General features: G+C 60.2%; 199 protein-coding genes, 1 tRNA gene and 7 pseudogenes (2 of these 207 running past the window's edge). 118 read left to right on the top strand and 89 right to left on the bottom strand.

The window, feature by feature from the left end; all coding sequences use genetic code 11:
- A protein-coding gene (locus PSAKL28_RS06295) for an MBL fold metallo-hydrolase (protein WP_038608005.1) crosses the window boundary here: on the bottom strand, positions 1 to 783 show its 5' portion. 282 nt of this gene lie to the left of the window's left edge; only the first 783 of its 1,065 coding nucleotides appear in the window; the start codon lies at positions 781 to 783; its stop codon lies beyond the left edge, outside the window.
- Positions 784 to 856: 73 nt separating this feature from the next.
- On the opposite strand from PSAKL28_RS06295, the gene PSAKL28_RS06290 reads away from it, so the two are divergent.
- The 4 genes from PSAKL28_RS06290 (at position 857) to PSAKL28_RS06275 (ending at position 5,925) form a co-directional block, all read left to right on the top strand.
- Positions 857 to 1,150 carry a transposase gene (locus PSAKL28_RS06290; RefSeq protein ID WP_038608001.1) on the top strand — a complete coding sequence of 98 codons (294 nt, stop codon included), beginning with the start codon at positions 857 to 859 and terminating at the stop codon, positions 1,148 to 1,150.
- Positions 1,147 to 2,007: an IS3 family transposase gene (locus PSAKL28_RS06285; RefSeq protein WP_051939191.1), complete on the top strand. Its 861-nt coding sequence runs from the start codon at positions 1,147 to 1,149 to the stop codon at positions 2,005 to 2,007. The genes PSAKL28_RS06290 and PSAKL28_RS06285 overlap by 4 nt, the downstream gene beginning before the upstream one ends.
- 199 nt (positions 2,008 to 2,206) lie before the next feature.
- Positions 2,207 to 3,280, top strand: a complete 1,074-nt coding sequence (locus PSAKL28_RS06280; RefSeq protein WP_038616280.1) for a diguanylate cyclase — start codon at positions 2,207 to 2,209, stop codon at positions 3,278 to 3,280.
- Positions 3,281 to 3,336: 56 nt separating this feature from the next.
- The gene (locus tag PSAKL28_RS06275) at positions 3,337 to 5,925 is read left to right on the top strand and encodes a bifunctional diguanylate cyclase/phosphodiesterase (RefSeq protein ID WP_038607995.1); all 2,589 of its coding nucleotides are present in this window, start codon (positions 3,337 to 3,339) and stop codon (positions 5,923 to 5,925) included.
- Positions 5,926 to 5,967: 42 nt separating this feature from the next.
- Here the strand turns inward: PSAKL28_RS06275 and PSAKL28_RS06270 are convergent, their stop codons facing one another.
- Positions 5,968 to 6,291: a DUF2025 family protein gene (locus PSAKL28_RS06270; protein ID WP_038607993.1), complete on the bottom strand. Its 324-nt coding sequence runs from the start codon at positions 6,289 to 6,291 to the stop codon at positions 5,968 to 5,970.
- A 210-nt stretch (positions 6,292 to 6,501) separates the two neighbouring features.
- Here PSAKL28_RS06270 and PSAKL28_RS06265 point away from each other — a divergent pair, with 210 nt between their 5' ends.
- Entirely contained in the window at positions 6,502 to 7,716 is a 1,215-nt protein-coding gene (locus tag PSAKL28_RS06265; RefSeq protein ID WP_038607991.1) for a GAF domain-containing sensor histidine kinase, read from the top strand.
- On the opposite strand, the gene PSAKL28_RS06260 is transcribed toward PSAKL28_RS06265, so the two are convergent.
- On the bottom strand, positions 7,655 to 8,572 hold the full coding sequence (locus tag PSAKL28_RS06260) for a LysR family transcriptional regulator (protein WP_038607989.1): 918 nt from the start codon (positions 8,570 to 8,572) through the stop codon (positions 7,655 to 7,657). The genes PSAKL28_RS06265 and PSAKL28_RS06260 overlap by 62 nt on opposite strands.
- Positions 8,573 to 8,693: 121 nt before the next feature.
- Here PSAKL28_RS06260 and PSAKL28_RS06255 point away from each other — a divergent pair, with 121 nt between their 5' ends.
- The gene (locus PSAKL28_RS06255) at positions 8,694 to 9,452 is read left to right on the top strand and encodes an SDR family NAD(P)-dependent oxidoreductase (protein ID WP_038607986.1); all 759 of its coding nucleotides are present in this window, start codon (positions 8,694 to 8,696) and stop codon (positions 9,450 to 9,452) included.
- On the opposite strand, the gene PSAKL28_RS06250 is transcribed toward PSAKL28_RS06255, so the two are convergent.
- Positions 9,449 to 10,237: a LysR family transcriptional regulator gene (locus PSAKL28_RS06250; RefSeq protein ID WP_038607982.1), complete on the bottom strand. Its 789-nt coding sequence runs from the start codon at positions 10,235 to 10,237 to the stop codon at positions 9,449 to 9,451. The genes PSAKL28_RS06255 and PSAKL28_RS06250 overlap by 4 nt on opposite strands.
- Positions 10,238 to 10,337: 100 nt before the next feature.
- On the opposite strand from PSAKL28_RS06250, the gene PSAKL28_RS06245 reads away from it, so the two are divergent.
- Positions 10,338 to 11,063, top strand: coding sequence for an SDR family oxidoreductase (locus PSAKL28_RS06245; protein ID WP_038607977.1), 726 nt, complete (start codon positions 10,338 to 10,340; stop codon positions 11,061 to 11,063).
- Here PSAKL28_RS06245 and PSAKL28_RS06240 read toward each other — a convergent pair whose 3' ends face one another.
- The 6 genes from PSAKL28_RS06240 to PSAKL28_RS06215 all read right to left on the bottom strand — a co-directional run bounded on the left by PSAKL28_RS06240 (position 11,064) and on the right by PSAKL28_RS06215 (position 15,126).
- Positions 11,064 to 11,933, bottom strand: a complete 870-nt coding sequence (locus PSAKL28_RS06240) for an efflux RND transporter periplasmic adaptor subunit (protein WP_038607975.1) — start codon at positions 11,931 to 11,933, stop codon at positions 11,064 to 11,066.
- 11 nt (positions 11,934 to 11,944) lie between these two features.
- A complete protein-coding gene (locus tag PSAKL28_RS06235; RefSeq protein ID WP_038607973.1) occupies positions 11,945 to 12,151 on the bottom strand; it encodes a DUF1656 domain-containing protein in 207 nt (68 codons plus the stop codon).
- Positions 12,138 to 14,126, bottom strand: a complete 1,989-nt coding sequence (locus PSAKL28_RS06230; RefSeq protein WP_038607971.1) for an FUSC family protein — start codon at positions 14,124 to 14,126, stop codon at positions 12,138 to 12,140. The genes PSAKL28_RS06235 and PSAKL28_RS06230 overlap by 14 nt, the downstream gene beginning before the upstream one ends.
- A gap of 178 nt (positions 14,127 to 14,304) precedes the next feature.
- Entirely contained in the window at positions 14,305 to 14,421 is a 117-nt protein-coding gene (gene ccoM / locus PSAKL28_RS28380) for a cytochrome c oxidase subunit CcoM (protein WP_038616278.1), read from the bottom strand.
- A gap of 134 nt (positions 14,422 to 14,555) precedes the next feature.
- A complete protein-coding gene (locus PSAKL28_RS27825) occupies positions 14,556 to 14,717 on the bottom strand; it encodes a hypothetical protein (RefSeq protein ID WP_010221101.1) in 162 nt (53 codons plus the stop codon).
- Between the two features lie 79 nt (positions 14,718 to 14,796).
- The gene (locus PSAKL28_RS06215) at positions 14,797 to 15,126 is read right to left on the bottom strand and encodes a hypothetical protein (protein WP_038607967.1); all 330 of its coding nucleotides are present in this window, start codon (positions 15,124 to 15,126) and stop codon (positions 14,797 to 14,799) included.
- Positions 15,127 to 15,327: 201 nt separating this feature from the next.
- On the opposite strand from PSAKL28_RS06215, the gene rapA reads away from it, so the two are divergent.
- On the top strand, positions 15,328 to 18,174 hold the full coding sequence (gene rapA, locus PSAKL28_RS06210) for an RNA polymerase-associated protein RapA (protein WP_038607965.1): 2,847 nt from the start codon (positions 15,328 to 15,330) through the stop codon (positions 18,172 to 18,174).
- Between the two features lie 236 nt (positions 18,175 to 18,410).
- Positions 18,411 to 20,687, top strand: a complete 2,277-nt coding sequence (locus PSAKL28_RS06205; RefSeq protein WP_038607963.1) for a putative bifunctional diguanylate cyclase/phosphodiesterase — start codon at positions 18,411 to 18,413, stop codon at positions 20,685 to 20,687.
- Here PSAKL28_RS06205 and PSAKL28_RS06200 read toward each other — a convergent pair.
- Complete coding sequence (locus PSAKL28_RS06200; RefSeq protein ID WP_038607960.1) at positions 20,587 to 21,474, bottom strand: NAD(P)-dependent oxidoreductase; 888 nt, start codon at positions 21,472 to 21,474, stop codon at positions 20,587 to 20,589. The genes PSAKL28_RS06205 and PSAKL28_RS06200 overlap by 101 nt on opposite strands.
- 199 nt (positions 21,475 to 21,673) lie before the next feature.
- Between PSAKL28_RS06200 and PSAKL28_RS06195 the strand changes: the two genes are divergently transcribed.
- Positions 21,674 to 23,857, top strand: coding sequence for a hypothetical protein (locus tag PSAKL28_RS06195; RefSeq protein WP_038607957.1), 2,184 nt, complete (start codon positions 21,674 to 21,676; stop codon positions 23,855 to 23,857).
- Between the two features lie 181 nt (positions 23,858 to 24,038).
- Here PSAKL28_RS06195 and PSAKL28_RS06190 read toward each other — a convergent pair whose 3' ends face one another.
- Positions 24,039 to 24,344 carry a DUF2288 domain-containing protein gene (locus PSAKL28_RS06190; protein ID WP_038607954.1) on the bottom strand — a complete coding sequence of 102 codons (306 nt, stop codon included), beginning with the start codon at positions 24,342 to 24,344 and terminating at the stop codon, positions 24,039 to 24,041.
- Positions 24,345 to 24,665: 321 nt separating this feature from the next.
- On the opposite strand from PSAKL28_RS06190, the gene PSAKL28_RS06185 reads away from it, so the two are divergent.
- From PSAKL28_RS06185 to PSAKL28_RS06160, 6 genes are all read left to right on the top strand, one after another.
- Positions 24,666 to 25,793, top strand: coding sequence for a branched-chain amino acid ABC transporter substrate-binding protein (locus tag PSAKL28_RS06185; protein WP_038607951.1), 1,128 nt, complete (start codon positions 24,666 to 24,668; stop codon positions 25,791 to 25,793).
- Positions 25,794 to 26,021: 228 nt separating this feature from the next.
- Complete coding sequence (gene livH, locus PSAKL28_RS06180; RefSeq protein ID WP_028943524.1) at positions 26,022 to 26,945, top strand: high-affinity branched-chain amino acid ABC transporter permease LivH; 924 nt, start codon at positions 26,022 to 26,024, stop codon at positions 26,943 to 26,945.
- Entirely contained in the window at positions 26,942 to 28,198 is a 1,257-nt protein-coding gene (locus PSAKL28_RS06175) for a high-affinity branched-chain amino acid ABC transporter permease LivM (protein WP_038607949.1), read from the top strand. The genes livH and PSAKL28_RS06175 overlap by 4 nt, the downstream gene beginning before the upstream one ends.
- Positions 28,195 to 28,962, top strand: coding sequence for a high-affinity branched-chain amino acid ABC transporter ATP-binding protein LivG (livG, locus tag PSAKL28_RS06170; protein WP_038607946.1), 768 nt, complete (start codon positions 28,195 to 28,197; stop codon positions 28,960 to 28,962). Before PSAKL28_RS06175 ends, livG begins: the two co-directional genes overlap by 4 nt.
- Positions 28,963 to 29,664 carry an ABC transporter ATP-binding protein gene (locus PSAKL28_RS06165; RefSeq protein ID WP_038607943.1) on the top strand — a complete coding sequence of 234 codons (702 nt, stop codon included), beginning with the start codon at positions 28,963 to 28,965 and terminating at the stop codon, positions 29,662 to 29,664.
- A 138-nt stretch (positions 29,665 to 29,802) separates the two neighbouring features.
- Positions 29,803 to 30,048 (top strand): hypothetical protein, encoded by a 246-nt coding sequence (locus PSAKL28_RS06160; protein ID WP_038607940.1) that lies wholly within the window; start codon positions 29,803 to 29,805, stop codon positions 30,046 to 30,048.
- A 3-nt stretch (positions 30,049 to 30,051) separates the two neighbouring features.
- Here the strand turns inward: PSAKL28_RS06160 and PSAKL28_RS06155 are convergent, their stop codons facing one another.
- Positions 30,052 to 30,960, bottom strand: a complete 909-nt coding sequence (locus tag PSAKL28_RS06155) for a LysR family transcriptional regulator (RefSeq protein ID WP_038607938.1) — start codon at positions 30,958 to 30,960, stop codon at positions 30,052 to 30,054.
- A 108-nt stretch (positions 30,961 to 31,068) separates the two neighbouring features.
- Here PSAKL28_RS06155 and PSAKL28_RS06150 point away from each other — a divergent pair, with 108 nt between their 5' ends.
- The 3 genes from PSAKL28_RS06150 to PSAKL28_RS06140 all read left to right on the top strand — a co-directional run bounded on the left by PSAKL28_RS06150 (position 31,069) and on the right by PSAKL28_RS06140 (position 34,133).
- Positions 31,069 to 31,668, top strand: coding sequence for a short chain dehydrogenase (locus PSAKL28_RS06150; protein WP_038607936.1), 600 nt, complete (start codon positions 31,069 to 31,071; stop codon positions 31,666 to 31,668).
- A gap of 70 nt (positions 31,669 to 31,738) precedes the next feature.
- The gene (locus PSAKL28_RS06145; protein ID WP_038607933.1) at positions 31,739 to 32,413 is read left to right on the top strand and encodes a COG3650 family protein; all 675 of its coding nucleotides are present in this window, start codon (positions 31,739 to 31,741) and stop codon (positions 32,411 to 32,413) included.
- A 106-nt stretch (positions 32,414 to 32,519) separates the two neighbouring features.
- Positions 32,520 to 34,133 carry an NAD(P)/FAD-dependent oxidoreductase gene (locus tag PSAKL28_RS06140; protein WP_038607930.1) on the top strand — a complete coding sequence of 538 codons (1,614 nt, stop codon included), beginning with the start codon at positions 32,520 to 32,522 and terminating at the stop codon, positions 34,131 to 34,133.
- Between the two features lie 77 nt (positions 34,134 to 34,210).
- Here PSAKL28_RS06140 and PSAKL28_RS06135 read toward each other — a convergent pair whose 3' ends face one another.
- Positions 34,211 to 35,305: a PLP-dependent cysteine synthase family protein gene (locus PSAKL28_RS06135; protein WP_038607927.1), complete on the bottom strand. Its 1,095-nt coding sequence runs from the start codon at positions 35,303 to 35,305 to the stop codon at positions 34,211 to 34,213.
- 220 nt (positions 35,306 to 35,525) lie between these two features.
- Here PSAKL28_RS06135 and nhaA point away from each other — a divergent pair, with 220 nt between their 5' ends.
- Positions 35,526 to 36,704 carry a Na+/H+ antiporter NhaA gene (gene nhaA, locus PSAKL28_RS06130; protein ID WP_038607924.1) on the top strand — a complete coding sequence of 393 codons (1,179 nt, stop codon included), beginning with the start codon at positions 35,526 to 35,528 and terminating at the stop codon, positions 36,702 to 36,704.
- Positions 36,705 to 36,773: 69 nt separating this feature from the next.
- On the opposite strand, the gene PSAKL28_RS06125 is transcribed toward nhaA, so the two are convergent.
- Positions 36,774 to 37,238 (bottom strand): outer membrane lipoprotein, encoded by a 465-nt coding sequence (locus PSAKL28_RS06125; RefSeq protein WP_038607921.1) that lies wholly within the window; start codon positions 37,236 to 37,238, stop codon positions 36,774 to 36,776.
- 145 nt (positions 37,239 to 37,383) lie between these two features.
- On the opposite strand from PSAKL28_RS06125, the gene PSAKL28_RS06120 reads away from it, so the two are divergent.
- A complete protein-coding gene (locus PSAKL28_RS06120; protein ID WP_038607918.1) occupies positions 37,384 to 37,620 on the top strand; it encodes a hypothetical protein in 237 nt (78 codons plus the stop codon).
- On the opposite strand, the gene pdxH is transcribed toward PSAKL28_RS06120, so the two are convergent.
- The 5 genes from pdxH to dinG form a co-directional block, all read right to left on the bottom strand.
- Positions 37,617 to 38,264, bottom strand: coding sequence for a pyridoxamine 5'-phosphate oxidase (gene pdxH, locus PSAKL28_RS06115; RefSeq protein ID WP_038607915.1), 648 nt, complete (start codon positions 38,262 to 38,264; stop codon positions 37,617 to 37,619). The two genes, PSAKL28_RS06120 and pdxH, sit on opposite strands and share 4 nt — an antisense overlap.
- Positions 38,265 to 38,282: 18 nt before the next feature.
- A complete protein-coding gene (locus tag PSAKL28_RS06110; protein WP_038607913.1) occupies positions 38,283 to 39,254 on the bottom strand; it encodes an OmpA family protein in 972 nt (323 codons plus the stop codon).
- A gap of 99 nt (positions 39,255 to 39,353) precedes the next feature.
- Positions 39,354 to 40,499, bottom strand: coding sequence for an EstA family serine hydrolase (locus PSAKL28_RS06105; protein ID WP_038607910.1), 1,146 nt, complete (start codon positions 40,497 to 40,499; stop codon positions 39,354 to 39,356).
- Between the two features lie 139 nt (positions 40,500 to 40,638).
- Positions 40,639 to 42,894, bottom strand: a complete 2,256-nt coding sequence (locus PSAKL28_RS06100) for a beta-agarase (RefSeq protein ID WP_038607907.1) — start codon at positions 42,892 to 42,894, stop codon at positions 40,639 to 40,641.
- A gap of 81 nt (positions 42,895 to 42,975) precedes the next feature.
- Complete coding sequence (gene dinG, locus PSAKL28_RS06095) at positions 42,976 to 45,120, bottom strand: ATP-dependent DNA helicase DinG (RefSeq protein ID WP_038607904.1); 2,145 nt, start codon at positions 45,118 to 45,120, stop codon at positions 42,976 to 42,978.
- A gap of 97 nt (positions 45,121 to 45,217) precedes the next feature.
- On the opposite strand from dinG, the gene PSAKL28_RS06090 reads away from it, so the two are divergent.
- Positions 45,218 to 45,682, top strand: coding sequence for a CopD family protein (locus tag PSAKL28_RS06090; RefSeq protein WP_038607902.1), 465 nt, complete (start codon positions 45,218 to 45,220; stop codon positions 45,680 to 45,682).
- 91 nt (positions 45,683 to 45,773) lie between these two features.
- Here PSAKL28_RS06090 and PSAKL28_RS06085 read toward each other — a convergent pair whose 3' ends face one another.
- The 4 genes from PSAKL28_RS06085 to PSAKL28_RS06070 all read right to left on the bottom strand — a co-directional run bounded on the left by PSAKL28_RS06085 (position 45,774) and on the right by PSAKL28_RS06070 (position 48,383).
- A complete protein-coding gene (locus PSAKL28_RS06085) occupies positions 45,774 to 46,532 on the bottom strand; it encodes a hypothetical protein (RefSeq protein ID WP_038607899.1) in 759 nt (252 codons plus the stop codon).
- On the bottom strand, positions 46,525 to 46,800 hold the full coding sequence (locus PSAKL28_RS06080) for a DUF1145 domain-containing protein (RefSeq protein ID WP_038607896.1): 276 nt from the start codon (positions 46,798 to 46,800) through the stop codon (positions 46,525 to 46,527). Before PSAKL28_RS06080 ends, PSAKL28_RS06085 begins: the two co-directional genes overlap by 8 nt.
- 95 nt (positions 46,801 to 46,895) lie before the next feature.
- A complete protein-coding gene (locus PSAKL28_RS06075) occupies positions 46,896 to 47,606 on the bottom strand; it encodes a PA1041 family peptidoglycan-binding anchor lipoprotein (RefSeq protein ID WP_038607893.1) in 711 nt (236 codons plus the stop codon).
- A 90-nt stretch (positions 47,607 to 47,696) separates the two neighbouring features.
- Positions 47,697 to 48,383: a PA1041 family peptidoglycan-binding anchor lipoprotein gene (locus tag PSAKL28_RS06070; protein WP_038607890.1), complete on the bottom strand. Its 687-nt coding sequence runs from the start codon at positions 48,381 to 48,383 to the stop codon at positions 47,697 to 47,699.
- Between the two features lie 160 nt (positions 48,384 to 48,543).
- Between PSAKL28_RS06070 and PSAKL28_RS06065 the strand changes: the two genes are divergently transcribed.
- The 4 genes from PSAKL28_RS06065 (at position 48,544) to PSAKL28_RS06045 (ending at position 52,986) form a co-directional block, all read left to right on the top strand.
- Positions 48,544 to 49,038 (top strand): DUF6231 family protein, encoded by a 495-nt coding sequence (locus PSAKL28_RS06065; RefSeq protein ID WP_038607887.1) that lies wholly within the window; start codon positions 48,544 to 48,546, stop codon positions 49,036 to 49,038.
- Between the two features lie 227 nt (positions 49,039 to 49,265).
- Positions 49,266 to 50,540 (top strand): site-specific integrase, encoded by a 1,275-nt coding sequence (locus PSAKL28_RS06060; RefSeq protein ID WP_038607884.1) that lies wholly within the window; start codon positions 49,266 to 49,268, stop codon positions 50,538 to 50,540.
- Between the two features lie 524 nt (positions 50,541 to 51,064).
- On the top strand, positions 51,065 to 51,205 hold the full coding sequence (locus PSAKL28_RS27600; protein WP_157687005.1) for a hypothetical protein: 141 nt from the start codon (positions 51,065 to 51,067) through the stop codon (positions 51,203 to 51,205).
- A gap of 1,031 nt (positions 51,206 to 52,236) precedes the next feature.
- Positions 52,237 to 52,986, top strand: coding sequence for a hypothetical protein (locus PSAKL28_RS06045; protein ID WP_051939188.1), 750 nt, complete (start codon positions 52,237 to 52,239; stop codon positions 52,984 to 52,986).
- Between the two features lie 372 nt (positions 52,987 to 53,358).
- Here the strand turns inward: PSAKL28_RS06045 and PSAKL28_RS06040 are convergent, their stop codons facing one another.
- Entirely contained in the window at positions 53,359 to 54,396 is a 1,038-nt protein-coding gene (locus tag PSAKL28_RS06040) for a DUF262 domain-containing protein (RefSeq protein WP_051939186.1), read from the bottom strand.
- The gene (locus tag PSAKL28_RS06035) at positions 54,396 to 54,971 is read right to left on the bottom strand and encodes a hypothetical protein (RefSeq protein WP_038607876.1); all 576 of its coding nucleotides are present in this window, start codon (positions 54,969 to 54,971) and stop codon (positions 54,396 to 54,398) included. Before PSAKL28_RS06035 ends, PSAKL28_RS06040 begins: the two co-directional genes overlap by 1 nt.
- A gap of 321 nt (positions 54,972 to 55,292) precedes the next feature.
- Here PSAKL28_RS06035 and PSAKL28_RS06030 point away from each other — a divergent pair, with 321 nt between their 5' ends.
- From PSAKL28_RS06030 to PSAKL28_RS06010, 4 genes are all read left to right on the top strand, one after another.
- Positions 55,293 to 55,766 (top strand): YchJ family protein, encoded by a 474-nt coding sequence (locus PSAKL28_RS06030; RefSeq protein WP_038607873.1) that lies wholly within the window; start codon positions 55,293 to 55,295, stop codon positions 55,764 to 55,766.
- Between the two features lie 19 nt (positions 55,767 to 55,785).
- The gene (locus PSAKL28_RS06025; RefSeq protein WP_038607870.1) at positions 55,786 to 57,483 is read left to right on the top strand and encodes a recombinase family protein; all 1,698 of its coding nucleotides are present in this window, start codon (positions 55,786 to 55,788) and stop codon (positions 57,481 to 57,483) included.
- A 44-nt stretch (positions 57,484 to 57,527) separates the two neighbouring features.
- Positions 57,528 to 58,331 carry a hypothetical protein gene (locus PSAKL28_RS06020; protein ID WP_038607867.1) on the top strand — a complete coding sequence of 268 codons (804 nt, stop codon included), beginning with the start codon at positions 57,528 to 57,530 and terminating at the stop codon, positions 58,329 to 58,331.
- A 1,074-nt stretch (positions 58,332 to 59,405) separates the two neighbouring features.
- Positions 59,406 to 60,104, top strand: coding sequence for a hypothetical protein (locus tag PSAKL28_RS06010; RefSeq protein ID WP_038607864.1), 699 nt, complete (start codon positions 59,406 to 59,408; stop codon positions 60,102 to 60,104).
- A gap of 163 nt (positions 60,105 to 60,267) precedes the next feature.
- Here PSAKL28_RS06010 and istB read toward each other — a convergent pair whose 3' ends face one another.
- The 3 genes from istB to PSAKL28_RS05995 all read right to left on the bottom strand — a co-directional run bounded on the left by istB (position 60,268) and on the right by PSAKL28_RS05995 (position 63,051).
- Positions 60,268 to 61,023 carry an IS21-like element ISPpu7 family helper ATPase IstB gene (istB, locus tag PSAKL28_RS06005; RefSeq protein WP_003290589.1) on the bottom strand — a complete coding sequence of 252 codons (756 nt, stop codon included), beginning with the start codon at positions 61,021 to 61,023 and terminating at the stop codon, positions 60,268 to 60,270.
- Positions 61,024 to 61,040: 17 nt separating this feature from the next.
- Positions 61,041 to 62,555, bottom strand: coding sequence for an IS21-like element IS1491 family transposase (istA, locus tag PSAKL28_RS06000; protein ID WP_019364253.1), 1,515 nt, complete (start codon positions 62,553 to 62,555; stop codon positions 61,041 to 61,043).
- Between the two features lie 310 nt (positions 62,556 to 62,865).
- Complete coding sequence (locus tag PSAKL28_RS05995; protein ID WP_038607861.1) at positions 62,866 to 63,051, bottom strand: hypothetical protein; 186 nt, start codon at positions 63,049 to 63,051, stop codon at positions 62,866 to 62,868.
- A gap of 112 nt (positions 63,052 to 63,163) precedes the next feature.
- Here PSAKL28_RS05995 and PSAKL28_RS05990 point away from each other — a divergent pair, with 112 nt between their 5' ends.
- The 3 genes from PSAKL28_RS05990 to PSAKL28_RS05980 all read left to right on the top strand — a co-directional run bounded on the left by PSAKL28_RS05990 (position 63,164) and on the right by PSAKL28_RS05980 (position 64,901).
- Positions 63,164 to 63,412 carry a helix-turn-helix domain-containing protein gene (locus PSAKL28_RS05990; protein WP_038607858.1) on the top strand — a complete coding sequence of 83 codons (249 nt, stop codon included), beginning with the start codon at positions 63,164 to 63,166 and terminating at the stop codon, positions 63,410 to 63,412.
- A 53-nt stretch (positions 63,413 to 63,465) separates the two neighbouring features.
- Positions 63,466 to 63,675 (top strand): hypothetical protein, encoded by a 210-nt coding sequence (locus PSAKL28_RS05985; protein ID WP_038607855.1) that lies wholly within the window; start codon positions 63,466 to 63,468, stop codon positions 63,673 to 63,675.
- 515 nt (positions 63,676 to 64,190) lie between these two features.
- Positions 64,191 to 64,901, top strand: a complete 711-nt coding sequence (locus PSAKL28_RS05980; RefSeq protein ID WP_038607853.1) for a recombinase family protein — start codon at positions 64,191 to 64,193, stop codon at positions 64,899 to 64,901.
- Positions 64,902 to 65,276: 375 nt separating this feature from the next.
- On the opposite strand, the gene PSAKL28_RS05975 is transcribed toward PSAKL28_RS05980, so the two are convergent.
- Entirely contained in the window at positions 65,277 to 65,693 is a 417-nt protein-coding gene (locus tag PSAKL28_RS05975) for a hypothetical protein (protein ID WP_038607850.1), read from the bottom strand.
- 87 nt (positions 65,694 to 65,780) lie between these two features.
- Complete coding sequence (locus PSAKL28_RS27960) at positions 65,781 to 66,320, bottom strand: hypothetical protein (RefSeq protein WP_038607847.1); 540 nt, start codon at positions 66,318 to 66,320, stop codon at positions 65,781 to 65,783.
- A gap of 484 nt (positions 66,321 to 66,804) precedes the next feature.
- Between PSAKL28_RS27960 and PSAKL28_RS05960 the strand changes: the two genes are divergently transcribed.
- The 9 genes from PSAKL28_RS05960 to PSAKL28_RS05920 all read left to right on the top strand — a co-directional run bounded on the left by PSAKL28_RS05960 (position 66,805) and on the right by PSAKL28_RS05920 (position 76,695).
- A complete protein-coding gene (locus PSAKL28_RS05960; RefSeq protein WP_038607840.1) occupies positions 66,805 to 67,275 on the top strand; it encodes an LEA/WHy family protein in 471 nt (156 codons plus the stop codon).
- Positions 67,276 to 67,281: 6 nt separating this feature from the next.
- Entirely contained in the window at positions 67,282 to 67,482 is a 201-nt protein-coding gene (locus PSAKL28_RS26715) for an SEC-C metal-binding domain-containing protein (protein WP_038607838.1), read from the top strand.
- A gap of 110 nt (positions 67,483 to 67,592) precedes the next feature.
- Positions 67,593 to 70,040, top strand: coding sequence for a penicillin acylase family protein (locus PSAKL28_RS05950; RefSeq protein ID WP_038607835.1), 2,448 nt, complete (start codon positions 67,593 to 67,595; stop codon positions 70,038 to 70,040).
- A gap of 186 nt (positions 70,041 to 70,226) precedes the next feature.
- Complete coding sequence (locus tag PSAKL28_RS05945; RefSeq protein WP_038607832.1) at positions 70,227 to 72,275, top strand: c-type cytochrome; 2,049 nt, start codon at positions 70,227 to 70,229, stop codon at positions 72,273 to 72,275.
- 198 nt (positions 72,276 to 72,473) lie between these two features.
- Complete coding sequence (locus PSAKL28_RS05940) at positions 72,474 to 73,256, top strand: transporter substrate-binding domain-containing protein (RefSeq protein ID WP_038607829.1); 783 nt, start codon at positions 72,474 to 72,476, stop codon at positions 73,254 to 73,256.
- A gap of 88 nt (positions 73,257 to 73,344) precedes the next feature.
- Positions 73,345 to 74,073: an ABC transporter permease gene (locus PSAKL28_RS05935; protein ID WP_038607826.1), complete on the top strand. Its 729-nt coding sequence runs from the start codon at positions 73,345 to 73,347 to the stop codon at positions 74,071 to 74,073.
- Positions 74,070 to 74,780: an ABC transporter permease gene (locus tag PSAKL28_RS05930; RefSeq protein WP_038607823.1), complete on the top strand. Its 711-nt coding sequence runs from the start codon at positions 74,070 to 74,072 to the stop codon at positions 74,778 to 74,780. The genes PSAKL28_RS05935 and PSAKL28_RS05930 overlap by 4 nt, the downstream gene beginning before the upstream one ends.
- Before the next feature lie 7 nt (positions 74,781 to 74,787).
- Positions 74,788 to 75,903 (top strand): succinylglutamate desuccinylase/aspartoacylase family protein, encoded by a 1,116-nt coding sequence (locus tag PSAKL28_RS05925; protein ID WP_038607821.1) that lies wholly within the window; start codon positions 74,788 to 74,790, stop codon positions 75,901 to 75,903.
- Between the two features lie 27 nt (positions 75,904 to 75,930).
- Positions 75,931 to 76,695: an ABC transporter ATP-binding protein gene (locus PSAKL28_RS05920; protein WP_038607818.1), complete on the top strand. Its 765-nt coding sequence runs from the start codon at positions 75,931 to 75,933 to the stop codon at positions 76,693 to 76,695.
- 3 nt (positions 76,696 to 76,698) lie between these two features.
- On the opposite strand, the gene PSAKL28_RS05915 is transcribed toward PSAKL28_RS05920, so the two are convergent.
- Both PSAKL28_RS05915 and dcd read right to left on the bottom strand, forming a co-directional pair.
- Positions 76,699 to 76,932, bottom strand: a complete 234-nt coding sequence (locus PSAKL28_RS05915) for a hypothetical protein (RefSeq protein ID WP_038607815.1) — start codon at positions 76,930 to 76,932, stop codon at positions 76,699 to 76,701.
- Positions 76,933 to 77,031: 99 nt separating this feature from the next.
- Complete coding sequence (gene dcd / locus PSAKL28_RS05910) at positions 77,032 to 77,598, bottom strand: dCTP deaminase (protein WP_028943496.1); 567 nt, start codon at positions 77,596 to 77,598, stop codon at positions 77,032 to 77,034.
- A gap of 350 nt (positions 77,599 to 77,948) precedes the next feature.
- Between dcd and PSAKL28_RS05905 the strand changes: the two genes are divergently transcribed.
- The gene (locus tag PSAKL28_RS05905; RefSeq protein WP_010221054.1) at positions 77,949 to 78,158 is read left to right on the top strand and encodes a cold-shock protein; all 210 of its coding nucleotides are present in this window, start codon (positions 77,949 to 77,951) and stop codon (positions 78,156 to 78,158) included.
- A 137-nt stretch (positions 78,159 to 78,295) separates the two neighbouring features.
- On the opposite strand, the gene apbC is transcribed toward PSAKL28_RS05905, so the two are convergent.
- Entirely contained in the window at positions 78,296 to 79,390 is a 1,095-nt protein-coding gene (gene apbC / locus PSAKL28_RS05900) for an iron-sulfur cluster carrier protein ApbC (protein WP_038607812.1), read from the bottom strand.
- 154 nt (positions 79,391 to 79,544) lie between these two features.
- On the opposite strand from apbC, the gene metG reads away from it, so the two are divergent.
- The 8 genes and pseudogenes from metG to PSAKL28_RS27595 all read left to right on the top strand — a co-directional run bounded on the left by metG (position 79,545) and on the right by PSAKL28_RS27595 (position 86,137).
- Positions 79,545 to 81,584 carry a methionine--tRNA ligase gene (gene metG, locus PSAKL28_RS05895; RefSeq protein ID WP_038607809.1) on the top strand — a complete coding sequence of 680 codons (2,040 nt, stop codon included), beginning with the start codon at positions 79,545 to 79,547 and terminating at the stop codon, positions 81,582 to 81,584.
- A 91-nt stretch (positions 81,585 to 81,675) separates the two neighbouring features.
- Positions 81,676 to 82,257, top strand: a complete 582-nt coding sequence (locus PSAKL28_RS05890) for an Rnf-Nqr domain containing protein (protein WP_038607806.1) — start codon at positions 81,676 to 81,678, stop codon at positions 82,255 to 82,257.
- A pseudogene (gene rsxB / locus PSAKL28_RS05885) lies at positions 82,254 to 83,093 on the top strand (electron transport complex subunit RsxB); the annotation flags it as partial. The gene PSAKL28_RS05890 and the pseudogene rsxB, both read left to right, overlap by 4 nt.
- A 1-nt stretch (position 83,094) precedes the next feature.
- The gene (locus PSAKL28_RS05880) at positions 83,095 to 84,081 is read left to right on the top strand and encodes an RnfABCDGE type electron transport complex subunit D (protein WP_038607800.1); all 987 of its coding nucleotides are present in this window, start codon (positions 83,095 to 83,097) and stop codon (positions 84,079 to 84,081) included.
- The gene (locus tag PSAKL28_RS05875; RefSeq protein WP_038607798.1) at positions 84,078 to 84,695 is read left to right on the top strand and encodes an RnfABCDGE type electron transport complex subunit G; all 618 of its coding nucleotides are present in this window, start codon (positions 84,078 to 84,080) and stop codon (positions 84,693 to 84,695) included. The genes PSAKL28_RS05880 and PSAKL28_RS05875 overlap by 4 nt, the downstream gene beginning before the upstream one ends.
- Positions 84,688 to 85,212: an Rnf-Nqr domain containing protein gene (locus PSAKL28_RS05870; RefSeq protein WP_038616273.1), complete on the top strand. Its 525-nt coding sequence runs from the start codon at positions 84,688 to 84,690 to the stop codon at positions 85,210 to 85,212. The genes PSAKL28_RS05875 and PSAKL28_RS05870 overlap by 8 nt, the downstream gene beginning before the upstream one ends.
- A 4-nt stretch (positions 85,213 to 85,216) precedes the next feature.
- Positions 85,217 to 85,855: an endonuclease III gene (gene nth, locus PSAKL28_RS05865; RefSeq protein WP_038607795.1), complete on the top strand. Its 639-nt coding sequence runs from the start codon at positions 85,217 to 85,219 to the stop codon at positions 85,853 to 85,855.
- A gap of 105 nt (positions 85,856 to 85,960) precedes the next feature.
- The gene (locus tag PSAKL28_RS27595; RefSeq protein WP_038607792.1) at positions 85,961 to 86,137 is read left to right on the top strand and encodes a PA3496 family putative envelope integrity protein; all 177 of its coding nucleotides are present in this window, start codon (positions 85,961 to 85,963) and stop codon (positions 86,135 to 86,137) included.
- A 95-nt stretch (positions 86,138 to 86,232) separates the two neighbouring features.
- On the opposite strand, the gene PSAKL28_RS05855 is transcribed toward PSAKL28_RS27595, so the two are convergent.
- Entirely contained in the window at positions 86,233 to 86,859 is a 627-nt protein-coding gene (locus PSAKL28_RS05855) for a response regulator transcription factor (RefSeq protein WP_038607789.1), read from the bottom strand.
- Between the two features lie 429 nt (positions 86,860 to 87,288).
- Between PSAKL28_RS05855 and PSAKL28_RS28075 the strand changes: the two genes are divergently transcribed.
- The gene (locus tag PSAKL28_RS28075; protein ID WP_257011858.1) at positions 87,289 to 87,843 is read left to right on the top strand and encodes a hypothetical protein; all 555 of its coding nucleotides are present in this window, start codon (positions 87,289 to 87,291) and stop codon (positions 87,841 to 87,843) included.
- A 44-nt stretch (positions 87,844 to 87,887) separates the two neighbouring features.
- Here the strand turns inward: PSAKL28_RS28075 and PSAKL28_RS05845 are convergent, their stop codons facing one another.
- Both PSAKL28_RS05845 and PSAKL28_RS05840 read right to left on the bottom strand, forming a co-directional pair.
- Positions 87,888 to 89,105: an argininosuccinate synthase gene (locus PSAKL28_RS05845; protein ID WP_038607786.1), complete on the bottom strand. Its 1,218-nt coding sequence runs from the start codon at positions 89,103 to 89,105 to the stop codon at positions 87,888 to 87,890.
- Between the two features lie 129 nt (positions 89,106 to 89,234).
- Positions 89,235 to 90,176 carry a flagellar protein MotY gene (locus PSAKL28_RS05840; protein ID WP_038607783.1) on the bottom strand — a complete coding sequence of 314 codons (942 nt, stop codon included), beginning with the start codon at positions 90,174 to 90,176 and terminating at the stop codon, positions 89,235 to 89,237.
- Between the two features lie 130 nt (positions 90,177 to 90,306).
- Here PSAKL28_RS05840 and pyrC point away from each other — a divergent pair, with 130 nt between their 5' ends.
- Both pyrC and rnt read left to right on the top strand, forming a co-directional pair.
- The gene (gene pyrC, locus PSAKL28_RS05835; protein WP_038607781.1) at positions 90,307 to 91,353 is read left to right on the top strand and encodes a dihydroorotase; all 1,047 of its coding nucleotides are present in this window, start codon (positions 90,307 to 90,309) and stop codon (positions 91,351 to 91,353) included.
- A complete protein-coding gene (gene rnt / locus PSAKL28_RS05830) occupies positions 91,350 to 92,018 on the top strand; it encodes a ribonuclease T (RefSeq protein ID WP_038607778.1) in 669 nt (222 codons plus the stop codon). The genes pyrC and rnt overlap by 4 nt, the downstream gene beginning before the upstream one ends.
- 60 nt (positions 92,019 to 92,078) lie before the next feature.
- On the opposite strand, the gene PSAKL28_RS05825 is transcribed toward rnt, so the two are convergent.
- Positions 92,079 to 92,681 carry a peroxiredoxin gene (locus tag PSAKL28_RS05825; RefSeq protein WP_038607775.1) on the bottom strand — a complete coding sequence of 201 codons (603 nt, stop codon included), beginning with the start codon at positions 92,679 to 92,681 and terminating at the stop codon, positions 92,079 to 92,081.
- Between the two features lie 232 nt (positions 92,682 to 92,913).
- On the opposite strand from PSAKL28_RS05825, the gene PSAKL28_RS05820 reads away from it, so the two are divergent.
- Positions 92,914 to 93,132 (top strand): bacterioferritin-associated ferredoxin, encoded by a 219-nt coding sequence (locus tag PSAKL28_RS05820; protein WP_038607772.1) that lies wholly within the window; start codon positions 92,914 to 92,916, stop codon positions 93,130 to 93,132.
- 199 nt (positions 93,133 to 93,331) lie between these two features.
- Positions 93,332 to 93,802, top strand: coding sequence for a bacterioferritin (gene bfr, locus PSAKL28_RS05815; RefSeq protein ID WP_038607769.1), 471 nt, complete (start codon positions 93,332 to 93,334; stop codon positions 93,800 to 93,802).
- A gap of 123 nt (positions 93,803 to 93,925) precedes the next feature.
- Here the strand turns inward: bfr and grxD are convergent, their stop codons facing one another.
- Positions 93,926 to 94,261 carry a Grx4 family monothiol glutaredoxin gene (gene grxD / locus PSAKL28_RS05810; RefSeq protein ID WP_028943477.1) on the bottom strand — a complete coding sequence of 112 codons (336 nt, stop codon included), beginning with the start codon at positions 94,259 to 94,261 and terminating at the stop codon, positions 93,926 to 93,928.
- A 92-nt stretch (positions 94,262 to 94,353) separates the two neighbouring features.
- The gene (locus PSAKL28_RS05805) at positions 94,354 to 96,462 is read right to left on the bottom strand and encodes a molybdopterin oxidoreductase family protein (protein WP_038607766.1); all 2,109 of its coding nucleotides are present in this window, start codon (positions 96,460 to 96,462) and stop codon (positions 94,354 to 94,356) included.
- Positions 96,463 to 96,828: 366 nt separating this feature from the next.
- On the opposite strand from PSAKL28_RS05805, the gene argF reads away from it, so the two are divergent.
- Together argF and PSAKL28_RS05795 are read left to right on the top strand one after the other, a co-directional pair.
- Positions 96,829 to 97,749: an ornithine carbamoyltransferase gene (gene argF / locus PSAKL28_RS05800; protein ID WP_038607764.1), complete on the top strand. Its 921-nt coding sequence runs from the start codon at positions 96,829 to 96,831 to the stop codon at positions 97,747 to 97,749.
- Positions 97,746 to 98,855, top strand: coding sequence for an ABC transporter ATP-binding protein (locus PSAKL28_RS05795; RefSeq protein ID WP_038607761.1), 1,110 nt, complete (start codon positions 97,746 to 97,748; stop codon positions 98,853 to 98,855). The genes argF and PSAKL28_RS05795 overlap by 4 nt, the downstream gene beginning before the upstream one ends.
- 74 nt (positions 98,856 to 98,929) lie before the next feature.
- Here the strand turns inward: PSAKL28_RS05795 and PSAKL28_RS05790 are convergent, their stop codons facing one another.
- A complete protein-coding gene (locus tag PSAKL28_RS05790; RefSeq protein ID WP_038607758.1) occupies positions 98,930 to 99,709 on the bottom strand; it encodes a PhzF family phenazine biosynthesis protein in 780 nt (259 codons plus the stop codon).
- 93 nt (positions 99,710 to 99,802) lie between these two features.
- Positions 99,803 to 100,273 carry a Cys-tRNA(Pro) deacylase gene (ybaK, locus tag PSAKL28_RS05785; RefSeq protein ID WP_038607755.1) on the bottom strand — a complete coding sequence of 157 codons (471 nt, stop codon included), beginning with the start codon at positions 100,271 to 100,273 and terminating at the stop codon, positions 99,803 to 99,805.
- Between the two features lie 327 nt (positions 100,274 to 100,600).
- Between ybaK and PSAKL28_RS05780 the strand changes: the two genes are divergently transcribed.
- The 4 genes from PSAKL28_RS05780 to glpD all read left to right on the top strand — a co-directional run bounded on the left by PSAKL28_RS05780 (position 100,601) and on the right by glpD (position 105,644).
- A complete protein-coding gene (locus tag PSAKL28_RS05780; RefSeq protein WP_038607752.1) occupies positions 100,601 to 101,452 on the top strand; it encodes an MIP/aquaporin family protein in 852 nt (283 codons plus the stop codon).
- Between the two features lie 66 nt (positions 101,453 to 101,518).
- Entirely contained in the window at positions 101,519 to 103,018 is a 1,500-nt protein-coding gene (gene glpK, locus PSAKL28_RS05775; RefSeq protein ID WP_038607749.1) for a glycerol kinase GlpK, read from the top strand.
- A gap of 148 nt (positions 103,019 to 103,166) precedes the next feature.
- A complete protein-coding gene (locus PSAKL28_RS05770) occupies positions 103,167 to 103,922 on the top strand; it encodes a DeoR/GlpR family transcriptional regulator (protein WP_010221027.1) in 756 nt (251 codons plus the stop codon).
- 141 nt (positions 103,923 to 104,063) lie between these two features.
- Positions 104,064 to 105,644, top strand: coding sequence for a glycerol-3-phosphate dehydrogenase (glpD, locus tag PSAKL28_RS05765; protein ID WP_371261981.1), 1,581 nt, complete (start codon positions 104,064 to 104,066; stop codon positions 105,642 to 105,644).
- Between the two features lie 45 nt (positions 105,645 to 105,689).
- Here glpD and PSAKL28_RS05760 read toward each other — a convergent pair whose 3' ends face one another.
- Positions 105,690 to 110,087 (bottom strand): NEL-type E3 ubiquitin ligase domain-containing protein, encoded by a 4,398-nt coding sequence (locus tag PSAKL28_RS05760; RefSeq protein WP_038607743.1) that lies wholly within the window; start codon positions 110,085 to 110,087, stop codon positions 105,690 to 105,692.
- A 333-nt stretch (positions 110,088 to 110,420) separates the two neighbouring features.
- Between PSAKL28_RS05760 and PSAKL28_RS05755 the strand changes: the two genes are divergently transcribed.
- From PSAKL28_RS05755 to PSAKL28_RS05725, 7 genes are all read left to right on the top strand, one after another.
- Complete coding sequence (locus tag PSAKL28_RS05755; protein ID WP_038607740.1) at positions 110,421 to 111,353, top strand: glutamate/aspartate ABC transporter substrate-binding protein; 933 nt, start codon at positions 110,421 to 110,423, stop codon at positions 111,351 to 111,353.
- A gap of 99 nt (positions 111,354 to 111,452) precedes the next feature.
- The gene (locus PSAKL28_RS05750; protein ID WP_038607737.1) at positions 111,453 to 112,199 is read left to right on the top strand and encodes an amino acid ABC transporter permease; all 747 of its coding nucleotides are present in this window, start codon (positions 111,453 to 111,455) and stop codon (positions 112,197 to 112,199) included.
- Positions 112,196 to 112,864 (top strand): amino acid ABC transporter permease, encoded by a 669-nt coding sequence (locus PSAKL28_RS05745; RefSeq protein WP_167335139.1) that lies wholly within the window; start codon positions 112,196 to 112,198, stop codon positions 112,862 to 112,864. Before PSAKL28_RS05750 ends, PSAKL28_RS05745 begins: the two co-directional genes overlap by 4 nt.
- On the top strand, positions 112,861 to 113,595 hold the full coding sequence (locus tag PSAKL28_RS05740; protein ID WP_038607733.1) for an amino acid ABC transporter ATP-binding protein: 735 nt from the start codon (positions 112,861 to 112,863) through the stop codon (positions 113,593 to 113,595). The genes PSAKL28_RS05745 and PSAKL28_RS05740 overlap by 4 nt, the downstream gene beginning before the upstream one ends.
- A gap of 69 nt (positions 113,596 to 113,664) precedes the next feature.
- The gene (gene aauS, locus PSAKL28_RS05735; RefSeq protein ID WP_038607731.1) at positions 113,665 to 115,569 is read left to right on the top strand and encodes a two-component sensor histidine kinase AauS; all 1,905 of its coding nucleotides are present in this window, start codon (positions 113,665 to 113,667) and stop codon (positions 115,567 to 115,569) included.
- Positions 115,566 to 116,891 carry a two-component response regulator AauR gene (gene aauR, locus PSAKL28_RS05730; RefSeq protein ID WP_038607729.1) on the top strand — a complete coding sequence of 442 codons (1,326 nt, stop codon included), beginning with the start codon at positions 115,566 to 115,568 and terminating at the stop codon, positions 116,889 to 116,891. Before aauS ends, aauR begins: the two co-directional genes overlap by 4 nt.
- A gap of 33 nt (positions 116,892 to 116,924) precedes the next feature.
- Entirely contained in the window at positions 116,925 to 117,251 is a 327-nt protein-coding gene (locus PSAKL28_RS05725) for a GlpM family protein (RefSeq protein WP_167335138.1), read from the top strand.
- A gap of 54 nt (positions 117,252 to 117,305) precedes the next feature.
- On the opposite strand, the gene PSAKL28_RS05720 is transcribed toward PSAKL28_RS05725, so the two are convergent.
- Positions 117,306 to 118,298 (bottom strand): alpha/beta fold hydrolase, encoded by a 993-nt coding sequence (locus PSAKL28_RS05720; RefSeq protein ID WP_038607725.1) that lies wholly within the window; start codon positions 118,296 to 118,298, stop codon positions 117,306 to 117,308.
- 185 nt (positions 118,299 to 118,483) lie between these two features.
- Positions 118,484 to 120,796 (bottom strand): 5-methyltetrahydropteroyltriglutamate--homocysteine S-methyltransferase, encoded by a 2,313-nt coding sequence (gene metE, locus PSAKL28_RS05715; RefSeq protein ID WP_038607723.1) that lies wholly within the window; start codon positions 120,794 to 120,796, stop codon positions 118,484 to 118,486.
- A 108-nt stretch (positions 120,797 to 120,904) separates the two neighbouring features.
- Between metE and metR the strand changes: the two genes are divergently transcribed.
- Entirely contained in the window at positions 120,905 to 121,822 is a 918-nt protein-coding gene (gene metR / locus PSAKL28_RS05710) for a transcriptional regulator MetR (RefSeq protein WP_038607721.1), read from the top strand.
- 3 nt (positions 121,823 to 121,825) lie between these two features.
- On the opposite strand, the gene PSAKL28_RS05705 is transcribed toward metR, so the two are convergent.
- Together PSAKL28_RS05705 and PSAKL28_RS05700 are read right to left on the bottom strand one after the other, a co-directional pair.
- Positions 121,826 to 122,464, bottom strand: coding sequence for a LysE family translocator (locus PSAKL28_RS05705; RefSeq protein WP_038607719.1), 639 nt, complete (start codon positions 122,462 to 122,464; stop codon positions 121,826 to 121,828).
- 24 nt (positions 122,465 to 122,488) lie between these two features.
- Entirely contained in the window at positions 122,489 to 122,902 is a 414-nt protein-coding gene (locus PSAKL28_RS05700; RefSeq protein ID WP_038607717.1) for an NUDIX hydrolase, read from the bottom strand.
- Between the two features lie 183 nt (positions 122,903 to 123,085).
- Here PSAKL28_RS05700 and PSAKL28_RS05695 point away from each other — a divergent pair, with 183 nt between their 5' ends.
- The 3 genes from PSAKL28_RS05695 to PSAKL28_RS05685 all read left to right on the top strand — a co-directional run bounded on the left by PSAKL28_RS05695 (position 123,086) and on the right by PSAKL28_RS05685 (position 130,418).
- Positions 123,086 to 127,381 carry a DEAD/DEAH box helicase gene (locus PSAKL28_RS05695; protein WP_038607714.1) on the top strand — a complete coding sequence of 1,432 codons (4,296 nt, stop codon included), beginning with the start codon at positions 123,086 to 123,088 and terminating at the stop codon, positions 127,379 to 127,381.
- A 142-nt stretch (positions 127,382 to 127,523) separates the two neighbouring features.
- Positions 127,524 to 129,143 (top strand): FMN-binding glutamate synthase family protein, encoded by a 1,620-nt coding sequence (locus PSAKL28_RS05690; RefSeq protein WP_038607712.1) that lies wholly within the window; start codon positions 127,524 to 127,526, stop codon positions 129,141 to 129,143.
- Positions 129,144 to 129,293: 150 nt separating this feature from the next.
- Complete coding sequence (locus PSAKL28_RS05685; protein WP_038607710.1) at positions 129,294 to 130,418, top strand: OpgC family protein; 1,125 nt, start codon at positions 129,294 to 129,296, stop codon at positions 130,416 to 130,418.
- Between the two features lie 68 nt (positions 130,419 to 130,486).
- Here the strand turns inward: PSAKL28_RS05685 and PSAKL28_RS05680 are convergent, their stop codons facing one another.
- Positions 130,487 to 131,908, bottom strand: coding sequence for an amino acid permease (locus PSAKL28_RS05680; RefSeq protein ID WP_038607708.1), 1,422 nt, complete (start codon positions 131,906 to 131,908; stop codon positions 130,487 to 130,489).
- Positions 131,909 to 132,344: 436 nt separating this feature from the next.
- Here PSAKL28_RS05680 and PSAKL28_RS05675 point away from each other — a divergent pair, with 436 nt between their 5' ends.
- The 3 genes from PSAKL28_RS05675 to PSAKL28_RS05665 all read left to right on the top strand — a co-directional run bounded on the left by PSAKL28_RS05675 (position 132,345) and on the right by PSAKL28_RS05665 (position 136,987).
- Positions 132,345 to 135,482, top strand: coding sequence for a transglycosylase domain-containing protein (locus PSAKL28_RS05675; RefSeq protein ID WP_038607705.1), 3,138 nt, complete (start codon positions 132,345 to 132,347; stop codon positions 135,480 to 135,482).
- Between the two features lie 168 nt (positions 135,483 to 135,650).
- Positions 135,651 to 136,220, top strand: coding sequence for a PadR family transcriptional regulator (locus PSAKL28_RS05670; RefSeq protein WP_038607702.1), 570 nt, complete (start codon positions 135,651 to 135,653; stop codon positions 136,218 to 136,220).
- A complete protein-coding gene (locus PSAKL28_RS05665) occupies positions 136,217 to 136,987 on the top strand; it encodes a siderophore-interacting protein (protein ID WP_038607700.1) in 771 nt (256 codons plus the stop codon). Before PSAKL28_RS05670 ends, PSAKL28_RS05665 begins: the two co-directional genes overlap by 4 nt.
- 9 nt (positions 136,988 to 136,996) lie before the next feature.
- Here the strand turns inward: PSAKL28_RS05665 and PSAKL28_RS05660 are convergent, their stop codons facing one another.
- Together PSAKL28_RS05660 and PSAKL28_RS05655 are read right to left on the bottom strand one after the other, a co-directional pair.
- Entirely contained in the window at positions 136,997 to 137,650 is a 654-nt protein-coding gene (locus PSAKL28_RS05660; RefSeq protein WP_038607697.1) for a Pr6Pr family membrane protein, read from the bottom strand.
- Positions 137,651 to 137,654: 4 nt separating this feature from the next.
- Entirely contained in the window at positions 137,655 to 137,876 is a 222-nt protein-coding gene (locus tag PSAKL28_RS05655) for a VF530 family protein (RefSeq protein ID WP_038607694.1), read from the bottom strand.
- A gap of 235 nt (positions 137,877 to 138,111) precedes the next feature.
- On the opposite strand from PSAKL28_RS05655, the gene PSAKL28_RS05650 reads away from it, so the two are divergent.
- The 4 genes from PSAKL28_RS05650 to lon all read left to right on the top strand — a co-directional run bounded on the left by PSAKL28_RS05650 (position 138,112) and on the right by lon (position 146,818).
- Positions 138,112 to 140,172 (top strand): TonB-dependent receptor, encoded by a 2,061-nt coding sequence (locus PSAKL28_RS05650; protein ID WP_038607691.1) that lies wholly within the window; start codon positions 138,112 to 138,114, stop codon positions 140,170 to 140,172.
- 293 nt (positions 140,173 to 140,465) lie between these two features.
- Positions 140,466 to 141,824 (top strand): carbohydrate porin, encoded by a 1,359-nt coding sequence (locus tag PSAKL28_RS05645; protein ID WP_051939181.1) that lies wholly within the window; start codon positions 140,466 to 140,468, stop codon positions 141,822 to 141,824.
- Positions 141,825 to 141,854: 30 nt separating this feature from the next.
- A complete protein-coding gene (locus PSAKL28_RS05640; RefSeq protein ID WP_038607688.1) occupies positions 141,855 to 144,263 on the top strand; it encodes a glucose/quinate/shikimate family membrane-bound PQQ-dependent dehydrogenase in 2,409 nt (802 codons plus the stop codon).
- 131 nt (positions 144,264 to 144,394) lie between these two features.
- Positions 144,395 to 146,818, top strand: a complete 2,424-nt coding sequence (lon, locus tag PSAKL28_RS05635; protein WP_038607685.1) for an endopeptidase La — start codon at positions 144,395 to 144,397, stop codon at positions 146,816 to 146,818.
- 77 nt (positions 146,819 to 146,895) lie between these two features.
- On the opposite strand, the gene PSAKL28_RS05630 is transcribed toward lon, so the two are convergent.
- Genes PSAKL28_RS05630 through PSAKL28_RS05620 form a run of 3 tightly spaced genes read right to left on the bottom strand, consistent with a single transcriptional unit; the run spans position 146,896 to position 150,086 of the window.
- Positions 146,896 to 147,852, bottom strand: coding sequence for a hypothetical protein (locus tag PSAKL28_RS05630; protein ID WP_157687004.1), 957 nt, complete (start codon positions 147,850 to 147,852; stop codon positions 146,896 to 146,898).
- Between the two features lie 47 nt (positions 147,853 to 147,899).
- A complete protein-coding gene (locus PSAKL28_RS05625; RefSeq protein WP_157687003.1) occupies positions 147,900 to 148,910 on the bottom strand; it encodes an alpha-xenorhabdolysin family binary toxin subunit B in 1,011 nt (336 codons plus the stop codon).
- A gap of 12 nt (positions 148,911 to 148,922) precedes the next feature.
- Positions 148,923 to 150,086 carry an alpha-xenorhabdolysin family binary toxin subunit A gene (locus PSAKL28_RS05620; RefSeq protein WP_038607675.1) on the bottom strand — a complete coding sequence of 388 codons (1,164 nt, stop codon included), beginning with the start codon at positions 150,084 to 150,086 and terminating at the stop codon, positions 148,923 to 148,925.
- 122 nt (positions 150,087 to 150,208) lie between these two features.
- Between PSAKL28_RS05620 and PSAKL28_RS05615 the strand changes: the two genes are divergently transcribed.
- A complete protein-coding gene (locus PSAKL28_RS05615; protein ID WP_038607672.1) occupies positions 150,209 to 150,607 on the top strand; it encodes a protease inhibitor I42 family protein in 399 nt (132 codons plus the stop codon).
- A 5-nt stretch (positions 150,608 to 150,612) separates the two neighbouring features.
- Here the strand turns inward: PSAKL28_RS05615 and PSAKL28_RS05610 are convergent, their stop codons facing one another.
- The gene (locus PSAKL28_RS05610; RefSeq protein ID WP_038607669.1) at positions 150,613 to 151,557 is read right to left on the bottom strand and encodes an alpha-xenorhabdolysin family binary toxin subunit B; all 945 of its coding nucleotides are present in this window, start codon (positions 151,555 to 151,557) and stop codon (positions 150,613 to 150,615) included.
- The gene (locus PSAKL28_RS05605; RefSeq protein ID WP_051939179.1) at positions 151,550 to 152,740 is read right to left on the bottom strand and encodes an alpha-xenorhabdolysin family binary toxin subunit A; all 1,191 of its coding nucleotides are present in this window, start codon (positions 152,738 to 152,740) and stop codon (positions 151,550 to 151,552) included. Before PSAKL28_RS05605 ends, PSAKL28_RS05610 begins: the two co-directional genes overlap by 8 nt.
- Before the next feature lie 199 nt (positions 152,741 to 152,939).
- Here PSAKL28_RS05605 and cmoA point away from each other — a divergent pair, with 199 nt between their 5' ends.
- Positions 152,940 to 153,683 (top strand): carboxy-S-adenosyl-L-methionine synthase CmoA, encoded by a 744-nt coding sequence (cmoA, locus tag PSAKL28_RS05600; RefSeq protein WP_038607667.1) that lies wholly within the window; start codon positions 152,940 to 152,942, stop codon positions 153,681 to 153,683.
- Positions 153,680 to 154,636 (top strand): tRNA 5-methoxyuridine(34)/uridine 5-oxyacetic acid(34) synthase CmoB, encoded by a 957-nt coding sequence (gene cmoB / locus PSAKL28_RS05595; protein ID WP_038607665.1) that lies wholly within the window; start codon positions 153,680 to 153,682, stop codon positions 154,634 to 154,636. The genes cmoA and cmoB overlap by 4 nt, the downstream gene beginning before the upstream one ends.
- Before the next feature lie 70 nt (positions 154,637 to 154,706).
- Here cmoB and PSAKL28_RS05590 read toward each other — a convergent pair whose 3' ends face one another.
- The 5 genes from PSAKL28_RS05590 to PSAKL28_RS05570 form a co-directional block, all read right to left on the bottom strand.
- The gene (locus tag PSAKL28_RS05590) at positions 154,707 to 154,913 is read right to left on the bottom strand and encodes a hypothetical protein (RefSeq protein ID WP_038607664.1); all 207 of its coding nucleotides are present in this window, start codon (positions 154,911 to 154,913) and stop codon (positions 154,707 to 154,709) included.
- Between the two features lie 98 nt (positions 154,914 to 155,011).
- Positions 155,012 to 156,334, bottom strand: coding sequence for an OprD family porin (locus PSAKL28_RS05585; RefSeq protein WP_038607662.1), 1,323 nt, complete (start codon positions 156,332 to 156,334; stop codon positions 155,012 to 155,014).
- Positions 156,335 to 156,435: 101 nt separating this feature from the next.
- Positions 156,436 to 159,597, bottom strand: coding sequence for a CusA/CzcA family heavy metal efflux RND transporter (locus PSAKL28_RS05580; RefSeq protein ID WP_038607660.1), 3,162 nt, complete (start codon positions 159,595 to 159,597; stop codon positions 156,436 to 156,438).
- 18 nt (positions 159,598 to 159,615) lie between these two features.
- Positions 159,616 to 160,845 (bottom strand): efflux RND transporter periplasmic adaptor subunit, encoded by a 1,230-nt coding sequence (locus PSAKL28_RS05575; protein ID WP_038607659.1) that lies wholly within the window; start codon positions 160,843 to 160,845, stop codon positions 159,616 to 159,618.
- A 64-nt stretch (positions 160,846 to 160,909) separates the two neighbouring features.
- Complete coding sequence (locus PSAKL28_RS05570) at positions 160,910 to 162,163, bottom strand: TolC family protein (protein WP_038607657.1); 1,254 nt, start codon at positions 162,161 to 162,163, stop codon at positions 160,910 to 160,912.
- Positions 162,164 to 162,366: 203 nt separating this feature from the next.
- Between PSAKL28_RS05570 and PSAKL28_RS05565 the strand changes: the two genes are divergently transcribed.
- A complete protein-coding gene (locus PSAKL28_RS05565) occupies positions 162,367 to 163,041 on the top strand; it encodes a heavy metal response regulator transcription factor (RefSeq protein ID WP_038607655.1) in 675 nt (224 codons plus the stop codon).
- Entirely contained in the window at positions 163,038 to 164,423 is a 1,386-nt protein-coding gene (locus PSAKL28_RS05560) for a heavy metal sensor histidine kinase (RefSeq protein WP_038607653.1), read from the top strand. The genes PSAKL28_RS05565 and PSAKL28_RS05560 overlap by 4 nt, the downstream gene beginning before the upstream one ends.
- Positions 164,424 to 164,482: 59 nt before the next feature.
- Here the strand turns inward: PSAKL28_RS05560 and pdxJ are convergent, their stop codons facing one another.
- The 10 genes from pdxJ to rpoE all read right to left on the bottom strand — a co-directional run bounded on the left by pdxJ (position 164,483) and on the right by rpoE (position 174,436).
- Positions 164,483 to 165,208, bottom strand: coding sequence for a pyridoxine 5'-phosphate synthase (gene pdxJ, locus PSAKL28_RS05555; protein WP_371261991.1), 726 nt, complete (start codon positions 165,206 to 165,208; stop codon positions 164,483 to 164,485).
- Positions 165,209 to 165,270: 62 nt separating this feature from the next.
- Positions 165,271 to 165,954: a DNA repair protein RecO gene (gene recO, locus PSAKL28_RS05550; protein WP_038607648.1), complete on the bottom strand. Its 684-nt coding sequence runs from the start codon at positions 165,952 to 165,954 to the stop codon at positions 165,271 to 165,273.
- A gap of 57 nt (positions 165,955 to 166,011) precedes the next feature.
- Positions 166,012 to 166,914 (bottom strand): GTPase Era, encoded by a 903-nt coding sequence (era, locus tag PSAKL28_RS05545; protein ID WP_038607646.1) that lies wholly within the window; start codon positions 166,912 to 166,914, stop codon positions 166,012 to 166,014.
- Positions 166,907 to 167,596, bottom strand: a complete 690-nt coding sequence (gene rnc, locus PSAKL28_RS05540) for a ribonuclease III (protein WP_028943430.1) — start codon at positions 167,594 to 167,596, stop codon at positions 166,907 to 166,909. The genes era and rnc overlap by 8 nt, the downstream gene beginning before the upstream one ends.
- A 179-nt stretch (positions 167,597 to 167,775) precedes the next feature.
- Positions 167,776 to 168,630, bottom strand: coding sequence for a signal peptidase I (gene lepB, locus PSAKL28_RS05535; RefSeq protein WP_038607643.1), 855 nt, complete (start codon positions 168,628 to 168,630; stop codon positions 167,776 to 167,778).
- A 9-nt stretch (positions 168,631 to 168,639) separates the two neighbouring features.
- Positions 168,640 to 170,436, bottom strand: coding sequence for a translation elongation factor 4 (lepA, locus tag PSAKL28_RS05530; RefSeq protein ID WP_038607640.1), 1,797 nt, complete (start codon positions 170,434 to 170,436; stop codon positions 168,640 to 168,642).
- Between the two features lie 214 nt (positions 170,437 to 170,650).
- On the bottom strand, positions 170,651 to 172,033 hold the full coding sequence (locus PSAKL28_RS05525) for a DegQ family serine endoprotease (protein ID WP_371261990.1): 1,383 nt from the start codon (positions 172,031 to 172,033) through the stop codon (positions 170,651 to 170,653).
- 221 nt (positions 172,034 to 172,254) lie between these two features.
- Positions 172,255 to 173,220 carry a MucB/RseB C-terminal domain-containing protein gene (locus PSAKL28_RS05520; protein ID WP_038607634.1) on the bottom strand — a complete coding sequence of 322 codons (966 nt, stop codon included), beginning with the start codon at positions 173,218 to 173,220 and terminating at the stop codon, positions 172,255 to 172,257.
- Between the two features lie 12 nt (positions 173,221 to 173,232).
- Positions 173,233 to 173,823, bottom strand: a complete 591-nt coding sequence (locus PSAKL28_RS05515) for a sigma-E factor negative regulatory protein (RefSeq protein ID WP_038607631.1) — start codon at positions 173,821 to 173,823, stop codon at positions 173,233 to 173,235.
- Between the two features lie 31 nt (positions 173,824 to 173,854).
- Complete coding sequence (gene rpoE, locus PSAKL28_RS05510; RefSeq protein ID WP_010220971.1) at positions 173,855 to 174,436, bottom strand: RNA polymerase sigma factor RpoE/AlgU; 582 nt, start codon at positions 174,434 to 174,436, stop codon at positions 173,855 to 173,857.
- A gap of 433 nt (positions 174,437 to 174,869) precedes the next feature.
- On the opposite strand from rpoE, the gene nadB reads away from it, so the two are divergent.
- The 4 genes from nadB (at position 174,870) to PSAKL28_RS05490 (ending at position 179,865) form a co-directional block, all read left to right on the top strand.
- Positions 174,870 to 176,477, top strand: a complete 1,608-nt coding sequence (gene nadB, locus PSAKL28_RS05505) for an L-aspartate oxidase (protein WP_038607626.1) — start codon at positions 174,870 to 174,872, stop codon at positions 176,475 to 176,477.
- A gap of 1,254 nt (positions 176,478 to 177,731) precedes the next feature.
- Positions 177,732 to 177,926: a hypothetical protein gene (locus tag PSAKL28_RS27590; protein ID WP_157687002.1), complete on the top strand. Its 195-nt coding sequence runs from the start codon at positions 177,732 to 177,734 to the stop codon at positions 177,924 to 177,926.
- A 61-nt stretch (positions 177,927 to 177,987) separates the two neighbouring features.
- Entirely contained in the window at positions 177,988 to 179,253 is a 1,266-nt protein-coding gene (locus PSAKL28_RS05495) for a reverse transcriptase/maturase family protein (RefSeq protein WP_038607621.1), read from the top strand.
- Positions 179,254 to 179,340: 87 nt separating this feature from the next.
- The gene (locus tag PSAKL28_RS05490) at positions 179,341 to 179,865 is read left to right on the top strand and encodes a DUF6680 family protein (RefSeq protein WP_157687001.1); all 525 of its coding nucleotides are present in this window, start codon (positions 179,341 to 179,343) and stop codon (positions 179,863 to 179,865) included.
- 538 nt (positions 179,866 to 180,403) lie between these two features.
- Here the strand turns inward: PSAKL28_RS05490 and PSAKL28_RS05485 are convergent.
- Complete coding sequence (locus tag PSAKL28_RS05485; RefSeq protein ID WP_038607618.1) at positions 180,404 to 180,910, bottom strand: HNH endonuclease; 507 nt, start codon at positions 180,908 to 180,910, stop codon at positions 180,404 to 180,406.
- A 399-nt stretch (positions 180,911 to 181,309) separates the two neighbouring features.
- On the opposite strand from PSAKL28_RS05485, the gene PSAKL28_RS28070 reads away from it, so the two are divergent.
- A complete protein-coding gene (locus tag PSAKL28_RS28070; protein WP_257011856.1) occupies positions 181,310 to 181,441 on the top strand; it encodes a hypothetical protein in 132 nt (43 codons plus the stop codon).
- Between the two features lie 62 nt (positions 181,442 to 181,503).
- Here PSAKL28_RS28070 and PSAKL28_RS05475 read toward each other — a convergent pair whose 3' ends face one another.
- Positions 181,504 to 182,943: a tyrosine-type recombinase/integrase gene (locus PSAKL28_RS05475; protein ID WP_038607612.1), complete on the bottom strand. Its 1,440-nt coding sequence runs from the start codon at positions 182,941 to 182,943 to the stop codon at positions 181,504 to 181,506.
- A 43-nt stretch (positions 182,944 to 182,986) separates the two neighbouring features.
- Here PSAKL28_RS05475 and PSAKL28_RS26705 point away from each other — a divergent pair.
- Positions 182,987 to 183,178: pseudogene (locus PSAKL28_RS26705) on the top strand (L-aspartate oxidase); the annotation flags it as partial.
- Here the strand turns inward: PSAKL28_RS26705 and PSAKL28_RS05470 are convergent.
- Both PSAKL28_RS05470 and PSAKL28_RS05465 read right to left on the bottom strand, forming a co-directional pair.
- Entirely contained in the window at positions 183,147 to 183,599 is a 453-nt protein-coding gene (locus tag PSAKL28_RS05470) for a protein YgfX (protein WP_038607609.1), read from the bottom strand. The pseudogene PSAKL28_RS26705 and the gene PSAKL28_RS05470 overlap by 32 nt on opposite strands.
- Complete coding sequence (locus PSAKL28_RS05465) at positions 183,583 to 183,837, bottom strand: FAD assembly factor SdhE (RefSeq protein WP_038607607.1); 255 nt, start codon at positions 183,835 to 183,837, stop codon at positions 183,583 to 183,585. Before PSAKL28_RS05465 ends, PSAKL28_RS05470 begins: the two co-directional genes overlap by 17 nt.
- 165 nt (positions 183,838 to 184,002) lie before the next feature.
- Here PSAKL28_RS05465 and ygfZ point away from each other — a divergent pair, with 165 nt between their 5' ends.
- On the top strand, positions 184,003 to 184,944 hold the full coding sequence (gene ygfZ / locus PSAKL28_RS05460) for a CAF17-like 4Fe-4S cluster assembly/insertion protein YgfZ (protein WP_038607605.1): 942 nt from the start codon (positions 184,003 to 184,005) through the stop codon (positions 184,942 to 184,944).
- Positions 184,945 to 185,005: 61 nt separating this feature from the next.
- Complete coding sequence (locus PSAKL28_RS05455; protein WP_038607602.1) at positions 185,006 to 185,815, top strand: HDOD domain-containing protein; 810 nt, start codon at positions 185,006 to 185,008, stop codon at positions 185,813 to 185,815.
- Here the strand turns inward: PSAKL28_RS05455 and tctE are convergent.
- Entirely contained in the window at positions 185,812 to 187,191 is a 1,380-nt protein-coding gene (tctE, locus tag PSAKL28_RS05450; protein WP_038607600.1) for a two-component system sensor histidine kinase TctE, read from the bottom strand. The genes PSAKL28_RS05455 and tctE overlap by 4 nt on opposite strands.
- Positions 187,184 to 187,855: a two-component system response regulator TctD gene (gene tctD, locus PSAKL28_RS05445; RefSeq protein ID WP_038607596.1), complete on the bottom strand. Its 672-nt coding sequence runs from the start codon at positions 187,853 to 187,855 to the stop codon at positions 187,184 to 187,186. Before tctD ends, tctE begins: the two co-directional genes overlap by 8 nt.
- A gap of 203 nt (positions 187,856 to 188,058) precedes the next feature.
- Here tctD and PSAKL28_RS05440 point away from each other — a divergent pair, with 203 nt between their 5' ends.
- From PSAKL28_RS05440 to PSAKL28_RS05420, 5 genes are all read left to right on the top strand, one after another.
- Positions 188,059 to 189,348 carry an OprD family porin gene (locus tag PSAKL28_RS05440; protein WP_038607593.1) on the top strand — a complete coding sequence of 430 codons (1,290 nt, stop codon included), beginning with the start codon at positions 188,059 to 188,061 and terminating at the stop codon, positions 189,346 to 189,348.
- Between the two features lie 34 nt (positions 189,349 to 189,382).
- Positions 189,383 to 190,363, top strand: a complete 981-nt coding sequence (locus tag PSAKL28_RS05435) for a Bug family tripartite tricarboxylate transporter substrate binding protein (RefSeq protein ID WP_038607590.1) — start codon at positions 189,383 to 189,385, stop codon at positions 190,361 to 190,363.
- 95 nt (positions 190,364 to 190,458) lie between these two features.
- Complete coding sequence (locus PSAKL28_RS05430; RefSeq protein ID WP_038607588.1) at positions 190,459 to 190,917, top strand: tripartite tricarboxylate transporter TctB family protein; 459 nt, start codon at positions 190,459 to 190,461, stop codon at positions 190,915 to 190,917.
- Position 190,918: 1 nt separating this feature from the next.
- On the top strand, positions 190,919 to 192,433 hold the full coding sequence (locus PSAKL28_RS05425; RefSeq protein ID WP_038607585.1) for a tripartite tricarboxylate transporter permease: 1,515 nt from the start codon (positions 190,919 to 190,921) through the stop codon (positions 192,431 to 192,433).
- Positions 192,426 to 193,469, top strand: a complete 1,044-nt coding sequence (locus tag PSAKL28_RS05420; RefSeq protein ID WP_038607581.1) for an AbrB family transcriptional regulator — start codon at positions 192,426 to 192,428, stop codon at positions 193,467 to 193,469. The genes PSAKL28_RS05425 and PSAKL28_RS05420 overlap by 8 nt, the downstream gene beginning before the upstream one ends.
- Before the next feature lie 73 nt (positions 193,470 to 193,542).
- On the opposite strand, the gene ung is transcribed toward PSAKL28_RS05420, so the two are convergent.
- Positions 193,543 to 194,235 (bottom strand): uracil-DNA glycosylase, encoded by a 693-nt coding sequence (gene ung, locus PSAKL28_RS05415; protein ID WP_038607578.1) that lies wholly within the window; start codon positions 194,233 to 194,235, stop codon positions 193,543 to 193,545.
- Positions 194,236 to 194,362: 127 nt separating this feature from the next.
- Here ung and dspII point away from each other — a divergent pair, with 127 nt between their 5' ends.
- Positions 194,363 to 195,472 carry an enoyl-CoA hydratase/isomerase DspII gene (gene dspII / locus PSAKL28_RS05410; RefSeq protein WP_038607575.1) on the top strand — a complete coding sequence of 370 codons (1,110 nt, stop codon included), beginning with the start codon at positions 194,363 to 194,365 and terminating at the stop codon, positions 195,470 to 195,472.
- A 5-nt stretch (positions 195,473 to 195,477) separates the two neighbouring features.
- Here dspII and PSAKL28_RS05405 read toward each other — a convergent pair whose 3' ends face one another.
- Positions 195,478 to 195,873, bottom strand: a complete 396-nt coding sequence (locus PSAKL28_RS05405; protein WP_038607572.1) for a hypothetical protein — start codon at positions 195,871 to 195,873, stop codon at positions 195,478 to 195,480.
- 216 nt (positions 195,874 to 196,089) lie between these two features.
- Here PSAKL28_RS05405 and PSAKL28_RS05400 point away from each other — a divergent pair, with 216 nt between their 5' ends.
- The 8 genes and pseudogenes from PSAKL28_RS05400 (at position 196,090) to PSAKL28_RS28370 (ending at position 200,831) form a co-directional block, all read left to right on the top strand.
- On the top strand, positions 196,090 to 197,580 hold the full coding sequence (locus tag PSAKL28_RS05400) for a sensor domain-containing diguanylate cyclase (protein WP_038607569.1): 1,491 nt from the start codon (positions 196,090 to 196,092) through the stop codon (positions 197,578 to 197,580).
- Positions 197,573 to 197,794 carry a cysteine-rich CWC family protein gene (locus tag PSAKL28_RS05395; RefSeq protein WP_038607567.1) on the top strand — a complete coding sequence of 74 codons (222 nt, stop codon included), beginning with the start codon at positions 197,573 to 197,575 and terminating at the stop codon, positions 197,792 to 197,794. The genes PSAKL28_RS05400 and PSAKL28_RS05395 overlap by 8 nt, the downstream gene beginning before the upstream one ends.
- Before the next feature lie 27 nt (positions 197,795 to 197,821).
- Complete coding sequence (locus tag PSAKL28_RS05390; RefSeq protein WP_038607564.1) at positions 197,822 to 198,514, top strand: pseudouridine synthase; 693 nt, start codon at positions 197,822 to 197,824, stop codon at positions 198,512 to 198,514.
- Between the two features lie 319 nt (positions 198,515 to 198,833).
- Positions 198,834 to 199,718, top strand: coding sequence for an alpha/beta fold hydrolase (locus PSAKL28_RS05385; protein ID WP_038607562.1), 885 nt, complete (start codon positions 198,834 to 198,836; stop codon positions 199,716 to 199,718).
- A gap of 155 nt (positions 199,719 to 199,873) precedes the next feature.
- Positions 199,874 to 199,947 (top strand) — tRNA-Gly (locus tag PSAKL28_RS05380).
- Positions 199,948 to 200,169: 222 nt separating this feature from the next.
- A complete protein-coding gene (locus PSAKL28_RS28065) occupies positions 200,170 to 200,514 on the top strand; it encodes an LbetaH domain-containing protein (RefSeq protein WP_257011855.1) in 345 nt (114 codons plus the stop codon).
- Positions 200,511 to 200,564 (top strand): annotated as a pseudogene (locus PSAKL28_RS28375) (hypothetical protein); the annotation flags it as partial. The gene PSAKL28_RS28065 and the pseudogene PSAKL28_RS28375, both read left to right, overlap by 4 nt.
- A gap of 21 nt (positions 200,565 to 200,585) precedes the next feature.
- On the top strand, positions 200,586 to 200,831 hold the full coding sequence (locus tag PSAKL28_RS28370; RefSeq protein WP_306452934.1) for an LbetaH domain-containing protein: 246 nt from the start codon (positions 200,586 to 200,588) through the stop codon (positions 200,829 to 200,831).
- Here the strand turns inward: PSAKL28_RS28370 and PSAKL28_RS05370 are convergent.
- Positions 200,818 to 201,906: a polyamine ABC transporter substrate-binding protein gene (locus PSAKL28_RS05370; protein ID WP_038607560.1), complete on the bottom strand. Its 1,089-nt coding sequence runs from the start codon at positions 201,904 to 201,906 to the stop codon at positions 200,818 to 200,820. The genes PSAKL28_RS28370 and PSAKL28_RS05370 overlap by 14 nt on opposite strands.
- Before the next feature lie 44 nt (positions 201,907 to 201,950).
- Positions 201,951 to 203,215: pseudogene (locus PSAKL28_RS05365) on the bottom strand (NAD(P)/FAD-dependent oxidoreductase).
- A gap of 136 nt (positions 203,216 to 203,351) precedes the next feature.
- Between PSAKL28_RS05365 and PSAKL28_RS05360 the strand changes: the two are divergent.
- Positions 203,352 to 204,257: a LysR substrate-binding domain-containing protein gene (locus PSAKL28_RS05360; protein WP_038607557.1), complete on the top strand. Its 906-nt coding sequence runs from the start codon at positions 203,352 to 203,354 to the stop codon at positions 204,255 to 204,257.
- Between the two features lie 93 nt (positions 204,258 to 204,350).
- The gene (locus PSAKL28_RS05355; RefSeq protein WP_038607554.1) at positions 204,351 to 206,051 is read left to right on the top strand and encodes a SulP family inorganic anion transporter; all 1,701 of its coding nucleotides are present in this window, start codon (positions 204,351 to 204,353) and stop codon (positions 206,049 to 206,051) included.
- A gap of 73 nt (positions 206,052 to 206,124) precedes the next feature.
- Here the strand turns inward: PSAKL28_RS05355 and PSAKL28_RS05350 are convergent, their stop codons facing one another.
- The gene (locus PSAKL28_RS05350) at positions 206,125 to 206,760 is read right to left on the bottom strand and encodes a LysE family translocator (RefSeq protein ID WP_038607552.1); all 636 of its coding nucleotides are present in this window, start codon (positions 206,758 to 206,760) and stop codon (positions 206,125 to 206,127) included.
- A gap of 70 nt (positions 206,761 to 206,830) precedes the next feature.
- Entirely contained in the window at positions 206,831 to 207,904 is a 1,074-nt protein-coding gene (locus tag PSAKL28_RS05345; RefSeq protein ID WP_038607550.1) for a glycerophosphodiester phosphodiesterase, read from the bottom strand.
- 111 nt (positions 207,905 to 208,015) lie between these two features.
- On the opposite strand from PSAKL28_RS05345, the gene PSAKL28_RS05340 reads away from it, so the two are divergent.
- Together PSAKL28_RS05340 and PSAKL28_RS05335 are read left to right on the top strand one after the other, a co-directional pair.
- Positions 208,016 to 209,038 carry a DUF4917 family protein gene (locus tag PSAKL28_RS05340; RefSeq protein ID WP_038607547.1) on the top strand — a complete coding sequence of 341 codons (1,023 nt, stop codon included), beginning with the start codon at positions 208,016 to 208,018 and terminating at the stop codon, positions 209,036 to 209,038.
- A gap of 102 nt (positions 209,039 to 209,140) precedes the next feature.
- A complete protein-coding gene (locus PSAKL28_RS05335; protein WP_038607544.1) occupies positions 209,141 to 210,040 on the top strand; it encodes a DMT family transporter in 900 nt (299 codons plus the stop codon).
- A 91-nt stretch (positions 210,041 to 210,131) separates the two neighbouring features.
- On the opposite strand, the gene PSAKL28_RS05330 is transcribed toward PSAKL28_RS05335, so the two are convergent.
- The 4 genes from PSAKL28_RS05330 to PSAKL28_RS05315 all read right to left on the bottom strand — a co-directional run bounded on the left by PSAKL28_RS05330 (position 210,132) and on the right by PSAKL28_RS05315 (position 213,517).
- Positions 210,132 to 211,349 carry a class I SAM-dependent methyltransferase gene (locus tag PSAKL28_RS05330; protein ID WP_038607541.1) on the bottom strand — a complete coding sequence of 406 codons (1,218 nt, stop codon included), beginning with the start codon at positions 211,347 to 211,349 and terminating at the stop codon, positions 210,132 to 210,134.
- A gap of 177 nt (positions 211,350 to 211,526) precedes the next feature.
- Positions 211,527 to 212,144, bottom strand: a complete 618-nt coding sequence (locus PSAKL28_RS05325; RefSeq protein ID WP_038607539.1) for a TPM domain-containing protein — start codon at positions 212,142 to 212,144, stop codon at positions 211,527 to 211,529.
- A gap of 27 nt (positions 212,145 to 212,171) precedes the next feature.
- Positions 212,172 to 212,915, bottom strand: coding sequence for a TPM domain-containing protein (locus PSAKL28_RS05320; protein ID WP_038607536.1), 744 nt, complete (start codon positions 212,913 to 212,915; stop codon positions 212,172 to 212,174).
- A complete protein-coding gene (locus PSAKL28_RS05315) occupies positions 212,915 to 213,517 on the bottom strand; it encodes a LemA family protein (RefSeq protein WP_038607533.1) in 603 nt (200 codons plus the stop codon). Before PSAKL28_RS05315 ends, PSAKL28_RS05320 begins: the two co-directional genes overlap by 1 nt.
- A 183-nt stretch (positions 213,518 to 213,700) precedes the next feature.
- Here PSAKL28_RS05315 and bglX point away from each other — a divergent pair, with 183 nt between their 5' ends.
- From bglX to PSAKL28_RS05285, 6 genes and pseudogenes are all read left to right on the top strand, one after another.
- A complete protein-coding gene (gene bglX / locus PSAKL28_RS05310) occupies positions 213,701 to 215,992 on the top strand; it encodes a beta-glucosidase BglX (RefSeq protein WP_038607531.1) in 2,292 nt (763 codons plus the stop codon).
- 59 nt (positions 215,993 to 216,051) lie between these two features.
- The gene (locus PSAKL28_RS05305; RefSeq protein ID WP_038607529.1) at positions 216,052 to 217,803 is read left to right on the top strand and encodes a sensor histidine kinase; all 1,752 of its coding nucleotides are present in this window, start codon (positions 216,052 to 216,054) and stop codon (positions 217,801 to 217,803) included.
- Positions 217,803 to 219,146 (top strand): two-component system response regulator MifR, encoded by a 1,344-nt coding sequence (gene mifR / locus PSAKL28_RS05300; RefSeq protein WP_038607526.1) that lies wholly within the window; start codon positions 217,803 to 217,805, stop codon positions 219,144 to 219,146. The genes PSAKL28_RS05305 and mifR overlap by 1 nt, the downstream gene beginning before the upstream one ends.
- Positions 219,147 to 219,310: 164 nt before the next feature.
- On the top strand, positions 219,311 to 220,630 hold the full coding sequence (locus tag PSAKL28_RS05295; RefSeq protein ID WP_038607523.1) for an MFS transporter: 1,320 nt from the start codon (positions 219,311 to 219,313) through the stop codon (positions 220,628 to 220,630).
- Between the two features lie 301 nt (positions 220,631 to 220,931).
- Positions 220,932 to 221,177: pseudogene (locus tag PSAKL28_RS05290) on the top strand (hypothetical protein); the annotation flags it as partial.
- Positions 221,178 to 221,293: 116 nt separating this feature from the next.
- On the top strand, positions 221,294 to 221,905 hold the full coding sequence (locus PSAKL28_RS05285; RefSeq protein WP_038607517.1) for a flavin reductase family protein: 612 nt from the start codon (positions 221,294 to 221,296) through the stop codon (positions 221,903 to 221,905).
- A gap of 1 nt (position 221,906) precedes the next feature.
- Here PSAKL28_RS05285 and PSAKL28_RS05280 read toward each other — a convergent pair whose 3' ends face one another.
- A complete protein-coding gene (locus PSAKL28_RS05280) occupies positions 221,907 to 222,137 on the bottom strand; it encodes a hypothetical protein (protein WP_038607515.1) in 231 nt (76 codons plus the stop codon).
- A 38-nt stretch (positions 222,138 to 222,175) separates the two neighbouring features.
- A complete protein-coding gene (locus PSAKL28_RS05275) occupies positions 222,176 to 222,484 on the bottom strand; it encodes an antibiotic biosynthesis monooxygenase family protein (protein WP_038607512.1) in 309 nt (102 codons plus the stop codon).
- 202 nt (positions 222,485 to 222,686) lie between these two features.
- Between PSAKL28_RS05275 and PSAKL28_RS26700 the strand changes: the two are divergent.
- Positions 222,687 to 222,950 (top strand): annotated as a pseudogene (locus PSAKL28_RS26700) (AraC family transcriptional regulator N-terminal domain-containing protein); the annotation flags it as partial.
- Here PSAKL28_RS26700 and PSAKL28_RS28055 read toward each other — a convergent pair.
- Positions 222,938 to 223,105: pseudogene (locus tag PSAKL28_RS28055) on the bottom strand (hypothetical protein); its annotated part runs 297 nt beyond the window's last position; the annotation flags it as partial. The pseudogenes PSAKL28_RS26700 and PSAKL28_RS28055 sit on opposite strands and share 13 nt — an antisense overlap.

Genomic DNA, 223,105 nt, shown 5'->3' with positions numbered 1-223,105 from the left:
GTACACGCTAGGCCACTCAAGGTTGTAGGCACCGGTTTCGATCAGGGTTACATCGAACGGGCCGTATTGCTCGCCAATCTGTTTGAAGCCGTCGAAGTAGCCGGTATCGCCGCTGAAGAACAGCCGCAGGTTTTCCTCCAGGATCACCCACGACGCCCACAGGGTGCTGTTGCTGTCGAACAGCCCACGTCCGGAAAAATGCTGCGCCGGGGTGGCAACGAAGCGGATGCCCTCGACCTGGGTTTCCTGCCACCAGTTCAACTGGCGAACCTTGGACGCCGGAACCCCCCACTCGATCAACAGGTCGCCAACGCCCATCGGCGCCAGAAAATGCTCGGCCCGGTCAGCCAGCTGGCGTATCGCCTGTTCATCGAGGTGATCATAGTGATCGTGAGAAAGGATCACTGCGGTCAGCGGCGGAAGCTCTTCAAGTTTGAGTGGTGGCTGGTGAAAGCGCTGGGGGCCGGCCCATTGCACCGGCGAGGCGCGCTCGGCAAATACCGGGTCGGTGATGAAGAAGCGCTCGTGCAGTTTCAGCAGTACCGTGGAGTGCCCCAGGCGCCACAGGCTGCGATCCGGCGCTTCGAGCAATTGCTGACGGCTCAGGGGCTGCACGGCAATCTCCACATCCGGCCGGGTTCCCGGCGGCTTGCCAAGGATCAGGAACTTGAAGCCGATGCGCAGTTTTTCAAACACGCTGTCTTGCGGCAATGCCCGCTGGTTGTGGTATCGCCCATCCTGGCGCTGCGCCGGTTCACCGGCCTCGGGGGGCAAAGGGGCCATGAGTAGAAGTGGAACTGTCCCATGACAACGGACGCCAAGAAGCGATACTTACATCGCTAACTTGGAGGTTCCCATGTACCCACCAAATCGCCGTAGCTACACCGACGAATTCAAGGCCCAAGCTGTTGCACTGGCTGAAACGGTCGGCAGAACCGAAGCCGCTCGTCAGCTAGAGATGTCTGTTAAGACGCTGGATAACTGGGTCGATGCGTCACGCAAAGGTCTTCCGTTGAGTTCACCGGAGCGTCAACCTGTTACCAAGGAGAGCAGCGAGCTGGCGCGATTACGGGCCGAGAATGCTGAACTCAAAATGGAGCGTGAAATCCTAAAAAAGGCGGCGGTATTCTTTGCCAAAGAGTCCAGGTGAGATACGCCTTCGTCGCTAAAGAGCGGGCTCAGTTCCCGGTGCGTTTGTTGTGCCGGGTGTTGGGCGTGTCAGCTTCAGGATTTTACGATTACCTAAACCGCCCGGTTCGCCCAGATCCAGACAAACAGATTCGAATTGATCTGCGCAGGATCCATGCCGCCAGTCGAAGCACCTATGGGCGGCCACGGTTGGTCGAGGCATTGCGTCAGATACCTCATCGAGTCGGCCACAAACGGGTTACGCGGCTGATGCACGAGGAAGGTATCCATGGCAAACCCAAGGCTCGCTTCCGGCCCCAGACCACGGACAGTCGCCACTTCCAGCCTGTCGCACGCAATGTGCTTGACCGTCAGTTTTCGGTACAGAGCGCCAATCCAGCCTGGGTGAGCGACATCACCTACATTTCAACCCGAGAAGGCTGGCTGTACCTGGCGGTGGTCTTAAGCATCCAGACCCGCCAGGTGCTGGGCTACAGCTTGGCGGACAGGATGCCGGATGATTTGGTTGAGCGCGCATTTATCAACGCTTGGAACGCCAGTTTGGGGCCTTCTGGGGTTGTGTTCCATTCCGACCAGGGACGCCAATATACGAGCAGCAAATTTCGCCAAGCATTGGCCGAAAAAGGCTTTACGCAGAGCATGAGCCGCAAAGGAAACTGCTGGGACAATGCCGTCGCTGAAAGCTTTTTCGCTACGCTTAAGAAGGAAGAAGCAAGCGGGGTCTATCAGAGCAAGAGGCTAGCTTATGGGGCAATCGCGAGCTACATCCATGGTTTCTACAACAGCAGTCGGCTGCATTCGGCGTTGGGTTATCGTTCACCGAACGCTTATGCAAAGGGCTTGAAGCAGAAACCTTAACACCCAGCTTCTTGGCGTCCGCTGCCAAGGGACAGTTCCAAAGCACTCCAAGGATAAGGGCTAATTTCATGTTACCCCAAGGTGGCTGCATCAACCGTGAAATGGCTTGTAAGGCCATTTTTCAATAGCCTGCGATTGTTCAACAATATTCACTCGTTTTATGCGATAAACGGCGCCCCGGAATAGACCAGCTACCATGATGGATAATAGAAGCGGCAAGGGACTTTCATTTGTCAGGAGAATATACCTGCCGCGCATTATCGGCCTGGGCATCGGCATGCTCAGTGTCATGGCCGGCATTTCAACCCTGCAGATGCCACCGTGGGTCTGGGGCCTGCTACTGTTCAATGGCCTGATCTGGCCACACCTGGCGTTTCAACTGGCTCGACGCGCCGCCGTCCCCTATCACGCCGAATACCGCAACTTGCTGGTCGATTCGTTGATGGGTGGATTCTGGACCGCCGCCATGCAGTTCAACCCACTGCCCAGCGTGACCATCCTGGCAATGATGGCGATGAACAACTTCGCCGCTGGTGGCCAGCGCCTGTTCTTCAAGGGGCTCTTAGTCCAAGGCCTGGGCGCGGGGCTCTCGATTGCCCTGCTCGGTGCCGGTTTGCAGCTGCAGGCCACGCCTCTGCAGGTTTACGCCTGCCTGCCAATGCTGACCCTGTATCCGATGGCGGTCGGCTGGGTCTGCTACCGGCTGGCAATGAATCTCTCCGAGCATAAACGCCGCCTCAGCGCCCTGAGCCGCACCGACAGCCTGACTGGTCTGCTTAATCACGGCTCATGGAAAGACCTGCTGCAGCTCAAGTTCCAGACCTGCCAGCAACAACATTGCCAGGCGGTGATCGCGCTTATCGACATCGATCACTTCAAAGCCATTAACGATACCTACGGACATGTCGTGGGCGACTGCGTATTGAGTCAGCTCAGCAACGAGCTCAAACTCGGCTTGCGCGAAGACGATTTGGCCGGCCGCTATGGCGGCGACGAATTCTGCCTGATCCTGCCCAACACCAACCTGGAGCAAGCCAGCCTGGCCATGGAGCGGCTGCGCGAGCGGGTTGGCAGCTACCGCAACCCACAATTGCCGGAACTGCGTATCAGCTTGAGCATCGGCCTTGCCAACTGCCGCGAGGGTCTGGCTGACGCCCAGGACTGGCTCAACGAAGCCGACAAAGCCCTGTATGCGGCGAAGAAAAGCGGACGCAACCAGGTCAATTTCGCCCAACCGGACCTCACAGCGCTGAAGCTGGCCTATCCTGATTGAACGTTCGCCCGGTGGCGCAGCCGCCGGGACGCAACTCACCAAGGATCAGGATGCGTATGGACAGGATCGTCGAGGTTTCGTCTACCAGCCCGCCCCCCAGCCTGCAAACGCGTAAACTCATCGCCAGTATCGCCGCGCTGTTTGCCCTGGCTTGCCTGATTGCTCTCGGGGCTTTGTTCAACATTGCCACCTCGCTCAACGCCGACGAGCGTGAAAAAAGCAGCTTCTACGCGCACAAAGCACTGGAGCAGCGGCTTGAGGCAGCCCGGCAGTTTCTCTCCAGCTACGCCGTATGGGATGCCGCTTATGAACACCTCAATGGCGTTGCAGACCTGAAGTGGGCCCATGAAGAAAAGAACGTCGGTGACTCGCTGTACACCGCCAGCGGGTTTGAAGGGGTGTTCGTGGTCGATGACCACAGCACCAAATACGCCTTGTTCAAAGGCCAGCTCAGTAGTGCACCGGCCAGCACCTATATAGATGACGCGCTGGCACCGATCATTGCCCAGGCCCGGAACGTTGCCACCGAGCGCCAGCAGATCACCCGGCACATATTGTTCAATGGCTGGCCGGCAGTGCTGGTGGCCGCCGCCATCCGTCCTGACGATGAAGAGCTGGGCATTGACCCGCAAACCACCTCGGTGATGATCTTCGTCGATCAGTTGACCCCGGAAAAACTGACAAACCTGAGCGCCGGCGCTGGGTTGACGGGGATGCGCATCGAGAAAACCGGGGCCTTGGCGGCCGACGAGTCGAGCTTGCCCCTGGGCACTACCGGCTACCGTCTGGAGTGGCTTACCCCACGCCCAGGCGATCAATTGCTCTGGGCTGTACTGCCGCCGTTGCTTGGCGCCATGCTGGTGCTCGGGCTGTTGATGGTCTACTTCTTCCGCTACGCCTTGCGTACTTCGCGGGAAATCGACGGCACCCTGCAACGCCTGCAGGCCAGCAACCTGGCTCTGGAAGCCAGCGAACAGCGTTTCCGGGCGGTAGCCGAGGCTGCCTCGGACTGGATCTGGGAAACCGACCGCCACCATCGTTTGAGCTACCTATCTCAGCGTTTTGTCGCGGTGACGGGGTTCAGCACCGAGGACTGGCTGGGACAACCGCTCAATCAACTGCTCAGTTGCGAAACCACACCCCTGACCCTCTGGCTCGACAACCAGGCCGATTCCGACCCTGGGCAAATGGCCAATCTGCGTTGCGGCTATCGCGACCAGAACGGTCAGCTGCGCTTTTGCCGGGTGTCGGCGCGCTCGATCATGATCAAAGGCAAGCTCGCCGGTTTTCGCGGCACCGCCAGTGACATCACCGATGAAGTGGCAGCCCACGCCCGTATCCAGCACCTGTCCATGCACGATGCACTGACCGGCCTTGCCAACCGCAACAAGCTGTCACGCTTCCTCGAACAGGCGCTACTCAAAGGCCAGGACGCCGCCCCCTTGACCTTGTTGCTGCTGGACCTGGACAGCTTCAAGCCGATCAACGATTCCCTCGGCCATGCCGCCGGCGATGCAGTGCTGCTGGAAGTCGCCACCCGCCTGCGCGAATCGACCCGTGACGGTGACCTGGTGGCGCGTCTGGGCGGAGATGAGTTCGTCCTGGTCATGAACGGCATGGACAGCCGCAACGAAATCGACCGCTTTTGCGCACGCCTGATCGACAATCTGCACCAGCCGATCCACTTCGAAGAACAGATTCTGCACGTCGGCGCCAGCCTGGGTGTCGCCCAGACCCGCCTGCAGGGCTTTGATGCCGGGGAGCTGATCCGCTGCGCCGATATCGCCCTGTACCAGGCCAAGGCCGATGGCAAAAACACCTGGCGCTACTTTTCGCCGGAAATGAACGAGCAGATCCAGTACCGCCGTCAGCTGGAAAACGACCTGCGCAAAGCGCTGAAGAACAACGAATTCGTCCTCCACTATCAACCGCGCTATCGCCTGGATACCTTGCAGATCGTTTCGGTCGAAGCCCTGGTGCGCTGGCAGCATCCGGTCGAGGGCCTGTTGGGGCCGGATACGTTCATTCCGTTGGCAGAACAGACCGACCTGATCGTGCCCCTGGGTCGCTGGGTGTTGCGCGAGGCCTGCGAGACCGCACGCAGCTGGCCGCAAGAGCTGCTGGTGTCGGTGAATCTGTCGCCCGCGCAGTTCTCTCGTAGCGATGTAGTCAGTGATGTCTACAAGATCCTCGTCGACACCGGCTTTCCCGCCCAGCGCCTGGAACTGGAGATTACCGAGAACGTCATGCTCAACGACATCGAAGGCGCGCTGGGCACCATGACCGCACTCAAGGAGCTGGGTGTGCGCCTGAACATGGATGACTTCGGCACCGGCTATTCGTCACTGGGCTATCTGCGCACCTACCCCTTCGACAGTATCAAGATCGACAAGCGCTTCATTGCCGGCCTGAGCAGTGACGGTAACGACCGCGCCGTGGTCCAGGCGATCATCAACCTGGGCAAGGCCATGGGCCTGACGGTTACCGCCGAGGGGGTGGAAACCGAGCAGCAACTCAAGGCCCTGAGCAAGGAAAAATGCCACGAAGTTCAGGGCTTCTACCTGAGCAAGCCGATCGACAAGCAGGCTTTCGAACAACTGTTGCGCCAACCTGTGGGAGCGGGCTTGCCCCGCGATGCGATGTAGCTGACAGACCACAATCGCGGGTCAAGCCCGCGCCTACCGGGATTACGCGCGCAGGCGCCGTTGCGCGGCAATCTCCGGCAGGTCGCGGCGACGCAGGTAAACCCGCAATGGCTCGCTGACATTGAGTCGCTCATCAACATTCTGCGCCAGGAGAATTTCGATCAGTGCGCGGCTCAGAGTCATGACTTCGCCCTCGCCGTCCTGCCAGACGAATTCGCTGCTGGGGGTGATGCTGTCATCGGCGACGTCCATGCCGAAAGAGTCTTCGCTGAAGCGCACGATATGCTTGCCCAGCTTGCGGTGATAGCCGACAAAACCCTTGAGCTGGTCGGCGGCGGCACAGATATCCTGTGATGTGATGTGCATGTCAAACCTCACTGAAGCATCCACAAGGACGCAGGACGAAAGGGATTGGCACGCGGGGCGGTTGTGGTCTCTCTCTGCTGGAGCGACTCGAGGTCCAAGGTTAATGGAAAATCCTGGCCGGCGGGTACGGATTTTTTCGGCCGATCCAGGCCGGCTCGCCAGACTTGACCCACACTGATTGTTCAAGTCGCCAGCTGCCGTGAGCGATCGATGAACAACACCATTACCGCCGATATCGCGACGATAGGCCGGATCAACGTGGTGCCGGCCATCTTGCAGGTAATCTGTGAATCCACCGGCTTGCGTTTTGCCGCCGTGGCCCGGGTCAGTGACAACAGCTGGACCGCCTGTGCGGTGCTCGACACCCTGGGCTTCGGCCTAAAGGTGGGGGGCGAGCTGGACCTGACCTCTACCCTGTGCCACGAAATTCGCGGCACTCACCGGACCATAGTGATAGACAAGGCCAGCGAGGACGAGCGGTACTGCAACCATCCCACGCCGCGAATCTACAGATTCGAAAGCTATATTTCGGTACCGGTGTTTCGTACCGATGGCAGCTTTTTCGGAACCATCTGCGCATTTGACCCCCAGCCTGCAGCGCTCAAGGGCAGTGCCATCCAGCCAATGATGGAGTCTTTCGCACGCTTGCTGTCGATCCAGATCGAAAGCGAGGAAAACGCCCAGAAAACCGAGCAGGCCCTGCAAAAGGAACGGGCCATGGCCGAGCTGCGCGAGCAGTTCATTGCCGTGCTCGGCCATGACCTGCGCAACCCGCTGTTTGCCATCACGGCCGGGGCCGAACTCTTGACTAAACGCCTGCCGGATGAAAAAAGCCGGACCATTGCCCAGCACATCCTCACCAGCGGTCGGCGCGCCACACAGCTGGTGCGTGATGTTCTGGACTTTGCCCGTGGGCGCCTGGGCAATGGCATCACCGTCAATATCCAACCCTGCCCGGACCTGGGCGATGCCCTCAGGCATGTCGCCTCGGAACTGCAACGTGTTCACCCGCAGCGACAGATCAGTCTGCACATCGGCGACTTGAGCGGGGTCAATTGTGATCGCGAGCGGGTCTCCCAGCTGCTCTCCAACCTGATAGCCAATGCCCTGACCCACGGTGCCCAGGACCAGCCGGTAGACGTCAGTGCACAGATTCGTGATCGAGCCTTCGTGCTCGGCGTGCATAACGTTGGCGCTCCGATTGCCCCGCAGGTTCAGGCGCAGCTGTTCCAACCGTTTTCTCACCCGTTGAACGACACGGTGCAATCCGGCCTGGGGCTGGGTCTGTACATCGCCAACCAGATCGCCCTGGCCCATGGTGGGCGAATGGAGGTGATCTCGAGCCAGGAAGCTGGAACCCTGTTCAGTTTCCGCCTGCCGCTTGATCCAGACGAGGCTCAAGCAACGCTGCCAGCCAATCCATGAACGCACGCAGGCGCGGCGGCACGTGTTGTTGCCTGGCATAGAGCAACGAAACCGGCATCGGCGGCGGAACGAAATCCGCCAGCAGCGCCACCAGTTCGCCGCGATCCAGATGCCCTTGCAGCCCTGCCGCTGGCGCCTGAATCAAACCAAGCCCGGCCACACAGGCACTTTCATAGGCCTCGGTACTGTTGACGGTAACGGTCCCGGCCATGGGCTGAACCTGCAAGGCACCGGCTTGCAGGTACTCGAAACCCGGACCACGGCTGCCCAGGTTCTTCACATAGTGGATCAACTGGTGGTGATGCAGGTCGGCCAGGCTCTCGGGCACGCCATGGCGCTGTAAATAGCGTGGACTGGCGCAGTTGATCTGAGCGAGGAAACCCAGCGGCCGGGCAATCAGGTCCAGGTCACTCAAGGTGCCGATGCGCAGCACGCAGTCGAAACCCTCACGCAACAGGTCGACCTGACGATCCGTGCAACTGATCTCCAGCTCGATCCCCGGGTGACAGTCAATGAACTGCGGCAGGTTGGGCAGAATGATACGCCGCGCCATCAAGGTCGGCAGATCGACGCGCAAACGACCGATCAGCGCGGCCTTTTCACTGTGGAACAGGCCTTCGATCTCATCCATGCGCGACAACAGGTCTTTGCTACGCTCGTACAGGTGCAAGCCATCCTGAGTGGCCTGGACCCGCCGCGTAGTGCGGTTCAATAAGCGCGTACCGAGCAGGCTCTCCAGGGCCCTGACCTGCTCGGAGACCGTTGATCGCGGTAGTCCCAGACTTTCCCCGGCAAGGGTGAAACTCGACAGTTCGCTGACCCGGACAAAGGTACGCAGCAACTCCAGCTTGTTCATGGTTGCAGGCTCGATTGTTCGCAAGTACCGACCAGTATTTCCGAAAACCGTGGATTTATCAGCATTCAGCCGACCAATAGACTTTCTTCGACTTCTCCCCTCTCACCCCGAGGTACAGAGCATGAATCGGAAAATCGCATTGATCACCGGCGCCAGCCGCGGCCTGGGCAAAAATACCGCGCTGCACCTGGCGGCCCAGGGCATCGACATTATCGGCACTTATCACAGCAAGGCGCAGGAAGCCCAGGCGCTGGTGCAGTCTCTGGAACAATCGGGTGTGCGCGCCGCAATGCTGGCTCTGGATGTCAGCGACAGTGGCAGCTTCGAAAGCTTCGCCGAGCAATTGCACCAGACCCTCAGGTCAGTGTTTGGCCGCGAGCAGCTGGATTTTCTGGTCAACAATGCCGGTATCGGCATCAACGCGGCGTTCAGTGAAACCAGTGAGGCGCAGTTCGACCAGCTGTGCAACATCCAGCTCAAGGGGCCGTTTTTCCTGACTCAGCGGTTGCTACCGTTGATTGCCGACCAGGGCCGGATCGTCAATATTTCCACCGGCCTGACCCGCTTCGCCCTGCCCGGCTATGCGGCTTATGCGGCGATGAAAGGCGCCATGGAAGTACTGACTCGCTATCAGGCTAAAGAGCTGGGCGCGCGGGGCATCCGCGTCAACATCCTCGCCCCGGGCGCCATCGAGACCGATTTTGGTGGCGGCGTGGTCCGCGACAACACCGAGGTCAACGACTTTATCGCCAGCAATACCGCCCTGGGCCGGGTCGGCTTGCCGGATGACATCGGCGCGGCAGTCGCACTGCTGCTCGGCGAGGGTGGAGGCTGGATCAATGGCCAGCGTCTGGAAGTGTCGGGCGGTATGTTCCTTTAAGCGACCTGCACGCCGCCCAGGGCCTGATGCAGTTGGGCAAGGGCAGGCAGTTGCAGAGCCTGAGCAGCAAAACATAGCCCCACCCGGCGGGTCAGTGCCGAACCTTGCCAAGGGCGCCACTGCAGCCCGGAGTGGCGCTCGACCAGCGACTGTGGCAACAACGCTGCCCCCAACCCTGCGGCGACCATCGGCACGGCCTGCTGCAGGGAACCGGCATGCCCGACCTGCTCGCCATTGCCATAGAACGCGAGCAGGCGTTGATGGGAAACGTGCTGCGGGCAGGTGATCCAGCGGTCAGTCGTGCTACTGCCCGTGGCCATGGCAAACACGAAAGGCTCATCCCAGAGCGCCAGGAACAACTCATCCTCACAGCACAAGGCTTCGACCCCGAGCCGCGCATCGCCGGCACAACCGTCGAGCAAGGTCAGTTGCACAGCGGGGACAGCCTGAATGGCCAAGCGGACAAATGCCTCAACCTGACTGGCGGCGATATCCGCTTCTACACCCAGTTGCAACGGCAGGCGGTCCTGCCCCTCGCGGAAACGTCGGCTCAAGGCCTGTGCCTCAGCTACCAGGCGTTGCGCCTGTGGGTATAACTGCCGGGCCTGTTCACTGACCTCGACACCACGCGCCTGACGCAGGAACAGCATGACGCCCAGCTCTTCTTCGAGCTGGCGGATGGTGACCGATAATGTCGGTTGGGCGACGCACAGCCGTTGCGCAGCCGAGGTGATGTTGCGCTCCTCGAACACCGCAAGAAACGCCTTCAGATGGCGAATATCCATAGGTAATTCCGATACCAGCGAGAGAAATAAGCCGTTTTTCAGACGAAACTCAAGCCAATACACTTGAGCCATTGAAATCAATTATGCCTTGGAGTCCACCATGCACAAACCACTGATTATCATCACTGGCGCCAGTTCAGGTATCGGCGAAGCCACTGCACGCTTGCTGTCAAACGCGGGGCATCCATTGCTACTGCTGGCCCGGCGCCTGGAACGAATGCAGGCCCTGGCCCTGCCGAACTGTCTGTGCCGTGCCGTGGATGTCAGTGACCGCGGGGCCTTTGTCGCGGCTGTGCAAGAAGCTGAAAGCCTCTATGGCCCGGCCGATGCGCTGGTCAACAATGCTGGAGTGATGCTGTTGGGGCAGATGCACGAACAGGACCCCGATCAGTGGGAGCAGATGCTCGACGTCAACGTCAAAGGGCTGCTCAATGGCATCCATGCCCTTGTAGGCGGCATGATCGAGCGGCGCCAGGGCACGATCATCAATGTCAGCTCGGTGGCCGGACGCAAGACGTTTCCCAACCATGTGGCCTATGTCGGCACCAAGTTCGCCGTGCATGGCATTTCCGAGAACCTGCGCGAAGAAGTCGCGGCCCACAATGTGCGGGTGGTGACTATCGCTCCGGGCGCGGTGGAAACCGAACTGCTTGGGCATACCACCGATGCCGGGATCAAGGACGGCTACCAGGCCTGGAAAGCCGAAATGGGTGGCCAGGTGCTCAGCGCCGAGGATGTTGCCGGCGCTATCGCCTATGCCTACCAGCAACCGCAACATGTGTGCATCCGCGAAATCGTTCTGGCCGCTACGCGCCAGCAGCCTTGATCAGCGCTGCACCTGGTCTTCACGCACCTGAACGCTGGCGGTCATGCCTGCGCTCAGGGTCACACCCTCGGGAACCTGGTCCAGTTTGATCCGCACCGGAATGCGCTGGGCCAGGCGCACCCAGTTGAACGTTGGCTCGACTTCGGCAAGCAACTGACTGTCGGGGTTGGCATTGCGGTCGGTGATACCGCGGCTGATGCTTTCGACGTGCCCCTGCATGGGCTCACCGGCGCTCATCAACCAGACCTTGACCGGGTCGCCGACACGGATGCGTGGCAGTTTGGTTTCTTCGAAATACGCCTGGACGTAGAAGGTCGAGTCGTCAATCAGCGCCATCACTGGCTGCCCGGCATTGACGTAGTTGCCCTCGGCCAGGCGCAGGTTGGTGATATGGCCATCACGCGGTGCCTTGACCTGGCTGCGGGCCAGGTTGATCTCCGCCGCCTTGACGTCGGCCTGAGCCTGGCGCAATTCACCACGGGCCACTGCGGCATTGATCTGTGCGTTTTCACGCAGTTCGGCGCTGATCGCCTGCGGCCCCAAAGCGGCGCGCCGCGAAGCTTCATGCTCGCGCAGGCGTAACTGCTGCTGGCGGGTTTCGGCCACAGCGCTGGCCTTGTCCAGCGCCGCTTCGAAGCGGTCACGGTCGATCGACATGAGCAATTCGCCAGCCTTGACCTGCTGGTTGTCCTGCACCTTGAGCTCACGCACCCAACCGGAGACGTCCGGGGCAATGATTACCACGTCGGCGCGGATTTTCGCATCGCGGGTCCACGGGGTGAGCATGTAGTACTGCCAGAGTTTCCAGCCGGCAAACACCGCTACTGCCACCAGGCACAAGGTTACTGCGATACGTAGCAATGCACGCATGGTCACTCTCCTTACAAAGGCCCAAGTCCCAGGGTTACCAGGGTCAATACACAAATGAACAATGCGCAATCGAACAACGCCTCATGCCAGACCCAACGCCCCAACGGGGTCAGGCGCAGCAGCAGGCGCACGGCCGCGGTCAGCACCAGGGCCAACACCACGTAAATCAAAAACGGGCTGAGCAACACACCACCCAGCGCCCACTCACGCAACCCCATGAATTTCCTCCTGTCGACGGCACCATTTGCCCCAACTGCGCTGCAACTGCAACACCGCCCCCACCGCCAGGCGTATCGGATCGCTGGGAGGCTGGCGTTGCAGGACCTCGATGAACGCGGCACTGGCGGCATTCAGGCGCTGGCCTCTTCCCGGCGCCGGGCCTCGTGCCAGCACCGCTTCCAGTTGCTGCAGATACTCGCGGTCGGCGCCTGCCAGCGGCGCGCGGGCAACAGCCAGGCAGTGGCGCAGGTGCAACAGCTCATCGCCGATATCCAGGCCATGTACGCCATCATCCCAACGGCCGCGCTCCTGCTCGGTCAATGCCGAGTAATGCCGCGCCAGCTGCAACAAACGGTCGGCCATACGCCCACCGAACCAGGTATCGGCACCGCGCAGCTCACGGCGGGTCAAGCGCACCAGGTCGTTCTGGGTCGCGGCGCGCAGGCGGCGTCCGTGCCAGGCCGGATTACGCAGCACCAACAGTTTGAACGCCAGCACCGCCGCCCCCACGCCGATCAGCATGGCCTGGGCACTGTTGAGAAAGGTCGCAACCTCAAAGCTCATGGCATTGAGTGGCGCTACCAGGACGATGAAATGCAGGCAGTAGGACGTGGCGGTCGCCCCAATACGCGGGTTGGCCATGCCCAATGCGCCAAAGAACAACGGCACGCCCATGGCCATGCACAGCATGGGAAAGCCGCTCCACTGCGGCAGCAGGATCTGCCCGACCACAAACGCCACGGGCATGGCCAGCAGAATCCCACGCAGAAAGCTCATACCGATCTGCGCGCCGTTCTCACGGCTGGCAAACAGGCTGCAGACCACACAGGTCAGCACCAGGCCGCCAGGAGCCGCGGTCCAGGCGGTGGCCAGCCAGAAACCGGCCATGGCCAAAAAAGCCAGGGCACTGCGCGAACCGAACAACAGTGCCAGCGGCAGATCACGATGCGCGGCCAGGCTGTCGGGGACATCCGCGGGTGCCTTGCCCTCCTCCACCGCGCGTAGAGCCAGGGTCGCGGCCATGGCGTTGTCCAGCAGCAAGGTCAGGCGTGCCAGACAATAATGTTCGGCCGAGCTGATACTGTCATCGTGCGCCGCATCCCAGACCCGTTGACGCAGGCGTGACAGGCCGGCCTGATCGGGTGCGGCCAGGGCATCATGCACCTCATCAAGCCAAGGTTGCAGATGTAGCGCCTGGGCTTCATCCAGCTGTTGCCACTGCCGCCGCACCGAGCGGGCGATGCGCAGGAGAATCAGCAATTTCTGACTCAATCCGCGGATTGCCCTGGCACGCTCTCGGCCAAGACGCCCTTCGAACCAGGCATGTTCACGCTGGGCGTCGACGGCAACGATGCGCCCGAGAATTTCCAGCAAGCCCTTGCGCGCCTGAGCTTCACCGGTCAGGGTCGCGCTGGCCGCCTGTAAACCACTGAGCCATGCCTGGCGCGCCTGCCCCCCTAGCTGTTGTTCAACGCGCATGGGCCAGAGCAAGGCGCTGGTCACCGTGGCGCAGATAATCCCCAGGCAGATCTCGGTACAGCGCGCCACGGCCTGGTCGAACACCGCCAGCGGATGATTGATCGCCGGCAAGGCGATGATCGCTACGGTGTAACCGGCCAACACGAACGAATAAGCCCAGGCGCTGCGCAGCATGGTCGAGCCAGCGGTGCACAAGGCCAGCCACAGCGCCAAAGCCAACAGGAACAACCAGGGCGTCTGTGCAAACAGCCCCATGAACAGCACTGACATGGCCGTGCCGACCAGGGTCCCGAACAGCCGCGCCAGGCCTTTTTGCAAAACCATGCCCGACAAGGGCTGGGCAACGATAAAGGCCGTCATCAGTGCCCAGGCCGGTTGCTCCAGCCCCCAGCGCAGTGCCAGCCACAAGGCCAGGCCACCGCCCAGCAAAGTCTTGATGGCAAATTGCACGGCGAGTTTGTTCGGCGCCAACAGGGCCTGCAAAGTGATGGGCACGGGACGAACCTTGGCTGACTGTGTTGTAACGATAGACAGGATGAGGTGAAAGAATCAGGAACAGATTATTAGCTAGCTAACTAATAAAAGTCCAGTGCAGCGGAAAGGTTTCTTGCGGACAAAAAAAGGGGCGACCGAAGTCGCCCTAAATGCCTTGCGTGCTCGTGTACCGGAAGAATCAGCGCTGTTTGCGCTTGTTCGAGTCCTTCCAGATGAAAATTCCGAATCCGACAAAGAACAGCAGCATCAGGCCGACTGTAATGACTCCAGCGATAACCACATTATCGAAGAACATGTCGGCCTCCATTTGCCTGCACCTGTCTGATGGGCTCAAGGTAACCAATGGATGGCGAAAGGAAATTGACCGAGGTCAATAGCGCCCGGAACCGGGCGCGCAAGGCGGGTGCAGGCTTGACCTGCATCAAGTTTTCAACGCTTCTTGGGTTTGCCCTTGGGCTTTTTCTTGGCCTTGCCCAGCGGCATGGCCTGTTCAAACGCCTGGCGTACTTCGTTCAGGCGTTTTTCATTGAGGTCGTGGACCCGCCGGGCGCGTTCGGCACCGAGGTCGATCAGGTTGTCATCTTGGCTCATGGTCTGACTCAGGAAGCGGACTGCGATCCGTTCATAATGAAGGCTGTTGCCTGCGCTGACCAGTGACAGCACTGCACGCTCAGACTTCGATATCCACCAACAGCCCCTGACGCGACTGTTCACCCATCAGTGGCGCAACGGGCACGGTGTTGTCAGCGTTGACTTCATCTCCCGGCAACGGCTGGTAGAGCTCGTCGTCTCTGGCCGACTGGCGTCGGCCCTGGTGGCGTCGCTGCTCTTCACGCAGCAACAGCGCCGACTTTTCCGGGTCGCGGTGTTTCAGGTCGATCGCCCCTTCACTGGACGTTGGCTGCGCAGGCACCACCGGCTTGATGTCGGGGGTCGGCTTGACCGGGTCCAGTTGCGATGTCACGGGTGCAGCACTAAGCGGAATGATGGGCGGCAGCATGGGCAGATCTCCTGTCGCCACTGTGTCGGCTAGCCAACAGAGGCCTTGAGCCAACAAGCAAGAATATGAGGGGCTGATTACAGCAAGCACTGGCTCGAAGTATAGCTGCAGCGGTTTTTGTCGCTGATATTGCTAGACTCTTTGGTCTGCACAGTCCTATCCGTTAAGATAGTCGGCTTTTCAAAGCGGGAGTCAGGCAGTATGGCGCAGCAGTATCAACCGGGGCAACGCTGGATCAGCGACAGCGAAGCCGAGCTAGGTCTGGGGACCGTTCTGGCACAGGACGGCCGCTTGTTGACCGTGCTCTACCCGGCCACTGGCGACACCCGCCAGTACTCCCTGCGCAATGCGCCCCTGACCCGGGTGCGCTTCTCGCCCGGTGACCAGATCACCCACTTCGAAGGCTGGAAACTGACCGTTCGCGAGGTCGATGACGTCGACGGCCTGCTGGTTTACCACGGGCTCGACGGGCAGAACCAGGCCTGCACGCTGCCGGAAACCCAACTGTCGAACTTCATCCAGTTCCGCTTGGCCAGCGACCGCCTGTTCGCCGGACAGATCGACCCGTTGCCGTGGTTCTCGCTGCGCTACAACACCCTGGAACACACCAGCCGCCAGTTGCAATCCGCGCTGTGGGGCCTGGGCGGCACCCGCGCCCAACCTATCGCCCACCAGCTGCATATCGCCCGCGAAGTCGCCGACCGTATTGCCCCACGGGTGCTGCTGGCCGATGAAGTGGGCCTGGGCAAGACCATCGAGGCCGGCCTGGTGATCCACCGCCAGTTGCTCTCGGGCCGTGCCAGCCGTGTGCTGATCCTGGTGCCGGAGAACCTGCAGCACCAGTGGCTGGTAGAGATGCGCCGCCGCTTCAACCTGCAGGTAGCGCTGTTCGACGCCGAGCGCTTTATCGAAAGCGACGCCAGCAACCCGTTTGAAGATGCCCAGTTGGCGCTGGTCGCCCTGGAATGGCTGACCGAAGACGAAAAAGCCCAGGACGCACTGTTCGCCGCCGGCTGGGACTTGCTGGTAGTCGACGAAGCCCATCACCTGGTCTGGCATGAAGAGCAGGTCAGCCCTGAGTATGGTCTGGTCGAGCAACTGGCCCAGGTCATTCCTGGTGTCCTGCTGCTGACCGCAACCCCTGAGCAACTGGGCCAGGACAGCCACTTCGCGCGCCTGCGCCTGCTCGATCCGAACCGTTTCCATGACCTGGCGGCCTTCCGTGCCGAAAGCGAGCACTATCGCCCGGTCGCCGAAGCGGTACAGGAGCTGCTGGACGAAGGTCGCCTGTCGGCCAAAGCCCACGCCACCATCGAAGGCTTCCTCGGTGCCGAAGGCGAAGCCCTGCTCGCCGCGGTCAACGACGGCGACACCCAGGCCAGCGCGCGCTTGATTCGCGAGCTGCTCGATCGCCACGGTACCGGCCGCGTACTGTTCCGCAACACCCGTGCCGCCGTTCAGGGCTTTCCGGAACGCAATCTGCACCCTTATCCGCTGCCAAGCCCCGATCAATACATGGAGCTGCCGGTTGGCGAACACGCCGAACTGTACCCTGAGGTGGCGTTCCAGTCTCAGGGCGACACTGACGAAGAAGAACGCTGGTGGCGCTTCGACCCTCGGGTCGACTGGCTGATCGACACCCTGAAGATGCTCAAGCGGGTCAAGGTTCTGGTGATCTGCGCCCACGCCGAAACCGCCATGGACCTGGAAGACGCCCTGCGCGTACGTTCCGGGATTCCGGCCACGGTGTTCCATGAAGGCATGAGCATCCTCGAACGTGACCGTGCCGCCGCCTACTTCGCTGACGAAGAATTCGGCGCGCAAGTGCTGATCTGCTCGGAAATCGGCAGTGAAGGCCGCAACTTCCAGTTCGCCCATCACCTGGTGCTGTTCGACCTGCCTGCCCACCCTGACCTGCTCGAGCAGCGTATCGGTCGTCTCGACCGTATCGGCCAGAAGCACACCATCGAACTGCATGTACCGTACCTGCAGAACAGCCCGCAAGAGCGCCTGTTCCAATGGTACGACCAGGCACTGAACGCCTTCCTCGCCACCTGCCCGACCGGCAACGCCCTGCAACATCAGTTCGGCCCACGCCTGCTGCCACTGCTCGAAAGTGGTGACGACGGTGAATGGCAAGTTCTGGTCGATGAGGCCCGCGCCGAGCGTGAGCGCCTGGAAGCCGAGCTGCATAGCGGTCGCGACCGCCTGCTGGAGCTCAACTCCGGTGGCGCTGGCGAAGGTCAGGCCCTGGTCGAGGCGATCCTTGAGCAAGACGATCAGTTCGCTCTGCCGATCTACATGGAAACCCTGTTTGACGCCTTCGGCATCGACAGCGAAGACCACTCGGAAAACGCCCTGATCCTCAAGCCGAGCGAAAAAATGCTCGACGCCAGCTTCCCGCTGGGCGACGACGAAGGTGTCACCATCACCTACGACCGCAACCAGGCGCTGTCTCGCGAAGACATGCAGTTCATTACCTGGGAGCACCCGATGGTCCAGGGCGGCATGGACCTGGTGCTGTCCGGTTCGATGGGCAACACCGCGGTGGCGCTGATCAAGAACAAGGCACTCAAACCCGGCACCGTGCTGCTCGAACTGCTGTACGTCAGCGAAGTGGTCGCTCCGCGTGCCCTGCAACTGGGCCGTTACCTGCCACCGGCGGCACTGCGCTGCCTGCTCGACACGAACGGCAACGACCTGGCCTCGCGCGTATCGTTCGAAACCCTCAACGACCAGCTCGAGAGCGTGCCGAAGGCCAGCGCCAACAAGTTCATCCAGGCCCAGCGCGATGTGCTGACGCCACGGATCAACAGTGGTGAAGCCAAGATCATGCCGCGCCACGCCGAACGTGTTGCCGAAGCGCAGCGTCGCCTGGCGGCGGAAACCGACGAAGAGCTGGCACGCCTGACCGCATTGCAAGCGGTCAACCCGAGCGTGCGCGACAGCGAGATCGACGCGGTGCGCAAGCAACGTGAACAAGGCCTGGCGATGCTGGATAAAGCTGCGCTGCGCCTGGAAGCGATCCGGGTGTTGGTCGCCGGGTAAATCCAGTCGATCTCATCGCGGGGCAAGCCCGCTCCCACCATGATTGATGTAATCCTGGTGGGAGCGGGCTTGCCCCGCGATGCTTTAGAACCCCCCGCTATTACCCCAATACCCAAATCGTAGAAGTCAAAGTGCCATTAATCCGCATGGGTTAGTGCCCTCTTCCTATACTCCTGCAGAACAGTCTCCAGACAGGCTTTTGGGGGACGAGTGAAAACTCGACAAAGAGGCAGGCTATGGAGTGGCTGGGGCTACAGATGCTCGTCGATCTTCCGGCAAACGGACAGATCATTCTAGAGTGCCAGTACAACCCTTACCTGGTCGTACTTGCCTTTCTGGTCGCTGGCGCAGGCAGCTTCGCCACCTTGAGCATGGCTGAACGCCTGAATCATGTAGAGCAGCCCGTGGCCCAGCGCCAATGGCGTCTGCTCGGCGCCTGCTGCCTGGCCGGTGGTGTCTGGGCCCTGCATTTCATCAGCATGCTGGCCTTCCAGGCGCCCATTGAGCTCCACTACGACTTCGCCCTGACAGGCTTGTCGTTGATCGTCATGCTGTTCGCCGGCTGGCTGGCGATGAACACCCTGGGCCGCAATGACCTGCGTGTCCGCCATTTCCTCCAGGCCGCCACCTGCATCGGCCTGGGTATCGCTGCGATGCATTACATCGGCATGTCCGCGATGCGCTCCAACGCCGAACAATTCTATCGTCCGGACATGTTCGCCGCCTCGATTGCAGTTGCCATCATCACCAGCCTGCTGGCCCTGTTGCTGGCTCGCTACTTTCGCTATGGCAGCGGCACCCTTCATCTGTTGCTCAAATACGCGGCCAGCCTGCTGATGGCCGGCGGCATATTCGCCACCCACTTCACCGGTATGGCGGGCATGACCCTGATTATCCCCAACGACGCGGTGGTGGTCCTGCCAGGTGCCGACAACAACCTGCAACTGGGCCTGACCATTGCCTTCATCACCCTGCTGGTCAGCGCCAGCAGTATCAGTGCCGCCCTCTCCGACCAGAAACTGCAAAGCAAGGAGCACGACCTGCGCCGGGTCAATGTCCTGCTCAGCCAGCTGGATCAGGCGCGGGTGTCGCTGCAGCAGGCCGCTCATTACGACGCCCTGACCAACCTGATCAACCGGCGCGGCTTCAATCAGGTGTTTGCCGAGCGCCTGGTCGAACAGACCACCAATGAAGGCATGCTGGCGGTGATGTTCCTCGATATCGACCATTTCAAACGAATCAATGACAGCCTTGGTCACGATGCCGGCGATGAGCTGCTCAAAGTCATTGCCGGCTACATCAAGGCGGCGACCCGTAGCCAGGACGTAGTGGCCCGCTTTGGTGGTGACGAGTTCTGCATCCTGACTGCCTTGAGCAGCCGCGAAGAAGCCCGGCACCTTGCCCAACGCATCATGCAAAAAATGAAAGAGCCGATCGACCTGGCCGGACGGCGCATGGTCATGACCACCAGCATTGGTATCAGCGTCTTCCCCGACGACGGCCGCAGCTGTGATGAACTGCTCAAGAATGCCGATCTGGCGCTGTATCAGTCCAAAGGCTGCGGACGTAACAGCCTGAATTTCTTCAATAGCAGCCTCAAGACCCGCGCCACGCTGGAGCTGCAACTGGAAGAAGAGCTGCGCATTGCCCTGCTCGAAGAGCGGGGCCTGCGTATTCACTACCAGCCGATTTTCGACCTGCACACCGGTCAGGTGGCCAAACTTGAAGCCCTGGTGCGCTGGCAACATCCGCAGCACGGTTTGCTCAGCCCGGAGCGTTTCATTGGCATTGCCGAAGCCAACGGCCTGATCGCCGACCTTGATCTGTGGGTGCTACGCCATGCTTGTGAAGACCTGGCGCAACTTAATCGTCATGGTTATGGCCAATTGAAGGTCACGGTCAATTGCTCGGCGTTGACCCTCGGTCGTGAAACACTGGTCAGAGAGGTTGAGGACGCCCTGCAGCAGGCCGGGCTTTCAGCCGGTCAGCTGGAACTGGAAGTCACCGAAAACGCGCTGATGGGCAACATTCACAGCACCATCGCCCTGCTCAAGGACATTCGCGCCCTCGGTGTCTCGCTGTCGATCGATGACTTTGGCACTGGCTACTCATCGCTGGCCTATCTCAAGCGCCTGCCTCTGGACACCCTGAAGATTGATCGCTCCTTCATTCAGGATGTGCCACGCTGCCGACAGGATATGGAGATTGTCCAGGCAATCATCGTCATGGCCCATACCCTGCACCTGCAGGTGATCACCGAAGGTGTGGAATCCATCGAGCAGTATCAGTTCCTCGCCCAGCAGGGCTGCGACTTTGCCCAGGGCTATCTGCTCAGCCACCCGGTACCCTTGGGTGAGCTACGCGCCATCCTCAGTCAGCTTGATCAACGCGATGAGTCGTCGCTGGTCAGCTTCAATCCTTACGCCGGTACAGATCGATCAATGTCGCCGGATCTTTTTGCAGATAGCCCTGACTTCCGTGCAGGCGCATCAGCTGCGCGGCCAGGCCACTGAGCGGCGTTGCCGAACCCTGTTCGCGCGAGAATTTCACTGCTGTATCCAGATCCTTGAGCAAGGTACGTACATGCCATTTGACCGGTTCGAAGCAGCTCTGCGCCATTTGCGGTGCCAGAATCTGCAACGGCCTGGAATCGGCAAAGCCACCAGCCAGGGCTTCAGCAATAAGGCTGGCATCGACGCCGGATTGCTCGGCGAGCGCCACCACCTCGGCAATCACCAAAGCGTTGCAGGCCACGATCATCTGGTTGCAGGCCTTGGTTACCTGCCCTGCCCCGACCGGGCCCATATGGGTAACCCGTTGGCCGAGGGTCAACAGCACCGGGCGCACGCGTTCAAGGTCTGGCGCATCTCCGCCGACCATGATCGCCAGACTGCCCGCCTCGGCCCCTGGCGTGCCACCTGAGACCGGCGCATCGAGCCAGCTCATGCCACTGAGCGCAGCCAGTTCCGCGGCCATCTCCCGGGTCGCGGTCGGCTCCAGGCTGGAGAAATCCACCAGTAACTGCCCGGCCTTGGCCCCCTTGGCCACACCTTCGGGACCGAACACCACCTCACGCACCACCGCCGTATCGGCCAGGCACAAGAGCACCAGATCAGCCGCCTGACACAGCTCGGCCGGGGTCTCCACCTGCCGCGCGCCCGCCTCGACCAGCGCTGCACACTTGTCCGGCGAACGGTTCCAGACGGTCAACGGATACCCCGCCGCCAACAAGCGCCGACACATCGGCAATCCCATCAGACCGATTCCGGCAAACCCCAGTGAAGGACGTGCAGTGCTCATGAACAGCTCCAGGCAGATTAAAGAAGTTGAAAGATTGGACGATTCAGTTTGCAGGCGTGGCAAGGAAAACTCCTATAGCACTAGGGCAGACCCCTATCGCTCACGCCAAATGCGCACTGATACAGTCGCGAAACTTATCCAGTGATGGCTCTATGATATCTACTAGAACAGCCACCCACCCCCAGGCAAATGGCGCAAAATGACCTCCAAGACTACTTCTGCCAACGCGGTTTCCGAGCTGACTTCACCCACTCCCGCGTTCAGCGCTCCAGGGCCCAGAGAATTCTACAGCCCGCGAACGCTTAACCCGCAGCAGTACCTGTATTTCACCGAGCCCGATATCCAGCGCATCCTCGACAACCTCGACGGCCTGCGTGATCTGGTGTTTCCGCCCAGTGTCCACGTCGAAGACGATAGCCAGCTACGCCTGGATCAGCAGTTCCCGTCGGTCTGCCTGATCGGCCTGGGCCGTTGCGGCTCGAACATCGCCCTCGATGTCGCCGAACTTGTATACAACGCCCGCACCTTCTATCTCAACGAATTCAACAACGAAGACCGCACCGGCAGCGAGCCCACCTACAGCCCCGCACGCTGGATCCGCAACAATCTGCGCCTGGTACAGAACAAGGGCAGCAAGCCGGTGTTCCTGGTTGAGCCGCTGGTAATGCTGGGCGACCTGGACAAAGACATTGCCGGTCGTATCCGCTTCTCGCGCAAGGGTGAAAAAAGCGGCTTCATCCGCGACTACAGCAAGATGAAGATCATGGACCTCTCGGAAGTCCATGCCGGGGGCGCCGGTAACGCGCCGATCCTCGGCCAGTACCTGGCCAAGATCATCCTCAACAAGGAAACCCATCGTTTTTCCAGCGCCGACTGGAAACTGATCCACTCGTATCTGATCGACTCCTGCGGGATCAAGGCCAACCAGTCGCGGTTGTACTTCTACATTTTCAGCGCCGGTGGTGGTACCGGTTCGGGCATGGCCTCGGAGTTCGGCCTGGCCCAGCAGTACTCGTACATGAACAAGACCTTCGACACCAAGCCGGCCGACGAAAACGACGGCAAGAGCGGACACTCGTTCGTCTTCGAACCGATCTTCACCAGCGGCATCTGCGTACTGCCGAACATTTCCGATCACCGCAGCGAAATGTCCGAGGCTTTGCACATCAACGCCGGACGCCTGTTGTGCAAGTACCTGTCCGAAGAATGGGACTTCTCCTATAACTTCGACAATGAAGACAGCAGCGAAGCCAGCGTCATGGGGCGCATCCGCCCGTGGAACGCGATGATGCTGATTTCCAACGACATCATGCGTTACGCCGAAGAGAATGATGACGGCAACATCCAGAACATTGATGTCAATGCCATGGAAAAGCACGCCAACCAGTACATCTCCCAGCAGATCTTCAACATCCTGACCGCCCAGGCGGTGACTACCGACTACGACCAGAACTACTTCCGTCGTGCCGGCATCGACATCGGCGAAACCATTCGCCTGGATGCCAACGACCTGTTCATGAGCCTGGCCGGCCCCGTAGCCATTGCCTACGCGGAGTCCGTAGTACCGGAACAGCCGTCACCGAATTCGGATAAATTCAAAGTGTTCGAGAAGGACCAGCCGCGTCTGAACATCGACGACCTGTTCTTCCGCTCCATCGACCTGCCGCACTTCAACAAGGTGACCCAGGCGATCGAAGGCATCAGCCTGTTGCCGATCGAGTCCAAGCGCTATCGCGCAGCGCTGGAACAGTACAAGGCCTCCGGTTATGACGCGGCGGCCCTGCACGACCTGCACTTCTTCAAGAACTGTTCGTCGGTGGTGTCGATCGTCTCCCTGCCCAAGGACTACAAACTCTCGTACATGGACCTGAACCGGCTCAAGACCCACCTCAACAGCCTGTTCCCCAACACCACCCTCAAGCGCTATGCCCTGGTGATCGGCGCTTCGGCGAACCTGTCGCTGACTACCTTGATCGCCAAGAGCCCATGCCTGTCGGACGACTTCCTGACCTTGATCGTGGCCTTCATCAAGCGCTGCTTTGCGCGTAACCCGTACCGTTTCGACGACACCCTGGACAACGCCATCCTGGAGTTCATCACCAGCGATACCTTCGATGAAGAACGCATCGATGATCTGCTCAATGAATTCGAAAACCCGGCGAAAATCCTCGATACCAACTGGTACGCGATAAAGCCGATGTACGAGAAGAAGTACCGCGAGCTGATCAACGACAAGAGCAAGTTCGTCTCGATCAATGACATTCGACTGTCGCGCGAATGCGTGAAGAAGGCAGTGAAGTACCTGCGCGAAATCTTCCGTCACCGGATCGGCAAGACCCGGGTGATTTCGCTGAACAGTCATACTGGAAAAGTGGATTACTGATCAGAAGCATCGCGGGGCAAGCCCGCTCCTACAGGTAATCCTGTGGGAGCGGGCTTGCCCCGCGATCTGTTACCGTTAACGTTAAGCACACTCAACTGTTACCAACAGCCACCCTCGCTGAACAGTCCCGCGCACCAAAATCTCCTCGCTGCTTGTTTTCACGCACCAATCTGGGGCGCGCTCAGGCTTTTTTCTTTTCCTGAATCACAATAAACGGCGAAACCACCACCGCCCAGATCTCTGGATCGCGGCTCTGAAGGTCTAGCGCTTGCTCGGCAGACAGCGGGCCAACAGTGCCAGCATTGCGCCATGCAGCGAAGGTTTCGCTGCGGTTCTCGGCCATTGCCTGTGCAACTTCGATCAGGTCCAGGTGCTCGCTGACCCAAATCAGGTCACCTTTGGCCCAAAAACGCTCCAGGGCTTTCCACTCGATTACTGCGGTCTCGCCGAGCAGTTTGGCATAGAGGGTGCTTGGTTGATCAGTCATGGGTTCCTGCCAGAAATAATTCGACTACTGTAAGAGGTCGGTATTTTTGCAGAAAAACCCGGTTTCAAATAAGTAATTGATCGAAAAGGACTTGAAAGCGAAGGATTGCCACGGGAATCAGGGCAAGACCAAGCCGCTTTCTTGTAAGTTTCTGTCAATTAAGCGACACGCGCCGAATTTGCCCCAGCGGGCCTGCTTTTCAAGCGACGAAGCAGCGCTCTACACTGTACCGGTACAGTTGCCAGGGCAAAATCGGAGCACTCCGGTCCTCAAGCTCTGGCCGCAGGACTATAAAAATTACAACAGAATGAGTGGAGCACTATGAGTAAGGCTACTAAGCAGATTTCCAAGCTGTTTGCCGCAATGGTACTGGCCGGGGTTGCCAGCCATTCGTTTGCAGCCGATACCATCAAGATCGGCATCGCCGGCCCGAAAACCGGTCCGGTTACTCAGTACGGCGACATGCAGTTCGTCGGTGCAAAGCAGGCGATCAAAGACATCAACGCCAAGGGCGGCGTTGACGGCAAGATGCTTGAAGCCAAAGAATACGACGATGCCTGCGACCCTAAACAGGCCGTAGCCGTAGCCAACAAAGTGGTCAACGACGGCGTCAAATACGTAGTCGGCCACCTGTGCTCCAGCTCCACCCAGCCCGCCTCCGACATTTATGAAGACGAAGGCGTGATCATGATCACCCCGGCTGCCACCAGCCCGGAAATCACCAGCCGCGGTTACAAACTGGTCTTCCGCACCATTGGCCTGGACAGCGCCCAGGGTCCAGCCGCCGGTAACTACATCGCCGACCACGTCAAACCGAAAGTGGTTGCCGTCCTGCACGACAAGCAGCAATACGGTGAAGGCATCGCCACCGCGGTCAAGCAGACCCTGGAAGGCAAAGGCACCAAGGTTGCCGTCTTCGAAGGCCTGAACGCCGGTGACAAAGACTTCTCCTCGATCATCCAGAAGCTCAAGCAAGCCAACGTCGACTTCGTCTACTACGGCGGCTACCACCCAGAGCTGGGCCTGATCCTGCGCCAAGCCCAGGAAAAAGGCCTGAAAGCCAAGTTCATGGGCCCAGAAGGTGTCGGTAACGACTCGATCTCGCAAATCGCCCAGAACGCCTCCGAAGGCCTGCTGGTAACCCTGCCGAAGTCGTTCGACGCCGATCCTGCGAACAAGGCAATCGTTGACGCCATCAAGGCCGATGGCAAGGACCCGAGCGGCCCGTTCGTGTTCCCGGCCTACTCCGCTGTCCAGCTGATCGCCGAGGGCATCAAGTCTGCCAAATCCGAAGACACCGACAAAGTGGCTTCAGCCATTCACGCCGGTACCTTCAAGACCCCGACTGGCGACCTGTCGTACGACGACAAGGGCGACCTGAAAGACTTCAAATTCGTGGTCTACGAATGGCATTTCGGCAAACCTAAAACCGAAGTTTCCCCTCAGTAATCCCGTCTGACTACATGACTACAAGCCCACTGTGCGAGCAGTGGGCTTTGTTTTACGAGGTTCATGGGCCTGATTCCCGCGATCCGGGAGCAGGTTCACCTGAAAATCTTAAAACCGTCACCAGCGGTTCGCTGGCAGTTGCCGGTGTCGAAGTGGCTCAAGACCACAAGGCCAGGCCGGGGGCAGCCCCACCAGTGAAATGCGTATCAGGTTTTTAGGAGCGCTGTAATGCCTGAGATCTATCACTTCTTCCAACAGCTGGTTAATGGTCTGACCATTGGCAGCACCTATGCCTTGATAGCCATTGGCTACACAATGGTTTACGGCATCATTGGAATGATCAACTTCGCCCATGGCGAGGTTTACATGATCGGTTCCTACGTGGCCTTCATTGCCCTTGCCGGGCTGGCCATGATGGGTATCGATTCACTGCCGATATTGATGACCGTCGCCTTCGTCGCCACGATCTTCGTAACCAGTGCCTATGGCTACAGTATCGAACGGGTCGCCTACCGCCCCTTGCGTAACAGCAACCGGTTGATCCCGCTGATTTCTGCCATCGGTATGTCGATTTTCCTGCAGAACACCGTATTGCTATCCCAGGACTCCAAGGACAAGTCCATCCCCAACCTGATCCCGGGGAGTATCTCCTTCGGCCCAGGCGGCGCAGAGGAAGTGCTGATCTCTTACATGCAGATCCTGGTTTTCGTCGTCACGCTAGTGGCCATGACCGGTTTGACCCTGTTCATCTCCCGTTCCCGCCTGGGCCGCGCCTGCCGCGCCTGCGCCGAAGACATCAAGATGGCCAACCTGCTGGGTATCAACACCAACAACATCATCGCCCTGACCTTCGTCATCGGTGCCGCTCTGGCGGCTGTGGCGGCGGTACTGCTGAGCATGCAGTACGGCGTGATCAACCCCAACGCCGGATTCCTGGTAGGCCTGAAAGCCTTCACCGCGGCGGTGCTGGGCGGCATCGGCAGTATTCCGGGCGCGATGCTCGGCGGGCTGGTGCTGGGGGTGGCTGAAGCCTTTGGCGCCGACATCTTCGGCGACCAGTACAAGGACGTGGTGGCCTTCGGTCTTTTGGTTCTGGTGCTGTTGTTCCGTCCGACCGGCATCCTCGGCCGTCCGGAGGTTGAAAAAGTATGAACAAAAATCTCAAACAGGCGTTCTTCAGCGCCTTGCTGGTCTGGGCCGTGGCCTTCCCGGTACTGGGCCTGAAGCTCAGCATCGATGGCATCCGCCTGATCGTCCATAGCCAGGGCTCCTTCACCATCACGGTCATTGCCGTGTGCTCGGTGCTGATGTTCCTGCGCGTACTGTTCGACAAGCAATGGGGTGCGCTCACCCGCCGACGCTCGGACCGCAAGCTGATCTCGCCGGCCATGAGCAACTTCCTGACCCTGCCCAAGACCCAGCGCTGGGTGATCATGGGCCTGATCGTGGTTGCCCTGGTCTGGCCGTTCTTCGGTTCGCGCGGCGCAGTCGATATCGCCACCCTGATCCTGATCTACGTACTGCTCGGGCTTGGCCTGAACATCGTGGTCGGTCTGGCCGGCCTGCTCGACCTGGGTTATGTCGGCTTCTACGCCGTCGGCGCCTACACCTATGCCCTGCTATCGCACTACTTCGGCCTGAGCTTCTGGATCTGCCTGCCGCTTGCCGGCCTGATGGCGGCGACCTTCGGCTTCCTGCTCGGCTTCCCGGTATTGCGTTTGCGCGGTGACTACCTGGCCATCGTGACCCTGGGCTTCGGTGAGATCATCCGTCTGTTCCTGCGCAACCTCACCGGGCTGACCGGCGGTCCGAACGGGATCAGCAACATCGAGAAACCGACCTTCTTCGGCCTGACCTTCGAACGCAAGGCTGCTGAAGGCCTGCAGACCTTCCACGAGTTCTTCGGCCTGCAGTACAACTCGATCAACAAGGTGATTTTCCTCTACCTGGTCGCCCTGCTGCTGGCCCTGCTGGCGCTGTTCGTGATCAACCGTCTGCTGCGCATGCCGATCGGGCGTGCCTGGGAAGCGCTGCGTGAAGACGAGATCGCCTGCCGTGCCCTGGGCCTGAACCCGACGGTGATCAAGCTGTCAGCCTTCACCCTCGGTGCCTGCTTCGCCGGTTTCGCCGGTAGCTTCTTCGCCGCACGCCAGGGCCTGGTAACGCCGGAGTCGTTCACCTTCATCGAGTCGGCCATCATCCTCGCCATCGTAGTACTGGGCGGTATGGGTTCGCAGCTGGGCGTGATTCTTGCGGCCATCGTGATGATCCTGCTGCCTGAACTGATGCGCGAATTCAGCGAATACCGCATGTTGATGTTCGGTGCGCTGATGGTGTTGATGATGATCTGGCGTCCGCAAGGCCTGCTGCCTATGCAACGTCCTCATATGGAGCTGCGTCGATGAGCCGCGAAATTCTGCAAGTCAGCGGCCTGAGCATGCGCTTCGGCGGCTTGTTGGCGGTCAACGGCGTGGCCCTGACCGTCAAGGAAAAACAGGTCGTGGCGTTGATCGGCCCCAACGGTGCCGGCAAGACTACGGTGTTCAACTGCCTGACCGGCTTCTACAAGCCCAGTGACGGCACTATCTTGCTCGATGGTCAACCGATCCAGGGCCTGGCCGGTCACGAGATCGCCCGCAAGGGCGTGGTGCGGACCTTCCAGAACGTGCGCCTGTTCAAGGAAATGACCGCGCTGGAGAACCTGCTGATCGCCCAGCACCGGCACCTGAATACCAACTTCCTCGCCGGCCTGCTCAAGACCCCGTCCTTCCGCCGCAGTGAACACGAAGCGAAAGAGTACGCACGGTACTGGCTGGAGAAGGTCAACCTGCTCGAGTTCGCCAACCGTCCAGCCGGCACGCTTGCCTACGGCCAGCAACGTCGCCTGGAAATCGCCCGCTGCATGATGACCCGCCCACGGATCATCATGCTCGACGAACCGGCGGCCGGCCTGAACCCGAAAGAGACCGAAGACCTCAAGGCGCTGATCAGCCTGTTGCGCGAAGAGCACAACGTCACGGTGCTGCTGATCGAGCACGACATGAAGCTGGTCATGAGCATCTCCGACCATATCGTCGTGATCAACCAGGGCACTCCCCTGGCCGACGGTACGCCGGAGCAGATCCGCGACAACCCTGATGTGATCAAAGCTTACCTGGGGGAAGCGTAAATGCTGCAGTTCGAAAACGTTTCCACGTTCTACGGCAAGATCCAGGCGCTGCACAGCGTCAACGTCGAGATCCGCCAGGGCGAGATCGTCACCCTGATCGGCGCCAACGGCGCCGGCAAGTCGACCCTGCTGATGACCCTGTGCGGTTCGCCCCAGGCTCACAGCGGCAGCATCAAGTACCTGGGTGAAGAGCTGGTCGGCCAGCCCTCCTCGCACATCATGCGCAAGAGCATTGCCGTGGTTCCTGAAGGTCGCCGGGTGTTCGCCCGCCTGACCGTGGAAGAGAACCTGGCCATGGGCGGCTTCTTCACCAACAAGGGCGACTATCAGGAGCAGATGGACAAAGTCCTGCAACTGTTCCCACGCTTGAAAGAGCGCTTTAGCCAGCGTGGCGGCACCATGTCCGGTGGCGAGCAGCAAATGCTCGCGATTGGCCGGGCGCTGATGAGCAAGCCCAAGCTACTGTTGCTGGACGAGCCGTCGCTGGGCCTGGCACCGATCATCATCCAGCAGATCTTCGACATCATCGAGCAACTGCGGCGTGATGGCGTGACGGTGTTCCTGGTCGAGCAGAACGCCAACCAGGCCCTGAAAGTCGCCGACCGTGCCTATGTGCTGGAAAACGGCCGGGTGGTGATGCAGGGCACCGGGGAAGCACTGCTGACCGATCCCAAGGTCCGCGACGCCTACCTGGGCGGTTGACCTTCTGCAGCGCAATCGAAAAAAGGCCTACGGGCCTTTTTTCTTGCCCGCTGTAACGCCTCCCGGGCAGCGGACTCTAGTGCTGCAGGTGAGCCACAGCCAGTGGCACTCGCCCTTCTAACCTACTGGAGTCCCACCATGAACAAAACCATCGGCGCCGCCGCCCTCATCCTCAGCCTCGGTTCGAGCCTGGCCTTCCTGCCGACCGTGCATGCCGCCCAAGACATGAAAATGGACAAGGAAGCCAGCATGGAAAAGGACATGAAAATGGATAAGCACATGGCCGACGACAAGATGGACATGAGCAAAGACAAGATGGACAAAAACATGATGGGCAAAGACGACAAAATGATGAAAGGTGAAAAGCACGACAACAAGATGTAATCCCTACAGCGTCTGCAACGCCTGGCTGCTGCGCTTGAACCAGCGCAGCAGGTAGTCGGCCAGTACCTGGACTCTTCTGGGCATCCGGCCCTGATACGGATGCACCAGAAACAACGGCACACTGCGGGTCTGGTAGTCACGCAGCAACCACTGCAAGCGGCCGTCGGCAAGCTCCGCATGCACCATGTAGGAAGGTAGCCTGGCGATGCCGGTGCCGAGCAATGCAGCTTTCTTCAGCAGGCTGTAGTGATTGCTGGCAAAGCTGCCGGCGACCTGCACCCGCAGCAGCTCATGCTGGTGGTGATACAACCATTCTTCCCGCCCACTGTAGTGGCTGTTGAGCAAACAGCGATGAGCGCTCAATTCAGCTGGCATGTGCGGTTCGCCCTGGCGCTGCAGATAGGCAGGGCTGGCGCAGGTCAGTTCCTGCATGGCCAACAGCGGGCGCGCAACCAATCGTGCATCGTCCTGGACCTCGGTGCGAATCGCCAGATCGAAGCCCTCCGCCAACAGATCCCGGTAGCCATTGTTCAGCTCCAGTTCCACCTGCAGATCCGGATAGTCGACGGCGAACTCCAGCAGCAAGCCTTCGAAGAAGGTCTCGCCTAGCGACACCGGTACGGTGATGCGCACCGGGCCAGCCAGTTCGTCCTTGAGCATGGCCAAAGTCTGACGCGCCCCCTCCATTTGCCGCACCAATGCCTGGGCCTGGGGCAGCAACATGGCACCCGCTGCGGTCAAACTCAGACGCCGCGTGGTGCGGTGCAGCAGCTTTACCGAATGACTGGCCTCCAAAGCACTGATGCGCTTGGACAGCTGCCCCTTGCTCCACCCCAGTTGTTGCGCGGCCTGGGTGAAGCTGCCGACATCCATCAACACGGCGAAGGCCGCCAGATCATCCAGGTCGCTCATTGATTGTTTCCAGATGAAAACCAAAGGTTGCCTATTAGCACGCTTATCCGCAAAAAAATCCACCCTAGACTTGAGCCTTGTCCCCAACAACCTGTGAGGAACGGTTCAATGAAAATCCTGTTGATCGGCGCCAACGGCACCATCGGTTCGGCGGTAGCCAAAGAGCTGGAGCAACGTCATGAAGTGGTGCGCATCGGCCGCAGCAGCGGCGACTATCAAGTGGATATCAGCGACAGCGCCTCGATTCGCCGCCTGTTCGAAAAAACCGGGCGTTTCGATGCCCTGGTCTGCGCAGCCGGTAATGTCACCTTCGCGCCGCTGGACGAGATGACTGCAGAACACTTTGCCCTGGGCCTGAACGACAAGCTCATGGGCCAGGTCAACCTGCTGCTGATCGGTCGCGAGTTCATCAACGACGGTGGCTCGTTCACCTTCACCACTGGCATCACCAGCCACGACCCGATCCGTACCGGCGCCTCGGCCAGCCTGGTCAACGGCGCCATTGATGCCTTCGTCAAAGCGGCAGCCATCGAGTTACCCCGTGGCCTGCGGGTCAACTCGATCAGCCCCAACGTACTGGTCGAAGCCATGCCGGCCTACGCCCCGTATTTCCGCGGGTTCAAACCGGTACCGGCGGCGGATGTGGCGCTGGCCTATGCCAAGAGCGTCGAGGGCCTGCAAACCGGCCAGACCTATCATGTCGGCTGAGGCCTTGTGATCGGCGTCCAGCCTGCGTAACGTGGCGGCACCTTTCGGTAGAGACCCTGGAGTTTGCTTGATGCGTGCCGCCCCTTCGTTGTTGCTTGTCGCCCTGTTGCCGCTGTTCGCCGGCTGCCAGATGCTGGCGGAAAAACCGCAGGCAGCCTCTACCGCAGGCATGACCCGGATGCAGGGCGAATTGACTGCCAAGGGCGGCCAGCTGTTGTTCAAGCCATGTACAGAAAATCGCCATTTTGCCGTCTTCGATAGCGGCAATACCGGTGTGTTGCAGGAAGCCGCCGCCCTGGCTGGCGAACCGGGCACGCTGTTCGCGGACATCAGCGGTAACCTTTCCGCCGGCCAGAAAGCCGGCAGCGACGGGCAATTGAATGTCCAGCGCCTGTATCGGGTCGAGAACTCCAGCAGCGCCTGCAGTGATCCCAACTTCAAGCGCCTGACCGTGCGTGCACACGGCAACGAGCCGGACTGGGACCTCAAGGCCAGCGGTAAGGGCATGGTCCTGACGCGCCCGGGCGTGCCGGAACTGGCCGTGCCGTTCCTGGAAGAACAATTGCCTGATGGACGCTTCAGCCTCAGCACCGAAGCCAACGGTCAGCGTGTCGATCTCTGGGTCGCTCCGCAACGCTGCGTCGACACCATGAGTGGTGCAGTCAGCCACCTGAGCGCCGAGCTGCGAGTGAACGGCCAGACCCTGCGCGGTTGCGCCTACTACGGCGGCTCACGCAACGACTGATCATCGGCGCCCGCGTTAATCCTGCCTGCAAAGGCGGCGAACAGCTTATACTTGGCGGTTTGTGTAAAGCCGCCGGCCGTTCATGGCCGGGATACTGGACCCTGCCATGTTACGAATCACCGAACTGAAGCTGCCGCTGGATCATCCTGATGAAGCCCTGCGCGAGGCCATCGTGCAACGCCTGGGGATCAGCGACGACCAGTTGCTGGACTTCACCTTGTTCAAGCGCAGCTATGATGCGCGCAAGAAGAACAGCGAAATGCTGTTCATCTACACCATCGACCTGAACGTCAGCAACGAAGCCGAGCTGCTGCACAAGTTCGCCGACGATCACAACGTCAATGTCGCGCCGGATGTCAGCTACAAGGTGGTCGGCCAGGCCCCTGCCGACCTGCAAGAGCGCCCCATCGTGGTCGGCTTCGGTCCGTGCGGGATTTTCGCCGGCCTGCTGCTGGCGCAAATGGGCTTCAAGCCGATCATCCTCGAGCGCGGCAAGGAAGTGCGTCAGCGCACCAAGGATACCTGGGGCCTGTGGCGCAAAAGCGTGCTCAACCCCGAGTCGAACGTACAGTTCGGTGAAGGTGGCGCCGGTACCTTCTCCGACGGCAAACTCTACAGCCAGATCAAGGACCCGCAGCACCACGGCCGCAAGGTGTTGCACGAGTTCGTCAAAGCCGGCGCGCCGGAAGAGATCCTCTACGTCAACAAGCCGCACATCGGCACCTTCCGCCTGACCGGCATGGTCGAGAACATGCGCCACGAGATCCAGGCGCTGGGCGGCGAAGTACGCTTCGAAGAGAAAGTTACCGATTTGCTGATGGACGATGGCCAGCTCAACGGCGTGGTGTTGCAGAGCGGTGAACAACTGCACTCGCGCCATGTGGTCCTGGCACTGGGCCACAGCGCCCGTGACACTTTCCGCATGCTGCATGCGCGCGGCGTGTTCATGGAAGCCAAACCGTTCTCCATCGGTTTCCGCATCGAACACCCGCAATCGCTGATTGACCAGGCTCGCCTGGGCAAATACGCCGGGCACCCGAAACTGGGCGCGGCGGATTACAAACTGGTGCACCACGCCAAGAACGGCCGTTCGGTCTACAGTTTCTGCATGTGCCCGGGCGGCACCGTGGTCGCGGCCACCAGCGAGCCGGGCCGGGTAGTCACCAATGGCATGAGCCAGTACTCGCGCAACGAGCGCAATGCCAACTCTGGCATCGTCGTCGGTATCACCCCGGAGCAGGATTATCCAGGCGGTCCGCTGGCAGGCATCGAGTTGCAGGAACAGCTTGAAGCCCATGCCTATGTACTGGGCGGCAGCAATTACCAGGCGCCGGCACAGCTGGTCGGTGACTTTGTCGCCGGCAGGCCATCCACCGCCCTGGGCAGTGTCGAGCCGTCGTACAAGCCCGGCGTCAATCTTGGCGACCTGGCCCCGAGCCTGCCGGACTTCGCCATCGAAGCCATCCGTGAAGCCTTGCCGGCCTTCGATCGGCAGATCAAGGGCTACAACCTGCATGACGCGGTGTTGACCGGTATCGAAACCCGTACCTCATCGCCGCTGCGTATCACCCGTGATGCCAGCCTGCAGAGCCTGAACCTCAAGGGCCTGTTCCCGGCAGGTGAAGGTGCAGGTTATGCCGGTGGCATTCTGTCGGCGGGTGTCGACGGGATTCGCATTGCCGAGGCGGTGGCTCGCAGTATGCTGGGCCTGGAAGGCTGATAGAGCAATCGCGGGGCAAGCCCGCTCCCACAGGAGTATTCCAAACCTGTGGGAGCGGGCTTGCCCCGCGATGCACTTCAAATCCCCGCGCGCAATACCGTCTCAGGCAAAGCCTCGCCCCGTTCCACACAGGCTGTAACCGCATCGACCAATCCCTGCAACTGATACCCCTGCGCTACCAGCCAGTCCTGGTCGTAATAGGTGGTCGCATATCGATCGCCGCCATCACACAGAATCGCCACGATTGATCCCGCCTCCCCCGCCGCTTGCATCTGCCGTGCCGCCATCAGCGCACCGATCAGGTTGGTACCGCTCGAACCGCCCACCCGACGCCCCAGGCGTTCAGCCAGGTAATGCATGGCCGCCAGTGACAGTGCATCAGGCACTTTGATCATGGCGTCGATCACCTGAGGCAGAAACGAGGCTTCTACCCGTGGCCGGCCAATGCCCTCGATTCGTGATCCACAATCGAGCAACAACGAGCGGTCGCCACTGGTATAGCTGTCGAAAAATACCGAGCGCTCGGCATCGGCACACAGCACCCGGGTGGCATGCTGGCGATAGCGCACATAGCGCCCGAGGGTCGCGGTAGTGCCGCCGGTGCCCGGGCTCGAAATCAGCCAGGCAGGCTCGGGATGCCGTTCGAAACGCATCTGGGTAAAGATCGATTCGGCAATATTGTTGTTGGCACGCCAGTCGGTGGCGCGCTCGGCGTAGGTGAACTGGTCCATGAAGTGACCACCGGTTTCCCGCGCCAGACGTTCGGATTCTGCGTAGAGCTGCGTAGGGTCATTCACCAGATGGCTCTGACCACCGTAGAACGCAATCTGGGCAATCTTTTCCTGAGAGGTACTGGCGGGCACCACGGCGATAAAGGGTAGACCGAGCAGGCGCGCGAAGTAGGCTTCGGAGATTGCCGTCGAGCCACTGGAGGCTTCGATCACCGGCGCCCCCGGACGTAGCCAGCCATTGCACAGGGCATAGAGAAACAGCGACCGCGCCAGGCGATGCTTGAGGCTGCCGGTGGGGTGGCTGGATTCGTCCTTGAAGTACAGCTCGACCTCGGGAAAACCCGGCAAGGGCAGCGGGATCAGGTGTGTGTCGGCACTGCGCTGGAAGTCAGCCTCGATGATACGGATTGCTTCACGTGCCCACTGGCGGTGATCGTTCATGGTCCAGTCCCGAAAAAGATCAATTTATAAGGGAGCATGTTAAGAAAGTCCCTACATCTCCAACAGATACAGCCAGGCAAAATATTCCCGCCCAACTGCTAGGCTGCCTTGGCCAGGTTAGTTACAGCTTATAATAAAAAAGAATATAGTTTTTGTTTTAATGCATATCCTCACAAGGTAGGGTGTCCCCCTATCGGAATCCTCAGGATGGAGAGCGCCCTTGCTGCGAAGCACCTTCACACGTTTCTTTCAGTTGGAAGCGGCCAGCGGTCTATTGCTGATTGCTGCTGCCGCCTTGGCCCTGATCATCAACAACTCGCCCTTGTCATACCTGTACAACGGCTTGCTGGATGTACCTGTGGTCGCCCAGATCGGCGCACTGAAAATCGCCAAACCCTTGCTGCTGTGGATCAACGACGGCCTGATGGCCCTGTTCTTCCTGCTGATCGGCCTTGAGGTCAAGCGCGAGATAATCGACGGTCACCTGTCCAAGCCTTCGCAGATCGTCCTGCCGGGTGCTGCCGCCATTGGCGGCATGGTGGTACCGGCGCTGATCTACTGGTTCCTGAACAAGGACAACCCGGCCGCCGTTGCCGGTTGGGCCATTCCCATGGCCACCGACATCGCCTTTGCCCTGGGCGTATTGGCGCTGCTGGGCAAGCGCGTGCCGGTGTCGCTCAAGTTGTTCCTGATGACCCTGGCAATTATCGATGACCTGGGCGCAATCGTTGTCATTGCGCTGTTCTACTCCGGTGAACTATCGAGCCTGTCGCTGATGCTGGCCGGCGCCTGCTTGCTGGCGCTGATCGCGATGAACCGGCTCGGGGTGGTCAAACTCGGCCCGTACATGGTGATCGGCCTGATCCTCTGGGTCTGTGTACTCAAAAGCGGTGTCCACGCCACCCTCGCCGGGGTCACCCTCGCTCTGTGCATTCCATTGCGTACACGCAACGCCGAACCTTCGCCGCTGCTGACGCTGGAACATGCCCTGCACCCCTGGGTGGCTTACGGCATCCTGCCGCTGTTCGCGTTCGCCAACGCCGGGGTATCGCTGGCCGGGGTAACCCTGGAAAGCTTCACCCACTACGTACCAATGGGTATTGCCATCGGCCTGTTGCTGGGCAAGACCGTAGGGGTGTTCGGTCTTACCTGGATCGCGGTCAAGCTGGGCTTGGCCGCCTTGCCTGGAGGGGCCAATTGGGGCCAGGTGCTGGGCGTGGCTATCCTTTGCGGCATCGGCTTTACCATGAGCCTGTTCGTTGGCTCGCTGGCCTTTGTTCCGGGCAGCAGCGAGTACGCCGGCATGGACCGCATGGGCATTCTTACCGGGTCTATCCTCGCCGCCCTGATCGGCTACGGCGTCACCGCACTGGCGAGCCGCAAGGCAGCCGCCGCCTGATCCGTCCCAGGCAATAAAAAACCCCGACCGGCACTGCCGAGTCGGGGTTTTCTTTTTGCAGCTTAATTATCAGTGGCTGACCCGGCTGGTACCGTCTACGGTCATGATCCGGACACGCTCGCCAACGCGGAAAATCTCGTTTTCCTGGACCGCCTGTACATAGGCACGCATGCTGCCGTCGTCTTCACGTACGGTAATCTCAACGCCCTGGGTACGGGTCAGACCTTCTTCAGCGGCAGAGCCTGCCAGGCCACCGGCCACGGCACCAATCACCGCGGCAACGATACTGCCGCGGCCACCGCCGATAGCACTACCCGCTACACCACCGACAACGGCACCAGCACCACCACCGATAGGCGTTTTGGTGCCTTCGATTTTCACTGGCCGCAGCGCTTCGATGGTTCCCATGCGCACGGTTTGCACGCGGCGAGCTTCGTCACGCGAGTAGGAATCACCGGTCAGGCTCGAGGCACAACCGGTGAGCAGCAGCGACATGGTGGTGAAGCTGGCAACCAGCAAAACAGATTTACGCATAGGATGACCTCCATAAGACAGGTGTTCATTAGACTCCGCGCATTGACGACTGTCACGACCGATGCGGGGTAAAATTGATTCCATTCAGCTTCCATACAGCCTGTGTCACCGATGCAGCCTGAAAACCTTTAGCGCAAGGATAGACATGGATTACTTCATCGTCGTCATCACGACTCTGGCTGGTCTGTATTTTCACTGGTGGTTGTATGTGCGCATCCGCCGCTGGATGGACCGCGACCTGGCGCTGTCCATGGCCGGTACGGACGAAGTCAAGAAAGCCTACATGCTTGAATGTCTGGACAATGCCAAGGCACAGAAGATCAAACGCGCCGAGCTGGCGACCTGGCTGGAACGCGAGGCCGCCGCTTACCGGGCCGATTAGGGCGCCAGACGCTCACGCAGCCAGTTGCCTTGTTGCAGGCGGTAGTTGAGACGGTCGTGCAGGCGGCTGGCACGCCCTTGCCAGAACTCGATTCGTTCAGGCAGCAAACGGTAACCACCCCAGTGCTCGGGGCAATGCGGCTGGGTATCGCTGAAACGCTGTTCGGTGGCCTTGACCAACCCTTCCAGCTCGGCGCGATCAGCAATCACCTGGCTTTGCGGTGAGGCCCAAGCCCCCAGGCGACTACCCAACGGGCGCACCTGGTAATACTCGTCCGACTCTTCGGGCGTGACCTTGACCACCTTGCCTTCGATCCGCACCTGACGCTCCAGGGCCGGCCAGAAGAACGTCATGGCCGCATACGGATTGGCCTGCAGTTGCTGGCCCTTGGCGCTGTCGTAGTTGGTGAAGAAGGTAAAACCCTGATCATCCAGGCCCTTGAGCAACAGGATCCGGCAATGCGGACGGCCATCGGCGTCTACCGTTGCCAACGTCATGGCATTGGCTTCCACCGGCGGCTGTTCGGTCTTAACCGCGTCGTCGAACCATTGGCGAAACAATGCGAAAGGCTGGTCCGGGGCCTGGGCTTCCGCCAGGCCATCACGGGTGTAATCGCGGCGCATATCGGCCAGGGTCTTGGTCATTGCTGCGTTCCTTGACGATCAGTTGGTCTTCGCAGGGCTGGTGTTGGCGGCCACTTTCTTGGCAGCAGGCGCAGGCTTCTTAGCTGCGGGTTTGGCTGCCGGGGCTTTCTTCTTGGCGGTCGTGGCTTTGGCCGGGGCGGCTTTTTTGCTGGTGCTGGCTTTCTTCACCGGAGCCTTGGCGGCAGGCTTCACCGCGGCCTTGACCGGGGCCTTGGCATCCTGCACCGCGACCAGCTCGGCCGGGCTCGGCGTCGGCTGCTTGTACTTGGCCAGCAACGCGACCATGGTGTTTTGCGGGGTCAGCACCAGTTCTACCCGACGGTTCAGAGCACGGCCCTGCAGACTGTCGTTGGCCGCACGTGGCATTTCCGAACCCATGCCGCGCAACATCAGGCGATCACGCTCCAGACCACTGAGGCGGAAGATAGCTGCTACCGACTGGGCGCGCTCCTGGCTGAGTTTCTGATTGCCGGCGGTGGCACCGCTGGTGTCAGCATGGCCGAGCACCAGTACGGCGGTCTGCTTATCGGTTTCGATCGCTTTGGCTACACGGGTGATGGGGCCGAGGGTGACCGGCAGAAGCATGGCCGGACGATCCGGGTTGTAGGAGCTGTCTACTGGTACGGTGACGACCAGCACGTCTTCACGGCGCTCAAGTTCAAACTTGCTGTCCTTGATTGCTTCACGCAGGCGCGGTTCGTAGCTGTCCAGCCAGGCCTGGGTGGCCTTGTGGTCAATCTTCGGCACGGCCGCAACCTTGGCCTTGTCGCTGTCACCGAACGGCCACCACCAGCGGCTGCTGCTCTCGGACTTGGCATCGGCCTTGGCGACTTTCTCGACAACCACTTCCTTCACTTCCTGGTTGGCAACCTTGGCCGAGCCGAAGGGCCACCAGTCGATGCCACTGTCGGCCGCACCTTTCGGGGAGTGCTGAGCACAGCCGGTCATGGCCAGGCACAGGGCGATAGCTAAGGTTTTATGTGAAGACATCAGTGATACACCATGAAAATGAAAGAAATTCCGCCCATTTGCGCTAATCCTTGGAAGCCAGAATAGACAAAGGGTTCAGGTAACATTGGGGCTAACCGATCAAAGGCAGGTTGCCAGGACACGCACCAGCTTCTGGGCACGCGGGTCCATCAATACATAAGGGCCCAGGGTATTGGTGACAAAACCAAAGGCCACATCGTACTCCGGATCGGCAAAACCAACAGAGCCGCCGGCGCCCGGGTGACCAAAGGCCTTACTGCCCAGACCAAAGGTGGCGTTGGCCACGGTCGGTTGGTCGAGCATGCAACCCAGACCGAACCGGGTCTGGGTCAGCAACGTCTTGTCCTGGCCCAGGCTGTGCTCACGGGTCAGTTCGTCGAGCAGCTCCGATTCCAGCAGGCTGCCATCGAGCACACCGGCATAAAAACCGGCGAGGCTGCGGGCATTGCCATGGCCGTTGGCCGCCGGCTGCTGCATCCGCCGCCATTCCGGCTTGTTGGTACTGGTGAGCATGCCGGGCGGGTTGGTAAACGCGCGAGTGGACAGCGCCTGAGGCTCACGCATGGTCACCTGAAGCAGGCGCTGGGCCGCCTCATCGCCCATGTTGCCTTTGCCTCGGGCAATATGCGCGACCCGGTGGAACTGCTCGTCAGCCAGGCCGATGTGAAAATCCAGGCCCAGCGGGCGCGCAGTACGGGCTACGATCGACTCGCCAGGGCTGCGACCGTCGGCGCGTCGAATCAACTCACCGATCAGCCATCCATAAGTGATAGCCGCATAGCCATGAGCAGTGCCAGGCGTCCACCAGGGCGCCTCGGCAGCCAGCGCCTGAACCATGGTTTGCCAGTCGTAAAATGCCTCTGCAGGCATCAGCTCGCGAAGTGCGGGTACCCCGGCCCGGTGGCTGAGCAACTGGCGCAGGGTAATCGCCTGCTTGTCAGCCTGGGCAAACTCCGGCCAGTAACGCGCAACCGGAACATCCAGGGCCAACTTGCCCTCACCCACCAGTTGCAACGCCGTCACCGCGGTAAACATCTTGGTACAGGAAAACAGGTTGGCGATGGTGTCGCTGTGCCAGGCCTCGGCGCCGTCCTTGTCGGCGGTACCGGACCAGAGGTCAACGACGGTTTCCCCGCCAATCTGGATACACAGCGCCGCGCCACGCTCCTGAGGATCGTCGAACAGCGCCGCAAAGGCCTCGCGCACGGCTTCGAACTTAAGCTCGTAATGACCCTGAATCTGCACCCAGCCGCTCCCCGCGCATACTGCTATCGAAAATGGCGTGCATTGTTTCAGCCTGCGGCGGTTTTGGGAACAGACACTGGACAGAGCGTCGTCCTGCGGGCCCGAGGCAATTCGCTTGCCTCAGGCCGCCACGCCTTTGCTACGGGGCTTTTGAGGTGTTTTCGCTGACGCCTGCCTTGCCGATCTGCTCCTGTGCTTGCAGATTGCTCTTACGCACACTGTCGACAAAACCCTGGAATGGCAGGTCGGTGATACCCACCAGCCCGAAGTGACCGTTCTCGCCATCGAGCAAGCGCCCGCTGGCAGGCTGATCCAGGTACTGGAACCAGTGCACGCCGACAATCGACGGTTCGGCCAGGGCTGCCTTGACGAACGCCACATAGGCCGGACCGCGCCCTTCTTCCTTGGCCACTTCCATAGGCCCTGGCCAGAACGGCCCGCGGTCACGTGAGCCGAACTGGAACTCCGACACCAGCACCGGCTTGTCCAGGGCATTGAGCTGGCTGAAGTCGTAGCCGTCCTGGGGTTTGGGCGTATAGAAGTTGAAACTCAGAACGTCACAGAACTCGGCACAGGCCGCCACCGCCTCAGGTGTGCTGACCGCGTATCGGCCGCCCAGCAGCAAGTGATTGGGCGCATGCCACTTGAGCGAGTCCGCGATGGTTTTGAAGTAGGTTTCGGCAAAAACCTTCTGGAAGTACTTGAAGTCGGCTTCGATCTCGGGGTGTTCCGCGCTCGGCAGCGGCGGCTCGAAACCAGGGTCTTCCATCAACTCCCACGCTGGCAGATCAATCCCCCAGGCTTTGGACAGCCCGGCCTGGTTACGGTATTTGTCGCGCAACTGCTTGAGGAACGCCCGTTTTGCCGGCACGTCGGTGGTCAGGCGCAAGGTGCCATAAGCCAGGGCGTAACGGGCCTTGGGGTCATCCCCAGGAGCTGCCCAGGCCAGTTCGTTGTCGGCGAAATAGCCGATCAGCCAAGGATCGTCACGGTGGTCACGGGCAGCGATGGCCACGGCACGCTCGGTGGCCATGGCAAAGCGCGGGTCGAACGGATCGGGCATACGCCCCCACCAGTCCATCCCGGTGCTGATGCTGGTGTAATCGCCGACGATCGACAACGGCAAGGTATAAGGCAGACGGTTGGCCTGCCCCAAGGCCGGCTCGCTCCAGTTACCCAGGGTATTGAAGCCCCAGGCCTGCAGACGGTCGAGGGTATGTCCCTGCCAGCGCTTGAGGTCCAGCGCCGGCACTGGGCAGTCCACTGCTGCCGTGGTGGCAGTCGCCGCGACCGGCGTGCAGGGTTTGCCATGGCTACGCTCAAGGTTGGCGGCATAGAAGTCGAACCAGCGCCCCTGATTGAAGTTGCGCCCGCTAGCCGAGCCGTTGCCGTCGTTGTTGTTACCTTCGCCATAGAACTGCGCCAGTGGCTCACCCGCTTGCGGCAAGGCGGTAAACATCGACTCGCGTCCGGCTACGTAGGTGCGGCCGCCGTCGGCTGCCACGGTGTTGACGCCCAGCGAGTAGAACGGATGGCCTTCAGGGGTGACCAGATACCAGCGTCCATCACGTTTTTCGGTACGGAAGAAGCCCTTGACATCGAAGCCAGGTCCTGTTGTCACGCCGCCAAACTTGTCGCGCGGCAACTGAGTGCGTTCAGCCAGCCAGCCCTTGAGTTGCTGCTGTTCACGGGTCGCGGCGGCTTTGAGCTGGTCATCGCTGACGATTTTTTCCGGCCAGCGGCCGCGGGTTGATTGGCCATAGCCATCAATCAAACCGGTATACGCAGCCTTTTGCAGCTGGTCGTCGTCCTGAATGCCAACGCGTTCAATCAAAAGGCTCTGAGCGACATTGGGCTTGTTCATCGACAAGGTCACCGACACCACTTGCTTCAAGTCCAGCGCGCCGCTGCTACCGGTCAGCACCCAGCGCTGGCCTTCATGCACCCAGGGCATCGGTGGTCCGGCACGCATGCCCTGGCTCAGTGGCGAGCTGGCCGTCAGTGGCACCCATACCGTCTGTGCCGGCCCGGCGGGCAGGTCGATACGACTGGTGAGGGTCTTGCCGTCACCACTCAACACCGTGACATCCACGGTCAACGGCCAGTCCATGCCACTTTGCAGGCGCAAGGTCAGGGCTGTGGCCGCCGACCAGTCCCAGACACCGGTTTGCGGGCTCAGCCGCAGGCTGGGGCGCTGCACCGGGTTGAACACCACACGCCGCAATACCTCACCCTCGGCCGTCTGCTCTGCGTTGTATTGCGGCAAGCTGGCATCTTCGGTCACCACGTTGACCACGGCGGCCGGGCGCACAAAGCTGAACAGCGTCTGTTGCCCGGCCAGCAGCGGTGTGCTGAACAACAGTGCGAAGACAGCAGGCAAGGTACGGCGAATCATAGGGCTGGAGCTCTCCTTGAGGGCCCTTGCGGGCCTTGAACTGAGACATAGACAACGCCCCGGAGCAATGATCCCCGGGGGTCAGGAAATTTCCCGTCGAAACGGCGGCAAGGCATTGAGAATAGCCTTACCGTAGCGCTGGGTGACCACACGTCGGTCCAGCAGGGTGATAGTGCCGCGGTCCTCTTCGGTACGCAGCAGGCGGCCGCAGGCCTGGATCAGGCGCAGCGAAGCGTCTGGTACGGCGATTTCCATGAACGGGTTGCCGCCACGCGCTTCGATCCACTCGGCCAGGGCCGCCTCGACCGGATCATCCGGTACCGCGAAGGGGATCTTGGCAATAACCACGTGCTCACAGTAGGCGCCCGGCAAGTCGACGCCTTCGGCAAAGCTTGCCAGGCCGAACAGGACGCTGGAATCGCCGCCATCGACACGCGCCTTGTGTTTGTTCAGGGTTTCCTGCTTGGACAGGTTGCCCTGGATGAACACCTGCTTGCGCCAGTCGCGATCCAGGCCATCGAACACGTCCTGCATCTGCTTGCGCGAAGAGAACAGCACCAGCGAACCACGCGAACCTTCAACCAGCTCCGGCAGATCACGAATGATCGCCGCGGTGTGTGCCGCCGCGTCCCGAGGGTCGGCACGCAAGTCCGGCACCCGCAACACACCGGCATCGACATGATGGAAAGGGCTGGGCACAACGCTGGTGACCGCATCCTTGGGCAGACCGGCGCGCATGCGGAAGCGATCGAACTTGCCCAGTGCGGTCAGGGTTGCCGAGGTAACCAGCGCACCATGGGCAACGTTCCACAGATTGCGCCGCAGCATTTCAGCCGCGAGGATCGGGCTGGCATTGACCTCGATGTCGAACAGCGCCCCGCTCTCGGCCAGGGTCAACCAGCGGGCCATGGGCGGGCTGTCTTCCGGGTCTTCTGCGGTGAAGGCGGTCCACAACTCCCAGTTGCCCTGGGCACGCATCAACAGGCTGCCGAACAACGGGTACCACTCTTCGGCCTGATGGCTGGCAATACCGATATTGACCTCGGCATCCATACCTTCTTTAAGCAATTCGGTCAGACGGGTGAACAGATCGGTCAGGCGTGAGAAGCCCTTCTTCAGCTCGATCCCCATCTCGCGCATGTGCTCGGGCACCACACCGCCCTCGAAGCGGTGACGCGGCCGCTCGCGGCCCTCCATATCTTCGCCGGGACGGAAATCGGCCACCTGCTCACAGGCGCTGAACATGAACTGTTGCTGGGCCTTGATCTCCCGCGCCAGTTCCGGCACCTGCTCGATCAGCTTGCCCAGGTCGCCCGGCAAAGGGTGCTGGGCCAGCAGCTTCGTCAGGTTCTTGGCGGTTTGCTCGAGCCAGTCGGCGGTGGAACGCAGACGGGTGTAGTGGGCGAAATGGCCAATGGCCTTGTCCGGCAGGTGATGGCCTTCGTCGAACACATAGATGGTGTCGCGCGGATCAGGCAACACCGCGCCACCGCCCAGGGCCAGGTCGGCCAGGACCATGTCGTGGTTGGTGACGATGACATCGACCTTACCCATGCCCTCACGGGCCTTGTAGAAGGTGCACTGGCCAAAGTTCGGGCAATGGCGGCCGGTGCATTGGCTGTGGTCGGTGGTCAGGCGTGCCCAGTCCTGGTCTTCCAGGGCTTGCGGCCAGCTGTCACGGTCGCCGTCCCAGCGGTTGCCGGCAAGCTTCTCGATCATGCTGGTGAACAGCTTCTGGCTGGCTTCGTCGACCTCGATCTTGAAGCCCTCTTCCTCGAACAGCTGCGCAGTGGCCGATTGTGCATGGCCCTCCTGCAGCAACAGGTCGAGCTTGGACAGGCACAGATAGCGACCACGCCCCTTGGCCAGGGCGAAGGTGAAGTTCAGGCCGCTGTTGCGCATCAGGTCGGGCAGGTCTTTGAAGACGATCTGCTCCTGCAGGGCTACCGTCGCGGTGGCGATCACCAGACGCTTGCCGGCGGCCTTGGCAGCGGGAATCGAGGCCAGGCTATAGGCAACCGTCTTGCCGGTACCGGTACCGGCCTCGACCGCCACCACGGCGGGATCGCCGGCGCGCCGACCTTCATCGTCACAGGCGATATCGCCAAGCACCTTGGCCACTTCGGCGATCATCAGACGCTGGCCGTAGCGAGGCTTGAGGCTCTTGGCTTCGAGAAAACGCGAATAGGCGCCCTGAATCGTGGTTTTGAGTTCGTTGCTGATCATGGTGTCGGGGCGCCCGAAGGGCTGGATAAATTTTCAGTGTTTCGATTGGGTCGCTATCATACCCCGCTATTGCCCTTTGCGCCGAATGGAGATCCCGATGAGCGCCTTTACCCTTCCTTATAGCCTGCACGTCCTGGCCGCCCTGGTATGGGTCGGCGGGATGTTCTTCGCCTGGCTGATCCTGCGGCCTGCGGCGGTTGCAGCCCTTCAAGGGCCTGAGCGTCTGCGCCTCTGGATAGAAGTGTTTCAGCGTTTTTTCGTGTGGGTCTGGGTAGCCATCGCGGTCCTGGCGATCAGCGGCATAGGCATGCTGCACCTGCGTTTTGCCGGCCTGGACGCGGCACCGCGCTATGTACAGGTGATGATTGGCGGCGCTATTGCGATGATCGCGCTGTTCATTCGTGTCCAGTCGTTGCTGCTGCCGGAGTTGCGCAAAGCGGTGCAGGCGCAAGACTGGCCGACGGGCGCGGTGGTGCTGGGCAAGATTCGTCGCTTGGTGGGGATCAACCTGTTGCTCGGGATTGCCGTGGTGCTAGTGGCAACTACGCGCCTGCTGGTGTAACGCACAACCAGTGGGAGCGGGCTTGACCCGCGATGCGTGTGGCTGACAGAGCGCAATCGCGGGGCAAGCCCGCTCCCACCGACAATTACACCTACAAGCGCTGCAGGATCAGCTCGCCGGCATTGCCCGCCAATCCTGGCTGACCGGCAACGCCTGGCTTACCGGGTGCGCCCGCAGCCGTCCGGTAGACCAGGCAACCCTTGCTCGCGCCCCCTGCTCCCGGCTTGCCCGCAGCACCCGCTACGCCTGGCGCCCCGCCGTCGAGCTGGACCTTGATCCGTTCTGCGGGAAAGTCCGCCGGCAGCGCCAGTCGTACCCGACCGCCCGCCGCGCCATCATGGCCATCGCCACCGTTATCACCATTGGCACCACGGCTTGCCTGGCCCCATGTGCATCCACCAGCCTTGCCATTGGCCCCGTCAAGCCCGACGTATCCCGGCGCCCCAGCACCTCCGCGGGCATCAATCGCCAGCAACGGCGCCTGCACGGCACGCAATTGCAGTTCAAGGTTGCGCCCGGCCAGCGCCGCCCGCTCATAAGTACCCGGAGCGCCACGCGCAGCGATCTGGCTGCCCTCGCCCAGCTGTGCCCGCGCCACTTCAACGCGTAATGTGCTCTCGGCCGGGGCAATGGCAATGCGTGCCTCCTGCCCCAGCTGCAGCTCGTCCACTTTCAGTTCGACCAGACTGGCCGGCAACAGCAGCGTTGCGGCATCGGCCACGTGCAGACGCTGCAGGTGCACGACACTGGATTTATTCGGCAAACGCAGCATCGAGTGCGGCGCGACACTGATCGACTCCGCCAGCACCAGGGGGCTGAACAATGCAGCCAGCAAGACCAACTTACGCATGTTTAGTCTCCTGACGGGGCGCGGGAATCGAAAGGACATGAAAGATACCGACCAGCAGGATTTGCAAGCGGTCAAACCAGCGATGGCTGCGCCCACGCAGGCGGCCATTGAAAAACAGCACTTCCAGCAGGTGCAGCCCGAACAATGCAGCGCCGGCCAGAGCGATCAATCGATTGAAGGGGAATTCCTGGGGAATCAGCAGATTCACCAGCACCACCCACCAGAACACTACCGTCAGGGCTTTGCCCAGCCCCAGTAAGCCCTTCATACGCGCCCCCTGCTGTTATTTTTTTAGGCGATGCCAGAAGCCCTGGCATCGCCTGCAACAGTAACGGCTGGCACTGCCGCGCACCAGAGGCAGGTTCAATTGAGGTGCAGTTCTACCCTGCGGTTCTGCGCGCGCCCGGCGTCAGTCTCATTGTCGGCAATCGGTTCACTTTCACCGCGGCCCTGGCTGGTCACTTTCGAGGGTGCCAGGCCCTGGCTGATCAGGTACTCGGCGACGCTGCTGGCGCGCCGCTCGGAAAGCGTCTGGTTATAGGCATCCGAACCTTGGCTATCGGTATGACCGATCACCTTGACGCTGGTCACACCGGGCGCATTGAGCTTGCTCATCAACCCCTGCAACTGGCTATGGGCGCTACTGGTCAGTTCGGCGGAATCGTAGGCAAACATCACCGAGCCCTGGTCATTGAGGGTGATGATTTCAGGCTCGGGCGCTGCCTTGTCGGCGACCGGATATTGCGGGAGTGGGCAACCTGTGTGGCTGACCGGCGTGTTGGCCGGCGTATCAGGGCAACGATCGCGGCGGTCGAATACACCATCTTCGTCCTCGTCACCGTCCTGGGCATAGCAGATCAGGCCGCCGGCAATGGCCCCGGCAACACCGCCACCGGCTGCCCAGGCAGAACTTTCGATAGCCCCCAGCCCGCCACCTAACAAACCGCCAAGCAGGCTGCAGACTGGCCAGGTCCTTTGATTGAGTGGGGCGCTGCCATCGCTGTGGGTGGCGCAGCCGGAGATCAGGCTTGCAGTCACCAGCACCGGTACTGCGGCCTTGGAGAAAACACTCATGGGAATTGCTCCTGTGTCACCGGCGTCTACCGGTCACACAGGAGTAAAGACTGGCCTGCGGCACTTCTCAAGCCGCAGGCCAGTTGCGCTTCAGCGCTGGATACGAATCTCCACACGGCGGTTCATGGCCCGCCCTTCAGCGGTCGCATTGTCGGCTTCCGGCCGCGACTCGCCTGCACCCTGCACCGAAACAAAGCTGGCTTGCGGCACTCCGCTGCTGACCAGGTAGTCGGTGACCGATTGGGCACGTTGCTCCGAGAGTTTCTGATTATAGGCATCGCGACCGACGCTGTCGGTGTGACCGGTGACACTCAGTCTGGCCGTCGGCGCCTCGTTTTTCAGGCGGGTCGCAATGGTATTCAGGCGTTCCTTGTCGGCTGGCGTCAACCGGGCAGAATCGAACTCGAAGTGAACGTCGCGAATGACGATGACCTCTTCCTTGACCACGACCGCTTCTTCGACCACAGGCGCTGGTGGGCAGCCATTGGCATCGACCTGAACGCCACGCGGGGTACCCGGGCACTTGTCACGGCTGTCCGGTACGCCGTCACCATCTTCATCACCATCGCCGTGGGCCCAGCAATAGCCTGCCGCCAAGCCAGCGCCAAGCAATGCACCCCAGCCAGCCCAGCTTGAACTTTCTATAGCGCCCAATCCCGCGCCGCCTACACCCCCGACGGCAGCACATATCGGCCAGTCAGTTTTTTGCAAACCTGCGCAACCAGTTAAGACGCTGGTTAGCAGAACCAGAGGTAATGCTGTGCGTACTATGCTCATTTTGTTGCGTCTCCTTGGGGGAATCGGTTTAAAACCGATGCTATGGGAGTAAAGACCGCACAAACCGACTCCGCCAGCAATAAGCCATGATGCGGCTGTCAGCCTCTATGCCTGACGGCCCGAGATCGTTAGTCTTGACGCATCTGACCGAGGATTCCCGATGATTGACGGATTTTCCCAACGAACCCCGCAGCAAGCCCTGGCGGCGCTGCTTGAACACCATCTACCGCAACGTTTATTACTGGTCGGCACGCGTTTTCCGGCTTTGGACGTCTTTGTCCAGGCACACCCGCACGTGGAGATTGCCCAGACCAAGCCGGGACCTTTACCTACGGACTTGGCCGCTCAGCGCTTTGATCTAGCCTTGCTGGTCGATTGCCTGGAGCACCTGCCCAAGCGCGATGGTCTGCAGTTGCTCGGCGGCATCCGCAACCTCAATGCCAGCCGCGTGGCAGTGCTGGCCGACCTGAGCGCCTGCGGCTGGCAAGACACCGATTTCTTCGCCCTGGCCCTGCAAGCCAACGAAAAATTTCAGCGCGATGATCAGGTCCTGAGCCTGTTCACCTATGATCTACGTGAATACAAGCAGGTCCCGGACTGGCTCAATGCCAAGTTCTGGGCCAACCCGGAAATGTTTGGGAAGTACTGGTGGTAAACCCATGAATATCAAGGGCTTACGTAACCATGAACGCTATCCAAGCTATGCCAGAGCAAGGCCAAGTGTCACCACCCTGTCACCAGCCTTGTCACCAGCGACCCTTTCAGGCGCTCTCTGTCTGGCACTACAGACGCTCAGGCATCTACTACCTCAGGGTTCGCCCTCGGGGCTGCTCTGCCCGTAGTCTCACCATCTCTCTCCGTTCCACCGATAGGCCAACCGCTATGCAGTTCTCCAAGGACATCCTCAAGACACTGGCTGTCTTTCACCTCGACCAGCCTGAGGCTTCGTGGGAGGACCTCAAGGAGCGCCTCAAGGAGATCGCTGAGGACGCCCTACAGGGCCATAGCGAGGACTCACGGGGCCTCTACATGGAACTCTACGACCAGATGAGCAACCATCTCGCTGAGGCTGCCTCGCTTGGTCAGTTCAATGTGAGCCAGCAACGGGCCATAGGTACGGGTCAACGAGTGCTCAAGGCAGCTCAGGATCGTCTGGATGGTCGCCCTCAGGGACTCACGGACATCATTGGGGAGCTATCTTGTGGCACGCCTGTAGCCCCTTTCCCGTCCCTATCTGTATTACCGCCTGCGGTTGCTCAAGAGCCCATGACCTTCGAGGCCCTCTCAGGGCTCTTTTTGGCTGAACGCAAAGGCAACGTAACCGCTTCCACTTTCAATTCCGTGACGTCCAACTGCCGGACCCTCTCGGCCCTCCTCGGGGACTTGGACATCAGGACCCATACAAGAGAGGACATGACAACCCTCAAGGCGAAGGTGATTGAAGGCCGAAAGCCGCTGACGAGCAACAAGCTGCTGGGCCAACTCATGACGGTGATGGATTGGGCCAAGGACAATGCCTATATCCCGTATTCGCTTGCCAATCGCCTGAAGATTGAACGAGGCGCTGAGAGCACCCGTAAGCCGTTCTCGCGGGACCAGATTGCAACTGTCATGGCCCATGCCAATGGCCTACCTGTGGACGATTGGAAGCGCTGGGCAATATCGTTGGGAGTCCTCACAGGGCTTCGCATTGGGGAGCTTTACCAGCTCACCCAGGAGGACGTGAGGCAGGTGGATGGCATCACCGTCATCGACATCAACAAGGATGAGAACGGCGGCAAGACCCTGAAGAACGACTTCTCTGTGAGGCTCGTTCCGCTGGTCGATGGGGCCTATGGGTTCTCCCTTGAGGCCTTCCTTGAGTGGGTCGATGCAAATGGAGGTCGGCTGTTCAAGCAGAAGGAACACTACTTCAATAGGCCGCTCAATGATGCACTCAGGGAACCTCTGGGGCTGAAGGCTGGTGGTGACTTGTCATTCCACTCACTGAGACACTCCATTTCGGGGCTCATGAAGGCCGCTGTGATTCCAAACGCCATCATGCAGGCTGTCACTGGGCATAGCGCAGGGAACATCACCAATGACCTCTATGCGAGAACCCAGCGGTTGCCCGTTAAGGTGGTCCATGAGGCGCTCGTGAAGGCGTTCAAGGGTTAACCAAAGGTCTGCCGTTGTGGGTAGATTCCCCCACTTTGACCACTACCGTATCGCGCTCCTACGCGGAATCTACGGGACTTGCTGGGGCAAAGTGTTGTCCTTTGGGGCGTAGGAGGGAGCACTGAGCAGGGAGTTATCTGGTCGTGCGAAATGCGTGGTTATATGATGGCTCACTGAAAAAGCTACCTCACTCTATTTTCAAGGAATGTCATGAGATTCATACAGGGAATACGGGCTAATTTTTTCCAATGGGTCGTGTTCAGTGGAATGGCCTACCTATTAATTGGGATTTTTGTAGGGGGCTTTTTCCACAATGGTCCGTTGATTAACTCTGGTGACCAGTTTGCAGATATTCCTCTTTGGGCAAACGCAGTCCTGATTGTCGTTTCAGGAGGTATAGGTGCCTACGCTTCCAATAAAGAGAACAAAGCCAGAAGGTAGAAACGCGATTTGGGGACTACCCCTTGCCGGTAGGCCAACACAGCGCTGCGAGTTAACCTTTCCGTTTACTTTGAGGAGACCATATGAACGAGTTTGATCTTGACGATGAGAAAGACAACGACGACGACCTTGGCAATGAGTGCGACCAGTGCGGTAACGGGCCTGTAGTTGCCGATGTCGGAGGCCATGATCTGTGTGCTAACTGTTTGTCTGAATACGAGTAACTCCCCATCGTTGGGTCTCATTGCTACAGGCGTCAGTCTGACCGCTGTGAGACCTGAGCGATTCTGTGCCCCTACGTGAAATCTAATCGACTCGCTGGGTCCTGGCCTTGCTCCGGGAGCGTAGGAGCGTGGTAGATACGGTCCACCCGCGCCTTACTGAATTATTCCCCTCCTAAAATCCGTAAGGATGTCAACAAGAGGTTATTTAACCCTCACTATTGAGAGAGACAACCTTGGCTTTGGTTGAGGTGCTATCTCTGCGGGGTCAGAAACCCTCACTATGGCTACAGAGGCAATCTCTAAGGCCCCCTACCGCCCACCTACACGGGCGACCGAGACGACCGAGACGACCAGTGCGACCACCCATCACGGGGAGGCACGCCAAGCGCTCAACCGTTCCCCGGTAAGCAGACCTTCAGCGTCTGGCTCCAGTAGGAGGGAGCGCAGCTTGATATTGTCACTCGTTACTCGATGTCCATGTAGACACCGCAGAGAGACCTTGCACGGAATTGGGGCCACCGTGTATTGCTCAAGTTGCACGGGGGCCTTTACCTTAAAGATCTTAGAGATTGCTCAATGAGTAACTCTATAACTATTATCTTTAATTAAATCATTATCCTTAATATTTAAGTTTTTCTTAAGCACACCTCTAAGTTATGGATTGGTCTGGCGACCATGATAATACCTATTCTCTCAGTCCATCTCTAAGGAGGCCCTATGCGCTACTACTTCAAGTTAGATGGTCTCCAGACCGAGGCTGTGGCCTTCCCGATGATCACCCGCATTACCCTGAGCTGACCTAAGGAAATCCCTTAGTGCGCCGTAAGACCGACCTGAGAGGGAGCGGCAGGGGCTCCACCCGCTTCACCTGCGAGAGCCCCGAAAAGTCGAACTCTCCATCTCGCCCACGCACGGGCATTCAATCCACAGTTCTTCTGTTCGCCCTTTGAGGCCACGCCAGCACCCTTGTCGGGGTCTGTGGGCTGGTCCGTGGGTGCGACTCAGAGGGCGAACAAAAGGAAATCGACCCTATGCTGACCAACAACCAAACCGACCTGCTGCCTATCGTTATCGAAGGGCACACCTTCAAGCCAAACGCTGAGGGCCTGTGGAGTCTCACGGAAATCAACAAGGCTTTACCCGACCTGACAAAACCACCTGCTCAATGGCGTGGTCGTGATCGGGACTACTTCGACCGATGTGCAAATCTGCATACCGTTCACGGTGATAGTGGTGGCTCTTACGCAACTGAGAGGGCGACCATCGCCTATGCCATGGCTTGCTCTCTGGACTTCTATGTGATGGTCGTGGACGCCTTCGTCGCCATGCGTAACAGTGCAGTCCGTGAGCTTCGCCGTAAGGATGCCCTCTTAGACGCCAACATGCCCAAGGCTTCGACCCTCGACATGAAAGCCCGAGGTGCTGGTCTTACATGGACCGAGGCTTGCCGTGTGGCTGGTATTCAACAACCTCGACTCGCTCAGGACGCTCTGGTCACCATGGGCAACTTTGTGTATCCCGTGGACGACTTCGGGACCCGTGAGGGTTCGCCTCGACCAAAACCTCAGGGCTTCGTGGTGGGCGCCTTTGTGAAGGTCTCATCGGACTTCGGTAACCGTGAAGGATGGCGGGTAAAGCCTCGTGGTCTGGATTGGCTCCGTAAGAACGCCGAAGCGGTGAACCTTCGAGTGGTCGAAGTGAAAGCCCGTAAGGACAAAGCCCAGCGGGATGCCAAGGCGCGACTCAAGGAGAACCTCAAGTCGTCATCCCCGGACTACTGAACCAACAACTCAAGGAGAACCCCATGGACTACAGGCTGCCTACGTGGTCTGTGTGGCTGTCCATCTGGCCTGCTGGCTGTGGCATAAGCCCCGTTGAGAAAATACAGAAAATTTCTGAATGATCATCTAATCAATCATTCCCGCGCAGGTTACCCCGTAGGCCCTCGCGCAGGCGCCATAGGGAACCTCACGGGCGGGCAATAAGGACCACCATTGCTGTCCTGGGATAGCTACCGTCATCCGTAGTGCCAAGCATACCTTTTGGACATCATTGCTGATGTGGTCAAGGTGCCTATGCCCCTTGCATGACCTGCTGGCCCGCCTGCCATCAACATGATGGCTCGCCTAAACAAAGCACAAGCCGAATGTTGATCAGAGGTTGAATGGCTGTTTGAGCTCCCCTGCCTGAACGAGGAGCTCGCTCAGAATGTTCTCTCGACGTGCACGACGTGACCGGTCAGAGGACGCACGAGACACAGCATCGTGATAAATCTCAATGTTCGCTGCTTCATCCGAAAACTCTCTATTGCGTACCGCGTTCAAGAAACTGCTGAATACCTCCTTAACGAGCTGCGGCTGAAGAAATGCTCTTCGACCAGTAACTCTGTAATACTCAACAAAGCAACCAAATATACTCGAGAAGTTACCCCTTGATTTGTAAGACGCCTTTATGGAGTCGTCATATACACTCCAAATCAAAGACATTGCCGTTGTAAACTCCGTTTCATACTGCGCCTCCCCTGGAAACTCCTCCTCATAAGCGGCATAGGTTTCTTCCAGCAAATCCTTCTTATTTACAATACCAATAGTAAGCCGAAGCAGGAGCTCAGACACAAACTCTACGTCAAGCATCCTTCGCATATCCCGAGCAGTGAAAAGCCCCATGTCTTCGAAGAGAGGGTTATCTGCCAAGCGTTCAGCGGCCTGCTTAAACTTACCAACATACTTCGCATTCCGAAGCTCTTGGTCATTTAGCGTTATATTATTGGTATTGAGACGTGCAAAAATGTCACGAATCTCAGCATCATTTGTCTTCCTGAGGCTACGAACTACGACCTTATAGTCCCAAAACCTCTCTTTCGTTTCGGCACTAAGATCGCGAAAGTAGGCTGCTGACCCTGTACGTCCTGACGGAAGGGAAAACTCATTATCAATGAACATCAAAATCGAAGTAGTTCGCTGCTGTCCATCTACAACAATATGGGTTTGTTTCCCACTGTCTGCATCAGTGACGACATGAATATAGATCTCTGGAAACGGTAGGCCGTCGAGAATAGTCGCAATAAGCTCAGCCCGCTCACGCTCAAGCCATACAGCACGCCGCTGGAAGGCAGCACTAATCTCAAGCTTCTCTTCGTTCCTCTGCGAGTTTATCCACGCAATAGTTTGCAAGCTAACTTCATATTCCATTAGAGCTTTCCTTTCGCGAGACGAACGCCACGCAAGTAGTAGTCGACTGCATCTTCAGTAGACTTGAAAAACATTAGATTTACTTCCCTGTGCTCAACAGCTCCAGTGGAGTAGGAATTGCACTTCTTAAGAAAATCAAATCTATAAGAGTTTCTGGGCTCGGGAATGTATTTCGGAGAGGCAAACCCACAGTAGACATTCTGCCCCGTGCGCATCACAGCAGCACGCTCATCAGAAGTCCACCGAATCCAGAGCTTCTTATGAATGGTGCGTAATTCTTGCCAGGTACGCTCGAAATACTCTCGACTTATCACTACAACATCAATATCGCTACCTTTATGAAACTCACCAAAATTCTTTTTTGGATTAAGGCTGTATCGCCAGTTTCCGCTACCGGCAACCGCAATCATTTCACTCTGCGGCCAGTCCCTCTCTATTTTTTCTCGAAATCCATTATATGCCTCATTGGATGCGAAAGCGTGAGGTTGTTCAGTATTGATCCAGCGAGTTATTAGCTCTTTGGGATCACTTGAAAAAATGTCTTCTGAGAATTGCGCGAGACTGCTGTAACTCATCGCCTAACGTCCAATATCCATATGAATTCGGGTGTGACTGCGCGAATCGCTACCAAGGCTACGATACACCCCATCTGATTTCAATCTGCCCCGACCCAAGTGCCACCCATGTGGCCCTGATTACTCATGTTTCAGATTGGACCGGGGGAATTGGACACCGAGACGCCTTGCGTGCTCGCCATCTGTCACCAACACTGTCACCATCGCGTTACCAGAAACCATTGAGGTCCTCTATGAAGCCCGCTACGCTTGGCCTGCCACCATGCCCCTCTCAGTTCTGGGCCAATCCGCAAAATTTTGGCAAGTACTGGTGGTGAAACAATGAGTGTCTCGGTTTGTCCCTGCGGCAGCGGTAATCTGCTCGACGCCTGTTGCGGACACTATCACGCCGGGCATCCGGCCCCCGATGCACAGACGCTGATGCGTTCGCGCTACAGCGCCTATGTGCTGGGGCTGATCGATTACCTGGTGAACACCACCCTGCCTGTGCAGCAGGCCGGCCTTGACCGCGCCGCGATTGCCGCCTGGAGCGCGCAAAGCACCTGGTTGGGCCTTGAAGTGGAAAGCGCCGAGGTATTTGGCGGCAAGCCTGAACATGCCTTCGTCACCTTCACTGCCCGCTGGCACGATAATGACGGCGAACATAGCCATCGCGAGCGTTCGGCCTTTGTGCAGAATGACGGGCACTGGTATTTCATCGACCCGACGGTCGGCCTGAAAGCCGGACGCAACGACGCCTGCCCATGCGCCAGCGGGCAGAAATTCAAGAAGTGTTGCCACAATTACCTACCATAGCAATTTGAGCGTTTGTCTCGTGAGCAAGGTTTTCAGCTACATCAGATTCAGTAGTGCAAAGCAGTCAGCAGGCGACAGCTACACCAGACAGGTAAAGGCAGCCAAAGCCTTTTGCGATGAGAACGGCTTAGAGCTGGCGGACCCGAGAGAATACCTATTCTTTGATGCAGGGCGTTCGGCCTTCAAAGGCAAGCACCTTGACGACACTGGCGAGCTAGCCCGATTCCTGAGCTATGTGGAAGACGGGACAATCCCACCCGGCAGCTATCTAGTAGTGGAATCGCTGGATCGTCTTTCACGTGAACGAGTGCGTGACGCCCTTCCAAGATTCCTCGACCTGCTGGCCAAGGGCATCAACGTCTACACAAGCGTGGACAAACGTCTGTATACCAAGGAATACAACGAACTCGATCTGATCATCTCGATCATCTCAATGTCACGTGCACATGAGGAATCGGCAACCAAGGGTGGCCGGGTATCCTCTGCATGGCGTGCGAAACAGAAAGAGGCTCGCACCACTGGCAAGCCCTTGGGCAAACTCCGTCCGCTGTGGCTCGATGTGACACCAGATAGCTATGTGCTCAACCCTGACAAGGCTGCCGTTGTTCGCCGCATCTTCGACCTATCCACAAAGGGCCACGGCTCCCGCATCATTGCAGCCACATTGAATCAGGAGGGCATACCCGCTTTCAGTGCAGGAAGAAAGAATTTCTCCGGCCTGTGGGGCTTCTCGACCGTGCGACATATCCTCGACAGCCGGACGACCATCGGGGAGTACCAGCCTCACATCTTCATAGACGGCAAGAGAACTCCCGACGGAGAGCCGATCAAGGGCTACTTCCCTTCCGTAGTGACTGAGGATGAATACTACCTGGCCCACGCTGCTAGATCGTCTCGCAAAACTCACACCGTCACCAAGACCACCACCAATTTCAACGTGCTGGCAGGTATCCTCAATTGCTACAAATGCGGGGCCGCCATGCACCTCCAAGGCCAACGTGGCCGTAAGTATTACAAATGCTCCAAGGTTACTAGGGGACTGTGTGACGCCGGGATCATCAGCGCCCCACGCACCGAGGAAGTATTTAAAGAGATGCTGCCTAAGGTAGACAGCCTGTCGCTGGTGCAGGACAGCTCGGGCAGATTGCAGAAGTCTTTGCATATTGTAGAAGGCCGCATCGCATCTCTTAAAGTGCGTCAGGACGATGCAGAAGCGTCACACGCTGAGTTCCCATCCCGCATCACTGCGAAGCTACTACACGAACTGGAAGCCGAGATTGGTGCTCTTGAATCGGAGTGTGCAGCCATCAGTGAGCAGTTGGCATCTGACAGGGTGATGAACAAAGACGACTTCTTTAAGAAGCTGGACCTCGTTTCGTTTGAAGGCCGGGTAGCTGCTAACAATCTCATCAAGAGGCTTGGCCTCTACATCTTCGTCAACAAGAACGGCAGAACAGACGAGACGTATTGGGTCACTAAGAACAACGCCATCCCCACTCTGTTCAGTGCCGAATCACCAAACTTGCTCTTCTACCTGATGCACCAAGGCGGCAACATCCGTTTTGAAGCAATGCACGACGAGCATGTCGACCTTCAGGTGATCCAAGGCGACCTGAACGAGGTGGAAGCCACCTTTGCCAAAACTGAATCTTGGGATGAGCTACCGTCAGAGCTTCTGGCGATGTGGAAAGCACGTCACGGAACCGTTAAAGAATAGCCTGTAACCCTACCACCTAGGAATATTAGAGAAGGACTTAAAGCATGGCTAAGAACAAAGGAACTCCACCAAAGCCACGTACGGAATGGGTATACGGCACAACAAAGGATGTAGTTTCGGAGTTGACAATCAGATTTGATCCGGCGACAGGACTTTTCTCCATCCCCCAATTAGACCCCACCTCTGTTTACAACAAGGTTACGCATCCGCGAGACACCAAGGAAGACAAGGTTGTCTCCTCCTTCCCAATTGGAGGCAATGAGTTTTATCTAGATGACATGTGGCCACAGCTCGTCAAAAACTTTGATCACTTAATGGCGGTGGACACCAATTATTACGGCGACCCTGGCTTTCGAGAGAGACATAACGGCTACGCCATTGGAGTCTGCTCTTCATACATAATAAAGAAGAAACTAAGCGAATTGGAGATGCCTTTTTCTGTAGAGCCTCACAAAGCATTCTTGATTGCTACGAAATCTGATAACAGTGTATTTGAACCGATTGGCTGGCATTTAGCTATAACCTCTCTTAACCACAACCTATTGAAAGGCAAAAGACTTGGCATAATTGTTGATCATGATCTGGGCAAAATCCCAGCTTTCAACAACCGAGAAGAAAGCTATTTCAAAAACCATCTACTACCCGAACACATAAAACTTCTATACGGATCATCTGACAAAACTGGAAGCATAATCAACAGCATCTTCAAACACTGCGACAGCGCAGGAAAGTCCGTAATGGACCATATGAAAAAGCATGGATTCTACGTGCCTAAAAATTCTCGACAAATTCACCTTGACGACTTCATCATTCACGATGTGCACATCACCCACAACCAACATTCATAATCAGAAAGCTCGCAATCGGCCAACTATTAACATGGATCAAATTCAATCTTTCACATCAATTAAGCCTTGACAACTAATTGAACTTCAGGTAAGATTTCCGACTCAGCCAGACACGCCTAAAACACCCATCGCTTATTGAGCGATTGATGTCGGTATCGTGCTGCCTGAGATTCACCAAACTACACCGGCATCTACCGAGAGGAATTGCCTATTGAAATGAACTGACACAGGAGAACATCCATGCCATACCCGCTCGACTTGAATTTGACTTCCCCGGCCTTCCAAGCCAAACCGTCTGAACCCACCACCCCCACCCCAGACTCTGCCAACGATAGTGTTAGCGGAAAGCTTGTGTGTGGAGTTGGGATTAACGACCTCCCCGGACACTCGTCCTACCGTGACCCCAAGACCGGTAAGCTACGGCTACAGCCAGAGTATTCAGCGTGGAACGCTATGATAAATCGCGGCTATGGCAAGAAAACCCATGCTCGCTGCCCCACTTATATCGGTTGCTCAGTACACCCTGATTGGCTCCGCTTCTCTGGGTTTAAAGCGTGGTTCGATCAAAACCACGTTGAAGGCTGGTGCCTAGATAAAGACCTGATTTGCCCCGGCAACAAGGTGTATGGACCGGAGCACTGTCGATACGTGCCCCCGTATCTCAACCTCATCGTAACCGACTCCGCAGCCACCCGTGGCAAGTGGCCGCTAGGGGTAACTAAGCATGTACGAGGGGTTGGGTATCAGGCGTTTTGCAGAGCTGATGGCAAGCAAATTCGCCTCGGCAGCTTTGCCTGCCCCTTATCAGCTCACAAAGCTTGGCAGGAGAAGAAGGCAGATGTGATCGATGACGCCCTACAGCGGTACATGAAGGAACGAGTGGTGCACATAGAAGTTGTGCGAGCGCTGATCCACTACGCCGACAGACTTCGGGCTGACGCAGCAGCAGGTAGGGAAACCACTGGATTCTCAACTTAAAAGTTTCACTGAACACGGCCGCTGGTACTCGCTTGCGGCCCAACCACATACCGAGGCAACCGCCCATGAAATGAACTTACCCCAAGGAGGATTCCCATGGCTTTCAATCCCGCTCAGAACTTCAACATCAGCACCCACCGCACCGATGATTACTGCATCAGCACAGATACTGGAGAAATCATTGGGCAATACGTTTCCTATGCATTCACGCCCCCTACAGACCCGATCCAAGAGCCCAAATCAGAGGCCGTAAGCAGCGGTTCAAAATCCTGTTTGAGCTCTAAGCAATCCCAAGATGCACTGCGATTGCTGTCCGCAGCGAACGATTCGCAGAATGCACCACCTGAGCCGCAGAAGAAAATTGCGACGATGAAGAGCGTGACCCGTCCTTTTACTGTCATGCACAACCCGCTCCACCGCCTGATTGCACTAGCTGACGTGCATCCTGAGCACGATCTATATGATCTGCGCGCTCAAAATTGGGTTGAGGATTACGTGATGGCCGCCTGCTACACCGTAGCCAAAGCGAGCAAAGGGAAGCTGAACGTTAGCCCTCAGCACGTGTACGCGGCTGTGAAGATGCCAGATATCAGCACCGCAGCTGTAAGAAACGCCACAGGACTTGGAAAGTCTCAAGGTTCACTGATCGCCCAGTGTGCTCGACATGCTCTGGACGGAATGATGATGTACCTGGAGCACAACCCACAGGTTCGGGACGTACTGCAAGCCGAGCTCGATTGCATCGATGATTGCACCAGTGCTTACACATTGCTCCGACAGGCTAACGCTGCTTGATCACCTAACGGATTCGAGGGGAAATAGTCCGGGACTGCGGATTCCACGCCATCCGGCCACCCAGTCCGCTCTCATCTGGCCAGGCATTCCAGGGCCATCTGGCCACCTGTTCCACGGCCATCCGGCCGGGCAGTCGGAGCGCAGCGACGCAGGGGTGGCATTGTTAGTCCGGGTTGGCTGGCGTCGTCAATTTCTGCGTCCGTTTGCGCATTGATTCACCCTTCAGATTGATCCGGTAAGCGTTGTGCACCAGGCGGTCGAGGATAGCGTCGGCCAGGGTCGGATCGCCGATCAGTTCGTGCCAGTTGTCCACCGGCATCTGGCTGGTAACGATGGTCGAGCGCTGGCCGTAGCGGTCGTCCAGTAGCTCCAGCATGTCGCGCCGCTGTTCGGCGGTGAACGGGGCCAAGCCCCAGTCATCGAGGATCAGCAGGTCGGTCTTGGCGTAGCTGCTCATCAGCTTGGCGAAGCGCCCGTCGCCATGGGCCAGACCCAGTTCTTCCAGCAAACGCGGCAAGCGCAGGTAACGCACGCTGTAGCCTTCTCGGCAGGCCTGGTGGGCCAGGGCGCAGGCCAGCCAGGTTTTACCGACACCGGTGGGGCCGCCGATGATCAGGTTGAGGCCGTCGCGTAGCCACTGGCCGCCGCTCAGTTGCAGGATCAGCGCCTTATCCAGCCCGCGCGGGCTGCGGTAGTCGATGTCTTCGAGGCAGGCGTTGTGCTTGAGCCGGGCCTGGCGCAGGCGGCTGCTCAGGCGCTTGTCGTCGCGTTCAGTCAGCTCGCGGTCGACCAGCAGGCCGAGGCGTTCCTCGAAGCTCAGGCTGTCGATGTCCGGGGTTTTCAGTTGTTCGTTCAGCGCCTTGAGCATGCCGTGCAGGCGCAGGGTTTGCAGCTTGTCCAGGGTCGGATGGGGCAGCATGGTGGGATTCCTTGTGTTCAGTGGTAGTAGCCGGGGCCGCGCAGGTTGGCGTGGTCGTCCGGCAGCAGGGGCAGGTGCTGCTGGGCCAGCGGCAGGTTCTCCAGCCCCTGGCGCAGGATCGATTCGAGGCTCTTGTAGCTGCACGTGCCGAGGCTGATGGCGCGACGGCAGGCCAACTCCAGGCGCACTTCGCCGTGGGTTTTGCCCAGGCGCAGGATGCCCAGGCAGGCCCGGTAGCCCTGCTGCGGATGGATGCGCCGTTCGAGGATGTGCCGGATCACGCCGGCGGTGTTCGGCCCGGTCTGCTCGGCCCAGCGGATCAGCCGTTGTGGCGTCCACTCGGCATGCTCGCGATGGCTCTTGGGCATGTGCTCGGCCTGCGTGCTGTGCCGGCCCTTGTGCATTGAGCGCAGGTGGCTGGCCACTCGCTGGTTGGCGTGGAAACACTCGACGGTGCGCGCCGTCAGGCGCACCTCCAGCTGCTTCTTCACCAGTTGATACGGCACCGAGTAGTAATGCCCATCGACCTCGACGTGGTAGTCGATGTGCACCCGCGCTTTCTTCCACTCGGCGTAGACGTAGGGTTGCTCCGGCAGGGGGCGCAGCGCCGGACGATCCAGGCTGTCGAAGGCCGTCTGGCGCGAGCCCGGCAGCTTCTTGAACGGGCGTTGGTTGAGCCGCTCCAGCAACACGGAGATGGCGCTGTTGAGTTCGTCCAAGGAGAAGAACTGACGGTTGCGCAGGGCCGCGAGGATCCAACGCTCGACCACCTGCACGCCGACTTCGGCCTTGGCCTTGTCGCGCGGTTTGCGTGCCCGCGCCGGCACCACCGCCACTCCGTAGTGCTCGGCAAGGTCGCGGTAGCTGGGGTTGATGTCCGGCTCGTAACGATGGGCCTTGCTCACCGCGCTGCGCAGGTTGTCCGGCACCACGATCTCCGGCACGCCGCCGAGGAAGGCGAAGCAACGGGTATGCGAGCCTAGCCAGTCCGGCAGCTGCTGCGACCAGGTGGCTTCGGCGAAGGTGTAGCTGGACGCGCCGAGCACCGCGACGAACACCTGCGCCTGGCGGATCTCGCCGCTGTGGCGGTCGATAACCGGCACCGTCTGGCCGGCATAGTCGACGAACAGCTTCTCGCCGACGCGGTGCTCCTGACGCATCACCACGTCCAGCTTGCCCTGCCAGGCCCGGTAGTGCTCACAGAACCAGCTGTACTGAAAGCCCTGCGGCTGGCTCAGGCGGTACTCCTGCCAGAGCAGCGCCAGGGTCACCCCGGGGCGGCGCAGTTCGGCATGCACCCATGCCCAATCGGGTAAAGGCCGCTTCTCGCTGGCAACCGCCGGGGCCGGCGGGAACAGTTGCTGCTCCAACTCGGCATCGGACAACGAACAGGGCCAACTGAGACCACTGGCGGCAAAACGATTGAGGTAGTCGCCGACGGTGACACGACCGACCTGCACGCTGACCGCAATCTGGCGAGCTGATAGTCCGACCTCGAACTTGAGACGTAGTACTTCGCGAATCTTACGCATGGATAAACGCTCCACGACGACCTCTCTGCTTCGAAAAAGAGGTCGATGGTAGTGAAGAAATCCTGCGTAGCTGCCTGCCCGGTTGAGTGGCCGGATGGCCGTGGAATCAGTGGCCGGATGCGCGTGGAATGGGTGGCCGGATCAGCGTGGAATCGGTGGTCAGATGCTCATGGAATGGGTGGCCAGATGACCGTGGAATCCGCAGTCCGGGACTAAATAGACGAGACCTTACACGGGTGATCGAGATAGTCCGGGACTATAGAAAGCAAGGGTAGCAAGATTGGACCTTCCTCCCTAATAGGCTATCAATCTACGCCTTGCGTTGCAGAATCTGCTTGATCTGTTTGTCGATCTTACGATTGTGCCAGTCATTCGCACGCATATTCATGCCCCAGACGAACAGCCATAACCCACAGGTAGGGATGCACATCAGCAGGTGCAAGATGTGGTTCGTTGTCTTCTTCTGGCTGGTCAGGTAGTAGAGCTGATCGTTCATGGTCTATCCGTGGTTCGTGGATGGCATACCTAGGTAAATCAGAATATCCGAAATTCAGATATCTGAAAACCGGATATAGGTTGAGAGGCTACCCATCTGTAGCCAGCCAGCCATGCCGAAGACGATCTATCGATCTGAACACACAGTCCTACTGAATCTGCTACGAAAGCACAGAAAGGCGGCGGGCTTGACCCAAGTCGATTGCTCCAAGGCACTGAGTCGACCCCAGTCATTCATGAGTGACGTTGAGAACGGGACACGTCGATTGGATATTGTGCAGCTCCGCGACCTATGTAAGGTTCTGGGAATCAGCCTTATCGAACTAGTGCAAGAACTTGAGAAAGGCATACTGGAGCTCTAACCTGCTCTGACGCCCATGCAGATGCCGTAATCTCAACCGATCAGGAAGCCCACATGGAAGATAAGCGCTTGGTCACAGCCGATACGCTGGAACTGCTGCTACTCAACCAACACGCCCTAAGGGCAGGACTTGAAGAACTCTCCCTTTGGATCAGTCAGCGAGGGTCAACCACCGTACATGACAACGTGCTGGCCACCCTCACGACTCTCGACACCAATGCCGAAGCAATCTCGTCTGGGATCGAATCTCTACGCTCTCTATAAAAATGCGACGGAAATGCAAAGCACCGGATACAGCTACCGGAACATACCGGGATTACGCCACCGAGCAGACCTAGATTAACCACTCTAAAACCATCAATATACCCATACTAAACATAGGTTATTAGTGTAGGTGTGTCACCAGCCAACTCCATCCAAAAATCCTCCAACCCTTGATTTCATTAGCCTCCAGCCTATTAGGCTGAGTACGCCAAGCCGGGAAAACCCGTTATTGCTTAGCGAGACGCTTTCTCTCGCTCCGTCGCGGAATTTGAAAATTGAGCGAAAGCTTTCAAACAGGCGTGCCAGATTGCTCGCCCACCAGATGCTAGACATTCTGTCAGCTATTTCTGCACGATGATTTCAAACGAATGAATACTCCTTGGTGCAAATCCCCAGTAGTCCATTTGTCATTTGGGATAACTTGAAAATATCATTTGCACTGACGAACGTCTTCCCAATTGACAATTCTTGATGACAGTTGATAAAGTGCCCTCACACACAGACGGGCCATCATCATGACAAACGTTGTTGCTTACATTCGGGTATCTACCAAGAGCCAAGGTGACTCTGGTCTGGGTCTGGAAGCACAGCGTGACTACATCCTACGTGCAGCCCAAGCGAACGACTGGAATGTCATTGGTGAATTCGTGGACGTGGTATCGGGCAAGCTCGCCCCTGAAGATCGTCCAGAAGGTGCAAAAGCTCTGGCAATGTGTAAACAGCACAACGCCCAGTTGCTGGTAGCCAAGCTGGATCGTCTTTCCCGCTCCGTGCTGCACATTGCCCAACTGATGGAACAGGTAGATTTCAAAGTGGCCACGATGCCACAGGCAGATAAGTTCCAACTCCACCTGTTCGCTGCTCTCGCCCAGCAGGAACGAGAGTTCATTGCCACCCGTACCAAGGAAGCTCTGGCATCACTTCAGAGGCGTGCAGATGCCGGTGATGTTGTGGCACAACAAAAGGTTGCTAATCGTGCAGAAGCCCAAGCCAAAGGCCGTGCAGTGGCTGACATTACAGCAGCCAACAACATTCGCATGAGCAAGATCAACACCTACCAAATGAACATTGAGCCGCACTTGAAATCCTGCCTGCACGACAAGGTGAACACGCTTCAATCTGTAGCTGAATGCCTGAACAGGAAGGGCTTGCGTACCCCAAGGGGAAGCGAGTTCAACGCCACTGCTGTACGTCGCCTGATGCTGGCTCTCAGCGTATCGTTCTAATACGGCCAGAAGTAGACATTCTACCGGAATGGATTCGCCTCTAGCCCTTTTACTCCGTGGCCTCCAGCCGTTATAGGCTGACGGAGCAAGCACATACTACAGACGGGCACCAGATTACTTTCAGATTTCGGCAGCATCTACTTAGGCCAGTCGTAAAGCGTTGAACACCTCTCGCACAAAACCCACTTTTCAAACGCCAATCGCCCCAGCTTATATTTCGGCCAGAGAAATCAAGCTTCATAGGGATGAGGACGTTTTGCACGGCGGGAATTTGGAGTCTGTCCAGAAAAAGGCTTGCCCGAGTCACGCCCACAAGCTGCCGTTTTCCTACCCCTGCCAAGCAAGAGGCACGGTTATCCAACCCGGCTTTTCTTGTCATAGGGGGCGCCCCCCCCAATCCAACTGGTCAAGCTGGTGTTTGGCATTTATGTACTGCTGGCCCATCACTTCATCAATCCAGCCGTACTGCTGAATCACTCGCGGGTTCACCCACCCATTGAAAGCCAGAGCCACAATCTGGTTTCGCCAGCCTTGCAGGTAAGCCGGAATGTCAAACCTCCTCCACCCCTTGATGGCATCCTCACTTCCAAGCACTGACCAAGGGCCGTCATACGCGTTATCGAATGTGAAATTAACGCTTTTCCGCTGCCAGTAGCTGTTACGGATTTCTCGTTGGCACTCCTCGAAATTGAACTGGCCGCCGCCCTTCAAGTCGTCCAAAGCCCGCTTAATGTGAGCCTTAGCCAGCTTCTGGGCTCGATTGCGAATGATTTCATTGAAGATAGTCGGCATAGTCTGCTCCCTTGTATTTTTGCCAGCCTGAAATGCAAAACGAGCTTAATGTGCCCACCTTTCGCGGCGCGGGGTCTGGGGTTCGAGTCAGAAAACGGTTTTCCAAACCTCGACAGCGAAGTACCCCAACAACAGCAATCCGGCACCTATCCCAAATGTGAGAGTCGGCACTAAGAACCACAGCCACAGCCTGTTGATCCTGACATTGTGCGAGGATGAAGCAGCATCGATGATCTTCAGAACATTCGGCCCACGCACTGTCTTGAGAATCATTTTGTTGATGCGGTTAAGGTGCACTGTGCCCCACGTCATTTTGATCACTTCCCATGAGATGAAAAGCAGTAGGGATAGAAGAGCAAGCAGGCCGCTGAGAGCGTACAGCCAACTTGGAAGCTTGGTCACCAGTGTTGACCAGAACGCGAAGTATCCGGCGTACCCAGCCACTAAGACCAGGTTCGTGTAGCTGGTGGCCTGCGTCATCTGCTTTTCAGCCATCTGCATCATCATGGCGATGTCTTTGTCCCGCTCACAGTCCTGCTGAAACTTCTTGATCTCGTTGATTTCTTCCGCCAAGGAGTTCACTGCACCTGCAACTTGTTCGTTCCAATTCCCTTCGCTTTGTCTCATAACGCCCCCTTAACGGCTATCGTCCATCTGTAGTTCACCGAGGTTATCCGCAAGCATTGCAAACCGCCATCAGTGCCAGAATGGCATAGCAAATACTGTTACATTGAAGGCTCATCCATCGGGGAGTACAGCGACAATGCCTATCCGTCGAAGTGGAAATTTTGACCTTAATGCTGGAGTCGTGCGGCTCACGCAAGAGAAGCTTGCAGGCTTCCTTGACGAAACAGAGCTTGCTCAGACTGAGGTCAAGCTTGTGGAGGGGAAAATCAGCTTTGTAGCTCCTGAATCTGTGCTAGAGAAGATCAGGGAGTACTTCGGGCAGCCAGCCGGCTGAGTTTCAGCCGATACTAGACTCCTCTAGCTGTACCGCCCTACCCTCAACAGTGTCTGCACAGGAGAGTTCGAGAATGGAACTGCATGCTAGTAGTGTTTTGTTGCATAACATCAAGAAGTGCTGCGCCAGTTACCTGGGGAGCTAACGCCAATGACCCGTCTGTTGCTACTCAGCTTTCTGATACTGCAACTGACCGGGTGTGCCAGTTGGCTGGACAGTGACTACCGCGATCCCGAGGTTCGCCTGGTCAAGGTCGAAGCGGTCAAGATGCACCTGCTGGAGCAAGAATTCGTCCTTCATGTACGCGTCGACAACCCCAACGACGGACGCCTGTTCATCCGCTACCTGAGTTACACCGTGCACCTGAACGATCTGTTACTGGTCGAGGGGGAGGAAAGCCTGTGGAGAAGTGTCGGTGGACATGCCCGGCGGACCTTCAAGATCCCCGTGCGCACCAACCTCTGGAAGCAGGTCAAACCGTTGGCGAAAATGCTCAAAAACACTGACCTTCCCTTGCGCTACCGCCTCGATGGTGAGCTCAACAGCGGATTATTCTTCGCCCGCGAACTGCACTTGTCGCGCAGTGGTGAGATAATTCCCGGCGATCTTTTACCGGAGTAACCCGCAATGACTCAACAACCCCATGTCCATGGCCCTGACTGCAACCACGATCATGATCATCACGACCATGACCACGGCCATGTTCACGGTCCGCACTGCAACCACGGTCACCAGGAGCCGGTGCGCAACGCCCTGAAGGACGTCGGCCGCAACGACCCGTGCCCATGCGGCAGCAACAAGAAGTTCAAAAAGTGCCACGGGGCCTGATAGTGGCCTTTGAACAGCCTGAAAAATAAAGGCTGTGCCCCGCTTGCATGGCGTGGTCGGGCTCACTAACGTAGCGCCTTTTAGACGCCACGCCCTGCAGGAGCCCGACCATGGCCGCGCCAGCCTTCCCCCCTTTCCTCCCCCGGTTCGGCGTAGCCGCAGCGGTGTTCGGCGTGCTTGCCCTGAGCGGCTGCCAGATGGGCGGCTACCGCGACAGCGTGCCACCGGCCAGCGGCGTACAACCCCTTAAAGGCCTGGCGCAGAACGTCTCGGTACGACGCAATGCCATGGGCATGCCGTTGATCGAAAGCAGCAACTTCCACGACGCCCTGTTCGCACTGGGCTATGTGCATGCCGGTGACCGCATCGGGCAAATGGTCGGCATGCGCTTGTTGGCCCAGGGTCGCCTGGCCGAGATTGCCGGCCCGGATGTGCTGGAAGTCGACCGGCTGATGCGTGGCGCCAACCTGAAACAGACCGCCAACCAGCTTTACGCCGATGCCTCGCCACGCCTCAAGCGCTTCTTTGAAGTCTATGCCCGTGGCGTCAACGCCTACCTGTTCCGCTACCGCGACCGGCTCCCGGCGCCGTTGGCGCAAAGCGGCTACCGCCCGGAATACTGGAAGCCTGAAGACTCGGCACTGATCTTCTGCCTGTACAACTTCAGCCAGTCGGTCAACCTGCAGGAAGAACTTGCTGCGTTGACCCTGGCGCAGAAAGTCGGCAGCGACAATCTGCCGTGGTTATTGCCCAGCTACCCTGACGAACCCCTGCCGACAGCTGAAGCCGACAAGCTCAAAGGCCTGAGCCTGGGCAACGCGCTGACCGGGCTGGCACCGCTGAGCGCCGCCAGCGAACAGTTGGCTGCCCTCAACCTGTTGGGCACAGCCGGTTCCAGCAACTGGGCGATTGCCCCGCAACGCAGCCGTAGCGGCAAGAGCCTGCTGGCCAGCGACACCCTCGGGGCCTGGGCAATGACGCCGGTGCAGATCCGCGCACCTAAATACCAGGCCGCGGGTGTCACCATTGCCGGCCTGCCACTGCTGCTTTCCGGCTACAACGGCAAACTGGCCTGGAGTGCCAGCGCGGTCATGGCCGATAACCAGGACCTGTACCTGGAACGCCTTAAACGCGAAGGCAGCCGCCTGATGTACCAGGCCGACGGCAAATGGCTGCCAGCCCTGGCGCGCAACGAAACCTTCTTCGTCAAGGGCCAGCGCCCACAGCGCGAAACCCTGTACGACACCCGTCATGGCACGCTGCTCGGCCAGACGCAGAACGCCAGCCTGGGCCTGGGCCTGGCCCTGCAACTGCCACAGCTCAAGGGCGACCAGAGCCTGGATGCATTTTTCAACCTGTCACGGGCGCAGAACGTCGAGCGTGCCTTCGACAACACCCGCGAAATCGGCGCCGCAGCGCTGAACTTCGTCTTCGCCGACGCCAGCAACATCGGCTGGCAGGTCAGCGGCCGCTTCCCCAACCGTCGTGAAGGCCAGGGGCTGCTGCCTTCGCCGGGCTGGGACGGGCGCTACGACTGGGATGGCTACGCCGACCCGATGCTCCACCCTTACGATCAGGACCCGCCGCAGGGCTGGCTTGGCAATGCCAACCAGCGCAGCGTGCCCAAAGGGTACGGCATGCAGTTGTCCAATAGCTGGTACTACCCCGAGCGCGCCGAGCGCCTGGGGCAGCTGGCCGCTAACGGCAAGCATGACAGCCGCAGCCTGATCACCATGCAAAACGACCAGACCACCCTGTTCGCCGCCAAACTCAAGCAGATGTTCGAAGCACCCGGCATGGCTCAGCCGCTGAAACAGGCGATCGACGCGTTGCCCGGCGATCAGCGCAGCAAGGCCCGTGAAGCCTATACGCGGCTGATGGCCTTCGATGGCCGCCTGAGTACCACCTCGGCCGACGCCACCCTGTATGAACTGTTCCTGCAGGAAAGCGCGAAACTGACCTTCCTCGATGAGCTCGGCCCGGAATCTTCGGCGACCTGGCAGGCCTTCGTCGGTAATGCGCGGTTGTCCTACTCGGCACAGGCCGATCATTTGCTCGGCCGTGAAGACAGCCCGTTCTGGAACGACCAGCGCACCGCGCAGCAAGAAGACAAACCAGCGATCCTCGCCCGCAGCCTGGCTGCAGCAGTCACTGCCGGTGAAGCGCAACTGGGCAATGACCGTCGCGCCTGGCAATGGGGCAAGCTGCACCAGTACCGCTGGCCGGCAGCGACCTTCCATGGCCTGGGTGATGCCGTCAGCCGTGGCCCGCAGGCCAGCGGCGGCGACCACAGCACCCTGAACCTTGCGCCCTATGCCTGGGGCAAGGATTTCAACGCCCAGCTGGCGCCGTCGCTGCGCATGGTGGTGGACTTCGGCCAGATCGAACCACTGCAACTGCAGAGCAGCAGCGGCCAGTCCGGCAACCCGGCCAGCCCGCACTTTGCCGATGGCCTGGACGCCTGGTTCAAGGGCCGTTACATGAGTTTGCCGCTGCAACCGCAAAACTTCGACCGCGCCTATGGCAGCAAGCGTCTGACCCTGGTGCCGGGCAAGTAATCCTCTCGCACCCCGCAGCCGGTGCAATGCCGGCTGCGCTGATCCACATCAACTGTACCCGCCTGCAAATCCTCTACAACAACACTGGGACGAGCCTCGTTCCCAGTGCTGCCTGATGAATCATAAAAACGATTGCACACCTGCGCCCAAGGGACCACCCAGGCCGGGTGACTAAAGGAATATGCAATGGCTTCCGTACTTTCACGCCTGGCCCTGTGCGCCACGACGTTGCTGCTGATACCCGCCCTTCACGCCAGTGAGCCAGACATGGCAGCGGCTGAAACCACCGACAAGTCACTGCTCGAACGTGGCCGCTATGTTGCCCAGCTCGGTGACTGCATCGCTTGCCACACCGCCCCGCAAGGTCCGTTGATGGCCGGTGGGCTGCAACTGAAGACGCCCATGGGCACGATCTACTCAAGCAACATCACCCCGGACCCGGAAACCGGTATCGGGCGTTACAGCTTCGAGCAGTTCGACAAGGCCATGCGCGAAGGGGTGAGCGCCGACGGCACCCATCTGTATCCCGCCATGCCCTACCCGTCCTACGCCAAAATCAGCGAGGAGGACATGCAGGCGCTGTACGCCTACCTGATGCAAGCGGTGGAGCCGATCAGCCAGTCCAACCAGGCCGCGGACATGAGCTGGCCGTTCAACATGCGCTGGGGGCTGGCATTCTGGAACTGGGCGTTTGTCGATAATCAACCGTTCGAACCCGACCCGGACCGCGATCCGCTGATCAATCGCGGCGCCTATCTGGTGCAGGGCCTGGGCCATTGTGGCGCCTGCCATACCCCGCGCGGCATCGCCTTCCAGGAAAAGGCCATGAGTGACACCGACAGCAGTGGCAAGCACTTCCTCGCCGGGGAAACCGTCGAGCACTGGCGCGCCCTGAGCCTGCGCAATCTGTGGACGGTGCCAGACACCGTACAATTGCTCAAAACCGGACAGAACCGCTTCGCCACGGTCTCCGGAAACATGGCCGACGTGATTCACCACAGCACCCAGCATTTCAGTAATACCGATCTGACCGCCATCGCCAGCTACCTCAAATCCCTGCCGCCGGGCGAAAACGACCTGCCCATGCCTGCCGTGGCACTGACGCCGGCCGCGCCACCGGCCGATCTGTTCAGCAGCCGGGGTGGCCTGGGTTACACCCAGTTCTGCAGCGACTGCCACCGCACCGACGGCGCGGGCGTACCCGGCATGTTCCCGCCACTGGCCGGTAATCCGAGCATCGCCTCCAGCGACCCGACCTCGCTGCTGCACATCACCCTGACTGGCTGGGAAACCGCGCAGACCGCCACCCACTCGCGGACCTACACCATGCCCGGTTTCGCGCGTTTATCGGATCAGGAAATCGCCGAAATCCTCAGTTTCGTGCGCAGCCGCTGGGGCAACAACAGTTCAGCGGTCACTCCGGAACAGGTGAAAAAACTGCGCGGTCAGCTCAACCCGCAAACCACCGATTCGACTGCCTTCGAGACCCCGCGCCTGGCCGACCTGCTCGCCGCCGCCAATGCCGACCAGGTGATCCGCGGCATGCGCCTGCACCTGCAGACTAAGGAACTGCTGCCGGACAACGTCGGCAATGCGCTCAATTGCACAAGCTGTCACCTCAACGCCGGTACCGTGGCCGATGGTTCGCCCTTTGTTGGCGTGTCGGCGTTTTTCCCCGGATACGCGCCGCGCGCCGGTAAGGTGATTACCCTGGAAGAGCGCATCAACGGCTGCTTCCGCCGCTCCATGAACGGCAAGCCGATTCCGCCACAGTCCGCTGACATGCAGGCCATGGTCGCCTACTTCGAGTGGATGAAAAACAACACCCAGCCCGGCGACAAAGTGGCTGGACGTGGTGTTGGCAAGATCGATCCAGCGATCAAGCCCGACCTCGATAACGGCCAACAGGTCTACGTCAAACAATGTGCGGTGTGTCACGGCGCCGATGGCCAGGGTCTGGCCCGCGCGGATGGCAGCCTGGTGTTCCCGCCACTGTGGGGCGAGCAGTCCTTCAACATCGGCGCCGGTATGGCGCGCACCTACACGGCTGCCGCATTCGTCAAACGCAACATGCCGATCGGCTTTCATGAGCGCTTTCCCCTGGGCCAGGGTGGCCTGAGCGACCAGGAAGCGGTGGACGTTGCCGCCTGGTTCTCGCAGCAGCCGCGACCGGACTTCCCGGACAAGGTCAAGGACTGGCCCAACGGCGGCAAGCCGATGGATGCGCGCTACTAAAGGCTTGCCTCTGTAGGAGCGGATTCATCCGCGAATGGGTCGCTGCCCCAGACAAGGGGCTGCTATGCAGTCCTTCGCGGATGAATCCGCTCCTACACTGCGAGAATATGGTGTGAAAATTGCTGTCATTGTGATGTCAGGCACTGGCCGGTAACGGCCCAGTGCCACCCCACTAGGTTACAAATCCAGGGACACACAATGAAAAAAGCATGGCTGACGTTTTCTGCACTTGCACTGTGTCTGGCTGCGGGCAATGCCCTGGCCAAGGAATACAAGGAGCTGCGCTTCGGCGTCGATCCGTCGTATGCCCCGTTTGAATCCAAGGCCGCCGACGGCAGCCTGGTGGGCTTCGACATTGATCTGGGCAACGCCATCTGCACCGAGCTCAAGGTCAAATGCAAGTGGGTCGAGAGCGATTTCGACGGCATGATTCCGGGCCTCAAGGCCAACAAATTCGACGGGGTGATCTCGTCCATGACCGTCACCCCGGCGCGGGAAAAAGTCATCGACTTCTCCAATGAACTGTTCTCCGGCCCGACTTCGCTGGTGTACAAAAAAGGTTCCGGACTGAGCGCCGATCCGGCTTCGCTCAAAGGCAAGACAGTCGGCTATGAGCAAGGCACCATCCAGGAGGCCTACGCCAAGGCCGTGCTGGACAAAGCCGGGGTCAAGACCCAGGCCTACCAGAACCAGGACCAGGTCTATGCCGACCTGACCTCCGGCCGTCTGGATGCTTCCATTCAGGACATGCTCCAGGCTGAACTGGGCTTTCTCAAGTCGCCCCAGGGTGCAGGCTATGAAGTCAGCGCACCGGTAGAAAGCGAATTGCTACCGTCGAAGACCGCGGTGGGTATCAAAAAAGGTAACAAAGAGCTCCAGGACCTGATCAACAAAGGTATCAAAGCGTTACACGATGACGGTACCTATGCCGAGATCCAGAAAAAACACTTCGGTGATCTGAACCTCTACAGCGGCAAATAACAGTAGGAGCGGGTTTGCCCCCGCGAGGAAGTTCCGCCCTCATCGCGGGGCAAGCCCGCTCCCACAGCCATTGGCATAGGTTGCTTACATGTTCGAAGACCTGTTGCAGTTTCTGGGACTCTCGGCCTTCAGCCTGAAGGGCTTCGGCCCTTTGCTGCTGCAGGGCACCTGGATGACCATCAAATTATCCTTCATGTCGCTATTGGTCAGCGTTGGCCTGGGCCTGCTCGGCGCCAGCGCCAAGCTCTCGCCAGTGCGCCCGCTGCGCCTGATCGCCCAGGCCTACACCACGCTGATCCGCGGGGTCCCCGACCTGGTGCTGATGCTGCTGATTTTCTACAGCCTGCAAACCTGGCTGACGACGCTCACCGACTACATGGAATGGGAATACATTGAAATCGACCCGTTCGCGGCGGGCGTGATCACCCTGGGTTTCATCTACGGTGCCTACTTCACCGAGACCTTCCGCGGTGCGATCCTTGCCGTGCCCCGCGGCCAGGTCGAGGCCGCCACCGCCTATGGCCTCAAGCGTATGCAGCGCTTTCGCTTCGTGGTTTTCCCGCAAATGATGCGCTTCGCCCTGCCCGGCATCGGCAACAACTGGATGGTCATGCTCAAGGCCACCGCCCTGGTCTCGATCATCGGCCTGGCTGATCTGGTCAAGGCCGCCCAGGATGCCGGCAAGAGCAGCTACCAGCTGTTCTACTTCCTGATGGTCGCAGCCTTTATTTATCTGCTTATCACCAGCGCCTCGAACATCGTTCTGCGCTGGCTGGAACGCCGCTACAACGTCGGCACCCGGGAGGCCATCCGATGATCGAATTGCTGCAGCAATACTGGCGCGATTTTCTTTATACCGATGGCACGCACATCACCGGCCTGGCCATGACCATGTGGCTGCTGACCGCCGCACTGGCAATCGGCTTCGTGGTCTCGATACCGTTGTCCATCGCCCGCGTCTCGCCGCGTTTCTGGATCCGCTGGCCAGTGCAGTTCTACACCTACCTGTTCCGTGGCACACCACTGTATATCCAGCTGTTGATCTGCTACACCGGGATCTACAGCCTGGCCGCCGTGCGCGCGCAACCGCTGCTCGACAGCTTCTTTCGTGACGCGATGAACTGCACCATCCTCGCCTTCGCCCTCAACACCTGCGCCTACACCACCGAGATCTTCGCTGGCGCGATCCGCAGCATGAACCATGGCGAGGTGGAGGCGGCCAAGGCTTATGGCCTGCGCGGCTGGAAACTTTATGCTTATATCATCATGCCGTCGGCGCTACGCCGCTCGTTGCCCTACTACAGCAACGAAGTGATCCTGATGCTGCACTCCACCACAGTTGCCTTCACCGCGACCGTGCCGGATGTGCTCAAGGTCGCCCGCGACGCCAACTCGGCCACGTTTCTGACCTTCCAGTCGTTCGGTATCGCCGCACTGATCTACCTGTGCGTGACCTTCGCTCTGGTTGGCCTGTTCCGCCTCGCCGAACGGCGCTGGCTGGCTTTTCTAGGACCGACTCACTAGGACTGATATGCATCACTCGACCCACGATATTCTGGCACCGGTTCCAGGGATCGCCCGCCAGATCCACAGCTTCCATTTCGGCCCGCGGGGCGCCGGAAAGATCTACATCCAGGCCTCGCTGCACGCCGACGAACTGCCCGGCATGCTGGTGGCCTGGCACCTCAAGCAACGCCTGGGCGAGCTCGAAGCCCAGGGCTTGCTGCGCCGCGAAATCGTACTGGTGCCGATCGCCAACCCGGTCGGCCTGGAACAAGTGCTGATGGATATGCCGCTGGGCCGCTTCGAGCTGCAGAGTGGCGAGAATTTCAATCGCAACTTCGTCGACCTGAGCGACAAGATCGGCGATCAGATCGAAGCGCACCTGAGCCAGGATCAGGACCACAACATTGCCCTGATCCGCGAATGCCTGCGCCGTGCCCTGGATACCCACCCGGTCCACACACCGCTGCAGTCGCAACGCCTGACCCTGCAGCGACTGGCCTGCGATGCCGAGATGGTGCTGGACCTGCATTGTGACTTCGAAGCCGTCGCCCACTTGTACACGACACCTGAGGCCTGGCCGCAAGTCGAGCCTCTGTCGCGCTACCTCGGCGCCCAGGCCAGCCTGCTCGCCACCGATTCGGGCGGGCAGTCCTTCGATGAGTGCTTCACCCTGGTCTGGTGGCAGCTGCAGCAGCGTTTCGGCAAACAGTTCCCGATCCCGCAAGGCAGCTTTTCGGTCACCGTCGAATTGCGCGGCCAAGGCGATGTCAGCCACCCGCTGGCGGAACAGGATTGCGCGGCGATTCTCGATTATCTGACGCAATATGGCGCCATCGAAGGCCAAGCGAGCACCCTTCCGCCACTGTCGTACCCGGCAACCCCGTTGGCGGGTGTGGAACCGGTGGCCACGCCGCTGGGCGGCTTGCTGGTATTCCACGCCAAGCCGGGCCAGTACCTGGAGACCGACCAGTTGATCGCCGAAGTCATCGACCCGCTCAGCGACCGGGTGACCGCGGTACGCAACGTCCAGCCCGGACTCATGTATGCCCGCTCGCTACGGCGCATGGCTACCGCCGGCATGGTCATTGCGCATGTGGCCGGCCGCCAGCCCTACCGCAGCGGTTACCTGTTATCGCCTTGAGCCATAGTCACCTTTGAGAGCCTGCGCATGTACAAACTGACCATCGAAGATCTGCACAAGCGCTACGGCGAACACCATGTGCTCAAGGGTGTCTCGCTGAAGGCGAAGACCGGTGACGTGATCTGCCTGATCGGCGCCAGCGGCTCGGGCAAGAGCACCTTCCTGCGCTGTATCAACTTTCTCGAGCAACCCAACGAGGGCAGTATGACCCTCGATGGCAAACCGGTGCACATGAGCCATGACCACCTCGGTTTGCGGGTCAGCGATCCGGACGAGCTGCAGCGCCTGCGCACGCGCCTGGCCATGGTCTTCCAGCACTTCAACCTGTGGAGCCACCTGAGCGTGCTGGACAACATCAGTCTGGCGCCAAGACGGGTTCTGGGCGTCAGCAAGCAGGAAGCCGAAGCCCGCGCCCGGCGATACCTGGATAAGGTCGGCCTGGCCGCCCGCGTGGCCGAGCAGTACCCGGCGTTTCTGTCCGGGGGGCAGCAACAGCGCGTGGCGATTGCCCGGGCACTGGCCATGGAGCCGGAGGTCATGCTGTTCGATGAGCCAACCTCGGCGCTGGACCCGGAACTGGTCGGCGAAGTGTTGCGGGTGATCCAGGGCCTGGCCGAAGAAGGCCGGACCATGATCATGGTGACTCACGAGATGGCCTTTGCGCGCAAAGTGGCGACCCAGGTGATGTTCCTGCATCAGGGCCTGGTCGAAGAGCAGGGGCCGCCCGCCGAGGTACTCGGAAATCCGAAAAGCGAACGCCTGCGTCAGTTCTTGAGCGGTAACCTGAAGTAAGCCTCAGGCGACGGGCGCGGGTGGTGGTTCGTCAGGCAAGGTCGGCTCACCCGGTTCCATCGGATGATTTTCATCGGGTGACGGCTGGTCGGGGGTGTCCGGGTCGGGCTGACCGGGTACACCGCCTGCATGAGCGAAATGCGGATGCGGATGGGCCAGCAGTGACCAGGCCATCACTCCGACCTGATTAGGCTGTAACACAGCCAGCTTGGCACTGATGGCCGGATCGAGTTTCATGAGCGGCTCCTCGGCGAAGTCCGCCAGGCCTGTTGCCTGGCGAAACGGTTCATCTCATTAGAGTCTGCCAGCCGCCGGGAATTCCCGCGTTTTTTCGGATCAGGTGCGTGGCAGGGTGACGCCGCGCTGGCCCTGGTATTTACCACCACGGTCCTTGTAGGACACTTCGCACTCTTCATCGGACTCCAGGAAGAGCATCTGCGCCACGCCTTCATTGGCGTAGATTTTCGCCGGCAAGGTGGTGGTGTTGGAAAACTCCAGGGTCACGTGGCCTTCCCACTCAGGTTCCAGCGGGGTGACGTTGACGATGATGCCGCAACGGGCGTAGGTGCTTTTACCCAGGCAGATGGTCAGCACGTTACGCGGAATCCGGAAGTACTCCACGGTACGGGCCAGGGCGAAGGAGTTCGGCGGGATGATGCAAACGTCGCTCTTGACGTCGACAAAGCTGCCGGCATCGAAGTTTTTCGGATCGACGGTCGCCGAATTGATGTTGGTAAACACCTTGAACTCGTCGGCGCAGCGTACGTCGTAGCCGTAGCTGGAGACACCGAAAGAGATCAGCCGGTTGTCGCTCTCACCGCGCACCTGGCGCTCGACGAACGGCTCGATCATGCCGTGTTCCTGCGCCATGCGGCGAATCCACTTGTCCGATTTGATGCTCATGGCGGGTGTCCTGAAGTAACGAGGTGAAGAAATTCTGTGGCGCATCTTACCGGGCCCGGCGCCCGGTTCAAAGTTTCATCCACCGCCAAGCGTCGAATCCCCGTGTAGCGGGGCCTTCAGGCAGGCTTGCAGGACCGTCAGTCATGATTTGCGCGAAAGCTGAACAAGACCATTGGCACGTTCTGGAAAAAGGGTTATGGTGACGCCACTGTGCTGCACGTGTCACTGAGAATATCTACCTGATGCAAGATTTCGATCAACCCATCTTCATGAATTTTCTGCCTCTTTGCACTCAGTCTCGGCCAGGGCGTTTCCTGAGTCGTAGTTAACTTTGTCCAAGGAGACAGACCATGTCCAATCGCCAAACCGGTACCGTTAAGTGGTTCAACGATGAAAAAGGCTTCGGCTTCATCACCCCACAATCCGGTGACGACCTGTTCGTACACTTCAAAGCCATCAAGGCTGACGGCTTCAAGAGCCTGAAAGAAGGCCAAGCGGTCTCTTTCATCGCTACCCGCGGTCAGAAAGGCATGCAGGCTGAAGAAGTAGAAGTTATCTAACTTCCGCTTTACAGCTTGAAAAAAGCCCCGCCCTTAACAGGCGGGGCTTTTTTTTACCCTGATTTTGAGCCTATCGCGGGGCAAGCCCGCTCCCACAATCCTCTGTGGGAGCGGGCTTGCCCCGCGATCAGTTAAACTCAGTCTTCGCTGATGGTGATATTCGGCATCGCAGGCGCCGCTGCCTCCTGCAACACGATCCGCGCACCCACCTGACGGGCCAGCTCCTGGTAGACCATGGCAATCTGGCTCTCAGGTTCGGCAATCGCCGTCGGCTTGCCACTGTCGGCCTGCTCGCGAATCAGCATCGACAGCGGCAGCGAGGCCAGCAGTTCCACGCCATACTGGCTGGCGAGCTTCTCACCGCCGCCTTCACCAAACAGATGCTCGGCGTGGCCACAGTTCGAGCAGATATGCACAGCCATGTTCTCGACCACGCCCAACACCGGGATATTGACCTTGCGGAACATTTCCACGCCTTTCTTGGCGTCGATCAGGGCCAGGTCTTGCGGCGTGGTGACGATCACCGAACCTGCCACCGGGACTTTCTGCGCCAGGGTCAGCTGAATATCGCCGGTGCCTGGCGGCATGTCGATCACCAGGTAGTCGAGATTGTCCCAAGCGGTCTGGGTCACCAGCTGCAGCAAGGCCCCGGAAACCATTGGCCCGCGCCAGACCATCGGTGTGTTGTCGTCAGTCAGAAAAGCCATGGACATCACTTCGACACCATGGGCCTTGAGCGGCACGAACCACTTTTGCTCGCGAATCTGGGGGCGGGTGCGCTCAGGGATGCCAAACATCATGCCCTGGCTCGGACCGTAGATGTCAGCATCGAGAATCCCCACTCGCGCACCTTCGCGGGCCAGGGCCAGGGCTAGGTTGGCGGCGGTCGTGGACTTGCCCACCCCGCCCTTGCCCGAGGCAACAGCAATGATGTTCTTGACGTTGGCCAGGCCCGGGATCTGCGCTTGGCCTTTGTGTGCGGCGATCACGCAGGTGATGTCGACCTGTGCCGAGACGACCCCGTCGATGCCTTCAATGGCGGTTTTCAGGACTTGCGCCCAGCCATTCTTGAACAGACCGGCAGCGTAACCCAGTTGCAGCTGGACATTGACCCGCTCGCCCTGGATATCGATGGCCTGGACACAGCCGGCGCTGACCGGGTCCTGGTTCAGGTAAGGGTCGGTGTACTGGCGAAGAACGGCTTCGACGGCTGCGCGAGTGACGGCACTCATGGAGACTCCCGTTAAAAAGACTGAGTAAAACAGACCACTATGCTAACCCGCGAAACATCCACAGACGTCCATGGGGTGAAATAAATTTCCCGGCGTTTTATAGTGGCCGATCATCGTTTCATCTCAAGTAGCCGAAAAAAGTAGCCGAGCCCCCATGTCCGAGCCACGTCAGATTCTCGTCACCAGCGCCCTGCCCTATGCCAATGGTTCCATTCACCTTGGCCATATGCTCGAGTACATCCAGACAGACATGTGGGTGCGCTTCCAGAAACATCGCGGCAATCAATGCGTGTATGTCTGCGCGGACGACGCCCACGGTTCGGCCATCATGCTGCGCGCCGAAAAAGAAGGCATCACCCCCGAGCAACTGATTGCCGCCGTCCAGGCCGAGCACAGTGGCGACTTCGCCGACTTCCTGGTGGACTTCGACAACTTCCACTCGACCCACGCCGAAGAAAACCGCGAGCTGTCGAGCCAGATCTACCTCAAGCTGCGTGATGCCGGGCACATTGCCACCCGTTCGATCACCCAGTACTTCGACCCGGACAAGAAAATGTTCCTGGCCGACCGTTTCATCAAGGGCACCTGCCCCAAGTGTGCCGCCGAAGACCAGTACGGCGACAACTGTGAAAAATGCGGCGCCACCTATGCCCCGACCGAACTGAAGAACCCCAAGTCGGCGATTTCCGGCGCCACGCCGGTGCTCAAGGACTCCCAGCATTTCTTCTTCAAGCTGCCCGACTTCCAGGCCATGCTCCAGCAGTGGACCCGTAGCGGCACCCTGCAGGACGCCGTAGCCAACAAGATCGCCGAGTGGCTGGATGCCGGCCTGCAGGAATGGGACATCTCCCGTGACGCGCCGTATTTCGGTTTCGAAATCCCAGACGAGCCCGGCAAGTACTTCTATGTCTGGCTGGACGCGCCGATCGGCTACATGGCCAGCTTCAAGAACCTCTGCGCCCGTCGTCCCGAGCTGGACTTCGACGCGTTCTGGAACAAGGACTCCAAGGCCGAGCTGTACCACTTCATCGGCAAGGACATCGTCAACTTCCACGCCCTGTTCTGGCCGGCCATGCTCGAAGGCGCGGGCTACCGCAAGCCGACCGGCATCAACGTACACGGTTACCTGACCGTCAACGGCTCGAAGATGTCCAAGTCGCGCGGCACCTTTATCAAGGCCCGTACCTACCTGGATCACCTGGCGCCGGAATACCTGCGCTACTACTACGCCTCCAAGCTCAGCCGTGGCGTCGATGACCTCGACCTGAACCTGGAAGACTTCGTGCAGAAGGTCAACTCCGACCTGGTCGGCAAGGTGGTCAACATTGCCAGCCGCTGCGCCGGATTCATTCAAAAGGGCAACGACGGTGTGATGGTTGCCGGCGACGCCGCGCCAGAGCTGACCGAAGCGTTCCTGGCCGCTGCACCAAGCATCGCCGAGGCCTATGAAGCGCGCGACTTCGCCCGCGCCATGCGTGAAATCATGGCCCTGGCCGACCGCGCCAACGCCTGGATCGCCGACAAGGCACCATGGTCCCTGGCCAAGCAGGAAGGTAAACAGGACGAAGTCCAGGCGATCTGCGCCCAAGGCATCAACCTGTTCCGCCAGTTGGTGATCTTCCTCAAGCCGGTACTGCCTTTGCTGGCTGCCGACGCCGAGGCGTTCCTCAACGTTGCCCCACTGACCTGGGACGACCATCAGACCCGCCTGAGCAATCACCAGCTGAACCCGTTCAAGGCGCTGATGAGCCGCATCGACCCGGCCAAGGTCGAGGCCATGACTGCCGCCAGCAAGGAAGACCTGGCCGCCAGCCAGACTTCCGTGGTTACCGGCAATGGCGAACTGAGCAAAGACCCGCTGTCGGCCGAAATCGACTTCGACACCTTTGCTGCCGTCGACCTGCGCGTGGCCCTGATTCTCAAGGCCGAAGCCGTGGAAGGTGCCGACAAGCTGCTGCGCCTGACCCTCGACATCGGTGACGAGCAGCGCAACGTGTTTTCCGGCATCAAGTCGGCGTACCCGGACCCGGCCAAGCTCGAAGGTCGCCTGACCATGATGATCGCCAACCTCAAGCCGCGCAAAATGCGCTTTGGCATCTCCGAAGGCATGGTCATGGCTGCCGGCCCCGGCGGTGAAGAAATCTACCTGCTCAGCCCTGACAGCGGCGCCAAGCCCGGTCAGCGCATCAAGTAAGGCCTCACGCCCCGGACGATTGCGTCCGGGGCGTTCTCATCCTCGCGTCATTGCCGGATAATGGCGAACAGCCCTGGCAATGTGCACCCCCATGAGCGAATTCATCCTGGCCCTGATCAGCGCCGCGCTGGTCAACAACCTGGTCCTGCATCAAGGGCTGGCCATCGACCCGGCCTTGCACCCTTCTGCTGGCCAAGATCGCCGTCGCCTGCACGCCCTGGGGCTGGCAACGCTGACGTTACTGGTGCTCGCCGTCACGCTGGGGCAACTGCTGTATCACTACCTCCTGCAACCCTTGCAGCTTGGCTATCTACGCCTTTTCGTCCTGCTACCCCTGTGCGTACTGCTGATCGAGCCGCTGCTCGGCCTGTTGTCTCGAGCGTTGCCAAGCCTGCCCTTCGACGGGCTGATGCCGTTACTGCTGGGCAATGTGGCACTGCTAGGCTTGAGCCTGCAGGTCATTGAAGGCGCCTACGGTGCACTGCAGACCCTGGCCTGGAGCCTGGGCGGTGGTCTGGGATTCTGGCTGGCTTTGAGCCTGTTCGCCGATCTGCGTCAACGCAGTGACAACGAGGCGATGCCCGAGAGCTTTCGCGGTCTGCCTGCAGAGTTGATCGGCGCGGGCGTGATGGCCTTGGCGTTTCTCGGCTTCAACGGATTATTTACATCATGAGTCTGATTCAACGCATCGACGCCCTGCTGCCGCAGACCCAATGCGGCAAATGTGGTCACCCTGGTTGCAAGCCCTATGCAGAGGGCCTGGCCAAGGGCGAAGCGATCAATAAATGCCCGCCAGGCGGCAACGAAACCATCGCCGCCCTGGCCAGCCTGCTGCAGGTGCCGATCATAGCCCTGGATCCTGAGCGCGGTAGCGCGCCGCCCCAGGTCGCCTTTATCCGCGAAGCCGAATGCATTGGCTGTACCAAATGCATCCAGGCCTGCCCGGTGGATGCCATTGTCGGTGCCGCCAAATTGATGCACACCGTGATCAGTGCTGAGTGCACTGGCTGCGACCTGTGCGTGGCGCCCTGCCCGGTGGATTGCATTGACCTGCTGCCACTGAGCGCAACCAGCAACATCATCCCGATTGTCGGTGGCATGGCCCAGGACGCCGAGGCCCTGGCCGCCCGCAGCGCCAAACGCAATCATGCCCGCCGTCGCTTTGAATTGCGCAACAGCCGCCTGCAGCGCGAAGAAGCGCGCAAGCAAGCCGAACGTGCCGCCCGCAGTCAACGCAGCGCCGCCAGCAACACCCCGGAGCAGGCCGTAACCAGCGATGACCCGATCAAAGCCGCCATCGAGCGGGTCAAGGCACAGAAAGCCGCCGCGGCCGATGCCGCGCTGAAAAAAGCCAAGATTGCCGCCGCCATGAGCCGGGCACAGCTGAACAAAGCCAGAAGCGCCTTCGGTGAGAGTCCGAACGAAGCTCAGCTGGCGCAGTTGGCCGAACTGGAGCAAGAGGCCGAACAGGCCCAGGCGCAACTGCTGGCCTTGCAACCGGCCACCGCCCATGCCGGCCGTTGATAACAGCGAGCGCCTGCGCAGCACCATGCTGCTGGTGCTGCTGGCGTGCCTGCCTGGGGTGCTGACGCTGCTCTGGCAGCATGGCTGGGGAATGGTCTTCAATCTGTTGTTGTGCGCAGGCTCAGCCCTGGCGAGCGAAGCGCTGCTGCTCAAGCTGCAGCAACGCCCGGCCCTGCCTTCACTCAATGATGGCAGCGCCCTGGTCAGCGCCACCCTGCTTGCCGCTGCCTTGCCTGCCTACGCCCCCTGGTGGGTACCGGTTATCGCCACGGTCAGTGCCATCGCCCTTGGCAAGCAACTGTATGGCGGTGTCGGCAAGAACCCGTTCAACCCGGCCATGCTCGGCTATGCCGTGGTCTTGCTGGCCTTCCCGCTGCACATGACCCAGTGGCCCGGCGCGCAACTGCTGGATCTGGGGAGCAGCCTGCAGCATGTGTTTGCTATCAATACCGGCGAGCAACCCGATGCCTGGGCCCAGGCAACTCTTCTGGATGGCCTGCGCAACAACCGCAGCCTGACTCTCGATGAGTTGTTCAGCACGCATCCAGGCTTTGGTCATTTCGGCGGCGCAGGCAGCGAATTGGTAAACCTGGCCTTCCTGCTGGGCGGCTTGCTGCTGTTGCAACGCAAGGTCTTCAGCTGGCATGCCCCCGTCGGCTTGCTGGCGAGTCTGTTCGTGATCAGCCTGTTGTTCTGGAATGGATCCGGCTCGGATTCCAATGGTTCACCGTTACTGCATCTGTTCAGCGGCTCGACCATGCTGGCCGCATTCTTTATTGCCACAGAACCGGTTTCCGGCCCCAGGTCACCACAGGCCCGCTTGCTGTTTGGCATAGGCATGGGCTTGTTGATCTATCTGATCCGCACTTGGGGCAGCTACCCCGATGGCACCGCTTTTGCGGTGCTGCTGATGAACCTGTGTGTACCGGCGCTGGAGCGCTGGGCCGAACGTCGTCAAGCGGTGTCATCATGAACCGCTCGTCGATACGCAGCGCCATGCTGCTGTTGCTCATTGCCTTGTTGAGCCTGGGCAGCAGCATGATCTGGCAGCACTTCAGTGCCCAGGATATCGCCTTGGCCGAGCAGAATCTCAAGGCGCAGACCTGGCTCAGCGTCCTGCCAGAAAAGACCTATGACAACCAGCCATTGCAGACACCCCTGGTGTTACCCGCCCCCACCCTCGCCCACAGCCGGCTGCTGGCAGGCTATCGTGCCACCCTTGCCGGTCGCCCCAGCGCGGTAGTGCTGCACAGTCAGGCCCAGGGTTACGCAGGCCAGATCGAGCTGCTGATCGCTATCGACACGCAAGGCCACTTGATCGCCAGCAAGGTACTACGCCAACAGGAAACGCCTGGTCTGGGGGCCAAGCTGGTAGAACCGGGTAACCAGTGGCTACAAAGCTTCATCGGTACCAGCCGGCAAACCACACCCGATGCCGCCTGGGCTCTCAAGCGTGACAGCGGTCAGTTTGATCAACTGGCAGGCGCCACGGTGACTTCGCGTGCAGTGATCCATGCTGTGCATGACGCCCTGCGCTACTTCGACGAACATCGTCAGCACTTACTTGAGGCAGCCAATGATGAGTAGGCAATGGCTGGCCGCCGTGAGCCTGGCCCCGTTGCTGGGTATCACCCAGACGCTGCTTGACGCGTGCGCCATCGCCGGTTTCAGTGTGTTACTGATTACCCTGCATCACTTGGCAATGGGGCCTTTGCACCGCTGGCTCGCGGCCCGCGGCAGAATGCTCGCCAGCGTGCTGCTGGCCGCAGCGCTGACCACCTGTCTGGAGTTGAGTCTGCGCGCCTGGGCCCTGCCCTTGCATCAGGCGCTGAGCCCCTACCCGGCACTGATCGCCGTACAATGCCTGATGTTCGAATACGCTCAAGGCGAGAACCGTCGCTGGCGCGATATCGCCCAGTTGCTAGGCGCATTCGCCGCCCTGTGTATCGCCTTGGGGCTTTGCCGCGAGTTGCTGGCTGGCTGGGCGGGACTACGCCTGGCTGCCCTGCTGCCTGGGGCATTTTTTCTGTTGGGCCTGCTGCTGGCCCTGTACAACAGGGTTTGCCTGCGGCGAGCCCCCTCACGTCGTCAAGGAAAGTGTTGACCCCATGAATGCCGCCAAACGCCTGGAGATATTTCGCAGGCTGCACGAAGACAATCCCGAGCCCAAGACAGAACTGGCTTACACCTCCCCCTTCGAGTTGCTGATTTCGGTCATTCTTTCGGCGCAAGCCACCGATGTCAGCGTGAACAAGGCGACCGCCAAGTTGTACCCGGTCGCCAATACCCCCGAAGCCATCTATGCCCTTGGCGTCGACGGACTGTCGCAATACATCAAGACCATCGGCCTGTACAACAGCAAAGCCCGCAACGTGATCGAAACCTGCCGCTTGCTGATCGAACAGCATGGCAGCCAGGTACCAGAAACTCGCGAAGCGCTTGAAGCATTGCCTGGCGTGGGTCGCAAGACCGCCAACGTGGTCCTCAACACCGCCTTCCGACAACTGGCAATGGCAGTGGATACGCATATTTTCAGGGTCAGCAACCGCACCGGGATTGCTCCGGGCAAGACAGTCCTGGAGGTTGAGAAGGCATTGATGAAATTCGTGCCCAAGGCTTACCTGCTCGACGCCCACCATTGGCTGATCCTGCACGGGCGCTATGTGTGCCTGGCACGTAAACCGCGTTGTGGAAGTTGCCGGATCGAAGACCTGTGTGAATACAAGCACAAAACCTCAGACGATTGAGCAGATAGTGAAAACTGCGTCGGGCCGATTGAAAAAATCTTTTGTACCGGCTCGAAAATTCTCGCTATAAGGTGCGCCAATGGCCCTCTTGGCTTGGAGTGACTTATGAGCACCGATAAAGAAGACCTGGTTGTTGACGACGACATCGCCACTGAAGACGCAGAGGAAGATGTTCCGGCTGAAGTGGCAAAGACCAACTTGAGCAAGCGCCGCACCATCGATAACCTGCTGGAAGAACGTCGCCTGCAAAAACAACTGGCCGATTACGATTTCGACCTCTGACGCCTCGACTGCGCAAGCCAGGAAACCCTTGGCTGCTGAGTACCGGCCTCACCAGCAAAGCCTCCCGAGTGGAGGCTTTGTTGCTTCTGGCGATATCAAACCAGGCCGTTGCGCTGGGCCAGCTCGATCAGATCAACCAATGACCGGGCATTGAGCTTGAGTAGCAGCCGGGTCTTGTAGGTACTGACGGTCTTGTTGCTCAGAAACATACCGTCGGCAATTTCCTTGTTGGTCCGGCCGCGCGCCAGTTGCTGCAGGACCATCATCTCCCGCCCCGACAGACGCTCGACCATATCGGCCTCACTGGCGCCGCCCAGGTTGCTACGCACCGAATGCAGTGCTTGATTGGGGAAATAACTGTAGCCGGACAGCACGGCCTTGATTGCACTGAGCAGCTCTGTGAGGTCCTGCTGCTTGCAGACATAGCCGGCGGCACCTGCCTGCATACACCGCATCGAAAAGTGCCCAGGCGCCTGGGAGGTCAGTACCAGCACCTTGGCCCCCGGACAGGCGGTCGTAAGCCGGGCAATAACTTCAAGACCATCGAGCTTGGGGATGCCGATGTCCAGAATGACGATATCCGGATCATGCTCTCGTGCCAGTTGTAACGCGTCCACGCCATTATCCGTCTCTGCGATGACTTCATAGCCATGCCGCTCCATCAGCATACGTACAGCCAGGCGGATGACCGGGTGATCATCCACGATCAGCACTTTATTCATGGGCAGATCCAATTGTTCGCTGTTCGATTTTTTTTGAGCCTGCACAATAGCCTAGTTACGCGACATATTGTATTGCAGCACCCGCGAGCAAAAGCACACAAAGATAAAACCTACACACATAGAGGATTGGTCCTACAAAAAACCTGAACCCGCCCATTCTCACACTTACATCAGTGCCCTTGAACGAAACAGAATTAACCTCTAAAACCCAAAATAGCACCAGAACACATAAATAACCCAGCCAGCAGCACCTTAATACCTGAAGGAAAAGTCCTTTAATCTTGATATATATTTACCGACATCTATGAGGTTTTATACAAGATGCGAGGCAATAGGTTCCCCGATCAGAAATCCCGCCCAGTGCCACCCCCGCTTGTTATCCAGACTAATAGCCACTCGACTGGGTGAAAGCGAAGTGAGGACACGGCTATGAGCAACGCAGAGCCGAAAAGCCCATTGACCATCATTGCTATATTCGCCGGAATTATCGAAGCCTCGGCACTGGCTTCGTTGCCTTTTCTAAGTGAAGACAGCCAGACTACCTACACATGGTTTCTGGTAGTCTTTCCTTTTTTTCTTACAGTCTTGTTCTTTCTTACACTCAACTTCAACTACAAATCCCTGTATTCACCGCCAGTACAGGACTCCACCGAAGCCTCCGCTGTTGCTACTTCAGCGCAACTATCCACTGCGGTGAAAACAATGACGAGCGACGTAATACAGACACCCTCTGAATTACCGACAAGCAATGAGGCTATCAGCCTTGCAGCGGACAACGGCACTGCCCATGCGCCTGGTAATCCGCTACAGATTGCTCAAACATCCGTGACCATTACCATAAGCGGAACATGTGCGAGTCAATTGCTCGAACACTTTGCCATGCTGGCATTGGACCAGACCCACCCATTGTGCAACACCTGGACACTAATCAACCTGGAGACAGGCATCCAGACAACACTGGCAACCCAGCCGATCAACAACTAAAAAAAAACCCCGGACCAGGCCGGGGTTTTCATTCAAGGCATCGTTCAGATCAGCGAACGACCCTTGTTTGCAGCAATGCGCATACGCAGGGCGTTGAGCTTGATGAAGCCCGCTGCGTCGGCCTGGTTGTAAGCGCCGCCATCTTCTTCGAAGGTTGCGATGTTGGCGTCGAACAGCGAGTCATCGGACTTACGGCCAGTGACGATTACGTTGCCCTTATACAGCTTCAGGCGCACGACACCGTTCACATTGACCTGGGAGGCGTCGATCATCTGTTGCAGCATCAGACGCTCCGGGCTCCACCAGTAGCCGGTGTAGATCAGGCTGGCGTACTTGACCATCAGCTCATCTTTCAGGTGAGCGACTTCACGGTCCAGGGTGATCGACTCGATCGCCCGGTGCGCGCGCAGCATGATGGTGCCGCCCGGGGTCTCGTAGCAGCCACGGGACTTCATGCCGACATAGCGGTTCTCGACGATGTCCAGACGACCGATGCCGTTCTCGCCGCCAATGCGGTTGAGGGTGGCCAACACGGTGGCCGGCGACATTTCAACGCCGTCCAGGGCAACGATGTCACCGTTGCGGTAGGTCAGTTCCAGGTAGGTGGGGACGTCAGGCGCGGCTTCCGGCGACTTGGTCCACTTCCACATGTCTTCTTCGTGTTCGGTCCAGGTATCCTCCAGCACGCCACCTTCATAGGAGATGTGCAGCAGGTTGGCGTCCATCGAATAAGGCGATTTTTTCTTGCCGTGACGCTCGATCGGGATACCGTGCTTCTCGGCATAGTCCATGAGTTTTTCACGGGACAGCAGGTCCCACTCACGCCATGGAGCAATAACCTTGACGCCCGGCTTGAGTGCGTAGGCACCCAGTTCGAAGCGCACCTGGTCGTTGCCCTTGCCGGTAGCACCATGGGAAATGGCGTCGGCACCGGTTTCATTGGCGATTTCGATCAGGCGCTTGGCGATCAGCGGACGAGCGATGGAAGTACCCAGCAGGTACTCGCCTTCGTAAACGGTGTTGGCGCGGAACATCGGGAAAACGAAGTCGCGCACGAACTCTTCGCGCAGGTCATCGATGTAGATTTCTTTCACGCCCATGGCCTGAGCCTTGGCGCGGGCCGGTTCGACCTCTTCGCCCTGCCCCAGATCGGCAGTGAAAGTCACCACTTCACAGTTGTAGGTATCCTGCAGCCACTTGAGAATCACCGAAGTATCAAGGCCGCCGGAATACGCCAGTACGACCTTTTTTACGTCCGCCATGCCATCACTCCACGGGGTTGTACGGAAAGCCGTCGATTCTACCGGCCTTGCCGCAAAAATTACAGTGGGGCGACAGCTTGTGACGACAAAGCGACAGGAACTGTCGAGAGCGCGACGGACGGTCGCAGCTCAGGACTTGGCTGAAGGCTTGCTGGTATCCGTTTGCGCTGCAGGAACTGCCGGTGTTTCGGGTGCTTTCTCTATCGCTGTTTCAACCGGCGTTACCCGATCCAGCTGAATGTTCACCCGGCGATTGCGGGCGCGATTGGCAGCCGAGTTGTTGGCGGCCAGTGGATAGCGCTCACCGTGAAAGCGCACGCTGATCTGATCTTCGGCAATGCCATGCGCCTTGAAGTACTCCATTACCGCCAGGGCCCGGCGTCGGGACAGATCACGATTGGTCAGGCGATTGCCACTGTTGTCGGAGTGACCATCAAGCTCGATGCGGTTGACCGTAGGATCGGCCTTGAGAAACTCCAGGATCACGTCCAGACGCGCCTTGGCATTGGCGTCCAGTTCAATCCCGCCCCCAGGGAAATCGACCCGACCCTGGCGCACCTGGTCGTAATTCATTGGCAGCAGCTTGGCGGCGCAGACCTGGTAATCGCTGTAGGCCTTGCTGAATTTTACCGGCAACAGGCGCACTTCCATCGCTCGCCCGGCTTCACCGGCATAGTTGCGAACCACGGTACTGCGGCCGTCGAGCAGACCATTGATCAGACGACTGGCCTGCCCTTGGGAGCTGGTAAACAGCACGCCGCTACGGGCCATGCGCACCGAGCCCAGGTTGATATCGCCACGGCCTGGCTGCCAGGGCGCTGCGGCAGCCAGCAGGGTTGCAGACCCTGTACCCAGGACATTGCTGCTCGAACGCAATTGAAACGTCGCCTGTTCACCGGCGCGGCGCACGAACTCACCACTGCCGAAATCGGCAACCGGCTGGACCAGGCGGCATTCGAACTGATCGCCTTCGACCTTCCACTCAATATTCTCCAGACGGGTCTGGAAAGTGAGTGCTGTCGCCGGCAAGCAGGCAAACACGCTGAGTAGGGCTAGATAACGCTGGCGCACGGGCGGCTCCACAGATTTTCACGGTATACCCGCAGGCTATCGGTCAGGCGTGGCAAAACTTGATAGCGAGTGCTCGGACCCGGCTTTTCCGGTAGCATTCACCTTGAGTTCGACCCGCCTGGAATCCCCAATGTCCGACCGCCTGACCCTCCTGCGTCCCGATGACTGGCACATCCATCTTCGTGATGGCGCCGTCTTGCCCCACACCGTTGGCGACGTTGCGCGCACCTTTGCTCGCGCAATCATCATGCCCAACCTGGTACCGCCTGTGCGCAATGCCGCCGAAGCCGGCGCCTATCGCGAGCGCATCCTGGCCGCACGTCCGGCCGCTAGCCGCTTCGAACCGCTGATGGTGCTGTACCTCACTGACCGTACCCAGCCCGAAGAAGTCCGCGCAGCCAAGGCTACAGGTTTCGTGCATGCCGCCAAGCTGTATCCGGCCGGCGCGACGACCAACTCCGATTCCGGCGTTACCAGCATCGACAACATTTTCCCGGCACTCGAAGCCATGGCCGAAATCGGCATGCCGCTGCTGGTGCACGGTGAAGTGACCCGTAGCGAGATCGACGTGTTCGACCGCGAGAAGCTGTTCATCGACGAGCACCTGCGCCGTGTCGTCGAACGCTTCCCGACCCTGAAAGTGGTCTTCGAGCACATCACCACCAGCGATGCCGTGCAGTTCGTCAACGAGGCTCCGGCCAACGTCGGCGCGACCATCACCGCCCAGCACCTGCTGTATAACCGCAACCACATGCTGGTTGGCGGTATTCGTCCGCACTTCTATTGCCTGCCGATCCTCAAGCGCAACACCCACCAGGTGGCCTTGCTGGACGCTGCCACCAGCGGCAGCAGCAAGTTCTTCCTCGGCACCGACTCGGCCCCTCACGCCCGTCACGCCAAGGAAGCGGCCTGCGGCTGCGCCGGCTGCTACACCGCCTACGCCGCCATCGAGATGTACGCCGAAGCGTTCGAACAGCGCAACGCGCTGGACAAGCTTGAAGGTTTTGCCAGCAAGCACGGCCCGGACTTCTACGGCCTGCCGCGCAACACCGACACCATTACCCTGGTTCGTGAAGACTGGACCGCCCCAAGCAGCTTGCCGTTCGGCGAGCAGACCGTTATCCCGCTGCGCGCCGGTGAACAACTGCGCTGGCGCCTGCTGGAGGAAACTGCGTGAGTGAAGATCTGTACGACGACCAGGAAGGTCCAAGCGGTGGCCCACGCCACCCGATGGCGGAACGTTTTCGTGGTTACCTGCCGGTTGTAGTGGATGTCGAAACCGGCGGTTTCAACAGTGCCACCGACGCCCTGCTGGAAATTGCCGCAGTAACCATCGGCATGGATGAAAAAGGCTTCCTGTTCCCGGAGCACACCTACTTCTTCCGGGTCGAACCGTTCGAAGGTGCCAACATCGAACAGGCCGCCCTGGAGTTCACCGGGATCAAGCTCGATCACCCACTGCGCATGGCCGTCAGCGAAGAGTCGGCGCTGACCGATATCTTCCGTGGCGTACGCAAGGCGCTGAAGGCCAATGGCTGCAAGCGGGCGATCCTGGTTGGCCACAACAGCAGCTTTGACCTGGGCTTCCTCAACGCGGCGGTGGCGCGCCACGATATGAAACGCAACCCGTTTCATCCGTTCTCCAGCTTCGACACCGCGACCCTGGCCGGTCTTGCCTATGGCCAGACCGTGCTGGCCCGTGCCTGCCAGAGTGCCGACATCGATTTCGACGGTCGTGAGGCCCACTCGGCACGTTACGACACCGAGAAGACTGCCGAGCTGTTCTGCGGCATCGTCAATCGCTGGAAGGAAATGGGCGGCTGGCAGGACTTCAACGACTGAAGCCTTGCTGAACCCATAAAAAAACCGGCCATCAAGGCCGGTTTTTTTTATCGCTCGCTATTACAGCTTGCCAGCGTTCTCGCTCAGGTAAGCAGCAACGCCTTCAGGCGAAGCGGTCATGCCCTTGTCGCCTTTTTTCCAGTTGGCAGGGCAGACTTCGCCGTGCTCTTCGTGGAATTGCAGGGCGTCGACCAGACGCAGCAGCTCGTCCATGTTGCGGCCCAGTGGCAGGTCGTTGACGATCTGCGAACGGACAACGCCTTTGTCGTCGATCAGGAACGCGCCACGGAAAGCAACGCCGCCTTCGGACTCAACGTCGTAGGCCTTGGCGATTTCGTGCTTCATGTCAGCAGCCATGATGTACTGCACCTGACCGATGCCACCGGCATTGATCGGGGTGTTGCGCCAGGCGTTGTGGGTGAAGTGCGAGTCGATCGACACCGCGATCACTTCAACGTTGCGGTCGCGGAACTCAGCCATGCGGTGATCCAGAGCGATCAGCTCGGACGGGCAGACGAAGGTGAAGTCCAGCGGGTAGAAGAACACCAGGCCGTACTTGCCTTTGATGGCCGAAGCCAGGTTGAAGCTGTCGACGATTTCGCCATTGCCCAGTACGGCTGGAACAGTGAAGTCCGGGGCAGTTTTGCCAACGAGTACGCTCATTCGATATCTCCTGATGGTTGAAACAGCTGTGCAGGCTGGCATAAGCCACCTGACAGAGCAAAGGTCGGCCATGATACACCGCCTGACGCTGCTCGCCGAATTTCAGGCCCTGCACCTTTGAAAGCTGCCGCTGGTCGCTCTGACCCAAAGTCTGGCACATTGTGCTTTGACAAGCATTCTCATTAACATTAAGCTTCTTCGCATTGAGCCTTTACCAGCGATGGTCTGCCCTATGTATGTGTGTCTTTGTGTTGGTGTAACCGACGGACAGATCCGCGATGCGATCTATGAAGGATGCTGCAGCTACAAGGAAGTCAGAAGCGCCACCAACGTGGCGAGCCAGTGTGGCAAATGTGCCTGCCTGGCCAAGCAGGTTGTGCGTGAAACCCTGACCGAACTGCAGGTCAGCCAGGCTATCCTGCCCTACCCTGTGGATTTTACTGCAGCGTAAAAACAGCCCATTCTAAGAACCGGACCCCGTGTCCGGTTTTTTTATGCCTGTAATTCAATAAGTTAGGGGTATAACGCGGAACACAAACATTCTTATTCCTATTAATTTTCATTTATTATTCAATAACTTAGGTTTGACAGTCGAAGTTACGGGGCTCAAACTCTTGCTTATAGGCACACTTATAGGGCAGGACCCCATCATGAAAGGCGACGTTAGCGTCATCCAGCATCTCAACAAGATCCTCGGAAACGAGCTGGTCGCAATCAACCAATACTTCCTGCATGCGCGCATGTATGAAGACTGGGGTCTGGATAAGCTCGGCAAGCACGAGTACAAGGAATCCATCGATGAAATGAAGCACGCTGACAAACTGATCAAGCGTATTCTGTTTCTCGAAGGCATTCCCAACGTCCAGGACCTGGGCAAGCTGCTGATTGGTGAACACACCAAAGAAATGCTCGAATGCGACCTGAAAATCGAGCAGAAAGGTCTGACCGACCTCAAGGCCGCTATCGCCCACTGTGAAACCGTTGGCGACTTCGGCAGCCGCGAGCTGCTTGAAGACATCCTCGAGTCCGAGGAAGAACATATCGACTGGCTGGAAACCCAGCTGAGCCTGATCGACAAAGTCGGTCTGGAAAACTACCTGCAGTCGCAGATGGGCGAGTAATGTGGGAGCGGGCTTGCCCCGCGAAGCGATGTGACTAACAAATCGCCATCGCGGGGCAAGCCCGCTCCCACCGCCAACAAAAAAGCCCCGCATTGCGGGGCTTTTTTTTCACCAAACCTGTAATCAGGCCTTGGCCGCCTCAGCCTTGGCTGCAGCTTCCTTGATCAGGGTCTGCAGTTCGCCGTTGGCAAACATTTCAGCCATGATGTCGGAACCGCCAACCAGCTCACCGGCAACCCACAGCTGTGGGAAAGTCGGCCAGTTGGCATATTTTGGCAGGTTGGCGCGGATTTCCGGGTTCTGCAGGATATCCACGTAAGCGAATTTCTCGCCACAACCCATCACGGCTTGCGCCGCCTTGGCCGAAAAGCCGCACTGCGGGGCATTCGGCGAGCCTTTCATGTAAAGCAGAATGGTGTTGTTAGCAATCTGCTCTTTGATTGTTTCAATGATATCCATGAAGCACCTCGCGGCTGAACTTTCCGACCTGGTTGTCGGCACGGTGACGCATTGTATCGGAAAGCCGAGCTTGACGCTCGGCCTTGCCGATATCAGGCGGCAACCACCTGCACCGGCACGCCATTGAGCGCTGCATTGCCTGAAACCGTATCCACTTGGCGTTCGTCGGTCAGGTCATTGGCACTGGCGCCAGGCTGGCTGCAGGCAATGTCCATACGCACGCCTGCACGGGCATGACCAAAGCCATGAGGCAGGCTGACCACCCCGGGCATCAGATCGCTGCAGGCCTGTACCTCGACCTCAATGCTGCCGACCCGCGAACTGACCCTGACCCGCTGCCCATCCTGCAACTGCCGCCCTGCCAGGTCATCCGGGTGCATCAGCAGTTGATGACGCGGTTTACCCTTCACCAGACGGTGATAGTTGTGCATCCAGGAATTGTTACTGCGTACATGTCGGCGACCGATCAACAGCAACTGCCCAGGCTCGGCCGGCTGCTGAGCGGCAAATCGCTGCAAATCGCCAAGAATCTGCGCAGGTGCCGCCTGGATACGCTGGTTGGCAGTTTTCAGACGGCCAGCAAGGTTCGGTTGCAGCGGCCCCAGATCAATACCGTGAGGGTACTCAGCCAAGGTCTCTATCGATAGGTTGAAGGACGATCTCTCGCCATAAGGTCCAAGGCGCAAGCCACTGTCGATCATCTGCGCCGGAGGCGCAGTGGGCTTCAGAGGTTTGTCGCTGAGTGCGGCGTAGGCCTTGGCCAGGCCCACTAAGATCTCCCAGTCATGCAGCGCGCCTTCCGGTTTGGGCAGTATCGCCCGGTTGAAGCGGCTGATATTGCGCACCGCCAACAGGTTGAAGGTGGTGTCGTAGTGATCGTTCTCCAGCGCCGAGGTGGACGGCAGGATCAGGTCGGCGTAACGCGTGGTTTCGTTGATGTAGAGGTCGATGCTGAGCATGAACTCAAGTCCGCCCAGCGCACGCTCCAGCTGCCGGCCGTTGGGCGTGGACAACACCGGGTTGCCAGCCACAGTCACCAGGGCGCGTACCTGCCCCTCCCCTTCGCACAGCATCTCTTCGGCCAGCGCCACCACCGGCAGCTCACCGCCGTACTCCGGCAAGCCGGAGACCCGGCTCTGCCACGCGTTGAAATGGCCACCTGCGGTGCTCGCGACCAGATCCACCGCCGGCTGCGTGCACAAGGCACCGCCAACCCGGTCAAGGTTGCCGCTGACCAGGTTGATCAGTTGCACCAGCCAGTGGCAAAGCGTGCCGAAAGCCTGGGTCGATACCCCCATCCGGCCGTAGCACACCGCTTTGTCGGCAGCTGCAAAGTCACGCGCCAGTTGCCGGATGACCAGCGCATCGACGCCGCACAGGGGGGCCATCGACTCGGCAGTGAACGGCGCTATGGCCATACGCACTTCGTCCAGGCCATCGACCGGCAATGCCGAAGCACGCTCCAGGCCTTCGGCAAACAAGGTGTTGAGCATGGCGCACAGCAGCGCGGCATCTGCTCCAGGCCGGATAAATACATGCTGGTCAGCCATGGCTGCGGTTTCACTGCGCCGCGGATCGACGACGACCAGTTTGCCGCCCCGGGCCTGAATCGCCTTGAGGCGCTTTTCGACATCCGGCACGGTCATGATGCTGCCGTTGGACGCCAAGGGGTTGCCGCCGAGGATCAGCATGAAATCGGTATGGTCGATATCCGGAATCGGCAGCAACAGGCCATGGCCATACATCAGGTAGCTGGTCAGGTGGTGCGGTAACTGGTCGACCGAGGTGGCGGAAAATCGATTACGGGTCTTGAGTAGCCCGAGGAAGTAGTTGCTGTGGGTCATCAGCCCATAGTTGTGCACGCTGGGGTTGCCTTGGTAGACCGCCACGGCGTTCTGCCCATGGGCCTGCTGGACGGCCCAGAGCTTTTGCGCGGCCAGCGCGAAGGCTTCGTCCCAGCCAATCGCCTGCCAGCTGTCGCCTATCCGCTTGTGCGGTGCGCGCAGCCGGTCAGGGTCGTTCTGGATGTCTTGCAGGGCCACGGCTTTGGGGCAGATATGGCCGCGGCTGAAGCTGTCCTGGGGATCACCCTTGATCGAACTGATGCGTGGCTCTGCACCGGGCTCCTGAGTGGTTTCAATGGTCAAGCCACAGATGGCTTCACACAGGTGACAGGCACGGTGATGCAAGGTCTTGTTCATGGCCACCTCTTCCGGGTGTCTGGTAATCCGCCTGACTATGGGCCTGAGCGTGCATGGCGACCAGCGAGTTTCGCCATGTGAATCTACCGGCATCAGGCGCAGCGATTCGCGCGGGTGTTTGCCAAGGCCTCAGCGGGCAGTGTAAAACCCTTGTGTAGCAAACAAAAAAAACGGCCCGCCAATGGGTTACGACACTGCCAGCAATACACACAGTGCACGCCCCACTTGGTATGACGCGACATTTAATTATAGTATTGCGTCTTCCCTTATTTCGTCGCCCCGTGCGGCTTTCGCCGCAGGTCACTTCCGTTGTTTCTGAAAACCGGCATTGTTGATCTGCGGTCTGTTGCAAAAAGGTAGTCAAACATGAGCGCTAGGCACTTTCTCTCCCTGATGGATTTCACACCCGACGAACTGCTCAGTGTGATCCGTCGAGGCATCGAGCTGAAGGACCTGCGTAACCGCGGCGTACTGTTCGAACCCCTGAAAAACCGCGTGCTGGGGATGATCTTCGAGAAGTCCTCGACCCGTACCCGGCTGTCGTTCGAAGCCGGCATGATCCAGCTCGGCGGCCAGGCCATCTTCCTGTCCCCGCGCGACACCCAACTGGGCCGTGGCGAGCCGATCGGCGACTGCGCCATCGTCATGTCGCGCATGCTCGATGCGGTGATGATCCGTACCTTTGCCCACAGCACCCTGACCGAGTTCGCCGCCAATTCCCGCGTGCCGGTAATCAATGGCCTGTCGGACGACCTGCACCCGTGCCAATTGCTGGCCGACATGCAGACTTTCCTCGAGCATCGCGGCGCAATCCAGGGCAAGACCGTGGCCTGGATCGGCGACGGCAACAACATGTGCAACAGCTATATAGAAGCGGCGATCCAGTTCGACTTCCAACTGCGCATCGCTTGCCCGGCCGAATACGAGCCCAACCCGGAGTTTCTGGCCAAGGCCGGTGACCGCGTGCAGATCTTCCGTGAACCCAAGGATGCCGTGCAGGGTGCGCACCTGGTGAGCACCGATGTCTGGACTTCCATGGGTCAGGAAGAGGAAACTGCACGGCGTCTGGCCTTGTTCGCGCCTTACCAGGTAACCCGCGAACTGCTCGACCTGGCAGCACCCGATGCCCTGTTCATGCACTGCTTGCCCGCCCACCGTGGCGAGGAAATCAGCCTTGACCTGCTCGACGACCCACGCTCGGTCGCCTGGGATCAGGCTGAAAACCGTCTGCATGCACAGAAGGCGCTTCTCGAATTTCTTGTTGAACCGGCCTATCACCACGCATGAGTCAACCTTTACTGCTTAACCTGCGCAACCTCGCCTGCGGCTATGGCGAGCAGCGCATCGTCCAGAACCTCAACCTGCACCTCAACGCTGGCGACATCGGTTGCCTGCTGGGCTCGTCGGGGTGTGGCAAGACCACCACCTTGCGCGCCATCGCCGGCTTCGAGCCGGTGCATGAGGGTGAGATCCAGCTAGCGGGCGAGGTCATCTCCAAGGCCGGCTTCACCCTGGCACCGGAGAAACGCAGGATCGGCATGGTGTTCCAGGACTATGCGCTGTTCCCGCACCTGACGGTCGCCGAGAACATCGCATTCGGCATCGGCAAGCACCCGCAGCAGCAACAGGTCGTGGCCGAAATGCTCGAACTGGTCAAGCTTGGCGGGCTTGGCAAACGCTACCCGCACGAGCTTTCCGGCGGCCAGCAACAGCGCGTGGCCCTGGCCCGCGCACTGGCCCCCGAGCCGCAACTGCTGTTGCTCGACGAGCCTTTCTCCAACCTCGACGTGGAGCTGCGCCGGCGCCTCAGCCATGAGGTCCGCGACATTCTCAAGAGCCGTGGCACCAGTGCCATTCTGGTCACACACGACCAGGAGGAGGCCTTTGCCGTCAGTGATCACGTCGGCGTGTTCAAGGAAGGTCGCCTGGAGCAGTGGGATACCCCCTACAACCTCTATCACGAACCCCTCACGCCCTTCGTCGCCAGCTTCATTGGCCAGGGCTACTTCATTCGTGGCCAGCTAACCAGCCCGGAGTCGGTGCAAACCGAACTGGGCGAGCTGCATGGCAACCGCGCCTATACCTTCACCCCTGGCTGCGCGGTCGATGTGCTGTTGCGTCCAGACGACATCATTCACGCCCCGCACAGCGCTCTCAAGGCACTGATCACCGGCAAGAGCTTCCTCGGCGCCTCGACCCTCTATCGCCTGCAACTGCCGACCGGCAGCCAGCTTGAAGCGATTTTCCCTAGCCATATCGACCATCAGGTCGGGGCCGAGGTAGGCATTGAAGTGGCCGCAGATCACCTGGTGCTGTTTGCCGTACCGGGCAGTGTGGCGGCGCAGCTGCCGGTGCCGGAGAACGGTGTTCGGCGCTATAGCTCGGCGCTCTGATACCAGCCATCGCGGGGCAAGCCCGCTCCCACGGTGATGGCACTTGTGGGAGCGGGCTTGCCCCGCGATGCTTTTTACAGACTCAACGTACCGCTAGCTACCCGCCGGGCATAACCACCAATTTTCACCCGCTCACCCTCCAGCCGACAGAACAGCTCTCCGCCGCGACTGGAACACTGAAAGGCGTGCAGTTCAGCCTTACCCAAGCGCTCAGCCCAATAGGGAATCAGACAGCAGTGGGTCGAACCAGTCACCGGATCTTCGGGAATACCGATCCCCGGAGCAAAGTACCGCGACACAAAGTCATACTTCTCGCCCCGCGCCGTGACGATCACGCCCAATCCAGGCAATTGCGCCAGCGCCGCCATGTCCGGTGTGCAGTCGCGTACCGCTTGTTCAGACTCAAGTACCACCAGCAATTCCTTGGTCTGCAGCACCTCCAGCACCGGACAGCCTAAAGCCTCGGCAACCGGTAATGGCCGACTTACCGGTTGCGGATCGATACGTGGAAAGTCCAGCAGTAATCGCCCATGTTCACGGCTCACGCTCAAGGGTCCGGACTGACTCTGGAACAGCAGGCGCTCGCTCGGCACCTGGTAGACCTCCAGCAGCACATGGGCACTGGCCAGGGTCGCGTGACCACACAAGGGGACTTCAGTGGTGGGGGTAAACCAGCGAATCTGCCACTGCGCGCCATCCGCCACCACAAAGGCGGTTTCGGCAAGGTTGTGTTCAGCGGCGATCTGCTGCATCAGCTCATCGCTGAGCCAATGGTCGAGGCGGTAGACCATGGCCGGATTGCCGGCAAAGGGACGCTCACTGAAGGCGTCGACCTGATGAAATTCCAGCTGCATGCGACGACTCTCTCTGTTCTGGGACAGTGAGCATGCCCGTAACCCGGCAGTGGCTAACAGAGACAGAGTCGTCGGATTTTCAGCATACAGTTGTCAGTCGCGGGCGATGGCGGCGAACGTTGCCTGCGTGTGTTCAGCCAGCACCGCCGCCGCCAGCTCCACTTCCAGCCCGCGCCGCCCGGCACTGACAAAAATCGTTTCAAAAGATTGAGCGGACTGATCAATAAAGGTGCGCAGGCGTTTCTTCTGGCCCAGCGGACTGATCCCGCCCAACAGGTAGCCTGTGGAACGCTGGGCCGCTGCCGGATCGGCCATCTCGCATTTCTTCACCCTGGCCGCGTGGGCAAGGCCCTTCAGATCGAGACTACCGATCACCGGGACCACCGCTACCAGCAATTCACCCTTTTCACTGCTAGCCAGCAAGGTCTTGAACACCCGCACCGGCTCAAGATTGAGCTTCTCCGCGGCTTCGAGCCCGTAGGACGCCGCTTTGGGATCATGTTCATAACTGTGAATGTGATGTTCGGCGCGAAGCTTTTTCAGCAGATCCAGGGCGGGGGTCATGCGGGACTCCAAACAGAAAGTGAATAGCATTTCGCCGGTTACTTTAGGACAAAACGACCTCCTCGAACCACTAAGCCTCACCCTCAACCAGCCAATCAGGCGCCGGAACGATTCAGCATCAGCACGTTGCCAATAGTCAGTTTGTGAACACCAGTTCACTTTCGACCTTTGACATAAGCGTTTCTTGTCTATATTTTTTCGATTCTGAATATAGCAATGCACCGAACAGGTGCGTTTTTTGCCGCCTGCCTGACCGAAATGGGGATTTCTGTCGGGCTTTTGTCGAGCGCTCACTGCGCCTCACAACAACAAAAACCGAGGTAACGAATGACGACAGCTCTGCGACAACCCACCTTATCCAGCCAATGCATGGCCGAATTCCTCGGCACCGCCCTGCTGATCTTTTTCGGTACCGGCTGCGTGGCTGCGCTCAAAGTCGCGGGTGCCAGCTTCGGCCTGTGGGAAATCAGCATCATCTGGGGCGTCGGCGTAAGCATGGCGATCTACCTGACCGCCGGGGTCTCCGGCGCTCACCTCAACCCTGCAGTGAGCATCGCCTTGTGGCTGTTCGCCGGGTTCGAGAAGCACAAATTACCGTTCTACATCGTCGCCCAGATCGCCGGGGCCTTCTGCGGCGCCGCGCTGGTCTATACGCTGTACAGCAACCTGTTCTTCGATTACGAACAAACCCATGCCATGGTTCGTGGCAGCCAGGCCAGCCTTGAGCTGGCTTCAGTGTTCTCCACCTACCCACACCCGGCGCTGTCCACCGGCCAGGCATTTCTGGTCGAGGTGATCATCACTGCCGTACTGATGGCGGTGATCATGGCCCTGACCGACGACAACAATGGTCTGCCCCGCGGGGCCATGGCACCGTTACTGATCGGTCTGTTGATTGCCGTGATCGGCAGCGCCATGGGGCCGCTGACCGGCTTTGCAATGAACCCGGCCCGTGATCTGGGGCCCAAGCTGATGACATTCCTCGCCGGATGGGGCGAAGTCGCCTTTACTGGCGGTCGTGACATTCCCTATTTCCTGATTCCGATTTTTGCGCCGATCATAGGGGCGAGCCTTGGTGCCGCCCTGTACCGCGGTGTGATCGCCCGCAACCTGCCGGTTGCCGAGAGCGAGAGCCCCCAGACCGACGCCAACCCTCAGGGCAAGACCCAGGCATCCTGATGCCGAACGGGCGAGCCAGGCTCGCCCTGCCCTGATAACTACCCAATTAAGTGCAAGGCCAACGACATGACAGACACCCAGAACAAGAACTACATCATTGCCCTTGACCAAGGCACGACCAGTTCACGGGCTATCATTTTCGACCGCGATGCCAACGTGGTAGGCACCTCGCAACGTGAATTCGCACAACATTACCCGCAAGCGGGCTGGGTCGAACACGACCCCATGGAAATCTTCGCCACCCAGAGCGCGACCATGGTCGAAGCCCTGGCCCAGGCCGGCCTGAGCCATGACCAGGTGGCCGCCATCGGCATCACCAACCAGCGTGAAACCACCGTGGTCTGGGACAAGGAAACCGGCCGCCCGGTGTACAACGCCATCGTCTGGCAATGCCGCCGCAGCACCGAGATCTGCGAACAGCTCAAGCGTGATGGCCTGCAGGAGTACATCCGCGAAACCACCGGCCTGGTCACCGACCCGTACTTTTCCGGCACCAAACTCAAGTGGATCCTCGACAACGTCGAGGGCGCCCGTGAGCGCGCCGAGCGCGGCGATCTGCTGTTCGGTACCGTCGACAGCTGGCTGATCTGGAAATTCTCCGGCGGCAAGGTGCATGTAACCGACTACACCAACGCCTCGCGGACCATGCTCTTCAACATCCACACCCTGGAGTGGGATGCGAAGATGCTTGAGGTGCTGAACATTCCTCGGCAGATGCTGCCCGAGGTGCGCAGCTCCTCTGAAGTCTACGGCCGCACCAAGAGCGGTATCGCCATCGCCGGTATCGCTGGCGACCAGCAGGCGGCGTTGTTCGGTCAGATGTGCGTGGAACCGGGCCAGGCCAAGAACACCTACGGCACCGGTTGCTTCCTGCTGATGAACACCGGCGACAAGGCGGTGAAGTCCTCCCACGGCCTGCTCACCACCATCGCCTGCGGCCCTCGTGGCGAAGTGGCTTATGCCCTGGAAGGTGCCGTGTTCAACGGTGGCTCCACCGTACAATGGCTGCGTGACGAACTGAAAATCGTCAATGACGCCCATGACACCGAGTACTTCGCCAGCAAGGTCAAGGACAGCAACGGCGTTTACCTGGTGCCGGCCTTCACCGGTCTCGGCGCACCGTACTGGGACCCTTACGCCCGTGGTGCGCTGTTCGGCCTGACCCGCGGGGTCAAAGTCGATCACATCATCCGCGCCGCGCTGGAATCGATCGCCTACCAGACCCGTGATGTCCTCGATGCCATGCAGCAGGACTGCGGCCAGCGTCTGAGCGAGCTGCGCGTGGACGGTGGTGCGGTAGCCAACAATTTCCTCATGCAATTCCAGGCCGACATTCTCGGCACCTGTGTCGAGCGCCCGCAAATGCGCGAAACCACCGCCCTCGGCGCCGCCTACCTGGCGGGCCTGGCTTGCGGTTTCTGGAGCAGCCTGGATGAACTGCGCGGCAAAGCGATCATCGAGCGTGAGTTCAGCCCGCAGCTGGATGAAGCGGCCAAAGAAAAGCTGTATGCCGGCTGGTTGAAGGCAGTGGATCGCACGCGGGACTGGGAACCGCACGAGGAATAAGACTTTCGCGGGGCAAGCCCGCTCCCACAGGGAATCATCAACACCCGGTGGGAGCGGGCTTGCCCCACGATCGCTTTGGTCGACTGGCCGCCAGCCATTTCCTCCGGCATCATGGCGCAATTTGCCTGGCAGCCCAAAAGGACCGCCCATGAATCTGCCCCCTCGCCAACAACAAATCCTCGAACTGGTCCGCGAACGCGGCTATGTCAGTATCGAAGAAATGGCGCAGTTGTTCGTCGTCACCCCGCAAACCATCCGCCGTGATATCAACCAGCTTGCCGAAGTCAATCTGCTGCGCCGCTACCACGGTGGTGCCGCCTATGATTCCAGCATCGAGAACACCGCCTACGCCATGCGCGCCGATCAGATGCGCGACGAGAAGCAGCGGATCGCCGAAGCCATCGCCGCACAGATTCCTGACCACGCCTCGTTGTTCATCAACATCGGCACCACCACCGAATCCATCGCCCGCGCCCTGCTCAATCACAACCACCTGAAGATCATCACCAACAACCTGCACGTGGCCTCGATCCTCAGCGCCAAGGATGATTTCGAAGTGCTGCTGGCCGGTGGCAACGTACGCCGAGACGGTGGTGTGGTGGGCCAGGCCAGTGTCGACTTCATCAACCAGTTCAAGGTCGATTTCGCCCTGGTCGGTATCAGCGGCATCGACGAAGACGGCAGCCTGCTGGATTTCGACTATCAGGAAGTACGGGTTTCCCAGGCGATCATTGCCAATGCCCGTCAGGTGATCCTCGCCGCCGACTCCAGCAAGTTCGGACGCAACGCCATGGTGCGCCTGGGCTCGATCAGCCTGATCGATTGCCTGGTCACCGACCAGGCGCCGGTGCCCGCCCTCACTCAGCTGCTCAATCAGTACAAGATTCGCCTGGAAGTGGTCTGAGTCTGTAACGGCTGCCACCGCAACGGTGGCAGCGAAAATGTTCGTTATTTTTCATTTAATTGTCATCCGATCAGTATTTTCTATGGAAAGCGACTGGCAGGCAGCATTCTGTTGCGCTAGTATTTTCGAAAATGAACATAAATGTTCAAATTCGATGTTAGAAAGTCTTTGAGGAAGCCTCCCGTGCCGCAATCCAGCTTGTCATCGCCCGCCCTTGCCGATATCTATGACCTCGCCGTTATCGGCGGTGGCATCAACGGTGTGGGTATCGCCGCCGATGCGGCCGGTCGCGGCCTGTCTGTGTTCCTCTGCGAAAAAGACGACCTCGCCAGCCACACCTCGTCGGCTAGCAGCAAGCTGATTCACGGCGGCCTGCGCTACCTGGAACACTACGAATTCCGCCTGGTGCGCGAAGCCCTGGCCGAGCGTGAAGTCCTGCTGGCCAAAGCCCCGCACATCGTCAAACCGATGCGTTTCGTCCTCCCGCACCGCCCACACCTGCGTCCGGCCTGGATGATCCGTGCCGGCCTGTTCCTTTACGATCACCTGGGCAAGCGCAAGCAACTCGGTGCCTCACGCGGCCTGCGTTTCGGTCCGGGCAACCCGCTCAAACCGGCGATTACCCGCGGTTTCGAATACGCCGATTGCGCCGTGGACGACGCCCGCCTGGTGGTACTCAACGCCATGGCCGCCCGTGAGCACGGGGCAGACATTCGTACCCGTACGCGTTGTGTCAGCGCACAGCGTGTCGATGGCGTATGGAATGTACTGCTGGAACATGCTGACGGCAGCCAGCAGTCGATCAAGGCCCGCGCCCTGATCAATGCCGCCGGCCCTTGGGTAGCCAAATTCATCCAGGATGACCTCAAGCTCGACGCGCCATACGGCATTCGCCTGATCCAGGGCAGCCACCTGATCGTGCCGAAACTGTACGACGGCGAGCATGCCTATATCCTGCAGAACGAAGACCAGCGGATCGTGTTCGCCATTCCGTACCTGGAGCGCTTCACCCTGATCGGCACCACTGACCGCGAATACACCGGCGACCCGGCCAAAGTCGCAATCACTGAAGGCGAAACCGACTACCTGCTCAAAGTGGTCAACGAGCACTTCAATCATCAGCTCAGCCGCGCCGATATCCTGCACACCTACGCCGGTGTGCGCCCGCTGTGCAATGACGAATCCGACAACCCGTCGGCGGTGACCCGCGACTACACCCTGGCACTCTCCTCCAGCACCGGCGAAGCGCCGTTGCTGTCGGTGTTCGGCGGCAAGCTGACCACCTACCGCAAGCTGGCCGAATCGGCCATGGCCCAGCTCGCGCCGTTCTTCACCCAGATGCGCGGCAGCTGGACGGCCAGCGCACCACTGCCGGGTGGCGAAGACATGACCACTCCGCAAGCCTTGACCGACGCCATCCTCGCCCGTTGTGGCTGGCTGCCGGCAGAAATCGCCAAGCGCTGGGCCCTCACTTATGGCAGCCGCGTCTGGCGCCTGCTCGAAGGCGTACAAGGCCCGGCAGACCTGGGCGACGCCATTGGCGGCGGCTTGTTCACCCGTGAGGTGGACTATCTGTGCAACGAAGAGTGGGCTGTCAGCGCCGATGACATTCTCTGGCGCCGCAGCAAGCTGGGCTTGTTCACTACAGCTGCGGAGCAACAGGCACTGCGGGAATACCTCCAGCGCCTGGAATTGAATCGAGCGCGCGTGCAGGCGGCCTGAAGTCCGCGTGACAGGGCCGGGCCGCTGCGGCGGCCCGGCTTATCCCTACTGGATCGGCCAGCGCACATAGGCTTCCCGGGTCAACTCCAGAAACAGCTCCCGCTCAGCTACGTTGAGTTCATGCATCAAGGCCCTGCTTTGCTCCAGGTAGGCCTGCTCGCTGATTTCCCCAGCCTCGACTTGCACCCAGTAATCCGCTAAAGGCACCTGGTATGCATCAACCAGCGCCGTAAAACGATTGAGGTAAGTGCCGCGCAGGTGTTCCTGCCAAAAATCACGACCGGCCAAGGCCTCTGCCAGGCTATCGTTGGTCTCGGCCAGCAACACGGCCACCCTCGCGTTATTCAGATCTGCAGCCGTCACGCCACTGTAAGCCTCGTAATGCATGCTGCTCGGCTGCCCTGGCAATCCAAGCGTACGAGCCAGTCTGAGCCGATAGGTGAGGTAGACCTCAATGTCGTCGACTTCACCACCACCGCTCAGCCATCCGCTGGCACGCAGCTCCCGAATCCGTTGGGCGGCAATCGAGTCGACCTGATCAAGGCGGAACAGCGAGCGCCCCACCTGCATCAATGGCACTTCACTCTGCGCCAGGGACAAGCCTGCGGTCTGTTGATGGATAATCACCCGGACCTGCATCTGACTGACGATCAACAGCAATCGGTCTTCGCAGGTACGCCTGCCACCAGCCAGGAGGAACAGCTGTTCACGCACCTCACTGTTCTCGTAACAAGCATCCATGACCTGCCACATGCGCATCCTGTAGTAGAGCGGGTGCCGCTGAAAATCAGAGGATTGCGCAAAGTCGCGAAGAAAACGGAAGAAACCCTCCGACCCTGGCTCCTCTTTCAGGGCAAGCCACCGGGCATCTCGCTGGACGCGCAGCGCGCCGGTAGAGCCGACCAACCAACGCTCCCGCTCGGCTTCCTGCACCAGTTGATGACGGAACGAGAGGTTATGACTAACGCCAGAGTTCGATGCGCTGGATGAAGTCGACGCCTCGCCGAGAAACTGCTCACTGGCTGTATCCAGCGGATTGTCGTGCAAAGACACACGCTCTACCCGCAACCGCAAACCATGGAGTTCCTGATTCAACTGACGCAGCTGGTTGTCGCGCATGTCGGTAAGCCCTCGCCAGGGCAACTGCTGGACCCTTGCCGGAAACTCGCTCAGACCGGTGGCGCGCAGGCTCAAATCCCGCAGGTGCACCAGCGCACTTACATCGGGTGCCACACCCAGTGGATTGTGCCCAAGGTCAAGCTGCTGCAGGTTGGTCAATGCCCGCAGACGCAGATTTGCTGCGTTACTCATGACGATCTGGTTGTTGCTCAGACGCAACCACCTCAATGCACTGAGTTGCTCGATGCCTGCTGGAAGGGTCGAAAGCTGGTTGTCACGTAGATCAAGTGAAACCAGCCTTGGAAAACGCGGCAGGAAGTCGGCATCAAGCGCCGAAAGATTCATATTGCGCAGCTTAAGACGGGTCACATGCCCGAAGTCCACATCCTCCGGGAGCGAGGGTAGCCGACCGACACGTTCGCCTTCGATTTCCAGTGAGTAACCGCCATCCTCAAGCGTCTCCCCCTTGCGCCGCCAGCAACGACGCAATTTATCGGATACCCGCTGGCGCCTGAGTAAATCCAGAGCACTACCGTGCTCTTCGCGCCACTGCCGAAGCACTACGCGCAAACGCGCCAGCTGACTGTGCAACTGATGAGTGTGCTCCCAAAGAGCGACCTCGCGTTGCTCCAGCGCCAACAGATAATGGTGCAACTGGTAATCGTCCAGCGTCGGGAACACCTGGCGGATGGCACGCCTGATCGCCACACGGCTGCCTGTACCACGACCGCTGAGCGGATAGCCAAGACGTCCGTCGCCAAAACGCAGCGGCGGTCGCACACCTCCTCCGATCGGCGCCTGGCCGATCAGTCGCGAGACCAGTTCGCGATCGCTACTGGCCTGCTTCACCAGTGCATCGCTCAAGCTTTTTTTGCCAAGCAGCGGGCCGCCGAGCGCCACCTTCTGCCCTTCGTCCAAGCTCAGCAACAGGGCTTCTGCCAGGCCGTCTGTCTCCGCGGCCATAGGCAGCAGCCGTCCTGATGCGTCATGGATGCCGTAGCCCTTGTCGCCCCTGACAACGCACATGACCTGTTCAGCCTTTTCCGAACCTATTTGCGCCTGCAATGCGCCAGCGGGATGGTCAACACGTACTTCGATCCTCACCGAGTCGGGCCAGGGTGCCAGGTGGTCGATAAGCCCCAACGCCAGCTTTTCCGTGTCGGCAGTGGCTGCCTGGGGTTGACGCAAACCAGCACAGGCGCGGTCAAGACGACTGTCGCGTATGTACCAGCGCGCTCTTTCGGCCAGGGCCAACGGAACCCGTCTGGTACTGAGCATCTGCTCGACCTGATGACTATCGATCTGCTCGACGATTTCCGTTGCGCCGCGTATCGACAGGCCCGCAAAGTCACGCCGTAGCACGGCGACTGAGGCCTGCTCCAGCATCTGCCGGGATGCCACCAGCGTTTCAAATGCCTCACCCCGCACCTCAGGAAATTGCTGATGCAACCGGTAACGCTCCATAGCGTCCTGCAACCGCGCCGGCGCAGGTGCATTCTCCAGATGCAGACGGCGCAACCGTGACTCGTCGAAGCCGGTGCTTTCCAGCACGGTCTGGGCCTCATCGTCCGTCATATCAGCCAGGCTTGAGCCCAGCCGTTGCAACAGATGGGTGGCACCAGCCCATTCCTGTGGCAGTTCCAGCACATGGCGCCAGCCACCCGCACCGTTATGCTCAAGCAAGGGACCCGACACATCGCTGTGCTGTGGATGGCGAATTCGTAGTGTCCCGCTGAGCTCACTGCCCTGTACCTGGTACGTCCCTTCATGCAGGCGTAAATGCTGTTGACCTTTGCGCTGCGTGTGCTGGCCGACTTTCAATCCGACATTCTTGACCCGATAGGTCGCCATCTCGCCCGTACTGAGTTTCAAGTGACCGGCATCGGTGTAAAGCGGCGAAAGGCCGTCGACGAAGGCCACCCGCTCCAGCAGTTTGCCCACGGCAGAGGCGCCCGCCGCTACCGTAGCGCCGAGCACCACATTTTCAGCAACACCGAACATATGCGCCAATGCCGCCTGGCGATCCCCCAGCTGCCAATCCTGATAGCCCTCATAGACTTCATTGGCGACCTGCAGGACCGCGACTCCGAGCATCACCTCTCCCACCCCCGGGACCAGCAACCCCGCCAGATTCAATAAAGTCAGACCAAGGTTTTCGTACCCCTCCAGCCTTTTGCGTCGCGACTCGGCGTCTTCATCCCCGGTTGGCACGGCCATTACTCGAGCGTCGTCGAGGATTTTTTCTATTCGCAATCGACGCAGATAGGCAAACAAGGGGCCTTCGATGGCGAAATCACGCCCATCGAGCTCAAGCGGCAATTTGCCGTCGCTGGAAGCAAGCAACCCGTTCAACGTGGTGGAAAAGGCAACGCGATCCCGCTCGCTGATGAAGCGGGTGAAAAAAGCCGCATAGTCCGGGGCGCGAAGACGTAAGCCCAACACTTGGTAGAAGGCCCGCCATGATGCATGCTCCTGCAGCGGTTGCTGCGGATCGTCCGGGATCCACACGATGAGGCCTTGCAGAGCTGCATCACTGGTCGGTTCGCGAACCTCCACCACCACAACGCCGTTGATGCGCACGCCCAATACAAACAACTGGCGATACACCAATACTGCGGAATCGGCCGGAACGACAGGTTTGGGAGCGATGACCGGCAGCATCTGCAGGTAGCTGCGGGGGCCGATATGTCCTTTTAGCGCAGCCAGTCGCACCGTGACTTCCAACTGCGCCCGTTGCGCTTCTTCCAACATGTCCTCGATGCGTCGCCGAGCCTGACCGGGCACGCTACCGGGCAAGTCCGCCGGCACCAGATGCTCACGCAAGACTGCCTGGTATTTGCCGCCTACATCCAGTTGCCGGCACAGCCGGGCAAAATCTTCGAACGCAATGGGTAAAGGCGTTCCTGAAGCGTCGAGCAGCGTCACTTGAGTGAACGCCCGGGGCCGGGTTTCCTCATCCGTATAATTGTGCAATGCCGCAGCCAACAGCCGCCGCGACGATATACGGGTGTATTTTGGCGCAGGTGCACTGATGACAACCGGAGGCAGGAACACCTCTTGTGTCACCCGCACTCGGCTGGTGCGCACATTGGTGCTCAACCGATGGCTACTGCGCAGGGCCGCGTCCAGCAATGGCGCGGCAAAGTCGTCCAGCGCCGGAATAGAGCCAAGCAGCTGGTGCAGTTGTTGCTCACTGACTTGCTGCTTGCCCAAGGCACGATGAAGGGCATGCAACTGATCGCTCGTGGCGCTGCTCAGCCAGGCAGGCAGGCGCTTGGCGATCAGGGCATCAATGGAATCTGCAGGGATCAGATTTGAGGTCATGGCGCGTGCTCATTATTGAGAAAGCACCAGAACACCACGCCGAGTCCCTCCCGAAGTGGTAATTACGTCAATCCCTGAAGACACCTGTCGAACAGCCGGATTTCCGAACGCAAAGCATCCACTCATTCGGATATCCGTACGCACCTACCGCAACTGCAAGCGTCAAAAAAGTTTAATCCCCAGTCTTTTCACGGCGTTATGATCAAAGTCAGGGCTTGGCACGACTCATGCTCTACACTCAGTACCCGAATGCGCAACGCTTCATTGCAGTGTTCGCTGAACGAAAGAGCCCGCCAACGGCTCCATAAAAAAAACAACGTCGAGGAAATTTTGATGCGTATCGTTCCCCACCTGTTGGGCGCAGCCATCACGGCCGCTTTGATCAGCATGCCAGTCACCGCCGCAGAGCTGACCGGCACTCTGAAGAAAATCAACGACTCGGGCACCATTACTCTGGGGCACCGCGACGCTTCTATCCCGTTCTCCTACATCGCCGACGCTTCGGGTAAACCCGTCGGTTATTCCCATGACATCCAGCTGGCCATCGTCGAGTCCCTGAAAAAGGACCTGAACAAGCCAGACCTGAACGTCAAATACAACCTGGTCACCTCCCAGACCCGTATTCCGCTGGTACAGAACGGCACCGTTGACGTCGAATGCGGTTCGACCACCAACAACGTCGAGCGCCAGCAGCAAGTGGCCTTCTCGGTCGGTATCTTTGAAGTCGGCACCCGTCTGCTGACCAAAGCACAAGACGGCAAGCCTGAAAACGCCAAGTACAAGGACTTCCCTGACCTGGCAGGCAAGAACGTGGTAACCACCGCCGGTACCACCTCCGAGCGCATCCTCAAGTCGATGAACGCCGACAAGCAGATGAAGATGAACGTCATCTCGGCCAAGGACCACGGCGAATCCTTCCAGATGCTCGAGTCCGGTCGCGCCGTGGCCTTCATGATGGACGACGCGCTGCTCGCCGGTGAAATGGCCAAGGCCAAGGATCCGAAAGGCTGGGCAATCGTCGGCACGCCGCAGTCCTATGAAATCTACGGCTGCATGGTCCGTAAAGATGACCCAGCGTTCAAGGCTGCAGTCGACAAGGCCATCGTCGACCTCTACAAGTCGGGCCAGATCAACAAGATCTACGACAAGTGGTTCAATCAGCCAGTCCCGCCTAAGGGCCTGAACCTGAACTTCCCGATGAGCGACGAGCTCAAGGCGCTGATCGCCAATCCTACCGACAAAGCTGCAGACGAAAAGAAGTCCTGATCCCCAGCTAGTTAGTGTCTAACCTTTCATCCGAGGGTGCCTTGCGCCCTCGGATGCTCGAAGGTGCCCGTGAAACAACTGATCTGAGGGGAGATCCCGATGAATTACAACTGGGACTGGGGCGTATTCTTCAAGTCCACTGGCGTGGGCAGCGAAACCTATCTGGACTGGTACATCACCGGTCTGGGCTGGACCATCGCCATTGCCGTCGCCGCCTGGATCATCGCGTTGCTGCTGGGCTCCGTGCTCGGCGTCATGCGTACTGTCCCGAACCGCGTGGTATCGGGTATCGCCACGTGCTACGTGGAACTGTTTCGTAACGTACCGCTGCTGGTGCAGCTGTTCATCTGGTACTTCCTGGTGCCCGACCTGCTGCCTGAGGGCCTGCAGGAATGGTTCAAACAGGACCTGAATCCAACCACCTCGGCACTGATCAGTGTGGTCATCTGCCTGGGTCTGTTCACCGCTGCGCGTGTCTGCGAACAAGTGCGCACCGGCATCCAGGCGCTGCCGCGCGGCCAGGAAGCCGCCGCTCGCGCCATGGGCTTCAGCCTGCCGCAGATCTACTGGAACGTGCTGCTGCCGCAAGCCTACCGGATCATCATTCCGCCCCTGACCTCAGAGTTTTTGAACGTGTTCAAGAACTCCTCGGTGGCCTCGCTGATCGGCCTGATGGAACTACTGGCGCAAACCAAGCAGACCGCCGAATTTTCGGCCAACCTGTTTGAAGCCTTCACCCTGGCAACGCTGATCTACTTCACCCTGAACATGGGCCTGATGCTGTTGATGCGCATGGTCGAGAAGAAAGTCGCAGTACCCGGCCTGATTTCCGTGGGGGGCAAATAATGGACTTCAGTGGAATCATTCCCGCCCTGCCGGGCCTGTGGAACGGCATGGTCATGACCTTGCAACTGATGGTCATGGGGGTTGTCGGCGGTATCGTGCTGGGCACCATCCTGGCCTTGATGCGGCTGTCGTCGAACAAGTTGCTGGCAAACATCGCCGGTATTTACGTCAACTACTTCCGCTCCATCCCGCTGCTGCTGGTAATCACCTGGTTCTACCTGGCGGTACCCTTCGTGCTGCGCTGGATCACTGGCGAAGATACTCCGATCGGGGCCTTCACCTCCTGCGTCGTGGCCTTCATGATGTTCGAGGCGGCCTACTTCTGCGAAATCGTCCGGGCTGGCGTGCAGTCGATCTCCAAGGGCCAGATGGGTGCTGCCCAGGCGCTGGGCATGACCTACGGTCAGACCATGCGCCTGATCATTCTGCCCCAGGCGTTTCGCAAGATGACCCCGCTGCTGCTGCAGCAGAGCATCATCCTGTTCCAGGACACCTCGCTGGTGTACACCGTCGGCCTGGTCGACTTCCTCAACTCGGCACGTGCCAGTGGCGACATCATCGGACGCTCCAACGAGTTCCTGGTGTTCGCTGGTGCTGTGTACTTCGTCGTCAGCTTCTCCGCTTCGTGGCTGGTCAAGCGTCTGCAGAAAAGGATAACCGTATGATTTCCATCAAGAACGTCAACAAGTGGTACGGCGACTTCCAGGTTCTGACCGACTGCAACACCGAGGTCAAGAAAGGCGAAGTGGTTGTCGTCTGCGGCCCGTCCGGGTCGGGCAAGTCGACCCTGATCAAATGCGTCAACGCCCTGGAGCCTTTCCAGAAAGGTGACATCGTCGTTGATGGCACTTCGATCGCCGATCCGAAAACCAACCTGCCCAAGCTGCGTTCGCGGGTCGGCATGGTGTTCCAGCACTTCGAGCTGTTCCCGCACCTGACCATCACCGAGAACCTGACCATTGCCCAGCGCAAGGTACTCGGTCGCAGCGAAGCCGAAGCCACCAAGAAGGGCCTGGCCCTGCTCGACCGCGTAGGCCTCAGCGCTCACGCCAAGAAGCACCCGGGGCAGCTCTCCGGCGGCCAGCAGCAGCGTGTGGCCATCGCCCGCGCCCTGTCGATGGACCCGATCGTCATGCTGTTCGACGAACCGACCTCGGCACTCGACCCGGAGATGGTCAACGAAGTACTGGATGTAATGGTCGAACTGGCTCACGAAGGCATGACCATGATGTGCGTAACCCACGAGATGGGTTTTGCCCGCAAGGTCGCCAACCGGGTCATTTTCATGGACCAGGGCAAGATCATCGAGGACTGCCAGAAGGAAGCCTTCTTCGGCGACCCGAGCGCGCGCCATGAGCGCACCCAGCACTTCCTCAGCAAAATCCTGCAACACTGAGGTGATGATCAGCACCCTCTGTCCTGCATACGCCGGGCAGAGGATGCTGGTCGTACCAAGGCCACTGTGATGAAATGCGATCCCACGCTCTTTCGCCCAGCCAAGCCTGCCCTTGCCGTGAAACCCCGTTTGATCCGCCAACTGCTGATGCCACCCTTGATCATCCTGCTGATGATCGGCCTGGGTGTGGCCGGCTTCATGATCAGCGAGCACAACGGCATCCGCACCTTGAGCGAATCCGGCGAGCGCCAGCTTGAGCTGCACGCGCGTGGCGTCGAGAGCGAAATCAGCAAGTACACCTACCTGCCCAGCCTGCTGGAACTGGAAAACAGTGTCTCCAGCCTGCTGACCGAACCCGATGGCGAACATCGCCAGACGGTCAACGAGTACCTTGAAGGCCTGAACCGGCGCAGCCGCAGCCGGGCGATCTTTGTCCTCGATACCACTGGCCGGGTCCAGGCCACCAGCAACTGGCGCGATGTCGACAGTTTCCTCGGTGAAGACCTGTCGTTCCGTGCCTATTTCCAGCACGCCGTACGCGGCCAGCCGGGTCGCTTCTATGGTATCGGCAGCACCACCGGCGAGCCGGGCTACTATCTGGCCCATGGCCTGGAAGAACACGGCAAGATCATTGGCGTGGCGGTGATCAAGGTGCGCCTGGAAAACATGGAAGAACGCTGGCAACGGGCACGCCTGGAAGCCTTCGTCAGCGACGAGAATGGCATCATCATCCTCTCCAGCGATCCGGCGCGGCGGCTCAAGTCGGTGCGCCCGCTGACCCCGGAAATCAAGGAACGCCTGGCCCGCAGCCTGCAGTACTACTGGTGGCCGCTCAACGAGCTGCAGCCCTTGTCGCGGGAAAAACTCGCAGACGGCGTCGAAAAACTCAGTTTCCCGGCCAATGCCGAACTGGGCGACGGTCGCCGCGAAGTCGCCTACCTGGCCCAGACCCGGCGCCTGAGTGATACGCCTTGGCATTTCACCCTGCTCACTCCCCTGCAGGACCTGCGTCGCGAATCAATCATCCAGGGCGTGCTGGTCGCCGTAGCCTTCGCCCTGCTGACCATTGTGCTGATCGCCTGGAACGAGCGGCGCAAGGTCATCGCCACGCGCCTGGCCGCCCGTGAGGCACTTGAAGAAGCCAACAGTCAGCTGGAGCGCAAGATCACCGAGCGCACCGCCGATTTGCGTGCCAGCAATGATCGCCTCAAGGGTCAGATCCGTGAGCGCCGGCAAGCCGAGCAGACCCTGCGCCACGCCCAGGACGAACTGGTTCAGGCCGGAAAACTTGCGGCCATCGGCCAGATGTCCACCAGCATCGCCCATGAACTGAACCAACCGCTGGCGGCGTTGCGTACGCTGTCGGGTAACACCGTGCGCTTTCTCGAGCGCGGTGCCCTGGAAACCGCCAGCACCAACCTGCGCACCATGAACGACCTGATCGACCGCATGGGCCGGATCACCGCGAGCTTGCGCTCCTTTGCCCGACGCGGTGACGACAGCGGCCAGGCCTCGCTGGCCAAAGCGGTGGATGCCAGCCTGCAAGTACTGAGCAACCGGATCGCCGGCTGCCACCTGAAACTCAACAACCAGTTCGACGACCAGCAACTGGCGATCGATCAGACCCGCCTGGAACAGATCCTGGTCAACCTGATCGGTAACGCCCTCGACGCCATGGCCGCGCAACCGTTGCCCGAGCTGTGGCTCGAAGGCGAGCGGCAAGGCGACAAGTATCGCCTGCGGGTGCGCGACAATGGCCATGGCATCGATGATGAAGCCCGCAAGCACCTGTTCGAACCGTTCTTCACCACCAAGCCGGGAGAGCATGGCCTGGGCCTGGGCCTGACCCTGTCCGCCAGCCTCGCCGCCGCTGCCAAGGGCAGCCTGAGTGTCGAACACCCTGCCAGTGGCGGCACGGCGTTCGTCCTCGCCCTGCCCCTGGTCAATGCCCCTACAGAATCCGAGTCCCTATGAACCAAGCGCCCCTTACCGTCCTGATCGTCGAAGACGACCCGCATGTGCTGCTCGGCTGCCAGCAGGCCCTGGCGCTGGAAGACATCGCCTGTGAAGGTGTTGGCAGCGCCGAAGAAGCCTTGCAACGCATCGGAGATGATTTCGCCGGGATCGTGGTCAGCGACATTCGCCTGCCCGGCATCGATGGCCTGGAGCTGCTGAGCCGGCTCAAAGCCCGCGACAGCAGCCTGCCAGTGGTGCTGATCACCGGCCACGGCGATATCGACATGGCCGTCGGCGCCATGCGCAACGGCGCCTACGACTTCATGGAAAAACCCTTCGCCCCGGAACGCCTGGTCGAAGTGGTGCGCCGCGCCCTGGAACAACGCGGGCTGTCGCGAGAGGTGTTCGCCTTGCGCCGGCAACTGGCCGAGCAAAGCACCCTGGAAGGCCGGATCATCGGGCGTTCGCCAGCGATGCAGAACCTGCGTGAATTGATCGCCAACGTCGCCGACACCTCGGCCAACGTCCTGATCGAAGGCGAGACCGGCACCGGCAAAGAGCTGGTCGCCCGCTGCCTGCACGATTTCAGCCGCCGCCAGAGCCAGCCGTTTGTCGCCTTGAACTGCGGCGGGCTGCCTGAGAACCTGTTCGAAAGCGAAATCTTCGGCCACGAAGCCAACGCCTTTACCGGCGCGGGCAAGCGCCGCATCGGCAAGATCGAGCACGCCAATGGCGGCACGCTGTTCCTCGACGAAGTCGAGAGCATGCCGATCAACCTGCAGATCAAACTGCTACGCGTGTTGCAGGAACGCACCCTCGAGCGCCTCGGCTCGAACCAGAGCATTGCCGTGGACTGCCGGGTGATCGCCGCGACCAAGTCCGACCTCGACGCCCTCGGCCAGAGCGGGCAGTTCCGTAGCGACCTGTACTACCGCCTCAACGTGGTCACCCTGGAACTGCCGCCGCTGCGCGAGCGCCGTGAAGACATCCTGCAACTGTTCGAACACTTCCTGCAGCTGTCGTCCTTGCGCTTCGACCGCGAAGTCCCGCAACTGGACAGTCAGACCCTGTCACGCCTGATGGCTCACGACTGGCCGGGCAACGTGCGTGAACTGCGCAACGTTGCCGAACGCTACGCCCTGGGCCTGCCGGCCTTCAAGAAGGCTGGCGCCAGCGCCAATCAGGGCCTGGGTTTTGCCGAAGCGGTCGAGGCCTTCGAGCGTAACTTGCTCAGCGATGCCCTGCAACGCACGGGCGGCAACCTCAGCCAGGCCAGCCAGGAGCTGGGCATGGCCAAGACCACCCTGTTCGACAAAGTTAAGAAATATGGCTTGGGTTGACCGGCCAATAACACGAGAAAGCCCGTGGACCTGATACTCAAAGCCTGCCTCGGTGCAGCCGTCGTGGTGATCCTTGCCGCGCTGGCGAAAACCCGCAACTACTACATCGCCGGACTCGTCCCGCTGTTCCCGACATTCGCCCTGATTGCCCACTACATCGTCGGCAAGGGCCGCTCATTGGAAGACTTGAAGACCACCATCCTGTTCGGCATGTGGTCGATCATCCCCTACTTTGTCTACCTGGCGGCCTTGTATGTACTGGTCGATCGCATGCGCCTGGAGCTGTCACTGGCGCTGGCGGCAGTGGCGTGGCTGGTGGCCGCGACTGTGTTGGTCAGTGTGTGGGTGAAGTTGCATTGAACCCGATCGCGGGGCAAGCCCGCTCCCACCGGTGGGAGCGGGCTTGCCCCGCGATCAATACACCGCCAGATGAGTGTCTGCCAGCTGCTGGGTTTTCAGATAAGGCAGCACCGCCGCCAGCAAAGGCACCTTGAACTGCTCCTGAAAACGATGGGCCAGGCCCGGAATCAATTTCAACTGACTGCCCTGGATATGCGCCGCCAAGTGCACGCCATGCATCACCGGCAATAGCGGATCGGCAGTGCCATGCACCACCAGCGTTGGCAGGCGCAGGCTGTTGAGCAGCTCGACCCGGCTCGGCTCGGCGAGAATGGCCATGATCTGGCGCTCGACTCCTTCTGGGTTGAAGGCCCGGTCATAGGATTGCGCGGCCTGCTGCAACAGCGCCTGGCGATCGTCCTCGACCTGCGGACTGCCCAGCGCTGCCAGCAGGTCAGCCTGCTGCTCCAGCGCCGCTTCGCGGTTCGGTGCTTCACGCCGTGCCAGCAACTGCACCAACGCCGGGCTAGGTGTCGGCAAGCCCTGGGCGCCGGAACTGGACATGATCAAGGTCAGGCTCTCGACCCGTTCCGGGGCCACTGCCGCCATATGCTGGGCAATCATGCCGCCCATGCTCACCCCGAGGACATGGAAGCGTTCGACGTGCAGGGCATCCATCAGCCCCAGGCCATCTTCAGCCATGTCGTTGAGGCTATAGGGTGCGGCCACCGACAGGCCGAGCTTGTAACGCAGCACCTGGTAGGTCAGGTTGGCGCTGGCCGGTGCCTGGCGCCAACGGCTCAGGCCGACGTCGCGGTTGTCGTAGCGGATCACCCGAAAACCTTGTTGGCACAAGGCAACCACCACTTCATCGGGCCAGTGGATCAACTGGCCACCGAGCCCCATGACCAATAACAAAGCAGGATCTGAGTCACGCCCGATGCTCTGGTAAGCCAGATTCAGTTGCGCAACCTCAACGTGTTCGGTGGGCACGTTGACGTCGCAGCGCGACGCCGCAAAAGTAGGTAAAGCGCTGATCAGCGCCAGAAAAAACAAAAACGCCCGCATGAAAGAAACACCAGAATGAAAATCCCCAGTAGAACGGGAGTCTGATGACTTTCATGCGAGCGCGCTGCCACAAAACCGTGACCGTTTGATGACACTCGCTGAGTGGTAAGAACATTATCGCGGGGCAAGCCCGCTCCCACCGGAGCGCTGTAACTACTGTGGGAGCGGGCTTGCCCCGCGATTGTTCAAGCCAGTTCGCTACGCAATTGTCGAGCGGCGGCCACCATGTTCACCAGCGCCGCTTCCGTCTCCGGCCAGGCTCGGGTCTTGAGGCCGCAGTCAGGGTTGACCCACAAACGCTCGGCCGGGATCCGCTTGACCGCCTTGCTCATCAACTTGACCATTTCCGCAGTGTCCGGCACTCGCGGAGAGTGGATGTCATACACACCCGGGCCGATGTCGTTGGGGTAGTCGAAAGCTTCGAAGGCCTCCAGCAGCTCCATGTCCGAGCGCGAAGTCTCGATGGTGATGACGTCGGCATCCATGGCCGCGATGGCTTCGATCACGTCGTTGAACTCGCTGTAGCACATGTGCGTATGAATCTGGGTTTCATCACGTACGCCACTGGAGCACAGGCGGAAGGCCTCCACCGCCCAGTCCAGGTAAGCCTGCCATTGCGCCCGGCGCAGTGGCAGACCTTCGCGGAACGCCGCTTCGTCGATCTGCACGATCTTGATGCCGGCCGCTTCCAGGTCCTGTACTTCATCGCGAATGGCCAGGGCCAGTTGCTCGGCCTGGACCTTGCGCGACACGTCTTCACGGGGGAACGACCACATCAGCATGGTCACCGGGCCGGTCAGCATGCCTTTCATGACCTTGCTGGTCAGGCGCTGGGCATACTCGATCCAGGCCACGGTCATCGGCTGCGGACGGCTCAGGTCACCGTAAATGATTGCCGGTTTGACACACCGCGAACCGTAGCTCTGCACCCAGCCGAATCGGGTGAAGCTGTAGCCATCCAGTTGCTCGGCAAAGTACTCGACCATGTCGTTGCGCTCGGCCTCGCCGTGTACCAGCACGTCCAGGCCCAGACGCTCCTGCACTTGTACGGCGTGGCGGATCTCGCTGTGCATCGCCTCGGTGTAGTCGTTGGCCGATAGCTTGCCTTGCTTGTAAGCCTGACGTGCCAGACGGATCGCCGAGGTCTGCGGGAACGAGCCAATGGTCGTGGTCGGGAAAGCCGGCAACTGCAAGCGCTGGCGCTGGGCTTCGATGCGTTGGGCAAAAGCCGACTGGCGCTGGCTATCCGCGGCGGTAACCGCTGCCAGACGCGCCTGCACTTCAGGCTTGTGGATACGCGGCGACTGGCTGCGGCTGAGCTGTACAGCGCGGCTGTTGGCCAGCGCGTTCTGCACGCCAGGCAGGTGAGGTACCTCCAGGGCTTTGGCCAGCACGGCAATTTCTTCGCACTTCTGCACGGCGAACGCCAGCCAGCTTTTCAGTTCGGCATCGAGCTTGTCTTCCCGCGCCAGGTCCACCGGGCTGTGCAGCAACGAGCAGGAACCGGCAACCCAGAGATTGGCGCCGAAACGTTGTTTGGCTTGGTGCAACTGTTCCAGCGCCTGGTCCAGATCACAACGCCAGACGTTGCGGCCGTTGACCACACCAAGAGACAGCACTTTGTAAGTGGGTAGACGGTCGAGCACCGTCGGCAACTGCTCCGGTGCACGCACCAGATCAATATGCAGGCCGTCCACCGGCAGGCCGACGGCCAGGCCGAGGTTGTCTTCCAGGCCACTGAAGTAGGTTGCCACCAGCTTCTTCAACGGCGAGTACTGAAGGATGTGGTAGGCGCGCTCGAAAGCGTTCTTCCAGTCTTGTGGCAAATCCAGGCCGAGGATCGGCTCATCGATCTGCACCCACTCCACGCCCTGACGTGCCAGGCGGCTGAGGATTTCGCCGTAGACCGGCAGCAGACGTTCGAGCAGGTCGAGTTTGTCGAAATCACCGCCTTTGGCCTTGCCCAGCCACAGGTAGGTCAATGGCCCGATCAGTACCGGCTTGACCGCGTGGCCGAGGGCCTGTGCTTCGGCGACTTCGTCGAACAGCTGCTCCCAGCTGAGCAAAAAGCGCTGGTCGGCGCTGAACTCCGGCACCAGGTAATGATAGTTGGTGTCGAACCATTTGGTCAGTTCCTGGGCATACTGCGCCTGGCCGTGTTCGCCTCCGCAGCAGTGGGTGGTAGCGCCGCGGGCCATGGCAAACAAGGTGTCGAGAGTCGGCAAGCCATTGCTGCCCAGGGTCTTGGCGAAGCGCTCGGGAATCGCACCGAAGGCCAGCGAGTGGCTCAGGACCTGGTCGTACCAGGCAAAGTCACCGACCGGCAGCAACTCGATGCCGGCATCCTTTTGCAGTTGCCAGTGACGAGCACGCAATTCACGCCCCACCGCCTGCAGACCGGCCTGGTCGATATCGCCCTTCCAGTAGGCTTCTTGCGCTTTCTTCAGCTCGCGGTCGGCGCCAATGCGCGGAAAACCAAGGTTGTGGGCCAATGCCATGACAATCGTGCTCCCTGTAAAAGATGGCGCTATTGTCGACAGACAGGGCAACATGAGACAAACTCAATAAATTCGTGTTGATCTCAAAATTTACTCATGGAGCACCCGGTGCTGGAAATTCGCCACCTGAAAACCCTGCACGCCCTGCGCGAAGCCGACAGCCTGGTTGAAGCCGCCGAACGGCTGCACCTGACCCAGTCGGCCCTGTCTCACCAGTTCAAGGAACTGGAAGAACGCCTGGGGATGCAGCTGTTCATGCGCAAGACCAAGCCGATCCGCTTCACCAGCGCCGGCCTGCGTTTGCTGCAACTGGCCGATGCCACCCTGCCCTTGCTGCGCGGCGCCGAACGCGACATCGCGCGCCTGGCCGGCGGTACCGCCGGACGCCTGCACATGGCCATCGAATGCCACAGCTGCTTCCAGTGGCTGATGCCGACCATCGACCAGTTCCGCGACGCCTGGCCGGAAGTCGAGCTGGACCTGGCCTCAGGCTTCGCCTTTGCCCCACTGCCGGCCCTGGCGCGCGGTGACCTGGACCTGGTGGTGACCTCCGACCCGCTGGAACTGGCGGGCCTGACCTATGTACCGCTGTTCACCTACGAAGCCATGCTCGCGGTGGCCAACCAGCACCCGTTGGCCAGCAAGCCCTACATCGTGCCGGACGATATCGCTAGCGAGACGCTGATCACCTACCCGGTGGAACGGGATCGCCTGGATATCTTCACCCGTTTCCTCGAGCCCGCCGACGTGGAACCGGCACAGGTACGCACGGCGGAGCTGACGGTGATGATGATGCAGTTGGTGGCCAGCGGCCGCGGGGTTTGCGGCATGCCGCACTGGGCCCTGCATGAGTACAGTTCACGCGGTTATGTGAAAGGCAAACGTCTGGGCGAGAAAGGCCTGTTCGCCACGCTGTATGCGGCAGTGCGCACCGATATGCTCGATGCGCCGTACATGCGCGACTTCCTGCTGACCGCCAAGGACACGTCGTTCTCCACCCTTGACGGTGTCAGCGCAGTGCGCTGAGCCTCAGGCCAGTTTGCGCTGCTCCTGCACCAGCCGCAGCGCAAGACCGGCCAGGACGAAGCCCATCACATAACGCTGCACCATCAGCCACAGCGGGTAACGTACGAACCAGGCCGACAGCCCGGCGGCGAACAAGGCGATCAGCAGGTTCACCGAAAAGCTCACGGTGATCTGGGTCAGCCCCAGCATCAGGCTCTGGGCCAGCAGCGAGCCATGCTCCGGGGAGATGAACTGCGGCAGGATCGACAGGTAAAACATCGCTACCTTGGGATTCAGCACACTGGTCAGAAAGCCCATCATCACCAGTTTCGCCGGGGAGTCCGGACTCAACTCACGGGCTTCGAAAGGCGAACGCGCTCCGGGTTTGACTGCTTGCCAGGCCATCCACAGCAGGTACGCGGCGCCTGCCCACTTGAGCAGGTCATAGCCCAGCGGCACGGCCATGAACAAGGCGGTCAAACCCACTGCTGCGGCCGTCATGTGCACCAGAAAACCGGCGACCACGCCCACCAGCGAGGTGATCCCGGCCATGCGGCCCTGGCAGATCGAACGTGAAATCAGATAGATCATGTTGGGCCCCGGGGTCAGGACCATCAACAAAGCGGCACCGGTGAACAGCAACCATTCGTGAGCGGGGATCATTGGCATTCCTTTGCAAATGGAAGATCAGGCAGGCTGGCTAGTTAAACGCCGGTACAGGGGCAGAATCAAGTCCCGGGTCAGCGGCGCTAGCTCAAGTGTCAGTTGCTTGCGGGCCGAGACCCAGACCACCTCTTCGATCTCTGCGCCAGGCTCGACGGGCATCGACGTGTGCACCTGAAACAGCTCGGCCTGGACCTCATAACCCGGCTCGTTGGCTGCTGGGGCACTGAACTGGCCGAGGTAGTCGGCGTCTTGCGGATCGATCTGCAGGCCAAGCTCTTCGAACAGCTCACGGGCCAGGGCGCTGACCGGTTGCTCATCGGCCTCGATCTTGCCGCCAGGCTGCATGAAGGCCTGGGTGCCGCGTTTGCGTACCAGCAGGGTGCGGCCTTGCGGATCGAGCAGGAGCGCGGCGGCGATGCGGATGGTTTTGCTCATGGGAGACTCGTTGCTGAGAAAGCGCGCTAGGATCACATGTTGAGAATGGCCAGACAACCCGGTGGGAGCGGGCTTGCCCCGCGATGCGATTTGACTGACAACATGCAATCGCGGGGCAAGCCCGCTCCCACCGCCTGACGAATGTACCTTGCAAGCCGCTGCCGTTAGCCGCATAAACAGCCCATGAACCTACCTGCCCTGAACCACCCGGAACTGGCGGCATTCCACCCTGCGGTGCGTACCTGGTTCCAGCGCCGCTTCCCGACCGTGACCGCCGCTCAGGCGCAAGCCTGGCCGCTGATCCGCCGCGGCCAGTCGCTGCTGGTGGCGGCCCCCACAGGTTCAGGCAAGACCCTCACCGCCTTTCTGGCAATCCTCGATGAGCTGTTCGAACAGGGCCTGGCCAGCGGCCAATTGCCCGACCAGACCCAGGTGGTCTACGTCTCGCCCCTCAAGGCACTGTCCAACGATATCCAGATCAACCTGCAGGCACCGCTGGCGGGTATCAATGAAGCATTGGTTGAACAGGGCAGTGAGCCGCTGGCGATACGCACGGCAGTGCGCAGCGGCGATACCCCGCAGAAGGAACGCAACGCCATGCGCCGTCAGGCGCCGCATATTCTGGTGACCACGCCCGAATCACTGTATGTGCTGCTCGGCTCCGACTCCGGACGCCAGGGCCTGGCCAGTGTGCACACGGTGATCGTTGACGAGATCCATGCCCTGGCCGGCAACAAGCGCGGCAGCCACCTGACCCTCAGCCTTGAACGTTTGCAGGCCCTGTGTGGCCGACCGTTGCGCCGTATTGGCCTGTCGGCCACACAGCGCCCGGTCGAACGGGTGGCCGAGTTTCTGGTCGGCAAGGGCCGGGACTGTGCGATTGTCGACATCGGCCATGCCCGCACCCGCGACCTGGCCCTGGAAGTGCCGCCCGTGCCACTGGACGCGGTCATGGCTACCGATGTCTGGGGTCTGGTGTATGACCGTCTGGCCGTGCTGGCCCGCGAGCACCGCACCACCCTGATATTCGTCAATACCCGCCGTCTGGCCGAGCGCCTGACCCGGCACCTGAGCGAACGCCTGGGCGCGCAGGCTGTAGCCGCACATCATGGCAGCCTGGCCAAGGAGCACCGCCTGGATGCCGAGCAGCGCCTCAAGCGTGGCGAGCTACAGGTACTGGTGGCCACAGCTTCGCTGGAACTGGGGATCGATATCGGCGAAGTCGAATTGGTCTGCCAGATCGGCTCGCCTGGCTCCATCGCCGCCTTCCTGCAACGGGTCGGGCGTGCCGGGCATCAGGTCGAGGGCACGCCCAAAGGCCGCCTGTTTCCACTGTCTCGGGATGATCTGATCGAATGCACGGCGCTGCTCGACTGTGTGCGCCGTGGCGAGCTGGATCTGCTGCAGATTCCCCGGGCGCCACTGGATGTCCTGGCCCAGCAGATCGTTGCCGAAGTCAGCTGCCAACCCTGGCAGGAGCAGGCGCTGTACGACTGCCTGCGACAGGCCATGCCCTATGCCGAACTGGACCAGACGCATTACCAGGCCCTGCTGCGCATGCTCGCCGAAGGCTTCAATGGTCGCCAGGGTGTGCGTAGCGCCTACCTGCACCGCGATGCCGTCAATAGCAGCCTGCGCGGGCGCCGCGGTAGTCAGCTGACCGCGCTGACCAGCGGCGGCACCATCCCGGACAACGCCGACTATGCGGTGCTGCTTGAACCCCAGGGGTTGAACATCGGCAGCGTCAATGAAGATTTTGCCGTGGAGAGCATTGCCGGCGACATCTTTCAGCTGGGCAACACCGCTTACCGCATCCTGCGGGTGGAAAGCGGCAAGGTGCGCGTCGAGGATGCCAAAGGCTTGCCACCGAGCATCCCGTTCTGGCTGGGTGAGGCGCCGGGGCGCAGCGATGAACTGTCGTTCGCGGTCGCCCGCCTGCAAGGCGAGATCGACCGACGCCTGAGCGAATCTGCCGGTCAATTGCAGGACGCACTCAGCTGGCTGCAGGAAGAGGTCGGCCTTGACCCAGGCAGCGCTGAACAACTGCTCGACTATCTGGCCCGAACCCGCCAGGTACTGGGGGCCCTGCCCTCACAACAAACCCTGATCATGGAACGTTTCTTCGACGCCTCCGGCGGCACCCAGCTGATCATCCACAGCCCTTTTGGCAGCCGCATCAATCGCGCCTGGGGCCTGGCCTTGCGCAAGCGCTTTTGCCGCACCTTCAATTTCGAACTGCAGGCCGCCGCCAGCGAAGATGCCATTGTTCTGTCACTGTCCACCAGCCACAGCTTTGTGCTGGACGACGTGTGGCGCTATCTGTCGAGCAACAACGCTGAATCGGTACTGATCCAGGCCTTGCTCGATGCGCCGTTGTTCGGCGTGCGCTGGCGCTGGAATGCAGGTGTGGCGCTGGCCTTGCCGCGCTTTGTCGGCGGGCGCAAGGTGGCGCCGCAGATCCAGCGGATGAAAAGCGAAGACCTGATTGCCGCGGTGTTCCCCGACCAGATCGCCTGCCTGGAAAACATCGTCGGCGAACGGCAGATCCCGGATCACCCGCTGGTCGAGCAGACCCTCGACGACTGCCTGCACCAAGCCATGGACTGTGAAGGCTGGCTGGCCTTGCTGCGGCGCATCGAACAAGGGCAGATCAACCTGATCAGCCGTGACCTGCCGGCGCCATCACCGCTGGCCGCGGCGATTCTCAATGCCCGGCCCTATACCTTTCTCGATGATGCACCGCTGGAAGAACGACGTACCCAGGCGGTACAGCGTCGACGCTGGAGTGATGCGCAAAACAGCGATGACCTCGGCGCCCTGGATAGTGAGGCCATTCGCGCAGTGCAAGCCGAAGCCTGGCCAACGCCTGCGCGCGGCGATGAAATGCACGAGGCACTGATGAGCCTGGCCTGCATCAGCCAGGATGAAGTGACAGCCAACCCCGGCTGGCTGGCGTGGCTTGAGGAGCTACGGGCAGCAGGTCGGGCCTGCTGCCTGCAACTCGACGCAGACCAGTCCCTGTGGCTGGCCCGCGAGCGTCAGGTGCTCCTGCGCGCAATCTATCCCACTGCACAGATGACACCGGACCTTGCGGCGCTTGCCGGGTTCGACCAGCCGATCGAGCGCGAGGCCGCACTGGTGGAAGTGCTGCGCGCACGCCTGAGCGGTTTCGGTCCACTGACGCTGGAACAGATTGCCGGGCCTTTGCACTTGTCCGCTGGTGATCTCGAACAAGCCCTGGTACGGCTTGAGGCAGAAGGTTACGTGATGCGCGGCTACTTCTGTCCGGGTCAACAGAGCCTGCAATGGTGCGAGCGCCACCTGCTGGCGCGCATCCATCGCTACACGGTCAAACGCCTGCGGCGCGAGATCGAGCCGGTCAGCCTGCAGGATTTCATGCGTTTTCTGTTCGACTGGCAGCACCTCGCACCGGGCACTCACCTGCAAGGTCCGGCAGCGCTGAGCGAAGTGCTGGGCAAGTTCGAGGGCTATCCGGCAGCGGCCACCGCCTGGGAGAGCGATCTGCTGCCCAGCCGGATCAGCGACTACAGCCCGCGCTGGCTGGACGAGAGCTGTCGCGCCGGCAAACATGTGTGGGCACGCCTGGCCCCCGGCGCAGCCAGCACCACCCTGCGCAGCACACCGCTGGTGCTGCTGCCACGCGCGCAACTTAACCTGTGGCGTACATTCGGCCCGGCCCTGGACAGCAGCGAACTGAGCCTGCGCGCGCAACGGGTGCACACAGCGCTGAGCGAACACGGTGCATTGTTTTTCGATGAACTGCTCAGCGATGCCCACCTGCTCCCCACTGAACTGGAAAACGCCTTGCAGGAGCTGGTGGCCGCAGGCCTGGTCAGCGCCGACAGCTTCGCCGGCCTGCGTGCGCTGATCACCCCGGCGAGCAAGCGGCAGAACCGTAGCCATCGTCGTGGCCGCGGCGCCCTGTTCGGTGGCATGGACGATGCCGGGCGCTGGGCGCTGCTGCGAAAAACCCCGACAGCCGATAGCCGTGATGCCAGCCTGGAACACGTCGCCCGCACCCTGTTGCGCCGTTACGGTGTGATCTGCTGGCGGCTGCTGGAGCGCGAGGCCGACTGGCTGCCGAGCTGGCGCGAACTGCTGCGTTGCTACCATCGCCTGGAAGCCCGCGGCGAAATCCGTGGCGGGCGGTTCATCAACGGCCTGGCAGGTGAACAGTTCGCCCTGCCCGAAGCCGTGGCGCTGTTGCGCGAAGTTCGCAGGCGCCCCGTGGACGGCGGCCTGGTCGCCATCAGTGCCAGCGATCCGTTGAACCTGATCGGCACCCTGCTACCGGGCAACAAGGTGCCAGCGCTGAGCGGTAATCGGCTGCTGTTTCGGGATGGCCTGCCGGTCGCCACGCTGATTGCCGGCAACGTGCAGCTACTCCTTGAGGTGGAACTGGCTCAGCAAGGCGAACTGCGCGAGCGCCTGATACGCGAGCCAGGACGCCAGCGCTGACCACGCTTGCGCGAATGATTTTTACTCCGGCAGGCAAGGGGTAAACCTTCATGTTTGCAGGCTGGCGCTAGCGCGGCCAACCGGGCTAAGGTCGAAGTTTGTCCAGGCCCTGAGCCTGACCGTTTCATCGCAAGGAACCCGTATGAGCCTGTCACTACTCAGCCGCTACGCCTTTTTCGCCGCTTGTGTCCTGTTCACTTTGGTGAGCCTGCCTTTCCTGCACCATGAATGGCTCTGGCCGTTCACCCTGGGCACCGCCGTACTCAGCCTGATCGGCGTGTCCGATCTGCTGCAAAGCCGCCACGCGGTGCGGCGCAACTACCCGATCCTGGGTAACATCCGCTACCTGGTCGAAGGCATTCGTCCGGAAATCCGCCAATATCTGCTCGAAGCCGACAGCGATGCCCTGCCTTTCTCCCGTGCCCAGCGTTCGCTGGTTTACGCCCGGGCCAAGAACGAAGCGTCCGACAAACCCTTCGGCACCTTGATCGATGTCTACCAGTCCGGCTTCGAATTCATCGGCCATTCCATGCGCCCGGCGCCCTTGAGCGACCCGGCGAGTTTTCGGGTGATCGTGGGTGGCCCGCAATGTACCCAGCCCTACTCGGCTTCGGTGTTCAACATTTCGGCAATGAGCTTCGGCTCACTCAGCGCCAATGCCATCCGCGCCCTGAACCAGGGCGCCAAGCTGGGTAATTTCGCCCATGACACCGGCGAAGGCAGCATCAGCCCTTACCACCGCGAACACGGCGGCGACCTGACCTGGGAGCTGGGCAGCGGTTACTTCGGCTGTCGCACCGCAGACGGGCGCTTCGACCCCGAGCGCTTCGCCGAGCAGGCCCGCAGCCCGCAAGTGCGGATGATCGAGATCAAAATGAGCCAGGGCGCCAAACCCGGCCACGGCGGCATCCTGCCCAAGCACAAGGTAACCCGCGAGATCGCCGAGACCCGTGGGGTGATGATGGGCGAAGACTGCATTTCGCCTTCACGCCACAGCGCCTTTTCCACGCCGATCGAAATGATGCAGTTCATTGCCCAACTGCGTGAACTGTCCGGCGGCAAGCCGGTGGGTTTCAAGTTCTGCCTGGGGCATCCGTGGGAATTCATGGGGATTGCCAAGGCCATGCTGGAAACCGGAATCCTGCCGGACTTCATCGTCGTCGACGGCAAGGAAGGCGGTACCGGCGCAGCGCCGGTGGAGTTCACCGACCATATCGGCGTGCCGCTGCGAGAAGGCCTGCTGTTCGTGCATAACACCCTGGTCGGGCTGAATCTGCGCGACAAGATCAAACTGGGGGCCAGCGGCAAGATCGTCAGCGCCTTCGACATCGCCAGCGTGCTGGCCATCGGCGCCGACTGGGCCAACTCGGCACGTGGCTTCATGTTTGCCATCGGCTGCATCCAGTCGCAGAGCTGCCATACCAACAAATGCCCTACCGGCGTCGCCACCCAGGACGCCCTGCGCCAGCGTGCCCTGGTGGTGCCGGACAAAGCCCAGCGGGTCTTCAACTTCCACCACAGCACCCTCAAGGCCCTGGCCGAAATGCTCGCTGCGGCAGGTCTCGATCATCCTTCGCAACTGCAGGCCAAACATCTGGTACGCCGGGTCTCGGCCACCGAGATCAAGCTGTTCTCGCAGATGCATGTGTTCCTCAAGCCGGGCGAACTGCTCAACGGCGAAATCAGTGGCGAGTTCTATTCGCGGATGTGGCAGATGGCCCGGGCGGACAGCTTTGAACCCCAGGACCTGGCAGTCGCCTGAGGATCTGCGCGGTATTGAGACATCAAGTAATACGCAACTTTTGCAATTGCTTGCCAATACCGCCACCCTGCCCCCCGCCCGACGTGTGGCACAAGAGAACTCCTACGTCGGCCTGTCACTATTAAATCAACTGTTCAAGAGCCCGCTGCCATGTTTAACGGACGCGACCCGCGCATCGATTTCTTTCGGGGCCTGGCGCTGATCTTCATCTTCTGGGATCACATCCCGCACAACCCTCTGGGCCAGATCACCCTGCGCAACATCGGCTTCAGCGATGCTGCGGAGGTTTTCGTCTTTCTTGCCGGTTACGCGGCGGTACTGGCCTACGGCAAAGTCCTGCAACGCGATGGCTACCTGATTGCCTGTGTGAAGATTCTCAGACGTACCTGGGTGCTGTATGTGGTGCATATCTTCCTGCTGGCGATGCTGATGGGCATCGTCTTCTACGCCAACAGCCATGTGCAAACCCGCGACCTGGTCGAGGAAATGGGCCTGACGCATTTCATCACCAATCCCCAGCAAGCACTGACCGATGAACTGCTGTTGCGCTTCAAGCCCAACCTGATGGATCCGCTGCCGCTGTACATCGTGCTGTTGGCGGGACTGGCCATAATTCTGCCACTGTTGCTGCGTCATACCCTGGTGGTGGTCGGCGTATCGATGGCGGTGTACCTGATGGCGCCGAAACTAGGCTGGAATCTGGCGAATTTTTCCGACGGTGTCTGGTACTTCAACCCGGTCACCTGGCAGTTTCTGTTCGTACTCGGTGGCGCGGCGGCGATACACGGGCAGCGGCCACGTGCACCACAAACCCCGCCACTGCTTCGCCAACCGCTGTTTCTGGCGGCGGCCGTCTATTCGCTGCTGGCGGGGCTGATCACGGTGTCCTGGCGCTGGCCAGAGATTCACGATGCCCTGATGCCGGCAGCAATCAGCGAGCTGCTGTACCCCATCAGCAAGACCGACCTGTCACCGCCGCGCTTGCTGCACTTCCTGGCGCTGGCCTACGTTACCGCCAAACTGCTGCCTGGCAGCCGCTGGACGCAAAACTGGCTGGCCGGGCAAACCTGTCGCATGGGGCGCTTTTCGCTGGAAGTGTTCTGCTTGGGCGTATTGCTCGCGCCCTTGGCGGACATGGTCAATGCCCTGGCGGATGAGCACTGGTCAATGCAGGTGCTGACCGCGCTGGTGGGGGTGGGGTTGATGGCGCTACTGGCGGCCTGGCTTGATCTGAACAAGCGCTTGGGTCGGCCGGTGCAAATGACCACGGCCTGAAGAGGCCTCATCGCGGGGCAAGCCCGCTCCCACTGGTGGGAGCGGGCTTGCCCCGCGATGTTTCTACATCACGACGCGGAACGCGCCAGCTGTACGCTGTCAGCTTTAGGCGACAGCTTGAACACGTAATACAGCACCGTCAGCATCACCAGGAACGCCGGGCCGATGTACAGCGCCACGCGGGTCTCCTCGAAGTAAGCCATCAAGCCAACCACCAGGATCAGGAACGCCAGCGCCAGGTAGGAGCTCAGCGGCCACAGCCACATGCGGTATTTCAGTGCCGCACGTTCGGTTTCGCTCAGGCCGGCACGGAATTTCAGCTGCGCCAGCAGGATCATCACCCAGGTCCAGATCGCCCCGAAGGTGGCGATGGCGGTTACCCAGACGAAGACTTTCTCCGGCACCAGATAGTTGGCCAGTACGCCCAGCAGCAACGCGGCGATCGACAGCAGCAAGGCATTACGCGGTACGCCATTGCTCGAAGTACGGGCGAAGGTGGCTGGAGCCTGACCGTTCTGCGCCAGGCTGTAGAGCATGCGCCCGGTACTGAAGATACCGCCGTTGCACGACGACAGCGCCGCAGTGATCACCACGAAGTTGATGATACCGGCGGCAGTCTTGATACCCAGACGCTCGAAGGTCATCACGAACGGGCTGCCCTGGCTGCCGATCTCGTTCCACGGGTAGATCGACAGGATCACGAACAGAGCGCCGACATAGAACAGCAGGATGCGCCAGAACACCGAGCCGATGGCTTGGGGAATGGTCTTTTGCGGGTTGCGCGCTTCACCGGCGGTCAGGCCGATCATCTCTACGCCCAGGTAGGCGAACATCACCATCTGCAGCGACATCAACACCCCGGTCACGCCATTGGGCATGAAACCGCCGTTGCTCCACAGGTTGGAAATGCCCACTGCCACGCCGTCGTTGCCGAAGCCAAAGGCAATGACGCCGATGCCGCCGAGCACCATGGCAATAATGGTGACGATCTTGATCAGGGCAAACCAGAACTCGAACTCACCGAAGGCCTTGACCGCGATCAGGTTGATCGCCCCCATGCTGCCCAGCGCCGCCAGGGCCCAGATCCAGCGCGGTACGTCGGGGAACCAGATGCCCATGTAAATGGCCACCGCAGTGATTTCTGCGACGCAAGTCACCAGCCACAGGAACCAGTAGTTCCAGCCGGTCAGGAAGCCCGCCAGCGGGCCAAGGTAGTCTTGAGCGTAACGGCTGAAGGAGCCTGCGACCGGGTTGTGCACGGCCATTTCACCGAGGGCACGCATGATCACCAGGATCGCCAGGCCACCAATGATGTACGACAGCATGATTGCCGGGCCGGCCATTTCAATAGCCTTGGCCGAGCCCAGGAACAGGCCGACACCGATACAGGCGCCCAGCGCCATCAGGCGAATATGTCGCTCGCCGAGTTCTCGCTTGAGTGGGCCGCCCTGGGCGGTCTCACCATGAGAAGGATGGTTGCCGACTGGCATAGAAATACAACCTCATTTTGTTATTGGATATAGACCCTCCGTGCAGACCCGGTACCGCCGATAGGCTGAATACGCTGTCTTGCCGGGCACCACCTTGTGAGCAGTCCCGTCTACCGGCACGCAATAAACCGGCAAAGCGAAAGGGGCGAGCAGTATAGAAAGGCCCCTGTAGGGCATTTCACTATAAAGAGCAGGATATTTGGCGAGAACACTCGGCAAAAACCGCGTCCACGGAGGGCATTCCCCGTGTTTTCTCCAGGGTGATAAACAGGGCGGCTAACATAGCACCAAAACGGGGCATTACAACCTCCACCAAAGGCGCAGGTCGTACCCTTTTTAGGAACAGCCTTACAGGACTTACAAATTTTTCACCAAACCCGCTCACCGACTAAGCTTCAGGCAAGCGAGACGAAAATACGTAGCCGGGCTGAACACTATGGGCGCATTGTGGCAATCGGAACCAACGAGTAAGGAAACTCCCTCTGAATCCCTTGAAGAATCGCCTTTGCCAAAACGCCCTCGCCAGCGGCACCTGTGGTGGCGGCTGGTCTGGCTGGTGCTACTGCTCGCCCTGATTGCGCTGGGAATGGCCATCGCCAATGAATTGCACACCTCGCGCCTGCAGTCACGCGAGCTCAGTCAACTCGCTTCGACCCTGACCTACTCCCTGCAGCCGGGGCCCAGCGATGCAATCATTTATCCGGGTGACGGGCCCTTCGACAAGCGCCTGGGCTACAGCGCCCTGGGGGAGTTCCTACCACGCCTGCTCAAACGTGATTATGTAATCAGCGAGCAGGTGCACTTTTCCCCGGCGTTGATGGACTACACCGAGCACGGTTTTTTCGTGCCCTATAAAGAAAAGATCCAGACCGGGCTGTCGATCACCGACTGCAAGGGCGATGTGCTGTATCAGTACCACTACCCGCAGTACCTGTACCCGGACTTCGACGCCATCCCGCCGGTCATCGTCAACAGCCTGCTGTTCATCGAGAACCGCGACCTGCTCGACCCCAACGACCCCAACGCCAACCCCGCCGTGGACTGGCCCCGCTTTGCCAAGGCGGCCTACAGCCAGGTCGCCAAGTACCTGGCCCTGCCCGGCCAGTCCGCCGGTGGCAGCACCCTGGCCACCCAGCTGGAGAAATACCGCCACTCGCCTGACGGCCTGACCGTCTCCGGCAGCGAGAAAATCCGCCAGATGATTTCCGCCAGCGTGCGCGCCTATCAGGGTGGCCCGCAAACCCTAGAGGCACGCCAGCGTATCGTCCGTGACTACCTCAACAGCGTGCCACTGTCGGCGGTGCCCGGGCATGGGGAAGTGCATGGCATGGCCGAGGGCTTGCGGGTCTGGTACGGCGCCGACTTCGCCCAGGTCAACCAGGCCCTGGCTTCAACCGAGACCGACCCGGCAAGCATGGCCGCACGCGGTCTGGCCCTGCGTCAGGTACTGTCGCTGATGATTGCCCAGCGCCGTCCCTCACACTTTCTGTCCAAGGGCCGCAACGAGCTGGCCGAGCTGACCGACAGTCACATCCGGATTCTGGCCGCCGCCAATATCGTCGACCGGCCGCTGGCCGACGCCGCGCTGGCCAGCAAGGCAACCTACCGCGACTGGGTAGCACAACCGACCATCCAGCCGATCGTCACCAACAAGGGCATCAGCGTTGCCCGCAGCCGCCTGTCCCTGGCCCTGGCCCGGCCGCTGTACGACCTGGACCGCCTCGACCTGTCGGCCACCAGCACCTTGCAATCCGACCTGCAAGGCCAGGTCAGCCAGTACCTCAAAGACCTTGCCGATCCGGCCATCGCCGAGAAGCTCGGCCTGTTTGGCGAACGCCTGCTGACCCCGACCAGCACCACCCAGGTGCGCTACAGCTTTACCCTGCTTGAACGCACCGCCAACGGTTCGCGCGTGCGGGTGCAGACCGACAGTACCGACCAGCCGTTCGATATCAACGAGGGCAGCAAGCTGGAGCTGGGTTCCACTGCCAAGCTGCGGGTGCTGACCAGTTACCTGGAAATCATCGCCGAACTGCATGACAAGTACGCCAATACCCCCGCCGCCGACCTGAAAAAGGTCGAGGTCGCCGAACTGGACTTCATCACCCGCTGGGCCCTCGACTACCTGATCCAGAACAAGGACCGCAACATCACCGCGATGCTCGATGCCGCGCTCAATCGCAAGTATTCGGCCGGCCCCGGTGAAGCCTTCTTCACCGGCGGCGGCATGCATGTGTTCAATAACTTTCGCAAAGAAGACAACAACCGGATCCCCACGCTCAAAGACGCCCTGCGCGAGTCAATCAACCTGCCGTTTATCCGTTTGATGCGTGACCTGGTGCGCTACAGCACCTACCAGACGCCGGGCAGCAGCATCAGCTTGCTCAAGGACGATGCCGAGCCACGCCGCCAGGAGTATCTGGCGCGCTTTGCCGACAAAGAGGGCACCGACTACCTGCGCAGGTTCTGGAAAAAGTACCAGCGCAAAACCTCGCAACAGCGCCTGGACACCTTCCTCGACAGTCTGCGCATCACGCCGATCCGCCTGGCCGCCGTCCACCGCTACCTGTTCCCCGAAGCTGACCAGGCCACCTTCAACGCCTTCGTCCGTGCCCACGTGAAAAAGGATCTGCAGGACACCAAGCGCAAGCCCACCAAGCAAGACATCCTGACCGATGAGCGTCTGGATAACCTGTACTACGCCTACGGCCCCGGCAAGTTCGATCTGCCCGACCAGGGCTTTGTCGCCAAGGTTCACCCTCTGGACCTGTGGCTGCTGGGCTACTTGCTGAACAACCCCAATGCCAGCTTCCAGGAGGCGACGCAGGCCAGCCAGTTCGAGCGCCAGGAAGTCTACAGCTGGCTATTCAAGAGCCGGCACAAAGGCGCACGTGACAGCCGTATTCGTACCCTGGTGGAAATCGAAGCGTTCCTCGATATCCATCGGCGCTGGAAACGGGTCGGCTATCCCTTCGATCACCTGGTGCCCTCGCTGGCCACTGCCATCGGCAGCTCCGGCGACCGCCCGGCAGCCCTGGCCGAGCTGATCGGCATCATTCAGAACGATGGTATCCGCCTGCCGACCCTGCGCATCGATACCCTGCACTTTGCCGCCGATACCCCGTATGAAACGCGCCTGGCAGGTGATCCGGACCTCGGCCAGCGGGTGCTCTCGGTGGAAGTCGCCCGCGCCTTGCGCGGTGCCCTTTCGCAAGTGGTCGATGCCGGTACCGCACGGCGGGTGTCCGGCAGCTTCAAACTCAATGACGGCACGCCAATGGTCATGGGCGGCAAGACCGGCACTGGCGACAACCGGCTCGAAAGCTGGGGAGCCGGTGGCCGCCTGCTTGGCTCAAAAGCGATCAACCGCACGGCAACCTTTGTGTTTTTCCTTGGCGACAACCACTTCGGCACCCTCACCGCGTTCGTCCCCGGACGTGCCGCCGAATCGTTCAAGTTCACCTCGGCCCTGCCGGTGCAGGTACTCAAGGGCATGGCCCCGATCCTCACCCCGTACTTGCAACCCGGTAGCCACACCCTGTGCAAGGCCCCACAACCAGTAGCGCAGCAGTAGCCCTTTGCAGCAACGCCCAGGCAGCTGACACATGCCTGGGCGTTGCTTTGACAGCGATACCGTTCATCTCTCGCTCCTCCTGATGAGAAATATTCTCACTCTCACGCTTGCTTTAAGATATATCTTGAGTAGTATCTAAAGATACATCTAACGCAAACGGAGCCCTCCATGCGTGAACATCACCCCCACCGCGAACATGGCGAACGCCATGACGGATTCGAGCGCCGCCACGGCCGTGAGCGCGGCGACCGCGGACCACGGGTCTTTGCCCCTGGCGACCTGAGACTGCTGCTGCTGTCGATGCTGGCCGAGCAGCCCTGCCACGGCTATGACCTGATCCGCCAGATCGAAAGCCTGTTCGGCGGCAACTACAGCCCAAGCCCAGGTGTCATCTATCCGACCCTGACCTTCCTGGAAGAAAGCGAGCTGATCGTCGGCCAGGTGCATGGCAGCAAGAAGCTCTACAGCGTCACCGCTGCAGGCCTTGATTCGCTGGCCGAGCAAGCCATCGCCCTGGACGGCGTGCGCATGCGCATCGAAGTCAGTAAACGCTCGCTGTACGGACACGACCGGCCGCCAGAGATCCACGAAGCGGTGCACAACCTGCGCCATGCCCTGCAGATGCACAGTGGCCGCTGGAATCCGGAAGAAATCGAGCGGGTGCGCACCCTGCTCAACAACACCGCCAAAGCCATCGTCGCAGGGCCCACTGCGACCAGCACGGAGAAACCCGAATGAGTGCCAGCGAAAACACCGCAATTCATCGCGTCAATCATGAGATCAAACACCGCCGCCTGGATGTGCTGCGGGTCACCGAACTGACCCCGCGCATGCGCCGTATCACCTTGGGCGGAGCGCAACTGCAAGGCTTCACCAGTGTCGGCAGCGACGATCACGTCAAACTGATGTTCGCCTGTTCGGCAGAAGAACAGGCGGCGCTGGACAACCTCGACTTCAGTCGCGACGGCCTGCGCCCGACCATGCGCGAATACACCCCACGGCGTATCGATCTGGTAGCCGGTGAGCTGGATATCGATTTCGTCCTGCACGGCGACGGCCCTGCGTCGACCTGGGCAGCCCAGGCGGAGGTCGGCCAGGTGCTCAACATTGCCGGCCCACGCAGCTCGATGGTGGTGCCGGACATCTTCGACAGCTATTTGCTGATCGGCGATGAAACCGCGATCCCGGCCATTGCCCGGCGCCTGGAAGAACTGCCGGCCACGCGCAAGGTGTTGGCGGTTATCGAGATCGAAAACGCCGAAGAACAACAGCCTCTGGCGAGCCAGGCACAGGTGCAAGTGATCTGGGTCCAGCGGCACCAGCAGGATCTGCTGGAGGTGGTGAAGGATCTGACCCTGCCTGAAGGTCAGCTTTACGCGTGGGTTGCCCTGGAAAAAGCCCTGACCCGCAAGACCAAGCGCCTGTTGATCGACGAAAAAGGCGTCAACGAAAACCTGATCAAGGCCGCCGCCTACTGGCGCCTCGACCCGCACGACGACGAATAACCGGCACCATCAGGGTTGCGTCCTGGCCTTGGCCAGGCGCCCGCCCTGCCAATGATCCAGGCCCAGTATCAGCAGGCCGATGGCAATGAAGCCGAACAGAATCGCCAAGGCATTGAGCAGCACCTGCCCATAGCCAAGGCTTGCGACATCGATGAACGGATAGGGATAGACCCCTATCGACTCTCCGCGCAGCAGCGCATAAGCAAAATACCCCGCCGGATACAGCAACCAGGCCAACAGATGCCTGAGCCGCAGGCTGCCTTTCTCCACGCAGCACCACCAATAGCCGACGAACAGCAACGGCATGACATCGTGCAGCAGCTCATCGGCCAGCCACTGCCAGCCCTGCGGTTGCCACAGATGGCGCAACAACAGGCTATAGGCCAGACCGACCAGGGCAATACTGACGGCAATACCCGAACTGACTGCCGGACCGAGAAACCAGCGCCGCGCCGCAGACTCGCGGCCGAATGCCGCCTGGCTGAGCACCACGGCGACCAGGGTATTGCTCAGCACGGTGAAATAGCTGAAGAAGTTCACCAGGCCGCCGATCAGGCTGGCCTGCTCCTGCCAACGCACCCACAGCACCAGGTACAGCTGGATCGCCAGTGCGCTCCAACCCAGGCAGGCGGCCAGGCCGATCACGACCTCGCGCCGGACCATGAGGTCAGCGGCCGCGCTGCAGCTTCAGGTACAGACGCTCGACTTTCTCTCGGGCCCAGGGGGTGCGGCGCAGGAAAGTCAGGCTCGACTTGATGCTCGGATCGCTCTTGAAGCAGCGGATATCGATGCGCTCGGCCAGCCCTTGCCATTGGTAGTGCTCTACCAGTGCGGTGAGGATCTGCTCCAGGGTCACGCCATGCAGCGGATTGGGGTTGGCGGTGGTCATGCCTGTGCTCCAGCGAATCAAAGGTGCGCACCTTAGCCCAGGGGTGGGCTGGCTACAAACATTCTAGCGCAGCTGTGTGGGAGATTTGTGGGAGCGGGCTTGCCCCGCGATTGCATGTAGTCAGTCACATCGAATCGCGGGGCAAGCCCGCTCCCACCGCTATCGGAACACCCACTCACAATGGTAATGTTATATTGTATCAAAATCATTAGCCTACCAAGGAACCCCGCAGCCCATGCGTCGCTTGCCCCTTCGACTCTCCCCTTTCACTGCCGCCCTTTGGCTCGCATCACCCCTGAGCCAGGCCGTGGAGTTGCAGCCCCAGGTCATCACCGCCAACCCGCTGGGCAACAGCGAACTGGCCGCGCCCACCACCGTACTCGAAGGTGACGCGCTGGCCCTGCAACAAAAAGGCAGTCTCGGCCAAACCCTGAACAACCAGCCCGGCGTCGCCTCGACCTGGTTCGGTCCCGGCGCCAGCCGTCCGGTGATTCGTGGTCTGGACGGCGATCGCATTCGCATTCTGCGCAATGGCGTCGGCGCTCTGGACGCCTCATCGTTGTCCTACGATCACGCCGTACCGCTGGACCCGGCCACCGTAGATCGCATCGAAATCGTCCGCGGCCCGGCCGCCCTGCTCTACGGTGGCAACGCCATTGGTGGCGTGGTCAACAGCTTCGACAACCGCATCCCCACCGATCCCGTCGACGGCATTCATGGCGCTGGCGAATTGCGCTACGGCGGTGCCGACACCACACGTAGCAGCGCCGGCAAGCTGGAAGCCGGCGATGGCCGCTTTGCCTTGCATCTGGACGCCAACAGCCGGCAATTCAACGACCTGCGCATCCCCGGCTACGCCCGCAGCTCCAAGGTCCGCGACGCCGATGAACCGGGCAGCAAGCATCGCCTGGAAAACAGCGACGGCCGCCAGGATGGCGGTGCTGTCGGCGGTTCCTATCATTGGGATCACGGCTACACCGGCCTGTCCTACAGCCGCTACGACTCGAACTATGGCTCAGTGGCCGAACCCGGCGTGCGCCTGGACATGCAACAGGATCACTACGGTTTCGCCTCCGAGCTGCGCGACCTCGATGGTCCCTTCAGCGCACTGAAGTTCGACGTCGGCTACACCGATTACCAGCATCGTGAAATGGAAGGCGGCGAAGTGCACACCACCTTCAAGAACAAGGGTTACGAAGCACGGGTCGAAGCACGGCATCAGCCCTGGGGGCCGGTGGAAGGCGTGATCGGCGCGCAGGTCAGCCGCAACGAGTTTTCCGCCCTCGGTGAGGAGGCCTTCGTCCCGCAAAGCGATACCAATAGCCTGGCGCTGTTCATGCTCGAACAATGGCAAGCCAGCGAGCGCCTCAACCTGAGCCTGGGTGGACGCCTGGAACACACCCGCATCGACCCCGACAGCCAGGGCAGCGAGCGATTCGCCCAGGCCGACAGTGCCAGCAGTTTCACTGCCGCCAGCCTGTCATCCGGTGCGGTCTATACGCTGACGCCGATCTGGTCGCTGGTCACGACCCTGGGTTATACCGAACGCGCACCGACCTTCTACGAGCTGTATGCCAATGGCGCCCACGTTGCCACCGGCACGTTTGAAGTCGGCGATCCGAACCTGAGCAAAGAAAAAGCGATTTCCAGCGACCTGGCCCTGCGCTTCGACAACGGCGTGCACAAAGGCAGTGTCGGGGTGTTCTACAGCCACTTCCGCAACTACATCGGCCTGCTGGCCAGCGGCAATATGCGCGAAGGCCATGACCACGGTCATGACCATGGCGATGAAGACCACGACCATGATCACGATCATGACCACGCCGGTGACGTGCCCGAGTACCTGTACAAAGGTGTGCGGGCGCGCTTCTACGGCTTCGAGGCCCAGGATCGCTGGCAGCTGGCGCAAAACCACTTGGGCAGCTTTGCCCTGGAACTGTCCGGCGACTACACCCGGGCCAAGAACCTGGACAGCGGCGAAGACCTGCCACGCATTGCTCCGCTGCGCCTGAACAGCGGCCTGCTGTGGGAACGGGAGCGCTGGCAGGCCCGAGTTGATGTGCAGCACGCCAGCGCCCAGCATCGCAAACCGGACAATGAAACCAGTACCGATGGCTATACCACCCTGGGCGCCAGCCTTGGCTATCGCTTTGATATCGGTCAGAGCCAGTGGTTGGCCTTTGTGCGCGCAGAGAACCTCACCGACCAGACCGTGCGCTATGCCAGCTCCATCCTGCGTGATATCGCGCCGGCGCCGGGGCGCAGTGTCGAGGTAGGCCTGCGTACATCCTTCTGATAAACGAAAGCTGTCGGTGGGAGCGGGCTTGCCCCGCGATTGCGGTTTGTCAGCCAGATCGCATCGCGGGGCAAGCCCGCTCCCACCAACAGCTGCTCCCACCTTGCTGGACTATTACCAATCCAGCAACGGTCCCTCTTGTTGAATTGACTTTTTTTCTTACAAATTCAGCTATATCCTCTCCGCCGCAAGCTGAACCGCTTCAGTCTCTCCCCCAGAAGCCTTATCGCCGAAGATCCCCAGGACCCGGCGCACTTGCCGTTTTTTCAACAATCAAAAGATAGCGCTATCTCATGCCTCTGATTCATCGTTTCCGCCTTTCCCCCGCCACCCGGACGCTGTTTTCGGGTCTGGCCATCGCCAGCCTCGCCCCCAGCGCCCAGGCCGCCGCGATGTTCGCCAGCGACTCGCCATGGATGCTCGGCGATTGGGGCGGCACCCGCACGGAGCTGGCTGAACGCGGCTACGACTTCACCCTCGGTTACACCGGCGAGATGGGCGCCAACCTGCACGGCGGCTATGACGACGACCAAACGGCGCGCTACAGCGGCCAGTTCGCCCTCGGCACGCACCTGGACCTGCAGAAGATCCTCGGCTGGCACGACGCCGAGTTCCAGCTCACCGTCACCCAGCGCCACGGCGACAACATCAGCAACGACCGCATCAACGATCCACGGGTCGGCGGCTTTACCTCGGCCCAGGAAGTCTGGGGTCGTGGCCAGACCTGGCGGCTGACCCAGATGTGGATCAAGCAGAAATATTTCGATGGCGCGCTGGATGTGAAATTCGGCCGTTTCGGTCAAGGTGAAGACTTCAACAGCTTCCCCTGCGACTTCCAGAACCTGGCCTTCTGCGGCTCCCAGGTAGGTAACTGGGCCGGTGATATCTGGTACAACTGGCCAGTCAGCCAGTGGGCCCTGCGGGTCAAATACAACCTCACCCCCGAGCTCTACGCGCAGATCGGCGCCTACGAGCAAAACCCTTCGAACCTGGACCGTGGCAACGGCTTCAAGCTCAGCGGCAGCGGCACTCAGGGCGCGGTGATCCCGGTCGAGCTGGTCTGGAGCCCGGCGGTCAATGGCCTGCCAGGGGAATATCGCGCCGGTTACTACTACAGTAATGCCAAGGCAACTGATGTCTACAAGGACAGCAACGGCCAACCGGCAGCACTGAGCGGCCAGGCTTATCGCAGCAGTTCGAGCAAGCACGGCTTCTGGCTCGGTGCCCAGCAACAGTTGACGTCGCAGGCTTCCGACCACTCCCGTGGCCTGAGCGTGTTCGCCAACGCCACGTTGCACGACAAGAAGACCAATGCCATCGACAACTATGTTTCGGCAGGTGTGGTGTACAAGGGGCCCTTCGACGCCCGCGCCAAGGACGACATCGGTTTCGCCCTGGCCCGCGTGCACGTCAACCCCGCCTACCGCAAGAACGCCAAAGCGCTCAATGAGGCCAACGGTGTCAGCGACTACGACGATCCCCTGTTCCGTCCAATCCAGGACACCGAGTACAGCGCCGAGCTGTACTACGGCATTCACCTGGCCGACTGGCTGACCGTGCGCCCGAACCTGCAGTACATCCGCCACCCCGGTGGCGTGAACCAGGTCGACGACGCGCTGATCGGCGGGATCAAGATCCAGAGCAATTTTTAATCGCCCTTTTCACTTAACGGAGAACACACGATGAGCACAGAAGGTGCCCTGAGTAGAACCCGCTGGCTACCACGCCTGATTGGCGTGCTGTTGCTGCTGATGGGCCTGGCCCTGCTGGCGGGCGGCATCAAACTGAGCCAGCTCGGCGGCTCGTTGTACTACCTGATCGCCGGGATCGGTTTCGCCCTGTCCGGCATCCTCCTGCTGGCCCTGCGCCGCCACGCTCTGGGCCTGTACGGCCTGGTGCTGCTGGGCAGCACGCTGTGGGCATTGTGGGAAGTGGGCCTGGACTGGTGGCAACTGGTGCCGCGTCTGGCCCTGTGGTTCGCCCTGGGTGTGGTCCTGCTGCTGCCATGGGCGCGTCGTCCGCTGCTCGGCAATCCGTCGAAGATCAATCCGGCGCTGCTGAGCCTGGCCGTGGTTCTGTCTGGTGCCACCGCCGTCGCCAGCCAGTTCACCCATCCGGGTGAAATCAAGGGCAAACTGGGCCGCGACAGCAGCGGCCTGAGCAGCACCGCGCCGCAAATGCCCGATGGCGAATGGCAGGCTTACGGCCGCACCGAGTTCGGCGACCGCTATTCGCCGCTGCGCCAGATCACCCCGGACAACGTGCACAAACTGCAGGAAGCCTGGCGTATCCGTACCGGCGACCTGCCAACCGACAACGACCCGGTGGAACTGACCAACCAGAACACCCCGCTCAAGGTCAACGGCATGCTCTATGCCTGCACCGCCCACAGCAAAGTGCTGGCCCTGGACCCGGACACCGGTGCCGAGATCTGGCGCTTCGACCCGCAGATCAAAAGCCCGGTAGGCTTCAAGGGCTTCGCCCACATGACCTGCCGCGGTGTTTCGTATTACGACGAAAACAGCTACCTCAGTGTTGACGGCAGCCCGGCACCGAAGATCTCCGACGCAGGTCAAGTGGTAGCCCGCGCCTGCCCGCGTCGCCTCTACCTGCCCACCGCCGACGCCCGCCTGATCGCCCTGAACGCCGACACCGGTAAAGTCTGCGAAGGTTTCGGTAACCAAGGTGTAATTGACCTGACCACCGGCATCGGCCCGTTCACGGCTGGTGGCTACTACTCCACCTCGCCTGCGGCGATCACCCGTGAACTGGTGATCATCGGCGGCCATGTGACCGATAACGAGTCGACCAACGAGCCGTCCGGGGTGATTCGCGCCTACGACGTTCACGATGGCCGTCTGGTGTGGAACTGGGACAGCAACAACCCGGACGACACCGCGCCATTGGCAGCGGGCAAGACCTACAGCCGCAACTCGGCGAACATGTGGTCGCTGGCCAGTGTCGACGAAAAACTCGGCATGGTCTTCCTGCCCCTGGGCAACCAGACGCCTGACCAGTGGGGCGCCGACCGCACCCCGGGCGCCGAGAAGTTCAGCGCCGGCATCGTCGCCCTCGACCTGCGCAACGGCAAGGTGCGCTGGAACTACCAGTTCACTCACCACGACCTGTGGGACATGGACGTCGGCAGCCAGCCAACCCTGCTCGACCTGAAGACCGCCGATGGCGTCAAACCTGCACTGATCGCGCCGACCAAACAGGGCAGCCTGTATGTGCTCGACCGTCGTGACGGCACCCCGATCGTGCCGATCCGCGAAATCCCGGCCCCGCAAGGTGCTGTCGAAGGCGACCATACCGCCCCGACTCAAGCCCGCTCCGACCTCAACCTGCTTGGCCCGGACCTGACCGAACAAGCCATGTGGGGCGCCAGCCCGTTCGACCAGATGCTCTGCCGCATCCAGTTCCGCGAGCTGCGCTACGAAGGCCAGTACACCCCGCCGTCGCTTCAGGGCAGCCTGGTGTACCCGGGTAACGTTGGTGTCTTCAACTGGGGCAGCGTCTCGGTCGACCCGGTCCGCCAACTACTGTTCACCTCGCCGAACTACATGGCCTTCGTCTCGAAGATGGTGCCGCGTGAGCAAGTCGCCGCCGGCAGCAAGCGCGAAAGTGAAACCAGCGGTGTACAGCCGAACACCGGCGCCCCGTACGCGGTGATCATGCACCCGTTCATGTCGCCTCTGGGCGTACCTTGCCAGGCGCCTGCCTGGGGCTACGTGGCCGGTATCGACCTGACCACCAACCAGGTGGTGTGGAAGCACAAGAACGGTACCAGCCGCGACAGTTCGCCGATCCCGATCGGTCTGCCGATTGGCGTGCCAAGCATGGGCGGCTCGATTGTCACCGCGGGTGGCCTGGGCTTCCTGAGCGGCACCCTGGACCAGTACCTGCGCGCCTACGACACCAACACCGGCAAGGAGCTGTGGAAAGCGCGCCTGCCGGCAGGTGGCCAGGCCACGCCGATGACCTACACCGGTAAGGACGGCAAGCAATACGTCCTGGTGACCGCCGGCGGTCATGGTTCGCTGGGGACCAAGATGGGCGATTACGTAATCGCTTACAAATTGGCTGAGTAAAAACCATCGCGGGGCAAGCCCGCTCCCACAGGCCTCTGTGGGAGCGGGCTTGCCCCGCGATCAGCCCTAACCATTGAAACGCCCCCCAACCCGCCCCATGTAAGCACCATAGTCATTTACGCAGGTGCCCCATGAGTGACCAGCAGGATCTACCCGAACGCCCCGAGGAACACGCCGAAGTCGAGCATCCTGAAGCCTCCCGACACACCGGCCACAACCTCGCCCTGCCCGACCAACAACTGCCGGAAAGGGTCTATGTGATCCCGATCCACAACCGCCCGTTCTTCCCGGCACAAGTACTGCCGGTTATCGTCAATGAAGAACCCTGGACCGAAACCCTGGACCTGGTGTCCAAGACCCCGCATCACTCCCTGGCGCTGTTCTTCATGGACACCCCGCCGGAAGATCACCGCCATTTCGACACCTCGGCCCTGCCGCTGTACGGCACCCTGGTCAAGGTTCACCACGCCAGCCGCGAGAACGGCAAGCTGCAGTTCGTCGCCCAGGGCCTGACCCGGGTACGCATCCGCACCTGGCTCAAGCATCACCGCCCGCCGTACCTGGTCGAAGTCGAATACCCGCATCAGCCGAGCGAGCCGACCGACGAGGTCAAGGCTTACGGCATGGCCCTGATCAACGCGATCAAGGAGCTGCTGCCGCTCAACCCGCTGTATAGCGAAGAGCTGAAGAACTACCTCAACCGCTTCAGCCCCAACGATCCGTCGCCGCTGACCGACTTCGCCGCGGCGCTGACCTCGGCCACCGGCAACCAGCTGCAGGAAGTACTCGACTGCGTGCCGATGCTCAAGCGCATGGAAAAAGTCCTGCCAATGCTGCGCAAAGAGGTCGAAGTCGCTCACCTGCAGAACGAGATTTCTGCCGAGGTGAACCGGCAGATCGGCGAGCATCAGCGCGAGTTCTTCCTCAAGGAGCAGCTCAAGGTCATCCAGCAGGAACTGGGCCTGACCAAAGACGACCGCAGTGCCGATCTGGAGCAGTTCGAACAGCGTTTGCAGGGCAAGACATTGCCTGCCGCCACGAAAAAACGCATCGACGAAGAGATGAGCAAACTGTCGATTCTTGAAACCGGCTCCCCTGAGTACGCCGTCACCCGCAACTACCTGGACTGGGCCACCGCCCTGCCCTGGGGCGTGTATGGCAAGGACAAGCTCGATCTCAAGCACGCGCGCAAGATCCTCGACCAGCACCATGCCGGGCTCGACGACATCAAGGACCGGATCCTCGAATTCCTTGCCATCGGCGCCTGGAAAGGTGAAATCAGCGGCTCCATCGTCCTGCTGGTGGGCCCGCCCGGGGTCGGCAAAACCAGCATCGGCAAGTCCATCGCGCAATCCCTGGGCCGTCCGTTCTATCGCTTCAGCGTCGGTGGCATGCGTGACGAGGCCGAGATCAAGGGCCATCGGCGCACCTATATCGGCGCCCAGCCGGGCAAGCTGGTGCAGGCGCTCAAGGACGTCGAGGTGATGAACCCGGTGATCATGCTCGACGAGATCGACAAGATGGGCCAGAGCTACCAGGGCGACCCCGCCTCGGCGCTGCTGGAAACCCTCGATCCCGAGCAGAACGTCGATTTCCTCGACCATTACCTCGACCTGCGCCTGGACCTGTCCAAGGTGCTGTTCGTGTGCACCGCCAACACCCTCGACTCGATCCCCGGGCCGTTGCTCGACCGCATGGAAGTGATTCGCCTGTCCGGTTACATCACCGAAGAAAAACTGGCTATCGCCAAGCGTCACCTGTGGCCCAAGCAGCTGGAAAAAGCCGGTGTGGCCAAGTCCAGCCTGAGCATCACTGACAGCGCCCTGCGCATGGTCATCGAGGGCTATGCGCGCGAAGCCGGTGTACGTCAGCTGGAAAAGCAGCTGGGCAAACTGGTGCGCAAGGCGGTAATGCAATTGCTGGAAAACCCCGAAGCGAAGATCAAGATCGGCAGCAAAGATCTCGAAGCCTCTCTGGGCATGCCGGTGTTTCGCAGCGAGCAGGTATTGTCGGGCAAAGGTGTGATCACCGGCCTTGCCTGGACCAGTATGGGCGGCGCTACCCTGCCGATCGAAGCAACGCGCATCCACACCCTCAACCGCGGCTTCAAGCTGACCGGCCAGCTGGGTGATGTAATGAAGGAGTCGGCGGAAATCGCCTACAGCTATGTCAGCGCCAACCTGATCAAGTACGGCGGTGAACCCTCGTACTTCAATGAAGCCTTTATCCACCTGCATGTGCCCGAAGGCGCCACGCCCAAGGACGGCCCCAGCGCCGGGGTCACTATGGCCAGCGCCCTGCTGTCCCTGGCCCGCGACCAGGCACCGAAGAAAGGTGTGGCGATGACCGGCGAGCTGACCTTGACCGGGCAGGTCCTGCCGATTGGCGGGGTACGCGAGAAGGTAATTGCGGCACGACGGCAGAAGATCTTTGAACTGATCCTGCCGGAAGCCAACCGCGGCGACTTCGAAGAGTTGCCCGACTACCTCAAGGAAGGCCTGAGCGTGCATTTCGCCAAGCGCTTCAGTGATGTGGCGAAAGTGTTGTTTAGTTGAGGCCAGCTCAAGCCTGAATGCGGGCATGGAAAGCCCGCATCAGTACTATCAGCGCTGTCTGAGTAGCGTCATGGGGCTCACGAGTGAAACAGGGTGAGCTTGCGGTTCATCTCCAGGGCACTTTGCTCGATGGTGCTCCACTGCCCCAGAAACCTGCCAAAGTAGATTGCGAACCCGGCCAGTTGCTGGCCCGTGATGATTTGCTGAAGCTGTTCAGCGGACGCATCGATGTAGACAGTGAGGCTTTGCCAGGCTGAATGAAAATGTGAAGAAGCGGTCACCACTTCCCTTAGAAGCGCCTCCATTTTCTGAAGTCGCTCTGACAGATCCCGGATGCGCAGTTGCAAGTCAACCAGCGCCATAGTCTGTGGACTAAAATCCCTGGTCGTTGGTCTTTTGTACTTCTCGACGCCCTTAACCTTTCTTGCAGCTACAGGAATCAACTGCATCCGGGCTTCATCGCGAAAGCGCTGGACTTCGACGCGCACAAAACCGACTTGTCGGGAGTACTCCGTCAATGTTCCCTTGAGCGTATTCACATGTTTGGACAAGCTAGAAACTATCTGCCTGTCTGCTGGACTGAGCTGGACCAGTTCGCCACCCTGCAGGGTGTCCCACGCCTCACGTCGTTTACCTAACGCCTTGGTGTGCTCACACGCTTCAAGAATAATTGATCCGGCACTATTGATTTTGCTGGCGGCGGCTGCCAATACAGTTGTCAACTGCAAGTTTCTACCGAACAACACTTCCCAGCTATTGGCGTGCGCCTTCAGTTGAAAGAAAAAGCCCATCATACTGTTACGATCAAGTTCAGGATCACTCTGGCTTATCGGGGCTCCGCCTAGCCATTGGGTCAAATCAGCCGACGAACTCGGCAACCCCTTCACATACCTTGCATACTCGTCGAGGCTTCGAACATGCGCTTGTGACAAGCTCAGCGCACCGGTATCCAGTTCTGCCTCCATTACTTTCAACAAATTTCCAGGTAGGCGCAAGGCCTGCTCTTGCCAATCTAAATCTGCTCTCGCATTCATTCCTTTGCCCCCAGCAATATATTCCGTATGCCTGACACCCGAACTGGTTAGAACGCCCTCTTGAACTCGTCGACAACATGACGTACATAGGCGATCAACGCCACCAGCAGCTTATTCAACGACTGAGCGCTTTCGATGCCCTTCAACTTCAGACTGCTTAACTGATTACGTACAGCTGCCAGTTGCACACGGATCTGATTTTTTTCAGCCAGCCACTCCAGGCGCTTTTCAATCAGTGGCGCGTACTCCGAAAGTGCCATTAGATAGCTATGCAGCTGATTCGCACGTTGCTGCCGTTCACGCTGTTCAGCGACCATTTCATTCACTTGGGCCCGCAGTGCCCGGCGCTGGCCTTGGAGTTGCGAGTAACGCATCCCTTCCTGGATGCCGCCCATCAGCTTGTTCAGTGCCTCCACTGCCTGCTCGACCGCCAAGGCAGCACCCGCCGTGGTAGCGCCCGTGGCGACCATCGCCTGAACCTGCTCAACCGTTGGCAGCTTGCCCTCAAACTGCTTTTCTATTCCATTAGCCTCGAATACTGCGAGTGCTTTCTCCAGCTCCGCAAGCTCGTTGCGTTTGCTGGTCAGCATGTTGGCCAGCGCTGGCAAGCTGCTGGCCAACTGCTGCTGGGCTTCCAGATAGTTCGTACGATCGCGGTTCGGGTCATAAACCGGAAGGCTGGCAATCAACTTGGTAGCGCTTTCCACCCCTACCAGCATGACATCAAGTTTTTTGCCAATATTTCCCGCCGATCGCTGGATTTCCTCCAGGAGAAACTCCTCTTCATCGGGCTCTCCCCTACTCGCCTGAAGATCCTTAAGCAACATTTCAATATTTTCTGACTTTATACCTACAGCGAGAACCTCAGAATTTTTAGCCAACTCTTCGACATACGTTAGAAAGCCCTTGTAGTGTCGTTCGACCGAGGTATGCAACAGCGGCAGAAAATCGAACGTACGCCGCTCCCAGAATCCCGAATAAGCAGAAGCTGCTGCCAGTACTTTAGCCATATCTGGGCTTTGCAGAGCAGTGTGAAGCGCAATAACATTGTCATTCATGAAGAAGCATCCTTATTTAGCAGCTGCGGCGTCGTCAAATACACGATTCATATGCTGGGCAAAACGCTCAATATCTTTCCATTGCCCAATGAAGCGCTTAAAATAATTCGCAAACTTGAACAGCGCCTGGTCGGATTCGATGCGTTTGAGATGCTCAATCGATGCATCAATGTAAACACCAATGAGCTGCCAGGCAGATTGCAGGTGGGATGACGCGGTGAGTACATCCCTCAGTCGAGTATCCATCTGCCCCATCTGGGTACCCAATTCCTCCACAAGCCCTTCCAGCCTCATGGCGACTTTCAGCTTCTGGCTCACTTCGCCACGCTGTTTCTGACGCTTGTTGCGCTCTTTACGTACTTTCTCCGCCTTGCTGCCATAGATGGAGCCGGTGATAACCACGCCCAGCGCCCCTGCAGCCAGACCGCTTAGCGCTGCTTGGACATACTGGTCATATTCGGCTTCAAGGCGTTTGATTTCTTTATCAAGCTCGGCCAAATCTTCACGTAGGTGCTGTACCGCCCCACTCGTCTTTTGACGCTTGATCGCCTCGGTTTTTGTTGCCACCAAGGGCAGCAGCTTTTCACGCGCGTGATCTCGAAACTGCTCGGTTTCCTCGCGAACTGCACTTACACGCCGAGCGAAAAGATCCACGTCTTCGCGCAGGACTTCCATACAGTCAACCAGGTCCAGGACCCGACGTTTGTCGTCCGCACCAAGACTGATCGGTGTGTCGAAACGAAGGGTCTCCCACGCCTCTTTCTTCTTACCCAGGGCGATGCTTTTTTCGAGAAGCACCAATACCTCGTCACCTGTGGTATTGATGCCATTGGCACTGGCAGCCAACTCGAAGCCGAGTTTCTTGCTGTTGTCGGCAAGCTTTGACCAGCTGCGACCGTGTGTCTGTAACTGTTTGTGCATGTCGCCCATGCTGTTCGGCATTAGCGCCGGCTCGGCGATGGTGGAATAGCCCAGCCAGCGAATCAGTGCATCCTGGGCAACAGGCAGGCTGAAGACATGGTTTGCATACTGGTTGAGGGTGACGATGTGCTCCCTCGTCAGGGTCAGCCCCCCTTCCTCAGGCCCATCGCGCTCTGCCATGGCCTGGATAAGGTTCCCGGGCAGCAGTTCAGCCTCTTTCTGCAATGTGTCAAAATCCTTTTGTGTACTGCTCATAATCATGTCCCTGTTGATAGGCCAATCCGGCCTGGGACCTTCAAACTATTACGGTTGTTTACTGCCCAGCAGAGGGCAGGCTTTCCTGAAAGCCAAAGCTAGCCTGAATGAATGGATTATCAATGAAGATCAACTGCAAATTGCTGGTCCTTGGCCTGCCCCTCCTGGCAGCCTGTTCACAAACCCCGAGCAAACACGACAACGTGGTGCTGGAAAAATCGAGCCAGTGCCCTATCCGCCTGGAGATGGACCAAACCCTCACCCTGACCTTGCCCAGCAACCCCAGCACTGGCTATCGCTGGCTGCTGCAGAACCCCGCTGCGGGCATCCTGCGCAGCTTGGGCCCTGAGGTCTACAGCCATCCGGAAGATGCCGGGATCGTCGGCAGTGCGGGAGAATCGACCTGGCGCTTCCTGGCCCAGGCCGCAGGTGAGGGGCATTTGCTACTGGTTTACCAACAGCCTTGGGCACCCGAAGTCAAGCCTGTGCAATCGTTCGACTGCCGTATCCTGGTTCAATAGCGCAATCAAACACTCTCGTAGCTCAGTCGTACAGCCACCAGGTAATTGCACAGGTCGGCCAAGGCAACGGTCACAGCGTTCGGATCACTTAGCGAACCGAGCGCGTCGGCCTGCGCTTGCCATTCCTGTTCGAGCTTACGGGCCTGCGCCAACCAATCGTTCTTCGTCGACTCCAGCCCCCAGATGGCTTTGTTCGCTGAAAATACATCCTGCGCCTGTTGCCAGGCTCGCTTTGCACTAGCGAGGTCCTGTTTCGCGCTCACGATTTTCCCATCCAGCGCCATACGAGCATCAACCAAGTCTGAGACTTCAAGAATTTTTCCGAATTCGTCGATGCTCTCTGACAACCGCTTTGAGGCAGCCTTGAGCAATGCAGGAGTGACCGTCGGATCCTTGAGGGTACCGATGATAAGATCGACATCCTCCTCCTTGGGTATCAGTCCTTTGAAAGCGTTGAGAACTGACGGCTTCTGGAACAAAGCGATAGCCTCGGCGACATTAGTCCTTTTGACTTCCAGGTCAGTCAAACGCTGAGCAAGTTTCTCGGCTTCTGATTTTTTGTCGACCGCCTTACTCTCCAGTGCTGGGAGGGCATCCTTGAACGCCGCCAACGAGAACACCTGCATTTCGTGCGTTTTCAATATCAACTGGGAACGCAATTGATTCTGCCGACTGACGACAGCAGCAATCCTGTTTTTCAAAACCTGTGGATCTTTAAAGTTTGCAAACGTCCTGCCATCCAGCAACGCGATGCCGCCGACTACACTTTCGTGCCAGGTGTTCTCCACTTCCATCATCAGATTTTTCAGCTCGAATACAAGCTCCTGACCCGCGGGAAGAATATCCATCTCATACTGATCAATAGTATTGAACACCTGTTCCTGGGTCGCCTTCATCCATAAATAATCGGGAACAAGCGATTTTATATCCAGCAGCTCCTTGTCAGTCATTTGAAGCCTCCTCAACCAAGTCAGAGAACAGGATGGATAACTTACTGCAAATTCCGCCTATCTTGTTCCAGGGGGCTATGACCTCAGTGAAGTCCTGGACAAACTCTTCGAGCTCACTACTGGTGGTAAGGTGTTCAATCTCTCGTAGCGAGGCCTGCGAAAATTGGTTGAGGGTTACCCAGAGTTTTTTCAGCTTGCCAGCGGCACTCGTGAGATCCGTCATTCTGAAGTCAAGATCCTCGATAATTAACTGGAGTGGAAGGAAACTCTCCAGGGCAGGTTCCAAGGCCTGCAATTGCCTTGCAACACCTGCTCGCTGTTCCAGCAGCTCATTTTTTTTTGCTCGTATCTCTTCGGCCTTGCTTCCAAATACCCCCCCTGTAATCACTAAACCAATAGGTCCAAGCGACAACCCCGTAAATGAAAGTCCGACCTGATAGTCGTAATCATCCTTAAGATTTTTTACGTCCTCATCGAGCGCATCAATTTTAGTACGTAACTCTGAGGTATTAACGTCTTTCAACGAGCTTTCGATATGCGCAATCACCTGCCTCAGACGCGGCCTGACCTGGGTGGGAATATCCGTTTCAAAACTCCTTGCAAGCGCGTTGACCTCTTCAATTTCCTTACTGGTTTCTTTAATTTCCTCGATCAAGTTCGCGAGTTTACTTTGGAGCAATTCACGAAGTGGCTCAAATCCTTTATCCAGCAAAGCGTTAGCGCCCCCAGCCCCTTTCTTGCGGATAATTTCCTGATAGGTATCGGAATTGTTAACATCCTCAAGCAATGCGCCTCCGCGGCTCGCCAATTTACCCGCGAACAGTTCAAGCGTAGGGCCCAGCCTGGCAATCTGATCCTCCAACCTCCTCCATTTACTCGCATGTAAATACAGCACTTCGCAGAGCACCAGAACCCTATTCACATCAACATCGAGAACAGCAGTATCAATTTTCAGCCGAATCTCTTCTTCACTTTGAGGAAGGTCATCGACCACCCGTACATATCCTTTTATCTTCTGCAGGTTTTGCTTTGTCAGCAAGGCAGTCCCTTGACGATCTTGCTCGGCACGGCTATCGAGAAAAGAAAAGTATTTCTCAGGCAGGCTCTTGGCTCTGGTTTTTAAATCCAGCTCTTCAACTGGCACTACCGCATGGTCAACGGGTTCTTCCTGAATGACTTCCATAAATAGACTCCAAAAACATGTGTATTACGGAAACCAAACTAACTAATGGCGTACACTGTGTAAGTCGCCAGATTTACCTTGTCCCGTGCGATTGATGAAAACTTCTTGACCGTTCGGTCTGGCCGAGAAACGCTGCCATGGCCAGACGCACTGCCTTTGGCTAAAATGCGCCTCCGTTTCATCCTGCATCGAGCACACCGTGAACCAGCCCCCCGACCGCCTATTCGCCCAGCCACTCGGCCAGGTGCCCGACTTCGCCTTCAACGAAGACGTGGTGCGGGTGTTCCCGGACATGATCAAGCGCTCGGTACCCGGCTATCCGACAATCGTCGAGAACCTCGGTGTACTGGCTGCCCAGTTCGCCCAACCGAACACTGCCCTGTATGACCTGGGCAGCTCACTGGGGGCGGTGACGCAGGCTCTGCGCCGCCACGTGCGCAGCGACGGTTGCCGGGTGATCGCCATCGACAACTCGGCCGCCATGGTCGAGCGCTGCCGGCAATACCTCAATGCCCAGGACTCGATGTTCCAAGAGCTGCTGCCGGTCGAGGTGATCGAGGGCGATATCCTTGCTCTGGATTTCCAGCCTGCCTCGGTGGTGGCAATGAACTTCACCCTGCAGTTCATCGCCCCCGAGCAGCGCCTGGAGCTGCTCACGCGTATCCGCCAGTCGCTGCTGCCGGGCGGTGCACTGATCCTCTCGGAGAAGCTGCGCTTCAACGACCCGGACGAACACGCCCTGCTCACTGACCTGCATGTCGCCTTCAAACGCGCCAACGGCTACAGCGAACTGGAAATCGCCCAGAAGCGCAGCGCCATCGAGAACGTGATGAAACCCGACAGCCTTGAAGAACACCGCGAACGCCTGCTGGCAGCCGGTTTTTCCAAGGTCGTGCCCTGGTTCCAATGCCTTAACTTTGCCTCGTTGATTGCCTTGCCATGATTGATCTTTCCCCACTGGTCCGCCGCTTGGCGGGCACCCCCCTGGCGCAATGGTCACAAGGCCTGCAAGCGCAACTCGATGCCAAGATGGAGAAAGGTCACGGCGACCTGGAGCGTTGGCAGAATGCCCTGGACGCGCTGCCGGCGCTGGTGCCGAGCAAAGTCGACCTGGTCAACGGCCTGAACCTCGATTGCGACTGTGACCAGGACACCCGCGATCGCATGCGCCAGGCACTGATGGGCTTGTCACCCTGGCGCAAGGGCCCGTTCGACCTGTTCGGTGTGCATGTCGATACCGAGTGGCGCTCGGACTGGAAATGGTCGCGGGTCGCCCCGCACCTGGATCTCAAGGGCAAGCGCATTCTCGATGTCGGCTGCGGCAACGGTTACTACCAGTGGCGCATGCTCGGTGCCGGTGCCGACAGCGTGATTGGCGTCGATCCCAACTGGCTGTTCTTCTGCCAGTTCCAGGCGGTTCAGCGCTACTTGCCAGAGCTGCCTGCCTGGCACCTGCCCTTCGCCCTGGAAGACCTGCCAGCCAATCTCGAAGGCTTCGACACGGTGTTTTCCATGGGCGTGTTCTACCACCGCCGCTCGCCTATCGAGCATCTGCTGGCGCTCAAGGACTGCCTGGTAAAAGGCGGCGAGCTGGTGCTGGAAACGCTGGTGGTCGAGGGCGACGAACATCAGGTGCTGGTGCCCGAAGACCGCTATGCGCAGATGCGCAACGTCTGGTTCCTGCCTTCGGTGCCGGCCCTGGAGCGCTGGCTGCGCCGCGCCGGTTTCAGTGATGTGCGCTGCGTCGATGTCAGTGTCACCAGCATCGAGGAGCAACGCAGCACCGAGTGGATGCGCTACCAGTCGCTCAGCGACTTCCTCGACCCCGCCGACCACAGCCGTACCATCGAAGGGTTGCCTGCGCCACGTCGCGCAGTACTGGTGGCACGCAAATAAAAAAGGCGCCCGTATGGGCGCCAAAATTCACCTTTACCAAAGGAGCGGGGAGCTACCAAGGTGAATGGAGCTACTCTTTGACCACCTGCTGCTGAGCGTTGGCGCGCTTCTGCGCGTCGGAGCTGGCAACCGCCTGATCCTGCTTGCCGTGGATCTGCTCCTGGCTCAGGCGAAACTTCTCCCAAAACTGTTTCGAACGTTCCGCGCCGCCTTCGGCCAGCGCGGCACCACTACCAAGGGCCAGAACGCCCATCAATGCATACTTGATCAGGCTCATGTTGCTCACCTCGTGATTGAATTTCAGTACGGTTCAATCTTACGAAGGGCAAGCTAACGACAAGGTGAGCAGGACATTACAGTGTTGCAATAAACGCCCTATAACAGGGTCAGCGGGTACTCCACTATCAGGCGCACTTCGTCCAGGTCCGACTCGAACGCCGTGGCCCGGGTGGTGGCCTGACGCAGGCGCAGCGACAGGTCTTTGAAAGTGCCCGACTGCACCACATATTTCGCTTCGATATCGCGCTCCCAGCGCTTCTGCCCGGTCAGTGGATTACCCTCGGCATCACGGCGCATGTACACCGCGTTGGCATCGGAATAATCAGCGTCACTGCCACGCCCGTAGCGGGTCATGAAGGTCAGGCCCGGTACGCCATAGCTGGCCATGTCCAGGTCGTAGCGCAGCATCCACGAGCGCTCCTTGGGTGAGTTGAAGTCGCTGTACTGGATCGAGTTGTCCAGGTAGATCGAGTCGGCCTGGCGCAAGTAGTCGAAGTCGTTGTCGCCCTGGTTGCGTTGATGGGACAACGCCAGGGTATGGGCGCCATAGCTGAAGCCAACCCGCGCACTCCAGATATCGTTGTCGAAGCTGCCGAGCAATTGCTGGCCCTGATCTTTGGCCTTGTAGTAATTGAAACCGCTGAAAACGCTGAGCTGTTCGGAGATCAGGTACTGATAGCTGACGCCTGCGTAGTACTGGTCCCAGGCATCCTTAAGGCGACTGCTGTAGAGACTCAGGCTGAGGTTGTCCGTGGCCTGATAATCGCCGCCGAAGTAGCCCAGCCAGGGCGAGTCGACCGGACCTGCGTAAAAGGTCTCGAAGCCGTCACGGTTGTTGCTTGAAAGAGGTTGGCTCATGGCATGCAGGCGCCCGCCCTGCAGGGTGAAGTTCTCCAGGGTGGTGTTTTCCAGGGTCCAGCCGCTGAAGCTTTCCGGCAGCAGGCGGGAGTCGCCAAAATGCACCACCGGCGTGGTCGGGAACACGTCGCCCACTTTGATTTCGGTGTCGAACAGGCGCGCCTTGAGGGCGCCGCCCAGCTTGCTGAAGTTGCTCGCGGTATCGCCATTGCTATCGACCGGCAGCATATCGAACGAGCTACGCCCGCCACTGCGGCCATCGCCACTGTCGAGCTTGAGCGCAAGCATGGCATAGGCATCGAGGCCAAAGCCGACGGTGCCTTCGGTGTAGCCCGACTGGAATCGGGCGATAAACGCCTGGGCCCAGGCCTCGGCATAACCGGCCTTGCCGGTGGGTGACTCGCCGCCCTTGCGATAGTCACGATTGAAATAGAAATTGCGACTGAGCAGCGTCAGGCTACTGTCCTCGACAAAGCCCGCGGGCTCGACGGAGGCATAGCTGACTGAGCAACTGGCCAGGGCCAGGACGCCGGTGATACAGGTTGTGGTTTTATTCCCCATCTTCAACTCCTGATTATTCGCCGTAATACGCACGACGGCCGCTGATGCGGCCGCCGTGGGTATCCTGACAAGGGCTGAATAACTCGAAGATGAGCGTGAAATTACAGTTTCGTCACTTCATCGGTGTCGTCTTCTTCGTCCCTACGGTGAGCCCGGTAGTACAACGCTGGCAGCACCAGCAAGGTCAATGCGGTGGAGGACAGAATCCCGCCGATCACCACGGTCGCCAGCGGTCGCTGCACCTCGGCGCCAGTGCCGGTGGCCAGGGCCATGGGAATGAAGCCCAGGGAAGCCACCAGCGCGGTCATCAGCACAGGCCGCAGACGGGTCAGCGCACCTTCATCGATGGCCTGGCGCAGCGTCCGCCCTTGCTCGCGCAAACCACGGATAAAGGCAATCATCACCAGGCCGTTGAGTACCGCGACACCCGACAAGGCAATGAAACCGACCCCGGCCGAAATCGACAGCGGAATATCCCGTAGCCACAGCGCCACCACCCCTCCGGTCAAGGCAAAAGGAATACCGGTGAACACCAGCAAACCGTCCTTGAGGTTGTTGAACATCATGAACAGCAAACCGAACACCAGCAGCAAGGCCACCGGCACCACCACTTGCAGACGCTGCGCCGCCGACTGCAACTGCTCGAACTGTCCACCCCAGCGCGTCCAGTAACCGGCCGGGATGCTGACCTGGCTGTCGATGCGCTCACCGGCCTCCTCGACAAACGAACCGATATCACGCCCGCGCACGTTGGCACTGACCACCACCAGGCGCTTGCCGTCTTCACGGCTGATCTGGTTGGGGCCCTGGACCAGTTGCAGGCTGGCGACATCGGCCAGGGTGATAAAGCCGATCTGGCCATTGCCGGCAGCACCTGCCGGCACCGGGATCAACAACTGCGACAGACCGTCGATGTCGGTGCGCAGGTTGTCAGACAGGCGCACTACCATGTCGAAGCGGCGGTCGCCCTGGTACAGGGTACCGGCCTGACGTCCGCCAACCGCCACGGCGATGGTGTCTTGCACATCGCCGACATTGAGTCCGTAGCGCGCCGCCTTGTCGCGATCGACATCAATGGTCAGCACCGGTAACCCCGAGGTCTGCTCGACCTTGACTTCCGACGCCCCCGGCACCGCCTGCAGCGCCGCGGCAATCTGTGCGGCGGTGCGGTTGAGCTGATCCATGTCGTCGCCGAAGACCTTCACCGCGACATCACTGCGCACGCCGGAAATCAGCTCGTTGAAGCGCAACTGAATCGGTTGTGACAGCTCGTAGTTGCTGCCCGGCACGCGGGCACTGGCGCGCTGGATATCGGCGATCAGTTGCTCGCGCGACTTGCCCGGATCCGGCCACTGGTCTTGCGGCTTGAGCATCACATAGCTGTCGGAGATGTTCGGCGGCATCGGGTCGGAGGCGATCTCGGCGGTGCCGGTCCGTGCGAACACCCGCTCGACCTCGGGCACCTGACTCAACACACTCTGTTCCAGTTGCTGCTGCATGGCCACCGACTGGCTCAGGCTGGTACCGGGCACGCGCAACGCCTGCAAGGCGAAATCACCTTCGCTCAAGCTCGGCACGAACTCACTGCCCATGCGACTGGCCAACACACCGGACAACAGCACCATCACGGCGGCCAGACTGAACGCCAGCGACCGATGGCCCATCACCCACTGCAACAGCGGTGCATAGCCACGCTTGGCGCTGCGCATCAACAGGTTCTCGTCTTCCTTGACCTTGCCGGTGACGAACAGGGCAATCGCCGCGGGCACGAAGGTCACCGACAGCAACATGGCACCGAGCAAGGCAATCACCACGGTGAACGCCATGGGGTGGAACATCTTGCCCTCGACGCCGCTCAGGGCAAAGATCGGCAGGTAGACCACCATGATGATCAACTGCCCGTAGATCAGCGGCCGACGCGCTTCGCGGGCAGCATTGAAGACTTCATGGAAGCGTTCGGAGCGGGTCAGCAGACGGCCATGGTGTTGCTGGGCGTGGGCCAGGCGGCGGATCGCATTCTCGACGATCACCACCGCGCCATCGACGATGATGCCGAAGTCCAGCGCGCCGAGGCTCATCAGGTTCGCACTGACCTTGTTGCTGAACATGCCGGTGAAGGTAAACAGCATCGACAGTGGAATGATCATCGCGGTGATCAACGCGGCGCGGATGTTGCCGAGGAACAGGAACAGAATCACGATCACCAGGATCGCGCCTTCGATCAGGTTCTTCTTCACCGTGGCAATGGCTTTATCGACCAGGTTGGTCCGGTCATAGACCGTCACCGCGCTGACCCCGGCCGGCAGTGAACGGTTGATTTCCACCAGTTTCTGCGCCACCGCCTGGGACACTGTGCGGCTGTTCTCGCCAATCAGCATGAACACCGTGCCGAGCACCACTTCGCGGCCATTCTCGGTCGCTGCACCGCTGCGCAGCTCTTTTCCGATGCCGACTTCAGCGACATTGCGTACGCGGATGGGGGTACCGTCGATGTTGGCCAGAACGATATTGGCGATATCCTCGATCCCGGCCAGTTGCCCCGGCGCGCGGATCAGCAACTGTTCGCCGCGGCGCTCGATGTAACCGGCACCGACGTTGGCATTGTTGCGCTCCAGGGCGGTGAGCAAATCGGCCAGGGTCAGTTTGTAGGACGCCAGGCGCTTGGGATCGGGGGCAATCTGATACTCCTTGGCAAAGCCGCCGATGGTGTTGATCTCGGCGACCCCGCGCACGTTGCGCAGTTGCGGTTTGATGATCCAGTCCTGGATCTCGCGCAGGTCGGCGGGCGTGTACGGGCTGCCGTCCTCCTTGCGCGCATCCTCGGCGGCTTCCACCGTCCACAGGAAAATCTCGCCCAGGCCGGTGGAGATCGGCCCCATCGCTGCTTCGACACCTTCAGGCAGTTGCCCGCGCGCCTGTTGCAGGCGCTCGTTGACCAGTTGCCGGGCGAAGAACAGGTCGGTGCCTTCCTCGAAGATCACCGTTACCTGGGACAGCCCCGAACGCGACAGCGAGCGGGTCTGCTCAAGGCCCGGCAAGCCGGCCATGGCCGTCTCGATGGCGAAGGTGATGCGCTGTTCGGTTTCCAGCGGCGAGAAGCCCGCCGCCTGGGTGTTGATCTGGACCTGGACGTTGGTAATGTCCGGAACCGCATCGATTGGCAGCTTCTGGTAGCTGGCCACACCGAGCGCGGCCATCAGCAGCACCGCCAGCAGCACCATCAGGCGCTGCTCGATGGCAAATTGAATAAGGCGTTCGAACATGAGAGGTACTCGCGCGGGTCAGTGGGCGTGCTCGGCGCTGGCCTTGCCCAGCTCCGACTTGAGAACGAAGCTGCCCAACGCCGCCACCTGCTGACCGGCTTGCAGGCCCTTGCGGATTTCGACATAGCCATTGGCACTGGCGCCCAGCTCCACCGCCTGGGCGACGAAGCCCTCGGCGGTGCGCACGAACACGGTGGGCTTTTCTTCGAGGCTCTGGATCGCCTGATCGGGTACGGCAAGGCTGGCGGCGATGGTCTCGCCCGGCACCTGCACGGCCACGAACAAGCCCGGACGCCAGGCGCCACGCGGGTTGTCGAGGGTGACACGAACGCTGGCGGTGCGGGTCTGCTCACCGAGCAGGCTGCCGACATGACTGATGCGCCCTTCAACCTGCTCACCCAGCTCGCTGGCGACAATGTTTACCGTCATACCCGCGCGGACCTTGCCCAGATCCCGCGGTGCCACACCAAAGGTCGCCCACACCCGCGAGAGGTCGGACAAGGTGAAGGCGGCACTGGTCTCATTGACCACCTCACCCGGCACCAGGTGCTTCTCAACGATCTGCCCGGCAAACGGCGCGCGCAGTTCGTAACGATTGCCGCCGGCCAGCACCGTGGTGCCGCTCAGGGCGCTGATTTTCTGCCGGGCGTTGGCCTGGGCAATTTCGGCCTCCTGCAGGGCCTGGCGGGCTTGCAGGTAGTCCTGCTCGGCGGAAATACCTTCCTGCCACAGGTCCTTTTCCCGCTGATAGGTGCTGCGCGCCAGCTCCAGACGCCGCTGACTCGCCGCCAGTTCGCTGCGCTGTTCGGAGATCTGCGGGCTGGCGATCACCGCCAGCAAGTCACCGGCCTTGACCTGCTGACCGAGTACCACCGCGACCGACTCGACCACCCCGGCTGCTCTCGGCACCATATGCGCGGTGCGGTCTTCATCGAAGCGGATCTCACCCGGCAGCGACAGGCTGCGTTGCAACTGGCGTGGTGCGGCAGCGGCCAGTTCGATCCCGGCCAGCGCGATCTGCTCCTGGCTCAGGGTGATCGCACCCTCTTCTTCCGCGTGCCCCGATTCAGACTCGGCATGCCCGTGCTCGCCTTTTTCTTCCTCATCGTGATCACCTTCAGCATGATCGTGGCTGGACGCTGGCGTTGCCGCCTGCGGCTGCGGACCGGTCTGACGCGTCAGCAGCACGCCCAGCCCCAGGCCCAGCAACAAGGCAGCGATCAGCAGCGTTGTGGACTTCTTGTTCATGCAGTCTCCTTAGCGGTCACCGCTGAACGCGGTGTCAATCAAAGCGGGGGAAAGTCGATCAGGCTCAGCGGCTGGCCAGGCTCAGGTCGCCGAAAATGCGCTCCAGACGCACTCGCGCTTCACTGCGCTGGGCCTGGGCCTGGAGGTACTGCAGGCGGGCGGCAACCAAGGTGCGCTGGGCATCGAGCACATCGAGAAAAGCGAACTTGCCGCGCTCGAAACCGCGTGTGGCAGCGTCCACCGCCTGTTGCGCCGAAGGCAGGATCGAGCGGTCGAAGTCCTGCACCTCCTGGGCGGCGGTACTCCACTGAGCCAGGGCCTGGATCACTTCACTGCGCAGCCGCAGTTCGGCGTCATTGCGCTGGTCGCGGGCCTGATCGGCGCGGCGGGCGGCGGCGAGGATGTTGCCCTGATTGCGGTCGAACAGCGGTATCGGCAACGACAGACCGACCACGTTGACGCGCTCGCGCTCGGCTTCGTCGTACTGGCTGCCGACACTCACGGTCAGGTTGGGAATCCGTTGCGTGCGCGCAAGTTTCAGGGCGGCATCTGTCTGATCGATCTGCGTGCGCGCCAGGCGCATGTCCGGCGTTTGCTCCAGGCGTTCAAGCAGCTGGGTGCGGCTCGGCACGTCGGGCTCCTGCTTGCCAACGCTTTCGACCCGGCTGAACTCGGCCATGGGTGCTCCGGTCGCGGCCGCCAATTGCTGATAGGCAACGGTCAGCGCCTGTTCGGCACGCCCTAGCTCCAAGCGCACTTCGGAAAGCTGCACCTGGGCCCGCGTCGCCTCCACCGGCGAGGCGCTGCCGGCCTTGACCCGCCCCTGCACCACTTGCAAAGCCCGCTCGCTCAAACGCAGTGATTGTTCGGCCAGTTGCAGACCTTGCTGGGCCTGCACCGCCGCCTCGAAGGCGCCGATCACTTCGGCACGCAGGGCGTTGCCCTGGCGTTCAAGCTCCAGTCCCGCCAGTTCCGAATCGCGTCCGGCCACGCCCAGCCGCGCACCGCGCTTTCCGCCCAGCTCGAACATCTGACTGACGCTGACCGTGGTGGTCTGCGAGCCGTTGCGGGTGTCTTCAACCTCCCAGCTCAACTCGGGGTTGGGCAGTACCCCCGCCTGGCGTCGTTCACCTTCGGCGATATCGATGCCCCAACGTGCGACCGCCAGCTCTGGGTTGTTGGCCTGGGCGGTTCGCAGGGCATTGTCGAGGGTCAGCACAGGGCCTTGGGCCAATGTCACAGAGGGCAAGGCCAGCAATACCAGCGTCAGCAGAATGCGGCCACGGCCTGTGCCGGGCCTGTCCAGGGTGCGAAACATGGCGGACTCCTGCGCCTTTTTTGGAGCCCGCACTGTAGTAATCGGGGTTTATCCCCAAGATGACTCGAAAATTACAAATCTGTAATCCAGCCAATGCCCTGCACAAGATGACTTAGTATCCGCCGCTTGATGCCCTTCAGCCCTTGACCTTCTAGCTACTTCAGGGTTGAGAATCACCGCCTTTCACACCACCGAGTCATTTCATGCGCTTACTGATTATCGAGGACGAGCTTCGCACCGCCGATTACCTGCAACAGGGTCTGAGCGAGAACGGCTATATCGTCGATTGTGCCCACAGCGGCGCCGACGGCCTGCACCTGGCCCGCCAGCAGGCCTACGACCTGATCATTCTCGACGTCAACCTGCCCGAGCTCGATGGCTGGACCGTGCTGCAGCGCCTGCGCGCCGACTCCAGCACGCGGATCATGATGCTCACCGCTCATGGCCGCCTTTCGGACCGGGTCAAAGGCCTCGATCTGGGCGCCGACGACTACATGCTCAAGCCCTTCGAGTTTCCGGAACTGCTGGCGCGTATCCGCAGCCTGTTGCGGCGCAACGACCAGGCCCTGCAACCGAGCACCTTGAAAGTTGCCGACCTGGAGCTGGACCCGGGCCGTCACCGTGCTTACCGCAGCGGCCAGCGTATCGACCTGACGGCCAAGGAGTTCGCCCTGCTGCACCTGCTGATGCGCCAGAGCGGCGAGGTGTTGTCGCGCACCCAAATCATTTCACTGGTGTGGGACATGAACTTCGATTGCGACACCAATGTGGTGGAAGTCTCGATCCGCCGCCTGCGCGCCAAGATCGATGACCCCTTCGACAACAAACTGATCCACACCCTGCGCGGCGTCGGCTACGTGCTTGAGGCACGCGAATGAAACCGGCGCGGCTTTCCCTGCGTCTGGGCCTGAGCGTCAGCCTGATGGGCGCGGCGCTGGTGCTGCTCATGGCCTGCCTGGCGGTACTTGCCCTGGACCACGAACTGGACAGTCGGGCGCGCAAAAGCCTGACGGCGAAAATGGCGCAGATCGAGCACGGCCTGAGCATCGACCTCAAGTCCGGTGACCTGCAAACGTCGGCGCACCCGCTTCTGGATGTGGTGATGGGCCATGACAACCTGAGCCTGAGCGTGATCGCCCTGACCGGTCGGCATTCGGCCCTGTTGACCCTCGGGCCGGGACTCGAAGCCGAGGCCCTGCTGCAGATTCCCGGCAGCCCCGGGCTGGCCTTTCAACAATGGCGCGACAGCGATGACAATCACCTGCTGACCGCCTCGCGGTTGATGCGTTTGCAGGACGGCACCGATGTTCGCGTGTTGCTCACGGTCAACCTTGCCGACGACCACAGCCTGTTGCAGGCCTACCTGCGCTCGACGCTGCTGGCGCTGCCATTGCTGGTGCTGTTGATCGGTTTTGGCGCCTGGAAGCTGGTACAACGCGGCCTGACGCCACTGCGCAGGTTCAGCCAGATCGCCGGGCAGGTTTCTGCCCAGCAACTGGCCTTGCGCCTGCCACTGGACGACTTGCCCCTGGAGCTGAAGGAGCTGGCCCATGCCATGAATGTCATGCTCGACCGGCTCGATGGCGGCGTGCAGCAACTCTCGCAGTTCTCCGACGACCTCGCCCATGAGCTGCGCACGCCGATCGGCAACCTGATGGGCAAGGCCCAGGTGACCCTGAGCCGGGAGCGTCCCGTCGAGCAATACAAAGAAGTGCTGGAAGCCAGTATCGAAGAGCTGACCCGGCTCAACCGGATCATCAATGACATGCTGTTTCTCGCCCAGGTCAGTCAGCCTCACGCCCAGTTGCCGCTCAAACCGGTAAACCTGGCCGATGAAGCCAAGCGCGTCAGTGAGCTGTTCGAGTTCAGCAGCGAGCAGAAAGACATCAGCCTGCGCCTGCACGGCTGGGGCTCGATCATGGCTGATCGTTTGATGGTGCAACGGGCGTTGTCGAATCTGTTGAGCAATGCCATTCGCCATAGCCCTGAGGGGCTGCCGATCGATATTGCGGTCGAGCGCTGTGGGGATGAAGTCCGCCTGTCAGTGGAGAACCAGGGGCCGGGCATTGAGCAGGCCCATCTGCCGCATCTGTTCGAACGTTTTTACCGGGCGGGATCAGGACGATCGCGGCTGGAGGGGGGGACCGGATTGGGGTTGGCGATTGTGAAATCGATCATGCAAGTGCATGGCGGGCGGGTTGAGGTGAGCAGTGAATTGAATGGTTTGACCCGGTTCAGTCTGGTCTTCCAGGGGTCGTAGACTGCATCGCGGGGCAAGCCCGCTCCCACCGGTGGGAGCGGGCTTGCCCCGCGATGTTTTTAATGACGGCTAGCCGCCATGATCAACGCCTTCATCTCCGCCACCGCCGACTTGAAGCCAACGAACAATGCATGTGCCACCAGCGCATGACCAATGTTCAGCTCGTTGATGCCCTTGATCGCCGCGACCGCTTCAACGTTATGGTAATGCAGGCCATGACCGGCATTAACGATCAGCCCCTGGGCCAAACCAAAGGCCACGCCGTCGGCAACGCGCTTGAGCTCTTCAGCAACCTCCGTCGGGGTTTCGGCATCGGCATAGCGGCCGGTGTGCAGTTCAATCGCCGGTGCACCGACGCGACGCGACGCTTCGATCTGACGCTCATCGGCATCGATGAACAGCGACACTTCCGACCCCGTGCGTGACAGGCGTTCGACGGCGGCCTTGATCCGCGCCTCCTGACCGGCTACGTCCAGGCCACCTTCGGTGGTCAGCTCCTGGCGGGTTTCCGGGACCAGGCAGATGTGCGCCGGGCGGATGCGCTCGGCGAAGGCCATCATTTCTTCGGTCACACCCATTTCGAAGTTCATGCGCGTCTGCAGCACGTCCTTGAGCACCAGCACGTCGCGCTCCTGGATATGCCGGCGGTCTTCGCGCAGGTGCACAGTGATGCCGTCGGCGCCCGCCTCTTCGGCGTCCAGCGCGGCCTTGACCGGATCGGGGTAGCGCGTGCCACGCGCCTGGCGCAGGGTCGCCACGTGGTCGATGTTCACGCCGAGGAGCATGCGGTTGCTTTGAGTCACGAAGAGGCTCTCCTGAAGATTGAGCCTGACAGCATACGACGTGCTCAGCGCTTGCGAAACAGTTCCCGACTGACCAGTGGCCGTCCACCCAGGTGCACGGCCAGCGCCTGACGCATCAGGCGCTTGGCCGCACCCAAGGCACCGGGGACATTCCAGTCGGCTTCGGCCATGGCCGCCAGCTCGTCACCACGGAACAAACCGGGCTGCAGCAGGTAGACCCGCTCAAGCCCGGCGTCCACCTGCAGACGGTACAGGCCATCGACGACCAGAGGCTCGCCATTGATGTCCTGATCGAGGGCAAAGCCGTAGCCCAGTTCATCTAGCAAGCGCCACTCGAAGGCCCGCAGCAGCGGTTCCAGCGGCCGCCCGGCAGCCAACGCCTGCAGGGTTGCCGCGTAGTGCTCGAACACCACCGGATGCGGATCCTCGGCGGGCAACAGGCGAATCAGCAGTTCATTGAGGTACAGGCCACTGAACAAGGCATCGCCATTGAGCCAGGCGGCCACGCCGACACTGTCCAGGCGGCCGACCGTCTTCAGCTCGCCACGGCCACGAAACTCGACTTCAAGGGGTACGAAAGGTCGGGCCTGGCTGCCGCCCTTGCCACGCGCACGGCGTAACACCGCGCGCAGGCGCCCTTGCGGGGTGAGGAAATCCACCAGCGCACTGGTTTCACGGTAGGCCCGGCTGTGCAGCACGTAGGCCGGTTGGCCAACTGGCAGTTCCATGAGCAGCGCTTCAGAAAAGGTTCGACCCGACAGCGGACGCTGCCGGGCCTGATGCGATCAGAGGTCGCCGTAGCCCAGCGAACGCAGGGCGCGTTCGTCGTCGGACCAGCCGCCTTTGACCTTGACCCAGAGGTTGAGCATGACCTTGGCGTCGAACAGCACTTCCATGTCCTTGCGCGCCTCGGAGCCGATACGCTTGATGCGCTCGCCCTTGTCGCCAATGATGATCTTCTTCTGGCCGTCGCGCTCGACCAGGATCAGCGCATGGATGTGCAGGATCTTGCCCTGCTGCTTGAACTCTTCGATTTCCACGGTGATCTGGTATGGCAGCTCTGCACCGAGCTGACGCATGATCTTTTCGCGTACCAGCTCAGCGGCCAGGAAGCGGCTGCTGCGGTCGGTGATCTGGTCTTCCGGGAAGAAGTGATCGTTTTCCGGCAGGTGCTTGGCGATCAGGCCTTCCAGCGCTTCGAGGTTGTGCCCCTGCTGCGCGGAGATCGGCACGATCTCGGCGTTCGGCAGTTGCTCCTGCAGCCACTGCAGGTGCGGGATCAGCTCGGCCTTCTCTTCGATCCGGTCGGTCTTGTTGATCGCCAGGATCACCGGGCCCTGCACGTACTGCACGCGTTCCAGCACCAGCTGGTCTTCGTCGGTCCACTTGGTACGGTCGACCACGAAGATCACCACGTCGACGTCCTTGAGGGCGGCCGAGGCGGTCTTGTTCATGTAGCGGTTGAGCGCCTTTTCGTTGCTCTTGTGCATACCCGGGGTATCGACGTAGATCGCCTGGATATCACCCTCGGTCTTGATCCCGAGCATATTGTGGCGAGTGGTCTGCGGCTTGCGCGAGGTGATCGCCAGCTTCTGGCCGAGGATGTGGTTGAGCAGGGTCGACTTGCCGACGTTCGGGCGGCCGACAATGGCAACATAGCCGCAGCGGGTAGTATTCGTATCAGTCATTGCCATTCTCCACGCCCAGGGCGATCAGTGCTGCGGCGGCCGCGACTTGCTCGGCGATACGCCGGCTGACGCCCTGCCCTCGGCTTTTTTCAGTCAAAAGGGTCACTTCGCATTCGACGAAAAACGTCCGGCAATGGGGTTCACCTTGAATATCCACCACTTCGTAACGCGGCAGCTCGCAGGCCCGCGACTGCAAAAACTCTTGCAGACGGGTTTTCGGGTCCTTGTTGGTATCGACCAGGGTCAGGCTTTCGAACTCGCCGGTCAGCCAGGCCAGCACGCGTTCGCGGGCGGTCTGCATGTCCGAGTCGAGGTAGATTGCACCGATCAACGCCTCAAGGGCGTCAGCCAGGATCGATTCGCGGCGAAAACCACCGCTTTTCAGCTCACCGGAGCCCAGGCGCAGGTACTCACCGAGGTCGAAACCACGGGCCAGCACGGCCAGGGTCTCGCCCTTGACCAGCCGTGCGCGCAAGCGCGACAGCTGGCCTTCACGGGCCTGGGGAAAGCGCTCGAACAGCGCTTCGCCAGCGACGAAGTTAAGGATCGCATCGCCGAGAAACTCGAGGCGTTCGTTGTTGCGCCCGGCAAAACTGCGGTGCGTCAGGGCCAGCAGCATCAGCTCCTGGTTCTTGAAGGTGTATCCGAGCTGGCGCTCGAGGCGGCTCAAAGAAACGCTCACAGTGTACCCACGCGCAGTTCGTGGTCGATATTCAACGCTTTGTTCAAATCAACATCCTGAAAGACTATTTGGCTCACGCCCATCGGCGTCGGCGGTACAGGTGGATCCGCGGATCCCTCTGAACACAGCCTATGCCAGAAATGCATTCGGCGCTGTCCCAGGACAGCGCCGTTGTGGTGTTACTGGATCAGACCGACCCGCGACAGGTTCGGGAAGTGGCTGAGCTTGGGCTCTGGCCAGCTCATCCAGACCGCGAAGGCCTTGCCGACGATGTTCTGGTCCGGGACCATGCCGTGCAGCGCCTTGGGAATAGCGGGATCATCCCAGTAACGGCTGTCGTTGGAGTTGTCGCGGTTGTCGCCCATCATGAAGTAATGGCCGGCCGGGACTGTCCATTGCTGGTCAGGCGGCATGCGATAACGGCTCATTTCCTTGCGAATCAGGTGTTCGGCCTCGCCCAGTTTTTCCTTGTACAGCTCAGCGCTGCCCAAGGTACCCGGTTCGGTACCCACCAGTTGCTCGGCAATCGGCTTGCCGTTGACGAACAGCTTCTTGTCGCTGGTGTAGGCGATCTGGTCGCCCGGCAAGCCAACTACACGCTTGATGTAGTTGACGTTCGGGTCGCTTGGATAGCGAAACACCATCACGTCGCCGCGCTGCGGATCACCGACTTCGATGACCTTTTTGTCGATCACCGGCAGGCGAATGCCGTAGGAGAACTTGTTCACCAGGATGAAATCGCCCACTTCCAGGGTCGGCTTCATCGATCCCGAAGGGATCTGGAAAGGCTCGACCAGGAACGAACGCAACACCAGGACGATGAACAACACCGGGAAGAACGACTTGCCGTACTCAACCAGCAACGGCTCCTTGTTCAACTGTTCGACCACGGCCATCTCGGGCTGGCTGACGCTGCCCTGATAGTTGGCGATCGCCGCACGCCGGCGCGGCGCCAGGAACAGCAGATCGACCAGGGCCAACAGACCGCAGACGGCAACGGCGATGACTAGCAAAAGCGGGAAATTTAGCGACATAGGACCTAATTATTCCAACCTGAGCACGGCGAGGAAGGCTTCTTGTGGAATTTCCACGTTGCCAACCTGTTTCATGCGTTTCTTACCGGCCTTCTGCTTCTCCAACAGCTTGCGCTTACGGCTTACGTCACCACCGTAGCATTTGGCCAGTACGTTCTTTCTGAGCGCCTTGACAGTGGTTCGCGCCACAATCTGCCCGCCAATGGCGGCCTGGATTGCCACGTCGAACATCTGCCGAGGAATCAGTTCCTTCATCTTCTCAGTCAACGCGCGGCCCTTATAGTGCGCGTTATCGCGGTGCACGATCAGCGCCAGGGCGTCGACCTTGTCACCGTTGATCAGTACATCGAGCTTGACCAGGTTGGCCGACTGGTAGCGATCGAAATGATAGTCCAGCGAAGCATAGCCGCGGCTGGTGGACTTCAAGCGGTCGAAGAAGTCCAGTACCACTTCGTTCATCGGCAAGTCGTAGCGCACTTGCACCTGCGAACCGAGGAACTGCATGTCACGCTGTACGCCACGCTTCTCGATGCACAGGGTAATGACGTTGCCCAGGTGCTCTTGAGGCACAAGGATGGTCGCGGCGACGATCGGCTCGCGGAAGTCCTCTACCGAGGACACATCCGGCAGCTTCGACGGGTTGTCGACGTAGATGGTCTCGCCGGTCTTGAGCTTGACCTCGAAGATTACACTTGGCGCCGTGGTGATCAGGTCCAGGTCGTATTCGCGCTCCAGGCGCTCCTGGATGATTTCCATGTGCAGCATGCCGAGGAAGCCGCAACGGAAGCCGAAGCCCAGTGCGTCAGAGCTTTCCGGCAGGTACTGCAGCGACGAGTCGTTCAGGGTCAGTTTCTGCAATGCATCACGAAAATCTTCGAAATCATCGGAACTGACGGGGAAAAGACCGGCATAAACCTGTGGCTGGATACGTTTGAAACCTGGCAGCACATCGACTTCAGGGGTGCTGCTCAGGGTCAAGGTGTCACCCACCGGGGCACCATGAATGTCCTTGATGCTGGCGATGATGAAGCCTACTTCACCGGCTTTGAGGTCAGCCGTCTGGGTGTGTTTCGGGGTGAATACACCGACGCTATCGACCAGGTGAACTTTACCGGTGGACTTGACCAGGATCTTGTCGCCCTTCTTCACGCGGCCATGACGCACGCGCACCAGGGAGACAACGCCCAGGTAGTTGTCGAACCAGGAGTCGATGATCAGCGCTTGCAGAGGCGCCTCAATGTCACCGGTAGGCGCCGGGATGGTGTGCACCAGGCGCTCGAGCACCTCGTCCACGCCCATGCCGCTCTTGGCGCTGCAGGCCACCGCGTCGGTGGCATCGATGCCGATGATTTTCTCGATCTCGTCCTTGACCTTGTCCGGGTCGGCCTGGGGCAGGTCCATCTTGTTCAGCACCGGCATGACCTCAAGGCCCTGCTCGATGGCGGTGTAGCAGTTGGCGACCGACTGGGCCTCGACGCCCTGGCCGGCGTCAACCACCAGCAACGCACCCTCGCACGCCGCCAGGGAACGGCTGACTTCATAGGTGAAGTCGACGTGGCCGGGGGTGTCAATGAAGTTCAGCTGGTAGGTTTTGCCGTCCTGCGCCTTGTAATGCAGGGTGACGCTGTGGGCCTTGATGGTGATACCGCGCTCACGCTCCAGGTCCATGGAATCGAGTACCTGGGCCTCCATCTCACGCGCAGTCAGGCCACCGCACATCTGGATGAAACGGTCCGCCAGAGTCGACTTGCCATGGTCAATGTGGGCGATGATGGAGAAATTGCGGATATGACTCAAATCACTCACGGGTCAACACTCAAAAAGGCTGCGGGCCGGACGCCCACCGAAAAATAGCCGGGAATTGTACCTGAAGCTGAAAGGTTATGGGAGATTCCATATCGCCTATTCGCGGGGCAAACCCGCTCCCACCGGCTCAATGACACCCCCGTGGGAGCGGGCTTGCCCCGCGAATAGAGACAAAAAAGGGCGACCCAGGCCGCCCTCTTGTGCTCAACCCAGCTTACTCAGCCAGCTTGAAGGTGATGAAGCTGGCGCGCCCCTGACGCAGCACGCGCATCGACACCGAACGGTTCTTCGGCAGTTCCTTGGCAATTTCGGTGAACTGCTTGGCCGAAAGGATCGCCTGGTTGTTCAGGTGACTGATGACGTCACCCGGACGCAGGCCGATCAGCGCAGCCGGGCCGTCCTGGACTTCCTTGATGACCACACCGCCTTTGAGCTCCAGAGTCTTCTTCTGCTCAGCGCTCAGGTCGGCCACCGAAACACCGAGGCGATTGCTGCTGCGCTCGGCACCGCCGTTGGCATTGGCGACGATTTCAGCATCGTCGTCAGGCAGTGCACCGACGGTGACATCCAGGCTCTGGCGCTTGCCGTTGCGAATGATGTCCAGTTTGGCGGTAGCACCGTCTTTCAGGCTACCGACCAGGTGCGGCAGGTCGGCGGACATGACGATCGGCTGACCATTCATGCTCAGGATCACGTCACCCACCTGCAGGCCGCCCTTGGCTGCCGGGCCGTCTTCCAGGACCTGGGCCACCAGGGCACCGGCCGGCTTGTCCAGGCCGAAGGACTCAGCCAGGTCCTTGTTGACCTCCTGAATCACCACACCCAGCCAGCCGCGGCTGACCTTGCCGTCTTTCTTCAGTTGATTGGAGACATCCAGTGCCACATCGATCGGGATCGCGAACGACAGGCCCATGAAGCCGCCAGAGCGGGTGAAGATCTGCGAGTTGATCCCCACGACCTCACCATTCATGTTGAACAGCGGGCCACCGGAGTTACCCGGGTTGATCGCCACGTCGGTCTGGATGAACGGCACATAGGTATCGTTCGGCAGGGTACGCCCCTTGGCGCTGACGATACCTTTGGTCACCGAATGGTCGAACCCGAATGGCGAACCGATAGCCAGCACCCACTCGCCGACCTTGAGCTTTTCAGAGTCGCCCAGCTTGACGGTCGGCAAGTTCTTGCCGTCGACCTTGAGCAGTGCCACGTCGGTGCGTGGGTCGGTGCCGACCAGCTTGGCCTGCAGCTCGCTGCGATCGGACAGGCGGACGATGATTTCGTCAGCGTCAGCGACCACATGGTTGTTGGTCAGCACATAACCGTCACTGGAAATGATGAAGCCCGAACCCAGCGACTGCGCTTCACGCTGGCGGTCGCCACGCGGCGAGCGCGGCTGCTGCGGCATGTTGCGCTCGAAGAACTCGCGAAACATCGGTGGCAGGCCTTCGAGATCAGGCATCTGGCCGGTCGCATAGCGGCGATCCGGCAGTTTCTGCTTGGTACTGATGTTCACCACCGCAGGCGAAGCCTGCTCGACCAGCGTAGTGAAATCCGGCAAGGCTTCGGCCTGGGCAGCGGTGGCCACCTGCCCGAGCATGAGCACGGCGGCGAACAACGATAGGTAGGTTTTCAAGCGTGGTATTGACATACGGCTCCCGTCACATCGAGCGTGGTTAGCAGTAGGGCCCTGCAGAAGCAGGAAAGGCCAGACCCCGAAAGGACTGACCTATAGAAAAATTCTGGGATTTTTGCAAACTGCAAAGCTTGCCAATCATGTCAGTCAAGTCATCCTCGACCGTTCAGCGCTGTGCCTGCTGTTCATTTTTGCGCCTGGGCATCCTGAGACCGCATCGACAAAGCAATCCGCTCAGCGGTGCCAATCGGAATTTCGCCAACCACGGTAACCATCATTTCGCCTTTGGGCGTGGTCAAGCGTCGCGAGACTGCCACAGTAGGCCCCAGTTGCGTGCGGATATCCGCCGCCGAGCCGCTGTCCAAGGCTTCAACGAAAACCGAAAAACGCGCCAGGCCGTCATCGAACATCAACCGACTGACCGTATTCTTGCCCTGCGGGTCTTTGCCAATCGAGCTGTCGACCAGCTCAAAACCTGGCGGCAACCAGTCCGAACGCCAGCCGGTGACGGGCTGTGCAGCCCGGGCAGTGACCTGGGTTACCGGCTTGCACTGCTCGCCAGCCTGCAGATCGTCGTCACTCGGCGCATCCCGGGTATCCAGGCGGGTGAACTGGAACCGTTCGAGCAACCGCCCCTTGTCATCGAGCATCAACGACTTCAGCGGCAGGCCGGTTTCGCGATCCAGGTGCAGTTCAAAGGCATAACGATGCTGATCACGCGGGGTCAGGGTAACGATAACCGCGGCACGGTCCGCCACCCGGGATTTGCCGGCGACCCCAAGGTCGTACCAGCTCATCAATTTCAGAGGATCAAGCACTCGCGCTGTGGATTCCGGCGTGCCGCTCACACCAGACACCAAGGCCCCGCTTACGCACTGGGTATGCCCGTCGACACGCACGACTTCCTGGGCCGAGCCATCGAGTTGCAGAAGCCGCTCGCTGACCTTGCCGTCCTGGACGCGATGCCAGATATCGTGGGTGGAGAAGCTGCCGTTACGCTCGTAAACGAAAGTACCCTGATAACTCTGCTGCTGCTCGGCCTGAGCCAGCTTCTTGAGCCAGTCGCCCGCCTCCGGTGAGGAGTTGGCCGCATGGGCCGGCAGTGTCAGCCAGCCACCCAGCAACAGCGGAATGAGAGGTAGCGCGCGCATGATCCTCCTTACTTAACGGTTTTCCAGGCTGGCCGCGCGGGCATAAGGCAGAGCGCTCTCGGTACCTTTGAGGGCTGCTTCCTGAGCATGCTGGCGCAGATAGCCGGGCAGACGCTGGTCGTGCCAGCCGGATTGCCCTTGCAGCACGCCATTGGCCATCGGGCCTGGCTGTTCTGCATTCTCACTATAGCCTGCCAGCACGGCCGGGCCCTGAACTTGAGGCACAATCACGCCTTGCTGGACCGGTTGCTGGGCAGCCAGCTGGACACCACTGATATCGTCCTGGTTGTACAGGCGCACACCGGCCAGCACAGCGACAGTCACCGATGCAGCCACGGCCAGACGACCCAGGCTGCGCCATGGTCCACGGTTGACCTTGACCGGCGCGGCTTCGTCGGCCAGCGCGGCAGAGACGGCGGAGGCGATATCCAGTTGTGGCAGCACCAGTTCCTTGTGCATGGCCGCACGGGCAACCTGATAACGCGACCAGGTGGCACGGGTTTCGGCATCATCGACGGCGTTCAACACCCGACGTAATTCCAGTTCGTCCGCTTCGTTATCCATCACCGCGGACAGCGATTCCTGCAAAGCTTCACGACTCATGGCGGTTCCTCTCTTGGCTGTCGCCGCTGTCTCAGGTTTCCTGCAACAACGGCTGCAGGGCTTTGTCTATGGCCTCCCGAGCGCGGAAGATTCGAGAGCGCACGGTACCCACCGGACACTGCATGACACTCGCAATGTCCTCGTAACTCAGACCATCGAATTCACGTAAAGTTAACGCCGTACGTAAATCTTCTGGCAGTTGCTGAATGGTCCGATGGACGGTGCCTTCGATCTCATCTCGCAACAACGCACGCTCGGGGGACTCCAGATCCTTGAGGCCATGATCGCCGTCGTAAAATTCCGCATCCTCGGAACTCACATCGCTGTCCGGTGGCCGCCGACCGCGGGACACCAGATAGTTCTTTGCCGTGTTGATGGCAATGCGGTACAGCCAGGTGTAGAAAGCACTGTCTCCGCGAAAATTACCAAGCGCGCGGTAAGCCTTGATGAAAGCTTCCTGCGCCACATCCTGGGCTTCATGGGTGTCGTGTACAAAACGCACGATCAACCCGAGAATCTTGTGCTGATACTTCAGCACCAACAGATCGAACGCTCGCCTGTCGCCACGCTGCACGCGCTCGACAAGCTGCTGATCCTCTTCCTGGGTTAGCATGAACACTCCTCAGTGAACGTGAAGGAGCGTTGCGAGAAGCATCGTTCAGGCTTGCAACCATAGACTCGGGCTTTTCGCAAAAGTTCTCCCCTCCAAGCAAGTTTCCTGCGGCCCTTGGTCGGCTCGCACGAAAAACGCAGCGCGGTCACCGCCGGCTGCGTCGATAATCGGGTCTCGAATACGCCGACAGTACCCTTATTATGGGCTATTGCCAGGCGTCGCTGCGGCATTGTGGTGTGCAGGCAACCTTCTATGGATATCCACACAGCATGGAAAGTTCCCACAGCAAGCACCAGGACCCTGCATGTGCCATTGGAAATCAAGGCCTTGGGGCTGCTATAAAGGCAACCGGTCCAGATTCACGATAGTTTCACAATGCCATAAGCGCCTGACTATTGTGCCGATCCCCCCCTTCAGATACTAGTGTCCTGACATGAGCCAACAACTCCAACATGATGTCCTCGTGATCGGCAGCGGCGCCGCCGGTCTGAGCCTGGCGCTGAACCTCCCCGGCCACCTGCGCATTGCCGTGCTCAGCAAGGGAGACCTCGCCAACGGTTCGACCTACTGGGCCCAGGGCGGGGTCGCCGCAGTACTGGATGACACCGACACGGTGCAGTCCCACGTTGAGGACACCCTCAACGCCGGTGGCGGCCTGTGCCATGAAGACGCCGTGCGTTTCACCGTCGAGCACAGCCGTGAGTCGATCCAGTGGCTGATCGACCAGGGCGTGCCCTTTACCCGCGACGAACACGCCAGTGTCGACGACGGCGGTTTCGAGTTCCACCTGACCCGCGAAGGCGGCCACAGCCACCGGCGCATCATCCATGCCGCCGACGCCACCGGCGCAGCGATTTTCACCACACTGCTCGCCCAGGCCCGCCAACGCCCGAACATCGAGCTGCTGGAACAACGGGTCGCCGTTGACCTGATCACCGAGCGACGCCTGGGCCTGGAGGGCGACCGCTGTCTGGGCGCCTACGTGCTCAACCGCAATACCGGCGAAGTCGACACTTATGGTGCGCGCTTCACCGTGCTCGCCACTGGCGGCGCCGCCAAGGTCTACCTGTACACCAGCAACCCCGACGGTGCCTGCGGCGACGGTATTGCCATGGCCTGGCGCGCCGGCTGCCGGGTGGCCAACCTTGAGTTCAACCAGTTCCACCCCACCTGCCTGTACCACCCGCAAGCCAAGAGTTTCCTGATTACCGAAGCGCTACGCGGTGAAGGGGCATTGCTGCGGCTGCCCAACGGCGAGCGCTTCATGCCGCGCTTTGACCCGCGCGAAGAGCTGGCGCCGCGCGATATCGTCGCCCGCGCCATCGACCACGAGATGAAACGCCTGGGCGTGGACTGCGTGTACCTGGACATCAGCCACAAATCCGAAGACTTCATCAAGACCCACTTCCCCACCATGTATGAACGCTGCCTGACGTTTGGCATCGACATCACCCGCCAGCCGATCCCGGTGGTGCCTGCCGCTCACTACACCTGTGGTGGCGTCATGGTCGATGACAGCGGTCACACTGATGTGCCCGGCCTCTATGCGATTGGCGAAACCAGCTTCACCGGCCTGCATGGCGCCAACCGCATGGCCAGCAACTCGCTGCTCGAATGCTTCGTCTATGGCCGCGCCGCCGCCACCAACATCGAAACGCAGCTGGACCAGGTGCAAATGCCGCGCGCCCTGCCCTGCTGGGATGCCAGCCAGGTTACCGATTCGGACGAAGACGTGATCATTGCGCACAACTGGGACGAACTGCGGCGATTCATGTGGGACTACGTGGGCATCGTGCGCACCAGCAAGCGCCTGCAACGCGCCGAACACCGGGTGCGCTTGCTGCTCGACGAGATCGACGAGTTCTACAGCAACTATAAAGTGAGCAGAGACCTGATCGAGTTGAGGAACCTTGCCCAGGTGGCTGAACTGATGATCCTGTCAGCTATGGAACGCAAGGAATCTCGGGGTCTGCACTACACGCTGGACTATCCAGCGATGCTGCCAGAGGCGAAGGATACGATCCTTACACCGACCAGATGAGGCACGTTAGGAGCCCTGAGCGTAGCATGCCAAGGACCCGTTTTGTAACAGCTTTGGGCCATCTTTGTCCCACTGCTGGGGTCCTTATCACCCGCCCGCGAGGGGTCCTAATACGCCCACGAGCACCCACGCGAGGGCCTACGGGGGAGCCTGCCCGGGATGTCTTGTAATGGTGACCCTTCAAGTTTTTCTGTCAGATTCTCAAAGGAACTTCCTGACCTGCTCAAGCTGTTGTGAGTAGACGACACGCAAAGTGTCGAGGCCCAACGTGGAAGGCGAAGGTATCTGAGACCTCATACCAACGACCGGCAGGATGGCCCGACCCGTGGTTCGCTCCCATGCAATGGCACTCACAATGGATTCCTTGAGCGTCCCAACATGCACGAGCACACTTTTGGTGCTCTTTGTGAAGTTGAATCACATAGACCCGCTTAAAACGTGCCAGAGCCTTTTTGATGGTGTCTTCAAACCACGACGCTGGCGTCTCCCAGCATTTGTATTGTTCGTTCCACTCGGGCTTATGTCTCGAACTGCTACCGCGTAGCCATGTTCTGTTGTCAGCCTTGAAAGGTAGCTTGACCATAAGGGGGGCTTTCTCACGCTTATAGACGACGGGAATCTGGGTCTGCCGCCAGATACGTTTGAAGTCCGATTCCTTGGGGTCCATGCTCGCCTCCTGTTCGCGTGAATACGACCAAGATACAGCAAATTAATGGCCCTTTGCCCTGCTCTCTTCTTTACCTGTTAGCGACCAAGCATCTATTGCGATAGGTCCAAATGGAGGGCCACAGAGGCTCAGCAGGACGCACTCAAGTGCTCTTACAGACGTTCTCACGCCCAGCCGCAATTCGCATAGCAGGAGGACGTTGTAGACACAACGAAACGAGCGCTGAAACCAGTAGCTTTTACCGCTTCGTTTGTTAGTATCGAGTGGCTTCGTCTGCTTGCTGGCCCAGCCGCCTCACGGCACTGAACCAAGCTTGAAAGACGGCAGCGATCTCTCTTCCGAGGTGGCTGTGCGGGTCGTGGCCAAGATCGCCGTTCAGGCTTCAAGGTCTCCCGCAGGTTATGAGCGCTACTCAACTGCTGCATCAACAACCGTAGCTCTGTCTGTACGCCGGGGTCACCAGACGGTTAGCAGCTTTAATTTCAGGGTGGTGTTCGACGTTCGGCCGCATGGCGCGCGCTTGACCGAAGGGCCCAAAAAGGTACGATGCTTCGTAACTCCCGGACTCAGGAGGGTCAAATGCGACCATGCAAAAACGTGCCAATCCGGCGCGCGCGCTTTCACGCTTCTTAGTGACTGCGCTCAGTCTCGTCTGCTTGCTGGCCCAGCCGCCTCACGGCACTGAACCAAGCTTGAAAGACGGCAGCGATCTCTCTTCCGAGGTGGCTGTGCGGGTCGTGGCCAAGATCGCCGTTCAGGCTTCAAGGTCTCCCGCAGGTTGAAGGTCCTCTGTAGCAGTTGGGTGTGAGTTCACTGGTGACACCCGACAACCAAGGAATGGCCGTGAGCAAGAACCTGTACAAGCATATCTACCGAATGGACACGCTGTATGCGGCTTGGAGAAAGGTGCGTAGCAGCGCTGTCGCGTCTTCATCCGAGAAAATACGAAACGAAGCGAAGGATTTCGAGGCCCGCATTCCAGGGTCTCTCCGCGAAATCCAGCGGGCGCTGTCAAAGAAGGACTTCGTTTTTGCCCCACAGACCGGGGTGGCCAAGACCAAGACAAACGGCAAGAGTCGTCCAATAGTCCTCGCTCCAATCCCTAATCGCATTGTCCAGCGAGCCCTGCTCGATACGCTTCACCTGAAGGTTAAGTACGTACAGAAGGTTTTTGCTGTACCGACCAGTTACGGCGGCATTCCGAACAAGCGCGTTTCAATGGCTATCGAGGCTGCTAAGGCGTCGATGCAGGCGGGTGCTAAGTACCACATCCGATCAGATATCCCTGACTTCTTCACCAAGATCAACAAGGCCCGGGTGATCGAGCTGCTCGCGGAGCACGTCAAGTGCGTAGATACCGTCAAGCTGTTTGAGCATGCGCTCCAGACTGACCTTGGGAACCTCGACGCGCTCCGAAGGCGGGAAATTGAGAAGCTCTTCCCTATCGGCGTGCAAGGCGTTGCACAAGGTTCTCCTCTGTCTCCTCTCGTGGCGAATATTTACCTTCATGAGTTTGATTTGAAGATGAACAGCGATGGCATCACCTGCCTCCGCTACATCGATGATTTTCTCCTCCTTGGTCAGGACAGTCGCGCAGTTGACGGAGCCTTCAAAGCCGCATTGAAGGAGCTGAATGCATTGGAATTGGATGCCTACTCCCCGTTGACGGCGCCTGAGAAGGCATCGCGTGGACCGGCTGCGAAGGGGGTAGACTTCCTGGGCTGCACCATAACCCCAGGACTTGTTCAGCCATCACGCAAGAGTCGAAACAAATTCCGAGAACGTGCTCGTTCGGACCTTGAGGTCTCGATCCGAATGATGAAAGCGGGCGCTCAGGAGGGCGTAACGAGTTCCTTGGGAACGTATTCCGGGGCTCTTCAGAATTTGGATCGGGTCATCCTTGGCTGGGGAAAAGCGTTTTCGTTTTGCCACACGACAGCGCAGTGGGCACACAGCATCGATAAGGATATCTCTGAGGCGCTTGATCAGTTCGAGAGGGAGACCGCGCGACTCTTGAAAGCTGCCGACCAAGCGACGAAACGACGAATTCGTGGGGTCAGGCTCTTGGTCGAGGTCAATTCACACCAGGATGGCGAAACCATGACTTAGGCTATATAACCCAAATTGGCTGTAGTGCTTTGGACGTATCGACGATCACCCAAACCTAAATCTTCGCTATCAATGAAGGGCTGCATCTTGGAAAAAATTTCAATCGCAGACTGGCTCATTATCTTGGCAACGTTACTCAGCCCGGTCATAGCAGTTCAAGTAACGCGATACCTTGACGAGCGCAATGAGATTCGTGGTCGCAAGCTGAGCATCTTCAAAACACTGATGGCGACTCGCGCTTATACGATCTCTTGGGCACACGTCGAAGCTCTTAATCGAATCGACCTTGAGTTTGTGAAAAGCCAGAAGAAGGAAAAGGCTGTCGTCGAAGCGTGGAAGGAGTATCACGACCTTCTGAACAACGACAAACTATCTCCTGAACAATGGGCAACCAAAAGGATTGAGCTGCTGGTTGAGCTGCTCCATAAGATGGCCATTGTTCTCGACTACGATTTCGATAAGACACACATCAAGAATTCCTCTTACGCACCGCGCATTCACTCCGACACTGAAGCCCAACAAGAAGCCATTCGCAAGGGGGTAATTGATGTGTTGGCTGGCAATCGTCCACTACCAATGGTGGTGACAAACCTAAACAATCAGGATGGCTAAAAAGTTTAAGGGTCGGCCTTACGGGGGCCTCTTTAGAAATGAGCCGAGACAACAGGAGTTATCATGATCACTGACCAAGCACCAACTTAGAGATAAGCCTAAGAAAAACTTAAAGATGAATGATAAATAATTAATTAAAGGCAGTAACTATAGAGCTACTCAATGAGTAATTTTTAAAACCTTTAAGTTAAAGCCCCCCGTACAACTTGAGCAATACACGGTGGCCCCAATCCCGTGCAAGGTCTCTCTGCGGTGTCCTCCATGGACATCGACTAACGAGTGACAATATCAAGCTGCGCTCCTTCCTACTGGAGCCAGACGCTAATGATCTGCTTACCGGGGACTGTTGAGCGCTTGGCGTGCCAGCCATGAAGGGCGGTCGCACTGGTCGTCTCGGTTGTCTCTGGCCGGGTCCAAAAGGGAGCCCGATAGGAATCCAGAGAGTGGTGTCTCTGGCAATAGTGAGTTCATTTTGAGCCCTTGATTTACGTGACCTCCAGGAGATAATTCCGAAAAGGTCACCTCACTATTAGATCCATCAGTTCCTTGCGAACTCTCCGTGATACCGCTTGCGGATCGTCCGTATGCAGTAGGTCGCCGCCTTAAAGTTCTTTAGGTCCGACTCAAAGAGTTTGCCACCAGCCGTGACCGAGACACGGTAGTCACCGTTCCTCAACTTTTTAATTCCCTTCGGAAGCCCTGAGCGCTTCGGCTTACCTTTGGCATTCCAGAGATTCTCTTGAAAAGTGCAAGAGCGGAGGTTCTCGACTTTGTTATTCAAACAATCACTGTCAATGTGATCCACAACAAGCTCAGCCGGGTCGATGCCGGTATGCATGTAATAGATAACTCGATGGGTCCGGTAGAACTGGCCGTTGAACTTCATGCGGTAGTAGCCATCGCTGCCAATACTTACGACTGGCCCTGCTTTACCATTACGACCACGGCTCGCCTTAATCCGGGACAAGCCTGAGGGGCTTGCTGCGTCAATCGCGTAGGTGGCGTGGAGATCGGTCAGGGATGGCATTGCGGTGTATTTGGACATGGTGTGTCTCCTTCAGTAGTGGGTTGGTTGGGTTTTCCTCACTACTGAGGGTTTTTAAATTAGTATCAGGAATGACCAAGGCGGCACATAAAGTCACGAGAGCGCACACTCCTACGCTCTCGCGGCCAGGGCCCAGCGAGTCGATTGGATTTCACTTAGGAGCGCGCTGTCAGTAGGGGACTATCTGTAGCCTCACATCATTTTCTGGTATGAGGCTCACCACGATGACCCACGAGGGCATCCAGCTCAAAACCCATGAAAATGCGCTTTCTACCTTCTACCCTTGTTCTCTTTATTGGAAGCGTAAGCACCAACGCCTGCCGAAAGGACAATCAGGATTGTGTTTGCCCATAGAGGGATATCTGCAAATTGGTCGCCAGAGTTAATCAAGGGACCTTTATGGAAGAACAAACCTGCTGCCCCAGCAATGAACAGATAAGCCAAGCCGCTGAATACAATCCATTGGAAAAAGTTATTCCGTATCTCCTGCAAGTATCTCATGGCATTCCTTTGGATGAAGTAGATAACTGATCAAGTACGACATCATATCGCCACCACATACTCACGACCAATGCCCTGAGTAATTCCCATCATCACGCCAGACCGAAAGCCGTTGTGAGCGCCTCAGCCATACGCTCCACCTCAACCGCACTACCAGCCCCATACAAGTCATAACTGATCGACCCCGAAGCGTGCCCCAAGATGGACTCAGCGGTGCCCACAGGAATCTCAGCAGCCTTCAAGGTTCCCGCTAAGGAATGCCGTAGCGAATGGAAGGTTTGCGTCCGGTCAGCCTTCACGCCCAAGACATCACGGATCATCCCATTGAGCAGTTCGGAGAACCGCCCAGCGCCCAAGCTGAACAGGCGAGAATCAGCCGCTTGGACAAACTCAAGAAATGCCCTCAAGTCAAAGTCATAAGCGCCATCGGTCAAGGGAATGACACGAAGCGCATTCTTGGTCTTAGCTGTCTTGCCATTATTCCTGTTGATGTCGATCACCCATACGCCAGTGACCTGTTTAACATCGGCCTTCGTCAACTGTCTGAGTTCCTCGATACGGGTCCCAGTGATGACCCCAAGGGACAATGCCCAGCGTTGCCATGCGTCTACAGGGAGCGTCTTGGCGTGAGCCATGAGCGCCTTCACCTGATCCTGAGAGAACGCCTCACGAGCGCTATCAGCGCCCTTTGTTGGCTTCAGGCCCTTATCGAGGCTCTTGCTGATGTAGTCGTTATTCACTGCCCAGTCCATGACAGTCGATAGCCGGGTCAGTAGCTTCTTCACAGTCGAAGGCTTACGGTCCTCAAGTAGCTTTTCCCGAAGGTTCTTCATGTCTTCGCGCGTGTGGGACTTCAGGTCCAAGTCACCGAGAATCTCCGCGATGACCTTACAAGACGATTTCACGTCTCGCATGGTGTTGGCCTCAACGTGGTCCTTGCGTTCCTCTATGTACAACGCAGAAAGGGCCTTAAAGGTCAGCCCTTCGGACGGTAATACAGATAGGGACGGAGAAAGGGTCACTGGCGTGCCACAATTTTCACCCTTGAGGTCCCTTACGATCTCGACCAGCTTCCCCGGTCTGCCCTCCAAGCGCTCCTGAGCAGCCTCAAGGATCTCCAAGGCCTTACTGATCGCCCGTTGCTGATTGACGCTCAAAGGGAGCTTGGCGCTGGCCTCACGAAGGGCAACATGCTGTTCATCATGGATCATCTCGTAGGCGACCAATGAGCCATCCCCGTGGGCCATCGTCAGGCAACTCTCAGCGATGTCTATCAGGCGCTCACGAAGTTCTTCCCAAGTGGCCTCAGGGTTGTCGAAGTGGAAGGCCTTGAGGGTCTGGAGGATTTCTTGGGAGATGGTCATTGCGGTGGCCTTGTCGGTGGTCCTGAGCGATAGCGTAAAGAAGCCCGTAGTGGTGCCTTGAGGGCGAAGGCGAAGGTAATAGCGACCAGATCGGCGATAGTGGTACGGCTTGGCGAGGCGAGTTTGTAACAGGTTTGTCCCAGTTTGGGAGCGTGGATTGATGATCATCGGCTGAAACCCCTGTATCCATTGGGTTTAGCCTCATCGCGTCGAGTTCTACAGCAACTACAAGGTCAGCCGCGACCTGATCGAACTGCGCAACCTGGCCCAGGTGGCCGAGCTGATGATCCGCTGCGCCATGCAGCGCAAGGAAAGCCGGGGCCTGCACTACACCCTGGACTACCCGGGCATGCTTGCCGAAGCCCACGACACTATTCTGCAGCCGCCCACCTACGCCGACTGAACTTCAGGCGCACGCGCAGGCGCCGGTGCTGCACCGGTTCCAGCGCGTCATGGGCGATACACAAACCTTCACTCCAGTAGCGCCCCGGCCTGCGGTAACGCAGCACGATCAGGCCCGGCAATGCCAGGCTGTCCGGGCGTAACTGCACCGGCTGCCAACCCTGGGCATGACTGAACAGCTGCCAGCCTTCACGATCACGACGCAAACCGCTGACAGCCCGGGGATGGCTGAGCAGGATGCGCCGGGGAATCATCCAGCCCGCATGCAGCAGGCACAAGATCACGCCAGACAGCCGCAACCACCAGGGAAGCTGCAGCAGGCTCAGCGCCAGCAAGGCCAGCAGCAAGCTGAGCAGATAGGCCACCAGCAGGCTTTTCGAGCCCTGCCAGCGGCACTCGAACCGCTCACTTGGGCTGGACACGATCCAGAATGATGCGAACCATACGCTGCAGCTCCGGGTCTTCGGACTCGCTGCGTTCCATGAACCAGCCGAACATGTCCTGGTCTTCGCAGCTCAGCAGGCGCTTGTACAGCTCGCGATCGGCCTCGCTCAGGGTTGGGTAGACCTCCGCGCTGAACGGGACCAGCAGTACATCGAGCTCAAGCATGCCACGGCGGCTGTGCCAAAAGAGCCGATTGAGTTCAGTTTGTTCGACCATGGAGCCCTCCTTAAATAGGCCGCCAGTATACAGAGCCAGCGCCCGGGGGACACGAGACGTTGGTCCGGACATGTGAGCAAATAATGACAGAGGGACGCGCTCAACTACCTATTTTGCCAACGGCGCTCTATCATGGCCCTCAGTCTTACTACCCTGCGATATCCCATGGCCGATTCCGCTTTTTTCTGCACCCTATCCCACGAAGGCGTCCTCGCCGTCCGCGGCTCGGACGCCGGCAAGTTCCTGCAAGGCCAACTGACCTGCAACATCAACTACCTGAACGACAGCACCAGCAGCCTCGGCGCGCGCTGCATGGTCAAGGGCCGCATGCAGTCGAGCTTTCGCATCCTGCCTGAGGGCGATGGCTTTCTCCTGGCCATGACCCGCGAGTTGCTCGAAGCGCAACTGGCCGATCTGAAGAAATACGCGGTGTTCTCCAAGGCCAAGCTGACTGATGACAGCGCTGCCTGGGTCCGCTTTGGCTTGCAAGCAGGTGACGCAGCGCTGCAGGCGCTGGACCTTGAGGTGCCAGGCGAGATTGACGCTGTAACGCGCCACGACGGGCTGATTGCCGTTGCCGTCTCGCCCGGTCGCATCGAACTGTGGGTGCCCGCCGAACAGGCAGAGCGTGTGCAGGCGCAGTTAGCCGCGAAGCTGCCCAAAGCCGAGCTTAACGACTGGCTGCTCGGGCAAATCCGCGCTGGCATCGGTCAGGTCATGGCCCAGACCCGTGAGCTGTTCATCCCGCAGATGATCAACCTGCAGGCCGTCGGTGGCGTCAGCTTCAAGAAAGGCTGCTACACCGGCCAGGAGATCGTCGCCCGCATGCAGTACCTGGGCAAGCTCAAGCGCCGCCAGTACCGCGTGGCCCTGGCGAGCGAAACCCTGCCCGAGCCGGGTACCGAGATCTTCTCGCCGACCCATGGCTCGTCGGTGGGTGAAGTGGTGCTGGCGGCCCGCAGCGCAACCGGCAGCGAACTGCTGGCAGTACTGACCGCCGATGCCGTGGAAGACAACAACCTGCACCTGGGAAGCCTCGACGGCCCGCGCCTGGAACTGCTGTCGCTGCCTTATGAACTGGACCGCGACCGCGAAATCCAGCGCTGAGCCAGCCCTGCCCCGGCATATCGAACGCCGGGGCCCTTTTGAATTGCTGTAGAGAACCGCGATGAACAAGCTGGCCGAGATGGTCCAGGCCCAGTTACTGGCCGCCATCAAAAATGATGACCTGGTGCTGCCGACCCTGCCGGAGGTCGCCTTGAGCATTCGCGAGGCCGCTGAAGACACCGAGATCAGCGTCAGCGCCCTGAGCAAGGTCATCGGCCGCGACGCCGCCCTGTCGGCACGCCTGATCAAGGTGGTGAACAGCCCGTTGCTGCGTGCCACGGTCGAGGTCACCGACCTGCAGACCGCGATCACCCGCCTTGGCATCAACTACAGCTGCAACCTGGCCGTCGGCCTGGTGATCGAGCAGATCTTCCACGCCCGCTCCGAGGTAGTGGAAAAGAAAATGCGCGAAATCTGGGCAACCAGCCTGGAAGTAGCCGGCATCAGCTACGAACTTTGCTTGCGCTACACCCAGCTCAAGCCTGATCAGGCCGCCCTCGCTGGCCTGGTTCACCAGATTGGTGTGTTGCCGATCCTGATCTATGCCGAGGAGCACAACGAGCTGCTTTCCGATCCGGTGTGCCTGAACTATGTGATCGACCAGATCCATCCGGTACTGGGTGACAAGATCCTCAGCAGTTGGGAATTTCCCGAGCAGTTGGTCAAGCTGCCTGGACAGGTTCTGGATCTGGACCGCGGCAGCGACCGGGTCGATTACGTCGACATCGTTCAGATCGCCCGGGCCCTGAGCCCGGCCATCGGCAAGTCGCGGCCCTTGGCGGCGCTGCCCGCCTATCGCCACCTGGGACTGCCGACCGGTACCGAACTGGTGGCCAGCGATCTGCTCTATGCCCGCTCAATGTTCCGTTAATCGACGGTAAAACTGACCCGCACTTTCAGGCCGCCACCCTCTCCGTCGTGAAGACTGATCTGCGCCAGATGGGCGCGGCAGATCTCGCCGACGATCGCCAGGCCCAGGCCGGTGCCTTGCGCACTACGTCGATAGAAACGCTCGAACACCCGTTCACGCTCGTTTTCAGGAATCCCCGGGCCATCGTCTTCGACTTCCAGCACCCCCGGCGCGTAGACCCGCAAGATCACATTGCCGCCTTCGGGGGTATGGGCCAAGGCGTTGTCCACCAGGTTACTGAGCAGCTCGTTGAGCAACGTCGGTTCGCCACGCACATGCACAGGTGCTTCGGCCTCCAGCGCCAGCGCCACTCCGCGGGCATAGGCCAGCGGCGCCATGGCCATGCCCAGTTCACGCGCCAGCTGGCTGAGGTCAAGCAACTGCGCGCCGCCTTCGGCAATGGCCCGCGCACCGTTTTCCACCCGTGCCAGGGAGAGCAGCTGGTTGGCCAGGTGGGTCAGGCGGTCGGTACCCTGGGCCGCTGATTCCAGGGTCTCGCGCCAGACCTGGGGTTCATTCGAGCGCAAGCCCAGTTCGACCCTGGCCTTGAGCGCCGCCAGCGGTGTGCGCAGTTCATGGGCGGCCTCGGCGATGAACTGCGCCTGGCGCTCGAACTGGCCGCGCAGGCGTTCGGTGAAATGGTTCAAGGCGCGTACCAGCGGGCTTAATTCACGCTGTACTTCGACCAGCGGCAACGCGCGCAGGTCGTCGGGTTGACGCTCTTCCACCGCACTGCGCAGGCGCTCCAGCGGCCGCAGCGCAGCACTGACCGCAAACCACACCAGCATCAACGCGCCGAGCGCCAGCATACCCAGACGCAACAGGGTATCGGCCATCAGGCTGCGGGCCATGCGCACCCGCGCCTCTTCGGTTTCGGCCACACGGATCTCGGCCATGCCGTTCATGTTCGGTTCGGTAACGGCCTTGAGCAAGCTCACTACACGCACGTCCTGCCCCAGGTAGCGCGCGTTGTAGAAGCGCGCCAGGGCCGGGTAATCATCGGTGCGCGGCGTACCCGGTGGTGGTGCGGGGAGGTTTTCGTAACCGGAAATCAGGCGCTGATGAATGTCATTGACCTGGTAGTAGATACGTCCGGCGCTGTCGTAGGCAAAGGTATCCAGGGCCACATAGGGCACGTCGGCGCTGAGGGTGCCGTCACGCTGGGACAAGCCCGCGGCAATGGTTCGCGCGGAAGCCAGCAGGGTGCGGTCGTAGGCGGTGTCGGCCGCTTCGCGACCATTCCAGTAGGCACTCAGACCGCTGGCCAGCATCAGCACCACCAGCAGCAAGGCCAGGTTCCACAGCAGCCGCCCGCGCAGGCTGACGCTGTCACGCATCGCGATGCTCGAGCAGGTAGCCGAGCCCCCTGAAGGTAACGATGGCCACGGCATGGCCATCGAGCTTCTTGCGCAGGCGATGGATATAGATTTCGATGGCATCGGCGCTGGCTTCTTCATCCAGACCGAAGACCTGGGCGGCCAGTTGCTCCTTGCTCATCACCCGCCCCGGACGGGCGATCAGCGCTTCAAGCACGGCCTGCTCACGGGAGGTCAGGGTCAGCAATTCGTCACCGAGGGTGAAACGCCGGGTATCGAGGTCGTACACCAGCGGACCACAGCGCTGTTGCCGCTCACCGCCAAGCACGCTGCGGCGCAACAGGGCCTTGACCCGTGCCTCAAGCTCGGTCAGTTCGAACGGCTTGGCCAGGTAGTCATCGGCCCCCAGGTTCAGGCCGTGAACCCGGTCCTTGACGTCACTGCGCGCGGTCAGCATCAGCACCGGCACGGTTTTGCCACGGGCGCGCAGGCGCGCCAGTACTTCGAAGCCGTCCATGCGCGGCAGGCCGACATCGAGCACCGCCACGGCATATTCCTCACTGGCCAGGGCCAGGTCGGCGGCCACGCCATCGTGCAGCACATCCACGGTCAGGCCGGTACTTTTCAGGGCCTGGGCCACGCTTTCGGCCAGCTGCAGATGGTCTTCGACGAGCAGCACACGCATCGTTTTCTCCCCGTTCGCGTCGCGGTCAATGGCGCGGAGTGTACAGCCGACAGCGCACCTGTGGAGCCTTCGCAACAATGAAAAACAGTTGAAAGGTTAGCGAAAGGTTCAGCCCCTAGCATCCCCTCACGGCTCACTCTGCTTGCCGTATAACCGAACATTGACGTTCGAATTAATAAGAACAAAAACGGAGTCACTTCACCATGCTGTCCATGCAGCCACAGGCGCACGCGCCTATTCGCCGTTTACCTTCTCGCCAGTCCGCAGTTGCCAGCGCCCTCGCCCTTGCCGGCGTCGCACCGCTGAGCCAGGCCGCCTTCTTCGATGACAGCAAGGCGATCTTCGAAACCCGCAACATGTACTTCAACCGCGACTTTCGCGATGGCACCAGCGCCCAGCAGTCCAAGCGTGACGAGTGGGCCCAGGGGTTCATGCTCAACTTCGAGTCCGGCTATACCGACGGTACCGTGGGTTTTGGTCTCGATGCCCTGGGGATGCTCGGCATCAAGCTCGACTCCAGCCCTGATCGTACCGGCAGCGGCCTGCTGCCTACCCACGATGATGGCCGCGCCGCCGACGAGTATTCCAAGCTCGGCCTGACCGGCAAGGTAAAGATCTCGGCCACCGAACTGAAAGTCGGCACGCTGATGCCGGAACTGCCGACCCTGCAGCCCAACGACGGTCGCATCCTGCCGCAGACCTTTGAAGGCGGCCTGCTGACGTCCGGCGAAATCAAGAACCTGACGTTCACCGGCGGACGCCTGGAAAAAGCCAAGGATCGCGACAGTACCGACAACCAGGACATCGCCCTCAACAACAAGAACAGCCGCTTTCTCGGCACCGTGGCCGGCAACCATTTCGACATGGCTGGCCTGGACTACAAGTTCACCGACAGGATCACCGGCAGCTACCACTGGGCGCAGCTCGATGATGTCTATCGCCAGCACTTTGTCGGCATGCTCGCCACCCAGCCCTGGGGTCCCGGTACCTTCGGCGCCGACCTGCGCATGGCACTCAGCGACGACCAGGGCCAGGCCCGTGGCGGCAACATCGACAACACCGCCCTCAACGGCATGCTCAGCTACGCCATCATCGGCCACAAGTTCAGTGCCGGTTACCAGCACCTGTCGGGCGACACCGCCTTTCCTTACGTCGACGGTGCCGACCCGTACCTGGTCAACTTCGTGCAGATCAACGACTTCGCCGGTGCCGACGAGCGCTCCTGGCAGGCCCGCTACGACTATGACTTCGCCAAACTGGGAGTTCCCGGCCTGACCTTCATGACCCGTTACATCAGCGGCGATAATGTCAGCCTGGCCGATGGCGGTGAAGGCAAGGAGTGGGAACGCAATACCGAGTTCAAATATGTGGTGCAAAGTGGCGCCCTGAAAAACGTCGCCGTGCGCCTGCGCAACGCCACCTTCCGTTCGAACTTCGCCCGCGATGCGGACGAGGTGCGGCTGCTGGTGAGTTACAGCCTTGCATTGTGGTAATCCCCGATAACAATAATGCTCACGGAGATAGACGATGACCTTTTCACTGCGTCGCATTGCCCTCGCCACTGCCTGTCTGATGCTTGCCGGCCAAGCCATGGCTGGCGAACCCAAACGTCCTGAATGCATCGCCCCCGCCTCCCCCGGCGGCGGCTTCGACCTGACCTGCAAACTGGTGCAAAGCGCCCTGGTCAACGAGAAGATCCTTACCAAACCCATGCGCGTGACCTATATGCCTGGCGGTGTCGGCGCGGTTGCCTACAACGCCGTGGTTGCCCAGCGCCCGGCCGATGCCGGGACCCTGGTAGCCTGGTCCAGCGGCTCGCTGCTCAACCTCGCCCAGGGCAAGTTCGGCCGCTTCGACGAGAACGCCGTGCGCTGGCTGGCAGCCGTTGGCACCAGCTATGGTGCCATCGCAGTGAAAAACGACTCGCCCTACAAGACCCTCGACGACCTGGTTGCCGCGCTGAAGAAAGACCCGAGCAAAGTAGTCATCGGCTCCGGCGGCACCGTCGGCAGCCAGGACTGGATGCAAACTGCACTGATCGCCAAGGCCGCCGGCATCGACCCGCGCGACCTGCGCTATGTCGCCCTTGAAGGCGGAGGTGAAATCGCCACGGCACTGCTCGGTGGGCATATCCAGGTAGGCAGTACCGACATCTCCGACTCCATGCCACACATCCAGAGCGGTGACATGCGCCTGCTGGCGGTGTTTGCCGAAAAGCGCCTGGACGAGCCGAAAATGAAAGATATTCCGACCGCCAAGGAACAGGGTTACGACATCGTCTGGCCGGTGGTGCGCGGTTTCTATCTGGGACCGAAGGTAACGGATGAAGAGTACGACTGGTGGAAGACCTCGTTCGACAAGCTGCTGACCTCGGAAGAGTTCGCCAAGCTGCGTGACCAGCGCGAACTGTTCCCCTTTGCCATGACCGGTGCGGAGTTGGACACCTACGTGAAGAAACAGGTGGCTGATTACAAAGCCCTGGCCAAGGAATTCGGGCTGATTCAGTAATCTCCCAACCTTTCTAGAAGCATCGCGGGGCAAGCCCGCTCCTACACAGTTCCCTCTGTGGGAGCGGGCTTGCCCCGCGAAAAGAGGATTCCCCAATGATCCTGCAACGCGTTTTTGCCTTGTTGCTGCTAGCGGTCTGTGCCGCTCTGGCAGTAATGGCCTGGCCCTATCAGGCTGCGTTTTCCTACGAGCCTGTCGGCCCTCGTGCCTTCCCGTTACTGATTATCGGCTTGATGGGCTGCGGCCTGTTGTACCTGGCCTTTCGTCCCACCCCGATCGTGCGCAAGGACGATGAGCCTGAACTGGACCGCGAATCCCTGAACAAGATCGGCATCTGTGTGGCCTTGCTTCTGCTCTTTGCCAGCACTTTCGAACCCCTGGGATTTGTACTGAGCAGCATCCTGGTCGGCGTCCCCATGGCACGTCTTTACGACGGGCGCTGGCTGCCCAGCGTCGTCATCATCACGCTGATGAGCATCGCGCTGTATTGGCTGTTTGACCGTGTAATGGATGTTCCACTGCCCCTGGGCCTGCTCGACGTTCTGGAGAACTGACATGGATACGCTTGGTTATCTCGGCCAGGGCTTCGGCGTTGCCCTGAGCCCTTACAACCTGGTCACTGCGCTGTGCGGCAGCCTGATCGGTACTGTCGTTGGCCTGCTGCCGGGCCTGGGCCCGATTAACGGTGTAGCGCTGCTGATTCCGATTGCTTTCGCACTCGGCCTGCCTCCGGAGTCGGCGCTGATCCTGCTGGCTGCGGTGTACCTGGGTTGCGAGTATGGTGGGCGCATCAGCTCGATCCTGCTTAACATTCCCGGCGAAGCCGCAACGGTGATGACCACCCTCGATGGCTACCCGATGGCCCGCAAAGGTCTTGCCGGTGTCGCCCTGTCGTTGTCGGCGTGGAGCTCGTTCATCGGCGCATTCATCGCCACCTGCGGTATGGTCCTGTTCGCGCCATTGCTGGCCAAGTGGGCCATTGCCTTTGGCCCGGCGGAGTACTTTGTGCTGATGGTCTTTGCCATTGTCTGCCTGGGCGGCATGGCAGGTGACAAACCACTGAAAACCTTCATCGCGGCACTGATTGGCCTGTTTCTTTCCTGCGTCGGCATCGATGCCAACAGCGGCGTATACCGTTTTACCGGCGACAGCGTGAACCTGGCCGACGGCATTCAGTTCGTCGTACTGGTGCTGGGCCTGTTCTCGATCAGCGAGATTCTGCTGCTTCTGGAAAAAACCCACCATGGCCATCAAGCGGTCAAGGCCACCGGGCGCATGCTCTTCAACCTCAAGGAAGCGGCCTCGGTATTCTGGGTGAACATCCGCTGTGGCGTGTTGGGTTTCATCATGGGGGTGTTACCCGGTGCCGGGGCAACCCTGGCCAGTGCGGTTGCCTACATGACGGAAAAACGCGTGGCGGGTGCCAGCGGTAAATTCGGCCAGGGCGACAAGCGTGGCCTGGCGGCGCCGGAAACCGCCATCGGTGCTGCATGCTGCGGTGCCCTGGTACCGATGCTGACCCTGGGTGTACCCGGTTCGGGTACGACCGCGGTCATGATCGGCGCCTTGACCCTGTACAACATCACCCCCGGCCCCCTGCTGTTCCAACAGCAGCCAGACATTGTCTGGGGCTTGATTGCTTCGCTGTTCATCGCCAACGTCATGCTGCTCATACTGAACGTTCCAATGGTGCGTCTGTTCACCCGCATCCTTGCCGTGCCGAACTGGGCACTGGTGCCGGTGATTGCAATCATTACCGCGATTGGTGTGTATGCCGTGCACGCCACGACCTTTGACCTGTTCCTGATGATCGGTATTGGCATCTTCGGTTATATCCTGCGCAAGCTCGATTTCCCGCTGTCGCCGTTGCTGCTCGGCTTTATCCTTGGCGGCCTGATGGAGCAGAACCTGCGCCGCGCCCTGTCAATCTCCAACGGCGGCCTGGATATTCTCTGGTCGAGCCCGATCAGCATGACGGTCTGGACGCTGACTGCGGTGATGCTGGCATTTCCACTGCTGCGCATCTGGCGCAAGCGCAGCCTCCAGCGTCGTGCCCTGGCCGATGTCTGATCGGCCTTCGCAACTGTTCTGGGCCACAGGGCTGGTCGGTCTGGCAGGCGGGTATCTCGCCAGCCAGGTCGGCTGGCCGCTGCCATGGATGGTCGGCTCGCTACTGGCGATCATCCTGGTGCGCTGCCTGACGCCCTGGCAATTGAGTGAAATACCCGGCGGGCGTAAATGCGGGCAGTGGATCATCGGCATCGGCATCGGCCTGCACTTCACCCCGGCGGTGGTCGAGCAGGTGGCGAGCAATTTCGGTCTGATCTTCTGCGGTGCGTTGATCACCAGTGTCTCCAGCGTCGTTGGCATCTGGCTGCTGCGCCGTACCGGTGAAGACCGCGCTACGGCGTTTTTTTCCAGCATGCCTGGCGGTTCCGGGGAGATGGTCAATCTCGGTGCCCGCAACGGTGCGGTGCTCAGTCAGGTCGCTGCTGCACAGAGCCTGAGGGTACTGGCGGTGGTGCTGTGCGTACCGGCGCTGTTCAAATACCTGCTGGGCGATGGCGTTGCCATCACCCACAACGGTAGTGTCAGTTGGGGCTGGCTGGCGTTGATCTGCCCGCTGGGTATCGTCATGGCCTGCCTGTGGCAGCGCCTGAAGCAGCCCAATCCCTGGCTGTTCGGCCCGCTGCTGGTCGCGGCCGTCGCCAGTGTCGGCTTCGATCTGCAAATTGCCCTACCCGATGGCGCCAGCCAGATCGGCCAATGGCTGATTGGCAGTGGTCTGGGCTGTCACTTCAACCGGGCATTCTTTCGCCGGGCGCCCTCCTTCCTCGGGCGCACCTTGATCGCCACTGCGTTAAGCATGCTGATCGCAGCCGTTGCTGCCTGGACCTTGAGCCATCTGACCCAGCTGGACCTGCGTTCCTTGACCCTGGGTATGATGCCCGGCGGTATTGCGGAAATGAGCCTGACCGCCGAGACCTTGCAGTTATCGGTTCCGCTGGTGACGGCGTTGCAGGTGATGCGTTTGCTGTTCGTGCTGTTTCTTGCCGAGCCGTTGTTCCGGCACTGGGTTGGCGAACGCTCGACAGCCGGGCCGTAGGAGCGGGCTTGCCCCGCGATTGCGGGCTGCCAGTCGCATCGCATCGCGGGGCAAGCCCGCTCCTACCGGAGGGTTACAGCGGCGGCAACGCCCATTCGACCGGCGTCAGGCCGTGCTGTTCGAGGAACTTGTTGGTCCGGCTGAAATGCCCACAGCCGAGGAACCCGCGGTAGGCGGACAACGGCGACGGGTGCACCGACTTGAGCACCAGATGCTTGGTGCCATCGATCAACTTCTGCTTACTCTGCGCATGGGCGCCCCAGAGCAGGAACACCGTATTGGGCTGATGCTCGCTGACCAGTTCGATGATGCGGTCGGTGAAGAACTCCCAGCCCTTCTTGGCGTGCGAGGCGGCATTGGCCCGCTCCACGGTCATGGTGGTATTGAGCAGCAACACACCTTGATCCGCCCAGTGCTGCAGGCAGCCATGCGTGGGAATCTCAATGTTCAGGTCGCGGTGCAATTCCTTGTAAATGTTGACCAGCGACGGCGGCGTGGAAATCCCCGGCTGCACCGAAAAACACAGACCATGGGCCTGGCCAGGGCCGTGGTAGGGATCCTGGCCGAGGATCACCACTTTCACCTGATCCAGCGGCGTGGAATTGAGCGCGTTGAAAATCAACGGGCCCGGTGGATAAATCTCTTTGCCCGCCGCATATTCCTGGCGCAGAAATTCCCGCAGCTGCTGCATGTAGGGCTGGTCGAACTCGGCGCGCAGCGCTTCTTTCCAGCTCGGTTCAAGTTTGATGCGATCGTCGTCAGTCATGGGGCCATCCGTAAACAATGGCGCGACACTAGGAAAGCTGCCGGTGCTTGTCAATCGATCCGACCGGCGACCGCCATAATCGCCAACAGCGGCCATACTTGTCCGGATCAAAGCAAAGAGGTCCGCCATGGCTGCCGTACAGTGCGAAGAACTCACCGGCGTCGATGGTGCCCGTATCGGCATCGCCACACTCAATGCGCCTCAGACACTCAATGCCTTATCACTGCCTATGATCGAGGTGCTCGACGAGCAACTCAAGATCTGGGCCAATGACCCGGACATCGTCTGCGTATTGCTGCGCGGTACCGGCCCCAAGGCCTTCTGTGCCGGCGGCGAGGTACGTAGCCTGGCCGAGGCTTGCCGCCATCACCCGGGGGAGGTGCCGCCATTGGCCGCGCACTTCTTCGCCGCAGAATATCGCCTGGATTACCGCCTGCATACCTACCCCAAACCCTTGCTGTGCTGGGGCCATGGGCATGTGCTCGGTGGTGGCATGGGCCTGCTGCAGGGCGCCAGCGTGCGCATCGTCACGCCAAGCAGCCGCCTGGCCATGCCGGAAATCAGTATCGGCCTGTACCCCGATGTCGGCGCCAGCTGGTTCCTCGCGCGTTTGCCAGGCAAGCTCGGCTTGTTTCTCGGCCTTACCGGCGCGCCGATCAACGCCAGGGATGCCCTGGACCTGGGCTTGGCCGACCGTCTGCTCGGGGAAAGCCAGCAAGCGGAACTGCTCGACGACCTGCTGCAGCTGAACTGGCAGGAACAAACCGCCCTGCAGCTTAACAGCCTGCTCAAAGCCCAGCAGAACGGGGGGCAGAGTCAACTGCCCGAAGCCCAGTGGCTGCCAAGGCGCAAACAGATTGACGCACTGCTCGATGTCGCCGATCCGGTGTGTGCCTGGCGCGCCATCGCACAACTGCGCAATCACCCCGACCTGCTGCTGGCCAAAGCCGCGCAAACCATGCTTGAAGGCTGTCCGCTGACCGCTCACCTGGTCTGGGAACAGATCCAGCGGGCACGGTACCTGTCACTGGCCCAGGTATTCCAGATGGAATACGCCATCAGCCTCAATTGCTGTCGGCATCCAGAATTCAGTGAAGGTGTTCGAGCACGTTTGATCGACAAGGACCAGAAACCGCGCTGGCACTGGGCAGACATCGCCCAGGTGCCAACAGCGGTAATCCAGGCGCACTTTCGCAAGGCCTGGGAAGGCCGCCATCCGTTGGCGGACCTGGCCTGAACGGCCTAACGATGCCAGTTGCCGTCGCGCCGGCCATCGCCATTGCGGTCGTGGCGTGAATTGCCCTGGCGATAACGGTCATACCCACGACCTGGGTAGGGCTTGTAGTAATGGTCCGGTGCCGAGCGGTAATAGTGCGGCGTCGCGCGGTTGTAATGAGGTGTCGAGCGGTAGTAGTGCGGCGTTGAACGGTAATACTGCGGAGGTGGCGAGTAGTAGCGCGGTTGCGGCACCACATAGTAACCACGGTTATATTGATAACCAGGCTGGTAATAGCCCGGATAGCCATAGCGATCAGCGGTATAGACTTCGGTGCGATGGTAGTAACCGTTACCTCCGTAAGGAACACAACCGGCGGTCAGCAAACTCAGCATTGCAACAAGCAAAAGTCGGCGATACATGGCGGCCTCCTGGACCGCGAAACTGCCCATCCCAGCGGCGCTGGTCGGCGTCGATCGGCAAGCGCTGACCGACACAGATTAAGACCACATAAAGCCGATCCGGTGCCCTTGCCGCAATAATTTGCAACAAGGGCAATACCCTTGATATTTATCCAGTTATTTTCCGGCCGTAGCACTAGAATGAACGGCATTGGCTAATATCAAGGGAATGCCATATTGCCTCGCTCCGCCCTGTTTTCGCAGCGCTCGCTGATCCTGACCTTGCTGTTGTTGCTTGGCTGCGGCTTCCTGGCCACGTCGCTGCTGAGCTATTACGCCTCGCGCAGTTCGATCCGCGAAAGCATCGTCAACACCGAGCTGCCATTGACCTCCGACACGGTCTATTCGGAAATCCAGAAGGATCTGGTGCGACCGATCCTGATCTCCTCGATGATGGCCCACGACACCTTCCTGCGTGACTGGGCACTCGGCGGTGAACGCGACCCGGCGCAAATTTCCCGCTACCTCAATGAAGTCATGGGCCAGTACCGTGCCTACACCGCATTTTTCGTCTCCAGTGCCACCGGCAACTACTACCAGGCGCAAAAAGGCGTAATGAAGAAAATCGACCCGCAGGAGCCACGCGACGCCTGGTACTACCGGGTGCTGAAACTGGACGCGCCCTATGAAATCAACGTCGACCTGGACATGGCCAACCAGGACAAACTGACGGTGTTCATCAACTACCGCGTGTTCGACTACAGCGGCAACTTCATCGGTGTCGCCGGCATCGGTCTTACGGTCGAAGCCGTGGTACGCCTGATCGATGACTACCAGCAGCGCTACCAGCGTCAGGTGTACTTCGTCGATCCGCAGGGCAACGTGGTATTGACCGGGTCAAAGGGCGGTGCCCATGGTGCCCGCACGGGCCAGTCGCTGCGCGAACTGGACGGTTTGCGGGAACTGCTCAGGCAGATGCCACAACCGGTCAGCGGCAGCCATGAATACCTGAGCAGCGACGGTCACAGTCACTTTCTCAACGTGCGTCTGGTGCCAGAGCTGAACTGGTATCTGTTCGTCGACAAACGCGAAGACGGCGCCCTGGATAACATCCGCCAGTCGCTGTACCTGAACCTGGTGATCTGCACCATCATCGGCCTGGTGGTGCTGTCGCTGCTCAACGCCATGGTCAAGCGCCATCAGGACAACATCGAAACCCTGGCCACCCGTGACAGCCTCACCGGCCTGCCCAATCGCCGCGGCTTCGACCTACTGGCAGCCCAGGCGCTACAAGAATCCCAGCGCGAGCCCAAGCCACTGGTCGCCTTGCTGATCGACCTCGATCACTTCAAGCAACTCAACGACACCCATGGCCACCTGGCCGGGGACGAAGTCCTGCGTCAGTTCGCCGACGTACTGGAAAACTGCCTGCGCCAGGCGGATATTATCTGTCGCTGGGGTGGTGAGGAGTTCATTGTGCTGCTCAAGGACACCGACGCTGCTCATGCCCAGGAGGTAGCGGAAAAGCTCCGCCTGCACACCGAACAACGGGATTTCAGCTTCGCCGACAAAGTGATCCGCTTGACCACCAGCATTGGCTTGAGCAGCCTGCAGCCTGAAGATACCCTGCACAGCCTGATCGCCCGCGCCGATCATGCGCTGTACCGCGCCAAGCAAAGTGGACGCAACCGTGTCTGCGTAGAAATGCCCAGGTCCGACTATGAATGACACCCAACGCTGCCCCGCCTGTGGCGCCAGCAACCGCTGCAGCCTCGCCGACCCGCGCACGGCGGCCCAGGCGTGCTGGTGCTACAACGTCAGCATCGCTGCCGAAGTGCTTGAAGCGTTGCCTGTCGAACAGCGCAACAAGGCTTGCCTGTGCCCCGCCTGCGCCCAGGTGCTGGAACAACTGGAAGCGGCAAAACCCGCCGGCGAGCGTTAAACTGCAGCGCCCTGCACCTGGCCTTGTATGCGTCTCGATCGATTCCTCAGCAACCTGCCCTGCTTCAACCGTCAGCAAGTACGCCTGCTGCTGGCGGAGCGGCGAGTGCGTGTGGACGGTTATTGCATCGGCGACCCACGCCTGGAAGTGCGTGAATTCAGCCGCATCGAGGTCGATGAACAGCTGTTGCAAGCCGGGCGTGCGGCGCGCTACCTGATGCTGCACAAACCCCAGGGCTGCGTCAGCGCCACCCAGGACCCGGAGCACCGCACTGTGCTCGACCTGATCGATGAAGCGGACAAGCACGAGCTGCACATTGCCGGACGCCTGGACTTCAACACCACCGGCCTGATGCTGCTGACCAACGACGGCCAGTGGTCACGACGCCTGACCCAGCCGCAAACCAAACTGCCGAAGATCTACTACGTCGAAACCGAGCAAGTCATCGAAGCCCATTACCTCGAAAAATTCCAGCAGGGCTTCTACTTCGCCTTCGAAGACCTCACCACCCTGCCCGCCGAACTGACCCTGCTCGGCCCGCGCAGCGCGCGCCTGAGCATCGTTGAAGGCCGCTACCATCAGGTCAAGCGCATGTTCGGTCACTTCGACAACAAGGTGCTGCGCCTGCACCGCGAAGCCATGGGCCCGCTGCAACTGGACCCGGGCTTGCGTCCCGGCGAGTACCGCGCGCTCTATCCCGAGGAAATCCTGGCGATCTGAGGTCACGACCGCCTGGCAGAAAAGTTTCGTCAATTTCCCCAAAGGCACTTGCGGGTTACTCCGCTGCCTGCTTGAATCCAATCGTCGGTCTGCATGTGACTCATCAGTCACGCCCGTAGTCCAAGACACCTTTTTGCTGGCTACCCGTGCCTTGAAGCACCGGAGTCCGGCAGATTGCCCACCTAGAACAATACCCGTCGACCGGCGTTACAGGATCGACAAGGGCCCTCAGCTTCTCTTCAAGGCGTATGCCTACCTGTCATAAAGAACGCGCATCCTTGCATGTGCGAACACCCTTTTTGCGCCAGGAGTCGACGACATGAGGCCAGAAATTGCTGTGCTTGATATACAAGGTCAGTATCGGGTTTACACGGAGTTCTATCGCGCAGACGCCGCTGAGAAGACAATCATCCTGATCAATGGCTCGCTGGCCACGACGGCCTCGTTTGCCCAGACGGTGCGCAGCCTGCACCCGCAATTCAACGTGGTGCTCTACGATCAGCCCTATGCCGGCAAGTCCAAGGCACACAACCGCCACGAGCGGCTGCTGACCAAGGAAACCGAAGGGCAGATCCTTCTCGAGCTGATCGACCACTTCGCCGCCGATCATGTGATGTCGTTTTCCTGGGGCGGCGCCTGCACCCTGCTGGCCCTGGCGCACAAGCCGCGGCGCATCGAAAAGGCCGTGGTCAGCTCGTTCTCGCCGGTGATCAACGAGCCGATGCGCGAGTACCTTGAACGTGGCTGCCAGTACCTCAGTGCCTGTGACCGCTACCAGGTCGGCAACCTGGTCAACGACACCATCGGCAAACACCTGCCATCGCTGTTCAAGCGCTTCAACTACCGGCACGTCAGCAGCCTGGACAACCACGAATACGCGCAGATGCATTTTCACATCAACCAGGTGCTCGACCACGACCTCGACAATGCCCTGCGCTCGGCCCGGGTGATCGACATTCCGGTGCTGTTCATCAACGGCGAGTGGGACGAATACACCACCAGCGATGACGCCCGGCAGTTCAGCCAGCATGTGCGCAACAGCCACTTCAGCGAAATCCGCGCCACCGGCCACTTCCTCGACATGGAACACAAGGCGGCCAGCAATGCCACGCGTGACGCCTTGCTGGGTTTCCTCAAACCCGCCGTCCGGGAGTCGCGCATCCGTAACCAGTACGTCCAGGAGCATCATGCACTGGCGATCTGAATACCCTGGTTGGCGGTAGCGCAGCCTCCTGCATCAACGTCCCGAACGGGCAGAAGGAAGATGCATGACCTCGCGCTACCGGCCAACGACCCAGGCTTTTTGCACAACAAGGCTTCAAATCGCAGAGCACTTCTGGTACAACGTCAGCCCTGCAAGCGGGTGTCGTATAATGGCATTACTCCAGCTTCCCAAGCTGATAACGAGGGTTCGATTCCCTTCACCCGCTCCACTGCTTTCATTGGTCTCAGCGCTTCTGAGATTCCGGCCCAGCACCTCAAGGTGCCGTCTGGCCTTTTGAGTCAACTCCCTCCTCGCCTTACCCCCGCAGTTCGCGCCTCTGCCCATGTGTGCACAGGTTGAGCGTTGTCGCGTAAATCTTTGCAGCGCGCCACTGACACCAGACAATGCGATACTGCCGAGAGTTTGTACACGCGTTACGTTAGGAGAAGAAATGATCGAATGGATCGCCCTGGCGATTTCCCTATGCTCGTTGCTCACTGTCATTTTCTATATGAAGTGGGGCAACCCCGAGGCGAAGAATCGCCGGCGCAAGGCACGCCTCAAGCAGGTGCCGGAATTTGACCGAGGGGCGTATGTATTCAAAAAGAAATACCCCCAATACGGATACGGCACAGGTTCCTATGGACTTCCCACCGTCAAGGATTACGGGGACGGGAAACACCTCGACATCGGCGCCTATTGCTCCATCGCCGAAGGGGTCCTGATTATCATCGGTGGCCATCACCGCACGGACTGGGTGACGACCTATCCTACGGCGGGTCGCGTGGGGATGTGATCATCGGCAACGATGTATGGCTCTGTTCACAGTGCACAATCCTCTCTGGCGTTACCGTCGGGACAGGCGCAGTGGTTGCGGCAGACGCGGTGGTCACCCGCGACGTCGCCCCTTACTCCATCGTTGCCGGCAATCCTGCCCGCGTGGTCGGCTGGCGATTCGACGAGCAGACTCGCACGCAGCTACTGGCGTCGCAATGGTGGGCCTGGCCGAAAGAGGAAGTGGCCAAGGTTGTCGATCTGCTTTGCAACGACAACATCGAGCGCTTTCTGGCCTATGCCCGCGAACGCAATGCCAACCCTGCTATTTCCCACTGATCACCCGCGTCCACAACCGGGTGCTCAGGCGCATGCCCGCCGGTGACAGGGTCTTGATCGGAAACAGCGAATCGAGAACCGAAGACGGTGGATAGATCGCCGGGTTGTCGCGCAGTTCAGGCGTGATGTACTCCAGCGCGGCGGCATTGCCGTTGGGGTACTTCACCGCGTTGCTGATGTTGGCGATCACCTTCGGCTCAAGCAGGTAATTGAGGTAGGCATAGGCGCTTTCCAGGTGCGGCGCGCCCTTGGGGATAACCACCATGTCGACCGCCACCGTGGAGCCTTCGCGCGGGATGCTGTAGCCGATGTTCACGCCGTTGCCGGCCTGCTGCGCGCTGCTCATGGCCTGCAGTACGTCGCCGCTGAAGCCAATGGCCACGCAGATGTTGCCGTTGGCCAGGTCACTGACGTACTTCGACTGGTGGAAGTAGCTGATGTAGGGACGAATCGTCATCAAGGCGGCTTCAGCCTTTTTCAGCTCTGCCGGATCCTGGCTATGCGGGTCCAGCCCCAGGGTCTTGAGGGTGATGGAAACGATCTGGGTCGGATTGTCGAGGAACGCCACGCCGCACTGGCTGAGCTTCTCGATGTTCTCCGGTTTGAACAGCATGTCCCAGGACTGGGTCACCTCGGTGCTGCCAAAGATCGCCTTGATCTTGTCAACGTTGTAGCCGATGCCGGTGGTTACCCACATGTAGGGAATCGCGTAGCGGTTGCCCGGGTCACTGGCTTCGAGGATTTTCATCAGCTTGGGATCGAGGTTGCTCCAGTTCGGCAACTTGCTGCGATCCAGCTCCTGAATGGCCCCGGCCTTGATCAGGCGCGGCAGGAAGTGGTTGGACGGGCTGGCCAGGTCATAGCCACTGCTGCCGGTCATCAACTTGGCCTCGGTGGTCTCGTTGCTGTCGATCAGGTCGTAGGTGGTCTGGATCTGGGTGCGACGAGTGAACTCGCTCAGGGTGTCGTCGGCGATGTAACCACTCCAGTTGGCAATGTTGACGGTTTCAGCCGCCTGGGCCGTCGCGGTCAGCAACGCCATCGACAACAGGGTCATGCAGGTGCGCTTGATCATGGGGTGCCTCTCTTGTTTTTGTTGCGGCGTGTGCGCCGAAGGTTTCAACGTTCGTTGCGGGCCCGCCAGACTTCCCAGGCCATGCGGGCTTTGGCGCCCATATCGAAGAACGGCCTGGGTGGCAGATAGCCCGGCGTGGCCTGACCGAGAACATCGCTGAGCAAGGAAGAGTCGGCGCCAATCGCCATCTCGACCAGCAAGCGTCCCCACAAGGTGCCGCGGGCAACGCCGGAACCGTTGCAACCGGCGACCGTATGCAGGCCGTCATCGACCCTGGCGAAGTACGGCTCACCAGATCGGGTGCCGCTCAGATGGCCGGTCCAGGTGTACTCGAGGTCTTGTGCGGTGATGCCGGGGAAGCGCTTTTGCAGCCCCAGCAGGTGCTCGCGTGGCGGTACTCGACCGTGTTGCGAATCAACAAGCGACGTCCCGGCAGCAAGCGCAGCGTGCACCCGCCTGGCAAGGTGGAAAGCACACCCCAGCCCTGCTCGTCGAACAGGCTTTGCCAGTGGTCTTGCGTCAACGGGCGGGTGATGCTGGCGCTCAGTTCCAGCGGGAACGTGCCGCTGCGCTTCACCCCGACCCTTGGCAAGAACGCGCCCACACAAATCAGTACCTGTTTCGCCTGCACCTCGCCGCCCGCGGTACGGGCTGTCCAGCCCTTGCCCGGCGCACGCTGCAGATCGCTGACCGCAGTGTGTTCGTAGACTTCTACTTGCGCAGGCAGGCTGTCGGCCAGGCCTTTGACATAGCGCGCAGGTTGCAGCAGCCCGTTCCCGCCACCACAGTGAATGGCTCGACTATAAAACGCTGTACCCAACCGTGGTTTGAGGTCGCCCGCGTCAAGGAAGCGGGCCTGGGCGCCAACTGCCTTCAGCGTTTCCAGGGTCTGCTCGACAGCGTCGAGGTGCGCAGGCTCGTGCACGGCAAAGTGGTAGCCGTCATTGCTGAGTTCGCAGTCGATACCCAGTTCGGCGATGCGCTGGCGGACCTCAATGCCGGCCGCAACGCCAATCCGCGAAGCGACCTGATAGGCCGAAAATCCCGGGGTGCCGAGCAGCTCGCTGGCACCAGGCAACTCATGGCTGACCACAAAGCCCGAGTTGCGCGCAGAAGCACCTTGGGCAACCCGCTGGCGGTCAAGCAAAGCAATGCGCTGGGACGGAAAACGGCTGGCCAGAGTATGCGCTGCCGAAAGGCCGGTGATGCCGCCGCCGATGATCAGCCAGTCGACCTGTTGTCGGCCTTCGAGCCGCGGCCGCACAGCAGATTCGCCAGCCAGGGCGATCCAGCCACAGTGGTTGTTCATTATCTGTCACTCCTCCACAATCAATGCGCAGGAGTTATTGGCAATAACCCGCTGATGCGCCGTCTACACCTTTAATCTAAGGGCATATGGGCATTGACTCTAACGTTAAAAATTCATCCATCCATTCGGATTCAGCATGGATAAAATGCTTCGCGTGCCCTCTTTGCAGGCATTGCAAACCCTGGTCAAAGTGGCCGATACCAGCAGCTTCACCGAAGCTGCCCGGCAGTTGCACCTGACCCAGAGTGCTATCAGCCGACAGGTTCAGCAGCTCGAAGAGCACTACCAGAGCGTGCTGTTCGAGCGCACCAGTCGCAAGGTGGCGCTGACCGCGCAGGGGCGCGAGGTGTACGAGGTCGCCCGGGAAATGTTGAAATCGTTGCGAGTACTGGAACAGCGCCTGGCACCGGCGCCGCTTGACCGCCCTTTTCGCATTCGCGTTTTCGTGTCGCTGGCGGTGCGCTGGCTGCTGCCCAGGTTGAGCTCGTTCTACACCGTCAATCCCGGTCTCTGTCTGTCGATCGAGACCGTCAGCGGCGAGCTGGTCGACACCGGCGGCGACTGCGATGCCTATGTGCTGTATCTGCCCGACGGGCTGGACGAGCGTCCGCTGACACTGTTGTTCGAGGAGTTCCTGATTCCGGTCTGCGCGCCGACCTTCAGCGATGGCCGGACACCCCCGCGTGCGCTCGACGAGCTTGAACAGCATGCCCTGATCCACGGTTCCACCCGCCGGCATGAGTGGACGGTTTGGCTACAGGCACAGCAGGATCCGTCCGAGCGCAGCTTCAAACATATAATGTTCAACCTCGACGACCTGGCCCTGGATGCCGCGAGCCGCGGCTTGGGTGTCGCCATGACGGACCGGATGCTGGCCCACGACGCACTGATACGCGGCGACCTGATAGTCCCCTTCGGCGAGGCGCTGAAAACCGGCGCGGTGTATGCGTTATGGCTGCGCGACAGCGGCATGACCCACCCCGCCTGCCGCGCCGTCCTCAGTTGGTTCGAAGAGCAGATTGAACAAACTTCGACCTTTTGATCTGGCGCTCTTCCCCGGAGCACGCAATGCGCTTTAATTAACGCTATTGCGTATTCCTCAGCCTTGTTGCGAAACACTCGAAAGGACCCGTTCATGTTGCTCTCTCGCTGGCTTCCGGGCCTGGCCAATCTCTTGCACTATCGCCGTGAATGGTTCCATGCCGACCTGCAGGCCGGGTTGTCGGTGGCGGCGATCCAGATCCCGATCGCCATCGCCTATGCGCAGATTGTCGGCCTGCCGCCGCAATACGGGCTCTACGCCTGCATTTTGCCGATGATGGTTTATGCCCTGATCGGCAGTTCGCGGCAGTTGATGGTCGGCCCGGATGCAGCGACCTGTGCCATGGTCGCCGGGGCCATTGCGCCGCTGGCGCTGGGTGACCCCACCCGGTTGGCGCAATTATCGGTGATTGTCACCATACTGGTCGGCCTGATGCTGATCGGGGCCGGCCTGGCACGTGCCGGCTTTATCGCCAGTTTCTTCTCACGCCCGATTCTGATCGGTTACCTCAACGGCATCGGCCTGAGCCTGCTGGCGGGCCAACTGGGCAAGGTGCTGGGCTTTCAGATCGAAGGCAACGGCTTCATTCTCAGCCTGATCAACCTGCTGCAGCGCCTGGAGGAAATCCACTGGGTGACGCTGAGCATCGGACTGGTCGGCCTGCTGTTGCTGATCTGGTTGCCGCGCCGATTCCCCCGGCTACCCGCCGCGCTGGTGACGGTGGTGCTAGCGACACTGGTGGTCGGCGTGTTCGGCCTGGACCGTTTCGGCGTAGCGATTCTCGGCCCGGTGCCAGCCGGCATGCCGGAACTGGCCTGGCCGCAAACCAACCTTGAGGAAATGAAAAGCCTGCTGCGTGACGCCCTGGGTATCGCCACCGTGAGTTTCTGCAGCGCGATGCTGACCGCCCGCAGCTTTGCCGCCCGGCATGGCTATGCGATCAATGCCAACCACGAGTTCCTCGCCCTGGGGGTGACCAACATCGCCGCCGGGGTTTCCCAGGGTTTCGCCGTCAGCGGCGCCGACTCGCGTACGGCGGTCAACGACATGGTCGGTGGCAAAAGCCAGCTGGTGGGCATCATCGCCGCTCTGGTAATCGCGATGATCCTGTTGTTCTTCACCGCCCCCATGGCCTGGATTCCCCAGGCCGCGCTGGGCGCGGTACTGCTGATGGCCGGCTGGGGCCTGATCGACGTGAAATCCCTGGGCAAGATCTACAAGCTCAGCCGTTTCGAATTCTGGCTGTGCGTGCTGACCACCGTGGGCGTGCTCGGCGTCGGGGTGCTGCCGGGCATCATCATCGCCGTGACCCTGGCCATCCTGCGCCTGCTCTACAGCATCTACCAACCCACCGACGCAGTGCTCGGCTGGGTGCCTGGCATTGAAGGCCAGGTGGATATCGAAGGACACAAGGACGCGCGTACGGTCAAAGGCCTGGTGGTGTATCGCTTCGACGACGCGATCCTGTTCTTCAATGCCGACTACTTCAAGATGCGTCTGCTGGAGGCGGTGCAACGCGAGCTTGAGCCACGTGCAGTGCTGTTCGATGCCGAGGCGGTCAGTTCCATTGACGTCAGCGGCATTGCGGCGCTACGGGAGGTGCGTGAAACCCTTGAGGCGCGCGGCATCCACTTCGGCATTGCGCGGGCGCGCGGACGCTTTCTGCGCATGCTGGTGCGATCGGGGATCGCCCGGGAAATGGAGAACGGGATGCTGTTCGGCTCGGTACGTTCGGGGATTCGGGCGTATCGGTTGTGGCGTAACCGCATGCGCAGGGAGACGGTGGCTGAATGATCGCGGGGCAAGCCCGCTCCCACAGGTTGCAGCTTTCCTGTGGGAGCGGGCTTGCCCCGCGATGAAGCTGGCATTAACGCTGCGGCATCAGCCCCGGCAAGGCATGCATCAGGGCATTGACCGCGAAGCCGATGAACATCACCCCGCAAGCACGGGTGATCCACAGTTCATAGCGGGTGTAGAGCGTGCGCACATGACGCGCGCCGACAATGGCGATGAGAATCACATAGGCCAACAGGCCGCCAACAAAACTCAGGGCAATCAGCGCTGGCAGCATCGACCATTCCAGGGTTTCGGCGCGGCTGGAGATCAGCGCGGTAAAAGTCGCCACTGCCACCGGGTAGGCCTTGGGATTGGTCAGGCCAAACACGATGCCGTGCCAGAACGGCTGGCGTACCGGGCCCTGCTCGCCCTGGCCATTACCCGGACGGCTGCGCAGTGCGCGCAAGCCCAGCCAGAACAGGTACAGGCCGCTGAGCAGACCGAGGATGTCGAACACCGAGCTGCCGATCTGGCGCGCACCGACAATCGCCACCAGTGCCGTGCTGCACCACAGCACGTCGCCCAGCAAATGGCCGCAGAGGAAACCGGCCCCGGCCTTGCGCCCGCGCGACGCGCCAATGCCCAGCACCGCAAGCACGCCCGGCCCCGGGGTGATGCCATAGATAAATCCGGAAGCCAGCACGGCAAACAGCAGCGAGAAAGTCATCGGCGATTGGATCCTGAGCGAGGGCGCAAAGGCCGAAGTCTACGGCAGCCGCAGGACGCAGGCCAGATGCTCAATAGCCCTGCGCCTCGAGGATCTGCACTTCGTTCTGCGCCGGCGGTCTGGCGAAGTAACGCAGGAGCTGGCCGCTGCGGTTGGTGAAAATGCCATCGACACCGGCCGCCATGACCTTGGCGAAGTCCACATCTTCATCGATGGTGCACACATGCACCAGCAGGCCTTTGTCATGGGTCAGCTGGTTCATCCAGGGTTGCACCAGGTCGGCATAGCTTTGCGCCCCGCCCGCTGTCAGCGCTGCCGAAGGTCCGGTGCCGATGGCCCCGGCGTCCTTGGCGTAATCAAGCCAGCGTGCAAACTCGGCCTTGTCCTGGGGTTGCTGGCGGGCATAGAACGCCGCCTTGTCGGTTTCGCCGGACTCAGCAAAGCTCTGCCCGGACGCAGGCTCGATGCTGCCCTTGCCGATCCACAACAGCAGGACCTTGGGCACTTGTGGCATTTCCTTGTGCAGCATCGCCAGGCTGTTGCGATCAAAGCTCTGCAGCACCACCCGCCCAGGTGTGTCGAGCCAGCCACGGGCCTGCAGACGCGCCTTCAGGTCGGCCTCGATGCCCGGGAACAAGGTCGGCACCTTGGTTTCGATATACAACCCGGGGCGCTTGTCCGGTTGGCCTTCGGCGATGTCCATGACCTCGTCCAGGGTGAGGATCTGCAGGCCCTTGAAGCGCTGCCGCGCCCGTTCGGGATTGGCCTGATTGAACCAGCTGCCGGCATCCAGCGACTTGAGCTCGGCCAGGGTGAAGGCACTGACCGGGCTGTCCTTGCGCTCGGGAAAGCGCTCGGCGACATCGCTGGTGCGCTGCAGGTTGTCGTCGTGTACCGCCACCAGCACGCCGTCTTTGCTGCGTTGCAGGTCCAGTTCGAGATAATCCGCGCCCAGCTCCCGGGCCAGCAGATAAGCCGGGGCGGTGGACTCCGGCGCATCGAACGATGCACCGCGATGGGCAATCACTGCCGGGTGCGGGATGCCCTGGCGGGTCGCCAGATCGCGGCCCTGATCGGCCGCAGCCAGCCCGGCCAGGGGCAGCATCAGCAAACAGGCAAATGTGCGGATTCCTTGCAACGTCATGACGCTTCCTCTTCATCGCTAGCAAAACCAGCATAGTCACCGACACTGATGACAACCCGGTGGCATGTTAAAGTCGCGCCGATCACGCGACCCACCTGGAACAATGAACCCATGCCTCACGCCGACCTCGACGCCAGCCTCCACCTCTGGCCTGAACTGATCGCCAAGCACCCGTGCAGCGGCCTGCTGTTGGGCAATGGCGCCAGTCGAGCGTTGTGGCGCCCGTTCACCTATTTTTCGCTGTTCGAAGAAGCCCAGCGGGTGCGTCACAAGCCCTTGAGCCTGACCGACCAGGCCTTGTTCAAATCCCTCGGCAGCGAGCTGTTCGAGCCGGTGCTCAGCGCCCTGAACACCACGGTACGCATCAACGCCGCCCTGGCAATCAGCTCGTCCGCACCGCTGAACCGCTACTACGCGATCAAGGAAGCGTTGATTCATGCCGTGCGCAGCGTGCACATCCCCTGGCGCCTGTTGCCGAAGTCGACCCTGCAACTGATCAACAGCGAACTGCGCAATTACCACAGCGTTTACTCAAGCAACTACGACCTGCTCTGCCACTGGGCCGCCAGTCAGTCCACGGAGGGTTTCCAGTCGTTGTTCGATGAGGAAGGCGTCTTCGATATCCGCCACACGCGCAACCCCGGCACCCGCTTGCTGTACTTGCACGGTGGCCTGCACCTGCTCAAGCAACAGGACGGCAGTACCCGCCAGCGCAGTGCCAGCGACAGCCAGTTGCTTGATGGTTTTGCCGTGAACACGCCCGGCGATGTGCCGCTGTTCGTCAACGAAAGCAGCAGCGACGACAAGCTCAAGGCGATCCGCAGTTCCGATTACCTGAGCTGGTGTCTCGGCGAACTGGCGGGGCATCAAGGCGGGCTGTGCCTGTTCGGCCAGCACCTGGACAGCAGCGACCGCCACCTGCTGCAAGCGCTCAAGCAGGCCCGCCCGGCGCACTTGGCGATTGCCATCCGGCCGTTGAGCGAGGCCTCGATCATCAGCCAGAAGCAGCATTACGCCCAACGTTTTGCCGACACTGCAGACCTGCCGCTGTACTTCTTCGACGCCAGCAGCCACCCCTTGGGCGCACCCGGCCTGGAAATCCAGGTGCCCGTACCGGTTCGCAAGCGACGCTGACAGCGCGGCAAACTGTACGGATGAACTTGTGAGCAACTGTAACAAGATCATCCGTGCCGGCTGTGGCTCAATGACTGGACTTATCTGCCACAGGCTTTTGCTATGTCCAGCCGCGAAAACACCGGAATGGCCCTTGGCCTGCTCGGTGTCATCATCTTCAGCCTGACCCTGCCGATGACCCGGATCGTCGTACAGGAACTGCATCCGTTGCTCAACGGCCTCGGCCGCGCCCTGCTGGCGGCAATCCCGGCGGCGGCATTGCTGCTCTGGCGTCGGGAGAAATGGCCGACCTGGCAACAGATCAAAGGCCTGAGCCTGGTGGCGCTGGGGGTGATCCTTGGCTTTCCGGTGTTTTCCGCCTGGGCCATGCAGACGGTGCCTGCGTCCCACGGTGCCCTGGTCAACGGTCTGCAGCCGTTATGCGTCGCCTTCTATGCGGCCTGGCTTTCGCACGAACGGCCGTCGAAGGCCTTCTGGGCCTGCGCCGCGCTGGGCAGTGCATTGGTGCTGGTGTACGCGATGATCATGGGTGCCGGGCAGATTCAGGCCGGTGACTTGTTGATGCTGGCGGCCATTGCCGTCGGCGGCCTGGGTTATGCCGAAGGTGGACGACTGGCGCGCGAGATGGGCGGCTGGCAGGTGATCTGCTGGGCCCTGGTGCTGGCCAGCCCGCTGTTGATCGGCCCGGTGGTGTACCTGGCCCTGCAACATCAGGGGCCGGTCAGTGCACAGGCCTGGTGGGCTTTTGGCTATGTGTCGCTGTTCTCGCAGTTCATCGGCTTCTTTGCCTGGTATGCCGGGCTGGCCCTGGGCGGCATTGCGCGGGTCAGTCAGATTCAGCTGCTGCAGATTTTCTTCACCATCGCCTTTTCCGCGCTGTTCTTTGGTGAGCAGGTCGAGCCAATTACCTGGGTGTTTGCTGCGGGGGTGATCGGTACTGTGGTGTTGGGGCGCAAGACCCGCGTACACCCGGCACCCATTGCCCACTCCCACAGGGTTTGAGGTGATCTCTGTGGGAGCGGGCTTGCCCCGCGATTGCGGTTAGCCTGTCACATCGCATCGCGGGGCAAGCCCGCTCCCACAGGGGGCAGCTTCAAGCTGCGATCAAGCCATCCGCGCGCAACAGGGTCTCCAGGCAATGCTCCTTGACCCCGTAAAACTCCTTCAACTGCTGAATCTTCTCCAGCAGCGCCGTTGAATCCCCTGGCGTCTGGCGCTTCACCGCGAGGATCATCTTGTTCTTGTTGGTGTGCTCCAGCGAGATGAACTCGAACACCTTGGTCTCATAACCACAGGCTTCCAGGTACAAGGCACGCAAGCTGTCGGTGAGCATCTCGGCCTGCTGCCCCAGGTGCAGCCCATACTGCAGCATCGGCTTGAGCAGGCCCGGGCTGTGCAACTGCGGACGAATCTGTTTATGGCAGCACGGCGAGCACATGATGATCGCCGCACCACAGCGGATGCCGGTATGAATCGCGTAGTCGGTGGCGATATCGCAGGCATGCAGGGCGATCATCACCTCGATGGCGCTGGGCACCACGCTGCGTACATCGCCACACTCGAACACCAGCCCCGGATGTTCCAGGCGCTTGGCCGCCGAATTACACAGCTCGACCATGTCCTGACGCAACTCGACCCCCGTCACCTGCGCCTCACGCTGCAGGGTGTTGCGCAGGTAGTCATGGATGGCGAAGGTCAGGTAGCCCTTGCCCGAGCCGAAGTCGGCCACCCGCAGGGGTTGATCGGCGGCCAGCGGCGCCGCGTTCAGGGCATGGGAAAACACTTCGATGAACTTGTTGATCTGTTTCCACTTGCGCGACATCGCCGGGATCAACGCCTGCTGCTTGTCGGTGACGCCCAGGTCATGCAGGAACGGACGGCTCAGCTCCAGGTAACGCTTTTTCTCCCGGTCATGCTCGCCGGCAGGCACCTGACGCTCCTGCTGCACGGCGCTGCGATGCAGCATCGGCTTGCCCTTCTTGCTGAACTCCAATTGCGCTTCATCGCTCAGGCTCAGCAGGTGGGCATTGCGGAACGAACCCGGCAGCAACTCGGCGACCAGCGCCAGGGCCTCGTCATTGGGCAGGTTGCGGGTGATGTCGCGGGTCTGGTAGCGGTACACAAACGACAGGCAGGCCTGACCCTTGACGCTCAAGGGTTTGGCGATGATCCGCTGCAAGGCTTCTTCAGTGCCGACATGGCGCGCCAGCACCAGCTTGATCAGGGCATTTTGTTGCAGGCTGGTGGCGAGCAGGCTCAGAAACTGCGCACGCGCATCCGGCGCGGCCTGGGCGGTGGGGGAATCGGACATCGGGAGTGGGTGCCTCAGGTTGCGGAGGGAGTTCACCTTTGGTGGGAGCGGGCTTGCCCCGCGATAGCGATCTGTCAGTCACATCGCATCGCGGGGCAAGCCCGCTCCCACCGGGGGAACAGCATTTTACGTGGATGACCGGCCTGCGCACAGCTTTTGTCGATCAGCGTCCCCCGCTCAAGCCAGGACCACCAGACGGTTGGGCAGCTCGTTGCGCTCATGGGTCAAGGGCACGTGCTGGCTCAGCAGTTCGCCACAGGCCTCGATACAGGTGACAAAACCCTGCAGGGTCTGGCCCTGGCGCACCTGTTCGGTAAAGCGCTGGACAATGCCGTCCCACACCTGGTTATCCAGATGCCGGGAGATCCCCTCATCAACCAGGATTTCAACGTAGCGCTCAGCCTCGCTGACGAAAATCAGCACCCCGGTACTGCCCGCCGTATGGTGCAGGTTCTGCTCCAGGAACTGCCGCCGGGCCAGGTTCGAGGCGCGCCAGTGGCGCACCGTACGCGGGATCAGGCGGGTGGTCAGGCTGGGTAGACGAAACACCAGGCTCAAGACGATGAAGGTCAGCCACTGGGCGATCAGCAAGCCGTTTACGCTCAACCAGCCTCCCAGGTAGTAAACAGCGCCCGGCACCAGCAAGGCCAGCAGGCTGGCCCAGAGCAAGGGGATATAGGCATAGTCGTCGGCACGGGTCGCCAGTACGGTGACCAGTTCGGCATCGGTGCGCCGCTCGACCCGGGCGATGGCCTCGGCGACCTGGCGTTGTTCAAATTCACTGAGCAATGTCATGCACTGGGTATCTCGTTGATTATTGTTCTACCAGCCACCGGAGGATCCACCACCGCCGAAGCCGCCGCCACCGCCGCTGAAACCACCACCGCCGCCGCCACCACCAAACCCGCCATAGCCGCCGCCGAAACCACCGCCCAAACCACCCATGCCGCCACGGCCACCACGGCCGCCGCCGATCCCCATGGATTGCGCAGCGAAGACCACGATAATCAGCAATACGAACAAACCCACGGCCCAGGCCGGCGCGCCCTCTTCACCGCCGCCTTGAGCCCGCGACGGCTCGGCCAAGGGGTTGCCGCCCAATACCTGGAGGATTGCCGCCGTGCCCTGGACGATGCCCAGGCTGAACTCGCCGCGGCGAAACGCCGGGGTGATGATGCCAGTGATGATCACTGACGCCTGGGCATCGGTCAGCCGCTCTTCCAGGCCATAGCCGACTTCGATGCGCAGCTTGCGCGCCTGCGGCGCGACGATCAACAGCGCGCCGTTGTCCTTGCCCTTCTGGCCGATACCCCAGTGGCGGCCAAGCTGGTAGCCGAAGTCCTCGATGGGCAGCCCTTGCAGATCCTTTACCGTGACCACCACGACCTGCTCGCCAGTGGCCTGTTCATGGGCCGTGAGCATGCGTTCGAGTTGATCGCGGCTGCCGGCGTCGAGCAATCCGGCATTGTCCACCACCCGGCCGGTCAGGGCCGGGAAGCTTGGCTCGGCACGCAGCGGCGTGACGATCAGTAGCGCCAGCAGCAGCGTCCAGTGCAACAGACGCATCAGAATTTCACTTCAGGGGCTTTGTCGGCATCGCTGGCCGTGGCCTCGAAGGTCTCACGTAGCGGCAGACTGCTGTACATCACGGTGTGCCAGATACGCCCGGGGAAGGTCCGGATCTCGGTGTTGTAGCGCTGAACCGCGGCGATGAAATCCTTGCGGGCCACGGCAATGCGGTTTTCCGTGCCTTCGAGCTGGGACTGCAAGGCGAGGAAATTCTGGTTCGACTTCAAGTCCGGATAACGCTCCGATACCACCATCAGGCGGCTGAGCGCCCCGGTCAGTTGCGATTGCGCGTCCTGGAACTGCTGTAGCTTCTTTGGATCATCCAGGGTGCTGGCATCCACCTGGATCGACGTGGCCTTGGCTCGCGCTTCGATGACCGCGGTCAGGGTTTCCTGTTCCTGCTTGGCATAACCTTTGACCGTTTCCACCAAGTTGGGGATCAGGTCGGCGCGGCGCTGGTACTGGTTCTGCACCTGGGCCCAGGCGGCCTTGACCTGCTCATCGTAGTCGGGAATGTTGTTGATCCCGCAACCGGCCAGCAGGCTGCCGAGCATCAGCAGCAGCCACAGCCTAACGCCCTTGAACTGGATTACCTGCATAGTTGCCCTACTCCTTGATCAGCGTGAACTCGTGTACTTGAGGCATAATCCGTCACCGCCGCTGGATCGCGATGGCCCAATCGGCTAAAAGATGCCCCAGCAAACTACAACAATAGCCGCTTCCCCAACTTCGGCTGGGCAGTATCACCGTGAATACTGCCCCGGGCCTTGAGAACAGAATTAATGAACAAGCTGTGTTTGCTGGGCCTCGTCGTCAGCCTGGCCAGTCAGTCGGCCTTTGCCGATACCCCTGCAGAGCCATTGAAGAACAAACAGGCCTTTATCGCCGACCTCATGGGCCAGATGACCCTGGACGAGAAAATCGGCCAGTTGCGCCTGATCAGCATCGGCCCGGAAATGCCCCGCGAGCAGATCCGCAAGGAAATCGCCGCCGGCCGCATCGGCGGTACCTTCAACTCGATCACCCGTGCCGAAAACCGTCCGATGCAGGACGCGGCAGGTCGCAGCCGCCTGAAGATCCCGATGTTCTTCGCCTACGACGTGATCCACGGCCACCGCACGATTTTCCCGATCAGCCTGGCGCTGGCCTCGAGCTGGGACATGGACGCCATCGCCAAGGTCGGACGGGTATCCGCCCTCGAAGCCTCCGCCGACGGTATCGACATGACCTTCGCGCCAATGGTCGATATCGCCCGCGACCCACGCTGGGGCCGCACCAGTGAAGGCTTTGGTGAAGACACCTACCTGGTCTCGCGGATTTCCAAAGTCATGGTCGAGTCCTTCCAGGGCAAGAGCCCGGCCGAGGCAACCAGCCTGATGGCCAGCGTCAAGCACTTCGCCCTGTACGGCGCGGTGGAAGGCGGCCGCGACTACAACACGGTCGACATGAGCCCGACCAAGATGTTCAACGACTACCTGCCCCCCTACCGCGCCGCCATCGATGCCGGCGCCGGTGGGGTGATGGTTGCGCTGAACTCGATCAACGGCGTGCCGGCCACCTCCAACACCTGGCTGATGCATGACCTGTTGCGCAAGGACTGGGGCTTCAAGGGCGTGACCGTCAGCGACCACGGGGCAATCACCGAACTGGTGCGCCATGGTGTCGCCCGCGATGGCCGCGAAGCGGCGAAGCTGGCGATCAAGGCCGGCATCGACCTGAGCATGAACGACTCGCTGTACGATTCAGAACTGGCCAGCCTGCTCAAGGCCGGCGAAATCAACCAGGCCGATATCGACAACGCCGTGCGTGAAGTGCTTGGCGCCAAGTACGACATGGGCCTGTTCGCCGACCCGTACCGTCGCATCGGCAAGGCCAGCGACGACCCAGCCGATACCTACGCCGAAAACCGCCTGCACCGTGCCGAAGCGCGTGACGTGGCGCGCCGCAGCATGGTGCTGCTGGAAAACCGCGAACAGACCCTGCCACTGAAAAAGGCCGGCACCATCGCCCTGGTCGGGCCGCTGGCCGATGCACCGATCGACATGATGGGCAGCTGGGCCGCCGCCGGTCGTCCACAGCAGTCGGTGACCGTGCGCGAAGGCATGCGCCAGGTGCTCGGTGACCAGGCCAAGGTGATCTATGCCAAAGGCTCCAACGTCACCCACGACAAGGCCATCCTCGATTACCTGAACTTCCTCAACTTCGATGCGCCGGAAATCGTCGACGACCCACGTCCGGCTGCGGTGCTGATCGATGAAGCGGTCAAAGCGGCCAAGCAGTCCGATGTGATCGTCGCCGTGGTCGGTGAGTCGCGTGGCATGTCGCACGAATCGTCGAGCCGCACCACCCTGGAAATCCCGGCCGCCCAGCGCGAGCTGATCAAGGCCCTGAAAGCCACCGGCAAGCCGCTGGTACTGGTGCTGATGAACGGCCGGCCACTGTCGCTGAGCTGGGAACGCGAGCAGGCCGATGCGATCCTGGAAACCTGGTTCACCGGTACCGAAGGCGGTAATGCCATTGCCGATGTGCTGTTCGGCGATTACAACCCCTCGGGCAAACTGCCAATCACCTTCCCGCGCTCGGTCGGGCAGATCCCGATGTACTACAACCACCTGAGCATTGGCCGGCCCTTCACCCCGGGCAAGCCTGGCAACTACACCTCGCAGTACTTCGAAGAGCCCAACGGCCCGCTCTATCCTTTCGGCTACGGCCTGAGCTACAGCGAGTTCAGCCTGTCGCCACTGACCCTGTCGAGCAAGACGCTGAAAAAGGGCCAGACCCTCGAAGCCAGTATCCGCGTGAAAAACACCGGCAAACGTGATGGCGAAACCGTGGTGCAGCTGTACCTGCAAGACATTGCCGCGTCCATGAGCCGCCCGATCAAGGAGTTGAAGAACTTCCAGAAGGTCATGCTCAAGGCCGGTGAAGAGCGCACCGTACGCTTCCAGATCAGTGAAGAAGACCTGAAGTTCTACAACACCCAACTGCAATGGGCGGCCGAGCCCGGCGAGTTCAATGTCCAGATCGGGCTTGACTCCCAGGCGGTGCAGCAACAACGTTTCGAACTGCTGTAATCCGTTGCCAAGCGCCAAGGGAAGGCCAGGAGGCCTTCCCCTCTGCCGGGATCTGCACCATGCCTTACTCGTTTCGTGCCCTGCGACTGGGGCTGATCATTTTCTTCATCCTGGCCGGCACGCTGTTCACCGCTGGCTGGGCGATGCACCACGCCAAACGCCAGTCGATGGTCGAGGATGCCGGCCGGGCCAGCCAGCAACTGGGCTTGTACGCCAACTCGCTGCACACCCTGATCGAACGCTACCGCGCCCTGCCCGCCGTCCTGGCCCTGGACCCGGAGCTGATCAGCGCGCTCAGTGGCCCGGTCACCGAGCAGGTCCAGGACGCCCTGAACCGTAAACTCGAACGCATCAATGGCGCGGCCAACTCCTCGACCCTGGAACTGCTAGACCGCACCGGCCTGGCCGTGGCCGCCAGCAACTGGCGCCTGCCCAGCACCTATGTCGGTTCCAACTACGGCTTTCGCCCCTACTTCAAACAGACCCGCAGCCAGGGCAGCGGGCGCTTCTATGCGGTCGGCGTGACCAGCGGCGTGCCCGGCTACTTCCTCTCCAGCGCCGTGCAGGACGAACATGGCCGCTTCCTCGGGGCCATGGTGGTCAAGCTGGAGTTCCCCGAGCTTGAACGTGAATGGCGCCAGGGCAACGACATCCTGCTGGTCAGCGATGCCCGTGGGATCATCTTCATCGCCAACCAGGACGGTTGGCGCTACCGCCAACTCAAGCCCTTGAGCAGCGCCGACCATGCCGAGCTGGCCGCCACCCGCCAGTACGACAAGCAACAGCTGGTGCCACTGCAGCACCAGGTACTCAGCCGTTTCGATGACGACAGTCACCTGATGCGCGTGCAGGGCCCGGAAGGCAGCACTGAATACCTGTGGGAAAGCCTGCCGCTGGAAGCCGAGGGCTGGACCCTGCACTTGCTGCGCAAACCGCAAGTCAGTGACGACGGGCGCAATGCCGCCCTCTCCGCTGCAGCGGTATGGCTGAGCCTGGTCTTTGCCTTGCTGTTCATCAGCCAGCGCCTGCGCCTGGCACGTTTGCGCCAGCGCAGCCGGGAAGAGCTCAAGCGCCTGGTCGAAGAGCGCACCCGCGACCTGCGCACCGCCCAGGAGGGCCTGGTGCAATCGGCCAAGCTGGCGGCCCTGGGGCAGATGTCGGCGGCCCTGGCCCATGAAATCAATCAACCGCTGACCACCCAGCGCATGCAACTGGCAACCTTGCGCCTGTTGCTCGACAACCAGCGTTACGATGAAGCCCGCCAGGCGCTGGAACCGCTGGAACAGATGCTGACGCGCATGGCAGCGCTCACCGGCCACCTGAAAACCTTCGCCCGCAACAGCCCCAGCGGCCTGCGCGAGCGTCTGGACCTGGCCACCGTGGTCGATCAGGCCTTGCAGCTGCTCGATACGCGGATTCGCGCCGAACAGGTGAAAGTCTCCCTGTACCTGGCCCGGCCGGCCTGGGTGCGTGGCGATGCGATCCGCCTCGAGCAGGTGCTGATCAACCTGTTGCGCAACGCCCTCGACGCCATGGCCGGGAAAAGCTACAAACGTCTGGAAATCCGTATCGAAATCGAGGCCGAGCAGTGGCGCTTGAGCGTCCTCGACAGCGGCGGTGGTATCGCCGCCGAACACCTGGCCAATGTCTTCGACCCGTTCTTCACCACTAAGCCTGTGGGTGAAGGCCTGGGCCTTGGCCTGGCAATTTCCTATGGCATCATTCATGAAGCCGGCGGGCGCCTTACCGTCGACAATCAACCTGGCGGCGCGCGTTTCAGCCTTACCCTGCCCTGTGATCTGGAGCCTTGATGTTCAATTCGGTAATGGTCGTCGACGATGAAGCCAGCATCCGCACTGCGGTCGAGCAATGGCTGAGCCTGTCCGGCTTCAGCGTGCAGCTGTTCAGCCGCGCCGAAGACTGCCTGAACCAACTGCCCGCGCACTTTCCCGGGGTCATCCTCAGTGATGTGCGGATGCCCGGCATGGATGGCCTGCAGTTACTTGAACAGCTCCAGGCCCGCGATGCCGACCTGCCGGTGATTCTCCTGACCGGTCATGGCGATGTCCCCATGGCGGTCGAAGCCATGCGTAACGGCGCTTATGACTTTCTGGAAAAACCCTTCAGCCCGGAAAGCCTGCTGGGCAGCCTGCGCCGTGCCCTGGAAAAACGCCAGCTGGTGCTGGAAAACCACCGCCTGCATGAACAGGCCGACCTCAAGGCACGCCTGGAACTGAACCTGCTGGGTATGTCGCAGGGCATGCAGCAGTTGCGCAGACAGGTGCTGGACCTCGCCAGCCTGCCGGTCAACGTGCTGATCCGCGGCGAGACCGGCAGTGGTAAGGAACAGGTCGCGCGCTGCCTGCACGACTTCGGCCCGCGCGCCGACAAACCCTTCGTTGCGCTGAACTGCGCGGCGATTCCCGAAACCCTGTTCGAAGCCGAGTTGTTCGGCCATGAAAGCGGCGCCTTCACCGGTGCCCAGGGCAAGCGCATCGGCAAGCTGGAGTACGCCAATGGCGGCACGGTGTTCCTCGATGAAATCGAGAGCATGCCGCTGGCCCAGCAAGCCAAACTGCTGCGCGTGCTGCAGGAACAGAAACTTGAACGTCTTGGCGCCAACCAGAGCATCAGCGTCGATTTGCGCATCATCGCCGCGACCAAACCTGACCTGCTCGAAGAAGCCCGCGCCGGACGTTTTCGCGAAGACCTGGCATACCGCCTGAACGTCGCCGAACTGCGCCTGGCGCCGTTGCGCGAGCGGCGTGAAGACATCCCCTTGCTGTTCGAGCACTTTGCCCGCCTGGCGGCCGAACGCGTCGGCCGCAGCGCGCCACGGCTCAGCGGCGCGCACCTGGGACGTCTGCTCAGCCACGACTGGCCTGGCAACGTCCGCGAACTGGCCAACGCCGCCGAGCGTCACGCCCTCGGCCTGGGAGAGCCAAGCATTGCCCAGGTCGAGCCCGGACAGTCGCTGGCCGCCCAGCAGGAAGCCTTCGAAGCGCAGTGCCTGCGGGCCGCCCTGAGCCGCCACAAGGGTGAGATCAAAGCGGTCATGGAAGAACTGCAACTGCCCCGGCGCACGCTCAACGAAAAGATGCAGCGCCATGGCCTGCTGCGCGAAGACTTCCTCGACGCGGATCGCCCGCAATAAGCGGAATCTTGCCGATCAACCATCGGAAGATAAGCGGGTTTCCGCTCACCAGCTTACCAAAACCCTTCTAATCCGGGCCTTTCGCACCTGGCACAGCTCCTGCTATAGCCCTGTCAGGTTGCGTTTCGACGCGCTCCACAAAAACAACTATGAAGGTCCCTTCGATGGATAACTCCAGCACCCTGCCCGCCGGGGCGGCCATTGCGCCAGCCGCGGAAAAAACCACCCGAAGCCGACTCAAGTCGATTTTCAGCGGTTCGATCGGCAACATGGTCGAATGGTACGACTGGTACGTTTACGCCGCGTTTTCCCTGTACTTCGCCAAAGCCTTCTTCCCGGCCGGCGACACCACCGCCCAACTGCTCAACACTGCCGCGATCTTCGCCGTGGGCTTCCTGATGCGCCCGATCGGTGGCTGGCTGATGGGTATCTATGCCGACCGCAAGGGCCGCAAAGCCGCATTGATGGCCTCGGTACTGCTGATGTGCGCAGGCTCGCTGGTCATCGCCCTGACCCCGGGTTATGAAACCATCGGCGTTGCCGCCCCGGTCCTGCTGGTGGTCGCCCGCCTGATGCAAGGCCTGTCGGTGGGTGGCGAATACGGCACCTCGGCCACCTACCTGAGCGAGATGGCGACCAAAGAGCGTCGTGGTTTCTTCTCCAGCTTCCAGTACGTGACCCTGATCTCCGGCCAGCTCATCGCCCTGGCGGTGCTGATCGTCCTGCAACAGACCCTGACCACCGAGCAGCTGTATGCCTGGGGCTGGCGCGTACCGTTCGTGATCGGCGCCCTGTGCGCGGTCGTGGCCCTGTACCTGCGTCGTGGCATGGAAGAAACCGCCTCCTTCACCAAGAAGGAAAAGTCCAAGGAAAGCCTGATGCGCACCCTGATGCGCCATCCCAAGGAACTGGCGACCGTGGTCGGCCTGACCATGGGCGGCACCCTGGCCTTCTACACCTACACCACCTACATGCAGAAGTACCTGGTGAACACGGTGGGCATGAGCATCACCGATTCGACCACCATCTCGGCGGCGACCCTGTTCCTGTTCATGTGCCTGCAACCGATCATCGGCAGCCTGTCCGACAAGATTGGCCGCCGTCCGATCCTGATCGCCTTCGGTGTCCTCGGCACCCTGTGCACCGTGCCGATCCTGACCACCCTGCACACCATCCAGACCTGGTGGGGCGCGTTCTTCCTGATCATGGCGGCGCTGATCATCGTCAGCGGCTACACCTCGATCAACGCCGTGGTCAAAGCCGAACTGTTCCCGACTGAAATCCGTGCCCTGGGCGTCGGCCTGCCTTACGCACTGACCGTGTCGATCTTCGGCGGCACCGCTGAATACGTGGCGCTGTGGTTCAAGAGCATCGGCATGGAAACCGGCTTCTACTGGTACGTGACCGCCTGTATCGCCTGCTCGTTGCTGGTGTATGTGTTCATGAAAGACACCCGCAAGCATTCGCGGATCACCACTGACTGAGGCATGGCCTGAGGTCAACAAAAAGGGGGCGTCCAGCAATGGACGCCCCCTTTTTTCATGTTTAACGCCGCATTAATCCCCCACCCTCATCTTTTCATCATCGCGGGGCAAGCCCGCTCCCACAGGATCTCTGTGACCACAGTGGGAGCGGGCTTGCCCCGCGATGAGGCCCTGACCGCCGCCAAATACATCTAATTATTCGATTTCTATATGCCACTTTTTGCACTATTTAATCAATTTAATAAGCGTAATATCAAACCCATAGAAACAAACAACCTCTCACCACCCCGGAGCAACGACCATGAAAAGCAAACTGATCCTGACCCTGGCCTTCTCGGTACTGGCTGCCAACGCTTTCGCCGAAGACGGCTTCGACCGTACCAACAGCCACAACTTCGGTGCCGTACAAAGCCAGTCGGCGACTTATGCAGAAGATGGTTTTGATCGCACCGGCGGCGCCAAATTCGCTGAAGACGGTTTCGATCGCACCGGCGGCGCCAAATTTGCCGAAGACGGCTTCGATCGCACCCAGGCCCACCGCATCAGCTAATCCCTGATGCGCTGCAGTCAGCCCGGCTTCGGCCGGGCTTAATCGTTTTCAGCCGGGCAAAGCCTTGGCACACTAGGCGCTTACTCACAGGGAAGGCCGCAAGGCCAGCGCAGATGTACTACTACGAACCCGCAAAAGGCCACGGCCTGCCTCACGACCCCTTCAACGCCATCGTCGGCCCGCGCCCCATCGGCTGGATTTCATCCCAGGACACCGAGGGCCGCTTGAACCTTGCGCCTTACAGCTTCTTCAATGCCTTCAACTACATTCCGCCGATCATCGGTTTCTCCAGCGTCGGGCGCAAAGACAGCCTGAACAACATCGAGAAAACCGGCGAGTTCGCCTGGAACCTGGCGACCCGGCCACTGGCCGAGGCGATGAACCAGAGCTGCGCAGCGGTCTCGCCAGAAGTCGATGAGTTTGCCCTGAGCGGCTTGACCCCGGTGGCGTCCAACGTCATCGCCGTGCCGCGGGTGCAGGAAAGCCCGGTGTCATTCGAATGCAAGGTGACCCAGATCATCCAGCTGCAGCGCGCCGATCAGGAACTGGTACCGAGCTGGTTGATCCTCGGGGAAGTGGTGGCGGTGCATATTGCCGAGCATCTGCTCAAGGATGGCATCTACGACACCGCTGCCGCGCAGCCGATCCTGCGCGGAGGTGGACCTGCGGATTATTTCGAGTTGGGCAATCTGTTCAAGATGGCCCGCCCGCAGGTCAACGGCTGAGTTACCAGACCAGCTCGGCGTCGTCGTTGACGTCCTGCAGGCGTTCAAGCTCGGCGCACGCCGCCTCGTCAGCCGCCATGGCGGTCTTGAACGTCTGCCCGTCGAGCACTTTGTGAAACCGCGGCGCGCCGCCCGCGCCCAGGCCTTTGACGGCGATCGCCGCGCAGTAGCCTTCTTCGCCGCGCACAGCGGCCGATACTGCTTCGAACCGGGAAAACTCTTTACGTGCCATGTGCCTCAAATCCACATCGATTGCCTGAAAGCGCCATTCTAACCCGCAGACGGCTCGCCGAAGGTATGCAGGTCCAGGCTGGCGACCACCTGGGCCTGAACCAGTTCGCCGAACAGGTCCAGGGTGGGTGAGGCAAAGTAACCGCTCATCGCCTGCTGATCACGCCAGAAACCACTCAACAGCCACAGATCGGCATCGGCCTGGGACTGTTGCAGGTTGAAGTGCAGGCAACCCGGCGTCTGCCGCGATGGTTCGAGCAATTGGCGCAAGCGCTCGCCCAGTTCCACTGTGCGACCGCTGCTGGCCCGGATAAAAGCAAGGTGGGTGACCGAGTGTGGCGAGGTCATGAGCATCTCTCCTAGAGCAGCCAGTTGTTATTGCCAGGTTGCACAGGTTAGGCGACGTCTCGCGCGCGCCGTTAGGCCATTCCTGTCACACGCTTGCCTGATCCTGCGCGCGGCAGGATCAGGCAAGCAGACGACAGCATCCGGCTAGCGTCGCTGCTTGCACAAACCTATGCTGCTCAGGTCCCTCTCTGGAAGTGCTGCAATGACTACCCTCGACCCCGCCCTGGAACAACAGCGCCAGGAGCTGGCTGATCTGGTGCGCCGTCACGCCCCGCGCAGCATCAGCGTCGAATCGGCCATCGACGACCTGTACCTGGTGCAATACGAAGAAAGTGTGCGCTCCATGCCGGCGCTGGCGCAGCCGGCGTTGTGCATCCTTGCCCACGGCAGCAAGGAAATCTGCCTGGGCGATGAACGCTACGTGTATGACCCGCTGCACTATATGGTGCTCTCGGTGGCATTACCGGCCTGGCTCACCGACGAATGTTGCGTTGCTGCGGCGGTCACGCTTTCCCAAGGGACAATCCAGTATTCGCCATCCGCTCGCGGTACACACACTTCACGGCGTTGCCGATTAAAACGCACGGGTAAGGGTATTTCACGGAACAGACCCTGGATCAA

The organism is Pseudomonas alkylphenolica (assembly GCF_000746525.1).
Classification (GTDB): Bacteria; Pseudomonadota; Gammaproteobacteria; order Pseudomonadales; family Pseudomonadaceae; genus Aquipseudomonas; species Aquipseudomonas alkylphenolica.
Note: the sequence above shows the minus strand (reverse complement) of the source record. Positions and strands in the feature narration are given on the sequence as shown.

Coding starts and splice junctions, on each gene's coding strand:
- PSAKL28_RS06290 (WP_038608001.1), top strand. CDS start 857: ATGTACCCACCAAATCGCCGTAGCTACACCGACGAATTCAAGGCCCAA.
- PSAKL28_RS06280 (WP_038616280.1), top strand. CDS start 2,207: ATGGATAATAGAAGCGGCAAGGGACTTTCATTTGTCAGGAGAATATAC.
- PSAKL28_RS06275 (WP_038607995.1), top strand. CDS start 3,337: ATGGACAGGATCGTCGAGGTTTCGTCTACCAGCCCGCCCCCCAGCCTG.
- PSAKL28_RS06270 (WP_038607993.1), bottom strand. CDS start 6,291: ATGCACATCACATCACAGGATATCTGTGCCGCCGCCGACCAGCTCAAG.
- PSAKL28_RS06265 (WP_038607991.1), top strand. CDS start 6,502: ATGAACAACACCATTACCGCCGATATCGCGACGATAGGCCGGATCAAC.
- PSAKL28_RS06260 (WP_038607989.1), bottom strand. CDS start 8,572: ATGAACAAGCTGGAGTTGCTGCGTACCTTTGTCCGGGTCAGCGAACTG.
- PSAKL28_RS06255 (WP_038607986.1), top strand. CDS start 8,694: ATGAATCGGAAAATCGCATTGATCACCGGCGCCAGCCGCGGCCTGGGC.
- PSAKL28_RS06250 (WP_038607982.1), bottom strand. CDS start 10,237: ATGGATATTCGCCATCTGAAGGCGTTTCTTGCGGTGTTCGAGGAGCGC.
- PSAKL28_RS06245 (WP_038607977.1), top strand. CDS start 10,338: ATGCACAAACCACTGATTATCATCACTGGCGCCAGTTCAGGTATCGGC.
- PSAKL28_RS06240 (WP_038607975.1), bottom strand. CDS start 11,933: ATGCGTGCATTGCTACGTATCGCAGTAACCTTGTGCCTGGTGGCAGTA.
- PSAKL28_RS06235 (WP_038607973.1), bottom strand. CDS start 12,151: ATGGGGTTGCGTGAGTGGGCGCTGGGTGGTGTGTTGCTCAGCCCGTTT.
- ccoM (WP_038616278.1), bottom strand. CDS start 14,421: ATGTTCTTCGATAATGTGGTTATCGCTGGAGTCATTACAGTCGGCCTG.
- PSAKL28_RS27825 (WP_010221101.1), bottom strand. CDS start 14,717: ATGAGCCAAGATGACAACCTGATCGACCTCGGTGCCGAACGCGCCCGG.
- PSAKL28_RS06215 (WP_038607967.1), bottom strand. CDS start 15,126: ATGCTGCCGCCCATCATTCCGCTTAGTGCTGCACCCGTGACATCGCAA.
- rapA (WP_038607965.1), top strand. CDS start 15,328: ATGGCGCAGCAGTATCAACCGGGGCAACGCTGGATCAGCGACAGCGAA.
- PSAKL28_RS06205 (WP_038607963.1), top strand. CDS start 18,411: ATGGAGTGGCTGGGGCTACAGATGCTCGTCGATCTTCCGGCAAACGGA.
- PSAKL28_RS06200 (WP_038607960.1), bottom strand. CDS start 21,474: ATGAGCACTGCACGTCCTTCACTGGGGTTTGCCGGAATCGGTCTGATG.
- PSAKL28_RS06195 (WP_038607957.1), top strand. CDS start 21,674: ATGACCTCCAAGACTACTTCTGCCAACGCGGTTTCCGAGCTGACTTCA.
- PSAKL28_RS06190 (WP_038607954.1), bottom strand. CDS start 24,344: ATGACTGATCAACCAAGCACCCTCTATGCCAAACTGCTCGGCGAGACC.
- PSAKL28_RS06185 (WP_038607951.1), top strand. CDS start 24,666: ATGAGTAAGGCTACTAAGCAGATTTCCAAGCTGTTTGCCGCAATGGTA.
- livH (WP_028943524.1), top strand. CDS start 26,022: ATGCCTGAGATCTATCACTTCTTCCAACAGCTGGTTAATGGTCTGACC.
- PSAKL28_RS06175 (WP_038607949.1), top strand. CDS start 26,942: ATGAACAAAAATCTCAAACAGGCGTTCTTCAGCGCCTTGCTGGTCTGG.
- livG (WP_038607946.1), top strand. CDS start 28,195: ATGAGCCGCGAAATTCTGCAAGTCAGCGGCCTGAGCATGCGCTTCGGC.
- PSAKL28_RS06165 (WP_038607943.1), top strand. CDS start 28,963: ATGCTGCAGTTCGAAAACGTTTCCACGTTCTACGGCAAGATCCAGGCG.
- PSAKL28_RS06160 (WP_038607940.1), top strand. CDS start 29,803: ATGAACAAAACCATCGGCGCCGCCGCCCTCATCCTCAGCCTCGGTTCG.
- PSAKL28_RS06155 (WP_038607938.1), bottom strand. CDS start 30,960: ATGAGCGACCTGGATGATCTGGCGGCCTTCGCCGTGTTGATGGATGTC.
- PSAKL28_RS06150 (WP_038607936.1), top strand. CDS start 31,069: ATGAAAATCCTGTTGATCGGCGCCAACGGCACCATCGGTTCGGCGGTA.
- PSAKL28_RS06145 (WP_038607933.1), top strand. CDS start 31,739: ATGCGTGCCGCCCCTTCGTTGTTGCTTGTCGCCCTGTTGCCGCTGTTC.
- PSAKL28_RS06140 (WP_038607930.1), top strand. CDS start 32,520: ATGTTACGAATCACCGAACTGAAGCTGCCGCTGGATCATCCTGATGAA.
- PSAKL28_RS06135 (WP_038607927.1), bottom strand. CDS start 35,305: ATGAACGATCACCGCCAGTGGGCACGTGAAGCAATCCGTATCATCGAG.
- PSAKL28_RS06125 (WP_038607921.1), bottom strand. CDS start 37,238: ATGCGTAAATCTGTTTTGCTGGTTGCCAGCTTCACCACCATGTCGCTG.
- PSAKL28_RS06120 (WP_038607918.1), top strand. CDS start 37,384: ATGGATTACTTCATCGTCGTCATCACGACTCTGGCTGGTCTGTATTTT.
- pdxH (WP_038607915.1), bottom strand. CDS start 38,264: ATGACCAAGACCCTGGCCGATATGCGCCGCGATTACACCCGTGATGGC.
- PSAKL28_RS06110 (WP_038607913.1), bottom strand. CDS start 39,254: ATGTCTTCACATAAAACCTTAGCTATCGCCCTGTGCCTGGCCATGACC.
- PSAKL28_RS06100 (WP_038607907.1), bottom strand. CDS start 42,894: ATGATTCGCCGTACCTTGCCTGCTGTCTTCGCACTGTTGTTCAGCACA.
- dinG (WP_038607904.1), bottom strand. CDS start 45,120: ATGATCAGCAACGAACTCAAAACCACGATTCAGGGCGCCTATTCGCGT.
- PSAKL28_RS06090 (WP_038607902.1), top strand. CDS start 45,218: ATGAGCGCCTTTACCCTTCCTTATAGCCTGCACGTCCTGGCCGCCCTG.
- PSAKL28_RS06085 (WP_038607899.1), bottom strand. CDS start 46,532: ATGCGTAAGTTGGTCTTGCTGGCTGCATTGTTCAGCCCCCTGGTGCTG.
- PSAKL28_RS06080 (WP_038607896.1), bottom strand. CDS start 46,800: ATGAAGGGCTTACTGGGGCTGGGCAAAGCCCTGACGGTAGTGTTCTGG.
- PSAKL28_RS06075 (WP_038607893.1), bottom strand. CDS start 47,606: ATGAGTGTTTTCTCCAAGGCCGCAGTACCGGTGCTGGTGACTGCAAGC.
- PSAKL28_RS06070 (WP_038607890.1), bottom strand. CDS start 48,383: ATGAGCATAGTACGCACAGCATTACCTCTGGTTCTGCTAACCAGCGTC.
- PSAKL28_RS06065 (WP_038607887.1), top strand. CDS start 48,544: ATGATTGACGGATTTTCCCAACGAACCCCGCAGCAAGCCCTGGCGGCG.
- PSAKL28_RS06060 (WP_038607884.1), top strand. CDS start 49,266: ATGCAGTTCTCCAAGGACATCCTCAAGACACTGGCTGTCTTTCACCTC.
- PSAKL28_RS27600 (WP_157687005.1), top strand. CDS start 51,065: ATGAACGAGTTTGATCTTGACGATGAGAAAGACAACGACGACGACCTT.
- PSAKL28_RS06045 (WP_051939188.1), top strand. CDS start 52,237: ATGCTGACCAACAACCAAACCGACCTGCTGCCTATCGTTATCGAAGGG.
- PSAKL28_RS06040 (WP_051939186.1), bottom strand. CDS start 54,396: ATGGAATATGAAGTTAGCTTGCAAACTATTGCGTGGATAAACTCGCAG.
- PSAKL28_RS06035 (WP_038607876.1), bottom strand. CDS start 54,971: ATGAGTTACAGCAGTCTCGCGCAATTCTCAGAAGACATTTTTTCAAGT.
- PSAKL28_RS06030 (WP_038607873.1), top strand. CDS start 55,293: ATGAGTGTCTCGGTTTGTCCCTGCGGCAGCGGTAATCTGCTCGACGCC.
- PSAKL28_RS06020 (WP_038607867.1), top strand. CDS start 57,528: ATGGCTAAGAACAAAGGAACTCCACCAAAGCCACGTACGGAATGGGTA.
- PSAKL28_RS06010 (WP_038607864.1), top strand. CDS start 59,406: ATGGCTTTCAATCCCGCTCAGAACTTCAACATCAGCACCCACCGCACC.
- istB (WP_003290589.1), bottom strand. CDS start 61,023: ATGCTGCCCCATCCGACCCTGGACAAGCTGCAAACCCTGCGCCTGCAC.
- istA (WP_019364253.1), bottom strand. CDS start 62,555: ATGCGTAAGATTCGCGAAGTACTACGTCTCAAGTTCGAGGTCGGACTA.
- PSAKL28_RS05995 (WP_038607861.1), bottom strand. CDS start 63,051: ATGAACGATCAGCTCTACTACCTGACCAGCCAGAAGAAGACAACGAAC.
- PSAKL28_RS05990 (WP_038607858.1), top strand. CDS start 63,164: ATGCCGAAGACGATCTATCGATCTGAACACACAGTCCTACTGAATCTG.
- PSAKL28_RS05985 (WP_038607855.1), top strand. CDS start 63,466: ATGGAAGATAAGCGCTTGGTCACAGCCGATACGCTGGAACTGCTGCTA.
- PSAKL28_RS05980 (WP_038607853.1), top strand. CDS start 64,191: ATGACAAACGTTGTTGCTTACATTCGGGTATCTACCAAGAGCCAAGGT.
- PSAKL28_RS05975 (WP_038607850.1), bottom strand. CDS start 65,693: ATGCCGACTATCTTCAATGAAATCATTCGCAATCGAGCCCAGAAGCTG.
- PSAKL28_RS27960 (WP_038607847.1), bottom strand. CDS start 66,320: ATGAGACAAAGCGAAGGGAATTGGAACGAACAAGTTGCAGGTGCAGTG.
- PSAKL28_RS05960 (WP_038607840.1), top strand. CDS start 66,805: ATGACCCGTCTGTTGCTACTCAGCTTTCTGATACTGCAACTGACCGGG.
- PSAKL28_RS26715 (WP_038607838.1), top strand. CDS start 67,282: ATGACTCAACAACCCCATGTCCATGGCCCTGACTGCAACCACGATCAT.
- PSAKL28_RS05950 (WP_038607835.1), top strand. CDS start 67,593: ATGGCCGCGCCAGCCTTCCCCCCTTTCCTCCCCCGGTTCGGCGTAGCC.
- PSAKL28_RS05945 (WP_038607832.1), top strand. CDS start 70,227: ATGGCTTCCGTACTTTCACGCCTGGCCCTGTGCGCCACGACGTTGCTG.
- PSAKL28_RS05940 (WP_038607829.1), top strand. CDS start 72,474: ATGAAAAAAGCATGGCTGACGTTTTCTGCACTTGCACTGTGTCTGGCT.
- PSAKL28_RS05935 (WP_038607826.1), top strand. CDS start 73,345: ATGTTCGAAGACCTGTTGCAGTTTCTGGGACTCTCGGCCTTCAGCCTG.
- PSAKL28_RS05930 (WP_038607823.1), top strand. CDS start 74,070: ATGATCGAATTGCTGCAGCAATACTGGCGCGATTTTCTTTATACCGAT.
- PSAKL28_RS05925 (WP_038607821.1), top strand. CDS start 74,788: ATGCATCACTCGACCCACGATATTCTGGCACCGGTTCCAGGGATCGCC.
- PSAKL28_RS05920 (WP_038607818.1), top strand. CDS start 75,931: ATGTACAAACTGACCATCGAAGATCTGCACAAGCGCTACGGCGAACAC.
- PSAKL28_RS05915 (WP_038607815.1), bottom strand. CDS start 76,932: ATGAAACTCGATCCGGCCATCAGTGCCAAGCTGGCTGTGTTACAGCCT.
- dcd (WP_028943496.1), bottom strand. CDS start 77,598: ATGAGCATCAAATCGGACAAGTGGATTCGCCGCATGGCGCAGGAACAC.
- PSAKL28_RS05905 (WP_010221054.1), top strand. CDS start 77,949: ATGTCCAATCGCCAAACCGGTACCGTTAAGTGGTTCAACGATGAAAAA.
- apbC (WP_038607812.1), bottom strand. CDS start 79,390: ATGAGTGCCGTCACTCGCGCAGCCGTCGAAGCCGTTCTTCGCCAGTAC.
- metG (WP_038607809.1), top strand. CDS start 79,545: ATGTCCGAGCCACGTCAGATTCTCGTCACCAGCGCCCTGCCCTATGCC.
- PSAKL28_RS05890 (WP_038607806.1), top strand. CDS start 81,676: ATGAGCGAATTCATCCTGGCCCTGATCAGCGCCGCGCTGGTCAACAAC.
- PSAKL28_RS05880 (WP_038607800.1), top strand. CDS start 83,095: ATGCCGGCCGTTGATAACAGCGAGCGCCTGCGCAGCACCATGCTGCTG.
- PSAKL28_RS05875 (WP_038607798.1), top strand. CDS start 84,078: ATGAACCGCTCGTCGATACGCAGCGCCATGCTGCTGTTGCTCATTGCC.
- PSAKL28_RS05870 (WP_038616273.1), top strand. CDS start 84,688: ATGAGTAGGCAATGGCTGGCCGCCGTGAGCCTGGCCCCGTTGCTGGGT.
- nth (WP_038607795.1), top strand. CDS start 85,217: ATGAATGCCGCCAAACGCCTGGAGATATTTCGCAGGCTGCACGAAGAC.
- PSAKL28_RS27595 (WP_038607792.1), top strand. CDS start 85,961: ATGAGCACCGATAAAGAAGACCTGGTTGTTGACGACGACATCGCCACT.
- PSAKL28_RS05855 (WP_038607789.1), bottom strand. CDS start 86,859: ATGAATAAAGTGCTGATCGTGGATGATCACCCGGTCATCCGCCTGGCT.
- PSAKL28_RS28075 (WP_257011858.1), top strand. CDS start 87,289: ATGAGCAACGCAGAGCCGAAAAGCCCATTGACCATCATTGCTATATTC.
- PSAKL28_RS05845 (WP_038607786.1), bottom strand. CDS start 89,105: ATGGCGGACGTAAAAAAGGTCGTACTGGCGTATTCCGGCGGCCTTGAT.
- pyrC (WP_038607781.1), top strand. CDS start 90,307: ATGTCCGACCGCCTGACCCTCCTGCGTCCCGATGACTGGCACATCCAT.
- PSAKL28_RS05825 (WP_038607775.1), bottom strand. CDS start 92,681: ATGAGCGTACTCGTTGGCAAAACTGCCCCGGACTTCACTGTTCCAGCC.
- PSAKL28_RS05820 (WP_038607772.1), top strand. CDS start 92,914: ATGTATGTGTGTCTTTGTGTTGGTGTAACCGACGGACAGATCCGCGAT.
- bfr (WP_038607769.1), top strand. CDS start 93,332: ATGAAAGGCGACGTTAGCGTCATCCAGCATCTCAACAAGATCCTCGGA.
- grxD (WP_028943477.1), bottom strand. CDS start 94,261: ATGGATATCATTGAAACAATCAAAGAGCAGATTGCTAACAACACCATT.
- PSAKL28_RS05805 (WP_038607766.1), bottom strand. CDS start 96,462: ATGAACAAGACCTTGCATCACCGTGCCTGTCACCTGTGTGAAGCCATC.
- argF (WP_038607764.1), top strand. CDS start 96,829: ATGAGCGCTAGGCACTTTCTCTCCCTGATGGATTTCACACCCGACGAA.
- PSAKL28_RS05795 (WP_038607761.1), top strand. CDS start 97,746: ATGAGTCAACCTTTACTGCTTAACCTGCGCAACCTCGCCTGCGGCTAT.
- PSAKL28_RS05790 (WP_038607758.1), bottom strand. CDS start 99,709: ATGCAGCTGGAATTTCATCAGGTCGACGCCTTCAGTGAGCGTCCCTTT.
- ybaK (WP_038607755.1), bottom strand. CDS start 100,273: ATGACCCCCGCCCTGGATCTGCTGAAAAAGCTTCGCGCCGAACATCAC.
- PSAKL28_RS05780 (WP_038607752.1), top strand. CDS start 100,601: ATGACGACAGCTCTGCGACAACCCACCTTATCCAGCCAATGCATGGCC.
- glpK (WP_038607749.1), top strand. CDS start 101,519: ATGACAGACACCCAGAACAAGAACTACATCATTGCCCTTGACCAAGGC.
- PSAKL28_RS05770 (WP_010221027.1), top strand. CDS start 103,167: ATGAATCTGCCCCCTCGCCAACAACAAATCCTCGAACTGGTCCGCGAA.
- glpD (WP_371261981.1), top strand. CDS start 104,064: ATGTTCAAATTCGATGTTAGAAAGTCTTTGAGGAAGCCTCCCGTGCCG.
- PSAKL28_RS05760 (WP_038607743.1), bottom strand. CDS start 110,087: ATGACCTCAAATCTGATCCCTGCAGATTCCATTGATGCCCTGATCGCC.
- PSAKL28_RS05755 (WP_038607740.1), top strand. CDS start 110,421: ATGCGTATCGTTCCCCACCTGTTGGGCGCAGCCATCACGGCCGCTTTG.
- PSAKL28_RS05750 (WP_038607737.1), top strand. CDS start 111,453: ATGAATTACAACTGGGACTGGGGCGTATTCTTCAAGTCCACTGGCGTG.
- PSAKL28_RS05740 (WP_038607733.1), top strand. CDS start 112,861: ATGATTTCCATCAAGAACGTCAACAAGTGGTACGGCGACTTCCAGGTT.
- aauS (WP_038607731.1), top strand. CDS start 113,665: ATGAAATGCGATCCCACGCTCTTTCGCCCAGCCAAGCCTGCCCTTGCC.
- aauR (WP_038607729.1), top strand. CDS start 115,566: ATGAACCAAGCGCCCCTTACCGTCCTGATCGTCGAAGACGACCCGCAT.
- PSAKL28_RS05720 (WP_038607725.1), bottom strand. CDS start 118,298: ATGCGGGCGTTTTTGTTTTTTCTGGCGCTGATCAGCGCTTTACCTACT.
- metE (WP_038607723.1), bottom strand. CDS start 120,796: ATGGCATTGGCCCACAACCTTGGTTTTCCGCGCATTGGCGCCGACCGC.
- PSAKL28_RS05705 (WP_038607719.1), bottom strand. CDS start 122,464: ATGATCCCCGCTCACGAATGGTTGCTGTTCACCGGTGCCGCTTTGTTG.
- PSAKL28_RS05700 (WP_038607717.1), bottom strand. CDS start 122,902: ATGAGCAAAACCATCCGCATCGCCGCCGCGCTCCTGCTCGATCCGCAA.
- PSAKL28_RS05695 (WP_038607714.1), top strand. CDS start 123,086: ATGAACCTACCTGCCCTGAACCACCCGGAACTGGCGGCATTCCACCCT.
- PSAKL28_RS05690 (WP_038607712.1), top strand. CDS start 127,524: ATGAGCCTGTCACTACTCAGCCGCTACGCCTTTTTCGCCGCTTGTGTC.
- PSAKL28_RS05685 (WP_038607710.1), top strand. CDS start 129,294: ATGTTTAACGGACGCGACCCGCGCATCGATTTCTTTCGGGGCCTGGCG.
- PSAKL28_RS05680 (WP_038607708.1), bottom strand. CDS start 131,908: ATGCCAGTCGGCAACCATCCTTCTCATGGTGAGACCGCCCAGGGCGGC.
- PSAKL28_RS05675 (WP_038607705.1), top strand. CDS start 132,345: ATGGGCGCATTGTGGCAATCGGAACCAACGAGTAAGGAAACTCCCTCT.
- PSAKL28_RS05670 (WP_038607702.1), top strand. CDS start 135,651: ATGCGTGAACATCACCCCCACCGCGAACATGGCGAACGCCATGACGGA.
- PSAKL28_RS05665 (WP_038607700.1), top strand. CDS start 136,217: ATGAGTGCCAGCGAAAACACCGCAATTCATCGCGTCAATCATGAGATC.
- PSAKL28_RS05660 (WP_038607697.1), bottom strand. CDS start 137,650: ATGGTCCGGCGCGAGGTCGTGATCGGCCTGGCCGCCTGCCTGGGTTGG.
- PSAKL28_RS05655 (WP_038607694.1), bottom strand. CDS start 137,876: ATGACCACCGCCAACCCCAATCCGCTGCATGGCGTGACCCTGGAGCAG.
- PSAKL28_RS05650 (WP_038607691.1), top strand. CDS start 138,112: ATGCGTCGCTTGCCCCTTCGACTCTCCCCTTTCACTGCCGCCCTTTGG.
- PSAKL28_RS05645 (WP_051939181.1), top strand. CDS start 140,466: ATGCCTCTGATTCATCGTTTCCGCCTTTCCCCCGCCACCCGGACGCTG.
- PSAKL28_RS05640 (WP_038607688.1), top strand. CDS start 141,855: ATGAGCACAGAAGGTGCCCTGAGTAGAACCCGCTGGCTACCACGCCTG.
- lon (WP_038607685.1), top strand. CDS start 144,395: ATGAGTGACCAGCAGGATCTACCCGAACGCCCCGAGGAACACGCCGAA.
- PSAKL28_RS05630 (WP_157687004.1), bottom strand. CDS start 147,852: ATGAATGCGAGAGCAGATTTAGATTGGCAAGAGCAGGCCTTGCGCCTA.
- PSAKL28_RS05625 (WP_157687003.1), bottom strand. CDS start 148,910: ATGAATGACAATGTTATTGCGCTTCACACTGCTCTGCAAAGCCCAGAT.
- PSAKL28_RS05620 (WP_038607675.1), bottom strand. CDS start 150,086: ATGAGCAGTACACAAAAGGATTTTGACACATTGCAGAAAGAGGCTGAA.
- PSAKL28_RS05615 (WP_038607672.1), top strand. CDS start 150,209: ATGAAGATCAACTGCAAATTGCTGGTCCTTGGCCTGCCCCTCCTGGCA.
- PSAKL28_RS05610 (WP_038607669.1), bottom strand. CDS start 151,557: ATGACTGACAAGGAGCTGCTGGATATAAAATCGCTTGTTCCCGATTAT.
- PSAKL28_RS05605 (WP_051939179.1), bottom strand. CDS start 152,740: ATGGAAGTCATTCAGGAAGAACCCGTTGACCATGCGGTAGTGCCAGTT.
- cmoB (WP_038607665.1), top strand. CDS start 153,680: ATGATTGATCTTTCCCCACTGGTCCGCCGCTTGGCGGGCACCCCCCTG.
- PSAKL28_RS05590 (WP_038607664.1), bottom strand. CDS start 154,913: ATGAGCCTGATCAAGTATGCATTGATGGGCGTTCTGGCCCTTGGTAGT.
- PSAKL28_RS05585 (WP_038607662.1), bottom strand. CDS start 156,334: ATGGGGAATAAAACCACAACCTGTATCACCGGCGTCCTGGCCCTGGCC.
- PSAKL28_RS05580 (WP_038607660.1), bottom strand. CDS start 159,597: ATGTTCGAACGCCTTATTCAATTTGCCATCGAGCAGCGCCTGATGGTG.
- PSAKL28_RS05575 (WP_038607659.1), bottom strand. CDS start 160,845: ATGAACAAGAAGTCCACAACGCTGCTGATCGCTGCCTTGTTGCTGGGC.
- PSAKL28_RS05570 (WP_038607657.1), bottom strand. CDS start 162,163: ATGTTTCGCACCCTGGACAGGCCCGGCACAGGCCGTGGCCGCATTCTG.
- PSAKL28_RS05565 (WP_038607655.1), top strand. CDS start 162,367: ATGCGCTTACTGATTATCGAGGACGAGCTTCGCACCGCCGATTACCTG.
- PSAKL28_RS05560 (WP_038607653.1), top strand. CDS start 163,038: ATGAAACCGGCGCGGCTTTCCCTGCGTCTGGGCCTGAGCGTCAGCCTG.
- pdxJ (WP_371261991.1), bottom strand. CDS start 165,208: ATGCTCCTCGGCGTGAACATCGACCACGTGGCGACCCTGCGCCAGGCG.
- recO (WP_038607648.1), bottom strand. CDS start 165,954: ATGGAACTGCCAGTTGGCCAACCGGCCTACGTGCTGCACAGCCGGGCC.
- era (WP_038607646.1), bottom strand. CDS start 166,914: ATGACTGATACGAATACTACCCGCTGCGGCTATGTTGCCATTGTCGGC.
- lepB (WP_038607643.1), bottom strand. CDS start 168,630: ATGTCGCTAAATTTCCCGCTTTTGCTAGTCATCGCCGTTGCCGTCTGC.
- PSAKL28_RS05525 (WP_371261990.1), bottom strand. CDS start 172,033: ATGCTCGGGCAGGTGGCCACCGCTGCCCAGGCCGAAGCCTTGCCGGAT.
- PSAKL28_RS05520 (WP_038607634.1), bottom strand. CDS start 173,220: ATGCGCGCGCTACCTCTCATTCCGCTGTTGCTGGGTGGCTGGCTGACA.
- PSAKL28_RS05515 (WP_038607631.1), bottom strand. CDS start 173,823: ATGAGTCGTGAAGCTTTGCAGGAATCGCTGTCCGCGGTGATGGATAAC.
- rpoE (WP_010220971.1), bottom strand. CDS start 174,436: ATGCTAACCCAGGAAGAGGATCAGCAGCTTGTCGAGCGCGTGCAGCGT.
- nadB (WP_038607626.1), top strand. CDS start 174,870: ATGAGCCAACAACTCCAACATGATGTCCTCGTGATCGGCAGCGGCGCC.
- PSAKL28_RS27590 (WP_157687002.1), top strand. CDS start 177,732: ATGCAAAAACGTGCCAATCCGGCGCGCGCGCTTTCACGCTTCTTAGTG.
- PSAKL28_RS05485 (WP_038607618.1), bottom strand. CDS start 180,910: ATGTCCAAATACACCGCAATGCCATCCCTGACCGATCTCCACGCCACC.
- PSAKL28_RS28070 (WP_257011856.1), top strand. CDS start 181,310: ATGGAAGAACAAACCTGCTGCCCCAGCAATGAACAGATAAGCCAAGCC.
- PSAKL28_RS05475 (WP_038607612.1), bottom strand. CDS start 182,943: ATGATCATCAATCCACGCTCCCAAACTGGGACAAACCTGTTACAAACT.
- PSAKL28_RS05465 (WP_038607607.1), bottom strand. CDS start 183,837: ATGGTCGAACAAACTGAACTCAATCGGCTCTTTTGGCACAGCCGCCGT.
- ygfZ (WP_038607605.1), top strand. CDS start 184,003: ATGGCCGATTCCGCTTTTTTCTGCACCCTATCCCACGAAGGCGTCCTC.
- PSAKL28_RS05455 (WP_038607602.1), top strand. CDS start 185,006: ATGAACAAGCTGGCCGAGATGGTCCAGGCCCAGTTACTGGCCGCCATC.
- tctE (WP_038607600.1), bottom strand. CDS start 187,191: ATGCGTGACAGCGTCAGCCTGCGCGGGCGGCTGCTGTGGAACCTGGCC.
- tctD (WP_038607596.1), bottom strand. CDS start 187,855: ATGCGTGTGCTGCTCGTCGAAGACCATCTGCAGCTGGCCGAAAGCGTG.
- PSAKL28_RS05440 (WP_038607593.1), top strand. CDS start 188,059: ATGCTGTCCATGCAGCCACAGGCGCACGCGCCTATTCGCCGTTTACCT.
- PSAKL28_RS05435 (WP_038607590.1), top strand. CDS start 189,383: ATGACCTTTTCACTGCGTCGCATTGCCCTCGCCACTGCCTGTCTGATG.
- PSAKL28_RS05430 (WP_038607588.1), top strand. CDS start 190,459: ATGATCCTGCAACGCGTTTTTGCCTTGTTGCTGCTAGCGGTCTGTGCC.
- PSAKL28_RS05425 (WP_038607585.1), top strand. CDS start 190,919: ATGGATACGCTTGGTTATCTCGGCCAGGGCTTCGGCGTTGCCCTGAGC.
- PSAKL28_RS05420 (WP_038607581.1), top strand. CDS start 192,426: ATGTCTGATCGGCCTTCGCAACTGTTCTGGGCCACAGGGCTGGTCGGT.
- ung (WP_038607578.1), bottom strand. CDS start 194,235: ATGACTGACGACGATCGCATCAAACTTGAACCGAGCTGGAAAGAAGCG.
- dspII (WP_038607575.1), top strand. CDS start 194,363: ATGGCTGCCGTACAGTGCGAAGAACTCACCGGCGTCGATGGTGCCCGT.
- PSAKL28_RS05405 (WP_038607572.1), bottom strand. CDS start 195,873: ATGTATCGCCGACTTTTGCTTGTTGCAATGCTGAGTTTGCTGACCGCC.
- PSAKL28_RS05395 (WP_038607567.1), top strand. CDS start 197,573: ATGAATGACACCCAACGCTGCCCCGCCTGTGGCGCCAGCAACCGCTGC.
- PSAKL28_RS05390 (WP_038607564.1), top strand. CDS start 197,822: ATGCGTCTCGATCGATTCCTCAGCAACCTGCCCTGCTTCAACCGTCAG.
- PSAKL28_RS05385 (WP_038607562.1), top strand. CDS start 198,834: ATGAGGCCAGAAATTGCTGTGCTTGATATACAAGGTCAGTATCGGGTT.
- PSAKL28_RS28065 (WP_257011855.1), top strand. CDS start 200,170: ATGATCGAATGGATCGCCCTGGCGATTTCCCTATGCTCGTTGCTCACT.
- PSAKL28_RS05370 (WP_038607560.1), bottom strand. CDS start 201,906: ATGATCAAGCGCACCTGCATGACCCTGTTGTCGATGGCGTTGCTGACC.
- PSAKL28_RS05360 (WP_038607557.1), top strand. CDS start 203,352: ATGGATAAAATGCTTCGCGTGCCCTCTTTGCAGGCATTGCAAACCCTG.
- PSAKL28_RS05355 (WP_038607554.1), top strand. CDS start 204,351: ATGTTGCTCTCTCGCTGGCTTCCGGGCCTGGCCAATCTCTTGCACTAT.
- PSAKL28_RS05350 (WP_038607552.1), bottom strand. CDS start 206,760: ATGACTTTCTCGCTGCTGTTTGCCGTGCTGGCTTCCGGATTTATCTAT.
- PSAKL28_RS05345 (WP_038607550.1), bottom strand. CDS start 207,904: ATGACGTTGCAAGGAATCCGCACATTTGCCTGTTTGCTGATGCTGCCC.
- PSAKL28_RS05340 (WP_038607547.1), top strand. CDS start 208,016: ATGCCTCACGCCGACCTCGACGCCAGCCTCCACCTCTGGCCTGAACTG.
- PSAKL28_RS05335 (WP_038607544.1), top strand. CDS start 209,141: ATGTCCAGCCGCGAAAACACCGGAATGGCCCTTGGCCTGCTCGGTGTC.
- PSAKL28_RS05330 (WP_038607541.1), bottom strand. CDS start 211,349: ATGTCCGATTCCCCCACCGCCCAGGCCGCGCCGGATGCGCGTGCGCAG.
- PSAKL28_RS05325 (WP_038607539.1), bottom strand. CDS start 212,144: ATGACATTGCTCAGTGAATTTGAACAACGCCAGGTCGCCGAGGCCATC.
- PSAKL28_RS05320 (WP_038607536.1), bottom strand. CDS start 212,915: ATGCGTCTGTTGCACTGGACGCTGCTGCTGGCGCTACTGATCGTCACG.
- PSAKL28_RS05315 (WP_038607533.1), bottom strand. CDS start 213,517: ATGCAGGTAATCCAGTTCAAGGGCGTTAGGCTGTGGCTGCTGCTGATG.
- bglX (WP_038607531.1), top strand. CDS start 213,701: ATGAACAAGCTGTGTTTGCTGGGCCTCGTCGTCAGCCTGGCCAGTCAG.
- PSAKL28_RS05305 (WP_038607529.1), top strand. CDS start 216,052: ATGCCTTACTCGTTTCGTGCCCTGCGACTGGGGCTGATCATTTTCTTC.
- mifR (WP_038607526.1), top strand. CDS start 217,803: ATGTTCAATTCGGTAATGGTCGTCGACGATGAAGCCAGCATCCGCACT.
- PSAKL28_RS05295 (WP_038607523.1), top strand. CDS start 219,311: ATGGATAACTCCAGCACCCTGCCCGCCGGGGCGGCCATTGCGCCAGCC.
- PSAKL28_RS05285 (WP_038607517.1), top strand. CDS start 221,294: ATGTACTACTACGAACCCGCAAAAGGCCACGGCCTGCCTCACGACCCC.
- PSAKL28_RS05280 (WP_038607515.1), bottom strand. CDS start 222,137: ATGGCACGTAAAGAGTTTTCCCGGTTCGAAGCAGTATCGGCCGCTGTG.
- PSAKL28_RS05275 (WP_038607512.1), bottom strand. CDS start 222,484: ATGACCTCGCCACACTCGGTCACCCACCTTGCTTTTATCCGGGCCAGC.